The following is a 169,864-nucleotide window of genomic DNA, read 5'->3' as shown; positions in this document are numbered from 1 at the left end:
CGTTATTATTAAACACAAAATATATATCCGATTTTTTTAAATATTTATTTAGAATATTCTATATATTACCTTGGATATTTACAGCAACGATTATAGCAGTTATATGGAGATTGCTATTGAATCCAAATGGGGTAATAAATTATGTTATTTCGTATTTACACATATCAAAATCAAATATAGAATGGTTTTCTTCCTCAAAATGGGCGCTCCATGCATTAACCTTTGTAAATATTTGGGCAGGATACCCTTTTTATATGGTAAGTATTTTAGCCGGCTTGCAAAGTATTCCCAAAGACTACTATGAAGCAGCTGTTATCGATGGTGCAAATATCGTTCAGCAATTTGCCGTTATTACAATTCCGCATCTCATTCCGATAATATTGAGCATCGCTATGCTTGATTTTATTTGGACAATGCAAGTGTTTCCTCTTGTTTGGATGGCAACGGGCGGAGGTCCCATACATGCTACGGAAATGCTAAGCACTTTTACCTATAAACTCGCTTTTAGTAATTATAAGTTTTCATTGGCTGCAACAAGTGCTGTTATTATTCTTATATTGTCTCTCTTTATGGCGTTCTTTTATGTAAAGAAACAAAAAATACGAGGATAAAGATGGGTAAGTCTATAAAAAGAAATAATTCGTTAGCTTCGGTTTTAGTCTGTATCGCATTACTTGCCGGATTGGTATACGCCTCGTTTCCTGTTTTCTGGATGTTTTTTTGTTCGCTAAAATCGAATACGGAAATCTTCTCACTTCCTCCTAAATTATTGCCGAAAATGTTTACCTTAAGTGCATACAAAGCTATTTTTTCAAATTCTATCAAACTCAGATATTTTTTTAATAGTTATTTTGTTGCGCTATCGGTGACATTTTTGACATTGATTATAGGAATTCTTGCGGGATATGCTTTCAGTAGATTTTCGTTTATAGGGAAAAAGTTTTTAAATATATTTATTATAACAACACAAACAATTCCGCCTATCACATTACTCATTCCTTATTTTGGAATGCTCGTTTCTTTTCGTTTATATAATACATATTTTGCACTGATTTTTACCTATATGGTTTTTACCCTGCCCTATGCCGTTTTAATGATGACAGGATACTTCAATACATTGCCGAAAGAATTGGACGAAGCTGTTCTTGTTGACGGAGGTTCTTGTTTTCTTGCGTTATGGAAAGTTTTAGTGCCTGTTTCAATACCCGGAATTATAGCTACCGGAGTATACACTTTTTTACTTTCGTGGAATGAATTTCTATTTGCTTTGACGCTGACAAAAACCAACGAAATGAGGACGGTTCCTATCGGAATACAGCAGTTGATGGGACAACACGCATACGAATGGAACGAAATGATGGCTATGAGTTTATTGGGATGTCTGCCTGTTTTACTTATGTATTTGTTTGCTCAAAGATACTTTCTTGATGGAATGACTGCGGGTTCAGTGAAAAGTTAGAATAAGAAGAGTATGCTTATCCGGGATTCCGCATTATAAATAAAAATATGTGGGATCAAGGTGGTAAATCGTAAAAACAGCTTCATACTTACAGAAGGTAAGATTATTTCCTATTGAAGAGCACGCCGCTGCCGTTTGCAAAGCGTTCCAAGCTAAAACCGGTATCAAAACCAATTATGTGCGCATGAGCGGCGGTGAAATCTTTGCCATAATCAAGGCCGAAAACGAGAACCCTCAGGCGAACGTATGGTACGGCGGCGGTTCTCTTACCTTTATCGAAGCGGAAAACGAAGGTTTGCTCGAACACTATATCAGCCCGGAAGCGAAAGTTATCCCTGCTCAGTTCAAAAAAAAGAAAGCGTTTTAAGCGGCAAAAAATTTTCGTTGCAAGCCTATACAAGTATTTTTAGAAATGCGTACGATCTGGGCATCATCTCCAATACATTGATTTTGGGCATCGTCGTTGCGCTGCTCGGAACGGTTGTCGCGTTTATCTTTGCGTATGCGACCACGTACCTCGCCATACCGCACAAGCGGATTTTTAAAATCTTTTCGATCCTTCCGATGGTATCGCCGCCTTTCGTCATTTCTCCGGCGTTTATTCTCCTCTTCGGACGAAGCGGTCTCATTACGTATAAATTGTTAGGAATACGTCCGGACATATACGGCTTTTGGGGATTGGCCTTTACGCAGGTGCTGTCGTTTTTTCCGACCGGCTATCTGATGCTCACCGCGATGCTGCAAAACATCGATCCGTCGATCGAAGAAGCGGCATGTATCAGCGGCACCGGCATGAAAAAAGTTTTTTCACATACTTGAACATCAGTAAAACCTGTGCCGTGTGTATCCGTGCGTGTGATTCCGCGATTGCAGCTTTGCGCGAACGCACACGGCACTTTTTCATTTACCGCGCCTCTATGCGCGGCCTTTTCACGAAAGCAGGAGACGATCGTTCGCTTCTCCGCCTGCGGCATCGAAACGCTTGAGCAGATCTTCGACGCGCAGATTTTTCTTTTCGTCGCCCCGCACGTCGTAAATGATACGCCCTTCGCTCATCATGATGAGGCGGTTGCCGCAGCGTATCGCATCTTTCATATTGTGCGTCACCATAAAGGTCGTCAGTCTTTCGTCGGCGACAAAGGTTTCCGTCAAATCGAGCACTTTTTTTGCGGTTTTCGGATCGAGGGCGGCAGTGTGTTCGTCGAGCAAAAGCAGTTTCGGTTTTTGCAGCGTCGCCATGAGCAGCGTGAGCGCCTGCCGCTGGCCGCCTGAAAGAAGACCGACTTTGCTCGTCATGCGCTTTTCAAGTCCCAAGCCGAGGAGCGCCAGCTTTTCGCGATAGAGAGCGCGTTCGGCAGGCTGCACGCCCCACGAAAGCGTTCTCCGCTTGCCTCTCCTCATCGCAAGCGCGAGGTTTTCTTCGATCTGCATATTCGCCGCCGTCCCCATCATCGGATCCTGAAACACACGACCCAAGTATTTCGCGCGCGCGTATTCGGGCATACCGGTCAAATCCATGCCGTCGAGAAAAAGAGAACCCGTGTCGGTAAAGTGAATGCCCGCGATAAGGTTGAGCAGCGTCGATTTCCCCGCGCCGTTCCCGCCGATAACCGTGATAAAATCCCCGTCGTCGATTTCGAGATTGATATTTTTGAGCGCGATCTTTTCGGTGATCGTTCCGGGATTGAATGTTTTCGATACGTTGAATAATTTTAACATCGCTTATTTCCCTGCCGTGTCGGTTACGTCCGTATCGCGCGGAACTTCCGCATCCGAAGCATTCGTACCGGGAATGGCCGAACGGCGGCGGTGCGCGACGCTTCCTTTGACGACGGGAACGGAAAGGGAGGCTGCGACGATGATCGCCGTAAACAATTTCAAATCGGTCGATTTCAATCCGAGCTGCAGCACGATCGCGATGACAATTCGATAGATGACCGAACCGAAGACGACCGAAAGCAGCGTATACCAAAACGCAAAGCGCTTTCCGAATACGACTTCCCCGATGATGATCGACGCAAGACCTATAACGATAACGCCCGTTCCCATACCGACGTCCGCGTATCCCTGACTCTGCGCGACGAGCCCGCCCGACAGCGCAACGAAACCGTTTGCAAGCATGAGACCGAGCATTTTCATCGTGTCCGTGTTGACGCCGAGCGCTCTCACCATCCGCTCGTTGTTTCCCGTCGCGCGCATGGCGCTGCCGATTTCCGTTCCGAAAAACCAATACATGAGAGCGACGATACATGCGACAAAAACGGCGCCGACGGCAAGCGAAGCGTTCGCTGCGGTAAAACCGCACTTATCGGTAAAAAAAGTCAACACCGTATTGACGCCGAGCAGCGGCGTGTTCGCCTTTCCCATAATACGGATATTGACGGAATACAAAGCGATCATCGTGAGGATGCTTGCGAGCAGCACGTGTATTTTTATTTTCGTGTGCAAAAGACCGGTCACAAGACCTGCAAGCATACCCGCCGCAAAAGCCGCCAAAAGCGAAAGAAGCGGATGTACGCCGTGCGCGATGAGCACACCGGAAACCGCTCCTCCCGTCGCAAAACTTCCGTCAACGGTGAGATCGGCTATATCGAGGATTCGAAACGTAATGTATACGCCGAGCGTCATCACGCTCCATAAAATACCCACGGCGAGAGCACCGTGCACTGCAAACAACAATCCCATCTTTGCTTAAACTCCGCCGGCGGCTGCCGTGCCGATTATCGATCGTATCCGAAAAGCGAATTTTTCGAACGCTCCCGTTATTTCAAATCGTCGGGAATAGTCATGCCGATCTTCGCTGCCGTATCGCGGTTGACGGCAAGCGTACAGTGTTCGAGATATTGGATCGGCATATCGGCGGGCTTTTTCCCGTTTTTAATAATATCGACTGCCATAGAAGCCGTCTGTTTTCCGAGCGCATAATAATCGATGCCGTACGTCGCAAGCGCACCCCGCTCCACCATGCCTTCTTCCCCGACGATCGTCGGGATCCTGTTTTCGTTCGCAACCTGCGCAACCGTCACGATACTCGATGAAACCATATTGTCCGTCGGCACGTAGATCGCGTCCACTTTACCGACGAGGCTCTGCGTCACCTGCTGCACTTCGTTCGTGCTCGATACCGTCGCGTCGATGTATGCCAGCCCGAGTTTATCGCACTGCGCTTTTGCAAGACCGATTTGAAAGACGCTGTTCTGTTCGCTCGAACAATACAGCATACCGACGGTTTTCGCATTCGGCACGAGACGCTTCAATAAATCGATCTGCGCGGCGCACGGTGTCAAGTCGGACGTACCCGAAACATTCGTACCCGGCGCATCGTTCGATTTGACAAGTTTCGCGCTTTCGGGATCGGTGACGGCCGTAACGAGGATCGGAATGTCTTTCGTAAGATTCGCGACGGCCTGCGCCGCAGGCGTTGCAATCGCGAGGATCAAATCGCTTCGGTCGTTTACGAGCTTTTGTGCGATCGTAACGCAGTTCGCCTGTTCGCCCTGCGCGTTTTCGTAATCGATCGAAATATTCGTTCCGTCGACATAGCCCGCTTCGGAAAGAGCATCGACGAATCCTTTATATGCGGCGTCGAGCGCCGGATGTTCGACAAGCTGCACGATGCCGATTTTAATCGTCTTTTTCGTTTCTTTACAGCCGACCAAAACGCACAGCACTGCAAGTATACCGATCAATCGTTTCATAATCGCTCCCCGCGGAAATACGGCACAGTCCGTGCACCGCGCTCCGCTGTTTCTCTCAATTAATATTATCGTAGAAAACCGTTTCGGATTTTAGGTTATGCAAAATCGTACCCCCGCGCCGGCATTTAGTCAATACGCTTTTTTTACGTATATTTCGCTTGTCAATTCGTATTATATGCCCTATACTGAAAGTATGAGAGAGCGCATAATACAGCATTCCTCCGCTTTCCGCGTAGGTGCGGCCGCCTGTCTGCAATTCTGCAGCAGGGCACTTGACACGCCTCTGCGGCTGCGACAAAATTCTCTGCTTCTCTGCTTCTCTGCTTCTCTGCTTCTCTGCTTCTCTGCTTCTCTGCTTCTCTGCTTCTCTGCTAAGGGCTGATTCCGCTCATCCGCCGCATACCTGTCCGTACATAAGGGACATACAATATAAACTTCGCACAATACGCACGAAGGACTCACCGTCCCCGTGCGTTTTTTTTATATCCGCACGCAAATTTATAATCGGCAATGGATAATTGGTAATCACAAATCACACATTAACAATTAAAACGAGGAGGAGTGTATATGGACTCACACAACAAAAAGGGAGGAGCGGCGCTCGTTACAGCCGCACTTATTGCAACGGCAATGCTGTTTGCAGGCTGTCAGCAATCAACGGGCAGCTCCGGCGGAGGCTCGGACGGAGGAACATCCACGTTCAAAGTAACGCTTGAAAAAACCGTCGGCGGCAATGTAACGGTATCGCCTGCACTGAGCGAAGACGGCATGGTAGCCGAAAATACTGTGCTCACCTTGACGGCAGTGCCGCTTTCAGGCTACGATCTTGAAAAGTGGGAACTCGACGGTGTGGCAGTAAACGGTACTGCGCTTACCTACACGCTCAAAGTTACGGCAAACGCACAGGTTAAGGTATTCTTTAAAACAAACGGAACACCCATTACCGAGCACACGGTAACGCTCACCGCTCCGGTACACGGCACCGTAACGTCAGTTCCTGAAATCCCGTCCAATAAGAAATTGCCCGAGGGCACTGAAATTGTCTTTACAGCAACGCCTAATGACGGCTATACGGTAGATACGTGGACGGTTTCTCCGGGTTCGTTTACCGCAGGCGGCACTGCAGGAAGCGCCACGGCAACGGTAAAAGTTACTGCAGACATAACGGTCGGCGTAACATGTAAGCTTTCAAGCGGAGGCAGTTCGCCTATCGAAGGCGTATGGAAAGCGGTTTCCGCAACAACTGTTACAGGAGGCGTAACGCAAACGGACAATTTTCCCGTTCAGTGCGAGGATCCGGATAATTCCGGTAACACCGGCGCCAAACGGCAGTCTTATATGTGTTTTCAGAGTGGATGGGTGTATAACGCGGATGAGTTTAGCGGTATGTCGGTTCCCGAAAAAAACGGACTTGTCGGTGAAGAGAGCAGCCAATCCTACACCCTTTCGGGAAACACGCTTACTATGGAGGGCACGGAATTTACCGTCAGCTATCCTTCCTCCGGCCGTCTGGAGCTGAAAACGGTTGAAGCAGGCGGCGACAGCCATACTCTGCTGTTTGAAAAAACAACCGACTATACTGCAGAGCAAATATCAGCCGCCCCCGTAACGGGATGTGCCGTGCTTATCCTGAGCAGCGATAAACCCGCCATTAAAGTTCAGGCATATACCTCCGACCACAACCCCGTAACGGTAGCAGGCTGCACTCAAACCTCTCTTGCACACGGGACGGAAACGGAACTGAATGCAACAGGCACACGGGTAGTCCTAAAAGGCAAAATCACCATACTGGAGTGCCCCGACAATCGGCTTGCCGCCTGTAACGTACAAGGTCTAAGTGCTTTGACAAGTTTGAAGTGCACCGGCAATCAGCTTACCGAACTTAACATACGGAACTTAAGCGCTTTGACAGCTCTGGAGTGCGGCCGCAATCGGCTTACTTCTCTTGACGCACAGGGCTTAAGCGCTTTGTACTATCTGTCCTGCGCTGAAAATCAGCTTGACACGCTTACTATACAAGGCTGCACCGATTTGCAAACACTGCTCTGCGGCACGAATCAGCTTACTTCTCTTGATGCACAGGGCTTAACCGCTTTGAAAGAGCTGTACTGCCCCAAAAATCAGCTTGCCACGCTTAACGTACAAGGCTGCACCTCTTTGCAAACGCTGCACTGCTACACCAATCAGCTTATTTCTCTTGACGTACACAATTTGACCGCTTTGAAAGAGCTGAGCGGCGGCGGCAACCGGCTTACCTCTCTTAACGTGCAAGGCTGTACCGCTTTGCAAGAGCTGGGCTGCAGCACAAATCAGCTTACGGCGCTTAATGTACAAGGTTTAACCTTGTTGCAAAAGCTGGTGTGCTACAATAATCAGCTTACGACGCTTAGCGTACAGGGCTTAACAGCTTTGCAAACGCTGCGCTGTAACGGCAATAAGCTTGCCTCTCTTAACGTAAAAAACTTAAGTGCTTTGGAAGAGCTGTACTGCAACGATAATCAGCTTACCACGCTTACTGTACAAGGCTGCACCGCTTTGGAAGCTCTGGAGTGCAACGGCAACGGGCTTACCTCCCTTAACGTGCAAAACTGCACCGCTTTGTACCGTCTGTACTGCGACAGAAATCGGCTTGATGCCCAAACGTTTACAAAAATCTTTGGCGATTTACCGTCGGTTACAATTGGATTCTGTGTTCTTTACACCGAAAAAGCAGGCGTTACCGAAGGCAACCATACCGATTTTACCGCACCGCCGGCACTGCAGAGCGCCTTTCAAAACGCAAAAACGGTAAAGAAATGGAAGATGTATAAATACGATACGGCCGGAGAACCTGTTGAGATGTAATGTGTAATCTCAATGGTTAATGTGTAATGATTAATTGATAATTTAATTACAAATTACAAATTGAATCTACCGCTTTCAAGTTGAGGAGTTCTTCGGCTTGGGGCGGTTTTTTTGTGCGCGGACGTTTTTACAAAACTGCTGAAGCTGTGGTATAATATACGTAGAGGGTTAAAAAGTGCGTAAAAGTTTTGATGAACTGACCATTGCCGACGACTTTATGTTTTGCAAGATAATGCAAGATGAAGAAACTTGTAAAACTTTTCTCGAAATGATATTGGCCGGTCAAATCGGAAAAATCACACACCTGTCATCTCAAAATGCAATAGCCGCAGGATCGGAAGCAAAATCAATACGCTTAGACATTTTAGTCAAAGACGAAAACGGCAAAACCTACGACATCGAAATGCAGGTTGCAAACGAACACAATATCCCGAAACGAATGAGATATTATCAGGCAGCCCTCGATATTTCACTTTTGGATAAAGGCCTTCACTACAAAACATTAAACGACAGCTACATTATTTTCGTGTGTTTGTTTGACGCGATAGGAAAAGGCAAACCGCTCTACACGTTCGAAAACATCTGCCTTGAAGACAGGCAAACACTCTTACAGGATGGGGCGAAGAAGGTTATAATCAATGCACAAGCGTTTATGCAAGCCGAAGATACGGAACTGAAAGGCTTTTTGGAATACTTGAAAACAGGTAAAACAAACACGGAATACACAGGGAGGATAGAAACGATGATACAGGCAGTAAAACACAACGAACAGGCGCGGCAAGAATATCGCATAATGTCGGCACTTGAAATGGACGCTCGAGAAGAGGGCATACAGCAAGGTATCCGGCAAGGCATACAGCAAGGCTTTTCCGACGGCTCGTACCAAAAAGCTCTTGAAACGGCAAAGTTGATGAAACAGGCGAATTGTGAACTTGATTTTATTATGCAGATGACCGGCCTTACCAAAGAAGAAGTGGAATCGATCAGCTGATTTGATTGGTAATCGATAACGTGTAATTACAAATTAAAAAGATGTCATCGACCGGACATCGGATCAAATCGATTTCCGTGAACCGCCGTTTATGTGTGCGCCTCGCGCACGAATGCGGCATTTTAAGGAACGTTTAAACGAGCCGCTGAAATAGCGCGTCTCGTTTAACTTCGAGTTTGCCCTTTCGGCAAACGTCGCTCATCAACTGTGCGCAAGATGCGCACGAATTCAACAGTCTCCAAAATTGATATTTTGTTCGACTGTTGAATTTTAAGGAATGTTTTCCCGCTTGCCGAATGCCGCGCTTTTTCAGTACATTAGAAGTAATCTGCGAATTTTCCGCACCATTTTCCAATTTCTAAAAAGAGGCTTATATGGCAACGTATCAATTTCAAACCGAAGTAAATCAGCTTTTAAAACTCATCATCCATTCGATGTATTCGAATAAGGATATTTTCCTCAGGGAAATCGTTTCGAACGCATCGGACGCGCTCGACAAACTCAAATATCTCACCGTATCCGACGACGCGTTCAAAGACGTGCATTTTGCGCCGCGCATCGACATTTCGTTCGAAGGCGGGGACGAAGGCAAAGAAAGCGTGCTTATCGTGCGGGATTCCGGCATCGGCATGACCGATAAGGATTTAACCGACAATCTCGGTACAATTGCGCGCAGCGGCACGAAAGCGTTTTTTGAAAAATTGAACGAAGCGGCGTCGAAAGATTCGGCGCTCATCGGACAGTTCGGCGTCGGCTTTTATGCGGCGTTTATGGCTGCAAAAAAAATCGACGTATACACACGCAAAGCGGCCGACCCGTCCGGAAAAATTTGGCACTGGTCGAGCGACGGCACGAACTCGTACGATATCGAAGAAGTCGCATGCGACAGCGAAGAAGCGAAAAAATACGGTTTCGATAAAAGCGACGCCTGCGGTTCCGCCGTCGTCATGCATTTGAACGACGAAAGCAAAGAGTACGCGAGCCGCTGGAAGATCGAAGAGCTTATTAAAAAATACAGCGATTATATCGCGTTTCCGATCTATCTTCACTATACGCAAAACAAATACGACGACAAGGGTAACGTTACGTCGAGCGAAAATAAAGTCGATCAGGTAAACAGCGCAAGCGCCCTGTGGAAACGATCGAAGAGCGATTTGAAAGAATCGGACTACGACGAATTCTACAAAACAATGAGCCGCGACGGCGACGACCCGCTCATGTACGTCCACACGCACGCTGAAGGTACGCAGGAATATACGACGCTCTTTTACGTTCCGAAAACCGCGCCCTTCGATATGTATCAAGCCGATTACAAAAGCGGCATAAAACTCTACGTCAAGCGCGTGTTTATCACCGACGACGACCGCGAACTGCTTCCGGCATATCTGCGGTTCGTGCGCGGTATCATCGACAGCGAAGATTTGCCGCTCAACGTGAGCCGCGAAATCCTGCAGCAAAACCGCATCCTCGAAACGATTAAATCGCAGTCGGTAAAAAAGCTGCTCGGCGAATTCAAAAAACTCGGAGACGAAGCCGATAAAGCGCGGAAAAGCGAAAAGCCGACCGACGCCGAAAAAAAAGCTATCGAAAAATGGAATACGTTTATCGCGCAGTTCAACCGTCCGATGATGGAAGGCCTGTACTCGGATTTTGCAAACCGCGATGAGATCGCGGAAATCGTTCGATTTAAAACGACGTACAAGCCGGATGCAAAAGACGGCGCAAGCGATATGGATACTGCCGGAAAAGATGCGGACGCTACAAAAAAAGACGCGGGCACGGCAAACGCTTCCGCTCAAAATGCGTCGGACAAAACTGCCGGCGGCGAATGGACGAGTTTTGCGGACTACGTACAGCGCATGAAAAGCGGCCAAAAATCGATTTACTACATTACCGGCACGGACGAAAAAAATCTCCGTTCGAGCCCGCTCCTCGAAGCGTATACGAAAAAAGGATTCGAAGTTTTAATAATCGCAAGCGACATCGCGGACATCGTTATTCCCGCGCTCGGAAAATATAAAGACTTCGAATTGAAATCGGTGAACAGGGCGGGAAGCGACGACGAACTCGGCGTCGATAAAGCCGACGCCGAAAAAAAAGAAAAGGAATTCAAACCGATCGTCGAAAAGATTAAAGAAGCGCTCGGCGACAAAGTCAAAGAAGTAAAGCTCAGCAAGCGCCTTTCGGACAGTCCGTCGTGCATAGTCGTCGATGAAAACGATCCGTCCTTCCAAATGGAACGCATGATGAAAGCGATGGGTCAGACCGGCGTCGACGTAAAGCCTATCCTCGAAGTGAATGGCGATCATCCGATCGTGCAAAAGCTCAAAGACACCGACGACAAAGAACGCATCGCGGATATTTCTTTCGTACTGCTCGATCAAGCGCTGCTCGTGGGCGGCGAAGAGCTGAAAGATCCCGCCGATTTCGTAAAGCGCATAAACAATCTTTTGAGCAGATAGAACCCTCTTCGCAAAATGCGGCATTGCTGAGTACATCGGCCTTCGGCAATGCCGCGTTATTGTTGCTTCGCTACCTCATATTTTTATGTCATTTTACACTCGATATTTTTTTATGTCGATATTTTTTTATGTCAATAGTTTTTTTTATTGACAACTCGATTTTTCTCATTTATACTGAAAAGAAATCAATCTAAAAAAGCAGGCGCAGTCGCTTTATGCATCTGTTTTACGCAAACGGATGCGCGCTTGTATTTTATCTATCGTTTATACATTAGGAGGAAGATGTAGTATGATCAAAAAAAATCTATTTAAAACGGCGATACTCGGCTTAGCGGTCTTGTGTATCGCTGCATGCGGCAGCGGTAAAAAAGCCGGTTCCACTGCGGACATCGTTGCAAAAGCAAGCAAAATGCCGCTTGAAAAACTCGAAGCGGCCGCAAAGGCGGAAATGGAAGCGTCGAACGACACTTTCAAAATCGTCGGTTTGACTTCCGCACTGAAAACGGCTGCGACCAAATTCGCCGAACACTACGATTGGCTGCACTACGGTACGAAAGACGGCAAAGACAATGTTTACGTAAACAACAGCTATAAGGATTACACGTTGTTGACGGCGCTCGAAGTCGCGGATAAAACGTATTTTGCCGACTATGCGCTCGTACAGGATGTCCGCTCTCTCGCCGACTACGATGCCGCGGGTATCGTGTGCAACTTCGTTCCGTCCGATTGGAAAGAGATGGGATTATCCGAAGCGGACACGTATCCGTTAAAAGGCATTCACTTCAATAAAATATTTTATACGAATACGAACTTTGAAAAAGTTACCGGAAAAAAATTATACAATATTTGGCAGCTCGCCGGAACGTCGGCCGATCCCGATCACTTGGACAAAGTATCGTTCCAATCTCCGGTTACGGAACAAATCAATATGTCTTTTCTCTTAAGCTGCGAAGCTCCGGCAAATCAAGCGCGCATCGAAAAAGCGTACAAAGATTATTACAACAAAGATTGGAGCGCTTCGGAAACGGGCTACGCTTCAGCCGGTGAACAGTGGGTTACCGAAATGATTGCAAACATTTCACGCTGGCATGCATCCGACGGTACGGCGATGAAAGAAACCCAGCTCAAATACGATTGGGACCGCGGTTATGTGTACTACGGTGCGTTCGCAAAGATGAAAGACGCTGCGACAAAATATTACGGCGGCATCGTCGGTGCGGATCCGTCGTTCTACGAAAAAGAAGACGTCAAAGATAAAAACGGAAAAGTCATCGGCAAAGCGGGAACGATTCAAGCGAAAAAGACGGTACAGTTCGATTGGGAAATCGACGGCTTCAACGGATTTATGTATACGATGTGTTCTCAAATCGTTAATAATGCCGCACATCCGTATACCGCATGTCTGTTCGCGCGCTTTTTGCTGACGAAGGAATGCTACGAAGCGATGGTTTACAATTCCGCGACTCCGTCGGCGGACGGCAAAAAAGCGAATCAATACGGATATTATTTCCCGTGCTCGAACGACATCACCTACGCAAAAGGCGATTGGGATAAAGACACGCACATCGCAAGAGAGATCAACGAAAATTACGCATTTTTAAAAAATATCAAAGTCTCCCAAGTCAATAAACTGTTGGCGCTCGTTACGTCGAACAGCAAAGCGACGGAAGTAACAAAGCAGGAGCAGGCGGAAGACGAAGCAAAAAAATAATCCGTCGCATCGCTTAAAATCTTAATAATCGATCGGCGGCCGGTTGATCGCGCAGAAGATTAACCGGCATGTACGGCGGGCGGAAACCGATACCGCGTTTTCATCCGCCGTCGGCGCGATCGGATTATTTGGGAGAAGATACATATGACCGATAATCAAACAGTAAAAGCACAACCCGCTCCGTTTTATTTTAAAAAAATTTTAAATCACATAAAACAATTTTTTTCAAAGTCTTCCAATTGTATCATCGTTTTTTTCGGTATCGTGTTGACGATCACCGTCATCTATCCGCTTTTTTCGATGGTCAAAGATTCGTTTACGGTTCAAAGCGTTTCGGAAGCAAAAAACATCAATGAGATTTGGGATGCGGCCGTAAAGCGCGGCGATTTTACGTTTTTGCAATGGCCGTCGCTGTTGTTCAACAAATTGACGCCGCTGTATTCGAAAAACTTTTTTTGGATCCCGCTGTATCGTTCCGTGCTCATGGCGCTGATCGCCTGTACGATCGCGGTCGTATTCGGCGGCAACCTCGCATTCTTTATCACGCGGACGAACATACCGTTTAAGCGCTTTATCTCAACGGTATTCGTTTTTCCGTATATCATGCCGTCGTGGTCGATCGCGATGTTTTGGGAAAATTTCTTCAAAAACACGAACGTGAGCGGAAGTCCCGGAGAAGGACTGCTGCAGGCGTTGACAGGCATAAGCGCGCCGCAATGGCTCGTCTACGGTTTTTTCCCGACGGCAATCGTGCTCGGTCTGCACTACGCACCGTTCGCGTACATATTGATCGGCGGCATACTGCGGAACATGGATGCGAACCTTGAAGAAGCGGCGACGATTTTAAAAGCGTCGCGATTAAAAATCGTCAGAAGGATTACCTTGCCGATCGTCGCGCCCGCGATGATATCGACTGTTTTGCTGGTGTTTGCGAGTTCCATTTCAAGCTACACCGTTCCACAGTTTTTAAATAAAGACGGATCGTTCAATTCGATTTCGATCACGCTGCGCTCGGCACTGATGACGGGGAAAAAAGGCGAAGGCTACGTCATCGCAACGATACTGCTGATTTTCAGCGTGTTGATTTTGACGCTGAACAACTGGTTTACAAAAAGCCGCAGGAGCTTTACGACGGTATCCGGCAAATCGGGACAAATCACCAAAATCGATTTGAAAAAGGCGAAGTGGCCGATCGCCGTTACGACGCTCGTTATCGTAACGTTCTTTGCCGTCATTCCGCTGCTTTCGTTCGTACTCGAAAGCCTCGAAGAAACGGCCGGAGATTTTTCTTCGATTACGCTCAAATATTGGATCTCTCCGACGCCCGCAATCGACGACGCCTTTGTCGGCGCGCGCGATTATTCTCTGAACGGCATCTTTCACAACAGTACGATTTTGCATTCGTTCGGCAGAACCATCATCGTCGCCGTCATCGTTTCGTTTATCTGCGGAACCTGCGGCATTTTGATCGGATACGCCGTCAGCAAAAACAGGAGAAGCCGTCTTGCCAATTACGTTTCCAGTTTGGCGTTCTTGCCGTACTTGATTCCCGCGTTGAGTTTCAGCACGATTTTCTTTTCACTGTCGAAGACGAATGCGTTTCATTTTTTGGACGTTGCGACGACGCTCAGCGAATGGTCAGCCGTCGCGCTGTGCATCATCGTCGGAGGCATAAAGTTTTTGCCCTTTGCGTCGCGCAGCGGAACGAACGCGATGCTGCAGGTTTCGGGTGAAATCGAAGAAGCTGCAATAATCACCGGCTGCCCGTGGGGCAAGCGGATGACGAAGATTTTGTTTCCCATCCAAAAATCGAGTTTTATAAGCGGCTATCTGCTGCCGTTTATATCCTGTATGAGAGAGTATACGCTGTTTGCGTTGATTACATCGAGCGTTACGCTGTCGACAAACGTTCTCGAATACTACACGAGAAACGGCGTCGATCAGCTTGCGAACGGCATCAACCTGTTACTGGTTGTATTCGTTATTGTTATTAATTTATCGATTAATAAATTTACCGGCGCATCTATTGATAAAGGAATTGGAGGTTAATATATGCCGCGAATAGAATTACACGATGTTTCAAAACGATGGGGCGATTTTGTCGGAGTCAATCACCTCAACATGGTTATCGAAGACAGAGAATTCATCACGCTGCTCGGTCCGTCCGGCTGCGGAAAGACGACGACACTGCGCATGATCGCGGGGCTTGAAACGCCGACGGAAGGCAGGATCACCATCGGCGATACGGTCGTTTTCGATTCGGAAAAAGGCATCAACGTTTCGCCCGACAAACGCGATATCGGCTTTTTGTTTCAAAACTACGCGTTGTGGCCGCACATGACCGTGTATAAAAACATCGCCTTCGGTCTTGAAAATTTAAAGTGGCCGAAAAGCAAAATCGAAGAGCGTGTGCAGGAAGTTTTAAAGACTTTAAAAATCGAAGAATTCAAAGACCGCTATCCGGCTGAATTGTCGGGCGGACAGCAGCAGCGCGTCGCGATCGCGCGGACGCTCGCGCCCAAACCGAAAGTGCTTTTTATGGACGAGCCGCTTTCAAACCTCGACGCAAAACTGCGCAGCGAAATGCGCACGGAATTGAAGCGTCTGCATTCGGACACGAACTCGACTTTCGTCTACGTTACGCACGACCAGCTCGAAGCGATGACGCTTGCGACACGCATCTGTTTGATCGAAAAGGGCGACCTGCAGCAGTACGATCCGCCGCTCGTCGTCTACAACCGGCCGGCGAATTTGTTCGTTGCGGATTTTATCGGAAACCCGACGATGAATTTCATTCCGGCGAAAGCGAAACAGACGGCGAAAAACGAACTCGCGGTACAATTTTTCGGCATCGATGCGGTCTTCGCGTGCGAAAAAGACGTGCAGCTTGAAAGAGAAGACGTCATCATCGGCATCCGTCCGGAATTTCTTCCGATCAGGGACAGCGGCGCCATCGAGGGACTTGCGTATTCGACGCTTCCGTCGGGTATGGAAACGATCGTCAAAATCAACCTCAAAGGCGATATTTTATCTTCCGTCGTATTCGGTTCGATCGACTATGCTGTCGATAAGCCGATCCGTTTCGACATCGTGGGCAACGATATCATCGTATTCGATACCGAAACGAAAAAAAATATCTGCCTCGGCTCCGTTAAAGTTAAATAATAATTATTAATTGTTTTAATAAACGACCTCGCTGCTCTGCGGCGAGGTCGTTGTTTTTATATGAAAGTGCAACAAAAAACAACATTGAAGCATTTCAATCGATAATCCCGACGCAGAGCATCGGGGCATTAAACCATCCGCACGAATAAAATTAATAAATTTTAATTACCCTGCCCGCATCCCGCTACATCCCCAAGAGCGTCGGCAGCCACAGCGATATGGCGGGTATATACGTGATGATTAAAAGTGCGACGATGCTTGCCAAAAGAAAGGGCGTATTCGCTTTCAAAAAATCCCATATCGACACTTTGAGCAGCGACGACACGACGAAAATCATCGAACCGAAGGGCGGCGTCAATCCTCCGATCGCCATGTTCAACGTCATGACGATGCCGAAGTGAACGAGATCGATTTTGAGCGTATTCAATATCGGAACCAAAAGCGGTGCAATGATGATGATGGCGGGGCCGCCTTCGACAAACATTCCGACGATGAATAAAAAGATATTGATGAGTATCAAAAATACGTATTTGTTGGCGGAAATACTCAACACCGCCTGCGCGATCATGTGCGGAATGCGCTCATAACTTAAATACATTCCAAAGAGATTCGCACCGACGATGATAAACATTACCTGCGCGGTGGAATTGACGGTTTCCCGTAAAATCGGAATAAAGTCTTTGATGTGCAGTTCGCGATAAGCCAGCATCCCTACAAGCGTGCAGTAAAAACATGCGATGGCGCCTCCTTCCGTCGGAGTAAAAACGCCCTGTCGCAATCCCATGATGATGACTAAAGGCAAAATGAGGGCAAGAACGGCAGCTCCCGCGCCCCGCACGATTTCTTTGCCGCTCGCCATCTTTTCCCGCGTCCGTCCGTAATTGTGTTTTATCGATTCGATATGGACGGAGAGCATGAGACAGGCGGTGATAACCAAACCGGGAAGATATCCCGCCATAAAAATTTTACCCACGCTGACGCGGGCAACCATCGAATACAAAATAAGCATAATGCCCGGCGGAATAATCGTCGGTATGATGGAACTGGTCGCGGTAATCGAAGCGGAAAAGGGCATCGGAAAACCGCGCTTTTCCATTTCGGGAACCAAAATTTTGCACTGCATGGCAGCGTCGGCGTTTGCGGAGCCCGAGATTCCGCCCATCAGCGCGGACAATACGACGTTTACCTGTCCGAGTCCGCCGGGAAGATGTCCGACCAAGAGATCGGCGAAATGCATCAAGCGCTTGCTGATGCCCGAATAATTCATAATCACGCCCGCAAAGATAAAAAACGGTATGGCAAGCAGCGGAAAAGATTCGATTCCCGATATGAAATTCTGCAATACGAATTGCGGCGGCATATTGTTCGACATAAATAAAAAATAGGTCATGGATCCGCCGATGAGTGCAAAACCGATCGGTACATTGAGCATAAATAAAATAAACACGATCAACAGCGGTATTAAATTCATATTTTTTCCTGCCTATTTTTTTTTGAAAAAAACGCGTGCTTTATCCGTTTTATTTTTTCGAATAAGCGCAGCGCCGTATAAACGATCAAAAGCAAAAATCCGATAGTGATCGACGCGTTGACAAAAGTATACGACAATCCGATTATCGGAGTTATTTTACCCCATGAACTGATACAGAGTCTGATGCTGAGTATGAAAATAATAATATCGAGCGCCAATACGAAAAGGTCGATTAAAAATTCGATGACAAACTGCAATTTTGCCGGCAGCAGATTTACGATTATGTTTATGCCTACGTGATCGTGCGTTCTATATGCGGCTGCGATGCCCATATAGGTACACCACACGAACATAATCGTCGCAAGCTCTTCCATCCAATTAAAAATAAAACCCAAAATATATCGGCAAAAGACGTTGATGATAACGAAGAAAACGATGCCGAAAAGCGCAACGGCTGCGATAATATAATCCAAATTACCGAGCACGGATTTTCTGTTCATGTTCATTTCCTTATTAATACGGGTAAAAACGAAATACCGCTGAACCGATCCGCCTTGACCCGTATTATTAATTTTTACTTATTGCGAATTTTTGCCAACTCGGCTTGAATCGTATCGTATACGCCGGGCGTAAGATTTTTATTGTTTTCAAACACTTTTTTTGTCAATATACGGAACTCGTCTTTTTCGACTTCGTGGAACTTTACTCCTTCTTTTCCGAGATTTTCTCTGTCTTTGATTTCCTGCAACGCTACGCGTTCGTTGTTCCGTTTTGCACCTTCAAGGAATTCCTCTTCCATGATTTTTTGTTGTTCCGGCGTAAGACTGTCCCAAATTTTCTTCGACATGACGCAGCATGTCGTTCCGCAAAAGTGCCCGGTCAACGAAATATCTTTGATAATGGCGCCCATCTGATTGTCCGCGATATCGCTGATGGACGTTTCAAGTCCGACGACGACGCTCTGCTGTACGGCAGAATATACTTCCGACCACGCCATCGGTATGGGGTTCGCACCCATGGCGCTCAGCGTTTCGATCCACAAATTCGATTTCGGCACGCGCAGCTTCATACCGCTCAATTCTTTCGGATTGCGCACGGGTTTGTTCGCGCAGATATGGCGGAAACCGAACCCGTAATCCAATGCCAGCACTTTCATACCGTTTTCTTCGGCTTTTTTATTTAAATCGTTTGCAAAGTCGCTGTGGCACATCGCCGTATACTCTTCCATGTTGTTGTAGAGCATCGGCCCGACAAGCGCGTTGTAATCCGGTACATAGTCCGCCATATAGCTCGGATCTTCGTTGGAAATAAAATAGGCACCCGCACGCACTTGCTCGATGCCGTCTTTATACGTCGCAATTTCACCGTTCGGATAAATCTGAATTTCGATCGCACCGTTCGTTCTTTTGTTGATATTGTCGGCAACTTCGCGCAACGTAACGTTCAAAGGCTGTTCGTTCGTAAATACGTTGCTGAGCTTAAATACGTGCTTTGCCGCTCCCTGTCCGCCCGCATTTTTTTTGCTGCATCCAAACGCTAAAAACAATACTGCAATCAACGTCGAAAACCATGCCGTTCGTTTGATCCTTTGTTTCATCTTTCACTCCTCTTGCGATTGGTAATCAATCTGTCAAAAAACAAAGCCTGTTGGTTATAACGCCGTCGACTTTGCATTCCGACATATCGAAAAAGGTATCCTTGTCGTCGATAATCCACGGATATACCTTTATGCCCAAAGAATGTAAAAATTCCACACCGCTTTTATTTACGTATTCCGCAGCCGGATGATAACTGTAAATACGAAACGGAAGATTTTTCAAATAGGTTTTTAATTCCAGCAATTCGCCGTCCAATGCGAGACCGAGCTTTACGTCACGATTTTCTTTTGCGATATGTTCCAAAACAATATGATTTAATGAAGCTAAAATAAACGCATCCGTACTTCGTCTTTCAAGCACGAAACGCAGCAAATCCGTCTCCCACGGCTCTTCTTCTTTGACGTCGCGCTTTACCTCCAAATTCAGCATCAGATTTTCAGGCACGAGATGTAAAAATTCATCCAAAGTTAAAATCCTCTCTCCGAAATAGCGCTCCATGTTATTGTGAGCGGACAGCGCTTTCAGTTCTTTGAGCGTTTTGTCCCGTACTTTACCCGTACCGTCGGTCGTGCGGTCTACGGTAAAATCGTGAAAAATGACGTATTCTCCGTCTTTTGTCCGCTGTATATCGCATTCGATTTGATCCGCATCGGATTCCACTGCCAAAATAAAAGAGCTTGCCGTGTTTTCCGGGCGAATATCGGGGACACCTCTATGCGCAATCAATTCCATCTGCAGCTCCGAAAAGCTTGAAAATTTAATAAGTATAGGTAAATTATAGGGGCAGATTTTTCAGCTGTCAAGTTTTTTATTTTGCCGTTTTTACATAAAGTTATGATATAAAAACGGGTTGAAATATTTTGATATTAATAAAAAATAAAATTAACAAATTTTAACAGACTTTATTTTTTCGATTCGATACTCATTCGCCGAAAATTTCTTTTCTGTGATATTCGCCGAGCTTTTCGAGATCGCAAGCAAGAGATACGTTTTCACCGCCGTTTACCATCCCGTTGTACGCGGTTTTATCTCCTCCGCGCACGTTTTCATCTTTTCCGTCCTCCGCCCGATTTTTTTGATAGGCTTTCAAATCGATGAGAAAGCGATTCATTGAAAAATGCTGATAGACGAAAACACTATTCCACGCATCGCTTCCGGCATAGGCGGCTTTGAGTGCATCGCGGTACGGAGTAAATATGCCCCGCGCTTTCAATTCCGCGTAGCCGACAAGCCACAGCTGAGGAGGATTAAAACACTCGCCGATTTTTGTGCCGACCGTATCGAGCAGACCGCGCTCTCCATCATTTACACCGGTCGGGACGAAGCCGCCGCTTGTTCCCCGTTTTCCGCGTGCGCCGTTTTCCCAAAGCGCGCGATGCAGTTTTGCCGTGTGCCGGGCCATCCACAGCTGGCTTATCTCGATGAGCTTTGCGATCTCAGGATCGGCTTTTTGCAGGGCGCGCAGATGATGCGTTTTCGCGGTGTGTACCGGCGTTTTATTGAGGATGACGACATTTTTTCTGAAGTCGGTGTGCAGTTCGGGGTTGCGACGAAAAAAACCGTCGGCGATTTTTCCGCTCTGTCCGACGAGATAACGGTTGTTGACCGAAAGCTGTTCGTCTTTGCCCGGGTTGTCGCCGATGACGATCAATTTGATTTCATCATTTTCGGAAACGTCGTCGAGCGCACGGTTATACACAACCGCCGTTTCGACAGGATAATCCGGCGTGTCCTTTTGCGCGGCAGTTTTTTGCAGCGCTTCAAGTGCCGAAGCATAGTGCGACCACTCGGCAACGCGAGAACGGAATTCGTCGCGGAATTCGACAAAGGCTTTAAATTGCGATCGAAGCATCATCGCTCCCCGCATCTTTCGAAATATACGGGATACAGTGCAAAAATCGTCATGAGGCGAGTATAGCCGATAGCGCGCGTTTACTGAATAGCAAAATAAAGTAAGCAAACCTCAGGCGGTAAAATATTTTATACTTCCTTTTTTTCGTATATTATGCGATAATTGGTTATTGCAGAGGAAGTATCCTAATGAGCAAATCATATATAAAACATCCGGTTATGCCGTATGTCGCGTACAGCAGTAATAAATCGGCTCGCTCTTTTGCAAACAGAAGTTTACGCAGAATAAATAAATCGAAATTGCAAAAAGAACAGGAAACGTTTGAACCGTCTTTGCTAAGGGAAGTTTCCGATACTTGGGATTTTCCTTCGGACGGATTATCTGCATATATAAAAGAGAATTCTGAAAACGGTTTTTACTTGGGATTGGATAATGAAATAAAGCGCCTTCTGTCGGCAGGATTCAGCGTTCAATATGATAAACGGAGCAAATTTATTTATCGTATTCATTGTAACGATGGAACATATTGCAGCGACATCGAAGATTTGTTGGCGTATTATCATCTGCGGCCGACGGAAAAAACTGTTGCAAATTTAACAAATAAGCAAATAAAAAAATTTGCCCGTATCCTTTGGAAAAAGAACGGAGCGAAGTAAGCGTCAGCGACAACGTACACCGGCCGATTTTCTACAGGCCCTTTTCGACATTGCCATTCGACGCATCCGCGCGCTATAATGATCGTATGGCGGACACTATACGAACCGAAAAAGCACAGCGCATCCGCGACGTCATACGGTACGTCGACCGATTTAAAAACGCCGTCGTCGTCATCTATCTCGACGATATCGACTCGCCGCTTTTTTCAAGCCACATCCGCGACATCGCGCTTATTAAAAAAGCGGGACTGCACGTGCTCATCGTGCCGGGTTCGCGCACACGCATCGACGAAGTGTTGTCGGCATCGCATATTTCGTGGACGATGCAAAACGGCGTGCGCGTTACGACGCATGAAGCGATGCCTCTCATAAAAATGGCGGCGTTCGACGTTTCGAATACGGTGATGACTTCGCTCGCAGCGAACCGCATTTCCGCCGTGATCGGAAACTGGGTACGCTCGCGCGCGATCGGCGTGCTCGACGGCAAAGATTACGGGGACGCGGGTGAAATCGACAAACTCGAAACCGACGCGATCCGTACGGTGCTTGCCGACGGCTTCGTTCCGATTTTTCCGTGCATCGGCTGGAGCCGAACGGGAAAGCCGTACAATATCTCTTCTCCGGCGCTCGCAAAAGAAGTCGCCGTACAGCTGCAAGCCGATAAATTATTTTTCGTCACGAGCGGCGACGATATAAGCGCATCGCACTTTACCGTGCCGTCCGGAATCGCCGTGTCGGAAACGGGCGAAATCCCCGCGCTCAATCTCGGCGAACTCGATTCTTTTATCGAAGCGAACGCGAATTCGGAAAACGGAAAAATCGTTTCGCTCCTGCGCTTGGCAAAGAGCGCGTGCGCATCGGGCGTCGCAAGAACTCATATCGTAAACGGTGCGCACGACGGCGTGCTGCCCTGCGAAATTTTTTCAGGACTCGGAAGCGGTACGATGATCTATTCGGAAAACTACGGCGGCATACGCGCTATGCAAACCGAAGACATTCCGGCAGTTCTTTCGCTTATGCGCCCTTTCGTCGCCTCCGGAAAACTTTTGCCGAGAAGCGATGCCGAACTGCTCGAAAACGCGGACGATTATATCGTCTATGAACTCGACGGAGGCATACGCGCATGCGCCGCGCTGCATTTTTACGACGCGCATCAGGCGGAAATCGCAGCGGTTGCCGTGGACGAATCCTGCGCAAATATCGGCGTCGGACCGAAGCTCATCGAATTTTTATTAAAAAAAGCAAAGCGGGAACGCTCGGAAAGCGTATTCATCCTCACGACACAGGCGGCCGATTGGTTTGAAAATTTGGGATTCGTGCCGGACGATATCGCAACGCTGCCTGAAAAGCGTAAAGAAAAATGGACGCCCGCCCGCGGCTCGAAACTGTACCGGCTGAAACTGCAATAGAGGGCAAGTGCCGAATAACAATCGAAAAGCGTTTTGTTTTTTTACGATAAAAAAACGCCGCGAACGGGATTATATTTTGCGTATTTTGATTTTCTTTACCTCCTGAAAATCTTTTATCATAAAAATAATAATGGCTATTCCGCAAAAAACCAATGACATATGTATATTTGCTGTAATTTCTTTTTTTACTTCAGGTATACGCATGATTTTAAAAGCTATTTCGGCGGCCTTTTTAAAGGTCGAACTTTTTATCTCGGACTGCGTTATAATTTCTTTTATTACATATGCAAAATAACTTACATAAGCTCCGAAAACGGAAAACAACAAACTTACCACGGAAACAAGTGCGATACCGATTTTATTAAATTTTCCTTTTGCCTCCAAAAATCCTTCTCGTGCAAGCCCATAATATGCGGCACCGCAAATGCCTGTTATTTTCCCCAGCATACCGAAAAAAATATTACATAAAATTCCCGGTATGCAAAAAAAGAGCGCATATATGATACCTTTTATATAATTATTATTTTCCGCCTTTTCTTCTTTGTATAGGGATTCTGTCCGAGTACTCAAATTTTCGGCACAAATGCGGCAAAGCGGCAGTGGAAGGCCTCCAACATTATATATTGTAACAGCATCGGCCGAACAGTCGTCTTCGCTGCATAGAATTTTTCCTTCCGGATATTTATTAAATATATAATTTGCAATGTCGTCAATGACTTCTTTTATTTTTTTGATATTCAACGGAACAATATGCTCTATAAAACTCATCTCAACGGAAATCGCGCTATCATCCAAAAAAATAATTTCTTTTGCATAGCCTTTCCTTTTCCACGATTCGATTTTTATTTTATCGCCTTCATCAAACTGTCCCGGAAATCGAAACCAAACGTTTTTCCGATTATTTCCGTCGAATACAATGACATATGAATTTTTTACGATACCGTATATAAAAGTACCGTTATTTTTAAATCCGTATTGTTTACTTAATTTTTTTAATCCCGGGGAAATCATTTACTTCGCTCCTCTTTATAAAAGCGATAAAAAAAACGCCGCGTTTGAAAACACGGCGTTAATAATTAATAATTTCTGTTTACCTCAGTGAAGCGTAATATCGAATGCGATATACGCATTTTCGGGGATGACGCCGGGGTAACCGCGCTCGCCGTACGCCAAATCGGGCGGGATGACGATCGTTCGGCTTTCGCCTTTTTTCATATCCTGCACCATCACGTCGAAACAGGGAATCATCTGTCCCGCGGCGGTCGTAAAGGACAGCGGCGCCCTGCCTTCCGACGAATCGAATACGCGGCCGTCTATGAGATAACCTTTGTAATCGACGGAAACTTTTTTGCCCCTTCCCGTTTTTTCGCCGCTGCCGGCTTTCTTTATTTTATAATAAATGCCGTCGGCGTTTTTTTCGAAATTCGCAAAATTCTTTTCGATCGTTTTGATCTGATCGGCGAACGCGGCTTCTTTCCGAGCGGCGGCCGCTTTCAGTGCTTCGGCGGATAATTTATTAAAATCGTTTTGCGATGCGGTAAACTTTTTCGCGTCTTCGCCGTTCCGCACAATCGTAATTTTTTTGATCGCGTCGCCCTGTTTTGTCTTATTGACGACGTCCTGTCCTTCAAGCACTTTGCCGAAAATCGTGTGCTTGCCGGTGAGCCACGGCGTCGGAACGATCGTGATAAAAAATTGACTGCCGTTCGTATTTGCGCCGGAATTCGCCATGGCGAGAAGACCGCCGGAAGTAAAGGCGTATTTGTCGACGATTTCATCGGGAAAGGAATAGCCCGGGCCGCCGGTGCCGTTACCCCGCGGGTCGCCGCCTTGGATCATAAAATCCTGATCGTCTCCGTTTCCTTTGCTGATGACGCGGTGAAACGTGAGTCCGTCGTAAAAGGGTTTGCCTTTCGCCGCATCGAGCATGCCTTCGGCAAGCCCGACGAAATTCACGACGGTAAGCGGCGTATCTTTGTAATACAGCTCAAGCACGATGTTTCCGCGCGTCGTCTCCATGACGGCGAATACTCCGTCTTTCCCTTGTATCGATTTTATGCTTTTTTCCATAGGATTGCATCCTCCGTACATGATCGTAACACAGCACACTGCAAACGATAATAACAATTTCCGCATAGGCCTTTTCACCTTATCAAAAATTAATAAAATTTCAAACCGCTTCGATCGCGCCGCGCACTGCAGAATACGTCAGCGAACGCCCTTATAGAGAACGCGCACTTGCTTGTACAGACCGTCGCCTTCCGATTTCGTGTCGATATCGGGGATGTCGTTGAGCGTCGTGTGAATGAGGCGGCGTTCGAACGGATTCATCGGTTCGAGCAAAATCGAATTGTGCGTCTGATGCACTTTGTCCGCAGTCGTGTACGCAAGACGCACGAGCGATTCTTCGCGGCGGATGCGGTAATTTTCCGAATCGAGGATGATGCGCACGTCTTCGTGACCGAGCCGGCCGGCGTAGATATTTGCCAAAAGCTGGAGCGCATCGAGATTTTTCCCCTTCCGTCCGATAAGGATCGACGAATTCTGAGAATTCATCTTTATGCCGATTTTCTTCGCTTCGCGAAATACGATTTCCGTTTTTACGTCGTAGCCCATCTTTTCGATAATCGTGTCGACGAACTCAAGCAGCTTTTTTTCGAACTCATCCTGCGGCAGCGGATCGGCGACGATTCTCGCAGGCGTTTCGTACATTCTGTTGTCGTTCCCCGCGTGCGACGCATCGGGAGAATCGACCGGATTGACGCGGATCTTTACATAGCCTTTTTTGAACAGCGAATTTTTTTGCGTTTCAAGGATCTCCACGTCGAACTGATCGCGTTCGAGACCGAGTTCGCTCGCGGCTTTTTCGATCGCCTCTTTTTCGGTTTTTCCTTCATACTCGTATATCATAACGTACCTCTTACAGTTTTCAAACGGAAATCGGAAACTTCCGAAAGTACAATTTTCGAAAGCCGCCGATCAGCCGATTAATAAAATACGAATCAGCGCTTTTTACCTTTTTTAACAATTTTAAATTGTCCGGCTTGCGCGGCGATCTCCGCTTTTTTTTGCTGCATGAATTTATTGATTATCAGCTGCTGTCCCATCTGAATGATATTGCTCACCGTCCAATACAAAAGCAGTCCGGACGGCGCATTATAGAACAGGAAAAAGAAAATGAGGGGCATACCGTACATCATAAATTTCATCTGTCCTGCGCTCGAACCCGCTCCCGCCGCGGTTCCGCCGACCATCGTGATTTTGCCGTACAAAAGCTGGGATGCGAGATAGATGATCGGTAAGATGCGGAGCGAATTACCCAGGAAAGAACTTATAAGCGGTATGTCGCGCTGAAACGTATACACGCTGTCACCCGTCGAAAGATCGGGAATCCATCCGGGTATAAACGATGCGCCGCGGAATTCGAAATAATTGTTAAACAGATCGTACATCGCAAAAATTATTAAAAATTGGAAGAGCATGGGAAGACAACCGCTCATCGGATTGTAGCCGTTGTCTTTGTAAAGTTTTGCCGTTTCCGCCTGCAATTTTTGCGGATTGTCTTTGTACTTCGTCTGCAGCTCCGTTATCTTCGGCTGGAGCGCCTGCATTTTAAGCGTGCCGAGCGATTGCTGTCTTGTCAGCGGGAACATTGCAAGTTTTAATAAAATCGTCATGACGATGATCGCGACGCCCCAGTTGTGAACGACTTTATACAACCTTTCGAGAACCCATTTAAGGATTTTTTCAAGCCAGCCGAGCCAGCCGTAACCCTGCAGCGATTCGTCGAGTTTTACATTTTCAAGCTGCCAGCCGTTCGCCTGCGCCGTATTGTAGAGACGCAAATCGGTTTCGTTGCGCGGCCCGAAGTAAACGTAATACGTGTCGGCCATATCGGTGCCGGAAAAAGGCTTGCGTGTAAAAAAAGCTTGCGCGTTCGCATAGTCGCCGACTTCCGTACGCGAAGAATAATACGCTTCGCCCGCCATCGTCTCCGGTTTTTCCGGAATGAAAAGTTCTTCGAAGTATTTTCCCGCGATGCCCGCCCACACGTAATCGCGTTTGTAGGATTTAAACTGTTTTGTGCCGACCTGTACGTATTTCTTTTTGTTGCCGTCGAACGTGATAAACATGCGCGAATCGTAGCGGTTCATGCGCGGGTTGTAATGCGGTCCGACTTGCGGCGCCGTGCGGATCGTGTAGGCGGCGTTATTCGTATTGAGTGAAACCGTGCCCTCGTCGCTGTGCATCAAAACTTCAAGTTTGAACATGTATTCGCCGGGGATAAACGTATAGCGCTTGCCGAAGGTGTAGCCGTTATAGCGCTTCGTAAAAAGTACGGTATTCGCATCCGGCTGTTCCACGCTGAACAGATCGTTTATCATCGCGCCGTTCGCATCGCCGAACGAAACGGCGCACGCGCGGTTGAACGCGGAAATATTGTCCGCCATTTCAACGCCTTTGTTCGTATCGGTGTCGACGTGATTCAGCAATTCGTAGCCGATGATATCGCCACCCCTGTTCGTAAAGACCGCTTTGATTTTATCCGTTACGATCGTAAGCGTCTGCTCGGAAACGGCTTCTTCGGCATCTGAAGAAGCGATAAGCACGGGCGCCGCGCCTTGCGAATTTCCCGGAAGGGCATCTGCAGAAATTGCCGCCGGCTGTTCCGCAGCCGCAGCTCCGTTTTGACGCTGAGGCGCAAATACGGTAGCCTGCAAAACCATAAAGGTGCCGATCACGACCGTCGACAAGGCGATAGCCCAAACAGTATTTTTATCCATGGTAAATCTCCATCAGTTTTAACATTATTAATTTAAAAAGCACCCGTACATGGACGGCATTTTAAAATCAGTATATTACGCGATGCCGCATTTTAAGCATGCGCTTTATGCGCGCGATAATTTACGCGCTCCCGCGTTTTAAGGAACAGGGTCGTATCCTCCGGCATGAAACGGATGACAGCGAGCGATTCTTTTTATTGCGAAAAAAAGACCCTTGCACGGACCGTATTTTCTGATCGCTTCGATCGCATACTGCGAACACGTCGGAGTGTATCTGCAGCACGACGGAAACAACGGAGAAATACAGACTTGATAGGCGCGGATGCAAAGACAGAAAAATTTCGTAAGGAATTGTTTCATTCCGTAATCAATCCCGCTTTTTTACACAATAATCGAAATTGTGCACATCGGGCGTCGAACGAATCACACCCGGGATACAATAGAAAGAGCATATCGTATCCGATATTCAACTGTGCTTTTAATAAACGATAGACTTCACGGCTGTATCTTTTCGATATGTTTCTCTGCACCGCGTTACCGTATCCGCGTGACAAAGGAAATCCGACGCGATTTATGCGCAATCCGTTTTTTGCATAAAACAGCTTTGCGCCCGGAATACCCGTTCGCTTTCCGTTTTTAAAAAGCGCTTTAAAAGCGGCGGATTTTTTTATACGTTCTGAACGTTTAAATCCGCTCTTCTTTTTCAAAGCGGCTTCCATCGGCAGCTTCCGTCCCTAAAATCAATACTTCTTTTTTTCGTCCGCGACCGACAGCTTTTTGCGTCCCTTCGCGCGGCGGCGGGCGAGAACTTTGCGGCCGCCCTTTGTCGCCATGCGCGCTCTGAATCCGAATTTTCTGTTGCGTTTAACTTTGCTGGGCTGATATGTCCGTAACATAGAACATGCTCCTTATATAATCAACCGCGATATCGCTATCGAGGTCATAAGATATCGAAATAAGTACTCAAATATATCATTATTTTTTATACTTGGTCAAGGCGCGGAAAACGTGTAGCACGGAAATCAATTTTACCCGAGGACTGTTTAAAAAGTTGATAAAGTGCTAAAGTAAGCGCATGAGGTGGGAAACATTAGAAGATGCACTTGCAGTGCTTGAGACGGAGCGGGAATACGACGGATATTTTTGTAGCGTACAAGATGCGGTTATCATCGTGATTCTGGGAAGCCTGTGCGATTTACAAAGCGTAAAGAAAATCTACGAGTGGGCAACAACCGAACATGTCAGAACATTTTTGGCAGAAACCTTCGGAATCAAACGGATACCGTGCTATTGGTGGCTGTTAAGTCTGCTTGGAATCATACGGCCGGAATCACTGAATGAGTGTATGAAACAATGGGTTGCTTCGGTTGTACCGGCTCTTGCAGCAAAACTTGAGACGGAAGAGGAAGAACAAAGCAAGAAGAAAAAGAAGCAGCCGTTGACGATAGCCATAGACGGAAAAGCTATCCGCTCAACGGGAAAGATGAAAAAATACGACAATCCCTTGCATATCATCAGTGCACAGATAGGGGAATTGGGGCTGACACTTGCCCAAAGAACGGTCGAATCAAAGAGTAACGAGATTCCGGCTGTACCGGAATTGATAAAAGAGCTTGAAATTAAGGGCTGTATGGTAGTCGCAGACGCAATGAACTGTCAAATAGAGACTGCCGAAGCGATAATTGGGGCGGAAGCGGATTATTTGTTAAGTGCGAAGGGCAATCAGCAAGCACTTATGGACGATATCGCAGAGTATGTTCAGGATACAAAGCTGCGAGCGAAGATGGACAGCATCACGCGAACGGAAAAGGGACATGGGCGGAAGGAAAGGCGCAGTGCGTATACGAGTGATGATGTGGGCTGGCAACCGGGCGGCAGAACATGGCCGGCGCTTAAATGCATTGGAGCACTTCATACGCGATTTGAGACGAGTAAAGGTGTAACGGAAGAATGGCATTATTATATTTCAAGTAAAGCGTTACGAGCGGAAGAGCTGCTCCATCATGCAAGAGAGGAATGGTCGGTAGAAACGATGCACTGGCTGTTGGATGTACATTTTGATGAGGACAGATGCAGGGTTCAGAGTAAGAACATACAGCAGAATCTCAATATGCTGTACAAATGTGCGCTTAACATAATTCGCATACATAAGCGTGAGACACAATCGAAGCTGCCGTTGAACGGCATTATGTTCCGCGCTCTTATGAATCCTTATGCGCTGTTACCTCTTTTGGGCAAAATTTGATTTCCGTGAAACGTGTAGAATAAAACGCCGCAAGTATATCGCGTGCGGACATGCGCTCGCAATACGATACGCCTACGCCGCCGTGGAGCCGTGCCGAAGGCAGCGACCGGAGCGGAGCGAGGACGCCGCGCGTGAGCAAGCGGCGGAAGGGCGGATGGCAAAAAGGTTTCGTCCCGGTAAAAAAACCGATGAAACTGCTTCAGATATGACGCGGGATTTAAATTGTTAATTTGTAAATTGTATGCTCGTTTGAACCGATATCATCGCATTATCGATCATCAATTTATTCAAACCTTCCGCTTCATGCGCTCTTCAAGCATCGCAAGGTATGCCTTTTTTTCCGCTGCCATATACTGACAGTGCCCGTACCCTTTATGCAGTGCGATATGCACAAAAGGGTAGCGGCGCAAAATCGTCTTTGCTTGCCGTGCATCTATTTCTTTACTGCCGAATTCAAAATACATACGCTGCTGCACATCTTTCGGATACGGATAAAAATCGAAGCGGCTGCATGCCGCTATGATATTTCGCAGGCTTTTTTCACCCATGCTTTCAAACGTGCTTCCCATTACTTCGCCCGCTTCACCGAACAATGCGGTCATTTTCTTTTGAGCAAACCCCTTGCATTTTCGGGCCTTTTTCCATTTGCTTAAAAAGACGGCGGTATACACAAAGCGCAAAAAGCGGGCATTTTTGTATACCGGCGCACCGTCCAAAACAATGCATTTCCAGTGTATGTCGTCATCCTTCAACAGTTCCAGCACAATCCGCGCTCCCAGGGAAATACCGAGCGTCAATGCAATATCCGTATAGCCTTTTTCTTTCAGATAGCAAAGGATTTGCGCAGCTTCGTTTTCGGCGGAAACAAACTCACTCGAAGACGCTTGCCCGTGAGCCGACAAATCCGGCGCAATAATACAGTACCGATCGCTCAGCGGCGCAAACAGCTTTGCCGCAAAGGCACCGGTCAGCAACATCGGGTGCAAAACCAGTATTTTTTCCGCCTCGATGTTTCCGTATTCGTGTATAACCATATTGCCTGTCCTCCTGCAAATAATAATTTTTACCACGTGTTGAGCCGAGCGTCGCTTTTCAAACTTTCCACTCGATGCCTTTTTGAAAATCGTTCCACATACTTGCGTACACGCCCTTCCGTTCGAGCAGCTCGGCGACTTATTCTCGCGTAAATATTTTAAGAGCAAACAAATCGCGCATAAGTCCGAAATGTTTGTCAAACGAAAATAAAAAGAGATTATTGTTGATCGCATTTTGAGCGATTATTAAATCGGGAATACCGACTTTGTTTATACCGTGCAACAGGTTTCGGGTCTGCATATCGATAATCTCGTCCCAATCTATTTCAAGTTCTATTCGTTTAATCGCAAGCAAGAGCCGTTTCAACTCATATTCTTTTTTCAGATTAATAAAAGGAAGCAATTCGGCAAGCACGAGATTATTGATACAAAGCGTATTATTATGTATCAACTCTTTGAGCACGACAGAGCGCGCAGAGCCTCTAAAATATTCTATCCAGACGGGAGTATCGACCAATACCATTTTATGACCTTTTTCTCAGCGTTTTTAAGTCGATATTCAAATCAAGTTTTCCGTAATAGTCTTTCAGTTTTTGAACTTTTTCTTTTTGTATCAAATTTTCAAGCGCTTGTGTTATGACCTCCGTTTTTGTCGTAATTTTTGTCAATGTCATCGCTTCTTCAAGCAAGGTATCGGACAGATCCAGCGTTGTTCTCATATATCCCCCCGTATGCATATTATACCACAAAATCATATGCATAATCAATATTATTTATGCATACCGAATCCTGCAAACCGTTTCATCGCGCGTTCAGCCGCGACCGTTTAGTTTGTTTCATGACAACCGCCTTATACAGGATGATTATAACACATCGGTATAAAGCTTTCAGTCATTACCGATTCCGATTATCCTCTAATTATCCATTATAAATTATTAATTATTAAACCTTCCACTCGATGCCTTTTCGAAAGTTTTCCCACATACCGGCATAAAGACCTTTGCGTTCGAGCAGCTCGGCATGCGTTCCCGTTTCAGCAAGACTGCCCTCATTGATAACGCAGATTTTGTCGGCATTGACGACCGAAGAGAGGCGGTGGGCGATCATAATGACGGTTTTGTCTTTGAGCAGCACGTCGAATGTCTTTTTGATTTTGTATTCGTTTTCGGCGTCGGCAAAGGCGGTCGCTTCGTCAAGTACGATGACGGGAGCGTCCTGCAAAAGCGCGCGGGCAATGGCAAGCCGCTGCGCTTCTCCGCCTGAAACGTATGTGCCTTTGGTACCGTACACGGTGTCTATACCGGCAGGCAGTTTTTCGATGATATCCATGCACTCGGCTTTGCGGAGCGCGTCAAGCACTTCTTCGCGGCTTGCATCTTTTTTGCCGTAGCGGATATTTTCAAAAATGCTTTCTTTAAAGAGCTTGTTTTCTTGGAATACAAAGCCGACGGTGCGCAAAAGGTCGCTTGTTTTAATGTCGCAGATGTCGACGCCGCCGATACTGATTGAACCCGAATCGACTTCCCAAAAACGGCCGAGCAAATTGACGAGTGTCGTTTTGCCGCCGCCTGAGGAACCGACGAGCGCGGTAAGCGAATGCTCGGGGATGTGCAAGCTGATGCCGTTCACTGCGGGGCGGCCGGCGATTTGCGGCATTTTATCGCTGCCGGGGTTTGAGTTCCCCGTTTCCGCAGATCCCGCCGTTTCAGTTTTATAAGAAAACACTACGTCTTTAAATTCTATATCGTATTTTTCGGGCAGCACGGACTTTTCCGGTTCTTCGGTCAGCGGCGCCTGCAAAATATCTTCTATACGGTTGAGCGCATCGTTCGACCGCTGATGAAAGGTATTTGAGTACATGATTTTTATCAACATCCCGTAGGTAACCGGCGCAAAGGCAAGGTAAAACACAAAGCTGTAAAAAAAACGAGCATCGAGCGTTGCCGTTCCCGTTATCAAAAGCGCGGCAGGCAGCAGAAATAAAAAGCCCGCTTTAATGAGCGCGAGGAAAATCGAATACCCGTTTTCCCACGATATCGAATATTTGTGCACAAACTCCTTATAGTTCATAATCGAGGTGTAGAAGTTTTTAAAATAATACACGGACTGATTAAAGGTTTTGATAACCGAAATGCCGCGCACATATTCGGTACCGGCATTATTCATCTGTTCGAGTGCATCTTCGTACTTTTGCATAAAGCCCGAGTTTGAACTGATGCGCATTAAAAGCATTTGCAGCACGAACGCAAGCACGAGCGGCAGCAGGGACACCAGCCCCAGCCGCCAATCGAAGGCGAGCATGAGAACGAGTATCGCAAAGGGAGAAACCGTATTTTGCGCGGTATCCGGCAGGCTATGAGCGATCAGCGTTTCGAGCTGATTGACGTTTTTTTCAAACACCTTGCGCACTTTACCGCTCACATGCGTGATATGCCAGCCGATGGGAAGTTCCGCAAGCGTTTCCGTCATCCGAATCGAAAGGTTTTCCTGAATCGTAAACGCGGTCGCGTGCGAAAGCATAAGCGCCGCATAATAGAGCACAAAGCCTGTTGCAGCCGAACCGACTGCCCACAGTCCGTAGCCTACAAGGGCGGCGGCGTTTACCGCCTCGTTTGCCGCAACTGAAGAAATCACATCACGCATTACAAAGAACACCATAATGTACGGCACAAAACCGACGAGGGCGCTCAAGCCGGAAAGCACAAGAGACAGCGACAAAAGCCCTCTGCTCTTTCCCGCATAGCTTAAAAGCCGCTTGACAGTCTGCTGCTTTGCGGGATTGCGTTCATCATTTCCGAGTTCCGCCCGATTTCGCTTTGCCGTACCTTTGTTTTCATCCGGATTTTCCGTCGGTTGCTTGTTTATATCATTCATATAAAAATACCCCCCCCGATTATTAATTAATAATTTATAATTATTTTCAATACACCCAGTTTTCCGTCAAGCCCGATTTTTCAATCATATCGCGGTAGAGCGGCGATCTTTTAAGAAGTTCAGCGTGTGTACCTTCCGCGTCGATTTTGCCTTCGTTCATGACGATGATTTTGTCGGCGTTTTCGATCGACTTTAAGCGGTGCGAAATAATAATCACCGTTTTGCCTTTTATGAGCGTGTTGAGGCTTTCCTGAATTTTCATTTCGTTTTCAACGTCGAGCGAAGCGCTTATTTCGTCGAGGATGATAATCGGCGCGTTTTTTAAAAGAGCGCGCGCAATCGAAAGACGCTGACGTTCTCCGCCTGAAAGACGGCTACCGTTTTCGCCGATGACCGTATCGTAGCCGTCCGGCAAAGCTTCGATAAACTCGGTACAGTTTGCAAGACGGGCGGCTTTTTTTACGTCGTCGTCGCTTGCGTTTTTATTTCCGACGCGGATATTTTCCATAATCGACGTATTAAAAAGTCCGACATCCTGAAACACAATCGAAATTTTATCGAAGAGGCTGTCGGTGTCGATCTTTGCAATGTCTTTGCCGTCAATGAGGATCTGTCCCTTATCATAATCGTAGAGACGGGATGCAAGCCGGAGCACGGTTGTCTTTCCGCAGCCGGACGGGCCGACAAGCGCGGTTACTTGATTTTGTTCGGCAGTAAACGAAATGCCGTCGATAATTTTTTGCCCCTTGTTATACGAAAATTCGACGTTTTCAAATTGAATGCCGTAATGCTGCAACGAAGCGGGCTCTCCTTCCTGCGTTTCCGTTTCGCGCAGCTCGTTAATGCGCTTAACGCGCGAATCGATATACATCATTTCGGCAAGGTTCGCTTCGACGCCCGCAACCGCGTCGGTAACGCGCGAGGCGGCGATAATATAGCCGATAAAATACAAGAGCGGCGCAGTCCCTGCCAAATACATTTTTAATCCGAAAAACACGGTAAAGCCGATTGAAAACTTTAAAAACAGCATTGCGATGTTGAGGGGAATCGCTTGATGCGCTTCCACGACCAAATGCAGTTTTTCCGCTTCGTCGACATTGCCCTTCAGTTTTGCCGCAACCGTATCCGTGAGCCCGTAGCTTTTAATTTCCTGTTGAAGCTCTATTGTCTCCTGAAAAAATTCCGAACGCTCACGCTGCTTATGAAAGTCGCGCGTCGTTTCCCGTATTTGAATTTTTTTCGACAGGATTAACAGAATAAAACTGATGATAATCGGAACAAACACGCACAAGCCCAATCCCGGATGAGCGGCAATCATCATCGTGCCGATTATAATCAAATACAGCACAAGGCCGATTGTTTGCGGAATTGCGTGACTGAGCGCATGTTCGATTGCGGCAACGTCGGTCATCACCGTTTGCGACAAATCGGAAACATCGTGCTTCGAAAAATACGCAAGCGGCAGGGCTTTGAGCCGGTCGGCAATGTTAACGCGCAGCTCTGTGCATTCTTTGAACGTCGCCGTGTAGAGCGTGTTGTAATTGATATGCACGAGCACATACATCACCAGCGCAAGCGCGGCAATAATACCGATATAAAATCCCGCCGGCCGCAGCGTTCCGTCAAAATATCCCTGCAGGAAAAACATCGTTAAAAACATCGGTAAAATAAACGAGATATCCGCAAGCATCGACCATACCGACGCTGTAACTATTCCTTTTGCACCCGATTCGGTAACACCGAACCATTTTTGTAATTTAGTCATATAAAATTCTCCTCATTCAATGTGTAATTGGTAATGTGTAATGAGTAATTACCGTACACCGTACGTAGCTCTGTAATTATCAATTACAAATTATCCATTACCAATTAAGTTTAGACCTTCCAGTCATTTGCTTGAGAATACAGTTTTTGCAGCCGGCTGTACTTACCGCCTTTTTGCATAAGCTCGGCATCGCTGCCGCGCTCGACGATGTTTCCGTCTTCGACAACCAAAATTTCATCGACATTTTTAATCGAGCTGAGGCGGTGCGCAATCATAATAACCGTTTTGTTTTTCATCAAATTGGAAAAGGCCTGCTGAATTTCGTATTCGTTTTCGGGGTCGGCAGCGGCGGACGCTTCATCCAGAATAATGATATCCGCATTTTTCAAAATAGCGCGGGCGATCGCAACGCGCTGAATTTCTCCGCCGGATAAGTGCACGCCTTTTGAACCGATAACCGTTTTTTCACGTTCGGGGAATTTTGCTAAAATGTCTTCGCAGCGGGCAAGCCGAAGCGCATTCATCACTTCTTCATCGCTTGCATGTTTATTACCCATTTTGACGTTTTCAAAAATGCTTGTTTTAAAGAGCTTCGACGTTTGGAACACAAAGGCGATACTGTGCATGAGCGCATTCCGTGAATATGACGAAATATTTTTTCCGCCGATTAAAATTTCACCCGAATTTATTTTATAAAAACCCGAAATCAATTTTGCTATTGTACTCTTTCCGCCGCCTGAAGAGCCGACAAGCGCGTAGGTTTTATTCGGAGCCAAAGTAAAGCTGACGTCTTTTAAAATCTTTTCGTCGGTATAGCCGAACGAAACGTTTTTAAATTCGATTCCGAAGTTTTCAAACGTTTCTTCCGTGCCGTGTTCAAGGTTATCCTTTTCCATGTCTGCAAAAAGATTTTCAAGTTTATCCACAACGCTTTTTGCCTGAAAGTTGTACATTCCGACATACATAACGCGCATAAATGCCGAAAAAAGAATGCCGGCAATGCACACAAAAAAGACGATTTTTGCAATGATGAGATTTCCGTCAGCGCCCTTATTCATAAAATAAATGGCGGCAGGAATCGTAAAGACGGCAAACAGATTGAACAGCACTTGAAACATCACATACGGAGAACGGCAGCTGAGCGTGTATTTGTACGCCAAATCCGAATAACCGGTAATTGCTTCGTAAAACGCTTTAAAGGACTCGACGGTGCTTTTAAAGATTTTTACAATCTGCATACCGCGCACATATTCGACCGCTTCCGCATTCATCCGTTCCAATGCCGCTTGATACTTCTGCATAAAGTTTTTATTGCCCATCATAAACATCATCTGCGCACCGCCGATAAGTGCAACACCGAGGAGCAAAAAACCGAGCTTTACATCGACCGCAAACACGATGATAAACATAAAAATCGGCGTAAACAATGCGGAAATATTATCGGGAATTAAATGCGCAACCAGCATATGCGTTTCCTGCGCATTGTCGTCGATCAGCTTTCGGATCTTTCCCGACGGGTTCATGTCAAAAAAGGCAAACGAAGCGTTCATTAAATGTTTGATTGCGGTTTTGCGCAAATTCGATTCGAGCCGAAAGCCGAGCACGTGCGATGCCCATAACGCGCCGAAGTACACAATCGAATAGCCCGCCAACAGCGAGACAATTACCGTCGCGTACATCGAGCCGTCCGTAACGTTTTTTGTAACCAAAAGCGCGTACAAAAACTTCCATAAAAACCAAAAAGCGCCCATCTGAGAAGCGACTCCCAGCACGGCGCATAACGCCGAAATATACACGCAATGTATTTTTTCCGGCGTATATTTAAACAATCTTTTATATGTGTCCATTCAAACCTCCTATACCGTTAATTCAATGTGTAATTGTTAATTTGTAATGAGTAATTGCGCACGCTTTAATTACCAATTAAACATTACCCATTAACTCTTCACTTGCTCCATCCAATATTGTTTCCAGCCGGCACAATGGTATACGTTAAAATCGAGCACATATTCCATCGCTTCCGATTTTTTTAAATTATGATAAAAAATCTCTTTTAAATTTTCACAGTGAGACGTTACCATAACGTGAATAAAAAATCGTATGCGGCGCGACATTTTAACGCCGTCTTGTTTCAGCCATCGAAGTGTTTCACGCTCGATTAAATCGATTGCTTTATCAAAAATGCGCTCATAGGAGCTTCCCTTCGAACAGCAGACAATCAGTTTCATCGCATCCCAATTATCGTAAAAAAAATCCACCATTTTTAAGAACCGGCGTTGCGATAGTTCGATAATTGCTGAAAGCTCGCTTGTTTTCATACCGAAATTTTCAGCGTCGAATACATTGCGATGCGCTACTATGTCTAAAAATTTGTCGAACACACCGCTTACAAGAGCTTCGAATATGCCGTCCTTGTTATCAAAAAGGTTATACAACGCCCCCGTCGTAACCCCTGCCTTTTCGGCGATAGTGCGCACATTGGTATCTGCAAAGCCGTTGGCAAAAAACTCCTGTTTTGCAGCACGTAAAATCTTTGCCTGTGTGTTCAGTTCACCTTTATCGACTAATATTTTTTCCATAATAGTTATCCATATTTGTCATAACATTTCTATTAATTGATAACAATGTTACTAAAAAGAGCTGGAAATGTCAAGTATGGATAATTATCATAGTGCAAAATCCGGATATGAAAAGGAAACATCGAGCAGTGTTATTATTCCGATAACTGTTCCAAAATAAAATCTAAATATGTTTTACTCGATGCCATAATTACCGATTCCTTACGATTTTTTTATTGATGGTAATGTGTACCGCACTGAACAATATATAATTTATTATCTTCAACTTTATATACAAGTCGATTTGCCGCATCTATTCTTCTACTCCAATACCCTGATAATTCATGCTTTAATGGTTCAGGTTGTCCTTTTCCCTTATCAATACCATTTCTTTCAATATCTTTAATTAAATCATGTGTACTTTTTATCAATTTTTGCTGATGTTTATCAAAAAGGCGGCAATAATCTTTCCATGCAATATCAGACCAAACTTTTACCATCAGTCAGTTTCCTTCAGTTCATGAATTTGACATTTTCCGGTTTCAATCTGATGTATACTTTTACGCAAATATTTCATATTTTCTTCCGAATAAATATACGGATCCTCGGATGCTTTCAGTGCAAAGGGCAGGCCATTTTCCCGAATCGTGGCCTTTACAAAAGAATTTATAGCCGAAGAAATATTGATTCCCATAGAATCACAGATTCGTTCAAAACTTATTTTATCGTTCTGTGTAATTTTTGCTGATATTGTAGTCATTTCTAACACCTCTTACTACAATGTAATACAAGAGCTTCCAAAAATCAAGTATCCTGTCTGTTAAAAATTTAATTTATTCGTGCGGAGAGGTTGTTAATTGTTTTTAATATCGCTTTCAGTCTAAAACTTAATGTGGAGCAGCTCCATAGTATAAATACCGCACACTTTTTATCTTTTTTTCTTCATTTTCGGCACCGGTAATTCATCATACATTGCATTAAACAAGCCCGTTATAAATGCTTTGTCATCAACTTCGTCTACTAAAAGCATTTCTTTTGCGCCTTGATACGGCAATTCGTAGGAAGCGTTCGGCATATACGCAATTGCCGACGGAACCGCTTTTACCAGTAAGCGGTCATCGTAGATACCGCCCACAATTTTATCTCGATAGTAAATGATAAATTCTCCCATCATTGCGCGATAGCGTATGTCTTGCAATTCCGATAACTGTTCCAAAATAAAATCTAAATATGTTTTACTCGATGCCATAATTATCCATTCTATTCGCTCTAAAATTTCAATAGGCCATCTTCATCAAATTGAAAATCGGGTCCCCAAGATACTTCCCAGTAGTATCCATCTAAATCGGAAAAATATGCATGATATCCGCCCCAAAATACTTTTTGCGGCTCTTTAACAATAGTTCCTCCGGCTTTTCTTACCAACTCAATAACGCTATCTACATCTTCTTTGTTTTTCACATTGTATGTCAATGTAATTCCTGAAAAGCCGGTTCCTGTCGGCGGATTATTTTCATTAATATCTTTTGCCAATGAATCCAAAGGGAAAAGTTCAAATTTTGTTCCCGGTGTATTAAAAAAGCATACCGGTGGATTATCTTCTTTACAGTCTGTCTTATATCCCAACCCGTCTCTGTAAAATTTTAATGCCTTTTCCATATTCCGCACGCCTAAACAAATGCATGTTATTTTATTCATTTTTCACTCCATACATTTCAGATTGCTGATTTCCTTAATCTACTGTTTTTAACTATTATTTGTCTATACTGTTCATTTCGCGCTGTTTGCAAAAGCGTTTTTTTACTTGACACCACTTAATAATAACGCTATATTAAAAACCGACAATATTGTCGGTTTTTTCAAGGAGGACTTTATTTTGAAAGAAGAAAAACAAAAAGTCGGGCAGATGAGAAAAAGAGAAATTCGAGAAGCCGCAAAAAAATGCTTTTTAAATAAAGGCTTTCAGAATACAACAATGGAAGATGTCATTACAGAAATAGGTATGAGTAGAGGCGGCGTATATCATCATTATGCAAGTACAACTGAAATGCTAAAAGACTTAATGCTTGATGGAAATGAATACAGAAATAGCTTGATAACTGAATATTTAGCGCATAATCGGAGCAAAGATAAATATCAGCAAATGGGTGATATTTTAACAAGTAAGGCATTAGCGAAAACCGATTTAATGAAGCTGTACGCACTTCTTTTGCAAGCAAAAAACTATAATCAGGATTTGGAAGATTTATATCAAGAACTAAAATTGCATACAACTAAAGAGCTTGATCTCATTGCAAAGAAACTGGGAATTACGGCACATATTTTTAAGGATGGCTTTTTAGTTCATTACATTAATAGTTTAATAGTGAGTTCGGAAGTGCTTAATGCACGGAATTCTTTTGACGCTCATAAGAAGTATATAAAAGAAACAATGATACAATACATTATTGATCTTGAAAAAAATAACTAAACCAATAGGGATATTTGAAAATGAGAAATAATATTTTAAGAGGTGAGTTGCAATGAAACAAGATATGAAAACACAGCTATTAACCAAAAGTCCTAAAGAATTGTTATTCAAGTTAGCTATCCCGGGAATAATCGGAATGCTGGTTATCGGCCTGTACCCATTTATGGATGGGATATTTGCAGGGCGCCTTATTGGGGACTATGCGATGTCGGCAATTAGTGTATCCATGTCCTTGACAATTATAAATGGCGGAATATCGGCTTTGATAGGCGTAGGCAGTGCATCGATATTATCACGAGCTATCGGTAAGGGTGATAAAGAAACAATAGATAAAATATTCGGCAATTTTTGTTATTGGGTTATTTTATTTTCTGCAATTATCACAATAGTAGGTTTGATATTCGCATCTCATTTTTTAGACATGGTGGGTGCTAAAGGAAATATTAAAGAGCTTGGTGTCAGATATTTGCGGGTTGTGTTCTTTGGATCTCTATTTGTCAATTTCGCTCAAGCAGGTAATATGACAATGCGCGGCGAAGGGGCATTAAAACAATCAATGATGATTATGGGAACGGGAGCCATACTCAACATTATTTTAGACCCTATTCTTATGAAGCTCATGGGTGAATATGCTATTGAAGGAGCTGCTATCGCAACCGTATTATCTCAAATCGTACAAGCTTTATTAACATTTCACTATTTTTTAAAGAAAAGTTCATTTGTGAAAATCCATAAAATCAAAAAGTACAAGGTGATTTACCGTGAAATGTTTAGTATCGGCAGTTCGGCAATGATGATGCAAATTTTATTTGCGGTGCAGCAAACATTTTTATTTAAGCAAGCCTTTGTATATGGCGGAGATAACTGGGGAATTTTGATGTCTGCAACAATGAGATTATATATGTTTTCATTTATTCCGTTGTGGGGAATGAGTCAAGGATTGCAGCCTGTTATAGGAGCAAATTTCGGAGCAAAGCAATACGGGCGAGTAAAAGATACGATGAAGATTTTTATGTATGGAGCAACTATTCTTGCGGCTGCTTCGTGGATACCGTCAATGTTTTGTTCCGATACATTGCTGTCTTTATTCAAAGTAAGAAAAGAGATTATTGAAGCCGGTGTTAAAAACTTTAAGATGTTTTATTCCACATTTATCTTGTATGGAATTATGATTATGACACTGACTTTTTTTCAATCCATTGGAGACGATAAAAAAGCGGGGATCATTGTACTGTTGCGACAATTGGTATTATTTGTTCCGGCGATACTTCTGTTGCCGAAATTATTCGGAGTGTCGGCTGTTTGGTGGGCGGAACCTATTGTGGATTTTACAATGATTATAGCCGGATTGTTTTTAATGCTTAACGTAATGAGAAAAATGGGAAAGGATGCCCAATAACTTCATACTATTGCATTATCTTATTTTACACAATAATATATGTAGAATAAATGCAGAGGTAAAAGCTATGGCAACAAATCTTGCAATAAATGAAGAATTACTCAATACTGCGTATAAAATCGGCGGATACGGCACAAAAAAAGAAACAGTAAATACGGCGCTCGAAGAGTTTATTGAACGGCGAAAATCTGAAGAACTCATACAGCTGTTCGGAACAATTGAATATCACCCTTCTTACAATTATAAGAAGATGCGGTTACGATGAAATTTGTATTAGTTGATACTTCCGTATGGTCACTTGCGCTTAGGAAAAAGCGTCCGGATAGTAATGATAAAAAATTAATAGAGTATCTTTCATTTCTCATCCGTAACCGATATGCGGTGATGATCGGTCCGATACGACAAGAAATCTTAAGCGGTATATCAGATGAGGATAAATTTAGGGAACTAAAAAAAGCATTAAAGGCATTTCCCGATTTTGAAATCACCATCGAGGATTATGAGCAAGCGGCTGCATATTATAATATATGTAGAAGTAACGGAATCCAAGGGTCACATATCGATTATTTGATATGCAGTGTAGCTCATAATAACGATTTCTTGATATTTACATTAGATAAAGATTTTGAACAGTATCGAAAATATATCGATATTGAATTATTTACCTAATGCAAGCTCTACCATTTTCTTTCCGTTTCCCTTTCCTCTGCTTTCAGGCGAAAGTATAATAAACCCGAAGCGTACAAGTGTTTTATCGTCTTTATTTGGGTATCGGATAAACAAATGACCGAGTACGGTACATTCGTCAATGGCACAAAGAGGAATGACAGACTGAACGCCGTTCATCGAAGCATAGTATTCATTCAATTCATTGCCGTTCAATGGGAAGCGCCCTATTTTGTCGGCAGACCATTGATAAAGCTGCTTTGCATCCTTAATCCAACCGCAAATGATTTTGGAATCTTGCGCTTCATATTTTCTTAATACCATGAGTACCTCGATAATATTTGTTTATAAACGATACGATCGCTTCTTCAAGCTGACCGATGCCCGGCTGTTCAATCGGAAAGTGCCCGGCGTTTTCAAGTACGCGCAGTTCTTTTGCACCCCGTATGCGGTCGAAAAACAGGCGGCTTATCCGCTCGGGCGTCCAGCGGTCTTTTTCGGGGTGGCAAAGCAAAAGCGGAAGTCCGAACGCCTCAGGCCCTGCGGCGGGAACGCTTTCCATCATGGAACATAAAAAACCCAAGTACACGGATGAGCCCGCGCCCCTTTTGTCCCGCAACAGCAAAGACAGTATCCGCTCATCGTTGACAATTGCTTTCATATTCGTTACCGCCCTTACCGGAATCTTTAAACGCCGAATAAAGCGGGGAATAAAGGGCAAAAGCGGTAAGGCTATGCGCGCCTGCACTTTGTTTTTTGCCGAATATTCGCGTACTTCTTTGAATCGGTTGTCCAACAAGGTCGTAACGATGACACCCGACACGCCGCGTACCAAACAAGCGATGTTGTATGCGAGCATGCCGCCCGCGCTCAAACCCAGCACAAAAAGCTTTTTACAGCGCGGCAATTCCCGCTGAACGATATAAACGCCCGCATCAATCCATGTGGTGTATGTCGGCACGCCCTCGTATTCGGTATAGCCGTAGCCGGGCAAATCGGGGCATACAATCTTATAACCGAGACGCGCCAAAGGAACGGCGACAAACGACAAAAGCCGGCCGTTACCGCCGACACCGTGGAACAGCACGAGCGTAATGCCGTTGTTGTTTTGTTCGTTGTACACGTCGAGATGAATGTCCGCTGCGCCGAATGAGCTGAACGTTTCGACCGGTGCGCAGCAAGAGCCGATCCTCTTGCGTTCAGGTAAAAACGCTTGCAGTTTTTTCCATGTGTCATCATTCGCGTACACAAGGTACTCCTTTATTCAACGGCTCCACACCTCAAGCCCGCTTGTTTTCAAAAAACTCAAGCCAATGCCCGTCGAGATCTTCGAAGGTCAGCAGCTTGCCGTAAGCTTCTTCTCTGACGTCTCCGATCAAGTTGACGCCGAGAGAAACCAAATGCCGCCGCATTTTTTCAATATCATTTACCTCGAACATAATCCGTGTTTTTGCAGGCTGTACCGCACCTTTTTCCGCAGGTCGTTGCAATAGGGCGAAGGCTGTTTCTCCCAAATCAAATTCCGCCCACGCATTGTCGTCAACAAACTTGAGTTCAAAACCGATGTCTTGATAAAAGCGGATCGATTGTTTCAAATCGCTCACGTAAATCCAACAGGCATAGATTTTGTTTATTTTCCCGCTCTTTGCCATTTTACATTCCTCTTTGTCTGCATAAAACCACGGCAGCGGATTTTAATTTATTTGAACAGCATGCAGCATTTTTATCGGCACAGTTTTTTACAAACCGCCGCTTGCCGATTATCCATTATCAACTGCCATTACCCATTACCCATTATTTATGCCGACCACTGCTCGCTTTCCCGCTGCAGCCTATACATCTCCCGGTAAATGCCGTTCTTTTCCATAAGTTCTGCGTGGGTACCGGTTTCGGCAATCATACCCTTGTTGAGTACGATAATCTTGTCGGCATTTTCGACGGTGCGCAGGCGGTGAGCGATGACGATAACGGTTTTACCTTTTATAAGTGTACCGATGGCATGCTGTATGAGCGTTTCGTTTTCGGGGTCGAGAGCGGCGGTCGCCTCATCCAAAAGGATGATCGGCGCGTCTTTTAAGAGGGCACGGGCGATGGAAAGCCGCTGGCGTTCTCCGCCCGAAAGGGTATAACCGTTTTCACCGATTTCCGTGTCATAGCCTTGCGGCAGTTTTTCGATAAACGAATCGCACCGGGCGGCTTTTGCGGCGGCAAGCACTTGTTCTTTTGTCGCGTTTCGGTTGCCGATTAAAATATTGTTGTATACCGTATCGTTAAAAAGCACGACGTCCTGAAACACAATCGAAAAGGCTGCAAGCAGGGTTTCCGGATCTACGGTGGAAACATCGACGCCGCCGACGCTCACTGTACCCGATGAAGCGTCCCAAAAGCGAGCGGCCAAGCGTGCAATCGTGGATTTACCGCAGCCCGAGTGCCCGACGAGAGCGGTAATTTCGCCCTGCTTTGCGGTAAAGTCGATTCCGCTTACCGTGTTTTCTTCGGTATCGCTGTCCGCATCTTTACCGTTCGGTTCATTATATGAGAATGAAACATTATCGTAGCGGATATCGTAACCGTTCGGCTTGAAGGTTTCGCTTCCCGTCTGCTTAGGATAATTGACAATCGCCTGTTTGCGTTCGACGGCAATCATCATTAAAAAGAATTCACCGAGCATCATAAACACTGTCGTCAGCGGATCGAAGATGCGGCAGGAAACGAGCAAAAAGACGATATACGTCAACAGTTCGATTCTTCCCTGCGACAAGAGGTACGCGCCGTATGAAATCACCAGCGGAAAGCCGAAGCGGACAATTGCCGCCGAACCAAAAATAAACGCTCCGCCCACCGCTTCCGCTTTGAGCGTTACGTACGTTGACTCGGTAATATCGTCTTTGAGTTTTTGCACATACACCGCTTTTTTATCGGAAGATTTCAGCACTTTGATATTGTCGATCATCTGCTGAAGGGAATCGTAGATCAAATCTTTTTGCGCAAACGCTTGCTTTGCTTTTTTATCCAGCACTGATCGGGCGGCAACGATAATAAAAAACCCTGCAAAGGCAAAGATAAAAAGCGCAATCGTCATCCGCCAATCCAAAAACGCCAAAAGAGCCGCGGCAATCAAAATCGAAATGATGCCGCCGAACAGCTCCGGCACGGCGTGCGAAAGCGATTCTTCAATCAGAGTAACGTCGTTCAAAAGCGTCGAAGTCAAATACGACAAATCCCGCCTGCCGAAATACGACAGCGGGAGTTTCCGAAGCGATTCGGCAAGCGAAATGCGTACGTTCGCCGCTTCTTCATACGCACCGTTGTACATTCTGCCGTACTTCAGCTTTTCGAGGATGAACAGTACGGCAATCATCGCGAGAGCGGCCGCCGACACCGCCCATACATTCGGCACTTGAAAACCTTCCTGCATAATACGCGTCAAAAAATAGCGCAGCACATACAGCGAAAGCCCCAGCGGCACCATCAAAAACAAATTGATAATAGTGCCGAACGTAATCGCCGAACGCAAGTTCCGCGTCCCCGCGTCAGACAACGCAAAAAATCTTTGCAGCACAATTTCCTCCGCTAAAGTCCCTTGATGATTAGGCATAGCTAACGTAACAATGTTATGATATAAAGCAAAAAGAAATTTGTCAAGGAGGAGATCGGAGAAAAATTACGCTGAAATTCTTTAAGACGACACGAATTCAGATTTTTCGAAAAACTCAAAGAAATCATATTTTAACAATTATTAAATTACATACATCACTGCATTTTTCAGAGTTAACTTTAACAATGATAAAAAAAAGGCTGTCCTTCGTGAAGTTTTCAACAACTTCCGGGACAGCCTCATTGTGAATCAGCGAGTCTTTCGCCGCGCAGCCGAAGACCGCACGGTACTCGCGCGAAGTATGTGTTATTGAGCTCCGCCGAGCACCTGCACAACGGCAGCCGTAACTTTCGGACCGCCGGCGCGGCAGCCGTTGGAAGGCGCTTCACCCTTTGAAACCGCCGCTGCAAATCCGTCGCAGCCGGGATATCCGCAGGCTCCGCAGTTTATGCCGGGCAATACGGCACGGATCGCTGCCGCTTTTTCATCGACCGGGATATAAAATATTTTTTTAAAAATTCCGAGCAGCACGCCGATGATAAACGCGAGCACAAATGAAACGATAACGGCTGTAAGTATAGCAATCATAATGTACCCCCTGCTCAGATCAAGCCTTTAAAGCCTAAAAACGACAGCGAAAGCAAACCCGCAGTGATAAACAGGATCGGCTTCCCTTTAACAAAAAGCGGAAGAGGGGCGCTTTTGATCCGTTCACGCACGCCGGACATGATCACAAGCGCAATCAAAAAACCGATCGCCGCGCCGAGCGCATACACAAGCGATTCGATATAATTGTAGTTTTTGTTAATGCACGTAATCGTAACGGCAAGCACCGCGCAGTTCGTCGTGATGAGCGCCAGATACACGCCCATCGCGCTGTACAATCCCGGAATCGATTTTTTGAGATAGAATTCGACAAGCTGTACGAGAGCGGCGATGACGAGAATGAACATAAGCGTCTGCAGATACTGCAGTTTCAGCGGCACCATGATCCCGTAATAGAGCGGATAGGTGACGGCCGTCGCAAGCACGATAACGAAGGTCGTCGCGATCCCCATGCCGGTCGCCTTATCCGTCTCCGCAGTCATGCCGATAAACGGACAGATCGCAAGATATTGAATAAAGACGACGTTGTCGATAAGCATCGATTTAATAAAAATGCTGAGTAAATTGTTCATGCCGCACCTCCTTTTGCCTTAGCCTTCGCTTTTCTGATCTTTGCAGCGCGCTCCGCCGCAAGGGTTATCGCGGAAAGCAATCCGAATACGAAAAATCCTCCCGGCGCATCCGATAAAAATTTTACGGTATACGCTTCGGGGATGACGGCTTTGCCGAAGAGCGAACCGCTTCCCAAAAGTTCGCGCACGAGTGAAATGACGCAGAGTACCCACGTGTATCCGAAACCCATACCGAACGCATCGGTCACCGCATCAAGCGGGCTTTCTTTCGACGCGAACGATTCGACGCGCCCCATGATGATGCAGTTGACGACGATGAGCGGCAAAAATACGCCAAGCGATGCGGACAGCGACGGAATATACGCTTCAAGCAAAAGCTGTACGATCGTCGTAAAAGCCGCGATGACGATGATGAAGATCGGCAGGCGTATGTCTTCAGGAATCATATTGCGGAAGATCGATATTATCAATTCGCTCATGACGAGGACGAACATCATCGAAAAACCCATACCGATACCGTTGAACACGTTTGTCGTAACGGCAAGCGAAGAACACAAACCGATCGAAAGGACGAGCAGCGGATTTTCTTTCAAAAGCCCGTTTGTAAAAATCGATAATCTACTTTGTTTTTTCTGCATTTCGCTTTCACTCCTATTTCGCAGCAAGGCAGGCGAGCGCGCTTTGCGTTCCCTGCGTCAAAAGTTCGGCAACGCCTTTGCTTGTAATCGTCGCTCCCGACACGGCTTCAAAGGTTTGTCCGGAAACGAAACCGTCATTGGCATTTTTGCCTTCGAACTGTCCGTAAAACGTTTTGCCGCTCGAAACCGTATAGTTCGGATCGCTCGCTTTTAAACCGAATCCCGCCGTATCGCTCGATGAAAGAAACTGCATACCCGTGAGCACGCCGTCTTTTTTTATACCGAAAATGATCGTCGAGCGGTCGTAAGTCGGACCCGTCACCTGTGCAACGGCTCCTATAACGCTGCCGCCTTTTTTAGCAAGATACATTTTGTCGATGCTTATCGCCTGAACCGCGCTCGCTTTGAAATCCGTTGTCTCTTCAAACGAATCCGCATCGGCGAATACCGTTTTCATACCGGAACTCGCTTTATCCGCCTGCCGCTGCTCGATAACGGGAGCGGTGATGTGATTGACGAGCGCAAGGCAAAAGCACGAAACGGATGCGAAGAGCGCAAGCGTGATCCCGAGTTTTAAAATATGTTTCATTTTGCAGCCCCCTTCTTTGCCGCTTTGCCGTAACCGTATTTTCTTCCCGTCAATTTATTAAGGAATGTCGAAAGCGAATTCATAAACAAAATCGAAAACATAACGCCTTCGGGATAACCGCCGAATTTTCTTATTAAAAATGTAAGCAGTCCGCAGCCCACACCGAATACCGCGCGCCCGACTTTTGAAACCGGCGTCGTCGCGTAATCCGTCGCCATAAAGGTTGCGCCGAAAAGGAGACCGCCCGACGTCAGCGCCATGACTACATCTCCACCTGAAACGAAAGTCAAAAGCGCAACCGTCGCGACCATCGCAACGGGCGCACGCCAGTCGATCACCTGCGTGATTGCGAGAAATGCAAATGAAATCAAAATGAGCAATTCATTCGTTTCGCCGATACAGCCGGCCGTATTGCCCAAAAAGCTTTCGAGATACGTATCCGCGTTTGCGGCGACGGCACCCTCTTTCAGCTTTGACAGCACCGTTGCGGCGCTTACGGCGTCCGTTCCCGGAGCGAGCCACGATGCGCCGATCGCAGCGGAAAAGCTGACGAACAGAAATGCCCGCCCCGTAAGAGCCGGGTTCCACACGTTCGCCCCCAGTCCGCCGAAAAATCCCTTGGCGACAACGACGGCAAAGAGATCGCCGAGCAGCACTTGCCACAACGGGACCGTCGGCGGCAGTACGAGTGCAAGCAGGAGTCCTGTCACGACGGCCGAACAATCGCTCACGGTGATATTCTGTTTTGTTAATTTTTGAAACGCCGCTTCGAAGACGACGCTTCCCGCAACGGAAACGAGCACGACAAACAGTGCGCGGAAACCGAACAGCATAACGCCGTATATCGTTTCGGGAAGCAGCGCCGTGATCAGCATGCACATAAGAAAGCGCGTCGACACCCCTTCGACAAAATGCGGGGCGGGAGACACGTACAGTTGTTTCTTTACCGGTTCGCTCATTATTTTCCTCCAGCTGCTTTACCCGCAGCGTTTTTCTTTGCAGTGCGCGTTTTCACGACGCCTTTACCGAGTTTAAATCGGTGCACCAAGCGGACGTGCGCGGGACAAACGTATGCGCAGCTGCCGCATTCGATGCAGTCCATGAGTCCGAATTTTACTGCAGCGTCGTAGTCGTTCGCTTTCAGCGAACGCGCCATCATAACCGGCGACAACCGCATCGGGCAGGAGGGGATACATCTCCCGCAGCCGATACAGGATTCTTCTTCGCCTATATGGATCTCTTTTTTTGTTAAAAATAAAACGCCGCTCGTACCTTTTACGACGGGGAACGATGCATCCGCAGAAGCGATACCCATCATCGGGCCGCCTGAAACAATCTGCACGAGTTCGTCATCTTTTACACGTATAACATCACCGATCAAATCTTCTACAAGCGTGCCGACAGGGACTCGTATGTTTGCGGGATTTTCGCACGCCCCGCCGCTTACGGTAAACGCACGTTCGATGAGCGGTTTACCGAGCCGGAACGCATCCGAAACGGCGCAGACGGTACAGACGTTCGAAACGATGCAGCCGACATGAGCGGGAAGCCCTCCCGCAGGCACTTCGCGCTTCAAAATCGCATTGATAAGATTTTTTTCGCCTCCCTGCGGATACTTCGTTTTAACAATTTTGATTTCGATATCGTTCGTATGATTCGCTTCGGCGATCGCATCGTTGATGACGCTTATCAAATCTAGCTTATTGTTTTCGAGCGCGACAATACCGCGACAGCCGAAAATATGCATTTCGATCGCAAGTCCGTCGATCATTTTTTTACACGATTCTTTTACGGTATGATAATCTACGGTGAGGTAGGGTTCGCATTCGGATGCGTTTACAATGACGTATTCGATCTTTGTGCCGTCCGGCGGCGACAGTTTCACATAGGTCGGAAACGACGCACCTCCCATGCCGACGATGCCCGCCTCTCTGATGCGCTCGAGAACGTCTTTCGCGTCACAGGAAAAAGGATCGAGAGGCTGCATATACGCCGTCTCATCGCTTCCGTCCGCTTCGATTGTCACGCAGGGAACTTGCGCACCGTCTGCCACAATGTGCGGTGCGATTTGCGTTACCGTACCCGTGATCGACGCATGTACGGGAACGGACATATATTTATCGGACGCCGCAATAACCTGTCCTTTGACAACACGGTCGCCGACTTTTACGGTACATTCGTTCGGAGAACCGCCCATCGTGACGGGGATCGTCACTCGCTTAGAGGAAGGAAACGCATCCTCGACGGTTCCGTCGCGAGTGTGTGTCTTCCGCTCAGGCGGATAGACTCCGCCTTTAAATGTAAACATACGCATAAATGCTATTGTATGATATTCTTTCAGAATGGTCAAACTGTAATCAACAACTTAATCAACAACTGGTAATCAACAACTCCGACGCAGAGCATCGGGGTATTAAACCCTCCGCACGAATAAACCGTTCAAACGATAATAGGCAATAGGAAACATATAGTGTTCAATATTTGCGCGGCAGCTTTTTTGCGCGCTCCGCCTCGCCCGTCTTCGATCGGTACGCTCCCCTTCCTCGCGTCAGCCTTTCATCAGCGCCGCGTACTTTTCCGCTATGCGCTTCGATTTTTCCGCGGCGAGTCCGCGGTAGCGCGCGGGGTTTTCAAAAAACGTTTCCGCATCTTCGACTCCGAGCTTTTTCAGCTGTTCGGTTATTTTATTAAAAGCATCCGTGTGGCGCTTCAGCACGGCAAAAAACGGCTCTCCCGTCTTTTCGCATTCGAGCGTAATCTTTCTGACGATTTCATGACCGTCGCTCACTCCCGCTTCTCCGAGTAAAATATACGCCGGTTCCGCAAGCACTCCGCCCTTTACTCTGCCGCCTGCATTTTCAAGCGTTTTCGCCATCGCTTCGGTGTCCGCCTGCAAACCCGACACGACTTTTTTCATGCGGCTCACCGCCATCGTAAAGCCTGCGACGTAATCGGCGATAAACCGCTGGCTCGCACTGTTCGTCAAATCGCGCTGGTGTTCCGAAATCTGATCCATATAAAACGTGATGACGCGCGGACACATCGCTTTCCACAGCGACTTTACGTGCTCGCTGTTCCACGGATTGCGCTTTTGCGGCATCGTACTCGAACCGACTTGCGTCGAACTGAAATACTCGAACACTTCTCCGATCTCCGAACGCTGGAGATTGCGCAAATCGTCGGCGAGGTTTGCGATGATGCCGAAGGCGGTATTACATTCGAGCAGCAGGCGTAAAAGGTATTCCGGTTCGACGAGCTGGTTCGAATATTCGCTCGCTTCGAGACCGAGAAATGCGAGATAGCGACGCTCCAAATCTTCAGGGTCTTTGACGATCATCGAAAGCCCGTTATACGCACCGACGGGACCTGCGAGTTTTCCTTTCAGCTGCTTTGCAAGCTCTTCGATTTTAATAATCGATTTTCCGAGCCTCGAAACGAATTCTGCAATCGTCCAACCGAAGGTGATCGGAACGGCGTGCTGTCCGTGCGTGCGTCCGACTTGCGGCGTTTCGGCATCGCGCAGCGCGATATCGCAGAGCGCCCTTTCGAGCGTTTTCAGTTCCGGTAGAGTTACGTTTTGCATAACGTCTCGCATGCGAAGTGCAAGCGCAGTATCGAGTATGTCGACACTCGTCGCACCCAAGTGAATGAAGGGCGCAATGTCGCTCGGAACCGTCCGCTTCATTACATTGACGAGCGCACGGATATTATGCTGCGTCTTTTCTTCTTCGGCGTACACTTCTTCGGGATCGACGCTATTTGCCGCCGCATCGATCGCCTGCTCGATTTCAGACGTGAGCGCGCCTCTTACCGCGAAATGCGCTTTTACGAGAGCTGCTTCGGCTTTCGCGCACGAGCGCACCGCCGCCTCTTCGGAAATGCAGCGCACGAGTTTATCGTATACGTCTTTTTCGGAAATCGAATAACGGTGATCCACCGGCGAAATATTTTCAAAAACGGAACGGGTTTTCATGCGGAAAGTATGCAGGAAAAACGAAAAATTTGCAATGCGCTTCCGCGCGGACACTTCGAATTTATTTTAATAAAATTTATTAAAATGACAAAGGGGGAAGTCTCCCCCTCGCTCCCGCCCGCATCACTCCGCAAGCGAAAAACCGTCTTTTACGCCTGCTCCGTTCATGCGGTCGTCCGCTGCCCCTTCCAGCGGGGACACCCCGCAACGCCCCGTGTGCGCTTTATCAATGTGCGGAAGACGGGGAGCGCGTTATATTGATATTGCCGCTTTCGGTTTTTACTTTGAGCAATGCTTCTTCGTTTTTATATCGTGCGGAGCCGCTTCCTTTCGCATCCGTATTCGTAAATGCGTCTTTGACTTTACCGGCGACAGCTGCGTATTCGAGCAGGTAGCCGTCGTTTTCCGGCAGCGCTATGTTCACCGAACCGCTTCCGCATTCGAACGACGCTTCTTTCATCATCGTTTCAGCATTGAAATTGATCCCGCCTTTTTGCGATGCCGCATCGATATAATCGCACGAGCCGGCATAGCGTATGTGACCTTTTTCCGCCTCTATATGTGCATTGTGTGCATCGGTTTTGCCGCACACGATCATGCCCGTTTCACTTGCGAGCGAAAGCGCCGTAAACGAGCACGCATCGAACACGATTTTACCGCCCGAAGTCTTTACGTCGAATACGCCGCATGTAAAGCCGCTTACGCTGACGGCGCCGCTCGTCGTTTTGACCGAAACGAAAAAATTATTAATTTCTACCGGCATCGTACGCGGCACTTTTATATCGATTGAAGTGTTGTCGAGAGAAGAGGGGTTTTGCCTGTCTTCGGCGATGACGACGGCGTTGTCTTTGAGGAGCGCATAGGGTCTGTCGTTTTGCGTGCGGTCGGACGTAATCGCAAGTTCGATGCGCCCTTCGTCCCATTGGGAAAATTTCAAATCGCACGAAGAAACGTCCGCTTTGATTTCGGATATCCTGTCCGATTGAAAAAATACCGTTTTGGTTTTCGCTTTTTCTTTGCCGCTTTTTGCCGGTTTTTCCGTTTTGGCGCCGGACGAACGGCTGATCAGCAGTATTTCCGCGCCGACGGCGAGGACGAGCGTCGCAATTATCGCGATCGCCGTCTTTGCATTGTGATCCATACAGCTTCCTGTTTTTCTATGTCTGCATTTTCGATGCGGTTGCCCCGTGCGCTGACATTCGATATTATTGTAGTGTAAATGTATGAAAAAGACAAATGCAATGCGCATCCTTGAAAGCGCGCACATTCCGTATGAAACGGTTTCGTACGACGATGACGGAGAACACGAACTCGGTCGAGGGGCGGCGGAAACGCTCGCAAAAAAAATCGGTGTCGATCCCAAGCTCGTATTTAAAACGATCGTCATGCGTACGGAAACGAAAGAACTGTGCGTGTTTTGCGAAAGCGCGATGCGCGAAATCAATTTGAAAAAAGCGCGGGCGGCCGCAGGCGCGAAAGAAATCGAGCCGGTAAAACCAGACGAACTTTTGCAGCTGACCGGCTATGTGCGAGGCGGCTGTTCGCCGCTCGGCATGAAGCGAAAGTACCGCACATTTATAGACAGGTGCGCGCTCGATTGTGAAAAAATCTACATCAGCGCAGGAGTGCGCGGAGAGCAGATCATCATCAAACCGGAAGATTTGATAAAAGCCTGCGATGCCGTCGCATGCGATTTGGTCTTATAAAACAGGACTCGTACTCTCCCGCGCACCGCTGCGGCATTTTTTGAAGTCGATACTTTCCGCAATGCCGCTTTTTAATGACTTTGTTCGGTATCTTATCTGACGGCGATTTGCACTCCGTCTTCCGCGATTAAAGACTTCGCCTTATTTTTCTTTTTTGCCGGCGCGTATCTTTGCAAACAGTTTTCGAAGCACGCCGATTTTGCCGAAGCAAATCCAATACAGCAAAAATGCGACGCATACGATCGGTATGCCGAAAATGATTATGTACAAAACGACGAATATAAAGTTTGCAAAAAATCCGACGACGGTTTCACAGAATTCGATAAACGCAGATTTCAAATCGGGAAAGATAAATCCTCTGTCTTCCGCGTGGTTGTACGGCAGGTGCGCTTCGATATAGATTTCCGAATAATCAATCTGCTTGGACAGGCGATTGAATTGTCCCTGCATCTGCTCGATTTCAGCCGTCACGTCGTTTATCTTCGTTTCGATTTCGAGCATGTCTTTCATATTTTTCGCTTCCCGAAGATACGATTGCAAGCGATCGAGTAAAACGCGGCGCGTTGCCAAGCGCGAATCCAAATCGTAAAAGCGGTCGGTAACGTCGACGCTGTCCGCGGATTTCGAAACGATTTTGCCGATGGTACCGGACGACGACATCGCATCGTCAAAAGCGGAAGAGGGGATGTGCACCGTCATGCCGAGCGAGCGGTCGTCTTCCGAAAAATCCGAAACATAACCGCCGAAGCGCTTCGCCCACGCTTCCGCCGCCGCCTTCGTTTCAGCAAGGCTCGAAACTTCAAAACGGATATTCCCCGTACGGATGAGCTTGCGGTTTTCGGGCAAAGGCAGCGCGGCATCGGAAAGAGTGCCGGCGGATTTTTCTTCGGCCGCATAGACGCCGCCCGCTCTCATAGGTGCGCTGTCGGCTGCGTATTTCATCGCGGCAAAGTTTTTGCGCGCACCGCAGCCGGTCAAAACACCTGCCGCAGTAAAAATTATTAATAAAATTATCGATCGTATCCGTTTCATCAATACCTCCGGTATATTTTACTAACAACCGAAATGCCGATACGATACAGGCCGTACGAAATGTATCGACTTTTGCAGTACTATGCTTGCGTGAAGACCGGCGATTTGATACGATAAATCGATGAGCAGAACCGTCACCGTCAAAGCCAATATACGCGATACCGCCGCACTGCTCGGCGAATTTTTCGGTACTTTCGATTTTTATTCGGACGAAGACAAACGAAAAATCGAAGCGGCATGGGATCTCCTCTGCGAAAAATCGCGCGGCAAAATCCGATCCGACGGTTCTCCGTACTGCCTGCATCCGCTCCGCATCGCATACATCCTCGCGCAAAACAAAATGGATCCCGAATCGATATGCGCAGCTTTGCTCCACACGATATACGATTTCGGCGTCACGAAAGACGACATACGTAAAACGTTCGACGAAAGCGCTTCCCGCCTCATCGACGGCACGACGAAGATCATGCATATGCCGGTCGGACATTCGACGATACAGCAGGCGGAAGCCGTTCGCAAAATGCTTTTTGCGATGGTCGACGATGTGCGCATCATCCTTATTAAAATCGCCGACAAACTCGATCAGATACGCTGCATCGATACGCTTCCCGAAGCGACACAGCGCACACTTGCCGCAGAGATAATCGACATTTGGGCGCCGCTTGCGGACAGGCTCGGCATGCAGGAAGAAAAAAACGAATTCGAAGATTTGAGTTTAAAGTACACGAATCCCGACGTGTTTTTGCAGATCAAAGCGATCGTCGCGCAAAAAAAAGACGAGCGGAACGCCTACCTCGAAAAAGCCGTAGAGCAGATCCGTTCGGCTGCACAAAAGGCGGGCATCCGCATCCGCATCACGAGCCGCGCAAAACATTTTTATTCGATTTATCAAAAGATGCGCAAGCGCAACGTGTCGCCCGACAAGCTCTACGATCTGCTCGCGCTCCGCATCATCTGCGACGAAAACTCGGAATGCTATACGATCGTCGGCATCGTGCACAATCTTTGGAAACCGCTCGACGGGCGCTTTAAAGATTATATTGCAATGCCGAAGGCGAACGGCTACCGCTCGCTGCATACGACCGTCATGTGTGACGGGAAACCGCTTGAAATACAGATACGCACAAAAGCGATGGACGAAGCGGCCGAGCACGGTATCGCGAGCCACTGGCTGTATAAAAAAGGAAAGAGCCGCGACTTTGTCGACATCGAACATCTCGGCATATTCAACGAACTGCGCGAGCTGCGCGACGGTCACGTTTCCGATGAAAACTTTTTCAGCGCGCTGAAAAGCGATCTGCTCGGCGATGAAATATACGTGTTTACGCCGAAGGGGCAAGTCGTACAGCTCCCGGCGGGATCGAACGCGATCGACTTCGCATACCGCATCCACTCCGCTATCGGTGAAAAAATCGTCGGCGCAAAAGCGGACGGAAAAATCATCCCGCTCGTCGAGCCGCTGCAAAATACACAAATCATCGAAATCCTCACAAATCCGCAGGCGCACCCGACGGCTTCTCAGCTCGCGGCGGTAAAAACCGCAAAAGCGCGGCAAAAGATACACGCGTGGCTCACCGCAAACGATCCGACCTTTGCCGACAAAGCGAAAGCGGAAACGGCGCAGATTGCAAACGCTCAAGCTGCCCGCGAAATTCAGGAAACGAGGCGGCATAAAAAGGGAACGGGAGCACGCACCGACACGGTGCAGGGAACGGGCAAAATACGCATCGGAAGTTCGACGAATTTTTTCGTCACTTTCGCGCAGTGCTGCAAACCGAAATACCCCGATGCGATCGTAGGTTATATTTCGCGGAACAGGGGCATCACCGTGCACCGCGCCGACTGCCTCACCTACCGACGCATTCAGGACATCGAACACCGTTCCATAGAAATCGATTGGGACGTGGAAAAAAAATAATCGATATGCACGGTGCAATCGCGAGGCACCGACGACAATCGGCGGCAAGAGCGACAGAAGTGCAGTACAAGCGACGGAAGCGCAGTATACACAACGTGCTTTTTATGCTATAGCTACGGAAATGCCAATTCCAATGAGGTTCTTATGAAAAAAATACAATCCTATATCATCGCATTGCCGTTCGTACTGGTCAGTGCGCTCGCATGCGTTTCGTGCAAGTCGACCGAGCCGGCACAAAATCAATCGCAAAGAGACGTATATGCGATACAAACTTCCGGAACGCAGATACAAATTCCGAAAGCGGATTCCGATGCGGCCGGCAGTGCGGCGCAAAAGAACAAAGGAAACGCGTTTGTCAATTTTTTTACCGGCGGACAGCAGGACATCGAAATCGATATGACGCGCGTATTCCAAAAGACTGCGTTCGGCACGCTGAAAGAGGAAGACGCTCTGTGCATTTACAATATCGAAACGGGGCTTGCGGGGTTTGCCGCATGGTACCGCGGCGGCATGTATCACGTGCTGCTGGCTAAATCGGGGCGCAGCCTGTTTCGCGAAGCCGTCAATCGATATCTCGATGATTTTGAAAACAAAAGGCTCGACAGAAAAGGCACACATACGAAGGAATACGGGGAACATCCCGTTTCGCTGCAGTGGGGATCTTTTGCGACGATGATCGGAAACCGCGCCCGATCGAAAGTGCAGTTCGGCTACGAATTCAAAGACGGCTCTCCCTACTTTTTGCTTTCCGTGCCGTCTGCCGAAAACGAACAGTACAATGCCGGCCGTTCGAAGATCGCGGCGTCCGCAACGCTCAGGTTTTATTTTACGAAAGCGATGACTTCGCAGATGATGAATGCGCTCTCGGAAGCGAATATTGACGCCGCCATTGCACCGTATATGCAGCGCGTTCAAAGCACCGGTGAAAAACCGGCGCGCGACGACTATTGAGCGGGGCGAAAAAGCGGGCGCTTTTCGAGCGTTACCGGCCGTAGGGGGACGGGCGCGAGCCCGTATTCCGACGCGAAGCGGAGGAATGGAGGCGAAAGCCGGAACCCCGAAGGACGGGACGGCAGCTTGCTGCCGGAACGCCATGAAAATTAATAATTATTAATTAACAATCGCAGTCGAGGATCAATCTTTTTGCAGACTGATCTCTTTTTGGCACAGCTCGTCGCACAGTTCGTTGTATTTGATTCCCGCGTGTCCTTTTACCCACGACCATGAGATGTCGCGCGAAGCGGAAAGGGCATCGAGCTTTTCCCATAGGTCGCGGTTTAAGACGGTTTTTTTTGCCGCAGTGCGCCAGCCGTTTTTTTTCCACGAGCGGATCCACGATGTGATACCGTTTTTGACGTATTGACTGTCGCAAAAAATATGCACCGCCCGCCCGCCGTACTGAGGATTTTGCACGACGGCGGAGAGCGCTTCGATAGCCGCAGTGAGTTCCATGCGGTTGTTCGTCGTCGATTTTTCTCCGCCGCTCAGCGTTTGTTCTTTTTCCCCGTCGATGATGACGCAGCCCCAGCCGCCGGGTCCCGGATTTCCGCTGCAGCCGCCGTCCGTGTAAACGACGAGCGCTCGACTTTCAAAAAGTTCGCTCATGGCAAATCCACAGCAAATCGCTTTTTACGGCGCGCTTACACCAGTCCCTGCGCGATCATTGCACGGGCGACTTTGAGGAATCCCGCGATATTCGCACCGGTGACGTAATCGCCTTTTACGCCGAACTCTTTCGCCGTATCGTATGCGTTGTCGTGGATGTTCGTCATGATCCGCTTCAGCTTCGCATCGACTTCTTCAGCCGACCACGAAAGGTGTCCGCTGTTTTGACTCATCTCAAGACCGGAAACGGAAACGCCGCCGGCATTCGAAGCTTTGCCGGGTGCAAAGAGTATGCCTGCGTTTTGGAACTTCACCGTCGCTTCGAGCGTGCTCGGCATATTCGCACCTTCGGCAACAAGCCGGACACCGTTTTTAATAAGCATATCGGCATCTTTTCCGTTCAGCTCGTTTTGCGTCGCGCACGGAAACGCGCAATCGACTTTTACCGACCACGGCTTCGCATTCGCGGTAAATTTCGCTTCGGGGAATTTTTTTACGTATTCGGAAATACCTTTATGCGCAGCGCGGAATTTTTTTACGTAATCGAGTTTTTTTTGCGTAATGCCTTGCGCGTCGAAAATGAATCCCGTGTGATCGCTGAGCGTCACCGGTTTTGCGCCGAGCTGGATCAATTTTTCTACGGCGTACTGCGCGACGTTTCCGTCCCCGGAAACCGAACATATTTTTCCGGCAAAATCCTCGCCGACTTTTTTCAGCATGCACTCCGCAAAATAAATGAGACCGTAGCCCGTCGCTTCCGTACGTATGAGAGAACCGCCGAAGTCGAGCCCCTTACCGGTAAGCACGCCGCAGAACGTATTCGTAATACGCTTGTACTGTCCGAACATAAACGCAACTTCGCGCCCGCCCACTCCTTTGTCGCCTGCAGGCACGTCGGTGTCGGGTCCGATGTGGCGGTACAACTCCGTTACGAAAGATTGGCAAAAGCGCATCACTTCCGCGTCCGATTTTCCGTGCGGATCGAAATCGCTTCCGCCTTTTCCGCCGCCCATCGGGAGCGTCGTCAAACTGTTTTTGAGCGTCTGCTCGAAACCCAAAAATTTCAAAACCGAAAGATTCACTTCGGGGCTGAAACGCAAGCCCCCCTTATACGGACCGATCGCGCTGTTGAATTGCACGCGGTATCCGCGGTTGATATGCGGCACGCCCTTGTCGTCCGTCCACGGCACGCGGAACATGACGGTGCGTTCCGGCTCTACGAAACGCTCGAGGACAGCATTGCGCTCAAGTTCTTTTTGCATCTTTGCGACGGCAGGTTCGATCGTTGTCAAAACTTCCTGAACCGCTTGGAGGAATTCGCTCTGATCCGCATTTTTCAGCTGAACGTCTTCCCAAATCCGTTTGACGTATGCATTTTTCATTTTCTTGTACCTTCTTATCCGGCCGAGTTTATTGAAGCCGAATAAATTATAGTAGCGCAAATCGCCGTTTTTGGGTAGTATGCGGTATGACTCTTTACGTTACCCGCCACGGCGAAACCGAATGGAATGCGAAACACATCATCTCTGGCCTTGCAGAAATTCCGCTCGCGGAAAAAGGTTTAGAGCAGGCAGCCGCTCTCGCTTCCCGCCTCGCCGAACGGCAAAACGATTACCGCATCAAACACATACTCGTCTCGCCTTTGGGGCGCGCGCGCAAAACCGCATCCTACATCGAAAAAGCGCTCGGCATCGAAGCCGTCGTCGAAGAACGCCTGCACGAAATCGATTTCGGCGCATTCGAACACACGAGTACAAGGGGCGCGGAATTCCTCGCGATAAAAGCGAATCCGTATAAACGTTTTCCCGGAGGCGAATCGCTGCTCTATGCCGCACACCGCGTTTACGGAGCGATCGAAGATGCCCGCGCACGCTATGCGCCCGATAATCTGCTCTTCGTATGCCATGGCATGGTTTCGTCGCTTATCAGCACGTATTTTCAGGATTACGAAACCATCGAAGAATTCACGGATTGCCGCTTTGAAAACTGCGGCTTGCAGATATATGAGTTCAAATGATAAAGCGCATGCGAGTTGTATCGTACGGATATTGTTTCGGGCGGCTTTTTGCGCCTGCGTCGCAAAAATCGGGCTTTTCGGGTTCTTTATAATTGCACAACGACTAAATCTTCAGATTTAGGAGCTGTGCAATTCATGGGTGCGCGAGCGCATAGGTATATGAGTGAGTTTTCGAAGGAAAACTCAACATTAAACGGGACGCGCCATTTCAGCGTTCCGTTTAAATGTTCCGCCTTCGGCTCCATTCCTTCGGAACTTCCGCCCCTCCAATCCCTGCCGCACATCTCCCGTGCCGAATTAATAATTATTGAATTATACATGAGGATATACGATGAAAAAACAAACGATACTGCCGGCATCGGCGCTGTTTTGCGCCGCGTCACTCGCTTTGCTGTTTTTTGTATTCGGACGAAAAAGAAGCGCTAAAGCCGCCGGAACGGAAACGGCATTTTTGACAAAAGCTCCGGAAGCGTCTGCCGTGCGGAAAACGGCGGAAGAAGTGCGGCGGGAACAAGACGAGACCCGCGTTCGCTCCGTCATTTCGAACATGAGCGCTCGTGCGCGCGAGACGATAGTCATAAACGATTACGGAGAGTTTATTGCGGATTTAAAAGCCGTGCTCAAAGAAGACACGCAAAATCCGAAAGACGATCTTTCGCTTTTGACCCTCGTCGACAAAACGCACCCGCTTCCGGACGGCTACGCGCCCGCCCGTCTTATTCCGCTCGTCAAAAACGATGCGTTCAATGTTATCCGAAACGATCTGTCGCTGAGACCCGAAGCTTACGAAGCCCTCGTCGTTATGGGAAGTGATGCGAAAAAAGACGGCGTTACCCTCCTCGTAAGCTCTACATACCGATCCTATGAATATCAAAAAAAAGTGTTCGAGCGGTGGGTACAGATCGACGGACTTGCAGAAGCCGAACGCGAAAGTTCGCGGGCGGGTACGAGCCAGCACCAAACGGGTCTCGTCATCGACTTCGGTTCCATCGACAATACCTTTGCAAATACCCGCGCTGGCGCGTGGATGAAAGAGCACGCCGAAAGCTACGGCTGGAGTTTGAGTTTTCCCGACGGCTATGAAGACATAACCGGCTATCGCTGGGAAAGCTGGCACTTCCGCTACATCGGAAAAACCGCATGCGCGTTTCAAAAAAAATACTTCGGCGACATCCAGCAGTTTATGCTCGAATTCATCGACGCGTGGAAATCTTTATGATCGAGGCAATCACGCTCATCGTCCGAAGCGAAGACGAACACGATGAAAATGTATTAAAAAGCAAAGCGGCGGAAGCGCTTGCGAAAAAAAACATCCGTGTCCGAACCGAAGAGGTACGGCTCGCGGTCGTAAAGCGCTCGATCGACGCGCGGCACGGCCGCATACGCATCTGCCTCGTCTGCAAAGCGTATATCGGAGAAACTCCCGACGAGCGCTCTGCAAGCTCGCTCCCGGTATGGAAGTCTGCCGACGGATCGAAGCGCGTCGTCATCGTCGGCTCCGGCCCCGCAGGATTGTTCGGTGGGCTCCGCCTGCTTGAAGACGGCATCACGCCGATAATCGTCGAGCGGGGCGAAAAAACGGAGGAACGCAAAAAGACGATAGCGAAAATCAGTACGCAGGGCTCCGTCGACGGCGACAGCAATTACTGTTTCGGAGAAGGAGGCGCGGGCGCGTTCAGTGACGGAAAGCTTTACACGAGAAGTACAAAACGCGGAAACGTCGGCCGCATTCTTTCCGTGTTCAACTTTTTCGGTGCGTCCGAATCGATCCTCACCGACGCGCATCCGCACATCGGCACGGATAAGCTTCCGAAAATCGTAAACGCGGTGCGTGAAAAAATCATTTCGCTCGGCGGCGAATTTCACTGCTGCACAAAGTGCGTGGATTTTCTCACGGAAACGGAAGGCGGCAAAAAACGCATCACCGGGATTGCCGTACAAGACACGAAAACGGGAGAGCGGCGCACAATCAAAGCGGACGCGGTGCTGCTCGCATCGGGACACTCGGCGAACGACATATATGAACTCGTCGCACAATACGCTCCCGAAGCGCTCGAAGCGAAAACTTTTGCGGCGGGCGTCCGCGTCGAACATCCTCGAGAGCTCATCGATGCGATTCAATTTCACGGAAAAGATTTTCACTCGGCGGAATACCGCCTTACGACGCAAGTGTCGGGGCGCGGCGTCTATTCTTTTTGTATGTGCCCCGGCGGCTTTGTCGTGCCGTCGGCGACGGGCTGCGATGAAATCGTCGTAAACGGTATGTCGGCAAGCGCACGCAATTCGAAATGGTCGAATGCGGCGATCGTCGTCGAAACGCGGCCGGAAGACATTCCGGAAGAATTTATTAAAAAAGCGGGCACCTGTCCTGCCCTCGCGGGCTTATATTGGAGAGCGCATCTCGAACGCGAAGCGAAGCTGCACGGAGAAGGCCAAGCGGCTCCCGCTCAGCGCATGGAAGATTTTCTTTCGCACCGCAAAAGCGACACGCTCCCTCCGACGAGTTTTACGCCCGGTGTCGTCTCAAGCAGACTTGACGAATGGCTTCCTCCGCACATCGAAGCGAGGCTCGAAAAAGCGTTTGCCGATTTTAATAAAACGATGCGCGGCTTTATCTCGCCCGACGCGCTCCTGGTCGCCGTCGAAACGCGTACGTCGACACCCGTTCGCATACTGCGGGATAAGGAAACCGGCGAATGCGTTTCGATCGCGCGCCTCTACCCGGCAGGCGAGGGTTCGGGCTATTCGGGCGGCATCGTATCGTCGGCTATGGACGGAGAGCGCGCGGCGGCCATCATCGCACAACGCCTTTCCGCGCATATAGTTTAAGGCAAGACCGAACGAACGCTCGGCGGCTTTTGTCAATCGAGTGCAGGAGGATATTCGTTGCACAAGAGGCGGTACGGCGCTTCATCCTCTTCGATCTTCGGGAATCGCCCGATCGCTTCGTAAAAGCGGTTGTCGGCCGTATCGTCGTTGCACTGCGACACTTCGCCGATCAGCACGCTGCCGCTGTTCGGCACGACATGAAACGCGTGATACTGGTGCGGCCAAATCGTAATGCTTTCGCCGTTTTTGAGTTCCACTTTCGAACCCGCTTTTACATAATAGGAACGCCCGTCGGAATTCACGAGAACGTCCGTATCTGCAAGCCCTCCGTTTCCGTCGTCGTTGTACAATTCGATGAGCAAGGTACCGCCGCCTCGATTGATGATATCTTCCGATTTGTACCAGTGAAAATGCATCGGCGCTTTCATATCGTCACGAAGAAACAACAGCTTTTCCGCATAAACCTTTTTATATTTCGGATCGTGCTGATTGCCGTTGCGCAGCGTAATCAATCCGAATCCGATTTTATCGAAATTGTTAAGACCGAAATCGGTGATATCCCAGCCGAGCATATTGTCGCGGATTTCGTCGTACTCGTGCCCCTTGCTCTTCCATTCATCCGGCGTCCAATGGCAAAACGGCGGCAGATGAAATCCGTTGTCGGAAATCAATTTTTCCATCTCTTTGATCACGCTGTTGATTTTTGAACGCTTCACGGCAGACCTCCTTAAAGTCGGGGAACAAAAAATCCGATTCGCAAGCTCACAGTCAAACGTAATGCATCGCTCCGGCATCCCGTTTAAACTTTTCAATAATCTGAATTATACTTTAGAGAACCTCTGAAACCGGCAGATTTTAGAGCCCCCCCCTTAATAATTATTAATTTTACAGTTTTAACCCAGAAAGCCGCGCGCACGCTTCGTTTACGGCTTCATGATGACCGAACGAACTGAAACGCAAAAAGCCTTCGCCCGCTTCTCCGAACCCCGAACCGGGAGTCGTCACGACGCGGCATTCGTCGAGAATTTTATCGAAGATGTCCCAGCTCGTGTATTTCGGAAAATACACCCAAAGGTAGGGCGAATTTCCGGTACTGTAAACGCGCACTCCCGCTTTTGCAAAATTATCGCCGGAAAGCGCTTTCCCGATCGCACGGACATTTTCAAGATAATAATCGATCGTCTTTTTCATTTCGGCAAGGCCTTCGGGATCGAGGGCTGCAAGTCCGCCTCTCTGAGCGATATTCGACGCGCCGTTGAAAAGCGTAGTCATAACACGCGACCAATCTTTGATGACGGGAGTACCGTCGGCATATAAAAGCGTTTTCGGTACGACCGACCAGCCGAGCCGGACACCGGTAAATCCCGCGGGTTTCGAATACGAATTGATTTCGATCGCACAGGTACGAGCGCCGCTTATTTCAAAAATCGATTTCGGAAGCCCGGGCGTACGGATAAACTCCGCGTAGGCCGCATCGAATACGATGATACAGCCGTGAGCCTTTGCAAAATCAACGAGGCGGCCGAGCTCTTCTCTCGTGGACGCGTAGCCCGTCGGATTGTTCGGCGAACAAAAATAGATGATGCTGTTGTCGCGTACTTTCGTTAAATCGGGAAAAAAATTATTTTCAGGCGTACACGGAAGATAGCTTATACCTTCGTATGCGCCGTTATGTGCAGCGCCTGCCGCACCGATAAGCACCGATCCGTCGACATACACGGGATATGCGGGATCCTGCACGGCGACGCGCACTCCGCATCCGAACAAAAGCTGTATGCGCGCAATATCACATTTTGCACCGTCGGATACGAACACTTCATCGGCTTCCGCAATGCCCGAGTAAAAGGTTTCGGCGATTTTTTTACGGAGTGCGAAAAGCCCCTGCTCGTCGCCGTACCCCGAATAGCCTTCGGGAGTTGCAAGGACTCGCGCATAGTCCGACATTGCGCTTGAAATATGCGGTTCGAGCGGTTCCGTCGTATTGCCGATGCTCAAGCTGATGAGCTTCGCATCGGGGTGAGAAGCCGCGTAAGTTTTACTCCGGCGCGCAACTTCGGGAAAGAGATAACCCGCGGTGAGATTGGCAAAACATCGGTTTCTTTCTATCATAACCGCATTTTAGCGAATCGCGCAAAACAGTGCAACAAAATCGCACACAAAATACGGCATTGTCGCCCCCGTCCAAGCCGAGACAAGCTGGACGATAATCTGGACGATGCGCACGAAAGAAGTTATACTCATTGCCATGACCAAGATACCGATGAAAAACGCCGTCGCAGAACTCGACGGAGACGAAATGACGCGCGTGTTATGGCAGCTCGTCAAAGACAAACTCCTTACCCCTTACGTCGATCTCAAAACCGAATACTACGATTTAAGTTTAACAAAGCGCGACGAAACCGACGATAAAATAACCTACGATGCGGCCGAAGCGATCAAGCGGCTCGGCGTCGGCGTCAAATGCGCAACGATCACATCGAACGCGGCGCGCATGGAAGAATACAAACTCTCACACCTCACGCCGAGTCCGAACGGCATCATCCGCGCGGAACTCGACGGCACCGTGTTCCGCACACCCATCTTCGTAAACAATATCAATCCGTCCGTTTCGTGCTGGAAAAAACCGATCGCGCTCGGACGACACGCTTACGGCGACGTATACAAAAATTGTGAAATCCGCACGCCCGGCGCGGGAAAAGCCGAACTCGTGTTTACGGGGGCGGACGGCAAAGAGATCCGCAAAACGATCATGGACATGAAAAGCGCAGGCATCATCCAAGGTATCCACAACCTCGACGCGTCCATCGAAAACTTCGCCCGCTGCTGTTTTACCTATGCGCTCGACAAAAACGTACCCGTGTGGTTCGGCGCAAAAGACACGATTTCGAAAACCTACGACGGCACGTTCAAAGAAATCTTTCAGCGCATATTCGACGCCGAATACAAAACGCGCTTCGAAAAAGCCGGCATCACTTATTTTTACACCCTCATCGACGACGCCGTCGCTCGCATTATGAAAAGCGAAGGCGGCATGCTGTGGGCGTGCAAAAATTACGACGGAGACGTCATGAGCGATATGATCGCATCCGCGTGCGGCAGCCTCGCAATGATGACAAGCGTACTCGTCAGTCCCACCGGAGCATTCGAATACGAAGCTTCTCACGGCACGGTGCAAAAACATTACTACCGCTACTTAAAAGGTGAAAAGACGTCGACGAATCCCGTCGCGCTCATCTTCGCATGGACGGGCGCGCTCGCAAAACGCGGCGAACTCGACGGCACCGAAGCGCTTAGCGATTTTGCACGACGTCTCGAAAGGGCGACGCTTTCGACGATCGAAGACGGAGAGATGACCGGCGACATAGCGCGCCTCGCCTCCCCCGCACCTGAGCGCGTGCTCAACTCGTGGGAATTTATCGACGCGATCCGAAACCGGCTTTAGTACCGCTCATAATTAATTATTAATTTTTTCGGCCAATAGAAGATTGCGTAAAATTTTCCATTTCGGACTGTTTTATATTCTGCGCTTCTCTTAACTGCGCAAGCGTATTATCATAATATCCTGTTCGGCTTTCTTTCGAGTCCTTTTAACCGATGCGCAAGACATATTTTCTTCCATTTTTTTTAACAGCATTTTTCATTAATAACATCCGTCCGAGCCGTCATATCGCCGATCCGCTTGCGGCAAAATATATATGCAAATATTTCAAGCGGCCCCAAAAGCCAAAACAGATTTCTGATCAACCTCTGTTTCGACGAAGCGCGCTCTTTTGTGTGTACATCGATTATTTTCAACTTTAAAATTTTTTTCCCGATACTGCCGCCTTCGGGTAAATCCCGCAAAACCAAATACAGTATGCCGATATAACTTGAGCCTAAGACTCTCACTGTCATTTGCGTGCCTGTAAGAGATTGCCCCTGCAGCAGCGGCATCATAACCGATATGCAAAACGGTATTTCGTATATGATCGCGGTAATTATAAAATCGATGCAAAACGCGCCGATTCTTTTTGTGTTCATTTTTTTGCTCCTCGATTGTTATGTATGTAAATTACAAATTCATCCTGACATCGGTTCGAACCGCGCAGTCTCAAAAGCGTTTACCGCTCAACTCAATGCAACGTCAAGCACCATCATCAGCGCGAAACCGACGGCAAACCCGATCGTACAGACATCGGTTTTATCATCCCGCGTCGCTTCGGGGATAAGCTCTTCGATGACGACGTAAATCATGGCGCCTGCGGCGAACGAAAGAAAATATGGCAAAGCGCTTACAACTATCTCGGTTAATAAAATCGTAATCAGCGCGGCGACGGGTTCGACGGCTCCGGAGAGCATACCGTACCAAAAGGATTTCGCCTTACTGTTGCCTTCCGTTCTCAGCGGCATCGAAATGATCGCGCCTTCGGGAAAGTTTTGGATCGCGATGCCGAGCGAAAGCGCAAAGGCTGCTGCAACGGAAACGTTTGCAGAACCGCTCGTCATACCGGCGAATACGACGCCGACGGCCATGCCTTCGGGAATATTGTGCAGCGTTACCGCAAACACGAGCATGAGCGTGCGGCTCAAGCGCGATTTCGGTCCTTCGGGAGCGGATGCGTCGATGTGCAGGTGCGGTGTTATCCTATCGAGCGAAAAAAGAAAGGCAATGCCGAATAAAAAGCCGACGAGCGCCGGTATAAACGATAAGCGCTTCGCCGTATCGGCCATCTCCATGGACGGGATGAGGAGCGACCATACGGACGCCGCAACCATAACACCTGCGGCAAAGCCCATAAGCGCGCGCCGCAGGCCGTCGTGCATTTCGCGTCTCATAAAAAACACGCACGCGGCTCCGAGCGTCGTTCCGGCAAACGGGATCATCAATCCCCAAAATACGGTCGTCATACTGTTTCCTTGAGCGCTATTATTTCGCTATATTATTTCGCTGTGTTGACAAAAAATCAAGCTTCGCATACCATATTATCGATAATAAGTTAGCATAATATAACTTTTCGGTAAATCGGCCCCTGTAACGATTTTCGATTTTTACAGACTTTACTCTGTTGTATTTGTGATTACGGACAATAACTATGACGGTAAACAAAATCAATGTGCATTTCGAAAAAATCGGGCGCTTTCAAATAAAGCATCGGACGGCATTTTTAATCGCAATCGCCCTTATCACGCTTGCGGGCTTTGCCGGCTTGCCGAGGTTTAAATCGGAAGACGACGAAGATCAGTGGATTACCAATTCCAAAGAGCAAAAAGCCGCAAACGACAGATTTAAAGAACTGTTCGGAAACACCGACGTCGTCGCCGTACTCGTCGAAGCCGACGACGTATTCGACCCTGAAGTGCTCTCTGCGATCGACCGGCTCGGCAAGCGCCTCGAAGCGGAAGTGCCGTTCGCGGATGAAGTTACGTCGCTCATGCGTTTGACCGTTTCGCAAGGCACGGAAGAAGGCATCGAAGTCAGCAATCCGTTTAAAGACGGCATCCCCGGCGGCGGTAAAGCGCTTTCGCAGATGACGGAAAAAGAACGCGCGGAACTCGCCGAAAAAAAAGCGTTTATCATGAGCCGCGAATCGCTCGTCAACAATATCGTATCCGACGATGCAAAAGAAACGTGGGTGGTCCTTTCGCTGACGCCTTACGACGACGATTATGCGGATATGTACAAAGTCGGCGACGCTGCGATCCCGATCGTCGAATCGGACGAATTTAAAAGCGACGCTTACACGTTCAAAGGAAGCGGCGTCGGCTACATCGAAACGGAAGAAAGCCGCGCGGTAAAGCACGATATGAAATGGCGCATCATCACGGGCTTTATCGTCATGCTCGTCTGTTTGATTTTGTTCATCCGTTCGGTGCGGGGAGTGCTCGTTCCGATCTTTGCAACCGTCGGCGGTATCGGTACGGTATTCGGCTTTTCCGGCTGGTTCGGCATCATTGCCGGAGAAAATCTTCTGACACTGCCGATACTGCTCGGCATGGCGCTTTCCGTCGGTTATGCGATTCACTATATCAACGGATTCAATTACGAATTCCGCAGCTGCGGCAGCCGCAAAGCCGCCGCGATCGCCGCGGTGAAAACGACCGGCTGGCCGATTTTATTTACCGTCATCACGACGATGGCATCCTTTATTTCGTTTTTTACCGCCGGTATCGGCGCACTGCGTTGGCTCGGCGGTACCTGTTCCGCGCTCGTCTTTATCATCTATCTGTACGTCATCGTGCTGCTTCCGGTTTTGTACAGCTACGGAAAGGACTCCCCCGCGGCGGCAAAATCGCCTTCACAAAAAGCGTTACGGCGGGAAGCGCGCATAAAAGCGTTTCACGAAAAAGTCGATGCCGTATACGGACGCTTCGGCGAACAAGTGCTCCGACACCGCATCCCGATCCTCATCGTCGGAGGTGCGATCACAGCGGCATCCGTTTTCTATATGTTCCGCATTGAAGTGAATATGGACTACGTCGGTATGATGGGTAAAAAAGTTCCGTATGTCGAACGCATGATTTCCATTATGAATTCGAAACTAGGCAACCAATATTCGTACGAAGTGATGATCGAACTTCCCGAAGCCGATGCATTTAAAGAGCCCGAAAATATGCAGGCACTCGACGATTTGGGAGCCGCTCTCGGCAAACTCAGGCTCACGAAGATATCGGGTACGAAACCGCGCGTCACATCCGTAACCGACATCGTAAAAGAGATGAACCGCACGCTGAACGGCGACGATCCTGCGTTTTATACGATTCCGAAAGAACGGGATTTTTTAGCGCAGCTGTTATTCCTGTACGAATTATCCGGCGGCGAAAATCTTTCCGTGTGGATGAACGACGACTGTAATACCGCATACGTACACGTCGAATTGAAAGAATACGATGCGAACGCGATCGATTTGGATATCACCGATGCGCGTTCTCTCGGTTCCCGTTATTTCCCCGGCGCGAAAGTTTTCTGCATCGGCGAAATCGTCGGCTTTGCAACGATGAATCATACGCTCGTTACCGGCGAATTGAAATCGCTCGGCGGTTCGTTTATAATAATTTTACTCCTTTTGATAATCGTGTTTTCGAGCATCCATACGGGATTTATCGGCATGATCCCGAACGCCGCCCCGGTACTGCTCGTCGGCGGGCTCATGGGCTTTTTCGGATATCCGCTCGATATGCTCACGATGACGATTATGCCGATGATACTCGGCATTGCGGTCGACGATACGATCCACTTTACGAATCACGTCAAACTTGAATACGAGGCGACCGGCAATTATCACAGAGCGGTCGTCGATTCTTTTGTCAAAATCGGCCGATCGATGATTGCGACGACGGTTATCCTGTGCGCGATGTTTTCGATGTATATGTTCAGTTCGATAAATATGCTGTTCCGCATCGGATTGCTGAGCGTCGTCGGACTCGGTGCAGCTCTTATCGCCGATTATACGCTGACGCCGGTGCTGCTGTTTTCGGCAAAGTCGTTCGGAAAAGAATCGGATGCAAAAGAAAACAATGCGCCGAAACACATTAGTTAATAATCGAACGATACGATAAACGATATTGATTTTGGAGGATACTATGAAAAGGATCGAAAAATTATTAAAAAGAGCTGCCGTATTTTTTGCAGTCGGTGCCTGCGTGTTCGCGGCCGCCGCACAGGATTTGAGCGGCTACGATATTATGAAGCGCGCGAGAGACGCGGACAGCGGCAAAACGAGTACGTATACCGCAACGATGACGCTCGTCAATAAAACCGGCAATCAGCGAGTGCGCGAAATCGTGTATTATACGAAAGATTACGGCGATAATGATAAAACGGTTATCGTTTTCCGTACGCCGAAAGACGTCGCCGGTGTCGGCTATTTGATGTGGGAATACGATGAAAAAGCCGACGGTACGAAAAAAGATTCCGACAATTGGCTGTATATGCCCGCGATGAAAAAAGTGCGCCGCATATCCGGCAGCGAAAGCGGCGGCGATTTTATGGGAACGGATTTTACCTACGACGATATGGGCGACAGAGCGCTTTCGAAAGATACGTTTACCGTGCTCGCTTCCGAAACCGTCGACGGCTTCGACTGCTGGAAAATCGAATGCGCCGCAAAAGATAAAACGGAAAAAAACCCCCGCCGCATCGTATGGATCCGCAAAGATAATTTCAAATTATTAAAAAGCGAATACTACGACCGGCAAAACGCACTGCAGCGCAAACTCGAATGTACAAACATTGAAAAAATCGACGGTATATGGACGATCGGCAAGATGACGATGAAAAATGTCAGAACCGATCATTCGACCGTCATCGAAATGAAAGACGTGCACTACAACATACCGATAAACGATTCCGTCTTTACCGTTGCATCCCTTGAACGCGGAGCGATAAAATGAAATTATTAATTTTAAAAATGTTGCAGGCTGTGCGGCGGTATCGTACCGCTGTGTTCGGGGCTGTCTGCGTTCTTTCCGCCTCCTTCGCATTTTCGCAGGGCATCACATTTTCGGGAAGCGCTAAAACCGCAGTCGGCGTTTTTATACGAGGCGATAACGCGGGCGATTTTTCACCCGCAAAAGAAACGGTGAGCGGAGAGATCGACGCGCGCTTTGCGGATTGCTCGGTCTTTATCGCGGGCAACGCGTATTTCAATGCGCTCGCTGCGAATTCCGGCGGAAGTTTTTCGCTTACCGACGGACTCGGCGCGGAACTGCAGGAAGCGTATTTTTCGTGGACGTCGAACGAGTTCGGAAAGGGTTTGACGGCGGGCTTAAAAATCGGACGGCAGATAACGGCGTGGGGAAAAGCGGACGGCATACGCATCGCGGATATCCTCTGCCCGCAAAATCTCGCATCTCTGGGTACGTCGAACTACAGCGAAAGCAGGCTCGGCATCGACGCGATAAAGGGCACGCTTTCGGGAACGTATTTTTCCGCCGATGCGTATTGGATTCCGTTTTTCAGACCCTCTGCGCTTCCGTTCGAATCGTGGAATCCGCTTCGAAAAGCGCTCATTCCGAGTTCCGTTGGTGCCGTACCGGTCGTACTCGGCGATATTTCAAAGCCGGAGCTGAACATCGCAAATTCAAGCTGTGCCGCGCGCGTAAGTTTTTGGTTTCCGGCGGTCGACTTTTCGCTGTACGGATACTACGGCTTTGACGATTCGCCGAATTTTATGTATACGCCCGATGCGATGCCGCCGACTAAAATTATCGTGTCGGGAAAGTATTATCGGTACGGCATGGCGGGCTTCGACTTGGCCGTTCCCGCAGGAGCTTTTGTGATCAGAGCGGAAAGCGCGTTTTTTATAGAGCGAGCGCTTCAACTCGGACAAACTTCGCTCGGCGGCTGCAAACGAAAAAACGAACTGAGAGCCCTTACGGGATTCGACTGGAATAAAAACGGCTGGATGCTTACCGCGCAGTATTACGGGGACGTCGTATTCGATTATGTCGACTCGCTTGCGCGCAACGCGTACGAACACGGGGCTACGGCAAACCTTTCGAAAACGCTTTTTTCCGAAACGCTCACGCTTTCGTGTACCGGTCTTGTACGTTTAAACGATTTGGACGGCTTTGCCGGTCTTAAAGCAAAGTACAACCTCACCGACGAGATTTCGCTTGCGCTTGCGTTCGACGGCTATTTTCCCGGTCCGAAAAGCGACGGCACTTACGGAAAGTATAAAGATTTGAGCTGCGTGCGATTCGAGGGAACGGTCAGATTTTAATAATTTTTATTAATTTTACAGCGGGACGCCGACGGTATCTCGCATATTCAGAAGCCGATGTCTGATCCGAACGGGATTCGATCATCGGCTTCTGTTTTTTTTATTCGTACGGGCATCAGTTTGCAGCTTGGGCGACAACTTCCACTTCGACGAGCACGTTTTTCGGAAGCTGCACGACCGCTATGCACGAGCGCGCGGGCTTACCGGTAAAATATTTTGCATACACTTCGTTGAACGCCGCAAAGTCGTCCATCGTTTTGAGAAAGCACAGCGTTTTGACCGCTTTCGTAAAATCGCTTCCCGCCGCTTCGAGCACCGCTTTGAGATTTTTCATAACCTGTTCCGCCTGTTCGGTTATCGTTTTGCCTGTAACGGAGCCCGTCTCGGGATCGATCGGGATTTGACCGGACGTGTACACGAAGCCGTTTGCAACGATCGCCTGTGAATAGGGGCCTATCGCCGCCGGCGCATTTTTCGTATCGATTACTTTCATAGGATTGCCTCACTGCGTATAAAATTTTATGGTTTCAGTATAGTGCTGAAAAATATTCGGGTCAAGGAAAGTGAATTGTAGTTCTTACTGCTCGGGCACTTATAAAATGTGAGATAAGCCTCTGCATGAATAAAATATTTGTACAAAAAAAATAACGAATTCGATTTTATTAATTTTTTTCCGGATTTAAGCGCGCTTTTTCAATGCGTTCTTTTTTATTTTGATGTTTACCATAAATAAAAACACTCACCAGTGTTGCGGCTGTACCGATGAGAAGCCGATATCCTTGTATATCTTTACCCTGTGAAATAAGATAAAGACCTCCGATAATAGTTATCAAGCCTAATATAAACGCAAGAATCTGTCCGCGTAAAGTTTGTTTAGAACCGGTAAAAACGGTATTTTTCTCAAGGGCAAAGCGATGTTCCTGCTGTTTCTCAAAAGAAGAAAGCAATCTATCGGTAATACCCGGCAATATCTCTTCATATTCTTTTAATTCTTTTGGCGGCGGCAAAAAAGAAGACCGTGCCATAAAAACGACTTCTTGTCTTGCTATTTGAGAATCGGCTTCGTCTAAAAATCTTGTTACGGTCTGTTTATCTTTCTTTGACATTCTTGATTTACAATTTTTACGGCAAGCTTCATATCATTTTGTAGTGCCTGCATATCGGCAGTAAATGCACGTCTATCCGCTTCTTCTTCGGAAGCGGAATTATTATACATAGGATATACACCAAATAAATCAATAACACTTGCGATACCGTCTATTGTTTTTGGCATTGCAAATAAAAAATCACTCATAGTGCACCCCTGCATACCAATGATACTTCCTGATACATAAAAAGTCAACGTCGCGCAAATAAAACAGTCGCCTTAATACGACGTGACGGACACATATTCGAGTATTACAAACAGCACTTCAATCACGTCCTACCACGCGACGGAAAACGAAACGGGTTTCGTACTCGTAAGCAGTTCCGTAAGCGGGAGCTCGACCGTTTTGGACGCTTTTTTCTCGTCGTTCGGTGCAAAGAGCGAAATCTTTATTTTCGAGCGCTTGAGTTCGTCGGCGAGCGCTTGACCGTAGACGGAAGCGATCAAATCGACATATTCGTTTTGCGACATAGGTTCGCCGAGAAAAAGAGGTGCCATGCATAAATCGATATAGGATTGCATCGTGTCGGGCAGAAGTTTGTATAATTTTGCACAGGATTCGGGAGAGAACGCGAGAGACAAAGTATTGCCCGATCTCGAAAGACAGGTCGACTGCGACACGGGATCGTCCCCTCCCTTCGGCAAACGGAGCCTTATACCGAGCGACGTGTCCGCAGGAGAAGCGATGCGTACATCGTTGACGCCGGCCGCCAGAAACTGCGCCGTCATCTCATCCGCATCGAAAAGACGCGAATTCCCGCCGCCCGAAAGCGCTTGCATCATTTCGACAAATGCCGAACCGAATGCCGCATCGTATGTTATGTCGACGCTGCCGTCGCCGTTTGCGCGCAGTTCGACGGAAGACGTACAGGACACAAACAAAAGCGGCAAAAAAAGAAGCGCCGCAAACATCGATTTGAAAAGCAAAGAATACGCCGCGTCCGTTTCGAAGTACGGCTCTTTCACGGACAGATTTTTTTTCATCGCATAATCCCTCGTGTAGAAAACAAACCGGGCGGGGTAAAGGTTATACTGAAAAAATGTTAAAAACGCCCACGCAAAAAAACGATTGCTTTTTCACGCAGGCGTATGCGTATGGTACAAACGCGGAAGCGTTAGCGCGCGTCATGCACTGAAAGCGCTTGCTGCTCTTTCGCGGCAAACGCGATTATAAACCGGTGTTCGCATATCCGCCTTTTTAGAAGGCAGCACAGCGAACATATTCTCTATATGCTATTGTTCGGTAAGCGTAGACCAGTCGATCGTAAATTCACCCTTATATTTTGTGGGCTTATCAGGTTGGTTATAAGTGAACGAACCGCTTCCGTCGCAAAACTGTACACCCATCATATCTGAATTCAAGTAAAACCATAAATAGTATACGTTTTTATGTTCGCTTACAGGGAAGGTCATCGATGTGACGTAGCGGACACCGGCAGCGTGATCAGGATCTGTGGGAGGAGGAGTTGCGGTATCGCCTTCAGGGCTTATGGTATAGGCAATTACATCCTTTTTGACTCCGCCTGCATCATAATAACCCGGTTTTGAATTGCGCGGATCGATAAACGTTTTTGCTGCTCCGCTCATCGCTTCTGCCTTTCCGAACTTCGCCGTCATCGTTGCATTGCCGGAACTGTCAATAGTAACGGAAGCGTCTTTCAACAGTCCTGTTCCGAAATCGACACCACCCGGCACCATTGCATTGACAACACAGCTCAGTCTAGCGCCGACTTTGTATGTTTTTGCGGCAGGTTTAATACCCCCCCCCCCGTTGTTGTCCGACGAGCCGTTGCTGCATGCGGTAAATCCGATTCCGACAGCTGTTAAAGCCGCCAAAACAAACAATATCTTTTTCATAAAAACCTCCTATAAAAACTTTTGCAGAAAGTTGCAACTTTCGAAAAAGTTTTTAGCCGTGCGCGTGTGCGCACATATTCAATAGTCGAGTTTGCAAAATAAAGCGTATCGTATTCATGCGATTTTTATCGAAACGCCACGTATACACGTCTTCTGCAAACATCCGAGCAAACTCGAGATAAGAACGCTGCGATTTCGAGCAATGCACAGAAATCGCGAGTGTCTCCGATAAAAGAAAAACGCTTCAGCGTTTTTTGGCTCTAGACTCCAGCGACGGCGATATTTCAGACGCGCTTTTTATCGTACCTCCTTCAGCTTCTTTCGAAGCAGTATATTTTTCCAAACGGAAACTCCGTTTAATTGCCTGTAAATATCTCAATAATCGGAAACGGCATCCTGCCCGGCTTAAATTCGACGCGCAGCGTCAATTTGCCGCCTTCAAGTTTTCCGCAAACCGTCAGATCGTTTAATGTTTTAGATACACCACCTATATTTGCAGGAACACCGGCCGGATCGCGCTTCAGATAATATACACCGTCTTTTTCAGACACGCGTACGCCGGGAATATCATAAGCTTCGATCGTCATACCTGACCCATTGATAAAGCGGTGCATACCGAGCTTTACCGTGTGAGTTCCGTCCGACGTAAGAGTAATTTTCGGTTCGATTCCGGCGCCGCAGCTTCCGTGTCCTCTCGCTGTGCTTCCTCCCGGTCCGACCAAATAGTCGAATGTTCCCGTATATGAAGCAGACCCTCCCCAATCGGCCGCAGCAGCATCGCTCGGAATTTCAATCGTTACGTCCTGAATGCTCGGATCGAATGCAATATCGGGTACTCTTTCCGCACGGCCGAGCATCACCTGACGTGACATGGGAACGCGCGTATTCGACATCGCGCCTATGCCTGTAAGCCCGTCGCCCGTAAGCAAAATGGTGATCCCGTCCGTACTGTTTATGCCGATTTGAACCGTCATCGCGGCTTTTGAAGCGTCCTTCGCCATTGCCGCAACGGAATCCGCGCCGCCAAACCAATACAGCGTATAATTGTTTTTGGAATTTTTTACCGAATAATAATAGAATTGATTGTTGGTCATGCCGTTGACGCTCATATTCCAATCGAGCCGATCGCTGTTATAAATCGTGAGCGCAGGCTTGAGCGTGGTACCGCCCGAAGGCGTAATGCTTCCGTAATACGTGTAACCGTAGAGTTCGGAAATATCGACAGGTTCAAGCGTTTCATCTTTAAAAGCGTCCGCAATCGCGTCACAGGAAACGCAGAGCAAAGAAGAAGCGAGCGCCGCCGCGGCAAAAAATCCGTATAGTCGTTTTTTCATAACATACCTATAAACCAATTTAATTGAATTTATATCTCCCGCCGACACGCAGTCCGATCCCTTCGGCGAGTCCGTAATAATACTCCTGCGTTTCGTTATTGCTTCCTTTTATAAAGTGGACGTTGTTCAGCATATTATCCAAACCCGCGTACACTTCAAGTTTTTCATCCAAAAACTTTTTCGAAACGTCGAAGCCGACCATAAAGTAATCGGGCGTATAGTAGCCGCTTTTTGCGGTCAAAAGCTGCGGCGAATTCCACTGCAGGTTCAAAGCGGCCGTCGTTTCTATGACGGGGATACGGTATGCGACGTACGCGGTCACTCTATGCGCGACGCGGAGCGCGAGGTCTTCCCAGCCGCTGCTTTCTTTGTCGAAAAATTTCGCTCCGGTGTATGCGTAGCCGGTTTTTACGGTAAACCTGTCCATTTCGGAACTTACGGAAATATCGCCGCCGTAGGTTACTGCCGTATCCACGTTTCGGTATTCGCGTATTTGCGGGGAAGAAACGCCGTCTATAACGACGCTGTCTATGAGGTTCTGTATATAGTTGAAATAGCCGCCTGCGGAAACTTTAAAAAGATTTTTTACGTTTTGCTCGACTCCGATATTGAAGCTGTGCGACGTTTCAGGCAGAAGATTCCGATTTCCGTAGAGGATAAAGTTTCCGGCTCCTGGCGCATAGCTGTGTTTGAAAATCCAATATTTTTCTTTCAGCGTAGGGATTTTATAGCCCATGCCGTAACTGAAGCGGAGCGCCGTTTTTTCACTCGGATTGTATTTTATGCCGAACTTCGGCGTCGCCATAAAGAGGGCGCCGCTCCCCTGAACGCTCGGCGAAACATCGAAGCGGACGCCGGGCACGAGCGTGAGTTTTTTATCGAAAAGCGCAATGCTGTCCTGCGCAAAGAGCGCAGTTTCCAAGGCGTATTTGCGATTGTCGAGCAAGGTACCCGACATGGATTCCAAGTCGATATTTGCGCCCAGCGTGATATCGTTGATCGTATTCGGTTTCCAGTGAAGGCGCACATCGTGTTCGGCATCAAAAGAATTCGAATGCGTTCCGGTTGAAGAAGAGTGGATGCCGGCCTTTACGTTGTAAACGGTATCCATAAAATACAGTTTCCCCGTAAGGAAGCCGTCGGCATACAGTTTGTCGTTCCAAATATATTTTCCCGTAAAACCGAATTCGCCGCGGTGCGCGGTGTAAATCATATCTGTGCCTTTGTCGAATCCCGTCTTCGTATAATTGCTTATCTGGTGCGAACCGCTGTACACTCCGTATGCTCCGATTGAACCCCACACATCGTTCCATGTAAGCGTATCCCGCACAAAGCCGAGTATTTTCCGCGTACCTTTATAATAGCTGATTTTTCCGGCAAGAGCGTCTTCCGTCTTTTTTTCTCTACCGGGATTATAATCAAAACTGCCGATCAACGTATTCGAAATATGCTTTCCCGAAACGGAAAAATTTCCGGCGATATAATTTTTCCAGCCGAGTACGAGCGGCATAAAGCCGATTTCATGGGTAACGCTGCCCGACATTTTCAGATCGTTTTTTTTCGAACTGTCCGCCGTCTCTTTTTCATCCGCCGTCTGCTCGCGTTTAGTTATGATATTGATGACGCCGCCCATCGCATCGCTTCCGTACAAAACGGAATCCGCACCCTTGATGACTTCGATGCGTTCGATGTTTTCGACGGGGATCTGAAATATCGGCGTAGATCCGGATATGTCCGTCGAAACGCTCACGCCGTCTATCATGATTTTGACGTAGCCGTTGCCGAGTCCCTGCATAGTGACGGATTCGTTCGCATTGCCCGCCGTCGCCGCGCTCACCGTAACATCGGGCAGCGTTTTCAAAGCGTCGCCGACGGTTTTCGATCCGGACTTCCGTATATCATCGGTTGTGATCACTTTTTTTTGTTCGACGGCATCGTCCATAGTCTGTTCGATCTTTTCCGCATCGACGACGATGACATCGTCTTCCGCTTCCTGCGAACATAAAAGCGATGCCGAAAAAATCGCAATCGCAATATGGAAAAAAATATATCGCTTCAAAGGTTTACCCCGATTTTAGTTAGTTTATGCTAACTTACTATGTAAAGGATTTTTACGTTTCATGCAATACAATTCCGCTTTATTGAGAAAAAATATCAACAAAACCGAAACGCGACCGATTGAAACCGCCGCCGACACAACCACGCTTTCGGCGAAAACGTCGTTCGCCGACTCGCGCCGTTCGCCGACTCGCGCCGTTCGCTGCGCTCAGTGCAGCGAAAAATCCATGACAAACGAAAGCGTCATTGCGCTTGCTCCGCTCGTCATTTTTCTGAACGGGGCGGATTTGTTTATCGCGGCGAGACACGCGTTGTTCAAAACGTCGTATTCCGACGGTTCGAGGATGACAGCTTCGGCAAGCGTTCCGTCGGGATTGATGACGATCCGTGCGCGCACTTTCCCCTCCAAGCCGCTTGAACGGGCGGCGTAGGGGTATGTTTTTTTCGATGCGATACGCCCGAGCACATAGGATTTATACGTTGCTGCCGCTTTCGCTCCCTGCGTATGAGAAAACGAATCGACTGTGCCGCCCGTATCCGCCGCATCGCTTGCCGTAGTTTCGTTCGCATCCGCCGACGAGCTTTCATCGGTCGCTTCGGTCGCTTCCGCAGCGGGCTCTTCGGTTTGCTCGAGTTCTTCGGCAGGTGTTTCTATCTTCGAAGAAGGGATCGTTTCGACCGGCGTTGCCGGAACTGCGGGAACGCTTTTATTGTGCACGGCTGCCGGCGCTTTTTTTGCCGCACGCTGCACGATACGCACGTTCGACACCGTCGTATCCGACACGATCGACGCTTGAGACGACGAAGCGCTCCGTATACCCCAAAAGGGCAGGCAAAACAGCACTGCAACGATTGCGAGCGTACACAGAGCGGAGCTAATCCAGCGGCTCATGCACGATACCTATGCGGCTGATCCCCGCGGCCTGCACCTTTGTCAATATCTGCACGATCCGTTCGAACTCGACCGTCCGTTCGCATTCGAGCGAAAGCGCAAGCTCCGGTTCCCGCGCATACAGAGATGAAAGCGTATCCTCGAGCGCTTCAAGCGTTATACTGTCGCCGTCCAATTCCATTCTGTCGGCGGTAACGGCGAGCACCTTCGTCGTATTGCGCTCCTGCGTCGCGTCTTCGCTTCTCGGCAAGTCGAGCGGCAAAGAGCTCCTTTTGAATTGGGTCGACACCATAAAAAAAATGAGCAAAATAAAGATGACGTCGATGAGCGACGTTATGTTTACGACAAGCTCTTCGTCATAGCGGGAAAAAGCATCGGGGCCGAACATTATTTGCCTCCCGATGCTTTCCGCTCGGTTTCTTCGCCGTACAGCTGCATAAACATCATGCGTTTTTCGATGATACGCTTGAACGTGCGGTAGCACAGGAGCGCCGGTATTGAAATGATCATGCCGAACGCCGTCGTGAGCATCGCTTCCCAAATGCCGCCGGACAAATCCTGAATATTCACCGCTGCGCCCACTTCCGCCATCTTGGAAAACGAGCCGATAAGACCGGTAACCGTGCCGAGCAGCCCTATCGAAGGCGAGACCGCGCTGATAAAATTGAGCAGCCACAGCCCGCGGTTCATTTCGTAATACAAAAGCGTACTTTCTTTGACAAGTTCCGTACGGCGCTGCCCCTCCGGCAATGCGGCAACGGCGGACGTCTTTTCCTGCAGGCGCTTCACTACGTCGTTTTTCGAACCTTTGCGCGTTTGGAAAAAATATATGCCGCGTTCGAGACATTGGCAAAAACAAAAACACAAAATTACGGCAAGCACCCAGTTGATAGGCCCGCCCAAATTAATAAATTCGATCAATCTCATAACGACACCCGATTTTCCTTATCGTTGCATGTATTCACATTCACTTAAGAAGACTCTACGTCGGAAACGAAGCAGCCGGAGCGTTTCGGTTCGGCACGATTTTAATATAGTGACGCCCGATATAGCCGAGTTCCTGAAGCAAACGAATGAGCCGATATACGGTTGCCCGCCCGATCGAACTGTCTTTTTTCTGTGCGATGTAAAAAATTTCTTTCGGTGATAAATCGGGATTCTGCAATATAATCGAAACGAGCCGTTTGCGCTGACTTGTAACACGCATTCCGTGTTCTCTGAAAGATGCAAGTATTTCTTTAAATAGATATTTCATAGCAGTTTCAAAAACATATCGAGAATCTCCAAAAAATCGTGTAGATTTTCAGGAGTTGTCTATAACTAACTATTGTTATCCTATGCTATTATTTAAATCGGGATATGTCAAGAGATTGATTGACGCGGAAAAGTTTATCCGCTAGTATCGTTAGCAATGGGTAACTCCACCGAAACAAAAACGGCGCACGAAAAGAAAATCATCGGAGAAATGATACGGCTGTATTGCAGGAAAAAGCACGGCAGAAAGAATACCCTGTGTTCCGAGTGCGGCGCGCTGTATGAGTACGCGGTCGGAAAGATCGACAAGTGTCCGTTTATGAGGGAAAAGACATTTTGCTCCGCATGCAAAGCGCACTGTTATTCGCAGGAAAAGAGAAATAAAATCAAAACGGTTATGCGGTTTTCGGGACCGCGGATATTTTTATATCACCCGATCCTTGTCATAAAGCACATAATCGTCGGCATGCAAACAGGAAAAACGCATGATTAAAATTCGATTGATACGATTGCTGTCGCACGCAAAAAAATTCGTTTTTTTGCAAGTGCTCTGCCAATGGATTTCGCTGCTCTGCCAAATAGCAATCGTCTTTTTTATAAGCGATATCGTGCAGAAACTATTCGTTCATGAGCCGATCGCCCCTCTCGCCCCGCTGTACGCAGGGGCAGCGCTGTGCTACTTTGCCGTCCGATTCGTATCCGACCGCTTCTACGTCGCCGCATCTTACAAAGCGAGCGCCGACGTTAAAATAACGCTTCGAAAGCATATGTACGAAAAACTTTTGCGCTTGGGTGCCTCATATCGGAGTTCCGCGCCGACTGCGGAAATCGTACAGCTCGCTTCCGACGGCGTCGAACAGCTTGAAATCTATTTCGGAAAATACCTTTCGCAGTTCGGCTACAGTTTGCTTGCGCCCTTAACGCTCTTTGCGGTTTTATCTTTTGTCAGCGTAAAGGCAAGCGCCGTCCTGCTTTTGTGCGTACCGCTCATTCCGCTTTCGATCGTACTCATTATGAAGATCGCAAAATTCCTTTTGCGAAAATACTGGGCGCTCTATGCAAAGCTCGGCGACGGCTTTTTGGAAAATTTGCAGGGACTGACCACTTTAAAAATCTACCGCGCCGATGAACAAAAAGCGGCCGAAATGGACAGGGAAGCCGAAAACTTCAGACGGATTACGATGAAAGTGCTTTCCATGCAGTTGAACAGTACGAGCGTTATGGACATTATGGCGTACGGCGGAGCGGCAATCGGCATGATCATTGCGCTCGCCGAATTCGCACGCGGAGAAGTTACGCTCGGCGGCTGCCTCATGATCGTACTGCTCGCCGCGGAATTTTTTATTCCGCTCCGCCTCCTCGGTTCTTTTTTTCACGTCGCGATGAACGGCATGGCAGCCTCGGACAAAATTTTTACCCTGCTCGATCTGCCGGAAGAAGACGAACGTGCCGCAGTCCTTTCCGGTTCTTCCGTCGCCGTAGAATTTTCCGGCGTTTCGTTTTCGTATTCGCCCGAGCGGACTGTATTGAAAAACATGTCGCTCTCGTGCAAACCGAAGTCGCTCACGGCAATCGTCGGAAAATCGGGCTCGGGAAAAAGTACGATAGCATCTCTTATCATGACGCGCAACAAAGGTTATTCGGGCAGCATCCGTTTTAATAAAACCGAACTCTCTTCGATACGCGAAGATGCCGTCATGAGCGCGGCGACGCTCGTCACGCACGAAAGCTATATTTTCAAAGGAACGGTCGAATACAATCTGCGCATGGGAAATGCAAGTGCATCGGAAAAAGATATGCAGCGCGCTCTGCAAAAAGTCAATTTGTGGGATTTTTTGCAAACGCAAAACGGGCTTAAAACGGAACTTTCGGAAAAGGGCGGCAATCTGTCGGGTGGTCAGCGGCAACGTCTCGCACTCGCCCGCGCATTGCTCCACGACAGTGCCGTCTATATATTCGACGAAGCGACATCGAACGTCGATGCCGAAAGCGAAGCGATGATCATGGACGTCGTCAACGCTTTGGCAAAAAAGAAAACCGTCATCGTGATTTCGCACAAGCTGTCGAACGTTTCCGACGCCGCGCGCATATACATGCTCGACGGCGGACATGTTATTGAATCGGGTACGCATGACGAATTGATAAAACTGAAAGGGAACTATGCGGCAATGTACAACGCACAGCATAAACTCGAAACCTATGCGGCGGAGGCAAAACGATGAAGTGCAACACAGCGCAGCGAAAAGCCGAAAGAAAAAACGTATTTTCGATTATGGCACGCCTCATCATCCTCGTACGGACGCTCATCCCCGTCATGCTGCTCGCGATTTTTTTCGGCAGCATCGGACACTTGTGCGCAATCGCCGTAACGGTATCGGCGGCTTCGGGAATCGCAGGCATCGCAGCTCAAAGCGCACCCTTGCTGCCGCTTCGGATCTTGCCGTACTTTTTGATCGCGTTCGCCGTGTGCCGCGGCGTCTTCCATTACGCGGAACAGTACTGCAATCACTTTATCGCTTTTAAACTGCTCGCGCTCATTAGACACCGTATCTTTGCAAAGCTCCGCGAACTCTGCCCTGCAAAGCTCGAAGGCAGAGACAAAGGCAATCTCATTTCGATAATAACATCGGACATCGAACTGCTCGAAGTCTTTTACGCGCACACGATTTCTCCGGTCGCGATCGCGCTCATCGTGTCGGCGTGCATGACCGTCTTTATATGGCACGGAAGCGCCGCGGCCGGTATCATCGCTTTATGTGCGTATATAACGGTCGGCGCCGTCATCCCGCTCGCAAACGCAAAGCTCGGAGGTGCGGAGGGTCTCAAGTTTCGAAACGCGTTCGGAAATTTGAGCGCCTTCGTGCTCGATTCGCTTCGCGGCCTCGACGAAACGATACAATACGGCTGCGGCAAAAAGCGCCTGTCGGAATTGGAAAAGCGCTCGCAGGAATTGACGCATATGCAAAAAAAACTTTCGACGCTCGAATCGTATCAGCGCGCCCTTACCAATATCGTCATCCTCGCATTTGACGCCGCGGTTTTTTGTCTCGTACTCCGCTCTTTTTTTGCCGGCAGCGTTTCACTCGGAAATGCCGTCGTAACGACCGTCGCCGTAATGAGTTCGTTCGGGCCGGTCGTCGCGCTGTCGAATCTCTCGAACAATTTGATGCAGACGCTTGCAAGCGGAGAAAGAGTCCTCTCTCTGCTCGATGAAAAGCCGATCGTCGAAGAAGTAACAAGCGAAACTGCCGATGCCGACGCAGCCGCAAAAACGTTTTCTGCAAAGGGTATCTCCGTTTCAAACGCCGAAAAAGCTTTTGCCGTAAACGGCATCGATATTGCAAACGCCGATTTTTCCTACGGCGCGGAAAACATCCTGACGAATTTTTCGCTCGCGATTCCCGGCCGGAAGATTTTCGGCATCCATGGGCCGTCCGGCTGCGGCAAATCGACGCTTTTAAAATTGCTCATGCGCTTTTGGGACGTGCAGTCGGGAAGCATTTCGCTTTCGAAAAAAGACATACGAACGATCGATACGGCATCCCTCCGAGCTGCGGAATCCTACGTGACGCAGGAAACGTCCCTCTTTCGCGACACGATTGCGAACAATATCGCGATCGGCAAAATCGACGCGACACGCGAAGAAATAATCGATGCGGCAAAAAAAGCGTCGCTCGACGAATTCGTCTCTTCGCTCCCCGACGGATACGATACGGAAGTCGGCGAACTGGGCAGCACGCTGTCCGGAGGAGAGCGGCAGCGCATAGGACTTGCCCGCGCCTTTTTGCACGATGCGCCGATCGTACTTTTGGACGAACCGACGAGCAATCTCGATTCGCTGAACGAAGGCATCATTTTGAAATCGCTCAACGAAAAATCAAAACGAAAAACCGTCGTCATCGTATCGCATCGAATGTCGACGCTGAATATCGCACATACCGTTTTTGAAATGGAAAAGGAATCAAAATGAAAAATCCGATTCGCATCTTGTGGATAATACTCGGTTTTATCTCGCTGGGATTAGGTACCGTCGGCATCATACTGCCCCTGCTTCCGACCGTGCCGTTTTATTTGGCAACCGTGTTCTGTTTCGCCAAGAGTTCGAAAAAGCTGCACGATTGGTTTACCGGTACGACGCTGTACAAAGAAAATCTGGAAAGTTTTGTCGAACGAAAAGCGATGACGATAAAAACGAAGATCTCGATTCTTGCGACGTCGAGCGCGGTGATGCTTGCAGGCTTTATCATGATGAAGCGGGTGCCCGTCGGCAGAATTTGTCTCGCCGTCGTGTGGATATGCCACATCGTCTACTTTTTGTTCGGCGTAAAAACGCTGCATAACGAAGAGCCGCATCAATGCCGCGACATCGATACGGCACAAGATTCGGAAAGCGGTAAAGCCGTTTAAACATAAACGAAACGCAGCGAACAAAGACCGACAGCGTTTTTGAAACATTCGGCGGAAAGCAAAAGCGCCTTCGCTCCCCGTGCGTGAGGGATTGGAGGGGCGAAAGTTCCGGAGCGAGCGATGAGCGAGCGGAGGAATGGAGCGCGCGAGCGCGGAACCCCGCAAAGCCCGACCCGAGCGGAGTGAGGGGCACGCCCTAAAAATTAATAAACACCCGAACAGACGATACGGAAAATGCGGGCGGCAAAATACATTAATAATTTATCAATCGATATTATTAAATTTTAATAATCGGGAAATGCGAATCGAAAACTTGCAGTATTCGATTTTTTCAGATATGATGTGCGTATGGCAAAGACGGTTGACAATAAAAAAATCATCTACACGATGGACGATGTGAGCCGCGCGTACGGCACAAAAGTCGTTTTGAAAAATATCGGCGAATTCGGTCGGTTTTAATATGAAATTTTATGAGAAGAAAGAAGATTTAACAACACAATGCGCTATATCGGTATTATTGATATATGGGTAAATCCGGTCCAAAATACGGTTCCCGATTTTGTATTTCAAGCAATTTTTTTATTGACTTATTCGAATATTTACTGATTCGTGTTCTGTACTCTTCTCGGATTTTTACATCTTCAATTTCTTCTCTTCTATTTTTTGAAATTTCCAGAAAATCTTTCTCTCTATCTATACCAAGAAACCGACGATTTAATAAACTCGCTGCAATCCCTGTTGTACTTGAACCGGTAAACGGATCGAGAATCCATGCCCACTCTTTCGTCGAAGAGAGAATTATTCGTGCAAGCAGCGGAAGCGATTTTTGCGTCGGGTGCTTACCGCAAGATTTTTCCCATTTTGCAATTGCAGGTAAAATCCATAAATCCCTCATCTGTGTCCCGCCGTTGATCTCCTTCATAAGTTCATAATTATAATAATGAGTGATTTTTTTATTTTTTCGCGCCCATAAAATAAATTCCGTAGAATGCGTGAAAAACTTACAGGAAAGATTCGGCGGAGGATTCGTTTTTGCCCACGTTATACAATTTAATATCCGGAAACCCAATTCGGTAAGCATTTGTGCAACGGAAAAAATATTATGATAAGTACCCGAAACCCAAATCGTACCGTCCTCTTTTAATTTATCGCGGCACAGCGAAATCCAATCAAAATTAAACTTATTATCTTTCACAAAGCCTTGCGATTTATCCCAATCACCTTTGTTTACACTGACTTGTTTTCCACTCTGTACGGAAATACCACCGTTCGATAAAAAATAAGGAGGATCGGCAAAAATCATATCAAATTGAAAATCGAATTGCGTTAATAATTCAATGCAATCACCTTGCAAGAGGGTAAAATCGCGGTTTCGGGATCTATAATACGATTGCACCATATCACTAATCGGTTATTAATTCCGGCGGAACTGGTAATCCGATTTTTGTCAAAGGAATGTATTCGAAGTAATATTGACAGCCGACGCTAATTATATAATCCAAAACGTCTTTATATTTGGGAGCCCTAAACCAATTATCGAGCAAGTACATATATTCCACTTCAATATTTGCCGGCGCCATAAGTCGTTGATATTGTTTTTTCTTAAAATCACATGTCTGTAATTTTTCATCTACCGATCCGGCAACTTGTTGATGTTTGCACTCGATGATGAAAAGAGTATTATTTATAATTACATAGATACTGTCATCGGGTAATAATTTTTTTGAAATTATCGCTTTCCAGTCAATTCCGATTTCGTTTAAGAATTCATAAAACGTATGTTTTTTAAAAATACGCGCTACTTTTTCACCTCTGTAAAAAACATTACCATTGTTGATTTTATATCCCGGCTGCTTTGAAAGAAACGTTGAAAGATCGACCTTTCCTTCAAAAACCAAACCTGTCCTCGTGTTTCCTCCGCCTTTTCCGCCCTTTATCATATTACTCCTGTAAAAATTTTTAAAAATTACAAATTAATAATTCATTTATCGAATCGCGAGCCGACGCTTTGCTGTTTATCATACGATTTGCCTCAATGCGGACGATATTGTATTTTTTATACAAGTCATCAAAAAAATTATCGTTCTTATTCGTATTCTTCGGATCGGAATTGCTTAAAACTATCTTAGCGCCTTTTTTTGTAATTTCATCAACAAAGGTACCGAGTTTTATCTGCTCCCGATCGGTAAAAACAAATTCCGAATATGCCGTAAACGAAGACGTGGGGGAAATTGGGCGGTAAGGAGGATCCAAATAGACGAAAGTTTTCGAATCGATAAAATCTACCGTTGAGGAAAAATCACCGCAAATAATTTTTACTTTTTTCAATAATTTTTCACAACGACGAAGATTTTCTACATCGCAGATCGGAGGGCGTTTATATGCTCCCATCGGAACGTTAAATAAACCTTTCGAATTTACGCGGTATAAGCCGTTAAAACAGGTTTTATTGAGAAAAATAAATAAAGCCGCTTTTTCCGAATTTCCGCCGTTCGATTTTAAATCGTTAAATTTTTTCCTTTTATTTAAATATATTTTTTTTCTTTCATCGTTTCCATTGTTCCAATAATCTTTTTGCAATTCTAGGAGATTTTTTATTAAATCATCGCAATTCGTTTTAATTTGTTTATAAACATTTATAAGTTCTTTGTTTATATCGTTTACAAGAACTTCATCGGGATGAAAATTTGCGAGAATATCAAACAAAACCGCACCACCGCCGAGAAACGGCTCACAATATTTTTCAATCTTTGCCGGATATTTTGTTCGAATTTCAGTTAATAACTGGCTTTTCCCTCCCGCCCATTTTATGAACGGTTTTACAGTCATATAATCCATACGTTTATTGTACCATAAAATATTTTACGTTTCCATACAGCGCGTCTTCCGTTAAGCCGGAATTTTTAAGCGTTGCATATTCGTCGGATTTTTTTTCCCGCACAGCCGCATACGAACAATACAAACAGCGCAAGGAAAAGCGTCGATTTTTTCATACTGCACCTCAAAGCCGCATACCGCGCGGAAACGCATGCATCACGCGCTCTTCCACACGGCACTTTGCAGCCCGCCTATATATCGTGTGCAAATGCATTTTTTACGCGGATTTAAAAGCGTTTTTTTATAGAAACATAGAGCGTAAGAGAGGGGCGCGTGAGGGATTGGAGGGGCGAAAGTTCCGGAGCGAGCGATGAGCGAGCGGAGGAATGAAGCGCGCGAGCGCGGAACCCCGCAAAGCCCGACCCGAGCGGAGTGAGGGGCACGCCCTAAAAATTAATAAACACCCGAACAGACGATACGGAAAATGCGGGCGGCAAAATATATTAATAATTTACCAATCGATATTATTAAATTTTAATAACCGGGAAATCCAAATCGAAAACTTGCAGTATTCGATTTTTTCAGATATGATGTGCGTATGGCAAAGACGGTTGACAATAAAAAAATCATCTACACGATGGACGATGTGAGCCGCGCGTACGGCACAAAAGTCGTTTTGAAAAATATCGGCATTTCGTATTATTACGGTGCAAAGATCGGCGTCATCGGGCCGAACGGATCGGGCAAATCGAGCCTGTTTAAAATACTTGCGGGACGCGATACGGAGTTTACGGGCGAAACGCATCTCGCGCCGGGCTATTCGATCGGCTATCTCGAACAGGAGCCGGAACTCGAATCGGGGAAAACGGTCAAAGAGATCGTCGGCGAAGGTGTCAAAGAGATTACCGACCTCCTTGCGGAATTCGATAAAGTAAACGAAGCGTTCGGAGATCCCGACGCGGATTTCGACAAACTCGGCGCGCGGCAGGCGGAGCTGCAGGAAAAACTCGACGCGCTCGACGCGTGGAATCTCGATGCGAATTTGGAGCTCGCGATGGAAGCGCTGCGTTGTCCGCCGGGAGATCAAATCGTCGATGTGCTTTCCGGCGGTGAGCGCAGGCGCGTTGCGCTGTGCCGGCTGCTTTTGCAAAAGCCCGATATCCTTTTGCTCGACGAACCGACGAACCACTTGGACGCGGAAACGGTCGCGTGGCTTGAAAAGCATTTGAACGATTACGAGGGTACGGTTATCGCGATCACGCACGACCGTTATTTTCTCGACGATGTGGCCGGTTGGATTTTGGAACTCGACCGCGGCGAAGGTTATCCGTTTAAAGGCAATTATTCGAGCTGGCTTGAACAAAAAGAAGCGCGCCTTGCGCTGGAAGAAAAGGGCGAAAGCGAACGGCGAAAAGCGATGCAGCGCGAACTCGAGTGGATCCACATGGGTGCGAAAGGCAGGCAGGCGAAACACAAAGAACACATTACGCGCTACAACGAACTGCTTTCGCAAAGCGGCAAAACCGCGCTCAAAGACACGCAGATTTCGATTCCCGCAGGTCCCAGGCTCGGAGGGGCGGTCATCGATGCGGAAAATTTAACAAAATCGTACGGCGACAAACTCCTGTTCGAAAATCTTTCGTTTCATATTCCGGCGGGCGCGATCGTGGGCATCGTAGGACCGAACGGCGCGGGAAAGACGACGCTGTTCAAATTGATCGCCGATGCGGCCGGTCAAACTGCCGAACGGCTCGACGGCAAAGAGGGCGGAGAAAAACCGGATTCCGGTGAAATCAAAATCGGCTCGACGGTAAAATTGGTTTACGTCGATCAGCTCCGCTCGAAGCTCGATCCCGACAAAACGGTGTACGAACTGCTTTCCGGCGGACAGGATATCATCAAGCTCGGCGCGGTCGATGAAAAAGGCAGAGCGCTTGAAGGCGGAGTGCGCGAAGTGAACGCGCATGCCTATTGTTCGTGGTTCAATTTTTCCGGCGCGGAACAGAATAAAAAGATCGGCGTACTTTCCGGCGGCGAAAAAAATCGGCTGAATCTCGGCATGATGCTCAAAGAAGCGGGTAACGTTTTAATGCTCGACGAACCGACGAACGACTTGGATGTGCAGACGGTGCGCGCGCTCGAAGAAGCCCTCGAAGACTTTGCCGGATGTGCGCTCGTCGTCAGCCACGACCGCTGGTTTTTGGACAGAATCTGCACACACATACTCGCCTTTGAAAACAACAGCCAAGTACGCTTTTTCGAAGGCAACTGGTCGGAGTACGCGGCATGGCGGAAAGCCCAGTTCGGAGACGACGTCGAAGTGCCGCGCAGGGTTGTGTACAGAAAGCTCACGCGATAGCGCGGGTTGTTGTGCGGAAGCTGCGGAAGAAACGAGCAGTGCACAATCCGCAGAAAGTACGCCGTCGGCAAAGCGGACGGTTTCCGCGGCGGCTGCAGTGCTCGGTCGGAGCAAGCGATGGCGGCAAACGGTACGCGCGAAAGCTGCCCGACAACGAAAGGCGGCTCGCAGTCCGCGTCTACCAGCGGGTTGCCGCGCGCTGCAAGCGGTAGATACTGTGATTTCCGTTGCAGTAAAACGCTACGGCGCACACGAGCGCGAAGAGCGGCATATATTGAAAACCGAAAACCGCGCCCGTGATCGCGATCGGCGCAAGGAGCGTATTCGTCGCACTGCCGAACACCGCGCCGTGGCCGAGCGCCGCACCCAAAAGCGGGGGCAAGCCGAAAAGAGGGGCAGCGATATAGCCGAAAGCCGAACCGATGATAAAAAGCGGCGTAAGCTCTCCGCCTTGAAAACCGGCAGAAAGGCAGACAACGGTAAACAGCAATTTTAAAATCCAGTCGTACGCAAACACGTTTCCGCCTGCAAAAATCGCATCGGTTATTGAAAAACTCAAACCCGCGTATCTTCCGCGATGGGCGACAAAAAGCAGCAAGCTCAAAACCGCGCCGACGATAAAAACCCGCTTGTATTTATTCGGCAGCCAAGATTGAAAATGACTGTGGCAATATTTTAAAAGATGCGCAAAAAGCTGCCCCGCGGCGCAAAAGAGCAGGGCGAGCGCCGTGAGCTTTGCGATAAAGGGCAGCGTAAACGCCGCTGCGCCGCCCATATCGGGAAGCGGTGAATATTCGTGCGTAACGCCGAAGAGCCCCGAAACGGACGACGCACTCCCCGCAGCGATAATCGTCGGCACGAGCGCATAATAAAAGAGACGCCCCGTGATCATCACTTCGAGCGCAAAGCACACCGCAGCGAAGGGCGTACGGAACAAACCCGCAAAACCGCCGGCCATCCCCGCAATGATAAAAGTCTGCGCGAGGCGTTTGTTTTTTACGAGCTTTCCGACGGTATATCCGATCACTGCTCCGATTTGGCAGGCGACCCCTTCGCGCCCTACACTCGCCCCTCCGACGTGTCCGAGCCACGTTGCACCGACGGCAAGCGGCACCATGCGGAACGGAATCGTCCGTCCGTCGTCGAACTCAGCGGCGAACACGAGGTTCATACCCTCTTCAGCGCCGCCGCCCCACTTGTCGTATACGAACACGATACAAAGCCCGAGCAGCGGCAAAAGCGGAATTAAAAATATTTGATGTGCGTCGCGAAAATTATTAATTAATAATAAGCCTCGTCCGAATACCGCGCACACGGCACCGGAACACACGCCGACTGCGCAGGACAGCGCGCCTATTTTGAGCGCGGATAAAATTCGATACCACCATATAGAAAACGTGCGCATAACATACGATTATAATTATTTCACAATTCCGCGTCTATCGGTTTGAAAAAATTTGAAAAATTATTTTGAAAACGTGTCATGTACCGCGCTTGCCGCCGAAAGCGCGCATCGGAAGGCTCACACGTATGCCCGTCACAAGTGCAAAGCCCGTGCAAAACGCATCGCCAAAGGAAGGCATTGAGCCGTCGCGTTTTTTAAAAACGGTATACGAGATATCTTGTGTAAAACGAATCGATACGCTGCCCGCATCGAGCGGCGGCGTACAAAAAGATATACCGAAAACGCCGGGAAAAGAAGATACGCTCATGCGTTCGCCTGAAAACGTCGGAGCACCGAGTGCGACGGCAGGACCCGCATATATACGGACAGAATCGACCGGCGACAGCACGAGCATAAGCGGAACGAAAACCGCACCTCCTTCGTACCCCCGAATCATCGTTCCGACTCCCGGACAAAGCGGCCATTTCGGGATCGTTACGTCCGCTTCGGTACAAGCGCCGCGGAAATTCGCGTCAAAAGCATTATCCTTAAAAAACGACCAATCGATTGCCGCCGAAAAACTGCAGTAAAAATTATCGATAAATGCACCGGAATCGCCGCCGTTCTTTTTTTTCGCAGTATCGATTTTTGACGTACCTTTATGCGAAGGCTTTGACGGCGTACCCTTATCGGTTCCGTTTTTATCGGATGGCGCAGTGCCCTTTGCTTTGTTATCGCGATCTTTACCGGAAGAAGGCGCATCGGATTTTTGTTTATCGGAGTTGTCCGAAGCCGCGCCGGCCGCTCCTTTTGCCGAAGAAATAAAACGCCCCGCGCCGACGTAATGCGTCTTCCAATATCGCTCGTTCCACGACGAAACGATAACGCCCGTTTTCGGACCGTCGCTCGCCGCGTGGATCATTTTATCACCGCCGATGTACAGACCGACATGCGTTATGCGCCCCGACGAAGATGCCGAAAAAAACAGCAAATCGCCCGCTTCGATTTCATCGTCCGAAATATGCTCGACAAATCGATATATGGCATGGGAACTCCGCGGAAGCTGCACCTTTGCCGATTTTCGCGCGATAAAATAGATAAAGCCGGAACAATCGAACGATTCCGGACCGGTCGCGCCGTTAACATACGGAGAGCCGATATATTTTTTTGCTTCCGCGATAAGAGCTTCGCGTTTCGCCTGAGCCGTTTCCGTTTTCGATGCGGCGTATGCCGCCGAGCAGAGCACAAGCAAAACCATGCCGACGTACAGACTCCTTCGTAAAATTCCCATACTTCTATTATAGGCGAAAAGCGGGGATTTTTTCAGCGGTTTGAGAAAAGATTCGATAAAAAATATTTGACAAAGTGTAAAAACGGGGTGATAATAAATTAATGCAAACGTTCCCGAAAAAAAAATCAGGTACGACGATTATAGATATCGGCGAAAAACTGCATCTCTCAAAATCAACCGTATCACGAGCTCTTACCGACAGCGAGGGGGTAAGCACAAAAACAAAAATGCTTGTCAGGCGTACGGCAAAAGAGATGCATTATACCATCAATCGTATTGCAAAAAATCTCGTTTCCGATACAACGAAAACCATCGGTTTTATGATTCCCGATATATCGGACGGATTTTTTCCGAAAATGGCCATCGCTGCGGAAAAACGTCTTGAACAGTCCGGTTATTCGATAATTTATATCAACGTGCAGCGCGATATGGAGCGAATCTTCAACTTCTTACGGCATGCAGAAGAATATCGTTACGAGGGTATTTTTATTACACCCGATGATTGGAATAAAGAATTCTGCGAAAAGCTGCGCTCAATGACGATACCGATTATATCACTCAGGCGGAAAACACCGAAATCGCTTGCCGGTATCATACCCTATGTCGATTCGGATCATTTTGAAGGCATCGAGCAGGGGATAAACTATCTTATTTCGCTCGGACACACAAAAATCGGTTATATCGGATTTGAAACGCTTGTCGGACTTGAGCGCACCGCAGCATACGAAAAAAGTATAAAAAAACATAATCTGGAAAAGATCATTGTATCGAATGATTCGTATCAAGATCCGATGGTTCGTATTCAAGTAGGTTATGCGTCATCAAAAAAACTGCTTGATATAAATCCTTCCGTTACTGCATTCTTTGCCGGCGATGATCAGCTTGCAATAGGCGCAATGCAGTATCTTAGAGAAAACGGTATCCGCGTTCCTGAAGATATTTCTATTATGGGTTATGACGACAGAGACACAAGTCAATTATTTTGTATTCAATTGACGACGGTGCACCAACAGATTGAAGAAATCGGTGACAGAGCAGGCAACCTTATGCTCGAAATGATTGAGGGGAAAAATAAAAAACCGAAAAGCATTTGTGTACCGACAAGGTTGTATATACGAAAGACAACCGCTGCCCGAAAAATAATTTTTGCATAAAAATCGGGAACGTTCCCGAAAATAGTTTATCTATGTCAGGAGGAAAACAATGAAAAAACTAAGGATCGTATTTGCCGTAGCCGTATGCCTTGTAAGTACGGTGGCCGCCGAAGGTTTATCGGACAAAAACGGAAAGTCGAATTCGTTCAGCGCATATATGGCGTATCAAGAAGACGAAGTAAAATTTTTATTTGACGAATTTACAAAAGATACGGGCATTCAAGTACACTTTGTTCGCTTAAGTGCTGGCGAAGTATTTACGCGTATGCAAGCGGAAAAAGAGAATCCTCGAGTCAATCTGGTACAAATGTCGATCGATACTATTGCAGCGGCAGCAAAAGAAGGACTTATAGAATCGTTTACGCCGTCAAATATCCAAGAGCTCCCGAAAGAACTGCAGGATCCGAACGGCTCTTGGATTGCACACTCTATTTCAGTCCTCTGTTTCGCAAGCAATGAAAAATGGGTAAAGGAAAATAATATCGTTCTTCCGAAAAGCTGGGACGATTTGCTTAAACCTGAATTCAAAGGAAATGTCAGCGTTGCACATCCCGGTACATCGGGCGTAGCCTATGCATGGCTGAGCGGTCTTGTTTCGCTCATGGGTGAAAATCAAGCGCTTGCATATATGAAAAAGCTCGACAAAAGCATCGTACAGTATACAAAGGGCGGTGCCGCACCGGCACGAATGGCGGGACTCGGCGAAGCCGGTGTAGGTCTATGCTGGTCGAGCGATGCGATTAACACAATCAACAGCGGTTATTCTTTGTTGATAACATATCCAAAAGAAGGCTCGCCCTATGAAATTACCGGTCTCGGTCTTATCAAGAACGGCCCCAGTGCCGATGCCGAAAATGCAAAACGTTTTATCGAATGGGCAATCGGTAAAAAAGGGCAAGAGCTTTTCGGCAATACATTCAACCGTTTGCCGGTAAATAAAAACGCCGCACTTACAAATGGCGCCACACCGTTTGCAGAATTAAATACCATTAAAGTCGATCGAAAATTCGCAAGTGAAAACAGAAGCAGACTTATTCAACGATTTGTCAACGAAGTTCGTTCTTCCGACAACGTGTTGAAATAACAATTTTTACGGGCTATCCGAAATCGAATAGCCCGCCTTTTCTTTTAGGATTTTATAATGACACAAATAGGCGATATATCCGAGCTTACGGCAAAAGAAAAGAAAAATGAACGTCGTGCACTTCTGCGTCAACCCATGCTTATCGTTATTGTAATTACGGTTGCCGTTTTTCTATTCCTCTTTTCAGTTTATCCGCTGCTCAAAATTTTTGAAAAAATTATATGGGATAGAAATTCTTTTGATCTGTCGATTTTAATAAAGATATTTACAAATAACGATTTTTGGCGTGCATTTCGAAACAGCATTTTTCTCGGCATTCTTTCTGCGACGATTTCAACCGTTGTCGGATTTATATTTGCATTCGGTATCGTGCGGACAAATATGCCGTGTAAAAGATTTTTCAACGTAATGGCAATTTTGCCGATTATTGCACCGCCGTTCGTTATGTCGCTTGCAATGATTCTATTGTTCGGCAAAATCGGCATTATAACGAGAGATTTATTGCACATAAAAAATGCCAATGTGTACGGATTGCAAGGACTCGTCGTCGTACAAAGTCTCGCTTTTTTTCCGCTTGCATATCTCAATATAAAAGGTGTATTGGAATCGATAAACCGTTCCGTAGAAGATGCGGGTGAAAGTCTCGGCGCGTCCAAATGGCGCGTATTTTCTACCGTAACGTTTCCGTTGTGCATTCCTGCCATATTCAGTTCCTTTTTACTCGTCTTTATCAAGTCGATAAGCGATTTCGGAAATCCGCAATTGCTCGGCGGCGATTATGCAACACTTTCCTCTGAAGCATATCTTCAAATAAACGGCTTATACGATACGCGCACCGGTTCTCTTATCGCCATATCCATTTTATTGCCGAGTGTCATTGCGTTTATTATCGAACGGTATTGGATAAACAAAAAATCGTTTATTACCGTTTCCGGTAAGCCGCAAAATTCGACCGACCGTCCGCGTGTAGTCGGACTCGATATCGTTTTTTTTATATTTTGTATGCTTTTAACGTTTATCGTATTGTTGTTTTACAGCACCGTCGTAAGGATTTCTCTCGTAAAAACATGGGGAGTCGATAACACGATAAGTCTCAACAATTACCGATTTGTGTTTTCACGAGGTAAAAATTATATACAGGATTCATTTATCCTTGCATTGATCGCAACTCCGCTCACGGCCTTTACCGGTATGATAATTTCATATCTTGTCATACGAAAGAATTTTATCGGTAAGCGGTTCATCGAATTTGCGTCGATGCTTACATTTGCAGTTCCGGGAATCGTACTCGGTATAGGCTATATCATAGCTTTTAACAAACCGCCGCTTTTATTAACGGGAACGGCAACCATATTGATTCTTGCACTTATGTTCAGAAATATGTCGATCGGTATAGAAGCCGGGACGAACGGATTGCGACAAATCGATCCGTCCATCGAAGAAGCAAGCACGGTACAAGGAGCAAGTACGACATATACATTTTGGCACATTACATTGCCGCTTATTAAATCGGCAATATACACGACAATGGTAAATGCATTTGTGCGTTCAATGACGAGTATCAGTGCCGTCATATTTCTCGTTTCCGTATATTGGAATTTGCTTACCGTTATGATTATGTCGGAAGTGGAAAACAGCCGCTTAGGCGCTGCCGCGGCATATTGTGTCGTCTTGATGGGTATTGTGCTTGTTGCTTTTGCGGGAATGCAATATACGGTAAATCATATCGGTAAAAGGAAAGGTGAAAAATAATGAATAAAACAACTATTGTGCCGATCGGCGTAAAAATAGAAAATTTATCAAAAGTATTTTTGGAAGCTGATAAAAAAACGAGTACGCTTGCCGTCAATCATATCTCGCTTGAGATACATCCCGGAGAGCTCGTAACGCTGCTCGGTCCGTCGGGCTGCGGTAAAACGACGATTCTCCGCATGTTGTCGGGATTTTCATTTCCGACGGAAGGTTCGATCACATTCGGTGACACCGACGTAACAGCGCTGCCGCCCAACAAGCGCAATGTCGGCATGATGTTTCAAAGCTATGCTCTCTTTCCGCATCTGAGCGTATACGAAAATATTGCATACGGGCTCCGTATAAAAAAATTACCTGCAGCTGTCATACGAGAAAAAGTAACTGCGGTTCTTGATATGATGCGCATTACCGAATATCAAAAACGTATTCCCGAACAACTTTCGGGCGGACAGCAGCAGCGTGTAGCACTTGCGCGGGCGGTCGTCACAGAACCGAAAATCCTCTTATTTGACGAACCGCTTTCAAATCTCGATGCTAAAATGCGAGAATATATGCGCGAAGAACTTCGGAAAATTCAGCGGAGTTTAAATATTACCAGTGTTTACGTTACACATGATCAGGCTGAAGCGATGGCAATTTCTGATCGCGTAGTTATTATGAACAAAGGGCAAATCGAACAGATCGGTACGCCTGAAGAAATCTACGTTCGGCCGTCAAATACATTCGTTGCGAATTTTATGGGTAAAGCAAATTTTACAAACGGTATTGTCAGAAAAATTGAAAATAATTGTCTCATCGTCGAAACGATGGGAGTTGCCGTAAAAATTGCGAAAAATTCCGATAGTGGAGAAAAAGTCGGAGATGCGGTTATTGTCATGATACGTCCGGAATTTATGCATATCGATAAATCCGGAACATTTAAAGGTTTCGTTGAACGTGCAACTTTTTTCGGTGAAAAAATGGAATACGAAATCACTATCGGTAAAAACACACTTACGATGAATGACCCCGCTTTTTTGCAAAACGGAATATATCACGTCGGTGATGAAATACCCGTATATATTTATGAAAAAGGTTTGCGTGTATTACCGGACGACAAGGAATAAATCGAATTGCAAATCACATAAATTTATCCCCCGATTTCACAATTATGTGATAAAATAGTACATTATGACAAACACAAACAATCTTCCCTGGTCGTTTTTCGACTCATACCGCGGCAAAGTGTTCAACGGCGAATGGCCGACTTTTCCGCAAGTGTTTCGGATTTCCGCAGAGCGGTTTCCCGACAGTCCGTGCTTTACCGATTTCGACGGCCCGAACGCTTCAAAACGGTCTTTCAGTTACGCGCAAGCGCTGAAAAATATAGAATCGCTTGCGGCGTGGCTCACGGCGAACGGAGTTAAAAAAGGAGATCGGATTGCCGTAACCGGAAAGAATTCGCCCGAATGGGCGATCGCGTATTTGGCGATTCTCTTTGCCGGCGGTATCGTCGTCCCGATCGATTACGCGCTGCGCGACAACGAAGTCGACAATCTTTTGCGCGTATCGGATCCGAAAATCATCTTCGTCGATGAAGAAAAATACGAATCGCTCGCACGCAATGCCGCCTCTTTGAAAGTCATGTCCCTAAGTCCGAAATATCCGGAAACCTATGTTTGCAATTTAAAAGCCGACGGTAAAATCGAAGCGAACCGGGAAGCCGAAAGCGGCGACGTCGCGGCGATTTTATTTACGTCGGGAACGACGGGCACGCCCAAAGGCGTCATGCTCACGCACGAAAATTTAATAAGCGACTGCTATATCGCGCAGCTGAATTTCAGGCACTATAACGGAGACGTATTTTACGCGCTCCTTCCGATTCATCACGCGTACACGATGCAGGCGGCGTTTATCAACCCGCTGTCGACGGGAGCCGAAATCGTATTCGGAAAAAACATGGCCGTCTCCCGCCTCATGCGAGAACTGCGCGAAGGCAAGATCACCGTTATGCTCGGTGTGCCGCTTTTGTACAACAAACTGCTCGCCGGCATAAAAAAAGGCATCCGTGAAAAAGGCGTACTCGTCGCAGGCATCATGCGCTTTCTCATGGGATTTTCCTACCTCGTCAAAAAACTCACCGGAAAAAATCCCGGCAAAGTGCTGTTCAAAGCGGTACTCCAACAGGCTAACATCTACACGCTGCGCGTCGCAATCTGCGGAGGCGGTCCGCTTTCTTCGAGCGTGTTCAAAGCGTACAACGCTGCGGGTATCAATTTTATTCAAGGGTACGGCTTGACCGAAACGAGCCCCATCATCGCGCTGAATCCGGTCGAACGTTTTAAAATCGAAAGCGTCGGAAAAGATTTTTATCCGTACGAAGAAGTTAAAATTATCAATCCCGATAAAGACGGCATCGGAGAAATCGCCGTCAAAGGCCCGATGGTGATGAAAGGCTATTACAATATGCCGGAAGAAACTGCGAAAATGTTTACCGACGACGGCTTTTTCAAAACGGGCGATGTCGGCAAAATCGACGACGAACGTTATATTTCGCTGTGCGGACGGGCAAAGAACATCATCGTCACGTCGGGCGGAAAAAACGTGTATCCCGAAGAGATCGAAGACGCGTTCCAGCTTTACGACAATATTCAGCAGATCACGGCGCAAGGTTATGTCGAAGACGACGAATCGAAATCGGAAAGCATCGAAGCGCTGATCTATCCGAGCGACGAAGCGTTCAAAAAAATCGGCATAGAACGAGGCGATTCTTTTTCGAACGATGACATACGTCATTTGATCCAAGCCGACGTCGATGCGGTAAATCACACGCTGCAGCCTTATGCGCGGATTACGAAGATAACGATTCTCGATAAACCGCTGGAAATGACGACGACGCTCAAAGTAAAACGAAATTACAAAAAATAATAACGCACAAAAACAATAAACGATGCCGGCCGATTTGCGAAAACAAGCCACTGCCTTACCGTTTGCTCATAGCGGCGGATTTTTCGCAGGCGGCTTTTACGGCATCGAATACCGCCGATCGGAAGCCGCCTTTTTCCAAAGCGGCGACCCCTTCGATCGTCGTACCGCCGGGAGAGCATACGGCATCTTTCAGAGCAGCGGGATTTTTTCCGCCGGCAAGAACCGCAGCGGCAGCGCCCTTTACCGTCTGCGCCGCATAGACGTAGGCCGCATCTCTCGGCATACCCGAGCGTACGGCGGCATCGGCAAGCGCTTCGATAAACACGAACGCGTATGCCGGCCCCGAACCGCTCACCGCCGTTACGCAGTCCATAAGTTTTTCATCGACGCGCTCGACTTTCCCCGAAGCTTCAAGGAGGGCGCATATAGCCGCAACGCGCTCTTCGCTTACATCGTTTGAAGCCGCAAGGGCTGTCATCCCTTCTCCTACGGAAACGGGCATATTCGGCATAATGCGCACAACGGGTTTTCCCGAAGCTTTAGAGAGCGAATCAAGCGGAATGCCTGCGGCCATGGAAACGACCGTCGCATCACCTTTGAGAGAGTCCGAAATCTCTTCAAGCACGGAGAGAACGTAAGCGGGCTTTACCGCGATAAAAACGTAATCGCTTTTTCGGGCGACTTCCGAATTCGTCGGAACCGCGACGCACTTCGTTTCCGCCGCGATCGCTTCGGCGTGTTCAAAATGTTTTGCGCTCACTTTCACCGACTGCGGATCGATTTTTTTACACAGTGCGCGGATAACCGCTCCTCCCATCGCCCCGCAGCCGATAACGCTTACCGTGATTTTTTTCATATCGAAAGCATCCGCCATATCCGCCTCGCTTTAAAAATTAATAATCAACAACAGAACGTAAGCACCGCCGTTTTGCAAACGTATTCAATGCCGGTTCCCACGAATGCACATACGCTGTCGGTTTTCGCATAATTTCTGCAATCGCATATTCGATGCGGTTTCAGAATCATTAGCTCGCGTTTCAAGACCGCCTGATATCCTGCAGCAGTTTTTCTTCATCGGCAAAAAAGAGTGTACCGCATTCCTTTCCCGCCGCGAGATTTTCAAGCGCACTGTCCGTACCCTTTGCGAGAAGGAGCGGTATCCCGTACGACGTCGAAAGTTCGGCCGCTTCGAGTTTCGTTTCGATGCCGCCGGTACCGAACGAATTCGTCGCACCGATCGTAATCGATTTTCGAAGAGACGCGATATCGGTTACCGTTGCAACGAGTTTTGCGTCTTTGTTCGTCTTGGGATTATCGGTGTAAACACCGTCGATGTCGCTGAATAAAATCAAAAGATCCGCGCTCCACAAAACCGCCGTCAGCGCGCTCAGATTGTCGTTGTCGCCGATTCTGATTTCATCGAAAGACACCGAATCGTTTTCGTTGATGATCGGAACGACGCCTTCGTCGACGAGCGTAAAAAGTGTATTCCGTATATTGAGCGTGCGATGGTCGTTCGTAAAATCGTCCTTCGTCAAAAGCAACTGACCGATATGCAAGCCGTATTTATTGAACGCGCTCCGCCATCTGTCCATGAGTTCGACCTGCCCGATCGCGCACAGCGCCTGCCGATAGTGAACGTCGCGCTTTCTGGCCCACTCTTTGATCGTCGCAAGCCCGCTGATCTGCGCGCCGGACGACACGACGACAAGCTGTTTGCCGCCGTCGATGAGTGCTTTCGCTTGACGTGCGAAGTTTTCCATAAAGCCGTCGTTCGGCAAACCCGTCGCATCCGCAAGCGTGTTGCTGCCGATTTTGATAACGATTTTCCGCGACCGATTAATAATTTCCGCGATCGCTTTTCCGTTTACCGCTTCCGTTTCACTCATCGAATTTGTCCTTCGCCGTCGATGACGTATTTCGTCGTCGTCAGCGCTTTGATGCCCATAGGCCCGCGCGCATGGAGTTTTTGCGTACTTATGCCGAGCTCCGCTCCGAAGCCGAACTCTCCGCCGTCGGTAAAGCGCGTCGATGCATTGACATAGACACAGGCGGCATCGACTTGCGCTTGAAATTTGCGGGCATGAGAGAGGTTGTTCGTCACGATGCATTCGGAATGTTTCGTGTTGTGTGTGTTTATGAATTCGATCGCTTCATCGACCGAGTCGACGGCACGGACGGCGCATACGTAATCGAGAAACTCAAATCCGAAGTCTTCGTCCTTCGCGTGCACAACGCAGTCCGCCCCGTAGAGCCCGCCTTTTGCAACTTCGTCTTTTTCGGATGCGGCTTTCAAAATCGGATAGCACACATCGTCCGCGCGGAGCTGCGCACGACCGGCCAATTTTTTTTCAAGCAGCGGCAAAAAATCATCCGCGATTTTTTTATTGACCAAAATACATTCGATCGCATTGCACGCCCCGGGACGCTGAAGCTTTGCGTTTTCGGCAATCGCCACCGCCGTCTCCGCATCCGCCGTTTCATCGACATAGAGGTGACACACGCCGCTTCCCGTTTCGATGACCGGCACGCGCGCATTTTGCACGACGTTTTGTATGAGCGCTTTGCCGCCGCGCGGAATCACGACATCGATTTTTCCGACGGCGTGCAAAATCTCCGTAACGTCTTCGCGGCTTTCACTTTCCGAAAGTTCGACCGCTTCGGGAACGCCCGCTTTTTGCAATCCGTCTTTGATCGCGCAAACGAGCGCTTTATTCGATTCGAGCGCGGAAGACGATCCGCGCAGCAAAATCGCATTGCCGCTTTTGTATGCGAGGCAAAAGGCATCCACGGTAACGTTCGGCCGCGATTCGTAGATGATCGCCGCGACGCCGAGCGGAACGCGCACTTGCCGTATCCGCATACCGTTCGGTGTCGTCCAGCCGGCGACGACTTCGCCCACGGGATCTTCCTGCGCGATGACGATGCGCATACCCGCAATGATATCGTCGATTTTTTTATCGTCGAGCGAAAGCCGTTCAACGAGCGCGCGCGGCATACCCACCTTTTCGGCACGGCTCACGTCGAGCGAGTTCGCCGCAAGGAGTGCGGAACGATCGGAATCGATATGGGCGGCAACGGCAAAAAGCGCGCAGTTTTTTTGCGCCGCGCTTTGCAGGGCAAGTTTTTCGGCTCCTCGCCGGAGGGAAGCGCATACGTTATTTAAATCCATCGTCAGCCTCAAAAACAAAAAGCCGGGAACACGCTGAACCCGGCCGCATTTACAAACGAAGTTCTCGCCGAAAGCACAGTGTTACTTAGAAATACTTTCGAAACTCGCCTTTCGTCCTAATAGTTTGCCAGGAAGTACATTCCGAGTAAAATCGCATCGCGGCACTTCGTTTCGGGCCAATCGGCATTGCGCGGCAAACTGCCTACATACCACCAGTACGTGCCGAATTCGGGATCGATGCGCAGCGCGTATTCATTGAAATCGTCCGTGTGCACCTGCTCTCCGAACATGAGATACACCGCGTTATAGAGAATATCGAGAAACAGCGCATAAGACGCTTTCCACGTCTGCGCGGAATCGGAGCGGAACTGTTCAAGCTGGTAGAGAATGCGTTCTTTCAATTCGATATCCGTTTTTTCAACCCACGTTTTTTGAATCAACAATGCAAGATTATTTTTAAAACTCACCGTCAGTTTGGCGTCATCGACCGCACTTCTTTGCGAAAACGATTGGTTGCCGAAGCCGAACGCTTGTACGATGATATCCGTTGCACCGGAAAAATCTTTTTCGTCATTCGATTTTATAAATACGGAAAGGGCATCGACGGTTTTTTTATCTACAAACTCTTCTATCGTCCAGACCATATAATAATCATATACTATTGCCGTCCTTTATTCAATAAGCGCTTTTTAATGTGCTTTTTAATGTGTAATGTGTAATGTGTAATGGGTAATTTCGAATTACACATTACCAATTACACATTATCAATTACCCATTATTTAAGAGGCGATAAGGCTCCCGCGTATCGCTTCTACGGCTTCGACGACTTTCGGATCGAACTGTTTGCCCGACAGCCCTTTTATCGTGTCAACGGTTTCATCGACGGAAAGCGCTTCTTTGTACGGACGTTTGCTCAGCAGGGCATCGAGCACATCGGCCGCCGCCATAATGCGCGCTGCAAGCGGAATATCCGTTCCCGAAACGTGCCGGGGATAGCCCTCGCCGTTCCACCATTCGTGATGTCCGAGCGTCATCGACCGGGCGGTTTCCGTATATTCGTCGGTTTCTATGCCGGAAAGATATTTTTCGATGAGGCTCGCACCGTACAGCGGATGCCGTCTTATCATTTCGAATTCCTGTTTCGTCAGCGGTCCCGGCTTTGAAAGGACGTCTTCGGGAATGCTTATCTTTCCCAAATCGTGAAGCGGCGCCGCCTTCGTCATCGTATCGATAACGTCGTCGGTCAACTCATCGGTATAATGACCGAGTTCACGCAGCTTTAAGCTGATACGCCGTACGTATTCGCTCGTACGCTTAACGTGCTCACCCGTCGTGTGGTCCTTCGACTCGACGAGGTTTGCAAACCCCTCGATGAGCTTTGTCTGCATGGCGCGGATACGGATATCCTGTTCATATTGTTTTTGCAGACTGTCGTGCGCCGACGATACGACATTATACGAAAGGATAACGCAGAATATATATTCGAGCGTTGAACCGCTGCCGTATGTTATAAACCAGCGTATACCGTAAAGCGCTCCTGCAGGATAGGGCTGCACCGCTCGACTCCTGATATACAGCGACGCGATCATCATGATATAACAGGCGATGATCACCCGATAGGTAAAGTGCTTTTTATAATACATGCAGCTCAATACCGGTACGAGCACATACAAAATAAAAACCGATATACCCGGCATAATCGAAAGGAAAATAACGAGCAGCTCAAGCGCGCCGAGCGTAATGTATTTCGTATAATGCGCGTACGGAACGCGCCGTATAAACCAAAATAAAAAAATGCTTGAAACTGTGAAAAAAAGCGTATAAGCAAATAAAAGCGTATAATTCGCTTTCGGAAAGATATTGAAATACCGCGCGGCGAGCATGACCGGCCCCGCAAATGTGAATAAACTGTATAATTTTACGACAACTTGATTTACCCGACGTTCGTTTTCGTCGAAGAAATCAACGCTTGAGTTCGGCTGCATTGTAATTCTCTCACTTTATAACTTTTTAAAATGAAATTAAATCTATTATAGCACATTTTTTAAAAATGTAAATAGTATAATAAATTAATTCTATATTAACTTTCTTTTTCTTTACAAAATCGCAGCGATCGGATATACTAGTTTTTCAGTAGGAAAACATGAAAATATCAACGCGCGGCAGATATGCGCTCCGCTTTATGATCGACTTGGCTCAGCACAAGCAGGACGAATTTATCCCTCTGAAAGATATTTCGGAACGGCAAGGCATTTCCATAAAATACCTCGAACAGATCACTTCTCTTTTGAGCAAATACGGGCTTTTGCAAAGCGTACGCGGACCGCAGGGCGGATACAAACTCGCAAGGCCGAAAAATCAATATACCGTCGGCGAAATACTGCGCATCACCGAAGGCGATTTGGCACCGGTGAGCTGCCTCGAAGCCAATGCGACGGGATGCAGCCGCCAATCGATCTGCGCGACCATAAAACTGTGGGAAGGACTCGGAAAAGTGATCAATGCGTACCTCGACGGCATAACGCTTGACCAACTCACCGTGCTTCCCGAAACGCTCGACTACAGCATTTAAAATATACGGAGGCAACTGTCGTGACTGAAAAAATTCCGACAAAAATAACCGACTGCATCGGACACACACCGCTCATCGAAATCAAAAATACGGAAAAGCGCCTTGCACTGCATGCACGCATACTCGCAAAGCTCGAATGCTTCAATCCCGCCGGAAGCGTAAAAGACCGCATCGCAAAAGCGATGATAAACGACGGAATCAAAACGGGCAAAATCAAAAAAAATTCCGTCATCATCGAACCGACGAGCGGCAATACGGGAATCGGACTTGCATCGGTATGTGCGAGCTGCGGACTGCGCGTCGTTTTAACCATGCCCGAAACGATGTCCGTCGAGCGGCGCAATTTACTAAAGGCGTACGGCGCGGAAATCGTACTGACGGACGGCTCGCAGGGAATGAAAGGTGCCGTCGAAAAAGCGAATGAAATCGCAAAGAATACGCCGCACAGCTTTATCCCGAGCCAGTTTACGAATCCCGTAAACTCGGAAACGCATTTCAAAACGACCGGTCCCGAAATCTGGGAAGCCTGCAGCGGACACGTCGACGCTTTCGTTGCAGGCGTCGGAACGGGAGGTACGCTTTCCGGCATCGGAAAATTTTTGCGTACAAAAAATAAAAACGTAAAAATCTTTGCGGTCGAGCCCGCTTCGTCTCCGCTTCTTTCGGAAGGCTATGCCGGCCCGCACAAAATCCAAGGTATCGGCGCAAACTTTATTCCCGCTACGCTCGACAAAAAAATCTATAACGAAGTCATCGCCGTGAAAAGCGAAGATGCGTTTTCGGCGGCAAAAGATTTCGCAAAAACGGAAGGCATACTCGCAGGTATTTCGTCCGGAGCCGCACTGTGGGCGGCATACGAAGTCGCAAAGCGCGCGGAATTTAAAGATAAAACAATCGTCGTGCTGCTCCCCGATTCCGCCGACCGCTATCTGTCGACACCGCTGTTTACGGACTGAAAAATACGCAGCGCCGGTCGGCTTTTACGCGATATACGTGATGCAATGCGTTCCCTTGCGTCCTGCCCGCGTTTCGGTTACACTCGTTTTATGACGAAAACGGCGCTTCAAAAAAAATTATTTTCGATGCAGGATACGGTTTATCGGCGGTTTCAGCAAAAGCTTTTGCCGACGCTTCCGGGCGAAACGATCATCGGCATACGGACTCCCGCTCTCCGCTCTTTTGCAAAAGAATTCGCAAAAACCCCCGATGCAAAAAAATTTATTAAAAATCTTCCGCACGTTTATTATGAAGAAAACAACGTACACGCATTCATCATCGAAACGATTGCCGATTTCGACGACACCGTCGCAGCGCTCGACGAGTTTTTGCCCTACGTCGACAACTGGGCGACCTGCGATTCGATGAGTCCGAAAGCGCTCGAAAAAAATATTCCCGCGCTGTACAAAAAAGTGCAGGAATGGATCGCGTCGGGGAAAACTTATACGGTGAGATTCGGCATCGGCATACTCATGCGCTTTTTTCTCGACGAACGTTTTACGCTTTCGTCCGCAGCCCTCGTTTCAAAGATACGTTCGGACGAATACTATATCAATATGATGATCGCGTGGTATTTTGCGACGGCGCTCGCAAAACAATACGATGCCGCTCTTCCGTTTATCGAAAAGAAAAAACTCGACGTATGGACGCACAACAAAACGATTCAAAAAGCGATCGAAAGTTACCGCGTTCCCGACGACCGCAAAAAATATTTGCGCAGTCTGAAGCGGAAACCTTAAACGTCTTTCGATAATCCACCGGCTACGGTTCGCTCTTACGCACATCGTGATTGCACTCTTTTTTTCGGTGCACTATAGTAGTATCTATGGCATACAGAGTTTTTATCGACGGACAGGAAGGCACGACGGGTTTAAAGATATACGAACGCTTTGCAAAGCGCAGCGACATCGAAATGCTGCGCATAGACGACGACAAAAGAAAAGACGCGGACGAACGAAAAAAATTAATTAATAATTCCGACTTTACGTTTTTATGTCTCCCCGACGCCGCTGCCGTCGAAACCGCAGAACTGTGCACGAATCCCGCAGTGCGCATCATCGACGCTTCCACCGCGCACCGTACGGCCCCCGGCTGGGATTACGGCTTTCCCGAACTTTCAAGCGATTTCAGGCGCCGCATCGAAAGATCGAAACGGGTCGCGGTTCCGGGTTGCTACGCGAGCGGCTTTAACGCGATCTGCTTTCCGCTCATCTCTTCGCACATCATGGGGCGCGATTATCCCGTCGTATGCCACGCGGTTTCAGGCTACAGCGGCGCGGGCAAAAAAGCGATCGCCGAATACGAAGTGAAAAACCGTCCCGAAGAGCTCGCCTCCCCTCGCCTCTACGCGCTCACGCAGCACCACAAGCATTTGCCGGAAATGCAAAAGATAAGCGGTTTGGATTTTCCGCCCGCCTTTACTCCGTATATATGCGATTATTTTTCGGGTATGATGGTTACCGTGCCTCTGCACGTGCGGCTGCTTACAAAAAAAGTTTCCGCCCTTAACGTGCGGGAAATGTTTGCGTCGTGCTATGCGGGTTCAAAATTTATTAAGGTTATGGAACTGCAGGATACGATCGAAAACGGATTCATCGCGGCAAATACGCTTTCGGGAACGAACAATATGCAGATATTCGTGTACGGAAACGACGAGCGCATCGTAATCTCCGCACGCTTCGACAATCTCGGCAAGGGAGCGTCGGGAGCTGCAGTGCAGTGTATGAATATCATGATGGGAATCGACGAGGGGACGGGACTGTAACGATGGCCGGCAATATCCCATCCGACGAACAAAACGACGCTTTTAACAATCTGTGTGCCGGCGACTGCGGTTATTTTGAAGGCCGCACGTCGCACGAAACGATTTATCGCATTCCGTCACTGAAAGAAGCGTCCGATATGCTGACGCACGGTGAAGAGCCTGTGCGCACCGAAAACAATCCCGCACTCTGTCAGCAAATTTTGTTCGACATCATCCTCGACGAAGGCTTCCGCCGGGCGGGAAACTACGTATACCGCGCCGACTGTCCCGATTGCAAAGCGTGTATTCCGATCAGAATTTTTCCGGACGCGTTCGAGCCGTCGAAGTCGCAGCGGCGCGTACTTGAAAAGAACCGCGATCTTGCCGTAACGCTCACGACGAAAGCGGATGAATTCGTGACCGACGAAAAAGTTACGCTTTTCCGCACCTATGACAAGCGGCACAATCCCGCCTCTGAAAAAAGTTTTGACGAAGCGAAAAAAACGCTCATCGATATGAACGGCATCTGCCGCACGGCGGAAGACGGCAAGTACGAATCGTTTTATTCCGGCACGATAAATATGGATTACAGGTACAGCGGAAAACTCGTCGGCGTCGGCATCATCGACACGGGAAAAGCGAGCCTGTCGTCGAATTATTTTTACTATGACACGTCGGATGAAACGAAAAAGAGAAGCATCGGTACCTACAGCATATTGCGGGAAATCGAATTGTGCCGAACATTTCATTTACAACGGTACTATCTCGGCTATTGGCTTAAAGACTGCAAGTCGATGGTGTATAAATCGAATTTCAAGCCGCACGAATTGCTGATCGACGGCAAGTGGAAACTTATTACATAATCGAAATACGGAAAAGGCGGAAATATATCGATGAAAACGGGAATCGTAATCGAAGGCGGAGGTCACCGCGGCATCTATGCGGCGGGCATACTCGACGTGTTGTGCGAAAACGGCATCGAAGTCGACGGAGTGCTCGGCGTGTCGGCGGGAGCCGTTCACGGAGCAAGTTATGCGTCGCACCAAATCGGACGATCCGTCCGCTATACGATGAAATACTGCGGCGACAAACGCTATATGAGTTTCCGCTCATGGCTTAGAACGGGCGATTTATTCAACGCGGATTTTTGCTGGCGCGAACTGCCGGAAAAACTCGATCCTTACGACAACGACGCGCTCGAATCTTCTCCGGTTGCGTTTTACGTAACGTGTACCGACGTCGAAACGGGTGAGCCCGTTTACCATCGGTGCAAAACGCTCCGCGGCGATGAAATGAAATGGCTGCAGGCGTCGGCGTCCATGCCGCTCGCTTCGAACATCGTATGCGCGAACGGCCGTAAAATGCTCGACGGAGGTATCGCCGATTCGATCCCGCTCCGCGCTTTCGAGCGGCTCGGCTATACGCGAAACATCGTCATTTTGACGCAGCCTGAAGGATACCGAAAAGGGAAAAATCCGCTGCTCCCCGCGCTGCGCATTGCAATGCGGAAATATCCCGCGCTCATCCGTGCGATGAAAATGCGCCATATCGTATACAACGAGGAAGTCGCAGATATCGAACGAAGGGCGGAAGCGGGCTCGGTTTTGCTCATCCGTCCGAAGCACACCGCGGGTGTCGGGCGTACGGAAAAAGACGGTACAAAAATCAAAGCGCTGTACGACATCGGACGAAAAGACGCGATCGATCGGCTCGATGAAATCCGGGAATTTTTCGGAAAGCGGTAACGTGTGCCGAGCGCACAATGCCGCTGTCGTTTACAAAAAGCGGAAAAAACCGCCGGCATATCAAAACGAGCACCTGCTCCAACTCGCAATATCGCCCGCTTTTACGAAAGACTTACGCCCGCGTGGAGCACCGCGCAGCGTCCGCGCCGGGGCGCGGATGAGGGTTACCGAAGTGCGGAAGGCGGGATCTTCCGATCCGCTTCGTCCTGATAATTATTAATTATTAACAATTTCCATTGCCGGCGCTTTCGGCGTGCAAAATCGCAAAATACGACAATTGCACAAAATCCGTAAAAATGTTATTTTTAAAGCCGTATGAATACCCTCGTTGCGCTCTGCGCCGTCGGCGCGGATAAAATACTCGGCAATGAAATCAAACACCTCGGCTACAAGCTCGCGGGAAACGCGCCCGGACGAGTTTTTTTTACCGGCGACGACGATGCGCTTTTTCGCGCGAACCTCTGCCTCCGCACGGCCGATCGCGTATATCTGCAGGCGGCTTCTTTTCAGGCGGCCGATTTCGATTCGCTTTTTGCCGGCACTTATGCGGCCGATTGGCAGGATTTATTAAAAAAGGACGTGCGCGTCGTCGTGGACAAAGTGCGCTCTCATCACTCGAAATTGAATTCGGAACCGACGATTCAAAGCATGGTGCAAAAAGCGATCTACAAAAAACTCGGCGACAAGTGGCGCATGACGACACTCCCCGAATCGGGAGAGACTGCTGATGTGCGCGTATATATCGACAACGATAAGGTAAACGTCCTGCTCGATCTTTCGGGAGAGCCGCTGTACAAACGCGGCTACCGCACGGGAGGAGGGACGGCGCCGCTTCGCGAAACGGTTGCCGCCGTACTGCTGCAGGAAATGCTGTGGCGCAGAAGAACGCCGCTGCACGACCCCTTTTGCGGTTCGGGAACGATCGCGATCGAAGCGATGCTTTTTGCGCACAATATCGCACCGGGGGCAGGCAGGAGCTTTGCGCTCGAACACCTTGCCGTTTTTAATAAAAAACGCGCGGACGAGATCCGTGCGCAGGAAGCGGAACGGATCAGAACGGATGTCGAAGTGCGCGTTACCGGAAGCGATATCGACATAGAGGCGGTAAACCGTGCCAAAGCGAACGCCGAACACGCATGCGTTGCAGCCGGACGCGCTTTGCAGTCCATCGGAAAAGACAACCGTATTCCTCGCCCCGATTTCATACAGTCTGATTTTATCGATTTGGCGGCTCCGTACGATGAAGGGCTTTTGCTGTGCAATCCTCCGTACGGCGAGCGGCTCGGAGACGAGGCGGAAGCGGAAGCCCTCTACAAAAAGATGGGCGCACTGTGGACGAATTTTCCGAATTGGCAAATCGGCGTCATCACCGCAAGCAAACAGTTTCAAAAATGCTCGGGGCATTATGCGGACAAATTGAAAAGTTTTAAAGCCGGAAATCTCGATACGCATTTTTATATGTACTCGATATCTTCCGGCAAAAAAGAAAAAGCGTAGGCGGAGGGCTTTCATGGCGATCATCGTCGAACACGAAAAACGTAAACGAAAGATACTCGAAAAAGCGCTCGACGTTTTCGTTGAAGAAGGCTACGAAGACGTCACCTTTCAAAAGATCGCCGACCGATGCGGTATTACGCGGACGACGCTGTACATTTATTTTAAAAACAAGCGCGAGATTTTTTTATGGAGCATCAAGCAGCTCGTATCGGGAATCGAAACGACGATCATGCAGATCGTCAACAATACATCGCTCAACACGGAAAAATGTTTCCGAAAAATGCTGATGAGTATCGTCGATGCGATCGGAGAAAATAAAAAGCTGTTCAGTGTTCTGCTCCTGTATTTGATACAGCTGCAAAAATCGGGCGTCGATCCGCGGGAGCGTGTCATGCGGCGCGTCATCAAACTGCGGCATATCATGACGACGCTGCTCATCCGCGGCGCAAAATCGGGCGAATTCAAAAAGATAAACGTCAAAGTCGTAAACGATATGTTTTACGGATTGATCGAATCCGCAATCTTCCGCCTCGCCGTCCTTGCGCAGGAAAACATCGACGACATACGCGACATACTCAACTTCGCCGTCGACGGCATCATCGCAAAGCGGAGCCGCGCTTGAGGGCACGGCGCACGGGATGCGCGGATTTGCCGTTGCATCGGGGCACAGTCCCAATATGGCTCGCCGAGCGTATGAAAAAACTGGGCACGCTGATTGTCGAATCGATCATTCAAAATTACGGTAAGCGCGAAGTACTCGTGCGCTTGAGCGATCCGATGTGGTTTCAGTCCTTCGGTGCGGTACTCGGCATGGACTGGCATTCGTCGGGCATAACGACGAGCGTCATGTATGCACTCAAGCGCGGACTGAACGAACGCGGACGGGAACTCGGCATCTGTGTGTGCGGCGGACGCGGAAAATATTCGCGCAATACACCGAACGAATTATTATTTTTATCGGACGCTGCGGGACTCGACGGAACTTCCCTCGTGCGCGCAAGCAAACTTTGCGCAAAGGTCGATAACAACGCCGTCCAAGACGGCTTTCAGCTGTATCAGCATAATTTTATTGTAACCGACGAAGGCGATTGGGCGGTCGTGCAGCAGGGCATGAATGCCGCGTCGCGCACGGCGAGGCGATATCACTGGTGTTCGCCGAAACTGCGCTCTTTTGTCGAAGAGCCGCATACGGGCGTCGTCGGAGAAACGCAAGGCGAAATCTTAAACCTCACCGATCCGGCAGCGGAGCCTACACGTTCTGCGATCGTCGAAATCGCGAACGAAAATCCCGAGCGCATTCTGCACGAACTTTCGCATATCACATCGCCTTCTGCGGCAATGGTCGTGCCGAGAGAGCCTGAACTTTTTCCCGACCTCACCGAAAGCGCAGTCAAAGCTGCGGAAACCGTTTGCCCCTCGCCCGCCCCGCACTCGAACGACGTCGCAAAAACGGCTCGCATTTTGCACTCATCGCGCTCCATAACGATGAGCGCACGTCACGACGTACGCGCCGAAGACATCGATTTGAAACGGCTCGGCGCCGTACTTGCTGCAGCATACGAAAGCCCTCCGGAAAATTTCGAATCGCTTTTACTTACACCGGGACTCGGACCGCGCACACTGCAGTCGCTTGCGCTCGTAAGCGAAATCGTATACGGAACGCCGTCGCGTTTTACCGATCCCGCACGGTTTTCGTTTGCACACGGAGGAAAAGACGGGCATCCCTTTCCCGTGCCGTGCAGGATTTACGACGAAACGATCCGCGTACTCGGCGACGGCATCGAAAAATCGAAACTCGGCGACACCGATAAAACCGAATGCCTGCGACGGCTGTATGCGACACAGCTGCAGATCGAACGATTTTGTTCGCCTGAAGCCGACTTCGACAAAGCAGTCGCGTATGAAAAAGCGCATTCGAAATCGTGGGACGGTCGACAAGTGTAATAATCGGAGGATTGAGATTATGGAAGCGGCATTATACCTTATTCCGACGACGCTCGGCGACACGGAAATCGAACGCGTCATCCCGGAATACAATCGGCACATTATTTCCGCGATAAAATATTTTATCGTTGAAAACGTGCGGAGCGCACGGCGTTTTCTCAAAAAGATCGACCGCGCAATAGACATAGACACGCTGACCTTTTTCGTGCTCGACGAACACACCGATGTGACGAAAATCGAGCCGTTCCTCGCGCCGCTTAAAGCGGGCTTTGCAATAGGCGTCATTTCGGAAGCAGGCTGCCCCGCAGTCGCGGATCCCGGTGCGGCTGTCGTCGCGCTCGCGCACAAAAAAAGCTTCCGCGTTGCCCCTCTTGCAGGACCCTCTTCGATCATCATGGCGCTTATGGCCAGCGGTTTTAACGGACAGAACTTCGCATTCAACGGCTATCTCCCTGCAAAGCCCGATGCGCGCGTACAACGAATCAAGCAGCTTGAAAGCCGCGTTTACAAAGAAAAGCAGACGCAGCTTTTTATCGAAGCGCCGTACCGCAATATGCAGCTTTTGTCGTCGCTTTTATCATCGCTCAAGGGTGAAACGAAACTGTGCATAGCTGCGGGCATCACGTGCGGCGAAGAATTTATCCGCACGAAGTCCGTTTCCGAATGGAAAAAGTCCCCGATTCCCGAAATTAATAAAATACCCGCGATCTTTTTGCTGTATGCATAAACAATACCGCACGAGGCTATATGATTAATAATTATTAATTCTATTTACAAAAATACACTGCGACAAAGTTATTGGTTGTGTGGGTATTTTATAAAACAGTGTGCATATCATACGGTATTTTTAATAATTATTATTAATTTTATTTTTAAAAGTAATTAAGTTTGCGCTTTCAGAAAAACGGTACCAGTATTTTTCCGCTCCTGTTTTCGCTCTGCATTATACTCCTGTTGTCGGGGGCAGCAGAATGAGCGCGGCTTTTATTTTTATAAAGCATATCGTCCGCTTTTTTTATAAGTTCAACGATCGATATACTCTGTCCGTCTGTTTTTGCATAGCCGATGCTCAACGTAACGGCATACGGAAGTCTTCGTGCCGCGACCTCCGCCTCAAGCGCTTTATTAAAATGATTTATCAATTCATCGGGGCTCGACACGTACAAGGATTCTCCGATTAACAAAAATTCATCGCCGCCGAACCTCGCGGCAAAAGTGCTGTACTTTTGGCTTGTCATCCTCAGCGCCTGCGCGACGATACGCAACACTTTGTCCCCTTCGATATGGCCGTATGTATCGTTTATCTCTTTGAACGAATTGATATCGAGCATAAATAAATACAGCGGCCATTCGGTAAGAGGGCTGTTGAATTTCGTTTCGAGATATTGATTCGCACGCCGCCGGTTATTTAAATCGGTAAGCGCATCGCTGAAAATCTGCGCCTGCTGAAAATTAACAAACATGATCAAAAATCCGGAAAATATGGCGATCACGATAAGAGGAGTGCCGGGAATAAACATCTGAAGCGAACCGATCGCAAAACAAACGGCAATCGCAAGGGCGAAGCCGAACGTTGCGCGCCGTCGCATCGGCATAGTTTCTTTCGCTCCGCAGCACAGAGCCCGAAGCAGCGCAATGACAAAATAAAAAAACACGATCGCCATCTGCCAGCAATAGTAGGGACCGCGCCGGTATTCATTGTCGGGTGTTATGTAATAGATCCATCCCGTATAATACGACGATGCGCACATAAACAGCGAAAACGCAAGCGGCACCGACGCGATAATCCACAGTTCGGGCTTTTTCATAAACGCGGTTTTCAATCGGATTTCCGTATAGATAAACATAAAAAAAGAAAGAACGCTTATCAGGAAAATGGAAAAGAAACAAACGATACCGTTTACGATACGTATATAGAACCGCATATAGCCGTATTCACCCACGATCCATATTGCATCGACCAACGAATATAGGATAAATACCTGCAGCATGATCTTCAACATACGTATTTCGAGTTCGCTGCCTATATCCGTTGTTAATTTTTTTATGATAAATACGGAAAATGCGATACAAAGAAAATCCACCACGAGATAGGTGAGAATGCTATTGATTACAGGCGTCATACAATGCTTCGGTTCCTTAATTTTTAATAGAATTCGGATAAAACTTTTATAGGAATGTGAAGCGCATTATTTTTAAAGTAAACTCAGGTTTCCGAAAAAGTTTTACGAAATGCATGGATCCCGTTCGAGGCCCGTACATTTCATATCAACCGTCGTAGAATATAACAAATTTTCAAAAGATTTGCTACAGGAAAAATGAAAATTTTATCATTTTTATTTGTGCGGGAATTTCAATACCTTTTGTTACGGCGCTCTGCGGCAAGGTTATTCATTTGACAAGCGGTATCCGAAATTCTATGATAATTAAAAATTTTCATGGGAGAAATTATGATTATCGATACGATTGAAAACATCGAAAAATACGCGGCTTCTTTTCCGCAGCTTCGAGCGGTTGCCGCAGTGCTCCGCTCCGGAAAAGCGGAAACGGCGGTGACAGGTTCGTATGCGACGGACGACGCATCGGTGCGCTATTCCGTGAGCGAATATCAAACGCGCGCAAAAGGCACGAAAGGCTACGAAACGCACCGGCACGCGGCGGATGTGCAGTTCATCATGTCGGGCGAAGAGATCATCGATGTATGCGAAAATGCCGGCATGAAAGCGCGGAACGAATACGATGCCGAAAGCGATATTCAATTTTTTGACGGCGAATTGGCGGCGTCCTATATCGCAAAACCCGGAAAATTCATCGTTTTGTTTCCCGGAGAAGGTCACGAACCCTGCATTTCGCTCAAAAATCCGGAAACCGTACGGAAAATCGTGTTTAAGCTCGCAATGTAAGCACGCAGCCGGAATCCCGCTTCGGCATACTGTTATTTGTGATCAAAATTCACCATCCCGTCATGCGATTGATGCGCGAAACGATTGAAAAAATCGGTTTTTTATAAAAAAAATTTGACAGCTCCGGAAACTCGTGCTACCATGTTACCTATCAACCTGTTTGACAGGTAACATCTTATACGAGGAGTCTCTATGAAAAAACTGATTTGTGCAGCGGCGACGGTTTTGCTGATCTGCGGAATTGCAGCGGCTTCGGGCGGCAGCGACGGCAGCAATGCTGCGACCGGTCAAAAAGTAACGATAAAGTGGGCATCGGTACATCCGCCTGCACATCCGGCGTCTCAGACGATGATGCGCGTAGCGGAAGAAGTGTCGAAACAGACGAACGGCCGCGTCGAAATCAAAGGCTTTCCCGGCGGAGCGCTCGGCGGCAGCATGGACCTGATCCAAGGCACGCAGACCGGCATCGTCGATATGGTCAGCGAAGGAGCGGCGAACTTCGGACAGTACGTACCGTCGGTGACGATCGCCGAAGCGCCGTATATTTGGCGCAATGTCGAGCATCTTGAAAAAGCGATCGACGGTGCATTCGGTCAAAAGATCAACGAAGAGCTGATCAAGGGCAGCGGCATGCGTTTGCTCGGTGCGATGTACTACGGAACGCGCCACCTTTCGACGTCGAAAAAAGAAGTGCGCAAAGTTTCGGACTGCGCGGGTATGAAAATCCGCGTTCCGGAAAACGATGTCTTCGTCGCAATGGCGCGCTCATGGGGATCGAATCCCACCCCTATCACGTTCAACGAACTGTATCTCGCGCTTCAGCAAAATATCGTCGACGGTCAGGAAAACCCGCTGCCGACTTTTTCATCCGCGAAATTCCAGGAAGTGCAAAAATATATCATCCTCACCGGACACATTATGACGCCGATGCTCATCGTCATCAACGAAAAGGTATGGCAGAAAATCGCTCCGGCCGATCAGGAAATCGTCAAAGCGTCGATCGCAAAAAACATCAAATGGCAGAACGGCGAAATCATCAAGCAGGAAAAAGATTTGATTGCAAAACTCCAATCGCAGGGCGTCACGGTCATCACGCCCGATGTCGAAAGCTTCCGGCAGGCAACATTGAAAGTCGTACCGCCTATGTTCGAAGCGAAATGGGGCAAGGGTACGTGGGACAGCATCCAAAATATTAAATAACGAAGCTGTCGTCGATCAACAAAACGTCGGAGTTGTTCGGAAATCGGGCGGCTCCGACATTCGTCCGCTGTTTTTAAAATGCGGCAGTTCCGCACATTCGATTATAAAGATGCGTCCGCCGCGCACTGCCGAAAACCCTTTGACCGGCTCGAGCGTTTCGCAAAAGTTTTCATACGGGTTTTCATGGGAGAAAACAATGAATCGCGTAGAGGAAAAAGTAACGGCTGCCGTCAACAAATGTATCGACCGGCTTTCCGTCGTTCTCTTCTTAGTCATATTTATTTTAGCGCTGTGTCAAATATGCATGCGCTATGTTTTGAACAAACCGCTCGTGTGGTCTGAAGAATTAATACGATATGCATTTGTGTGGATCTGTTATCTCGGCTGGGTCCTCGGCACAAGAAACAGAAGCCACATACAGATTACGATTATCGTCAACCTGCTTCCGAAAACACTGCACAAGATGATCGATACGCTCAACAGCCTTATCCTTATCGTGTTTTCGGCATACATGATCGTATACGGCATCGGAATGACGAAAGCGAGCACGATGCTTCCGGCGATCACCATTCCGATTACGATAAGCTTTGTGTACGCGGTCGTGCCGTTTGCCAATACGCTCATCATCGTATACGAACTGCTGCATCTCAAAAACAGCGTATGGAAACGCGATGCGGACAAGGGGACTGCCGTATGAACATGGGTATCATCTTTATTCTGTTTATCGTCCTGCTCATCGTCGGAACGAATATTTACGCCAACCTCGGCATCTGTTCCCTGCTCTACTGCCTGACGAACGGATTTACACCTCTTACCGTCATACAGCGCATAACGATGGCTGCGAATTCGTTTCCGCTGCTGGCCGCGCCGTTTTTTATCATCATGGGCAATATCATGAATACGTCGGGCGTGACGAAACGCATGTTCAACTTCGCAAACGTGCTTGTCGGACACATGCCCGGAGGTCTCGGCCACGCGAATATCGTCGCATCGGTTTTGTTTGCAGGCATGAGCGGCACTGCGGTTGCGGACGCGGCAGGCTTGGGTACAATCGAAATCAAAGCGATGCGCGACGCCGGATTTGACGATGACTTTTCGTGCGCAGTCACCGGTGCTTCTTCGACGATAGGGCCTATCATTCCGCCGAGCTTGCCGATGGTACTGTACGCGGTTCTCGCCGAAGCGTCCGTCGGACGGCTCTTTATGGGCGGGCTTTTGCCGGGCGTTCTTATGGCGGGTACGCTTATGATTATGGTCTTTTGCTACGCAAAGCGCAGAGCTTATCCGCGTGCGCCTCGCCCGACAAAAAAAATTTTGTGGCAGGCATTTAAAGATGCATTTTGGGCGCTCATGGCTCCGGTACTGCTGTTCGGCGGTATCGTGTCGGGCGTATTTACGCCGACGGAAGCGGCCGTGTTTGCGGCGTTCTATTCGCTCATCCTCGGTCTCTTCGTCTACAAAGAATTCAGCATTAAAGATTTGCCGCGTATCATCCTTGCGACGGTGGAAACGAACGGCGTCGTTCTCGCGCTCGTCATGACGGCGGTTATGTTCGGCTGGTCGCTTTCGGTCGCAAACGTGCCGCAGATACTCGCATCGGGTATCATGTCCGTTTCCAATCACCCCGTCGTCATTTTGCTGCTCATCAACGCCTTCCTGCTCTTCGTCGGTATGTTCATGGAAGCGAATGCCGCCATCATGATCCTCACGCCGATATTTATCCCGCTCATGCACGCGCTCGGCGTCAGCCCGACACAGTTCGGCATCATGATGATCTTAAACCTGATGATCGGACTGTTGACGCCGCCGGTCGGAATCGTTTTGTATGTCGTTTCAAACGTCGCAAAGGTTTCGTTCGAACGCGTCACAAAAGCGACCGCACCGTTTCTCATACCGCTTATTACGGTTTTGCTTTTGATTACGCTGATCCCGGGAATCACGACGTGGATCCCGAATCTGTTGTTCGGACCGGAATTGTAAACTGAGGAAACAAGCCGGCAGCGTATGCCGTCGGTAATAAAAATAAAAGACGTCCTGAAGCTGTAAAAGAGATACGCTTCCCGACGCCTTTCCAGGAGGTTAGTATGAAAAAAATACTCGCTATGATGCTTGGGGCAGCGATGCTGCTCCCTGCGGTTTTTGCCAACGGACAGGCGGATGCGAACAAGCCTATCGAACTGACGTATACGATGACTGCCGTCCCGACGGACGCGCATACGAAAGCGATGATGGTTTTCAAAGAAACGGTTGAAAAGCTTTCCGGCGGAACGATCAAAGTGCTCACCTACGATTCCGCTTCTCTGTTCAAACAGGAACAGGAACTCACTGCCGTAAAAACGGGACAAGCCGATATGACCGCAACCGCAGCCGCATGGCTTACCGACGGCTCTCCGTGGGTATCCATGTTTACCGCCGGTTATATCTTCAAAAGCTATGAGCACATGACAAAGGTCATGAACGGCCCGGTCGGCAAAGAAGTATTCGAGCGCATCGCAAAAGAGCAGGGCATCCGTCCGCTCGGCGCGGAGTACCTCGGCACGCGCCAGATGAATATGGTGGAAGACAGACCGATCAAAACGCCCGCAGATCTCAAAGGAGTAAAACTCCGCATGCCGAATTCCGATTCGTGGATATTCCTCGGCAAAGCGCTCGGCGCAAACCCGACGCCGGTTTCCTTTTCGGAACTGTACATGGCGCTGCAGACGAAAACCGTCGACGGTCAGGAAAACCCGCTGCCGACCGACAAAAACGCGAAATTCTACGAAGTGACGAAATCGATTACGATCACGAACCACGTCGTAGACAGCGTATGGCCCGCAATCAACGAAAAGAAATGGCAGTCGCTTACCAAAGAACAGCAGGGCTGGATCATGGAAGGCGTAAAAGCCGGCATCGAATTCTGCGATAAAACGAACCGCGCGGCGGAAGCCGAACTCATCGGCTTCTTCAAATCGCAGGGACTCAAAGTATACAACGCCGACCTCAACGCGTTCAGCAAAGAAGTCCTCGGCAAATACCTTGCAAGCGATTATGCAAAATCGTGGGATAAAGCCCTGTTCGATAAAGTGCAGGCCGCAGGCAACTGACGCGTACGGGGGAGCATCCGCGCTCCTCCGTACAGCGCGGCGCTTTCCAACGCAACGGAGATATCATGAAAAAAATTTTATTATTTTTGCGGAATTGTATGGAAGTGTATATTCCGATTATTTCGTTTTCGGTACTGTTTATCGCGTTTATTCTGCAAGTCGTTTCACGCTACGTTTTCAACCGCCCCATCATCATGACAAACGATCTCATCGTACTCGGTTTTTGTTGGACGGTTATACTCGGCGCATGCTATACGATGCGAAAGCACGGGCATGTGCAGTTTACGATGCTGTACGATATGTACAGCCCGAAAATTGCCGCCGCGATGCGCCTGGCCGGCAATATCATTATTATTTTAACTTTCGCCGCCCTGTTTATCCCTTCCATAAGCTTTTCCCTCTTTCAAGGATTCCAGCGTACGGCGGTGCTTCGCGTGAGTTTGACATGGGTGTTTTTGCCCTTCGCATATTTTTTGCTTTCCGTCATCGGGTACAGCATCAAACCGTGCATCGAAGACATCAAAGTCATCTGCGGCAAACTCGACGACTCCGAAGATCATAAAGCGGATAAAGAAAACGCGGCGGTAATCGGAAAAGCCGCAGACGGAGGCAGCGTATGAGTCTCGGACTTACGGTTTCGCTTATCGTATTCATTTTAATTTTTATCCTGCGTATGCCGATCGCGCTCGGTATGCTCAGCTCCGCCGTCTGCTATCTTTTGATAACCGGTCGAGATCTGAGCCTTGTCGTCAATCAAGTGATGAACACGTTCTACACGAATTACGTTATCATCGCTGTTCCGCTTTTTATCTTTACCGCAAACGTAATGAATTCGGGAAAAGTCACCGACATGGTATTTAAATTCGCAGGCGGTTTGTGCGGACGCATGAGAGGCGCGCTCGGTCACGTAAATGTCATCGCTTCTCTTATTTTTTCCGGCATGACCGGTTCGGCAATAGCCGATGCGGCCGGCTTGGGCAAAATCGAAATCCAGGCGATGCGGCAAAAAGGCTTTGACGACGAATTCAGCTGTGCGATCACTGCAGCGTCCGCAACGATCGGCCCGATATTTCCGCCGTCGATTCCGCTCGTCATCTATGCGATGCTCAGCAGCACGTCGGTCGGTGCGCTGTTTATGGGCGGCATGATTCCGGCAATCCTGCTCACGATATTCCTCATGGTATACGTCGCCGTCGTCGCAAAAAAGCGCGACTACCCGCGCGGCGATAAAATCGTACTGCGCGAATTCCTCGCTTTTACGCTGAAAGCGCTTCCGTCATTGCTTACGCCCGTCATCCTCCTCGTAGGTATCTATACGGGCGTTATGACGCCGACCGAAGCGGGTGCCGTGGCGGGATTGTACGCGCTGCTCATCTCCGTCATCGCGTACCGCGCAATGGGCTGGAAAGACTTATTCGAAGTCATCAAAACGACGGTAAAAGACGTCGGCGCAACCTCGCTTATGATAGGAGCTGCAACGATCATCAGCTATATCGTCGCGCGCGAACAGCTTGCGGTACACATCGGAAACTGGATCCTTTCGATCACGTCGAGCAAATATCAGTTTTTGCTCCTGGTGAATATCGTCATCCTCTTTCTCGGCATGTTTATCGACACATCGACGATCCAGCTCGTCTTCGTTCCGATCATGATCCCCGTTGCGCAAAAACTCGGAATCGACATGATACACTTCGGATTGGTCGTAACGTTCAACATGATGGTCGGACTTTCCACACCTCCGTTCGGTATGCTGCTGTTTATCACGAGCGGCATATCGGGTACACCGCTTAAAGGTATTATGAAAGAGATCGTGTGGCCGCTCATAGCGATGCTGCTCGTCCTCGTCATCATAACGTATTTTCCGCAAACGGTGCTGTTCCTGCCGAAGCTTGCAGGGCTGTTGTAATTTAATTATGAATTAAGGAGATTGTATGAAAGAATATCACGGCTGCTGGCCTACGATGATCACGCCGTTTACGGAAAACAATACGGTCGATTTCGATGCGATTAAAAAACTCGTCGAATGGTATATCGCTCACGGCGCCGACGGAATTTTCGCCGTCTGCCAATCGAGCGAAATGTTTTTTCTTTCAAAGCAGGAAAAGCTCGATATAGCGAAAGCCGTCGTCGACGCCAACGCCGGCAGGATCAAAGTGATCGCATCGGGGCATACGTCGGACGATCATGCGGAGCAGATAGACGAATTGGGAGCTATGGCGAAGACGGGCGTCGATGCGGTCGTTCTCGTCGCAAACCGTATGGCAAAACAAAACGAAGGAGAAGCCGTCTTCAACAAAAATGCAGAAGATATTTTCCGCCAGCTTTCGGGCGTTACGCTCGGTCTCTACGAGTGTCCGTATCCGTACTTGCGCCTGCTCACCGACGACTTCCTCGCCGACTGCGCGCGTACAGGCAAACTCGTCTTTTTAAAAGACGTAAGCTGTTCGAACGAAATAGAAGCGCGCCGCGTCAAACTCACCGCCGGCACAAAGCTTTCGCTGTTCAACGCAAATACGTCGACACTGCTCGATTCGCTCATCGCGGGTTACGACGGCTACAACGGCGTCATGGCGAATTTCCACATCGACATCTACAAATGGATGTACGATCACTTTAAAACCGAGCCGGAAAAAGCGCGCAAAATCAGCGACTTTTTAACGGTCGCGGCGGTATCGGAAGCGCGCGCGTATCCGGTAAACGCGAAGTTCCACTACAGTCTTACCGGCCTTCCCATGTCGCTTGTGACGAGGAGCAAAGACGTTTCCGTATTGAACGAAAATGCGCGGCACGAAATCGAAAGCCTTATCCGCATGGAAAAAGACATCCGCGCGGAACTCGGTCTTGCAGGATAATGCCGTATGACCGACAATAGTTTCACCTTGGTAAGAGACAACTTAAGCGTACAGATTGCCGATCGCTTGGAAGACACTATTGTTAATTCGGATGCGTTTCCCGTAAACGAAAAACTTCCGTCGGAACAGCAGCTCGCCGAGCAGTACCGCGTGTCCCGTCCCGTAGTCCGTGAAGCGCTGAAAGTTCTGCAGGAGCGCGGACTCGTCGCATTGAAAAACGGGCTCGGCGCTTTTGTCACAAAGCCGAAAAATTCAACGGTGTTTTCCGCGGTAAGCAGAATCATGCAGATGAACAACATCTCCGACGACGATCTGACGCAGATGCGCGCCATGCTCGAAGTAAACGCCGCGCGCCTTGCAGCCGCGAATATCACCGACGATATACTGGAAGCGCTGCGGAGCAACATCGAAGAGTTTTCGGACAAAGCGCTTTCGCCGAAAGAGCGCGTCGCATTGGATTGCCGCTTTCACAATCTCATAGCGAAAGCGTCCGGCAACGCCTTGCTCGAAATATTCAACGACGTGCTCATCTCTCTGCTCACCGACTACATGGGAAAAGGCGTCCTCGTCGCAGGCGGCATAGACGATGCAATCATACGGCACAAAAAAATATTGCACGCTCTCGAAGCGCACAATACGACCGACGCCGTCGTCGCGATGAACGAACACATCGCCGCATCGAAACGCAACGTGGAAATATTTGCGGCGAACAAAACAGAGGTTACAATTAATATATGATCAGGAGGATTATGCAATGGCAAAATCAAGGTTAATCGGCGAGTATCCGATCATCGGTATCCGCCCCATCATCGACGCGAGAGAAGGCATGCTTAACGTCCGCGCTTCGCTGGAAGAACTGACGATGCGCATGGCGCATCAGGCAAAAGAGCTGCTCGAACGAAACGTGTTCTACACAAACGGAGAGCCGGTAAAAGTGCTCATCGCGGACGGCACGATCGGGCGCGTTGCCGAATCGGCCGCATGTGCGGAAAAATTCAAAAAAGCCGGTGTCGATATCACGCTGTCGGTTTCGCCGTGCTGGTGCTACGGTTCCGAAACGATGGATAACGATCCCATGACGATAAAAGGCGTGTGGGGTTTAAACGCGACGGAACGCCCGGGCGCCGTATACCTTGCAAGCGTGCTCGCCGGCTACGCGCGCAAAGGTCTCCCCGCGTTCGGCATCTACGGCAGCACCGTACAGAAATTCGACGACAAAACGATCCCCGACGACGTAAAAGAAAAATTGATACGTTTCGGAAAAGCATCCGTAGCCGCAGCGACCATGCGCGGCAAATCCTATCTGCAGATCGGAGCGACGTGCATGGGGATATCCGGTTCGCAAATCGATCCCGACTTTTTTGAAGAGTACCTCGGCATGCGCGTAGAATCCGTCGATGAAATCGAAGTGTACCGCCGCATCGAAAAAGAGATCTACGACAAAGACGAATACAAACGCGCGCTCGAATGGACGCGTAAAAATTGTCCGACGGGATTCGATAAAAATCCGAAAGAAGCGCAAAAAACTCCCGCGCAGATCGACGCGGATTGGGAGTTTACCGTCAAGTGCGCGCTTATCATTAAAGATTTGATGAACGGCAATCCGAAACTCAGAGAAATCGGCTGGGGCGAAGAAGCGCTCGGACACAACGCGATCGCGGCGGGCTTTCAAGGACAGCGCCAATGGACGGATATATTCCCCGACACCGATTTCCCCGAAGCGATTTTGAACACGCCCTTCGATTGGAACGGCGCGCGCGAACCCTACGTCTTCGCAACGGAAAACGATACGCTGAACGGAGCGACGATGCTGCTTTTAAAACTGCTCACGAACCGCTCTCAAATGTTTGCGGACGTGCGCACGTGCTGGACAGGCGAAAGCGTCAAAAACGAAACGGGCTATGCGCTCGAAGGAAAGGCAAAAGATGCCGGCGGTTTTATCCACTTGATAAACAGCGGCGCGTGTACGATCGATGCGTGCGGCGAAGTCAAAGATAAAAACGGAAACGCGGTTATGAAGCCGTTTTGGGAAATGACCGAAGCGGACATCGACGCATGTCTCAAAGCGACCGAATGGTGTACGTCGGATCAGGGGTATTTCCGCGGCGGCGGATTTTCCTCCCGCTTTATCACAAAAGCCGAAATGCCCATGACGATGGCTCGGATCAATATCGTCAAAGGGATCGGCCCCGTGCTGCAGCTCGTCGAAGGCTGGTCGGTAAAACTGCCGGACGACGTCGCCGATGCGATTTGGAAACGCACCGACTACACGTGGCCGTGCACGTGGTTCGCTCCGCGTCCGACGGGCAGCGCTCCGTTTACAAACGCATACGACGTTATGAACAACTGGGGCGCAAACCACGGTGCGATTTCGTACGGACACATCGGCGCGGATATAATCACGCTCTGCTCCATACTGCGCATCCCCGTATGCATGCACAACGTCGACGAAAGCAAAATCTTCCGTCCGGCGTGCTGGAATGCGTACGGCATGGACAAAGAAGGACAGGATTACCGCGCGTGCAAAGCGTACGGCCCGATGTATAAATAACGGTTCAGCCGAAGCGGCCGGCTGAGCGCAGCGGAACAAGATCCGAAGCCGGGACTGTCTGAAAACCGCCTGTTTTTCGACTGTCCCGCCCGCCGCTTTTTATAAAACGCAGCCGTCGCTGTACCTACCCTGTCAGGCTATATAACAGCATATCACCGAAACAATCATCCGCACATCGTAAAAAAATCACAAAAAAAATTTGACAAAAAAAATTTGACAGTTTCAAAAACTCATGCTACTATACTGATGAAAAAAATTATATACAAAACAATATTTCAAATTGGGGAAACGACATGAAAAAAGTAGTCTCTACGGTAGTATCGGTTTTACTGATCTGCGGACTGGCGGCGGCAAGGGTAAACAAAAGTAAACAAGGACAGACAAGAGCAAGCACAAACGGTAAACCCGTAACCATACGGTGGGCGTCGGTTCATCCGGTCGATCACCCTGCTTCGCAAATGATGGTTCGCGTCGCAAACGAAGTATCGCAGCAGACGAAAGGTCGCATAGAAATCAAAGGATTTCCCGCCGCTCAGCTTGGTGCGAGTATGGATTTGATTCGCGGTACGCAGACCGGCAGCATCGATATGGTAAGCGAAGGTGCCGCAAACTTCGGACTCTACGCTCCGTCGGTGACGATAGCCGAAGCGCCGTATATTTGGCGCAATATCGAGCATCTCGAAAAAGCGCTCAACGGTCCGTTCGGACAAAAAATAAGCGAAGAACTCGCGGGCAGCGGTATGCGTCTGCTCGGTGCGATGTATTACGGAACGCGCCACCTTTCGACATCGACAAAAGAGGTGCATTCGGTCGCCGACTGCGCCGGCATGAAAATCCGTGTCCCGGAAAACGATATCTTCGTCGCGATGGCGCACTCATGGGGTTCGAATTCACGGCCGATCACGTTCAGCGAACTCTATATCGCGCTGCAGTACAATATCGTCGATGCACAGGAAAACCCGCTGCCGACGTTTGCATCCGCAAAATTCCAAGAAGTGCAAAAATACGTCATCCTTACAGGGCATATCATGACACCGTTGCTCGTCGTCATCAACGAAAACACGTGGCAAAAGCTCGATCCGGCCGACAGGGAAATCGTCCAAGCGTCGCTCGTAAAAAACATCGAATGGCAAAACGACGAAATCGTCAGACAGGAAAACGAATTGATCGCGACGCTGAAATCGCAAGGCATTACGATCATCACGCCCGACGTCGAAAGCTTTAGAGTGGCGACGCTCAAAACGCTGCCCCCGATGTTCGAAGCGAAATGGGGCAAGGGCACGTGGGAAAGCATCCAAAGCATTCAATAGCTTACCTCTAAAACCTGTAAGGCCGGCACATCCGTCTGTGGCGCATACAATGCATTGCAAGCGGTTCGCCCTACTCCGGCATGAGCTGCGGGATAAAACGCTTTATTCGAGCGTGAGCTGCGTTTCTTTTTCTTTTTGATTTTTCAAATAGCAGTCTCGGCAAAGGCACGTGTATTCACTGTCGCCGACGACGATATCGCTTGTCTTTGCGCCCTGCATATAATACGAATAGTTGCCGACTTGGCTCGCGCACTGCGTGCACACGCCGTTCAATTTGATGATCGAATCGCAATACGGCAGGAGCCGGGCAGCTTCGGCAAAAAGCGTACATTCCGATGTTGCAAGCAGACCCGCAAAATAGACGTCCTGATCTTTTCGGCACTCGATCGCAAGCGCGGCGCAGTTTTTTATCATAAAATATTCGTCAACGAACACGGCGTCGTATTCATCGAAACGCTTTCCCCCGTCAAACGAGGAAAGCGAAACCGTGTCGATCTCTTTCGATTCTGCGAGCCGGCGCAGAGCGTTTTCGAGCGGCGAATGCGAAAAAAAACTCCGCGTATCGCGGTCGGGACGGACAAGGATGATTTTTTTATGCGCGTATACGTAGCGCTCCATTTTTTGAAACAATAGCGTCGACTTTCCCGAAAACATCGGCCCCGTAATCAGCTCAACCATAACACCCCGCTTGCACGCTACTGTACCGCAAAAACGGAAGCGTGGCAATGAGAAAATACAGCGAAGTTCCGCTTGTGCGTTACCCTTTTAAGAAATAAAACTTTATCGAAAAAACAAACAGTATCGATATCATAAAATTTTCGGGACTAAACTCCCTATAAATCATCGCTTTTTTCATATAAAATACAATTATGATTCCGAATATAATTCTTTGCGATGACCACACTCTGTTGAGAAGCGGAATAAAAAGCTGGATAGAAACTCATTCAAAATACAAGGTTACGCATGAAGCGGGAACTTGGACGGAATGCGAAAAAATTCTCGAAGCGTTTCGCGCGTCCTGCTCTCCGAACAACTATATCGCCGTCGTGGACATTTCTTTCAAAGCCGAATATTCGGCAGCCCACGAAGAAAATTGCGGTTTTGAAATAATCCGCCGTTTTACCGAACTCGGCGTTCCGTGCATCGCGTATTCAAGTCATGATTCGGGGGGATTCGTAGAACACGCCGTAAGTTCTGCCGTCGGAGCAAAAGGTTTTGTTTCAAAAAATGCGGATGAAGAAATCCTGCTTGCAGCGATTCGCGCCGTGTCTGACGGAAAAACATACATTCAGGCGGAGCTTGTAACAGGCCTTTTGGAAGTGAACCACATAAATCAGACTTTTACCAAAAAAGAAAAACTCCTTTCGGATGCGCTGACAATCCATAACACAAACGCCGAAGTTGCCGCCGCTCTCGGCATCACCGAAAAAACCGTTGTAAATTATCTTACGATTTTGTATGACAAAGCAGGGGTAAAAAGCAAACTTGAATTCTTGGAAAAGATGGGGAGATTAAATTGAAAGCATTTTATAAAACGGCACTTCTTTGCGCGGCGGCGCTTGCTTTGAATATTGTAACTTTCTTACTCGTCATTTATTTGCGGCTTCCCGTTTTTATGGACACGATTTTTACGGTCGCTCTCGTTTTTTATGCAGGGCTTGTGCCGGCTCTGATCGTCGCAGCTCTCTATAATCCGATTATGACGATTTTACTGTGTGTGATCTATGGAACGGAAATTTTTTACTTTGATTTTTTGTATGCGATCTGCGGAATTCTGATAGTCATTTCGACTTGGATTTTCAGCCGCAACAAAAAGGAATTCTTTTTCAGTCATACCGTTACGGTTTTATACCTTTTGATTATCGCATTCGTTTCCGCTTTTTTAACCTGTTTTTCCGCAAGCGCGCTGAACACGTTTATTCGTCCGCTTTTCGGAAACTTATCGCGATTTTCCGCAATCGACGATTTTTACATCGCATTCCAAAATTTAAAATTCGGAATATTCCTTTCATATCTTTTGCCGCGTATTCCGATCATCGTGCTGGACAGGCTGATTTCCACTTTTTTAGGCTACGGAATATATAGAGTAATTAAACTATGAACGAACAGCAATTACAGGATTTACTTTTTGCCTTAAACCTCTACACGTCGTTTTTTCTCTTTTTGATCGTGCTCTGTTTTACCTCTTTTGTCGCAGTTCTTTTTATTTTGATCCGCAATATAAAGAACCGCAAAAAATTACAAAAAAACCGGGAGTTTATTTCGGAAATAATCCAGACGCAGGAAGCGGAGCGAAACCGTATAAGTCGGGAACTTCACGATACGGTAAGCCAAAACATAAAAACGCTTCTTCTGAAAGAAAAAGAACTTTCGGCGATTTTGAGCGATTATAATTTTAAAAGCGATGAAATACAATTCAAAATCGAAAAAATCATCAGTCTCGAAAAACAAAATCAAAAGCAGCTCAGAACGATCATTCGAAATTTTGCAGTTCCGGCTGTCGGCAACATTCCTTTTAAAACCGTCATAAACGATTTGTGCGAACAGTTCAAAGAGCAAAGCGGCATAGACTGCTCGTTTTTCGTTTCTCCCGATGTTATGCTTGACGATTTTTCAAAAGAGCAAAAACATCACATTTTACGGATAATTCAGGAAGCCTTGAACAATGCAAAAACGCACGCAAAAGCAAGCGAGACAAGCATTGTCATAAGAAAAGTAAGGTGCAACGGAAACGACCGCCGTTCCGAGCCGGTTCCGGAGCAAAACTTGCAGACCGGAGAAGATTTTATTTGCATAATGATTTTTGACGACGGACAGGGCTTTGCCGAAGCAGCACAAACGGAACGTGAACGATATTCGCAAAACCACTTCGGCATGAGCGGAATGGAAATGCGTGCAAAACTTTTGGGCGGCTCTCTTTTTGTGCAAAGCAATGCGGAAGCCGGAACGGAAGTGCGGCTAGAAATTCCGGCTCATAAATGCGACCCGATTCGGTCATAATCCCGAAGTTTTGACTTTTCCGTTTGTCCCGACTTTTTCGGGAGTAAACCCCCTATTACATAAGCAAAAACAGGTGTAAAATCAATGTAAACAATAAAATTGTCGCAGATTTTTTTGTTTGAAAATCGTTTTTTAATAACAGGTTATACCGGAGAATTTTAGGCCGGTGTCTTTAGAAGGAATACATATGCATGAAGCAATTATTAACGGTATTTTTGCACTTCTCGGATCGCTTTTAACCTTTTTGGGAACATATCTTGTGAATTTGAATATAAAGAGGGATGAACGCAACCGTAAACGGATAAAAAATTATCTTGAAGAAATCAAAAGTTTTTACAATTTGGAACAGCTGTATATGGATGCTGTATCTGAATTAAGGCAAAAATTACCGGAAGTTGAAGGCAGCAAAGCAAGACAGGGTATCCAAAAGGAATTTCGAAACCGAAATGAAGAAAACGGAAATATCGGTCTCAGTATGACGGCGAAACAAGTAAACAAATTACTTGCAAACATGGAGTAGCATAGCAAAATCAAAACAAAGTCCGGTTATTTTTTTAATAACCGGCAATAAAAATTACCGGCGGGTATAAACGCAATTTTGCAAAAGCGATAAAAAACTAAGTCAAATAAACTTACCTAGGAGGAACTATGAGAACCTGTTTAAAAAAAATCGGAATACTTGCGGCGGCGATTTTGCTTGCCGCATTATGTACGATCGGATGTAAAACGGAAGTAAGCGATGAAACTTTCACCGTAGAGGTGACGGCAGGAGAACACGGAACAGTGAGTGCAATGCCTGCAATTCCCGCAAACGGCAAAGTTACACAAGGCACAGTGATTACGTTTACCGCATTGCCTGAAACCGATTATAAAGTTGACACGTGGACAATTACCGGCGGAACATTTGAAGAAGGCGGCACCGCCGGAAGTCCGACTGCAGATGTAACGATAAGTGCCGACACAAAAGTGAACGTAAGTTTTACACCGGCAACGTATGCTGAAGTCCCATTCGGAGCAAACGGTGCAAATTTGGACAACCATCTTAAAACTGCCGCACCGGATATAAACGGAATCTATTACATCAAAGTAACAGGGCTTACGGCGGCGGACTTAAAGGGAGACGGCGGCTATCCTGAAAAACCGAGCGCACTCGGAAAAATACTAAACGATAACCCGACTAAAAAAGTTGCTCTTAAGTTTGCAGAAATATCCGGTCTTACCGATATGAGCTGGTGCTTTTACGGCTGCGAAAGCCTTACTCAAGCGCCCGTGATCCCAAGCAGCGTTACCGATATGCGCTCCTGCTTTTACGGCTGCACAAGCCTTACTCAAGCCCCCGTGATCCCAAGCAGCGTTACCGATATGCGCTCCTGCTTTTCCGGCTGCAAAAGCCTTACTCAAGCGCCCGTGATCCCAAGCAGCGTTACCGATATGAGCGGCTGCTTTTACGGCTGCACAAGCCTTACTCAAGCGCCCGTGATCCCAAGCAGCGTTACCGATATGAGCTCCTGCTTTCGCGACTGCGAAAGCCTTACTCAAGCGCCCGTGATCCCAAGCAGCGTTACCGATATGAGGGAATGCTTTTACGGCTGCGAAAGCCTTACTCAAGCGCCCGTGATCCCTGCCGGCGTTACCGCTATGAGCGACTGCTTTTCCAACTGCGAAAGCCTTACTCAAGCGCCCGTGATCCCAAGCGGCGTTACCGATATGAGCTACTGCTTTTCCAGCTGTTTCAGCCTTACTCAAGCCCCCGTGATCCCAAGCAGCGTTACCGATATGCGCTCCTGCTTTTCCGCCTGCATAAGCCTTACTCAAGCGCCCGTGATCCCAAGCGGCGTTACCGATATGCGCTGGTGCTTTTCCAGCTGTTTCAGCCTTACTCAAGCGCCCGTGATCCCAAGCAGCGTTACCGATATGAGGGAATGCTTTTCCAGCTGCAAAAAGATTACGGCTGTTACGCTAAAGTGCAATTATAATGCAGGTAAATTTGACAAGGCTTTTTCCGGCTGCAAAAAACTGACGGCACGCAGCATAAAAGTGCCGTCAAGTGAGCTGGAAAGGTATAAAAGGAATGCCCCGATAATGCGCGCGCAAAAAGGCTGGTTTATTGCGGAGTAAACTTTGTCAGACAGACATAATTTAGCCTGTCCGGCGCGGTTTTGCATTCAGCAAAACCGTATAGAATAATGCGGTACGGCCGCCGGTCGGTAAAAATACCGAGCGGCGGCAAAATGTATCGTATAGTGCAGTATATTTTTCAAAATATACTGCATCGTTATAAAGGGAGATTTTATATGAACGATAATTTTTGGGAGTGTATGGGATTGCTTCCGGACCCATCCATAAACTGTAAAGCACAAAGAGAAGAGGCATATAAACGTGCACACGAAATACGACAATTTGAAATAGAGCTGTTTTGGAAGAGGGGAACATATTATTGGGCGTTTATTCTTGCCGCTTTTACTGCGCATTTTGCCTTATTCAATTTCCTGTTTACCGAGAAGTATCGTCCGCTTTCCTTGAGCGCTGTGTATAATCTGCCGAGGCTTTCTCTTTTAGCATTGATAATAACTTCTTTATTCTGCTATTTTTTTTCACTCTGCTGGGTATTAATGAATAAAGGCTCACTGTTTTGGCAAAAAACGTGGGAAGAAAAGATTTACGAGTTGGAATATAAATTTTCAGGAAACTTATATCGGACAATGCTTAATACGGAAAATAGCGATTTTGACTACTGTCCCTTGAGCTTAAAAGCATATAATTATTCCGTTACAAAAATCACGTTGCTCACTTCGATTGTGTTGACGATTGTTTCAGGCCTTATGAGTCTTTTTTATGCGGTGATATTTGCTTTACGTCTTTGCAAAATAAGTAGCGTAGATTGTTTTATGAACTTCTCCATTGTATATTGGATTTGTTTAGCCGGTGCGATTAGTGTGTACTTTTTAATTGCCGGAGTGGTATCCTGTCTCACAGAAGGAAACAAAACCAAACAGCAACAAGTAAACAAATGGCGGAGTGTATAAAGAAAGCAAGTGGGAAATCTTAAAAGAAGGCTTTCCGAGTTTTCTGATGATTTTATGTCGGAAGGAAGAAATCAACCGGCAATACACTAAGGCAAACCCCAACTCGCCGAAAAATTTTGCCCCGACCCGCCTGAGGCGGGGAACCCCCTGAAAAAAACGAAACGTACGATGTAATTAATACTTGGCATTGACGTACGCTATAATGTACCTTATCTTAAAAATAGTAAACATTAAGTTATATGAAATTATGTGTTGGTTTTAATGATTGAGAGATGATTTTTTTATAAAATATTGTATACTATGAGAAATAGATGGAAGGTGTGATAAACAGTTCGGCAGAAATTCAGCCTCACTGTTTATCTGCCGAGTTTGCCTTTCGGCAAACGTCGTATTATGAGAGGTACCTATGTCGGAATTAGCTTTTAAGCAACTTTCAGCACAAGTTGATATGCTTTCTTATACTGAGAAAATTAAATTACTTGATAAGATAGTACGGACTTTACACAGACCCGTAAAAACTCATAAAAGAGAATTCTCAGACTTTAATGCGGTTTTCGGTTTGTGGAAAGACAGGCATCTTTCTGTTGAGGAAATAAGAAGCAAGTCTTGGGGTCGTTCTTAATGATTTATCTTTTATACTACGAGGTGCGAATATGCCGCAATTATCATTGTATGTTACGCAAGAGCAGCTTCTCAAAATTGAAAACGAAGCGCATGCGAAAAAAATGTCGCTTTCAAAATGGGCCGTAAGCAAAATTATGGAAAGAATAGAACCGCATTATCCTGAAGGTTGGGCCGATTTGTTCGGTTCCGTTTCAGATTCGTCATTTACCGGACCCGATCAGCCGAAGCTTGAAATGCGAGAGGCTTTTTAATGTATTTTATAGACACAAACACTTGTATCTATTTTCTGAACGGAAAGTTTCCGTCCGTTCGAAAAAGATTTCTGTCGGTTTCACCGAAAGAGATAAAAATTTCTTCAGTAGTAAAAGGAGAACTTTTGCTGGGCGCATTTAAAAGCCGTACAAGGGAAAAGACTACGGAAAAAGTGGAACAATTTTTAAAGCCGTTTGAAATTGTAGATTTCACGGACGAAATGTCTTACGAGTATGCAAAAATACGAAAAGATTTGGAGCTTGCAGGTACACCGATAGGTGCAAACGATTTGCTTATTGCCGCCGCCGCAGTGCATGAAAAAGCGACTCTTATTACTCACAATACGGATGAATTTTCGAGAATAACCGATTTGAAAATTGAAGATTGGGTAGCAGAGTGAAAACTTAACACTATAATTATAAAATTAATATAAATTGACAAACAGTCTATTTAAATATACACTATTAATACGAATGTATGAATAGTGTATACTTAAAAGGAGGTACGATAAAAAGCGCCGTCTGAAATATCGTCGTCGCTTTTTATCTCGAGTTTGCTCGGATGTTTGTAGAAGGTGTGTTTACGTACCGTTTTGATAAAAATCGTATGCGTATGATACACTGTATTTTGCAAACTCGATTATTGAACGTGTGCGCTCCCGCGCACGGCTAAAAACTTTTTCGGAAATTGCTATTTCCTGCAAAAGTTTTTATGGGAGGCTATAATGATCAATACGGCACTTGTTCAAGTCAGAGTTGATGAAGCTCTAAAAGATGAAGTTACTGATATCTATAATCATTACGGACTGGATTTACCGACAGCTATTAGGATTTTTTTCAAGAAAAGTGTTGCTGTGGGAGGATTACCGTTTGATTTACGAGAAGAAAATACCAGATGGAAAATCTATGATCAAGTTCGAAAAAGTATTCAAGACAATAATGTTTCGGAAATGTCGCTTGAAGAAATAAATGCGGAAATTGCTGAAACCAGAAAACAGGCATTTCACAAATGAAAAAATATGTTGTTATTGATACAAATGTTTTGGTTTCTGCATTGATAACACGGAATGAAAATGCTCCGACTGTAAAAATATTGAAATATCTTTCTCAAAATAAAATAGTACCGGTATATTCTTCGAATATAGTAAAAGAATACTATGAAGTTTTAAGAAGAGAAAAATTTAAATTATCTGATGAAATTGTATCGGCTTTATTAATAAAAGATATTGTTACTAATGGATTAGAAGTAAGAAATGTTGTTGAAGTCAATGAAGAAATGCCGGATTCGCAAGATATAGTCTTTTATGCAGTTACACTGACAACAAGAGATAAAGATACATTTCTGGTTACAGGGAATGGAAAACATTTTCCTGCAAAATCTTTTATAATAACACCGGCTGAATTAGTGGATATACTTGAGAAAAATTAAATTAATACCTCTGTTTATGGTAAACTTGAAGAAGCAAAGCAAGACATGAAAAACGGCAGATATTCTTCTGTCGAGGATGCAGTTTCCCGTATAAGGGAAAATGGGACAATTTGTAAAGCGGTACATAAAAACGGGGCTGCCCGAAAAGCAAAAGTTTAAAAGCGCCGCTGAAATGGCACGGCGCTTTTAACTTCGAGTTTTCTTTCGAAAACTCGCGTATTAACGGGGGCGCCGCTCGAAACTTCGCGCTTACGCGCTCGTTGCGAGGCTCGCGTACTAATTGCACAGCTTCTAAATCTGAAAATTTACTCGCTGTGCAATTCTTAAAGAACGCTTTTTGCAGCAGCCCGTTTCATATCCGATATACAGGCTGACTATTTATTCAGCCGTTTTTCCAAGTCATCGAGACACTCGCTGAGTTCTTTCGGCAAATGCTTTCCGAACTTGGGATAGTGGTTTTCACGGATGTCTTTGATTTCTTTTTTCCAGCCGTCTACATCGACCGACGTAAGCGCGGACATGTTTTTCTTATACTCGTCGCTCAATCCCGTCGTATCGATCGCGCCTTCTTTCGGCATATAGCCGATCGCGGTGTCGATGTAGTTGTCTTTGCCGTCACAGCGGTCGAATACCCATGCGAGGACGCGGCTGTTTTCACCGTAGCCCGGCCACATAAAGTTGCCGTCGGCGTCTTTGCGGAACCAGTTTACGTAGAAAATCTTCGGCAGTTTATCTTCGGTCGATTTGTGACCGATGTCGATCCAATGTCCGAAATAATCGCCCATATTATATCCGCAGAAAGGAAGCATCGCAAAGGGGTCGCGGCGAACTTGTCCGACCTGATCGGAGATGACGGCGGCAGTCACTTCCGAGCCGACGATCGAACCGAGGAAAACGCCGTGGTTCCAGTTTCTCGCCTGGTGTACGAGAGGGATCGTTGAAGGTCTGCGTCCGCCGAACAGGAATGCACTGATGGGCACGCCGTTCGGATCTTCCCAATTCGACGCGATACACGGGCACTGGTGTGCGGGCGCGGTAAAGCGTGCGTTCGGGTGCGCGATGCACTGCTCTTTGTCTTTCGGTGTTTTGTCGTTTTCCGGGCACGGGCGTTTGTTGCCGTGCCAGTCGACGATCTCTTTGCCTTCCGGTTTGTAACCGATGCCTTCCCACCAAACGTCTCCGTCTTCGGTCAGACCGCAGTTCGTAAAGATCGTATTCTTTTCCGCAGCACGCATCGCATTGTAGTTCGATTCGTCCGATGTTCCCGGTGCGACGCCGAAGAATCCGTTTTCGGGATTGATCGCGTACAAGCGGCCGTCTTTGCCGAATTTCATCCACGCGATATCGTCTCCGACCGTTTCGACTTTCCAGCCGGGCAGTGTCGGGCGCAGCATCGCGAGATTCGTTTTGCCGCAAGCGGACGGGAACGCGCCGGTTATGTATTTTACTTCGCCTTTCGGGTTCGTCAATTTCAAGATGAGCATGTGCTCTGCAAGCCAGCCTTCATCGCGCGCAAGTACCGTCGCGATGCGAAGCGCAAAACATTTTTTGCCGAGCAAAGCGTTTCCGCCGTAACCCGAACCGTAAGACCAAATCGTGCGTTCTTCGGGGAACTGCGAAATGTATTTGTGCTCCATGTCGGCGCAGGGCCAAATGCCGTTGTCCTTTTCGCCGTTGTTGAGCGGCTTTCCGACCGAATGCAGACACGGGATCCATTCTCCGTCCGTGCCGATATTGTCGAGCACTTTCGTTCCGACTCTCGTCATAATGTCCATATTGCACACGACGTATGCGCTGTCGGTAATTTCGATGCCGTTTTTACCGATCGCCGAACCGACCGGTCCCATGCTGAACGGAATGACGTACATCGTGCGGCCGTGCATACAGCCCTTGTACAGCGCTTTCATCGTCTTTTTGAGTTCTTCGGGATCTATCCAGTGATTCGTCGGGCCTGCATCTTCTTCTTTTTTCGATGCGATAAAGGTACGTGCTTCGACGCGCGCAACGTCCGAGGGAAGCGAGCGAAAAAGATAGCTGTGCGGTTTTTTCTTAAGCTCGGTCGCGAGTCCCGCTTCGACGAGCTCTTTCATAAGCCTGTCGTATTCTTCTTTCGAACCGTCGCAGATATAGACGCTGTCCGGTTCGCACCATTTTACCCATTCTTCAACCCACGCTTTGATTTTAGCGTTTTTCAAGTCTTTTATTTCCATAAGAACTCCTTGCATTACGGCTGCGGTGATTCCATAGCGGTTTTGTAAACAATATAGCGCATTTGCCGGTTTTTGACAATGCACCGTGATTCAGTGTAAAGAACACGTGATATTTTCGTGATCAGTGCTTTAAAAAATTCAATGTCTTAGCGCGTCTCGTGCCGATGCGCAATCCGCGTCTGTCCGCATCGCGTAACGGGGATTTTACCGTTCATTCACGCAAATCGATTTTGCACTATTCGCTCAGCACCGCTTTTGCCAGCTGATCGGCACAGCTCGTCTTTTTAAATCCGCACGTGTTGCCTGCAAGCTTTGCCGCAATCTCTTCGGCTGTCATGCCGTCGCAGAGTTTTGCAACGGCTTTTAAATTGCCGCTGCAGCCGCCGGTAAATACGATATCAGTAATGCGTCCGTCGTCCCCTTTTGTAAAGCGTATCGTACGAGCGCATGTTCCATGCGTTTTAAACGTTATTTCTTTCATAGGATTATATTTTCACCTTAAAAGAGATGCCGCCCTTTGTCGGCGTCACCGTTTCACCGTTCGGCACATCGACAAAAAAATCGAATGCTACCGAGCGGCGTTTTTAATTTGTTCCCGAGCCGCGCTCACGTCTTCGGCGTCGAGGCGGATCGCATACTTGTCGATAAAGCCGCCGTACAGAGACTCGCCGCATATGAGCGAAATGACCGCGTGCTCTTTGCGTATGGCGGCCGCTCTGCCGCGGGGATTTGCCGCAATGAGCGAACGGTACGAATCGTACACGTCGATCACGGAAAGCTCTATGTCGCGCCGATCGATCGCTCTGTCAGGCTTCGACGGCACGACCAGTTCGCGCGCCGCCCCCGGATTGTCGGGATCGGGATAACGCAACATATTCGCGCTGAAAATATACGGCCACAGGTTTCGCTCCCCGTACTCCGCCTGCGCAAGGGCGGCGTAGAGATTATCGTCGGCCGCAACCCGCAACGATACTGTCCGTATTTCCGGCGCGGCTTCCGTGACAACGGTTTTCGGTTCTGGGGCGACGGTTTTCGGCATCTCACGCACGGGTTTTCCCGACGCTTTCGGAGTACGATGCGTAAGCACGTATGCGAGAGCGGCGATCATCAAAGCGGTAAGAACTACCGCAATGCCGGCAAAAAACCAACATCGGCTGATATAGCGCTGACCCTCTGAGTAATCGTCGCCGTCGTAATCGGGATCGTATATATCATCTTCGGTTTCCGGCAATTCATCGGCATGCCGATTTTGAATCACGTGTTGTTGGACGATCTGCTGTTCGATAATTTGCTGCTGTATGACCGCATGGCGCACCGTCTGATTTTCGACCGCCGCTTTGCCGTCGATTTCCCCGCTCCGCTTCCGCTGCGTTTCCGCATCGTAAACAGGCGAAACGGAACAGTACGACATATCCGCCGTTTGCGCATAGGGGTCGGGTGCCGCGTGATGCGTAAACTGCGGCGCATAGCAGGTGCTTCCCGAAGCGGCGGAATGCGGCAGCGCGGCCGTTCCGCTCCGAAACGATTCCTGCGATACGGCTGTATGAGGTCTGTCTTTTCGGAATTCTTGCTGCGGCGCGGAAGGCGGCGCTTCGGATGAAAAATCGAAACGGGGCTCATCCGTCTGCCCCTGATCGATATCGAAATCGTCGATTTCGTCAAATGCATCGCGCAGTGCTTCGGCCGCGGGATCGATCGGCGTTTCATCCGGCTCAGACTTCGCCTCTTCGACGGGCGCTTCTTCGATCACTTCGGGCTGCAGGTGTTCGTACGGCTTATTGACGCGCTTGGCAAGTGCCGACACCGGAACGAATTTGATTTTATAGTACCCGGGTGTAAAAATCGTTTCGCCGGTAACCCTATCCGTGCGCTCCTTTTCGTCGACGAGCATCCGATCGAAAGTACCGAAGCCGAGCAGCTTAAACGAGCCGTTGTCGAGGATATCGCGTCGCACCGTATCGAAAAAGGAGTTTATCACTTGCTTGATTTTATTGTCGTCGAGCGATTTATCCGCAAGCCGCCGACTGACACGTTCGGCAAGCACGGAAAGCGTTACCGATTCCGCTGCGTTCGCTTTCGTCGTTTTTCCGCGAGGCGTATTTTTATTCGGCATTGAGCGTATCCTTTAAAATCTTTGCAGGCTTAAAACGTACGGTACGCTTTTCCGGATAGCGCATCTTTTGTTTCGTAAACGGGTTACGCGCGATTTTTCCTTTATTGACGTGAGTGTCGAAAACGCCGAATCCCGGCTGCGTATACTTGCCGCCGTTTTCCAAAACCGTGTATATCTCTTCGAGCATCGCCGAAACGACTTCGCCGCATGTTCTCTTATCGAGTTCGACCGCCGCGCTGATCGATTTTATCAAATCCGAACGTATCATAATAATTATTATAGCATAAAACGAGAAAAAAGCCAGAGCAATATCGCGGTACGCGCGGCGCATAGACCGCGCGGCGCAGTCATTATTCGGCGAGCGGTTTCATGGACGTCATGTAAGCGCGGAGGCGGCTTCCGACTTTTTCGATCGGGTGATTTCGGATCTCCGCGTTGACGGCGACGAGTTCCGTATTGCTTACAGAATTGTCGGCGGCATTCATCCCCTTGCCGATCACGTCGATGCCGACGGAAGGCATGAATTCCTTTTCGAGGAAGGGAACGGCGGCGTTTGCAAAGAGCGCGCAGCCGTATTCTGCGGTGTCGGAGATGACGCGGTTCATTTCGTAGAGCTTTTTTCGGTCGATGAGGTTTGCGATGAGCGGCACTTCGTGCAGCGATTCGTAATACGCGCTTTCCGGCATGATGCCCGCTTCGACCATCGTTTCGAATGCAAGTTCGCAGCCGCACTTTACCATGGCGACGAGCAAAACGCCCTTATCGAAATACTCCTGTTCGGAAATCACATCGTTCGATTCTTCGGTCGTCTCAAACGCCAAGCGTCCTGTCGCCTCTCTCCACGCAAGCAAATCGCGGTCGCCGTTGTCCCAATCTTTCATCATCGCCGAGCTGTACGCGCCGCTTATGATATCGTCCATGTGTTTGCGATAGAGCGGCGTCAGCAATGTTTTCAAACGCTTTGAAAGTTCGTTCGCTTTGATCTTTGCAGGGTTCGACAGGCGATCCATCATATTCGTAATGCCGCCCCACTTGAGCGCTTCCGAAATATAATTCCATCCGTGCTGCAGAAATTTTACCGCATAGCCGGGCGCGATGCCGTTCGCCGTCATCTTATTATAACACACGATAGTGCCCGCCTGCAGCATGCCGCACAAAATCGTCTGCTCGCCCATCAAATCGGATTTCACTTCGGCGACGAAAGACGATTCGAGAACGCCGGCTTTGCTGCCGCCCATAGCGACAGCGAGCGCTTTCGCTTCCGCCCAACCGCGTCCGTCCGGATCGTTTTCGGGGTGAACGGCGATAAGATCGGGTACGCCGAAACCGCGCTGGAATTCGTGCCACACTTCCGTGCCCGGCCCCTTCGGCGCGCACATGATAACGGTATCTTCTTTCGGGATCTGCATACCCTCTTCGACGATATTGAATCCGTGCGAATACCAAATCGTAACGCCTTTACGTGCATATTTTAAAACTTCGGTGATAACCGGCGTGTGCTGTTTGTCGGGCGTCAGGTTTCCGATCACGTCGGCGGAAGGAATCATCTCGGCATAGGTTCCGACTTTGAATCCGTTTTCGGTCGCATTTTTCCAGCTCTGCCGTTTTCCGCACACGGCGCTTTCACGGAGCGCATACGCGACATCCAGACCGCTCGCTCGCAAGCACAAACCCTGATTCAAACCCTGTGCGCCGCAGCCGACGATGACGATCTTTTTGCCTTTGAGCGCTTTTACTCCGTCATCGAATTCGTCTTTCGCCATCGAGCGGCAATGACCGAGCTGCAAGCGCGCTTCACGCCACGGAATCGAATTAAAATAGTTTTTTCGTTCACCCATACAATCACCTCTGCGATACATCGCTGTTACATACTTTTCAAGGAGCGTCTTTTGCCGCCCGCTCAAACGGATACAGTATAGACGAATAGGCGGTGTGCGTAAAGATAAAAAAACTATTGACGGGTAAAAAAAACTGCCCGAAACCGAAGTGTTCGGACAGTCTCATCGTTATGCCGCGTCTTTTTCTTTCGGCGTCTGCTTTATTTTTTCGATCAAGGCGGCGTCGCGCTTTTCGCAGATTTTACACATCGTCTCCCGTCCCGCATCGATCGCTTCCTGAACGGTTCCCGCGGTAAGCTCTTCCGTTCTGCTCAACGCCGAGCAGTCTTCGTGCGTATGAAAGCGCTTGCCGTGCGCCGTCCAATACACTTGCTGAGTGCCCGCCGCCTGCGCGTAGGATTCCGCCGACACCGGATCGAAGTCGTAGCTTGCAAGTCCTCCGATGATGAGCAGGATCGCCGCCGCTGCAACGCCGACCGCTTTCGTGCGCTTGTCGGTATCTTTATTCAAAAGCAAAAGGACGATAAACGGAACGAAAGCCGCCGCACACGCGATGACGCCCATATTGTTCCACAGCCAAAACTTCAGCGCATTCGCTTCCGACGCAGGTGCGATCCGATTCGCCTTTTTCCAAAGCTGCGCGCCCGTGACGACGAAAATAAAATCGATGACGAGCAAAACGATTCCCGCAACAAGCGGAGAAAACTTTGCAAAAAACGGGATCGCGATCTTTTCCGTCATTACACACAACGCAAGCACTTCAAATGCGATCGCAAAAATCCACAGTACGACTGCGGCGAGGCGAAGCGGCAACGCGCTTCCCGATTGTCCGCCTGCATTCGGCGCCGTTCTCACCGTTTTTCCGGTCGATGCCGAAACGATCCTATGTTTTACCGCCATATATACTCCCGTAAATTATTTATTTTAATAATCCCTTGAGCAAATTGCCTGCGAGCTTCGCAGTATCGGACGCTCCGGATTTTTTTGCCGTTCCTTGCGTTTTCGCACCCGATGCGCCTAAAAGACTTCCGAGTACGTCGCCGACGTTTACGTTTTTCATAACACCGCCGATCAGCGCCGAAAGTGCGGCGCTCGACGTATCGGTTCCGGCGCTTTTTCCGAGCAAGCTCATCAAAAGAGGAGCTGCCGCCGCAAGGATGGTCGATACGGTAGAAGCATCGGTGCCTGCCGTTTTTGCGATAGACTTCGTCGTGGAAGCTGCGCTCGAGCCGAGCAAGTGCTTGATGATCTTTGCGCCGTCATCCAAATCGACGTTTTTCATAAAGGTGCCGAGGTTCGCCGTACTTACGCCCGCATGCTCGGCAAGCGCGGATGCAAAGCCTTTCGCCGATTCCTTGTCGGCAGCCTGTTTACCGGCTCCTTTTAAGAGTGCGGGAACGGCTTCGGCGAGAACCGCGCGTACCGTACCGGTGTCGGTATCGCACGCTTTGCCGATATTCGAAACGCTCGATGAGCCCAGCAATGTCGTCAGTATCGATGATGCGTCCATATTTTCCTCCGTAAAGATAATTCGTTTTCGCCCATACACTGCGATGCGAGTAAACACGGCGCCGTTTCAGGCAATGCCCGACTGCACCTTTTCACGCAAGCGCGTATCGGCGAAAATTATACCGAGCCGATTATCCGCCGTCAATGAACGTACACATGACCGGTCGCCGCAGTCTCGAATGCGCAAAAGATTTAATTGATAATTATCCATTACCCATTATCCATTATCCATTGGAAAAAGCGCCTACGCCCGACCGGAGTAACGCGAAGCGGACGCGCAAGCGGCGCGGCCGGAGCGAAAGCGGAGTTACGGAGGGCGGGTTCTTCCGATACGTGCCGTCCGAAAAAGTATAGAACAAAAAATTATTAATTTTTATTTGTGTGGAGAGATATAGGCAGGACGTTTCGGATTGCTCCGCCGACTGACACATTTTTGTACGGATCGTATTGCACATGCGTTGTAAATGTGCAATGACAAAACTCGCCGTTCAAGCTATAATAATGCTATGCGATTTACGAGTACACGAAACAAAGCCCTGTCGGTCGGCTTTGCGGAAGCCGTCCTGCACTGTATGCCGAAAGACGGCGGACTCTATGTGCCTTCGGACACGGAAGACTTGCGCCGCTGGATCCTCTATACCGATAAAACGACGTCGTTCGCGTCGGTTGCAGGAGCGCTCACGTCCGCTTTTATTAAAGATGAATTCAGCCCGATCATCTGCGAAACGATCGCGACAAAAGCTTTTCCGTTCGAACCTGCCGTTCGTCGCCTCGACGATGCGCTTTTTATGCTCGAACTCTTTCACGGACCTTCCGGCTGTCACCGCGATTTCGGTATCGCATACCTTACGGCCTGTCTCGAAACGATTTTGCAGATGAGGGACAGCAGCGCGACGATTTTGGCGGTGACGCGGCGTGAAACCGGTGCCGTCCTCGCACACGAGCTGCGCGGGAAAAAACGCATAAAAGCCGTCGTCGTCTGTCCGAAAGGGAGCGTATACGGTATGCAGGAAAGCGATTATTGTTGGAACGGAGGCAATATCTATCCCGTAGAGATCGAAGGAACGGAAGACGATTGTCGAAACCTCGTGCGCGCGATCTTCGCGGACAGGGATTTTTCCGAAGCGAAGCGGCTGACCGTCGCAAATACCGCAAATATCGGGCGGCTTTTGCCTCAGGCGTTTTTTTATCCGTTCGCGTTTTCCCGTTTGAAAGACGAAGTGCCCGGCGATATGTACTACGCGCTCGCACCGGGCAACTACAGCAATATCGTCGCGGGTTTGTACAGCTGGCGTTTTGCGCTGCCTTTGAACGGGTTTTTTATTCCCGCAGCCGATGCGCTCACCGTCGATGCGGCAGGCGACTGCATCGTCCTCGATTCGGTCGTTCCGTATGCCGACCGAAGACCTGCCGATCCGACCGATCCGTCGAACATCGAGCGGCTCGAAGAAGTGTTTTCCGCAAATAAACTGATGATGCGCAATTTCGTGTATCCGGTAAAGCTTACCGATGCCGTGACCGACGATGCGGTAAAAGAGCTTTTTGTAAAATACGGCATACTTGCCGACCGCCACACGGGGCGCGCCTACGCTGCGGCAAAACTCAAAGCGGATATATCGGCGGAAGACGGGGGAGCCGTCGTCATCGTCGCACGCGATCATCCGTGTCTGTCAGCGGATTATATCCGCCAAACGACCGGCGAAGCGCCTAAGATGCCCGAGCGCATCGCATCGGTGCTGAAAATTTCCCGCATTGCGAGGGCGGCGATTTCGTCGGAAGCGGAACTGCGCGCGATAATCTCCGAAGTCGCAGGATAATCGTTCTTCCGCCGTCGTCGCGTACTTTATAAAATATTCGGGGAAGCGTTTAGACGCATAAATCCGCGCCGCTATCGGAATAAGCATGGTATCGGCTGTGCCGTTAAATTCGTTTATAGGTTTTTTATTCGTGCGGAGGGTTTAATATTCCTGTACTCTGTGTCGGGTTTGTTAAACTTTAGAACCCGCAACAAATCAAAAAGGAAAAAAAGATAAAGTGAAAATATACGAAAATATGTACTTTAAGTATGTTTTCATATTTGACCTTTATCTACTGCTTCCATTAGAAAATCATTTACTTTTGTCTGCCACCCCTTACCCATTGCCTTGAAGTGATCAACGAGATATTTGCTTAATCTAATTGAAACTTGTTCTCTTTTAGGTTTAAAATATTGCGGATATCTGGGTTGAAAGCCGGTAAAATCCGTAATTTCGGGAATATCTGAAAAATCAATTCCCCTTGCTCTGATTTCTGCAACTCTTTCAGCTGTCAAAGTTTTTTTGTTGTTCATAATAAAAAGCCTCCTCTTTTTTTGTTGCAAGACGTGAAGAGATAATTCTTATTCGATCCCGCTCTATGAAAATTGTTGCAACGATTACTAATCCGTTTATACTGCCAAATCCAATAAATCTTTCTTCTTCGATAGTTGAATGCTCTAAATCCGCTCTTTCGATAAAATGAGGATCATCGAACACGCTAAGAATTTCTTCAAAAGAGAATCCGTGCTTTTTAATGTTTATTTCATTCTTTTCGCTATCCCATTCAAAACGCCCTTGAACGACTGTCATTAAAAACACCTCTTTTGTATATCTAAATTGTATTTCTTTTATGTATGCTTGTCAATCTTTTTTATAATGCTATAGCTCGTATAGTTTCCAAAATATCGGTATTTTTTATTCGTGCGGAGGGTTTAATATTCCTGTACTCTGCGTCGGGGTTGTTAAACTTTAAAAACCGGTAACAAATCAAAAAGGAAAAAAAAGATAAAGTAAAAATATACGAAAATATGTACTTTAATCGAAATGCCTGTAACCGTGAAAACGATTGTAAAAATTCTTTGTTTCATTGAACTTTCTTTCATTAAAATATCAGCCCTAAAAACTTTGCTTTTTCAATCAAATCGTGCCTGTCTCGGATAAACATTTTTCCGTAAACCGCAGTCCGCTGATTCAAAATTGTTTTTTTTGATTTTCCGAGCCGCGCCGCAATTTCAACGATATCAAGACCTTGGGCGAGATGAATGAAAACTTCCTGTTCTTTTTTTGAAAGACTTTTGTAATTGTCAAAGAGATAACTTTTTTCGTCACGAACGATATGCTTGCCCTTGTTCTGCGGTAAAAGAGCGTACAAAACTTTGCTTGCCGCTCTATTGTAATACGTGTTCCCGGAACCTACTGCAAGAATCGCTTTTTCAACTTCGTCGACTGAGGCTTCTTTTGTGATAAAGCCTTGGACACCGAGCAACAGCGCATTTTCTGCGTGAATATCATCATTGTACATAGTGTAAATCAAAATCAAAATATCGGGATTCGCTTTTTTTATTTTTGAAACCGATTCAAGTGAATTTTCGCCGTCGAGATTCAAATCCAAAATCACAATTTTGATATCTTTATCTTTATTAAGTTTTTTGACCGCTTCAGGGATTGTCCCCGCACCTGTTATGGAAAGCGACGGATTTTTGTTTTGGAGCATAAAAATCATTCCGTCCCGCAAACCTGTGTGGTCGTCAACGAACAGAATCTTTAACGGTGACTGCAATTGTAAATCCTCCTTCGTTTATAAAATCGGCATCGCCGCCGATAAGCCGGGCACGTTTTTTGATATTGGTAAGTCCGTACTGTTTTGCCCCATCTTTTTGATTTTTACTTTCAACTTCGGTTTTTTCAAAACCTTTTCCGTTATCGCAGATTATAAAACGGAAGTCATCGATCCCGTCTACGATTTTTATTTCGACTTGTGTCGCATCGGAATGCCGGAAGATATTGCTCAACGCTTCCTGCAAAATCCGAATAAGATGCGTTTTTTGCGTTTTTTTAAGTGCCGCTGTTTTTTGACTTGCAACGTAAAGATTCGTTTTTATTCCGAAATTCGCTTCAAACGCAATGCAAATTTCACGCACGATTTTTTCAAAATCTTCCGTAAACTCAATACTTCCGGAACCGATCATATAGCGGATTTCGTTCAGCGCCTGATTTGCATAGAACTTCGATTTTGAAAAGTCTTCTTTTTCAAGATAGATTTTCAGTGCGGCAAGATTTTGTGCAACTCCGTCGTGAAGGTCGCGGCTGAAATTATTTTGCTCTGCCTGTATTGTTTTAAGCCGTTCGAGCTGCATTGCATTTTTAAAGAAGTTGAAGTATAATCATAATAAAATTCGGAAGCTTTGTATTAAAGGGTGTTGGAGGAAATATATGAAAATACATAATTCAAAGGCATTTGCCTTTTTGGGAGCGGCTTTTGTGCTCCTCATCACAATGGTATTTACCGGCTGTTCGAATGCTGCAAGCGAAGAAGGTACGGAAGGCACACCGCAAGCGCCTCTTGTTAAGGGCGGAGCCTCGCTCGTTTTTAAAGCCGGCACCGTCACGGTTTCGGTGATAACGGCGGACGGTACTGCCGTTACGGTAGAAGGCGGTACCGTACCAAGCCTTGCAAGCGGCTCTACGACCACACTGAACGCATCCGGTATCGCCGTCATCCTGAAGGGAAACATCAGCCAGTTGTACTGCCGCGTCTACGGCAATAATGATAGTACCGCGCTCAATGTACAAGGCTTAAGCGCTTTGGAAATACTGGACTGCAGCAACAATCAGCTTAGTTCCCTTAACGTACAAGGGTGTACCGCTTTGAAAGAGCTGTACTGCTGGAACAATCGGCTTAGTTCCCTTACCGTACAAGGGTGTACGGCTTTGAAAGGGCTGTACTGCAACAACAATCAGCTTACCTCCCTTAACGTACAAGGGTGTACGGCTTTGGAATCGCTGAACTGCAGCAACAATCAGCTTACCTCCCTTACCGTACAAGGGTGTACGGCTTTGGAACGGCTGTACTGCTTGAACAATCAGCTTACCTCCCTTAACGTACAAGGGTGTACGGCTTTGAAAGGGCTGGACTGCAGAAACAATCGGCTTACCTCCCTTAACGTACAAGGGTGTATAGCTTTGGAATCGCTGAACTGCTGCTACAATCAGCTTACCTCCCTTACCGTACAAGGGTGTACGGCTTTGAAAGAGCTGTACTGCTGGGACAATCGGCTTACCTCCCTTAACGTACAAGGGTGTACGGCTTTGAAATGGCTGGACTGCTGGAACAATCGGCTTACCTCCCTTACCGTACAAGGGTGTACGGCTTTGAAAGGGCTGGACTGCTTGAACAATCAGCTTACCTCCCTTACCGTACAAGGGTGTATAGCTTTGGAACGGCTGGAGTGCTACAACAATCAGCTTAGTTCCCTTAACGTACAAGGGTGTACCGATTTGAAAGAGCTGGACTGCGACAACAATCGGCTTACCGCACAAGCGTTTACACAAGTTTTGGCCGATTTGCCGACACGCGCGACGGGCGATAATGCAAGCTGCGTTCTGTACACTGAAATCCTCGGCGAAGGTAACTGTACCGATTTTACCACTCCTTCGGAACTGGCCGGCGCCTTTAACGACGCAAAAAACAACAAACACTGGAGGCTGTATAAAAAGAATTTCCGTTTTGGTTTTAGTAACTCACCGCTTTAACGGGTGCTGTTGCATCGTTTTGTATCGTGCTGCCGGTAAAACGCCGGCTGTCTTACTTTCTGCAAAAGTTTTTATGGGAGTTTTTAAACTATGGACTTATTCGATTCAGTGAGAAACAAAAACATCTTAATTCAAGATGTCGGAGATGTGTCGGAATTGCAGCGGTTTATCGGGCATAATGTCTACCGCCGACCGGAGCCGCCGCCGGATACGGTTGACCATATTGATTTTTTTGCGCCGTATTTTACCTTACAGGCGCAAGAAAGAGTGGGAATAAACGGTATTTACTGTTATTCGCCCGTTTTGTTTATGCTGCAAAACCGTACCCGCGCCGATGTGGGGCAGGCCTTTGCCGCAAAGCGTGAAACGCTGCAAAAGGTATTCGGTACTTTGCTGGTTTTTAAATGGGAAACAGGGCTGAATGTGATCGATGATAATTACCATGGTGTTGCTACGTTCTATTTTTTAGGCGAACCGATCGCCTTGAACAATTCTATCGTAAAGAATACGCCGCCGGCGGCTCCGCTAAACTTAAATAGAGTCCTTGCGCCGAATCTGATAAAGCCCATGCAGAAATTTTTTGAAGCAGCTCAACAAGCGCAATAAAAATATTCCGGCTGTTTTACAAGTCAAATTAAAAGCAGCCGGAGTGTTAAACGGCAGGGGCTCGAAAAGGCGCATCGTCCGGTTTTAACCGTGTCAAATGCGGCGGCAGTTGGTATAATTCTGCAGTCTTCGTCCTTCGTGCGGTCTGCACGGCGCTCAACACAGAGCGGCGCCGTCTCACAACAGCGTCAGTATCGTATTTTTACTATACAAGTTAAAGTAGGGTTTAAGTTTTCCGTTTCCTTGTTTTTCATATTAAACGCCAAAATAATTTTTATACAACGGCAGCAAAAAAGTTTTCTATTCGCTTACTCTTTTACCGAGTCTGAGGTCTTTTTTCGCCGATTATGCTTTGTACAAATTGTACCGCATCGTCCGCGGCTTTCCGCATCGCGTTTCCGTAAAAGACGTGACCTGCCCCGTCGAGCTTTATGAGCTTCGCATCGGGGAAGGTTTTGACCGCCTGTTCCGAATACGACAGCGGTACAAGCGAATCGTCGCTTCCGTGAATGATGAGCGTTTTGCCTGAATACCGGGGCATCAATGTATAAATATCAAAGGACAGTACATCCTTATTATAAATCCGCCCGACGGTTTTTCCGAGCAGCTTCATTGTGTCGGGAATTCGTTCCGGATCGGGTGTGCGCCGCCGAACGTAATCATGCAACACAAAAGCGGGGTATAATAAAACCAAGCCCGCGACATCGGAGGGACGCATCGCGGCAACATACGTCGAAACAAATCCTCCTTGACTTTCTCCGAATAAAAAGATTTGCTCCGCCTTAAAACGCGCGTCGGCTTTTAAGTTATCGAGAATGACAATCAAATCTTCGGCTTCGGTAAGCACCGACATTTCCGTCATTTTTCCGTCGCTTTTGATATGCTCGCCGCCGCCGATAAACTCGAAAATGTATGCGGCAATACCCCGTTCCGCAAAAGATTCGGCATAGCCTTTAACGCCTCCGCGGTTTCCGCCGAATCCGTGCGAAAGGATGACCAAGGGCACGGGCGATGCTCGGTCGGGTATAAAAAGCTCTCCGGATATTTTCATGCCGTTTCTTTGAAAGTTTTGTTCTTCGACTTTAAAGGCGGGCGATGCCGCGTTTGTCTGCGCCGCGGCGAAGGCTCCGCTGCATAAAACAAACACAGCTGCCGCTAACGCCATGCGGCTCCAAACGGCAATAGCGGCCGTCATTTTTGAAAATCTATTCATCGATATTTCTCCGAAGTTTCGAATCGTACCCGTTCAAGCATCAGCGCTTATCATCTTATCGATTTAATAACGGCCGGACAATTGTCGTCTTTACACTTGTCAAATTTAAATTGTCCGAATTTCGACTTTGCCGAAACTCGAAATTTTCCAATCATTTCACGCATCACTGAATGACGGAAATAAAAAAAACCGGCTTTCGCCGGCTTTACATGAGCGGACGTAGCGTCGTCGAAAGCACGGCTTTATCAGCTGCTGCTTTTAAAACTCGACGCTCGACCCTTGTAATTTATTTGTCTTCGATAACCGCGATGATATCGCTCATTTTGAGGATGAGGTGGTCTTCGTTGTTGATCTTTATCTGCGTGCCGGCATATTTGTCGTACATGATGCGTTCGCCGACTTTGACGGTGATTTTGTCTTCTTCGGTACCCGGTCCGACTGCGACGACTTTTGCCGTCTGCGTTTTTTCCTGCGCCGCTTCGGGTATGATGATGCCCGATGCCGTTTTCGATTCCGCTTTTTCGTTTTTGACGAGAACCCTGTCCGCTAAAGGTTTGATTTTCATGCTATGCTCCTATGATAAAAGCTGCCGTCAGCTGCGCGCCGAAAAGCGCAAACCGCAGTTTCCGCAACGCAAAAACCGCAGTCGATAAAAAGCATCCGCTTTTTAGACGGCTTTCGTTTGTGTAAGAGTATATAAAGCTTTCAATCTTTATATATTTATAATATACTTATTTTGTGTCCGCATCGTCAACAGGGAGCGGGTGCTTAATTGTGAAAAGAGGCTTTTCCGGCGGATTTGTCGCAGCAACTTTTCGTAAACCGTGTTATAATCATATAAAAACGGAGGTGTATATGCTTGCTACGGCTAAAGGATATTATAACGGCACTCAAATAGTGCTGGATTCGTCCGTACAATTTCGACAAGGACAAGAGGTTGTCGTTACATATACCGTTTTCCCGAAAGCTTTGAAAAAAGAGTCCGCCTCATCCGTAATAGATTCCCTCGTCGGGGCGATTCCCGATACGGGAAAAGCACTTTCGGAATACCGTAAGGAGAGACTTAAAAAATATGCGGATATTGATTGATACGAATATAGTCCTTGATATTTTGCTGAACAGACCCCCGTTTGTACAAGATGCGGTTGATCTTCTTAAACTTTGCGGAGAGCATGTACAGGAATATATTTCAGCTTCTGCAATTACGGATATTTATTATATTTCCTATAAAACGCTTCGAGATAAACAGAAAGTTAAAGATATTATAAAACGATTGCTGTCGGTTATTCATATTGCCGATGTTTCCGAGGAGACCATTTTTGCTGCGCTTGATTCCGATTGGAATGATTTCGAAGATGCTGTACAAAATGCAGTCGCTGCATCGCATAACTTTGACGCAATTATCACACGTGATCCGCGTGATTTTAAAAATTCGGCTTTAAGAATTATCTCTCCAAAAGATTTTTTAAGACAAACTAAAAATTATCAAAGCTTATGATAAAATTTTTAAAAAAATTAATAAGTAAGAACTCGTTGAAGAAAACGGAGTAAAAACAATTCGCGTTTCCGAATGATCGGTAACGAAGACTTGCGGCGAGCTATGAGATTTTCTGACGAAACGGAACTTATGGAAAAAAAGCGTCTCGCTCGGCAGGCGATGCGGAAGGCGATTTTTGAATTTACCGCGGAAAAAAATCGCGCGGATGCGGCATCGAAAAAGATCGAGCGCCTCCTGCTCGGCTCCGAACTCTATGCGGCCTCAGATGCCGTTTTTATATTCGTATCCGATTCGAGCGAAGTCGAAACGAGGGGCATCATCGCATCCGCTTTGAAAAACAAAAAGCGAGTCGCGCTCCCGCGCTGCATCGATGCTTACGGTACGATGGAATTCTATTATCTCGATGCGGCTCTTCCGTTTGAAGTGCAGACGGAAATCGGCGCTTACGGTATTACGGAGCCGAAAACCGATCTCGAAAAAGTCGATACGAAGAGCTTTCCGCACGGCGCACTTTTTCTCGTACCCGCTCTCGCTTTTTCTCGCGACGGCAGGCGGCTCGGAAAGGGAAAGGGCTTTTACGATCGATATATCGCGCGGATTTCCTATGCATTTCCGGTTTTGGCAGGTCTCTGTTTTTCGTGCCAGATCATAAACGATGTCCCCTCCGGCGTCCGCGACGCGGGTGTTTCGCATATCGTGTGCGAGGACGGCATCTTTCCGTGCGTGCCGCCGCATGACGCGGATTGACATCGTGCCGATTGCGCTTTGCAGACCGGTGCAAATATTGATAAAAAAAACGATATATGCTACTTTCCGAAGAGATGCGTAAACATATTCTTTTAATCGTTTTATTCGCTTTTTTTCTGGGCGCGTGTAAATCGGTTCCCGCAAAATTGCAGGATAGTACGACTGCGCCGTCCGTATCGTACGAGGCAGGGGGATTTGTATCCGCACAAAGCGATAAAAACGCCGGTCTCTATCCCGATGCCGTTTTAACGGGACGAGAGGGACGTGTGGATATCTCATACGAAATCCTTGCAGAAGGAAGTTACGGTGCGGAATTCGGCACTGCGGTAATCGAAAACCAAAAAGACTTGGACAGGCTGTATGCACTTTTGCACGGGCAATCGGATAGATCGGCGCCCAAAATCGATTTTAAACGAAAAAAGGTAATCGCCGTATGCGCAGGCCGTTTTAATACCGGCGGCTACGGCATACGACTGCATTCCGCGGTATACACGAAAGACGGTTTGGAAACGGTATTTTTAATAACCGCCCCCGCGCCGACTCAAATAGTAACGCAAGCTTTTACAACTCCCTACCTTGTAATCAGTATAGATGTTCCCTCTTCAAAGCCCGTTTTCGTGAAGCTGCAAAGGTATAAACCGGAGTTTGATTTATAGGAGGTTATGGTGAAAACGCTATGGAAAACTGCGTGCACGGCGGTATGTTTGTGTGCATTGATTATTTCGATGACGGGTTGCGCGCAATCCTCCGACAGCGGCGACGAACCTTTTTTCCCTGATGAAACGCCTGCGGAATTTTCTACTATACGGATTCAGGTGACCGATTCTATCGGCGGCACTGTTGTAAGTGGCACGACGCTTAATGTGTATAAAAGCGGAACAACCGAACAAATCGGAAGCGGTTACACGGTAACGGACGGTAAGGTTATGCTTTACGATATTGCGACGGATCAGCGGTACGATTTCGAACTTATCGGCGAAAAAGAAAAATGGGCCGGCTCCAGACTTGAAAACTGGAAGCCGCTTTCGATAGCAAAACAAAACCTGTCTTTAATTCAGCCTGTACACGGAACGATAACCCGCGGCATTACACCTCCTAAAATAACGTCGGCACAGTCCGGAAAGGGAACTTTTACCGATATAGACGAAAATACCGTTATTTCAGCTTCCGATAAAGTGCACATTGTATTTAAATCCGATGTCGGCGCTGTAGAAGAAACGGATTTCGGAGCTTTCGGTGTAAAACTCGGCATAGGCAAAGCGCCGAATCAAATGAGCGGAATAAGCGGTTCGTGTGCGGTAAGCAAAAGCGGTAGCGAATTTACATCGACGTATACGTTCGATCTCGAAGAAGTGCCGGACGGCAAAGACACGTTGATTGTCGTAGGCTACGATATTGCGAACAATCGTATCGAAAAACATATACCGGTTACTTTCAGCGCTTCTGCAGCATCCGCTTCCGATTTATCGACTTGCGAATTCGAAAATCTTGTCGTGATCGCCGAGCGGCTGCCGTATTCGGAAAATCTATACTCCCTCAAGCCTGTCGGCGGGCGGCGTTCGTCTTACAGGATGCTGGTAAGGTTCAAATTTTTAAGAGAGTCTTCCAGAGAAGGAATCTTAGGCTTTGACCTGTATCGTCGGGAAAAAGGAAGGCCGCAGGATTTTCTCTTCGTGAGCCGAACTTTATACGATGATTTAAAGACAGAAACTTACAGCGGACAGGGCTTTCATGTCGGTATCGACGGTGATTCGCTTTTGGAAGAAAACAAAGAATACGAATATAAAATCAGAGCCTTTAACGCGAAAAGCGAAAAGTATTCTCCCGTTATAACGACAAAGCTTTTGGAATCGTTTACGTATGAATTGACTTCTCCTGCGAATAATGTCCTCGTTACATCTGCAAATGCGGCAAACTTCACATATAAGTGCAAAATAAGCAATACGAATATGTTCGGCTCGGCACAAAGCGATTATATGCGTTTGGGTTTGTTGATCAACGATTTCCGAGGTATTCCCTATTTCGGCGCCAAATTGCTTTATGTTTTCGACTACGGAGGCCGTCCGGAAATTTTTATCGAAGTATGCGATCCGACGACCGGCAAACTGCAGACTGAGCCCGTAAGAGTTTCCTTGTTGATTACTGCCGGTATATTGAGACGATACGGTGTACGTTCACTTGACGACCTTGTTAGAGTGAATAAAAGGACGGGGGTTATTGAGTTTACCGAAAAATTCGTTCAGGTTCCGTTTTTCAATGTTGTTTCGTTTGACGGAACAAACGGCTTGAATTCGCCCATGAGCTACGAAAAAGGAACGAGCTACCAATGGGATATACAGGATTGGGGAAACAATTTTGCTTTGCTTAACGATGATACCGCTTTGTGTTTTGTAAAAGAATATGCATATACGGATGAAAACGGTAATACGCAGTTTTGTCCTGCCGTATCGTACGGAAACAACGGAGCGAACGGTGCAAATGCGGTAAACGGACGCTTTACGTTTACGATTGCAGATTAAAGGAGGTATGATAAAAAGCGCCGTCTGAAATATCGCCGTCGCCTTTTATCTCGAGTTTGCGCGGATGTTTGCGGAAGATATGTATACGTATCGTTTTAATAAAATCGAATGAATACGATACACTTTATTTCGCAAACTCGATTATTAAACATGTGCGCTTGCGCGCACGGCTAAAAACTTTTTCGAAAGTTGCAGCTTTCTGCAAAAGTTTTTATGGGAGTAAGATGAAAAAGATACTGGCAATTTTAGCTGCGGCATTCGGCGTTCTGTTTTTTGCCTGCGCTCCCGTTGTAAACGGTTCGGCTGGTTTTACGGCCGGCACGATGCCGTATAAACCGAACAAAAACGATATTGTCGAAGGTTTTGTCATCGCAAAAACCGCCGACGGTTTTGATAAAGAGCTTTTTACGGATAAGGGTATCGACGTATGCGGCGAGCTTTCTCTAACCGGTACGGGCTTTACCTATTGGTATTTGCATAAAAATACCGGCAATGAGGCATTGCTGAAATCCGTCTTTTCGATAAAAGGCGTGCTCAGCGCGGACAACGACTATAAAGTTGCGTCTCCCAAAATTGTCGAATCCAAAGACATTGCTTTATCTCCGTTTTCAACCGAACCCGTTGCGAGTACGCAAGGGCTCGGTGACGGCAATGTTTTGCAGGATCCGGTTTCGGATGCGGAAAGCTATGCCTTGGACATAACAAAGGCACTGCAAGCATACAAAACAGTAGGCTACGGCGACAAAGATGTCGTTGCAGGCATTATCGATACAGGCATAAATATGCAGCACGAAGATTTTAATGCGCTCTCCGAATCGGTAGTGTTGTATGCAAAATCGGCAAAAAACGGAAATCCTTTTACCGAAGTGCCGCTCGGCTCGAATTGGGATACAAGCGGGCACGGTACTCACTGTTCGGGCATTATATGTGCACTCGGCGACAACGGCAAAGGTATTGCAGGCGTCGCGTGGAAAAAAACAAAACTTATTTCGTATCAGTCATTAGGTTTTAACGGCGGAGGGACGGCGTGGGCACTGTACGGTGCTTTGGCGGATTTGACGAACACCGTCGAAATTTTGCGTAAAGATCCGACAACAAGAACGGCAGAGGAAAAAGCAAAACTCCCTTCATATATGGATTCGAATTTTCAAATTACGCAAAAAACGGTTCCGGTAAATATGTCGTTCGGAAGCTCGATCGGTTCGGAATACGCTTTCAGTATTTTAACGAACGCGCTTATGCACAACGTGTTGCCCGTAATCGCTATGGGAAACGAAGGGCGCTATACGGCAGCTTATCCTGCGGCATTCCCCGGCGTACTCGCAGTCGGTGCGACAAACGGTAAAGACAAAAAAGCCCGCTTCAGCAACAACGGCGCGTGGATAAGCGTCGTCGCTCCCGGAGAAAGCATTATTTCATGCGGCAATTCGACTGCATCGTCTTATGTTTCGATGAGCGGTACTTCCATGGCGGCTCCCTTTGTAACCGGTCTTATAAGCTATTTGCTTTCTTTTGACAACGCGCACTCTTTAACGCCGTATCAGTTAAAAGCGCTGATTGAAAATACTGCCGATAAAATAGACGGCGTGGCTTCTTTTGACGAAAGGTTCGGACACGGACGGGTAAACGTTTTGGCGGCTGCCGATTCGGTTCAAAAAAATACCGTTCCTGCCGAAAACGATGTGTACGGTGAAGGTACGGTAAAGCTCGAAGTTACCGGGCTCGGTTCTCCGGTAAACGAAAGCGTGTGTATCATCGATAAGGCTGCACATACGCCGCTTGTATATGTGCCGCTGAATAATTCGGGTAAAATCGATTTTAAAGGTTTTGTAAAGGGAAGAGCGTATACGCTGTTTGTTTCCGACGGAACAAAAGTAGAACAACAGGATTTTACCGGCGGAACTTCGGATCAAACTATTACGATAGCTTGGTGACGGTTTATAACGGATACCGCGTGAGGAATACTATGAAACGAAAATTACGGATAGCGCTTGTAGCGCATGACAACCGCAAAGCCGACATCGTCGACTGGGCGCTGTACAATGCCGAAATGCTTTCACAGCACAGGCTTTTTTGTACGGGAACGACGGGCACGCTCGTGAGGGAATCCTTTATGGGGCACGGCATTTCGAGCGATATTACGTGCATGCATTCGGGGCCGATGGGAGGGGATGCGGAAATCGCGGCGCTCGTCGTCCGAAAGGAAATCGATTTTGCGGTTTTTTTTATAGACGATTTGAATCCGCAGCCGCACGAAGCCGACATTCAAATGCTTTTGCGCCAATGCAGGATCCACAATATACCGATCGCGTGCAACCGCTACAGCGCCGATTTGATGATCACGAGTTCACTGTGGGACGATACCGACTATGTGCCGAAGGATCCTATTTACGCGCCCTTTGACAGAAAGGCGTTCGAAGAAAGCCTCAAAGAAAAGAAGTGACGCACAGGTCGGGGCTGCCTTAAAAAGACGGTTGCTTTTTTCGACAGTCCCGTCCCGTTATTGTTTTACTCCGGCAAACGAAGCACGCCGTCAACGGTTCACTCTGCCCGACGCATCTCCGCCCATAAGTTTTTCCGCTTCTTCCGCCGAAATGTGATTGAAGTCGCCTTCGATCGTCTGTTTTAAGCAGCTCGCGGCGACCGCGAAATCGACCGTCTTTTGCGGATCCGATCCCATCAAATTACCGTAGATGAGTCCCGCGCAGAAACTGTCGCCGCCGCCGATTCTGTCTACGATGCGGATGAGGTATTCTTTGCTGTAGTAATACCGCTCGCCGTCGTACAGGAGGGCTGCCCATTTATTGTCCGATGCGCCGAGCGACGTGCGGAGCGTGATCGCAACTTGGCGTAAACGGAAGCGGTCTGCCAGCCGTTTTGCGACGTCTTCATAGCCTTTTTTATCGAGCTTGCCGCCTGTTACATCCGTGTTTTTCGCGGCGATGCCGAATACCTTTTCCGCGTCTTCTTCGTTTGCAATGCACACGTCGATGTATTCCATGAGTTCCGCCATGACCTTTCCCGCTTTTTCGGAACTCCACAATTTTTTGCGAAAATTCAAATCGCAGCTCACCGTGACGTTTTTCTCTTTCGCTTTTTTGCACGCTTCGAGGCAGATTGCCGCGACATTGTCTCCGAGCGCGGGCGTTATGCCCGTAAAGTGAAACCACGTCGCGCCGTCGAATATTGAATCCCAATCGAAGTCCGTCGGAGATGCCGTTTGAAACGAAGAGCCGACCCTGTCGTAGATGACGAGGGAGCCGCGCTGGCTTGCACCCTTTTCCGCGTAATAAATGCCGAGCCGCTTTCCGCCTCGCGCGACCGATTTCGTATCGACGCCGAATTTGCGCAGTTCGTTGAGCGCTGCGTCTCCCATCTCGTGCACGGGAAGCTTTGTGACGAACGAAACCGGTATGCCGAAATTTGCCAAAGAAACTGCAACGTTCGCTTCCGCCCCTCCGTACACGACGTCGAATTTATCCGCCTGTACGAAGCGCTTGTAGCCTTCCGGCGCGAGGCGCAGCATGATTTCTCCGAACGTGATTACCTTAGCCATGACAGTCTCCGGATTGCGGGAGTATTTTACTCAGTATAGACAAGCACATCGTTTTTTGCAACGCGTGTTTTGCATAATCGCCGAGTATCTATGCGAAACCCTCGATAATATGCTATACTGGCGCAATTCGAATTGAGAACCTCTAAAAATTTCATTTTTTAGAGGTAACTTTAAAAATTACGTATATTTCATAATGTTGTCGAGGTGTATCATGTATAAAACGCGGAAAAGGCTGGTCTTTCTTGCCGTCAACGCTGCAATCCTAATTCTGTTTATCGTCGTGTCATCGATGCTCATGCCGCAAGATATGGAAGGGCATTCGTTTGCCCTGCTCATATCGATCCCCGCAACCGTTTTCGTTCTCTTGCTGCTCGGCGGCGATGTCGTGCGCGATATGATCGGCAGTCGAATGCATCAGCAGACTTTCGAAAAAAGCGAAACGCGCTATTTGACGCGTTTTACCAACCGCCTGCGTTTTTGCTATTCGCTCGATGACCTGTATAAGGCATTTGCGGACATCCTCGAGAACGAAGCGGGTTGTTCGGTTCTCTTTATCGATCGGGAAAAAAATTACGTTTTGTACAACAGCCCCGATCGATTTGCATCTTCGTCTGAGGTGCGCGATGCGCTTGAACGCAACTTCCCTCTTTCGTGGCCGGAAGGAACCTACCTGCTCGACGATTCTCTCGGTATCGTTTCATCGACAAAAGACGCGCGCGGCTTTTTTTTCGTGTGCGGTACGCAGCAACTGTTTATCTTTTGCCGCTATACGAAACTCTTTGATGCCGATGCGTACCTGCAGCTTTATGAAGAATTTTTGCGTTTTCAATCGCGTTCCCGCACGATTTCAAACCTTACCGAAATTTCCGATCTTACGAAAGAATGGCAGCTGCTTGCTGACACTCAGCGCTCCTTTCTTCCTCAGCAGATGCCCGTCATTCCGAAGCTCCAGCTCGCCGCGTATTATAAACCGCTCATCAACGTTTCGGGAGACTATTATTCCGTTTTACAAATCGATAAAAATAAAACGCTGCTCCTGCTCGGCGACGTTTCAGGAAAGGGACTTGCGGCGGCGCTCATCATGGGTCTGGTCGTAAACACCTTGAAGATCATCGACGATAAAGAGAACATCGAAAATATTATCCGAGAGATCGACCGTGCCATAAAAAATATGAAACTGCAGGATAAATACACCGTATTGTTTCTCGGTCTAGTCGATACCGATGCGATGACGCTGCGCTATGTCAACGCGTCCATGTCCGATCCCCTCGTTCTCTCGCGCGTACCTAGCGGCTATAAAATAAAGCCTCTCGCATCGAATGCGAGTCTTGTCGGCATCATCGATTTGGGAGACATCACGGTCGAGGAGCGAAAACTTTTCCGCGGTGATATGATCCTCATCGCGTCCGACGGTTTGTCTGAGATCATGAACAGCGACGGCATCCAGTTCGGTAACAGCGACGTCTTTAAAGAAATGCTGTGCTCAAGCGCCGACAAAACGCCGCAAGAATGTATCGACGATATCGTGCGTTTGATCCCCGAATACAACGGCGGCGCGAGATTGCACGACGATATCACGATGATGGTTGCAAAGGTGGGTTGATATGGCATTTGTAATACTCAATTTTGCGCTTTCCGTTTTTTTTATCTGGTTGTCATTTTACATAAGCTATGTACATCGTACGAAAGGCATGTACAGCGACCGCATTGTCGCCGATATTATTTTAGCGACGATCCTTTCCGTATTGCTTACTGCCGCAATCAATTTGCCGTTCGGTGAAGGCGTCTTCCTGCTGGTCGCCAAGCTGCTCTTTTTTATAGAAGCCGTCTTTTTAACAAATATTTCATTTTACTTTATTTTACGAAGGGCAAAACGAGGTATTCCGCTCATCATCACTATGATGGTAATTTTATTTGCGTTTGCCCTGTATATCGTATTTATGAAATTCCAGTTGATCGTAATTTCTGCCGACGGCGGCATAAAGATCGTTTCGCAATATATCTTCAGCGGAGAACTGGCGAATATTTTTACGTGGACATGGCTCACCGTTTATATCGTTTTGTATCGTTTTGCACTGCCCGCCGTTTGCGTTCTTGTCATGTTGCTGCTCAATGAATACCGTTCTACGCGGCTCGAAAGGTATCTCGGTTACCTTGAATTGTTTTCCGTACTTTTTATGTGGGGCATGCTTCTGTTCATCAGATTTTTGTCACGGGACATACCGGGTTTTTATCTGTTCTATCCGCTCGCATACGAATTTCTTTTGTTGATGCTGCTGCGTTCGGAATCGGTTCGCGCCATGCCGTCTGCGAACGACGCGCTTGTGTATATTCTCAGGCTTTTGTTTGCATACATTATTCCGAGCGTTTTTCTCGTTGCCGTTTTTATATTGCTGTTCCCGCTTACCGGCGGTCGTTCCTTGCCGTTTTATACGCTCTTGGTTATCGGTACTGGGCTGTCGCTTTTGTTTATCTGGGGTATGTCAAAATACCTTACAACGACGCGCCGCCTTCGGCCGACCGACTATGAAGCTTCGTTAGAAGCCGACCTCGCATCGATCGACTACAGCGGCGAAATGGACGAAATCATCATGAGCGTATACAATATGTTTACGCGAAACGTCCAGTGTTCGTCCATGTCCGTATTTGTCAACAACGGAGAGGAGTACCTCGAAAATGCCTTTTCATCTGTCATCCGCGATACTCCCGTTCGAGCCGACAGCCCCGCGTTCGATGCGCTGTTGAACGCAGGCCGCAACGTCATCGCTCTGTCGGAAATCGATGCGCGCAGCGATATTGGCGAAGCGCGGGAAGCGCTCGCCGCCCTCTTTGCAGATACGCATTCGGATGCGCTCATCCTGTTGAGCGAAGGACGAAACCTCCTCGGCTGCATCACGCTCGGTTTAAAGACGAGCGGTGAACATTATACCGCTTACGATATTTCCATCCTTACGCGCCTGTATTCGTACTTTTTCGTATTCGGCTACTATATGCGCAATATTTCAAACAGAGAGATCATCGGTACGGTCAACCGTGAAATCCGTATGTCGTCTCAAATCATCGCGTCCATTCAGGAAGATGTCGATGCCGTTAAAAATCCGAAAGCCGATGTCGGCTATATCATGAAATCGGCGCACAATATCGGCGGCGAATTTATCGATTTGATCAGGATCAACGATCACACGCATCTGTTCGTTATCGGAAGTTTGAGCGGTCAGGGAATCGCCGCAAGTATGAACATGGTCATTTTAAAATCGATCATCAGGACATTCCTTGCGGAAACGCACGATTTTAAAATGCTTATCCAACGGGTCAATGTATTTATCCGCGAAAACCTTCCGAAGGGCAGCATTTTCAACGGGACTTTCGCGCTTGTCGATTTTTCCGCCGACGTGATGTATTACATCAACTGCGGTATTCCCGCGATTTTCGTGTATACGCAGTCGTACAATAATATTATAGAAATCCAGGGACGCGGTCATGTACTCGGCTTTGTACGCGATATTGCGCCCTATATTTCGGTACGGCAGATAAAACTCACCAAAGGCGATATCGTGCTTTCGTGTACGAACGGGGTTCTCACATCGCGTTCGCTGCGCGGAGATGTTTTCGGCAAAGAGCGCGTCCAGCAGGTTATGCTTTCGAACTTGACGTTTCCGGCTTCCCGCATAGCACAGTTCGTCTACGACAATCTTGTTAAATTTATGTCGAAAGAAATCGAAGCGGACGTAAGCGCTCTCGTTGTAAAATACGGCGCAACTTAAATCTAAGGCAAGACTCGAGAAACTCAAGTTTTCCGAGTCTTCCTGTAATATTCGGAGCCATTATGGATCGATTGACGATTACGGAAAAAAGCGGTGCGAATTACGTATTGTATGAACTCTCAGGTGCGATCAACGCGTATACCCTTGCCGAGCTTGAGCAAAAGCTGTACGACGCGATCGGACGCGATAACGTCGTACTCGATTTATCGAAGGTCTCGGAGATCGATTATTCGGGTATGGGTACGATTATGGCCGCGTTCAATGACGGAGAAGAAAAGGGGCATGCGCTCTATCTGCTGTCGCCTTCGGCAGAGAGTCGCGAAGCCGTCGAAGCGACGGGCTTTTCCCAAGTGCTCCGTATCATCAATTCTGTGACCGAAGTGCTGTAGCGCTCGTATCGCCGGGCGAAGCGGGTGCACCGGTTTTACGATGCACCGAACAAACGCGCATTGCTCGGCCTACTCTTTCCAGACGAGACGGAAGCCCATAGAAGGGTCGGCTGCAGCAAGGTCTCGTTTGCCTGCCATATATTAAAAAGCAAGTCCCAATGAGAGTGCATAATATCATTTTTTTTGCTATACTGACTTCGCCATGATAAGGATTCAATACGCATCGGAAGTTGAAAAAGAATTTTTTGCGCCGCGCAATTTTACCGGTTCGGCGGAAACGGTGAGGGCGGTTATCGAGGACGTAAAAAAACGGGGAGACGATGCGCTCCGCGATTACGCGAAAAAATTCGACGCGGCTTCTCCCGCATCTTTTTTATTGCCGGAAGACGAATTGCGCTCGGCTGCGGAAAAGCTCAAACACGAACGAGTTGCAGTCTACGATGCGCTTTCGTATTCGTATGATTTGGCGTTGCGTTTTGCGAAAAAACAAAAGGAGTCGTTTTCGGATTTCGAAACCGAACTTGAGCCGGGTCTGTTTACGGGTCAAAAGACGATTCCCGTAGAAAGCGCGGGTGCGTATATTCCCGCCGGAAGGTTTCCGCTCGTTTCGACGGTCGTTATGACGTCTGCCCCTGCGGTTGCCGCGGGTGTAAAAAAACTTGTGATTTGCACACCGCCTCGCGTCCATCCGAACGACAGGGGCGAAGCCGAACGGTCGGGTACGGGAAAAGCCGGCAAACCTTTTGTCGGAGGAGCGCCTTATGCGGACGAGGGCATTATGGCGGCGGCTTTTATCTGCGGCGTAAAAACGGTGTTCGCATGCGGCGGCGCTCAAGCGGTCGCCGCGATGGCTTTCGGTACGGAATCGATTCCGGCAGTCGATGTCATCGTCGGCCCGGGCAATACATTCGTCGCTGCCGCAAAAAAAGAAGTCTACGGTACGGTCGGTATCGATATGCTTGCAGGTCCTACGGAAGTGTTTATCATCGCCGACGGCTCGGCGGATCCCGCGTGGCTTGCGGCGGATTTGCTTGCGCAGGCGGAACACGATCCCGTTGCGCAGCCCGTCCTCGCCACTCCCGACGAAAAGCTCGCCGAACGTGTCGCATCGGAAATCGAAGTGCAGCTTGCATCTCTTCCGACAAGGGCGACGGCCGAAGAAAGCATCTCCTCGTGCGGGAGGATCATCATTACCGGCTCGCTCGAAGAAGCGGCGGAACTTGCAAACCGGAAAGCGCCCGAACATTTGGAGCTTGCCGTTTCCGAAGGGAGCGAATGCGATAAGCTCGTCTCCCTCGTTCACAATTACGGCTCGCTTTTTATCGGTCACTATGCGGCCGAAGTGTTCGGCGATTATGCTGCGGGGCTGAATCACACGCTGCCGACGTCGGGCTCTGCGCGTTTTACCGGCGGCTTGAGCGTGCGCACTTTTTTAAAGACGGTGACGACATTGAGATGTGAAAAAGGAAAGGCGGGTGTAAAAAGGAGCGCCGAAGCTGCCGCCTGTTTGGGAGACGCCGAAGGGCTTGCCGCTCACGCGAGAGCCGCTCGTCTGCGTTTGAAAAATTAATAATTTGTCGAATGGTGAGCAAAGCGGATGGAAAATTTCGAGTTTTTAAAAACTCGAAATTAAGTTTAATTGATCGAATGGTGAGTTCGGAAAGCGGCAGTGAATGATGCTGTGCTTACGGCGAGCTCGAAGATAAATCGATTTCCGGAGTGCGATGTGATACGGATTTATAAGCTCGGAGAAGAAGTGCTGCGTGAAAAAGCGCTGCCGATCGAAAAAGTGACGGATGAGATAAGAACGCTTATCGGCGATATGTTTGAAACGATGGTCGATGCGAACGGCGTCGGGCTTGCGGCTCCTCAAGTCGGAAAAAAACTGCGCCTTTTTGTCGCCGTTGCGGATGACGATGTAAAGCGCGTTTTTATCAATCCTCAGATCGTTTCGACATCGGAAGAAGTCGGCGATTACGAAGAGGGCTGTCTTTCGATTCCCGGCGTATATGAAACGATTCGCCGTCCCGTGCGCGTTACAGTGCAGGCGCTCGACGAAAACGGAAAACCGTTTACGCTTGAAGCTGAGGGTCTGCTCGCGCGGATCATTCAGCACGAAACGGATCACTTGGACGGCATTTTGTTTATCGACAGAGGTGATCCCGAATTTGCCGAAAAGACAAAAGAGCAGTTTAAGCAGCGCGAAGAAAAGGCAGCAAAGCGCCGTGCGGACAAAGAAGCGAAAAAGAAGCGCATCGCGGCAAAGATCGCCGCAAAAGAAGCGAAAAAATCCGTACTTCATTGACGGTCGGCGGCTGTAAAACTCGCGGATATACGTGTGCGCTCGCTTGAAACGTCGGAGCGAAGTTCCTCGTCGTGAAAAACGCGCACGGCTGCGGCATTTTCGAAAATTGACACTTTTTGCAATGCCGCATTTTAAAGAAGTTTTGTCGATTAATAATTTTTAAAAGGAACGAGCGATGATTCGAGTGCTGTATGCGGGAAGTCCCGAAGCGTCCGCAAAAACGCTTTCGCTGCTTTTTGACGGTGCGGACGGTTATGAAATTGCAGGCGTTTTGTCAAATCCGCCGAGCGCGCAGGGAAGACATAAAACGCCCGCGGCAACTGCGGTTGCGCGTTTTGCCGAAGAGCGCGGCATTCCGCTTTTTACACCCGAACGTTTGAATGCCGCTTCGCGCGAAGAAATCGCAAGTATCCGGCCCGACATCCTCGTGTGCTTTGCTTACGGTCACATATTCGGTCCGAAATTTCTTTCGCTCTTTCCGCTCGGCGCCGTCAACCTGCATCCATCTCTGCTTCCGAAATACCGGGGGCCTGCTCCCGTAAACGCAGCCATCCTGAACCGCGATACTGAAACGGCCGTCACCGTACAGACGATTTCGCTTGCAATGGACGAAGGCGATATCCTTGCGCAGGAGATCGTAGCACTTGACGGCAGCGAAACGGCGGGTTCATTGCTCGATCACTGTGCGGGGCGCGGCGCTGAAATTATTAAAAAACTGCTCGGCGAATGCGCTTCGAACGGCAAGCTTCCCGAAGGAAAAAAGCAGGCGGGGGAAGCGTCGTATACGAAAATCATCACAAAGGACGACTGCCGCATCGACTGGATGAAAACTGCGGCGGAAATCGACGCGAAGATCCGTGCGTATTTTCCTGAGCCCGGAGCGTGGACGGAAGAAAACGGCTCTCCGCTGAGAATTCTTTCCGCCCGCGTTGTCGAAGACGAAAAGCCGCCTATGACGAAAACTGCCGCTTCACCCGAAATTCCGGGCACCGTGTTTTCCTTCGACAAAAAACGGGGGATCCTCGTTCAAACGGGAAGCGGCATCCTCGCCGTAACGGAACTGCAGCGGCAGGGAAAAAAAGCGCTCGGCGCTCAGTCCTTTATAAACGGCGCGCGGAATTTTGTCGGTACCGTACTGCACTGATTTTTTGCAGGGCGGTTCATGCGCGCCGGGTATCGGGCGTACGGTGTGCTCACGTGGGGCTGCAAAGATGCGGCGTCGGCACTTTTGCAGCAAATAGACGAAATTTTGTATTTCATTCATAATGTAACGAATCGCCGCCGGCCGGTTCCGGGAGAAATTATGCGTAAATCGATTATCGCGCTTGCAGTGTTTTGCTCGGTGTTTTCCGTATTCGCTCAAAAAACGTTTACGGTTTCCGAATTTAAATCCTATGTCGAAAATTATAAAATCGCATCCGGTGCCGAGAGCGAAACCGTTCCAATAAAAATAAAAGACGTGCTCTCTTCCGAAACACAAAACAGCTTGGTGACGCTGACGTGGAAAACAAAAAATTCCAAAAACCTGTATTTCGATTTGGATCTGTCGGAATGCACTTACGCAGACGACGATTGCATACTCGAGCTTTTTCACATCAAAAATGTGCGCAGATGCGTGCTGCCGATGAGCACGAAATTTCTCCGTTATTTTGACTGTATGCAGCTCGAAGAGATAACGCTTCCCGACGGGCTTGAAGAAATTAACTATAACGCATTTTTTGACGTGCCTTCGTTAAAACGCATCGAAATTCCTGCGAGCGTGCGTTATGTCGGAGCTTGTGCTTTCGGCGATTGCCTTTCGCTCGAATACATACTGATCGATAAAAATGCGAATACCGAAAAGTGGTCGCTTGCATGGAACGCGTGGAACGACGCAAAAATCGTTTATTCGGACGAAAAAGATTTTTCCGATAAAAAGACCGATACGGAAAACGATGAGCCGCCTGCAGGGGAAAGAAGTACCGTCGCTTTTGACCATGCCAATTATCACATGTGGGACGATATCGCATATACGATAACGCTTGCCGAAAAGCCCGCGAAAACGCAAAAGGCGAACATATTCGTATACGATGCGCATAACGGAGGCGAGCTCATGGGTACGCTTCCTGTCAAAATCAAAAAAAATAAAACGGTCTATACTTTTACGGGTGTTCCGACACAACACTTCGAACTTCCGGATACCGATTTGATTTATACGATATTGAAAGAATGTCATGAATATTGGGCAAAAATGAAATTCATCCTCGTATTAAAAAACGGCGACAGAATCGATTTGGCGGGTTCGGCAAGGTGTTATGTAACTCTGCCGTAAATATAAGTTGCCGCAGATTTTTTTAGCGATATTCTTTCCGGCGTTTCGGAAAGTTCCGCTCTGCGTCGAGTTTGTTTATTTGTCAAGTTAAAACAATTTTTTAATAAGCAGAATGATATTTTACCTTGCAAAATTTCATATCAAGATATATGATACTTTATGCGTTACGCTGAGAACGTAATTTTCAGTGTAACTTCTATTTAAGACTATCTAAAAAAAGGAGCGATCGGTATGTCGGAAAAC

The 169,864-nt window shown here is 48.1% G+C and carries 167 protein-coding genes and 1 pseudogene; 86 read left to right on the top strand and 82 right to left on the bottom strand.

Translation table 11 applies throughout. The annotated features are described in order from the left end of the window. From H9I36_RS09960 to H9I36_RS09945, 4 genes are all read left to right on the top strand, one after another. Positions 1-611, top strand: a 611-nt coding sequence (locus H9I36_RS09960; protein ID WP_187385203.1) for a carbohydrate ABC transporter permease, incomplete at its 5' end; no start/stop codon positions are given. Positions 612-613: 2 nt separating this feature from the next. After that, the gene (locus H9I36_RS09955) at positions 614-1,459 is read left to right on the top strand and encodes a carbohydrate ABC transporter permease (RefSeq protein WP_187385202.1); all 846 of its coding nucleotides are present in this window, start codon (positions 614-616) and stop codon (positions 1,457-1,459) included. A gap of 184 nt (positions 1,460-1,643) precedes the next feature. Continuing rightward, positions 1,644-1,826: a hypothetical protein gene (locus tag H9I36_RS09950; protein ID WP_187385201.1), complete on the top strand. Its 183-nt coding sequence runs from the start codon at positions 1,644-1,646 to the stop codon at positions 1,824-1,826. Positions 1,827-1,843: 17 nt separating this feature from the next. Further along, the gene (locus H9I36_RS09945) at positions 1,844-2,278 is read left to right on the top strand and encodes an ABC transporter permease (RefSeq protein ID WP_187385200.1); all 435 of its coding nucleotides are present in this window, start codon (positions 1,844-1,846) and stop codon (positions 2,276-2,278) included. Between the two features lie 111 nt (positions 2,279-2,389). Here H9I36_RS09945 and H9I36_RS09940 read toward each other — a convergent pair whose 3' ends face one another. The 3 genes from H9I36_RS09940 to H9I36_RS09930 form a co-directional block, all read right to left on the bottom strand. Next, positions 2,390-3,178, bottom strand: coding sequence for an ABC transporter ATP-binding protein (locus tag H9I36_RS09940; RefSeq protein ID WP_187385199.1), 789 nt, complete (start codon positions 3,176-3,178; stop codon positions 2,390-2,392). A gap of 3 nt (positions 3,179-3,181) precedes the next feature. Next, positions 3,182-4,144, bottom strand: coding sequence for an ABC transporter permease (locus tag H9I36_RS09935; RefSeq protein ID WP_187385198.1), 963 nt, complete (start codon positions 4,142-4,144; stop codon positions 3,182-3,184). Positions 4,145-4,221: 77 nt separating this feature from the next. Next, on the bottom strand, positions 4,222-5,157 hold the full coding sequence (locus H9I36_RS09930; RefSeq protein WP_187385197.1) for an ABC transporter substrate-binding protein: 936 nt from the start codon (positions 5,155-5,157) through the stop codon (positions 4,222-4,224). A 567-nt stretch (positions 5,158-5,724) separates the two neighbouring features. Here H9I36_RS09930 and H9I36_RS12945 point away from each other — a divergent pair. The 6 genes from H9I36_RS12945 (at position 5,725) to H9I36_RS09900 (ending at position 16,330) form a co-directional block, all read left to right on the top strand. Continuing rightward, on the top strand, positions 5,725-8,001 hold the full coding sequence (locus H9I36_RS12945) for an InlB B-repeat-containing protein (protein ID WP_187385196.1): 2,277 nt from the start codon (positions 5,725-5,727) through the stop codon (positions 7,999-8,001). A 175-nt stretch (positions 8,002-8,176) separates the two neighbouring features. Then, positions 8,177-8,992, top strand: coding sequence for an Rpn family recombination-promoting nuclease/putative transposase (locus H9I36_RS09920; protein ID WP_187385195.1), 816 nt, complete (start codon positions 8,177-8,179; stop codon positions 8,990-8,992). 374 nt (positions 8,993-9,366) lie between these two features. Continuing rightward, positions 9,367-11,454: a molecular chaperone HtpG gene (gene htpG / locus H9I36_RS09915; RefSeq protein ID WP_187385194.1), complete on the top strand. Its 2,088-nt coding sequence runs from the start codon at positions 9,367-9,369 to the stop codon at positions 11,452-11,454. Positions 11,455-11,743: 289 nt separating this feature from the next. Further along, positions 11,744-13,165: a hypothetical protein gene (locus H9I36_RS09910; protein WP_187385193.1), complete on the top strand. Its 1,422-nt coding sequence runs from the start codon at positions 11,744-11,746 to the stop codon at positions 13,163-13,165. Positions 13,166-13,309: 144 nt separating this feature from the next. Further along, positions 13,310-15,214: an ABC transporter permease gene (locus tag H9I36_RS09905; protein WP_187385192.1), complete on the top strand. Its 1,905-nt coding sequence runs from the start codon at positions 13,310-13,312 to the stop codon at positions 15,212-15,214. A 3-nt stretch (positions 15,215-15,217) separates the two neighbouring features. Next, the gene (locus H9I36_RS09900) at positions 15,218-16,330 is read left to right on the top strand and encodes an ABC transporter ATP-binding protein (protein ID WP_187385191.1); all 1,113 of its coding nucleotides are present in this window, start codon (positions 15,218-15,220) and stop codon (positions 16,328-16,330) included. A gap of 184 nt (positions 16,331-16,514) precedes the next feature. Here the strand turns inward: H9I36_RS09900 and H9I36_RS09895 are convergent, their stop codons facing one another. The 5 genes from H9I36_RS09895 to H9I36_RS09875 form a co-directional block, all read right to left on the bottom strand. Continuing rightward, positions 16,515-17,801: a TRAP transporter large permease gene (locus tag H9I36_RS09895; RefSeq protein WP_187385190.1), complete on the bottom strand. Its 1,287-nt coding sequence runs from the start codon at positions 17,799-17,801 to the stop codon at positions 16,515-16,517. Beyond that, the gene (locus H9I36_RS09890; protein ID WP_187385189.1) at positions 17,798-18,301 is read right to left on the bottom strand and encodes a TRAP transporter small permease; all 504 of its coding nucleotides are present in this window, start codon (positions 18,299-18,301) and stop codon (positions 17,798-17,800) included. The genes H9I36_RS09895 and H9I36_RS09890 overlap by 4 nt, the downstream gene beginning before the upstream one ends. A gap of 74 nt (positions 18,302-18,375) precedes the next feature. After that, on the bottom strand, positions 18,376-19,398 hold the full coding sequence (locus H9I36_RS09885; protein WP_187385188.1) for a C4-dicarboxylate TRAP transporter substrate-binding protein: 1,023 nt from the start codon (positions 19,396-19,398) through the stop codon (positions 18,376-18,378). A gap of 25 nt (positions 19,399-19,423) precedes the next feature. After that, a complete protein-coding gene (locus H9I36_RS09880) occupies positions 19,424-20,131 on the bottom strand; it encodes a glycerophosphodiester phosphodiesterase (protein ID WP_187385187.1) in 708 nt (235 codons plus the stop codon). 190 nt (positions 20,132-20,321) lie between these two features. Continuing rightward, positions 20,322-21,251, bottom strand: a complete 930-nt coding sequence (locus tag H9I36_RS09875) for a hypothetical protein (RefSeq protein WP_187385208.1) — start codon at positions 21,249-21,251, stop codon at positions 20,322-20,324. Positions 21,252-21,469: 218 nt separating this feature from the next. Between H9I36_RS09875 and H9I36_RS09870 the strand changes: the two genes are divergently transcribed. Both H9I36_RS09870 and argA read left to right on the top strand, forming a co-directional pair. Then, a complete protein-coding gene (locus tag H9I36_RS09870; protein WP_187385186.1) occupies positions 21,470-21,907 on the top strand; it encodes a hypothetical protein in 438 nt (145 codons plus the stop codon). Between the two features lie 86 nt (positions 21,908-21,993). Further along, on the top strand, positions 21,994-23,316 hold the full coding sequence (gene argA, locus H9I36_RS09865) for an amino-acid N-acetyltransferase (protein ID WP_187385185.1): 1,323 nt from the start codon (positions 21,994-21,996) through the stop codon (positions 23,314-23,316). A 69-nt stretch (positions 23,317-23,385) separates the two neighbouring features. Here argA and H9I36_RS09860 read toward each other — a convergent pair whose 3' ends face one another. From H9I36_RS09860 to rpmH, 7 genes are all read right to left on the bottom strand, one after another. Beyond that, positions 23,386-24,327 (bottom strand): hypothetical protein, encoded by a 942-nt coding sequence (locus H9I36_RS09860; RefSeq protein ID WP_187385184.1) that lies wholly within the window; start codon positions 24,325-24,327, stop codon positions 23,386-23,388. 84 nt (positions 24,328-24,411) lie between these two features. Beyond that, positions 24,412-25,386: a peptidylprolyl isomerase gene (locus H9I36_RS09855; RefSeq protein WP_187385183.1), complete on the bottom strand. Its 975-nt coding sequence runs from the start codon at positions 25,384-25,386 to the stop codon at positions 24,412-24,414. Positions 25,387-25,524: 138 nt separating this feature from the next. Then, a complete protein-coding gene (jag, locus tag H9I36_RS09850) occupies positions 25,525-26,226 on the bottom strand; it encodes an RNA-binding cell elongation regulator Jag/EloR (protein WP_021495493.1) in 702 nt (233 codons plus the stop codon). 92 nt (positions 26,227-26,318) lie between these two features. Further along, positions 26,319-28,100: a membrane protein insertase YidC gene (yidC, locus tag H9I36_RS09845; protein WP_187385182.1), complete on the bottom strand. Its 1,782-nt coding sequence runs from the start codon at positions 28,098-28,100 to the stop codon at positions 26,319-26,321. 138 nt (positions 28,101-28,238) lie between these two features. Continuing rightward, a complete protein-coding gene (yidD, locus tag H9I36_RS09840) occupies positions 28,239-28,460 on the bottom strand; it encodes a membrane protein insertion efficiency factor YidD (protein WP_187385181.1) in 222 nt (73 codons plus the stop codon). Next, positions 28,457-28,819 carry a ribonuclease P protein component gene (rnpA, locus tag H9I36_RS09835; RefSeq protein WP_187385180.1) on the bottom strand — a complete coding sequence of 121 codons (363 nt, stop codon included), beginning with the start codon at positions 28,817-28,819 and terminating at the stop codon, positions 28,457-28,459. Before rnpA ends, yidD begins: the two co-directional genes overlap by 4 nt. Positions 28,820-28,840: 21 nt before the next feature. Further along, a complete protein-coding gene (gene rpmH, locus H9I36_RS09830; protein ID WP_016521223.1) occupies positions 28,841-28,996 on the bottom strand; it encodes a 50S ribosomal protein L34 in 156 nt (51 codons plus the stop codon). A 179-nt stretch (positions 28,997-29,175) separates the two neighbouring features. Here rpmH and H9I36_RS09825 point away from each other — a divergent pair, with 179 nt between their 5' ends. Continuing rightward, positions 29,176-30,345, top strand: coding sequence for an ISAs1 family transposase (locus H9I36_RS09825; RefSeq protein ID WP_187385179.1), 1,170 nt, complete (start codon positions 29,176-29,178; stop codon positions 30,343-30,345). Between the two features lie 287 nt (positions 30,346-30,632). Here H9I36_RS09825 and H9I36_RS09820 read toward each other — a convergent pair whose 3' ends face one another. The 11 genes and pseudogenes from H9I36_RS09820 to H9I36_RS09770 form a co-directional block, all read right to left on the bottom strand. Continuing rightward, positions 30,633-31,379: an alpha/beta fold hydrolase gene (locus H9I36_RS09820; protein ID WP_187385178.1), complete on the bottom strand. Its 747-nt coding sequence runs from the start codon at positions 31,377-31,379 to the stop codon at positions 30,633-30,635. 139 nt (positions 31,380-31,518) lie between these two features. Further along, complete coding sequence (locus H9I36_RS09815) at positions 31,519-31,902, bottom strand: PIN domain-containing protein (protein WP_187385177.1); 384 nt, start codon at positions 31,900-31,902, stop codon at positions 31,519-31,521. A 1-nt stretch (position 31,903) separates the two neighbouring features. Beyond that, entirely contained in the window at positions 31,904-32,098 is a 195-nt protein-coding gene (locus tag H9I36_RS09810; RefSeq protein ID WP_187385176.1) for a type II toxin-antitoxin system VapB family antitoxin, read from the bottom strand. A 223-nt stretch (positions 32,099-32,321) separates the two neighbouring features. After that, a complete protein-coding gene (locus H9I36_RS09805; RefSeq protein WP_187385175.1) occupies positions 32,322-34,253 on the bottom strand; it encodes an ABC transporter ATP-binding protein in 1,932 nt (643 codons plus the stop codon). A 46-nt stretch (positions 34,254-34,299) separates the two neighbouring features. Next, entirely contained in the window at positions 34,300-36,018 is a 1,719-nt protein-coding gene (locus tag H9I36_RS09800) for an ABC transporter ATP-binding protein (protein ID WP_187385174.1), read from the bottom strand. Between the two features lie 110 nt (positions 36,019-36,128). After that, positions 36,129-37,865, bottom strand: a complete 1,737-nt coding sequence (locus H9I36_RS09795; RefSeq protein WP_187385173.1) for an ABC transporter ATP-binding protein — start codon at positions 37,863-37,865, stop codon at positions 36,129-36,131. Between the two features lie 90 nt (positions 37,866-37,955). Continuing rightward, positions 37,956-38,619, bottom strand: a pseudogene (locus H9I36_RS09790) (TetR/AcrR family transcriptional regulator). Between the two features lie 190 nt (positions 38,620-38,809). Continuing rightward, entirely contained in the window at positions 38,810-39,076 is a 267-nt protein-coding gene (locus H9I36_RS09785; protein ID WP_002681991.1) for a Txe/YoeB family addiction module toxin, read from the bottom strand. Continuing rightward, entirely contained in the window at positions 39,076-39,336 is a 261-nt protein-coding gene (locus H9I36_RS09780) for a type II toxin-antitoxin system RelB/DinJ family antitoxin (protein WP_002681992.1), read from the bottom strand. Before H9I36_RS09780 ends, H9I36_RS09785 begins: the two co-directional genes overlap by 1 nt. Positions 39,337-39,504: 168 nt before the next feature. Then, positions 39,505-39,825 (bottom strand): TfoX/Sxy family protein, encoded by a 321-nt coding sequence (locus tag H9I36_RS09775; RefSeq protein ID WP_016518379.1) that lies wholly within the window; start codon positions 39,823-39,825, stop codon positions 39,505-39,507. A gap of 20 nt (positions 39,826-39,845) precedes the next feature. Next, positions 39,846-40,274, bottom strand: a complete 429-nt coding sequence (locus tag H9I36_RS09770; protein WP_187385171.1) for a VOC family protein — start codon at positions 40,272-40,274, stop codon at positions 39,846-39,848. A gap of 178 nt (positions 40,275-40,452) precedes the next feature. Here H9I36_RS09770 and H9I36_RS09765 point away from each other — a divergent pair, with 178 nt between their 5' ends. The 4 genes from H9I36_RS09765 to vapC (H9I36_RS09750) all read left to right on the top strand — a co-directional run bounded on the left by H9I36_RS09765 (position 40,453) and on the right by vapC (H9I36_RS09750) (position 43,114). Then, positions 40,453-41,046 (top strand): TetR/AcrR family transcriptional regulator, encoded by a 594-nt coding sequence (locus tag H9I36_RS09765; protein WP_187385170.1) that lies wholly within the window; start codon positions 40,453-40,455, stop codon positions 41,044-41,046. A 52-nt stretch (positions 41,047-41,098) separates the two neighbouring features. Then, positions 41,099-42,445: an MATE family efflux transporter gene (locus tag H9I36_RS09760; protein ID WP_187385169.1), complete on the top strand. Its 1,347-nt coding sequence runs from the start codon at positions 41,099-41,101 to the stop codon at positions 42,443-42,445. 67 nt (positions 42,446-42,512) lie between these two features. Continuing rightward, the gene (locus H9I36_RS09755; protein ID WP_187385168.1) at positions 42,513-42,710 is read left to right on the top strand and encodes a type II toxin-antitoxin system VapB family antitoxin; all 198 of its coding nucleotides are present in this window, start codon (positions 42,513-42,515) and stop codon (positions 42,708-42,710) included. Beyond that, the gene (vapC, locus tag H9I36_RS09750) at positions 42,707-43,114 is read left to right on the top strand and encodes a type II toxin-antitoxin system VapC family toxin (protein ID WP_187385167.1); all 408 of its coding nucleotides are present in this window, start codon (positions 42,707-42,709) and stop codon (positions 43,112-43,114) included. The genes H9I36_RS09755 and vapC (H9I36_RS09750) overlap by 4 nt, the downstream gene beginning before the upstream one ends. Here the strand turns inward: vapC (H9I36_RS09750) and H9I36_RS09745 are convergent. From H9I36_RS09745 to H9I36_RS09690, 12 genes are all read right to left on the bottom strand, one after another. Then, on the bottom strand, positions 43,103-43,435 hold the full coding sequence (locus H9I36_RS09745; protein ID WP_255422724.1) for a hypothetical protein: 333 nt from the start codon (positions 43,433-43,435) through the stop codon (positions 43,103-43,105). The genes vapC (H9I36_RS09750) and H9I36_RS09745 overlap by 12 nt on opposite strands. Next, positions 43,416-44,360, bottom strand: a complete 945-nt coding sequence (locus H9I36_RS09740) for an alpha/beta hydrolase (RefSeq protein WP_187385166.1) — start codon at positions 44,358-44,360, stop codon at positions 43,416-43,418. Before H9I36_RS09740 ends, H9I36_RS09745 begins: the two co-directional genes overlap by 20 nt. A gap of 31 nt (positions 44,361-44,391) precedes the next feature. Continuing rightward, positions 44,392-44,763, bottom strand: a complete 372-nt coding sequence (locus tag H9I36_RS09735) for a VOC family protein (RefSeq protein WP_187385165.1) — start codon at positions 44,761-44,763, stop codon at positions 44,392-44,394. Positions 44,764-44,909: 146 nt separating this feature from the next. Continuing rightward, on the bottom strand, positions 44,910-46,673 hold the full coding sequence (locus tag H9I36_RS09730; protein ID WP_187385164.1) for an ABC transporter ATP-binding protein: 1,764 nt from the start codon (positions 46,671-46,673) through the stop codon (positions 44,910-44,912). Positions 46,674-47,015: 342 nt separating this feature from the next. After that, on the bottom strand, positions 47,016-47,297 hold the full coding sequence (locus H9I36_RS09725) for a (Fe-S)-binding protein (RefSeq protein ID WP_187385163.1): 282 nt from the start codon (positions 47,295-47,297) through the stop codon (positions 47,016-47,018). A 14-nt stretch (positions 47,298-47,311) separates the two neighbouring features. Further along, positions 47,312-47,887, bottom strand: coding sequence for an electron transport complex protein RnfA (locus H9I36_RS09720; protein ID WP_187385162.1), 576 nt, complete (start codon positions 47,885-47,887; stop codon positions 47,312-47,314). Continuing rightward, positions 47,884-48,525 (bottom strand): electron transport complex subunit RsxE, encoded by a 642-nt coding sequence (rsxE, locus tag H9I36_RS09715; protein ID WP_187385161.1) that lies wholly within the window; start codon positions 48,523-48,525, stop codon positions 47,884-47,886. The genes H9I36_RS09720 and rsxE overlap by 4 nt, the downstream gene beginning before the upstream one ends. A gap of 13 nt (positions 48,526-48,538) precedes the next feature. Next, on the bottom strand, positions 48,539-49,114 hold the full coding sequence (locus tag H9I36_RS09710) for an RnfABCDGE type electron transport complex subunit G (protein ID WP_187385160.1): 576 nt from the start codon (positions 49,112-49,114) through the stop codon (positions 48,539-48,541). Next, positions 49,111-50,073 (bottom strand): RnfABCDGE type electron transport complex subunit D, encoded by a 963-nt coding sequence (locus tag H9I36_RS09705; RefSeq protein ID WP_187385159.1) that lies wholly within the window; start codon positions 50,071-50,073, stop codon positions 49,111-49,113. The genes H9I36_RS09710 and H9I36_RS09705 overlap by 4 nt, the downstream gene beginning before the upstream one ends. Beyond that, positions 50,073-51,422 carry an electron transport complex subunit RsxC gene (gene rsxC, locus H9I36_RS09700; protein ID WP_255422723.1) on the bottom strand — a complete coding sequence of 450 codons (1,350 nt, stop codon included), beginning with the start codon at positions 51,420-51,422 and terminating at the stop codon, positions 50,073-50,075. The genes H9I36_RS09705 and rsxC overlap by 1 nt, the downstream gene beginning before the upstream one ends. Before the next feature lie 240 nt (positions 51,423-51,662). Continuing rightward, on the bottom strand, positions 51,663-53,087 hold the full coding sequence (locus H9I36_RS09695) for a lyase family protein (RefSeq protein ID WP_187385157.1): 1,425 nt from the start codon (positions 53,085-53,087) through the stop codon (positions 51,663-51,665). Positions 53,088-53,313: 226 nt separating this feature from the next. Continuing rightward, positions 53,314-54,228, bottom strand: coding sequence for a DUF4097 family beta strand repeat-containing protein (locus tag H9I36_RS09690; RefSeq protein ID WP_187385156.1), 915 nt, complete (start codon positions 54,226-54,228; stop codon positions 53,314-53,316). Positions 54,229-54,310: 82 nt separating this feature from the next. Between H9I36_RS09690 and ybaK the strand changes: the two genes are divergently transcribed. Further along, entirely contained in the window at positions 54,311-54,793 is a 483-nt protein-coding gene (gene ybaK / locus H9I36_RS09685) for a Cys-tRNA(Pro) deacylase (protein ID WP_187385155.1), read from the top strand. Positions 54,794-54,934: 141 nt separating this feature from the next. Here ybaK and H9I36_RS09680 read toward each other — a convergent pair whose 3' ends face one another. Next, the gene (locus H9I36_RS09680; RefSeq protein ID WP_187385154.1) at positions 54,935-55,825 is read right to left on the bottom strand and encodes a DUF4349 domain-containing protein; all 891 of its coding nucleotides are present in this window, start codon (positions 55,823-55,825) and stop codon (positions 54,935-54,937) included. 121 nt (positions 55,826-55,946) lie between these two features. Here H9I36_RS09680 and H9I36_RS09675 point away from each other — a divergent pair, with 121 nt between their 5' ends. Then, a complete protein-coding gene (locus H9I36_RS09675) occupies positions 55,947-57,743 on the top strand; it encodes a RelA/SpoT family protein (protein ID WP_187385153.1) in 1,797 nt (598 codons plus the stop codon). Between the two features lie 144 nt (positions 57,744-57,887). Then, the gene (locus H9I36_RS09670; protein WP_187385152.1) at positions 57,888-58,694 is read left to right on the top strand and encodes a hypothetical protein; all 807 of its coding nucleotides are present in this window, start codon (positions 57,888-57,890) and stop codon (positions 58,692-58,694) included. A gap of 183 nt (positions 58,695-58,877) precedes the next feature. On the opposite strand, the gene rnhA is transcribed toward H9I36_RS09670, so the two are convergent. Together rnhA and gdhA are read right to left on the bottom strand one after the other, a co-directional pair. Then, on the bottom strand, positions 58,878-59,348 hold the full coding sequence (gene rnhA / locus H9I36_RS09665; protein ID WP_187385151.1) for a ribonuclease HI: 471 nt from the start codon (positions 59,346-59,348) through the stop codon (positions 58,878-58,880). Positions 59,349-59,383: 35 nt separating this feature from the next. Beyond that, a complete protein-coding gene (gdhA, locus tag H9I36_RS09660; protein ID WP_187385150.1) occupies positions 59,384-60,730 on the bottom strand; it encodes an NADP-specific glutamate dehydrogenase in 1,347 nt (448 codons plus the stop codon). Positions 60,731-60,816: 86 nt separating this feature from the next. Between gdhA and H9I36_RS09655 the strand changes: the two genes are divergently transcribed. The 3 genes from H9I36_RS09655 to H9I36_RS09645 all read left to right on the top strand — a co-directional run bounded on the left by H9I36_RS09655 (position 60,817) and on the right by H9I36_RS09645 (position 64,194). Next, positions 60,817-61,365, top strand: a complete 549-nt coding sequence (locus H9I36_RS09655) for a histidine phosphatase family protein (RefSeq protein WP_187385149.1) — start codon at positions 60,817-60,819, stop codon at positions 61,363-61,365. A 331-nt stretch (positions 61,366-61,696) separates the two neighbouring features. After that, the gene (locus H9I36_RS09650; protein WP_187385148.1) at positions 61,697-62,584 is read left to right on the top strand and encodes a M15 family metallopeptidase; all 888 of its coding nucleotides are present in this window, start codon (positions 61,697-61,699) and stop codon (positions 62,582-62,584) included. Beyond that, entirely contained in the window at positions 62,581-64,194 is a 1,614-nt protein-coding gene (locus H9I36_RS09645; protein ID WP_187385147.1) for an NAD(P)/FAD-dependent oxidoreductase, read from the top strand. Before H9I36_RS09650 ends, H9I36_RS09645 begins: the two co-directional genes overlap by 4 nt. Positions 64,195-64,226: 32 nt before the next feature. On the opposite strand, the gene H9I36_RS09640 is transcribed toward H9I36_RS09645, so the two are convergent. Together H9I36_RS09640 and H9I36_RS09635 are read right to left on the bottom strand one after the other, a co-directional pair. Further along, complete coding sequence (locus H9I36_RS09640) at positions 64,227-64,910, bottom strand: D-lyxose/D-mannose family sugar isomerase (protein ID WP_187385146.1); 684 nt, start codon at positions 64,908-64,910, stop codon at positions 64,227-64,229. Between the two features lie 169 nt (positions 64,911-65,079). Continuing rightward, positions 65,080-66,303, bottom strand: a complete 1,224-nt coding sequence (locus H9I36_RS09635) for an LL-diaminopimelate aminotransferase (protein WP_187385145.1) — start codon at positions 66,301-66,303, stop codon at positions 65,080-65,082. 136 nt (positions 66,304-66,439) lie between these two features. Here H9I36_RS09635 and H9I36_RS09630 point away from each other — a divergent pair, with 136 nt between their 5' ends. Beyond that, positions 66,440-67,636 (top strand): NADP-dependent isocitrate dehydrogenase, encoded by a 1,197-nt coding sequence (locus H9I36_RS09630; protein ID WP_187385144.1) that lies wholly within the window; start codon positions 66,440-66,442, stop codon positions 67,634-67,636. 182 nt (positions 67,637-67,818) lie between these two features. Here H9I36_RS09630 and H9I36_RS09625 read toward each other — a convergent pair whose 3' ends face one another. Then, positions 67,819-68,214: an RDD family protein gene (locus H9I36_RS09625; protein WP_187385143.1), complete on the bottom strand. Its 396-nt coding sequence runs from the start codon at positions 68,212-68,214 to the stop codon at positions 67,819-67,821. An 87-nt stretch (positions 68,215-68,301) separates the two neighbouring features. Then, on the bottom strand, positions 68,302-69,081 hold the full coding sequence (locus tag H9I36_RS09620; RefSeq protein WP_187385142.1) for a ZIP family metal transporter: 780 nt from the start codon (positions 69,079-69,081) through the stop codon (positions 68,302-68,304). Positions 69,082-69,266: 185 nt separating this feature from the next. Here H9I36_RS09620 and H9I36_RS09615 point away from each other — a divergent pair, with 185 nt between their 5' ends. The 3 genes from H9I36_RS09615 to H9I36_RS09605 are packed head-to-tail and all read left to right on the top strand — an operon-like array spanning position 69,267 to position 73,895. Further along, on the top strand, positions 69,267-71,711 hold the full coding sequence (locus tag H9I36_RS09615; RefSeq protein WP_187385141.1) for an efflux RND transporter permease subunit: 2,445 nt from the start codon (positions 69,267-69,269) through the stop codon (positions 71,709-71,711). A 43-nt stretch (positions 71,712-71,754) separates the two neighbouring features. Beyond that, positions 71,755-72,564, top strand: a complete 810-nt coding sequence (locus tag H9I36_RS09610) for an outer membrane lipoprotein-sorting protein (protein WP_187385140.1) — start codon at positions 71,755-71,757, stop codon at positions 72,562-72,564. After that, the gene (locus H9I36_RS09605; RefSeq protein ID WP_187385139.1) at positions 72,561-73,895 is read left to right on the top strand and encodes a DUF1302 family protein; all 1,335 of its coding nucleotides are present in this window, start codon (positions 72,561-72,563) and stop codon (positions 73,893-73,895) included. Before H9I36_RS09610 ends, H9I36_RS09605 begins: the two co-directional genes overlap by 4 nt. Positions 73,896-74,010: 115 nt before the next feature. On the opposite strand, the gene H9I36_RS09600 is transcribed toward H9I36_RS09605, so the two are convergent. The 11 genes from H9I36_RS09600 to H9I36_RS09550 form a co-directional block, all read right to left on the bottom strand. Then, entirely contained in the window at positions 74,011-74,388 is a 378-nt protein-coding gene (locus H9I36_RS09600) for a RidA family protein (RefSeq protein WP_187385138.1), read from the bottom strand. Positions 74,389-74,557: 169 nt separating this feature from the next. Continuing rightward, a complete protein-coding gene (locus H9I36_RS09595) occupies positions 74,558-75,001 on the bottom strand; it encodes a DUF2335 domain-containing protein (RefSeq protein ID WP_187385137.1) in 444 nt (147 codons plus the stop codon). Beyond that, positions 74,974-75,189 (bottom strand): hypothetical protein, encoded by a 216-nt coding sequence (locus H9I36_RS09590; protein WP_187385136.1) that lies wholly within the window; start codon positions 75,187-75,189, stop codon positions 74,974-74,976. Before H9I36_RS09590 ends, H9I36_RS09595 begins: the two co-directional genes overlap by 28 nt. 129 nt (positions 75,190-75,318) lie before the next feature. Then, positions 75,319-76,026 (bottom strand): hypothetical protein, encoded by a 708-nt coding sequence (locus H9I36_RS09585; RefSeq protein WP_187385135.1) that lies wholly within the window; start codon positions 76,024-76,026, stop codon positions 75,319-75,321. Between the two features lie 249 nt (positions 76,027-76,275). Further along, complete coding sequence (locus H9I36_RS09580) at positions 76,276-76,899, bottom strand: hypothetical protein (protein ID WP_187385134.1); 624 nt, start codon at positions 76,897-76,899, stop codon at positions 76,276-76,278. 356 nt (positions 76,900-77,255) lie between these two features. After that, positions 77,256-78,233 (bottom strand): calycin-like domain-containing protein, encoded by a 978-nt coding sequence (locus H9I36_RS09575; protein ID WP_187385133.1) that lies wholly within the window; start codon positions 78,231-78,233, stop codon positions 77,256-77,258. A gap of 19 nt (positions 78,234-78,252) precedes the next feature. After that, positions 78,253-80,292, bottom strand: a complete 2,040-nt coding sequence (locus tag H9I36_RS09570) for a TonB-dependent receptor plug domain-containing protein (protein WP_222864685.1) — start codon at positions 80,290-80,292, stop codon at positions 78,253-78,255. A 207-nt stretch (positions 80,293-80,499) separates the two neighbouring features. After that, a complete protein-coding gene (locus tag H9I36_RS09565; RefSeq protein WP_187385132.1) occupies positions 80,500-81,183 on the bottom strand; it encodes an energy transducer TonB in 684 nt (227 codons plus the stop codon). Beyond that, entirely contained in the window at positions 81,167-81,571 is a 405-nt protein-coding gene (locus H9I36_RS09560) for an ExbD/TolR family protein (protein WP_187385131.1), read from the bottom strand. Before H9I36_RS09560 ends, H9I36_RS09565 begins: the two co-directional genes overlap by 17 nt. After that, positions 81,571-82,110: a MotA/TolQ/ExbB proton channel family protein gene (locus H9I36_RS09555; protein WP_187385130.1), complete on the bottom strand. Its 540-nt coding sequence runs from the start codon at positions 82,108-82,110 to the stop codon at positions 81,571-81,573. Before H9I36_RS09555 ends, H9I36_RS09560 begins: the two co-directional genes overlap by 1 nt. A gap of 55 nt (positions 82,111-82,165) precedes the next feature. Continuing rightward, a complete protein-coding gene (locus tag H9I36_RS09550) occupies positions 82,166-82,438 on the bottom strand; it encodes a transcriptional repressor (RefSeq protein ID WP_187385129.1) in 273 nt (90 codons plus the stop codon). Positions 82,439-82,594: 156 nt separating this feature from the next. Here H9I36_RS09550 and H9I36_RS09545 point away from each other — a divergent pair, with 156 nt between their 5' ends. From H9I36_RS09545 to H9I36_RS09530, 4 genes are read left to right on the top strand one after another with little or no spacing between them, the layout of a single operon-like run. Next, positions 82,595-82,930: a nitrous oxide-stimulated promoter family protein gene (locus tag H9I36_RS09545; protein ID WP_187385128.1), complete on the top strand. Its 336-nt coding sequence runs from the start codon at positions 82,595-82,597 to the stop codon at positions 82,928-82,930. Next, positions 82,923-84,659: an ABC transporter ATP-binding protein/permease gene (locus H9I36_RS09540; RefSeq protein WP_187385127.1), complete on the top strand. Its 1,737-nt coding sequence runs from the start codon at positions 82,923-82,925 to the stop codon at positions 84,657-84,659. Before H9I36_RS09545 ends, H9I36_RS09540 begins: the two co-directional genes overlap by 8 nt. After that, positions 84,656-86,407 carry an amino acid ABC transporter ATP-binding/permease protein gene (locus tag H9I36_RS09535; RefSeq protein WP_187385126.1) on the top strand — a complete coding sequence of 584 codons (1,752 nt, stop codon included), beginning with the start codon at positions 84,656-84,658 and terminating at the stop codon, positions 86,405-86,407. Before H9I36_RS09540 ends, H9I36_RS09535 begins: the two co-directional genes overlap by 4 nt. After that, the gene (locus H9I36_RS09530) at positions 86,404-86,844 is read left to right on the top strand and encodes a YbaN family protein (protein ID WP_187385125.1); all 441 of its coding nucleotides are present in this window, start codon (positions 86,404-86,406) and stop codon (positions 86,842-86,844) included. Before H9I36_RS09535 ends, H9I36_RS09530 begins: the two co-directional genes overlap by 4 nt. Positions 86,845-87,358: 514 nt before the next feature. On the opposite strand, the gene H9I36_RS09525 is transcribed toward H9I36_RS09530, so the two are convergent. From H9I36_RS09525 to H9I36_RS09515, 3 genes are read right to left on the bottom strand one after another with little or no spacing between them, the layout of a single operon-like run. Then, positions 87,359-88,243 carry a DNA-methyltransferase gene (locus tag H9I36_RS09525; RefSeq protein ID WP_187385124.1) on the bottom strand — a complete coding sequence of 295 codons (885 nt, stop codon included), beginning with the start codon at positions 88,241-88,243 and terminating at the stop codon, positions 87,359-87,361. 4 nt (positions 88,244-88,247) lie between these two features. Then, positions 88,248-88,784, bottom strand: a complete 537-nt coding sequence (locus tag H9I36_RS09520; protein ID WP_187385123.1) for a PD-(D/E)XK nuclease superfamily protein — start codon at positions 88,782-88,784, stop codon at positions 88,248-88,250. 19 nt (positions 88,785-88,803) lie between these two features. After that, on the bottom strand, positions 88,804-89,682 hold the full coding sequence (locus tag H9I36_RS09515) for a DNA adenine methylase (RefSeq protein WP_187385122.1): 879 nt from the start codon (positions 89,680-89,682) through the stop codon (positions 88,804-88,806). Positions 89,683-90,259: 577 nt separating this feature from the next. On the opposite strand from H9I36_RS09515, the gene ettA reads away from it, so the two are divergent. Continuing rightward, positions 90,260-92,020, top strand: a complete 1,761-nt coding sequence (gene ettA / locus H9I36_RS09510; RefSeq protein ID WP_187385121.1) for an energy-dependent translational throttle protein EttA — start codon at positions 90,260-90,262, stop codon at positions 92,018-92,020. A 178-nt stretch (positions 92,021-92,198) separates the two neighbouring features. On the opposite strand, the gene H9I36_RS09505 is transcribed toward ettA, so the two are convergent. Both H9I36_RS09505 and H9I36_RS09500 read right to left on the bottom strand, forming a co-directional pair. Beyond that, positions 92,199-93,425 (bottom strand): chloride channel protein, encoded by a 1,227-nt coding sequence (locus H9I36_RS09505; protein WP_187385120.1) that lies wholly within the window; start codon positions 93,423-93,425, stop codon positions 92,199-92,201. A gap of 76 nt (positions 93,426-93,501) precedes the next feature. Then, positions 93,502-94,695, bottom strand: coding sequence for a C40 family peptidase (locus tag H9I36_RS09500; protein ID WP_187385119.1), 1,194 nt, complete (start codon positions 94,693-94,695; stop codon positions 93,502-93,504). Positions 94,696-94,796: 101 nt separating this feature from the next. On the opposite strand from H9I36_RS09500, the gene H9I36_RS09495 reads away from it, so the two are divergent. The 5 genes from H9I36_RS09495 (at position 94,797) to H9I36_RS09475 (ending at position 101,592) form a co-directional block, all read left to right on the top strand. Beyond that, positions 94,797-95,849: a LacI family DNA-binding transcriptional regulator gene (locus H9I36_RS09495; RefSeq protein WP_187385118.1), complete on the top strand. Its 1,053-nt coding sequence runs from the start codon at positions 94,797-94,799 to the stop codon at positions 95,847-95,849. Between the two features lie 49 nt (positions 95,850-95,898). After that, a complete protein-coding gene (locus H9I36_RS09490; protein ID WP_187385117.1) occupies positions 95,899-96,933 on the top strand; it encodes an ABC transporter substrate-binding protein in 1,035 nt (344 codons plus the stop codon). A 57-nt stretch (positions 96,934-96,990) separates the two neighbouring features. Continuing rightward, on the top strand, positions 96,991-98,685 hold the full coding sequence (locus H9I36_RS09485; protein WP_370586966.1) for an ABC transporter permease: 1,695 nt from the start codon (positions 96,991-96,993) through the stop codon (positions 98,683-98,685). Then, positions 98,685-99,791, top strand: a complete 1,107-nt coding sequence (locus tag H9I36_RS09480; RefSeq protein WP_187385115.1) for an ABC transporter ATP-binding protein — start codon at positions 98,685-98,687, stop codon at positions 99,789-99,791. Before H9I36_RS09485 ends, H9I36_RS09480 begins: the two co-directional genes overlap by 1 nt. A 64-nt stretch (positions 99,792-99,855) precedes the next feature. After that, a complete protein-coding gene (locus tag H9I36_RS09475; protein ID WP_187385114.1) occupies positions 99,856-101,592 on the top strand; it encodes an AMP-dependent synthetase/ligase in 1,737 nt (578 codons plus the stop codon). A 55-nt stretch (positions 101,593-101,647) separates the two neighbouring features. On the opposite strand, the gene proC is transcribed toward H9I36_RS09475, so the two are convergent. The 5 genes from proC to H9I36_RS09450 all read right to left on the bottom strand — a co-directional run bounded on the left by proC (position 101,648) and on the right by H9I36_RS09450 (position 106,749). After that, positions 101,648-102,466, bottom strand: coding sequence for a pyrroline-5-carboxylate reductase (gene proC / locus H9I36_RS09470; RefSeq protein WP_187385113.1), 819 nt, complete (start codon positions 102,464-102,466; stop codon positions 101,648-101,650). A 163-nt stretch (positions 102,467-102,629) separates the two neighbouring features. Next, entirely contained in the window at positions 102,630-103,481 is an 852-nt protein-coding gene (gene proB / locus H9I36_RS09465; RefSeq protein ID WP_187385112.1) for a glutamate 5-kinase, read from the bottom strand. Continuing rightward, positions 103,478-104,764, bottom strand: coding sequence for a glutamate-5-semialdehyde dehydrogenase (locus tag H9I36_RS09460; RefSeq protein WP_187385111.1), 1,287 nt, complete (start codon positions 104,762-104,764; stop codon positions 103,478-103,480). The genes proB and H9I36_RS09460 overlap by 4 nt, the downstream gene beginning before the upstream one ends. Before the next feature lie 116 nt (positions 104,765-104,880). Continuing rightward, positions 104,881-105,408 (bottom strand): hypothetical protein, encoded by a 528-nt coding sequence (locus tag H9I36_RS09455; protein ID WP_187385110.1) that lies wholly within the window; start codon positions 105,406-105,408, stop codon positions 104,881-104,883. A 135-nt stretch (positions 105,409-105,543) separates the two neighbouring features. After that, entirely contained in the window at positions 105,544-106,749 is a 1,206-nt protein-coding gene (locus H9I36_RS09450; RefSeq protein ID WP_187385109.1) for an HD-GYP domain-containing protein, read from the bottom strand. Between the two features lie 158 nt (positions 106,750-106,907). Between H9I36_RS09450 and H9I36_RS09445 the strand changes: the two genes are divergently transcribed. From H9I36_RS09445 to H9I36_RS09400, 10 genes are all read left to right on the top strand, one after another. Then, positions 106,908-107,336: an RrF2 family transcriptional regulator gene (locus H9I36_RS09445; protein ID WP_187385108.1), complete on the top strand. Its 429-nt coding sequence runs from the start codon at positions 106,908-106,910 to the stop codon at positions 107,334-107,336. A 20-nt stretch (positions 107,337-107,356) separates the two neighbouring features. Then, the gene (cysK, locus tag H9I36_RS09440) at positions 107,357-108,292 is read left to right on the top strand and encodes a cysteine synthase A (RefSeq protein WP_187385107.1); all 936 of its coding nucleotides are present in this window, start codon (positions 107,357-107,359) and stop codon (positions 108,290-108,292) included. Positions 108,293-108,382: 90 nt separating this feature from the next. Then, positions 108,383-109,072 carry a DNA alkylation repair protein gene (locus H9I36_RS09435; RefSeq protein WP_187385106.1) on the top strand — a complete coding sequence of 230 codons (690 nt, stop codon included), beginning with the start codon at positions 108,383-108,385 and terminating at the stop codon, positions 109,070-109,072. Positions 109,073-109,158: 86 nt separating this feature from the next. Further along, positions 109,159-110,097, top strand: a complete 939-nt coding sequence (gene argC / locus H9I36_RS09430) for an N-acetyl-gamma-glutamyl-phosphate reductase (protein ID WP_187385105.1) — start codon at positions 109,159-109,161, stop codon at positions 110,095-110,097. A gap of 2 nt (positions 110,098-110,099) precedes the next feature. Next, on the top strand, positions 110,100-110,939 hold the full coding sequence (locus H9I36_RS09425) for an arginyltransferase (RefSeq protein WP_187385104.1): 840 nt from the start codon (positions 110,100-110,102) through the stop codon (positions 110,937-110,939). A gap of 30 nt (positions 110,940-110,969) precedes the next feature. After that, on the top strand, positions 110,970-111,821 hold the full coding sequence (locus H9I36_RS09420) for a patatin-like phospholipase family protein (protein ID WP_187385103.1): 852 nt from the start codon (positions 110,970-110,972) through the stop codon (positions 111,819-111,821). Positions 111,822-112,136: 315 nt separating this feature from the next. Next, positions 112,137-113,318, top strand: a complete 1,182-nt coding sequence (locus tag H9I36_RS09415; protein WP_187385102.1) for a THUMP domain-containing class I SAM-dependent RNA methyltransferase — start codon at positions 112,137-112,139, stop codon at positions 113,316-113,318. A gap of 13 nt (positions 113,319-113,331) precedes the next feature. Next, on the top strand, positions 113,332-113,940 hold the full coding sequence (locus H9I36_RS09410; protein ID WP_187385101.1) for a TetR/AcrR family transcriptional regulator: 609 nt from the start codon (positions 113,332-113,334) through the stop codon (positions 113,938-113,940). After that, positions 113,937-115,262, top strand: coding sequence for a DUF763 domain-containing protein (locus tag H9I36_RS09405; protein WP_187385100.1), 1,326 nt, complete (start codon positions 113,937-113,939; stop codon positions 115,260-115,262). The genes H9I36_RS09410 and H9I36_RS09405 overlap by 4 nt, the downstream gene beginning before the upstream one ends. Before the next feature lie 19 nt (positions 115,263-115,281). Then, complete coding sequence (locus H9I36_RS09400) at positions 115,282-115,989, top strand: SAM-dependent methyltransferase (RefSeq protein ID WP_187385099.1); 708 nt, start codon at positions 115,282-115,284, stop codon at positions 115,987-115,989. 169 nt (positions 115,990-116,158) lie between these two features. On the opposite strand, the gene H9I36_RS09395 is transcribed toward H9I36_RS09400, so the two are convergent. After that, entirely contained in the window at positions 116,159-117,385 is a 1,227-nt protein-coding gene (locus H9I36_RS09395; RefSeq protein ID WP_187385098.1) for a GGDEF domain-containing protein, read from the bottom strand. Positions 117,386-117,712: 327 nt separating this feature from the next. Here H9I36_RS09395 and H9I36_RS09390 point away from each other — a divergent pair, with 327 nt between their 5' ends. The 11 genes from H9I36_RS09390 to H9I36_RS09340 all read left to right on the top strand — a co-directional run bounded on the left by H9I36_RS09390 (position 117,713) and on the right by H9I36_RS09340 (position 129,164). Then, complete coding sequence (locus H9I36_RS09390) at positions 117,713-118,165, top strand: NanQ anomerase/TabA/YiaL family protein (protein WP_187385097.1); 453 nt, start codon at positions 117,713-117,715, stop codon at positions 118,163-118,165. A gap of 192 nt (positions 118,166-118,357) precedes the next feature. Further along, a complete protein-coding gene (locus H9I36_RS09385) occupies positions 118,358-119,365 on the top strand; it encodes a sialic acid TRAP transporter substrate-binding protein SiaP (protein WP_187385096.1) in 1,008 nt (335 codons plus the stop codon). A gap of 196 nt (positions 119,366-119,561) precedes the next feature. Continuing rightward, a complete protein-coding gene (locus H9I36_RS09380) occupies positions 119,562-120,062 on the top strand; it encodes a TRAP transporter small permease (RefSeq protein WP_187385095.1) in 501 nt (166 codons plus the stop codon). Further along, positions 120,059-121,345: a TRAP transporter large permease gene (locus tag H9I36_RS09375; RefSeq protein ID WP_187385094.1), complete on the top strand. Its 1,287-nt coding sequence runs from the start codon at positions 120,059-120,061 to the stop codon at positions 121,343-121,345. Before H9I36_RS09380 ends, H9I36_RS09375 begins: the two co-directional genes overlap by 4 nt. A 104-nt stretch (positions 121,346-121,449) precedes the next feature. After that, a complete protein-coding gene (locus H9I36_RS09370; protein ID WP_187385093.1) occupies positions 121,450-122,451 on the top strand; it encodes a sialic acid TRAP transporter substrate-binding protein SiaP in 1,002 nt (333 codons plus the stop codon). 65 nt (positions 122,452-122,516) lie between these two features. After that, the gene (locus H9I36_RS09365; protein ID WP_255422722.1) at positions 122,517-123,071 is read left to right on the top strand and encodes a TRAP transporter small permease; all 555 of its coding nucleotides are present in this window, start codon (positions 122,517-122,519) and stop codon (positions 123,069-123,071) included. Further along, positions 123,068-124,357, top strand: coding sequence for a TRAP transporter large permease (locus tag H9I36_RS09360; RefSeq protein ID WP_187385092.1), 1,290 nt, complete (start codon positions 123,068-123,070; stop codon positions 124,355-124,357). The genes H9I36_RS09365 and H9I36_RS09360 overlap by 4 nt, the downstream gene beginning before the upstream one ends. A gap of 25 nt (positions 124,358-124,382) precedes the next feature. Then, the gene (locus tag H9I36_RS09355; protein WP_187385091.1) at positions 124,383-125,303 is read left to right on the top strand and encodes a dihydrodipicolinate synthase family protein; all 921 of its coding nucleotides are present in this window, start codon (positions 124,383-124,385) and stop codon (positions 125,301-125,303) included. A 6-nt stretch (positions 125,304-125,309) separates the two neighbouring features. After that, a complete protein-coding gene (locus H9I36_RS09350; protein WP_187385090.1) occupies positions 125,310-126,041 on the top strand; it encodes a FadR/GntR family transcriptional regulator in 732 nt (243 codons plus the stop codon). Between the two features lie 16 nt (positions 126,042-126,057). After that, complete coding sequence (locus H9I36_RS09345; RefSeq protein WP_187385089.1) at positions 126,058-127,854, top strand: L-fucose isomerase; 1,797 nt, start codon at positions 126,058-126,060, stop codon at positions 127,852-127,854. Positions 127,855-128,147: 293 nt separating this feature from the next. Next, positions 128,148-129,164 (top strand): DctP family TRAP transporter solute-binding subunit, encoded by a 1,017-nt coding sequence (locus tag H9I36_RS09340; protein WP_187385088.1) that lies wholly within the window; start codon positions 128,148-128,150, stop codon positions 129,162-129,164. Positions 129,165-129,266: 102 nt separating this feature from the next. Here the strand turns inward: H9I36_RS09340 and H9I36_RS09335 are convergent, their stop codons facing one another. Continuing rightward, complete coding sequence (locus tag H9I36_RS09335) at positions 129,267-129,842, bottom strand: thymidine kinase (RefSeq protein ID WP_187385087.1); 576 nt, start codon at positions 129,840-129,842, stop codon at positions 129,267-129,269. Positions 129,843-130,033: 191 nt separating this feature from the next. On the opposite strand from H9I36_RS09335, the gene H9I36_RS09330 reads away from it, so the two are divergent. From H9I36_RS09330 to H9I36_RS09280, 11 genes are all read left to right on the top strand, one after another. Next, entirely contained in the window at positions 130,034-130,684 is a 651-nt protein-coding gene (locus H9I36_RS09330; protein ID WP_187385086.1) for a response regulator transcription factor, read from the top strand. Continuing rightward, complete coding sequence (locus H9I36_RS09325) at positions 130,681-131,265, top strand: hypothetical protein (protein ID WP_222864684.1); 585 nt, start codon at positions 130,681-130,683, stop codon at positions 131,263-131,265. Before H9I36_RS09330 ends, H9I36_RS09325 begins: the two co-directional genes overlap by 4 nt. Next, complete coding sequence (locus tag H9I36_RS09320; protein ID WP_187385085.1) at positions 131,262-132,164, top strand: sensor histidine kinase; 903 nt, start codon at positions 131,262-131,264, stop codon at positions 132,162-132,164. The genes H9I36_RS09325 and H9I36_RS09320 overlap by 4 nt, the downstream gene beginning before the upstream one ends. Positions 132,165-132,351: 187 nt before the next feature. Next, on the top strand, positions 132,352-132,684 hold the full coding sequence (locus H9I36_RS09315; protein WP_187385084.1) for a hypothetical protein: 333 nt from the start codon (positions 132,352-132,354) through the stop codon (positions 132,682-132,684). A 128-nt stretch (positions 132,685-132,812) separates the two neighbouring features. Next, positions 132,813-134,282 carry a leucine-rich repeat protein gene (locus H9I36_RS09310; RefSeq protein WP_187385083.1) on the top strand — a complete coding sequence of 490 codons (1,470 nt, stop codon included), beginning with the start codon at positions 132,813-132,815 and terminating at the stop codon, positions 134,280-134,282. 176 nt (positions 134,283-134,458) lie between these two features. Beyond that, positions 134,459-135,190, top strand: a complete 732-nt coding sequence (locus tag H9I36_RS09305) for a RipA family octameric membrane protein (protein ID WP_187385082.1) — start codon at positions 134,459-134,461, stop codon at positions 135,188-135,190. A gap of 406 nt (positions 135,191-135,596) precedes the next feature. Next, positions 135,597-135,812 carry a hypothetical protein gene (locus tag H9I36_RS09300; RefSeq protein WP_016521345.1) on the top strand — a complete coding sequence of 72 codons (216 nt, stop codon included), beginning with the start codon at positions 135,597-135,599 and terminating at the stop codon, positions 135,810-135,812. A gap of 31 nt (positions 135,813-135,843) precedes the next feature. Beyond that, entirely contained in the window at positions 135,844-136,065 is a 222-nt protein-coding gene (locus H9I36_RS09295) for a hypothetical protein (protein WP_187385081.1), read from the top strand. Beyond that, entirely contained in the window at positions 136,065-136,466 is a 402-nt protein-coding gene (vapC, locus tag H9I36_RS09290) for a type II toxin-antitoxin system tRNA(fMet)-specific endonuclease VapC (RefSeq protein WP_187385080.1), read from the top strand. The genes H9I36_RS09295 and vapC (H9I36_RS09290) overlap by 1 nt, the downstream gene beginning before the upstream one ends. 324 nt (positions 136,467-136,790) lie before the next feature. Continuing rightward, the gene (locus H9I36_RS09285) at positions 136,791-137,078 is read left to right on the top strand and encodes a type II toxin-antitoxin system RelB/DinJ family antitoxin (RefSeq protein ID WP_187385079.1); all 288 of its coding nucleotides are present in this window, start codon (positions 136,791-136,793) and stop codon (positions 137,076-137,078) included. Next, positions 137,075-137,494, top strand: coding sequence for a putative toxin-antitoxin system toxin component, PIN family (locus H9I36_RS09280; protein ID WP_187385078.1), 420 nt, complete (start codon positions 137,075-137,077; stop codon positions 137,492-137,494). The genes H9I36_RS09285 and H9I36_RS09280 overlap by 4 nt, the downstream gene beginning before the upstream one ends. A gap of 374 nt (positions 137,495-137,868) precedes the next feature. Here H9I36_RS09280 and H9I36_RS09275 read toward each other — a convergent pair whose 3' ends face one another. From H9I36_RS09275 to H9I36_RS09245, 7 genes are all read right to left on the bottom strand, one after another. Beyond that, complete coding sequence (locus H9I36_RS09275; RefSeq protein WP_187385077.1) at positions 137,869-139,704, bottom strand: phosphoenolpyruvate carboxykinase (GTP); 1,836 nt, start codon at positions 139,702-139,704, stop codon at positions 137,869-137,871. A 235-nt stretch (positions 139,705-139,939) separates the two neighbouring features. Beyond that, the gene (locus tag H9I36_RS09270) at positions 139,940-140,185 is read right to left on the bottom strand and encodes a TIGR03905 family TSCPD domain-containing protein (protein ID WP_187385076.1); all 246 of its coding nucleotides are present in this window, start codon (positions 140,183-140,185) and stop codon (positions 139,940-139,942) included. Between the two features lie 87 nt (positions 140,186-140,272). Beyond that, positions 140,273-141,817, bottom strand: a complete 1,545-nt coding sequence (locus tag H9I36_RS09265; RefSeq protein ID WP_187385075.1) for an HU family DNA-binding protein — start codon at positions 141,815-141,817, stop codon at positions 140,273-140,275. Further along, on the bottom strand, positions 141,807-142,085 hold the full coding sequence (locus H9I36_RS09260) for an HU family DNA-binding protein (RefSeq protein WP_187385074.1): 279 nt from the start codon (positions 142,083-142,085) through the stop codon (positions 141,807-141,809). Before H9I36_RS09260 ends, H9I36_RS09265 begins: the two co-directional genes overlap by 11 nt. A gap of 82 nt (positions 142,086-142,167) precedes the next feature. After that, on the bottom strand, positions 142,168-143,655 hold the full coding sequence (gene ilvC / locus H9I36_RS09255; RefSeq protein WP_187385073.1) for a ketol-acid reductoisomerase: 1,488 nt from the start codon (positions 143,653-143,655) through the stop codon (positions 142,168-142,170). A gap of 168 nt (positions 143,656-143,823) precedes the next feature. Then, the gene (locus H9I36_RS09250) at positions 143,824-144,555 is read right to left on the bottom strand and encodes a hypothetical protein (protein WP_187385072.1); all 732 of its coding nucleotides are present in this window, start codon (positions 144,553-144,555) and stop codon (positions 143,824-143,826) included. 19 nt (positions 144,556-144,574) lie between these two features. Then, on the bottom strand, positions 144,575-145,165 hold the full coding sequence (locus tag H9I36_RS09245; protein ID WP_187385071.1) for a DUF937 domain-containing protein: 591 nt from the start codon (positions 145,163-145,165) through the stop codon (positions 144,575-144,577). A gap of 505 nt (positions 145,166-145,670) precedes the next feature. On the opposite strand from H9I36_RS09245, the gene H9I36_RS09240 reads away from it, so the two are divergent. Further along, entirely contained in the window at positions 145,671-146,981 is a 1,311-nt protein-coding gene (locus H9I36_RS09240; protein ID WP_187385070.1) for a PALP domain-containing protein, read from the top strand. Positions 146,982-147,235: 254 nt separating this feature from the next. Here the strand turns inward: H9I36_RS09240 and H9I36_RS09235 are convergent, their stop codons facing one another. The 4 genes from H9I36_RS09235 to H9I36_RS09220 form a co-directional block, all read right to left on the bottom strand. Continuing rightward, positions 147,236-147,493: a BrnA antitoxin family protein gene (locus H9I36_RS09235; protein WP_187385069.1), complete on the bottom strand. Its 258-nt coding sequence runs from the start codon at positions 147,491-147,493 to the stop codon at positions 147,236-147,238. Then, positions 147,465-147,770: a BrnT family toxin gene (locus tag H9I36_RS09230; protein ID WP_187385068.1), complete on the bottom strand. Its 306-nt coding sequence runs from the start codon at positions 147,768-147,770 to the stop codon at positions 147,465-147,467. The genes H9I36_RS09235 and H9I36_RS09230 overlap by 29 nt, the downstream gene beginning before the upstream one ends. A 292-nt stretch (positions 147,771-148,062) precedes the next feature. After that, positions 148,063-148,674, bottom strand: a complete 612-nt coding sequence (locus H9I36_RS09225; protein ID WP_255422721.1) for a response regulator transcription factor — start codon at positions 148,672-148,674, stop codon at positions 148,063-148,065. Between the two features lie 34 nt (positions 148,675-148,708). After that, positions 148,709-149,317, bottom strand: coding sequence for a sensor histidine kinase (locus H9I36_RS09220; protein ID WP_187385066.1), 609 nt, complete (start codon positions 149,315-149,317; stop codon positions 148,709-148,711). 76 nt (positions 149,318-149,393) lie between these two features. Here H9I36_RS09220 and H9I36_RS09215 point away from each other — a divergent pair, with 76 nt between their 5' ends. Together H9I36_RS09215 and H9I36_RS09210 are read left to right on the top strand one after the other, a co-directional pair. Then, the gene (locus tag H9I36_RS09215; RefSeq protein ID WP_187385065.1) at positions 149,394-150,713 is read left to right on the top strand and encodes a leucine-rich repeat domain-containing protein; all 1,320 of its coding nucleotides are present in this window, start codon (positions 149,394-149,396) and stop codon (positions 150,711-150,713) included. Between the two features lie 90 nt (positions 150,714-150,803). Further along, entirely contained in the window at positions 150,804-151,319 is a 516-nt protein-coding gene (locus tag H9I36_RS09210) for a hypothetical protein (RefSeq protein WP_187385064.1), read from the top strand. Positions 151,320-151,635: 316 nt separating this feature from the next. Here the strand turns inward: H9I36_RS09210 and H9I36_RS09205 are convergent, their stop codons facing one another. Both H9I36_RS09205 and H9I36_RS09200 read right to left on the bottom strand, forming a co-directional pair. Continuing rightward, entirely contained in the window at positions 151,636-152,484 is an 849-nt protein-coding gene (locus tag H9I36_RS09205; protein ID WP_370586967.1) for an alpha/beta hydrolase, read from the bottom strand. Between the two features lie 334 nt (positions 152,485-152,818). Further along, positions 152,819-153,097: a co-chaperone GroES gene (locus tag H9I36_RS09200; RefSeq protein WP_021329442.1), complete on the bottom strand. Its 279-nt coding sequence runs from the start codon at positions 153,095-153,097 to the stop codon at positions 152,819-152,821. 290 nt (positions 153,098-153,387) lie between these two features. Here H9I36_RS09200 and H9I36_RS09195 point away from each other — a divergent pair, with 290 nt between their 5' ends. From H9I36_RS09195 to H9I36_RS09165, 7 genes are all read left to right on the top strand, one after another. Beyond that, positions 153,388-153,621, top strand: coding sequence for a hypothetical protein (locus tag H9I36_RS09195; RefSeq protein WP_187385062.1), 234 nt, complete (start codon positions 153,388-153,390; stop codon positions 153,619-153,621). Beyond that, positions 153,605-154,030: a PIN domain-containing protein gene (locus tag H9I36_RS09190; RefSeq protein ID WP_187385061.1), complete on the top strand. Its 426-nt coding sequence runs from the start codon at positions 153,605-153,607 to the stop codon at positions 154,028-154,030. The genes H9I36_RS09195 and H9I36_RS09190 overlap by 17 nt, the downstream gene beginning before the upstream one ends. Before the next feature lie 102 nt (positions 154,031-154,132). Then, the gene (locus H9I36_RS09185) at positions 154,133-154,777 is read left to right on the top strand and encodes a 5-formyltetrahydrofolate cyclo-ligase (RefSeq protein WP_187385060.1); all 645 of its coding nucleotides are present in this window, start codon (positions 154,133-154,135) and stop codon (positions 154,775-154,777) included. 74 nt (positions 154,778-154,851) lie between these two features. Further along, positions 154,852-155,433 carry a dentilisin complex subunit PrcB gene (prcB, locus tag H9I36_RS09180; protein ID WP_187385059.1) on the top strand — a complete coding sequence of 194 codons (582 nt, stop codon included), beginning with the start codon at positions 154,852-154,854 and terminating at the stop codon, positions 155,431-155,433. A gap of 6 nt (positions 155,434-155,439) precedes the next feature. After that, the gene (gene prcA, locus H9I36_RS09175; protein ID WP_187385058.1) at positions 155,440-157,296 is read left to right on the top strand and encodes a dentilisin complex subunit PrcA; all 1,857 of its coding nucleotides are present in this window, start codon (positions 155,440-155,442) and stop codon (positions 157,294-157,296) included. A gap of 224 nt (positions 157,297-157,520) precedes the next feature. Further along, on the top strand, positions 157,521-159,230 hold the full coding sequence (gene prtP, locus H9I36_RS09170; RefSeq protein WP_255422720.1) for a dentilisin complex serine proteinase subunit PrtP: 1,710 nt from the start codon (positions 157,521-157,523) through the stop codon (positions 159,228-159,230). Between the two features lie 32 nt (positions 159,231-159,262). Beyond that, the gene (locus H9I36_RS09165) at positions 159,263-159,739 is read left to right on the top strand and encodes a methylglyoxal synthase (RefSeq protein ID WP_187385057.1); all 477 of its coding nucleotides are present in this window, start codon (positions 159,263-159,265) and stop codon (positions 159,737-159,739) included. 90 nt (positions 159,740-159,829) lie between these two features. Here H9I36_RS09165 and H9I36_RS09160 read toward each other — a convergent pair whose 3' ends face one another. Further along, entirely contained in the window at positions 159,830-160,852 is a 1,023-nt protein-coding gene (locus tag H9I36_RS09160; RefSeq protein WP_187385056.1) for a sugar kinase, read from the bottom strand. Positions 160,853-161,063: 211 nt separating this feature from the next. Between H9I36_RS09160 and H9I36_RS09155 the strand changes: the two genes are divergently transcribed. The 7 genes from H9I36_RS09155 to H9I36_RS09125 all read left to right on the top strand — a co-directional run bounded on the left by H9I36_RS09155 (position 161,064) and on the right by H9I36_RS09125 (position 169,621). Beyond that, positions 161,064-162,455 carry a PP2C family protein-serine/threonine phosphatase gene (locus tag H9I36_RS09155; protein WP_187385055.1) on the top strand — a complete coding sequence of 464 codons (1,392 nt, stop codon included), beginning with the start codon at positions 161,064-161,066 and terminating at the stop codon, positions 162,453-162,455. A gap of 1 nt (position 162,456) precedes the next feature. After that, entirely contained in the window at positions 162,457-164,616 is a 2,160-nt protein-coding gene (locus H9I36_RS09150) for a PP2C family protein-serine/threonine phosphatase (protein WP_187385054.1), read from the top strand. A 62-nt stretch (positions 164,617-164,678) separates the two neighbouring features. Then, on the top strand, positions 164,679-165,005 hold the full coding sequence (locus H9I36_RS09145; protein ID WP_187385053.1) for an STAS domain-containing protein: 327 nt from the start codon (positions 164,679-164,681) through the stop codon (positions 165,003-165,005). 202 nt (positions 165,006-165,207) lie between these two features. Continuing rightward, a complete protein-coding gene (gene hisD / locus H9I36_RS09140) occupies positions 165,208-166,575 on the top strand; it encodes a histidinol dehydrogenase (RefSeq protein ID WP_187385052.1) in 1,368 nt (455 codons plus the stop codon). 159 nt (positions 166,576-166,734) lie between these two features. Beyond that, positions 166,735-167,310 carry a peptide deformylase gene (def, locus tag H9I36_RS09135; protein ID WP_187385204.1) on the top strand — a complete coding sequence of 192 codons (576 nt, stop codon included), beginning with the start codon at positions 166,735-166,737 and terminating at the stop codon, positions 167,308-167,310. Between the two features lie 175 nt (positions 167,311-167,485). After that, complete coding sequence (gene fmt, locus H9I36_RS09130; RefSeq protein WP_187385051.1) at positions 167,486-168,454, top strand: methionyl-tRNA formyltransferase; 969 nt, start codon at positions 167,486-167,488, stop codon at positions 168,452-168,454. A gap of 159 nt (positions 168,455-168,613) precedes the next feature. Beyond that, positions 168,614-169,621 carry a leucine-rich repeat protein gene (locus H9I36_RS09125; RefSeq protein WP_222864683.1) on the top strand — a complete coding sequence of 336 codons (1,008 nt, stop codon included), beginning with the start codon at positions 168,614-168,616 and terminating at the stop codon, positions 169,619-169,621. Positions 169,622-169,864: the final 243 nt, after the last annotated feature.

Source organism: Treponema sp. Marseille-Q4130 (assembly GCF_014334325.1).
Classification (GTDB): domain Bacteria; phylum Spirochaetota; class Spirochaetia; order Treponematales; family Treponemataceae; genus Treponema_D.
This window is presented reverse-complemented; position numbering and strand designations above follow the sequence as displayed.

Bases quoted from the DNA above. Each gene is read 5' to 3' on its own strand.
- H9I36_RS09955 (WP_187385202.1), top strand. From the start codon at position 614: ATGGGTAAGTCTATAAAAAGAAATAATTCGTTAGCTTCGGTTTTAGTC.
- H9I36_RS09950 (WP_187385201.1), top strand. From the start codon at position 1,644: ATGAGCGGCGGTGAAATCTTTGCCATAATCAAGGCCGAAAACGAGAAC.
- H9I36_RS09940 (WP_187385199.1), bottom strand. From the start codon at position 3,178: ATGTTAAAATTATTCAACGTATCGAAAACATTCAATCCCGGAACGATC.
- H9I36_RS09935 (WP_187385198.1), bottom strand. From the start codon at position 4,144: ATGGGATTGTTGTTTGCAGTGCACGGTGCTCTCGCCGTGGGTATTTTA.
- H9I36_RS09930 (WP_187385197.1), bottom strand. From the start codon at position 5,157: ATGAAACGATTGATCGGTATACTTGCAGTGCTGTGCGTTTTGGTCGGC.
- H9I36_RS12945 (WP_187385196.1), top strand. From the start codon at position 5,725: ATGGACTCACACAACAAAAAGGGAGGAGCGGCGCTCGTTACAGCCGCA.
- htpG (WP_187385194.1), top strand. From the start codon at position 9,367: ATGGCAACGTATCAATTTCAAACCGAAGTAAATCAGCTTTTAAAACTC.
- H9I36_RS09910 (WP_187385193.1), top strand. From the start codon at position 11,744: ATGATCAAAAAAAATCTATTTAAAACGGCGATACTCGGCTTAGCGGTC.
- H9I36_RS09905 (WP_187385192.1), top strand. From the start codon at position 13,310: ATGACCGATAATCAAACAGTAAAAGCACAACCCGCTCCGTTTTATTTT.
- H9I36_RS09900 (WP_187385191.1), top strand. From the start codon at position 15,218: ATGCCGCGAATAGAATTACACGATGTTTCAAAACGATGGGGCGATTTT.
- H9I36_RS09895 (WP_187385190.1), bottom strand. From the start codon at position 17,801: ATGAATTTAATACCGCTGTTGATCGTGTTTATTTTATTTATGCTCAAT.
- H9I36_RS09890 (WP_187385189.1), bottom strand. From the start codon at position 18,301: ATGAACAGAAAATCCGTGCTCGGTAATTTGGATTATATTATCGCAGCC.
- H9I36_RS09885 (WP_187385188.1), bottom strand. From the start codon at position 19,398: ATGAAACAAAGGATCAAACGAACGGCATGGTTTTCGACGTTGATTGCA.
- H9I36_RS09880 (WP_187385187.1), bottom strand. From the start codon at position 20,131: ATGGAATTGATTGCGCATAGAGGTGTCCCCGATATTCGCCCGGAAAAC.
- H9I36_RS09875 (WP_187385208.1), bottom strand. From the start codon at position 21,251: ATGCTTCGATCGCAATTTAAAGCCTTTGTCGAATTCCGCGACGAATTC.
- H9I36_RS09870 (WP_187385186.1), top strand. From the start codon at position 21,470: ATGCCGTATGTCGCGTACAGCAGTAATAAATCGGCTCGCTCTTTTGCA.
- argA (WP_187385185.1), top strand. From the start codon at position 21,994: ATGGCGGACACTATACGAACCGAAAAAGCACAGCGCATCCGCGACGTC.
- H9I36_RS09860 (WP_187385184.1), bottom strand. From the start codon at position 24,327: ATGATTTCCCCGGGATTAAAAAAATTAAGTAAACAATACGGATTTAAA.
- H9I36_RS09855 (WP_187385183.1), bottom strand. From the start codon at position 25,386: ATGGAAAAAAGCATAAAATCGATACAAGGGAAAGACGGAGTATTCGCC.
- jag (WP_021495493.1), bottom strand. From the start codon at position 26,226: ATGATATACGAGTATGAAGGAAAAACCGAAAAAGAGGCGATCGAAAAA.
- yidC (WP_187385182.1), bottom strand. From the start codon at position 28,100: ATGGATAAAAATACTGTTTGGGCTATCGCCTTGTCGACGGTCGTGATC.
- yidD (WP_187385181.1), bottom strand. From the start codon at position 28,460: ATGAAACAATTCCTTACGAAATTTTTCTGTCTTTGCATCCGCGCCTAT.
- rnpA (WP_187385180.1), bottom strand. From the start codon at position 28,819: ATGGAAGCCGCTTTGAAAAAGAAGAGCGGATTTAAACGTTCAGAACGT.
- rpmH (WP_016521223.1), bottom strand. From the start codon at position 28,996: ATGTTACGGACATATCAGCCCAGCAAAGTTAAACGCAACAGAAAATTC.
- H9I36_RS09825 (WP_187385179.1), top strand. From the start codon at position 29,176: ATGAGGTGGGAAACATTAGAAGATGCACTTGCAGTGCTTGAGACGGAG.
- H9I36_RS09820 (WP_187385178.1), bottom strand. From the start codon at position 31,379: ATGGTTATACACGAATACGGAAACATCGAGGCGGAAAAAATACTGGTT.
- H9I36_RS09815 (WP_187385177.1), bottom strand. From the start codon at position 31,902: ATGGTATTGGTCGATACTCCCGTCTGGATAGAATATTTTAGAGGCTCT.
- H9I36_RS09810 (WP_187385176.1), bottom strand. From the start codon at position 32,098: ATGAGAACAACGCTGGATCTGTCCGATACCTTGCTTGAAGAAGCGATG.
- H9I36_RS09805 (WP_187385175.1), bottom strand. From the start codon at position 34,253: ATGAATGATATAAACAAGCAACCGACGGAAAATCCGGATGAAAACAAA.
- H9I36_RS09800 (WP_187385174.1), bottom strand. From the start codon at position 36,018: ATGACTAAATTACAAAAATGGTTCGGTGTTACCGAATCGGGTGCAAAA.
- H9I36_RS09795 (WP_187385173.1), bottom strand. From the start codon at position 37,865: ATGGACACATATAAAAGATTGTTTAAATATACGCCGGAAAAAATACAT.
- H9I36_RS09785 (WP_002681991.1), bottom strand. From the start codon at position 39,076: ATGGTAAAAGTTTGGTCTGATATTGCATGGAAAGATTATTGCCGCCTT.
- H9I36_RS09780 (WP_002681992.1), bottom strand. From the start codon at position 39,336: ATGACTACAATATCAGCAAAAATTACACAGAACGATAAAATAAGTTTT.
- H9I36_RS09775 (WP_016518379.1), bottom strand. From the start codon at position 39,825: ATGGCATCGAGTAAAACATATTTAGATTTTATTTTGGAACAGTTATCG.
- H9I36_RS09770 (WP_187385171.1), bottom strand. From the start codon at position 40,274: ATGAATAAAATAACATGCATTTGTTTAGGCGTGCGGAATATGGAAAAG.
- H9I36_RS09760 (WP_187385169.1), top strand. From the start codon at position 41,099: ATGAAACAAGATATGAAAACACAGCTATTAACCAAAAGTCCTAAAGAA.
- H9I36_RS09755 (WP_187385168.1), top strand. From the start codon at position 42,513: ATGGCAACAAATCTTGCAATAAATGAAGAATTACTCAATACTGCGTAT.
- vapC (WP_187385167.1), top strand. From the start codon at position 42,707: ATGAAATTTGTATTAGTTGATACTTCCGTATGGTCACTTGCGCTTAGG.
- H9I36_RS09745 (WP_255422724.1), bottom strand. From the start codon at position 43,435: ATGGTATTAAGAAAATATGAAGCGCAAGATTCCAAAATCATTTGCGGT.
- H9I36_RS09735 (WP_187385165.1), bottom strand. From the start codon at position 44,763: ATGGCAAAGAGCGGGAAAATAAACAAAATCTATGCCTGTTGGATTTAC.
- H9I36_RS09725 (WP_187385163.1), bottom strand. From the start codon at position 47,297: ATGATTGCTATACTTACAGCCGTTATCGTTTCATTTGTGCTCGCGTTT.
- H9I36_RS09720 (WP_187385162.1), bottom strand. From the start codon at position 47,887: ATGAACAATTTACTCAGCATTTTTATTAAATCGATGCTTATCGACAAC.
- rsxE (WP_187385161.1), bottom strand. From the start codon at position 48,525: ATGCAGAAAAAACAAAGTAGATTATCGATTTTTACAAACGGGCTTTTG.
- H9I36_RS09710 (WP_187385160.1), bottom strand. From the start codon at position 49,114: ATGAAACATATTTTAAAACTCGGGATCACGCTTGCGCTCTTCGCATCC.
- H9I36_RS09705 (WP_187385159.1), bottom strand. From the start codon at position 50,073: ATGAGCGAACCGGTAAAGAAACAACTGTACGTGTCTCCCGCCCCGCAT.
- rsxC (WP_255422723.1), bottom strand. From the start codon at position 51,422: ATGTTTACATTTAAAGGCGGAGTCTATCCGCCTGAGCGGAAGACACAC.
- H9I36_RS09695 (WP_187385157.1), bottom strand. From the start codon at position 53,087: ATGAAAACCCGTTCCGTTTTTGAAAATATTTCGCCGGTGGATCACCGT.
- H9I36_RS09690 (WP_187385156.1), bottom strand. From the start codon at position 54,228: ATGGATCACAATGCAAAGACGGCGATCGCGATAATTGCGACGCTCGTC.
- ybaK (WP_187385155.1), top strand. From the start codon at position 54,311: ATGAAAAAGACAAATGCAATGCGCATCCTTGAAAGCGCGCACATTCCG.
- H9I36_RS09680 (WP_187385154.1), bottom strand. From the start codon at position 55,825: ATGAAACGGATACGATCGATAATTTTATTAATAATTTTTACTGCGGCA.
- H9I36_RS09675 (WP_187385153.1), top strand. From the start codon at position 55,947: ATGAGCAGAACCGTCACCGTCAAAGCCAATATACGCGATACCGCCGCA.
- H9I36_RS09670 (WP_187385152.1), top strand. From the start codon at position 57,888: ATGAAAAAAATACAATCCTATATCATCGCATTGCCGTTCGTACTGGTC.
- rnhA (WP_187385151.1), bottom strand. From the start codon at position 59,348: ATGAGCGAACTTTTTGAAAGTCGAGCGCTCGTCGTTTACACGGACGGC.
- gdhA (WP_187385150.1), bottom strand. From the start codon at position 60,730: ATGAAAAATGCATACGTCAAACGGATTTGGGAAGACGTTCAGCTGAAA.
- H9I36_RS09655 (WP_187385149.1), top strand. From the start codon at position 60,817: ATGACTCTTTACGTTACCCGCCACGGCGAAACCGAATGGAATGCGAAA.
- H9I36_RS09650 (WP_187385148.1), top strand. From the start codon at position 61,697: ATGAAAAAACAAACGATACTGCCGGCATCGGCGCTGTTTTGCGCCGCG.
- H9I36_RS09645 (WP_187385147.1), top strand. From the start codon at position 62,581: ATGATCGAGGCAATCACGCTCATCGTCCGAAGCGAAGACGAACACGAT.
- H9I36_RS09635 (WP_187385145.1), bottom strand. From the start codon at position 66,303: ATGATAGAAAGAAACCGATGTTTTGCCAATCTCACCGCGGGTTATCTC.
- H9I36_RS09630 (WP_187385144.1), top strand. From the start codon at position 66,440: ATGACCAAGATACCGATGAAAAACGCCGTCGCAGAACTCGACGGAGAC.
- H9I36_RS09625 (WP_187385143.1), bottom strand. From the start codon at position 68,214: ATGAACACAAAAAGAATCGGCGCGTTTTGCATCGATTTTATAATTACC.
- H9I36_RS09620 (WP_187385142.1), bottom strand. From the start codon at position 69,081: ATGACGACCGTATTTTGGGGATTGATGATCCCGTTTGCCGGAACGACG.
- H9I36_RS09615 (WP_187385141.1), top strand. From the start codon at position 69,267: ATGACGGTAAACAAAATCAATGTGCATTTCGAAAAAATCGGGCGCTTT.
- H9I36_RS09610 (WP_187385140.1), top strand. From the start codon at position 71,755: ATGAAAAGGATCGAAAAATTATTAAAAAGAGCTGCCGTATTTTTTGCA.
- H9I36_RS09605 (WP_187385139.1), top strand. From the start codon at position 72,561: ATGAAATTATTAATTTTAAAAATGTTGCAGGCTGTGCGGCGGTATCGT.
- H9I36_RS09600 (WP_187385138.1), bottom strand. From the start codon at position 74,388: ATGAAAGTAATCGATACGAAAAATGCGCCGGCGGCGATAGGCCCCTAT.
- H9I36_RS09595 (WP_187385137.1), bottom strand. From the start codon at position 75,001: ATGTCAAAGAAAGATAAACAGACCGTAACAAGATTTTTAGACGAAGCC.
- H9I36_RS09590 (WP_187385136.1), bottom strand. From the start codon at position 75,189: ATGAGTGATTTTTTATTTGCAATGCCAAAAACAATAGACGGTATCGCA.
- H9I36_RS09585 (WP_187385135.1), bottom strand. From the start codon at position 76,026: ATGAAAAAAAATCTGTCCGTGAAAGAGCCGTACTTCGAAACGGACGCG.
- H9I36_RS09580 (WP_187385134.1), bottom strand. From the start codon at position 76,899: ATGAAAAAGATATTGTTTGTTTTGGCGGCTTTAACAGCTGTCGGAATC.
- H9I36_RS09575 (WP_187385133.1), bottom strand. From the start codon at position 78,233: ATGAAAAAACGACTATACGGATTTTTTGCCGCGGCGGCGCTCGCTTCT.
- H9I36_RS09565 (WP_187385132.1), bottom strand. From the start codon at position 81,183: ATGAGCCGCTGGATTAGCTCCGCTCTGTGTACGCTCGCAATCGTTGCA.
- H9I36_RS09560 (WP_187385131.1), bottom strand. From the start codon at position 81,571: ATGTTCGGCCCCGATGCTTTTTCCCGCTATGACGAAGAGCTTGTCGTA.
- H9I36_RS09555 (WP_187385130.1), bottom strand. From the start codon at position 82,110: ATGAGATTGATCGAATTTATTAATTTGGGCGGGCCTATCAACTGGGTG.
- H9I36_RS09550 (WP_187385129.1), bottom strand. From the start codon at position 82,438: ATGAAATATCTATTTAAAGAAATACTTGCATCTTTCAGAGAACACGGA.
- H9I36_RS09545 (WP_187385128.1), top strand. From the start codon at position 82,595: ATGGGTAACTCCACCGAAACAAAAACGGCGCACGAAAAGAAAATCATC.
- H9I36_RS09540 (WP_187385127.1), top strand. From the start codon at position 82,923: ATGATTAAAATTCGATTGATACGATTGCTGTCGCACGCAAAAAAATTC.
- H9I36_RS09535 (WP_187385126.1), top strand. From the start codon at position 84,656: ATGAAGTGCAACACAGCGCAGCGAAAAGCCGAAAGAAAAAACGTATTT.
- H9I36_RS09530 (WP_187385125.1), top strand. From the start codon at position 86,404: ATGAAAAATCCGATTCGCATCTTGTGGATAATACTCGGTTTTATCTCG.
- H9I36_RS09525 (WP_187385124.1), bottom strand. From the start codon at position 88,243: ATGGTGCAATCGTATTATAGATCCCGAAACCGCGATTTTACCCTCTTG.
- H9I36_RS09520 (WP_187385123.1), bottom strand. From the start codon at position 88,784: ATGATAAAGGGCGGAAAAGGCGGAGGAAACACGAGGACAGGTTTGGTT.
- H9I36_RS09515 (WP_187385122.1), bottom strand. From the start codon at position 89,682: ATGGATTATATGACTGTAAAACCGTTCATAAAATGGGCGGGAGGGAAA.
- ettA (WP_187385121.1), top strand. From the start codon at position 90,260: ATGGCAAAGACGGTTGACAATAAAAAAATCATCTACACGATGGACGAT.
- H9I36_RS09505 (WP_187385120.1), bottom strand. From the start codon at position 93,425: ATGCGCACGTTTTCTATATGGTGGTATCGAATTTTATCCGCGCTCAAA.
- H9I36_RS09500 (WP_187385119.1), bottom strand. From the start codon at position 94,695: ATGGGAATTTTACGAAGGAGTCTGTACGTCGGCATGGTTTTGCTTGTG.
- H9I36_RS09495 (WP_187385118.1), top strand. From the start codon at position 94,797: ATGCAAACGTTCCCGAAAAAAAAATCAGGTACGACGATTATAGATATC.
- H9I36_RS09490 (WP_187385117.1), top strand. From the start codon at position 95,899: ATGAAAAAACTAAGGATCGTATTTGCCGTAGCCGTATGCCTTGTAAGT.
- H9I36_RS09485 (WP_370586966.1), top strand. From the start codon at position 96,991: ATGACACAAATAGGCGATATATCCGAGCTTACGGCAAAAGAAAAGAAA.
- H9I36_RS09480 (WP_187385115.1), top strand. From the start codon at position 98,685: ATGAATAAAACAACTATTGTGCCGATCGGCGTAAAAATAGAAAATTTA.
- H9I36_RS09475 (WP_187385114.1), top strand. From the start codon at position 99,856: ATGACAAACACAAACAATCTTCCCTGGTCGTTTTTCGACTCATACCGC.
- proC (WP_187385113.1), bottom strand. From the start codon at position 102,466: ATGGCGGATGCTTTCGATATGAAAAAAATCACGGTAAGCGTTATCGGC.
- proB (WP_187385112.1), bottom strand. From the start codon at position 103,481: ATGAGTGAAACGGAAGCGGTAAACGGAAAAGCGATCGCGGAAATTATT.
- H9I36_RS09460 (WP_187385111.1), bottom strand. From the start codon at position 104,764: ATGGATTTAAATAACGTATGCGCTTCCCTCCGGCGAGGAGCCGAAAAA.
- H9I36_RS09455 (WP_187385110.1), bottom strand. From the start codon at position 105,408: ATGGTCTGGACGATAGAAGAGTTTGTAGATAAAAAAACCGTCGATGCC.
- H9I36_RS09450 (WP_187385109.1), bottom strand. From the start codon at position 106,749: ATGCAGCCGAACTCAAGCGTTGATTTCTTCGACGAAAACGAACGTCGG.
- H9I36_RS09445 (WP_187385108.1), top strand. From the start codon at position 106,908: ATGAAAATATCAACGCGCGGCAGATATGCGCTCCGCTTTATGATCGAC.
- H9I36_RS09435 (WP_187385106.1), top strand. From the start codon at position 108,383: ATGACGAAAACGGCGCTTCAAAAAAAATTATTTTCGATGCAGGATACG.
- argC (WP_187385105.1), top strand. From the start codon at position 109,159: ATGGCATACAGAGTTTTTATCGACGGACAGGAAGGCACGACGGGTTTA.
- H9I36_RS09425 (WP_187385104.1), top strand. From the start codon at position 110,100: ATGGCCGGCAATATCCCATCCGACGAACAAAACGACGCTTTTAACAAT.
- H9I36_RS09420 (WP_187385103.1), top strand. From the start codon at position 110,970: ATGAAAACGGGAATCGTAATCGAAGGCGGAGGTCACCGCGGCATCTAT.
- H9I36_RS09415 (WP_187385102.1), top strand. From the start codon at position 112,137: ATGAATACCCTCGTTGCGCTCTGCGCCGTCGGCGCGGATAAAATACTC.
- H9I36_RS09410 (WP_187385101.1), top strand. From the start codon at position 113,332: ATGGCGATCATCGTCGAACACGAAAAACGTAAACGAAAGATACTCGAA.
- H9I36_RS09400 (WP_187385099.1), top strand. From the start codon at position 115,282: ATGGAAGCGGCATTATACCTTATTCCGACGACGCTCGGCGACACGGAA.
- H9I36_RS09395 (WP_187385098.1), bottom strand. From the start codon at position 117,385: ATGACGCCTGTAATCAATAGCATTCTCACCTATCTCGTGGTGGATTTT.
- H9I36_RS09390 (WP_187385097.1), top strand. From the start codon at position 117,713: ATGATTATCGATACGATTGAAAACATCGAAAAATACGCGGCTTCTTTT.
- H9I36_RS09385 (WP_187385096.1), top strand. From the start codon at position 118,358: ATGAAAAAACTGATTTGTGCAGCGGCGACGGTTTTGCTGATCTGCGGA.
- H9I36_RS09380 (WP_187385095.1), top strand. From the start codon at position 119,562: ATGAATCGCGTAGAGGAAAAAGTAACGGCTGCCGTCAACAAATGTATC.
- H9I36_RS09375 (WP_187385094.1), top strand. From the start codon at position 120,059: ATGAACATGGGTATCATCTTTATTCTGTTTATCGTCCTGCTCATCGTC.
- H9I36_RS09370 (WP_187385093.1), top strand. From the start codon at position 121,450: ATGAAAAAAATACTCGCTATGATGCTTGGGGCAGCGATGCTGCTCCCT.
- H9I36_RS09365 (WP_255422722.1), top strand. From the start codon at position 122,517: ATGAAAAAAATTTTATTATTTTTGCGGAATTGTATGGAAGTGTATATT.
- H9I36_RS09360 (WP_187385092.1), top strand. From the start codon at position 123,068: ATGAGTCTCGGACTTACGGTTTCGCTTATCGTATTCATTTTAATTTTT.
- H9I36_RS09355 (WP_187385091.1), top strand. From the start codon at position 124,383: ATGAAAGAATATCACGGCTGCTGGCCTACGATGATCACGCCGTTTACG.
- H9I36_RS09350 (WP_187385090.1), top strand. From the start codon at position 125,310: ATGACCGACAATAGTTTCACCTTGGTAAGAGACAACTTAAGCGTACAG.
- H9I36_RS09345 (WP_187385089.1), top strand. From the start codon at position 126,058: ATGGCAAAATCAAGGTTAATCGGCGAGTATCCGATCATCGGTATCCGC.
- H9I36_RS09340 (WP_187385088.1), top strand. From the start codon at position 128,148: ATGAAAAAAGTAGTCTCTACGGTAGTATCGGTTTTACTGATCTGCGGA.
- H9I36_RS09335 (WP_187385087.1), bottom strand. From the start codon at position 129,842: ATGGTTGAGCTGATTACGGGGCCGATGTTTTCGGGAAAGTCGACGCTA.
- H9I36_RS09330 (WP_187385086.1), top strand. From the start codon at position 130,034: ATGATTCCGAATATAATTCTTTGCGATGACCACACTCTGTTGAGAAGC.
- H9I36_RS09320 (WP_187385085.1), top strand. From the start codon at position 131,262: ATGAACGAACAGCAATTACAGGATTTACTTTTTGCCTTAAACCTCTAC.
- H9I36_RS09315 (WP_187385084.1), top strand. From the start codon at position 132,352: ATGCATGAAGCAATTATTAACGGTATTTTTGCACTTCTCGGATCGCTT.
- H9I36_RS09310 (WP_187385083.1), top strand. From the start codon at position 132,813: ATGAGAACCTGTTTAAAAAAAATCGGAATACTTGCGGCGGCGATTTTG.
- H9I36_RS09305 (WP_187385082.1), top strand. From the start codon at position 134,459: ATGAACGATAATTTTTGGGAGTGTATGGGATTGCTTCCGGACCCATCC.
- H9I36_RS09300 (WP_016521345.1), top strand. From the start codon at position 135,597: ATGTCGGAATTAGCTTTTAAGCAACTTTCAGCACAAGTTGATATGCTT.
- H9I36_RS09295 (WP_187385081.1), top strand. From the start codon at position 135,844: ATGCCGCAATTATCATTGTATGTTACGCAAGAGCAGCTTCTCAAAATT.
- vapC (WP_187385080.1), top strand. From the start codon at position 136,065: ATGTATTTTATAGACACAAACACTTGTATCTATTTTCTGAACGGAAAG.
- H9I36_RS09285 (WP_187385079.1), top strand. From the start codon at position 136,791: ATGATCAATACGGCACTTGTTCAAGTCAGAGTTGATGAAGCTCTAAAA.
- H9I36_RS09280 (WP_187385078.1), top strand. From the start codon at position 137,075: ATGAAAAAATATGTTGTTATTGATACAAATGTTTTGGTTTCTGCATTG.
- H9I36_RS09275 (WP_187385077.1), bottom strand. From the start codon at position 139,704: ATGGAAATAAAAGACTTGAAAAACGCTAAAATCAAAGCGTGGGTTGAA.
- H9I36_RS09270 (WP_187385076.1), bottom strand. From the start codon at position 140,185: ATGAAAGAAATAACGTTTAAAACGCATGGAACATGCGCTCGTACGATA.
- H9I36_RS09265 (WP_187385075.1), bottom strand. From the start codon at position 141,817: ATGCCGAATAAAAATACGCCTCGCGGAAAAACGACGAAAGCGAACGCA.
- H9I36_RS09260 (WP_187385074.1), bottom strand. From the start codon at position 142,085: ATGATACGTTCGGATTTGATAAAATCGATCAGCGCGGCGGTCGAACTC.
- ilvC (WP_187385073.1), bottom strand. From the start codon at position 143,655: ATGGGTGAACGAAAAAACTATTTTAATTCGATTCCGTGGCGTGAAGCG.
- H9I36_RS09250 (WP_187385072.1), bottom strand. From the start codon at position 144,555: ATGGCGGTAAAACATAGGATCGTTTCGGCATCGACCGGAAAAACGGTG.
- H9I36_RS09245 (WP_187385071.1), bottom strand. From the start codon at position 145,165: ATGGACGCATCATCGATACTGACGACATTGCTGGGCTCATCGAGCGTT.
- H9I36_RS09240 (WP_187385070.1), top strand. From the start codon at position 145,671: ATGCGATTTACGAGTACACGAAACAAAGCCCTGTCGGTCGGCTTTGCG.
- H9I36_RS09235 (WP_187385069.1), bottom strand. From the start codon at position 147,493: ATGAACAACAAAAAAACTTTGACAGCTGAAAGAGTTGCAGAAATCAGA.
- H9I36_RS09230 (WP_187385068.1), bottom strand. From the start codon at position 147,770: ATGACAGTCGTTCAAGGGCGTTTTGAATGGGATAGCGAAAAGAATGAA.
- H9I36_RS09225 (WP_255422721.1), bottom strand. From the start codon at position 148,674: ATGCTCCAAAACAAAAATCCGTCGCTTTCCATAACAGGTGCGGGGACA.
- H9I36_RS09220 (WP_187385066.1), bottom strand. From the start codon at position 149,317: ATGCAGCTCGAACGGCTTAAAACAATACAGGCAGAGCAAAATAATTTC.
- H9I36_RS09215 (WP_187385065.1), top strand. From the start codon at position 149,394: ATGAAAATACATAATTCAAAGGCATTTGCCTTTTTGGGAGCGGCTTTT.
- H9I36_RS09210 (WP_187385064.1), top strand. From the start codon at position 150,804: ATGGACTTATTCGATTCAGTGAGAAACAAAAACATCTTAATTCAAGAT.
- H9I36_RS09205 (WP_370586967.1), bottom strand. From the start codon at position 152,484: ATGGCGTTAGCGGCAGCTGTGTTTGTTTTATGCAGCGGAGCCTTCGCC.
- H9I36_RS09200 (WP_021329442.1), bottom strand. From the start codon at position 153,097: ATGAAAATCAAACCTTTAGCGGACAGGGTTCTCGTCAAAAACGAAAAA.
- H9I36_RS09195 (WP_187385062.1), top strand. From the start codon at position 153,388: ATGCTTGCTACGGCTAAAGGATATTATAACGGCACTCAAATAGTGCTG.
- H9I36_RS09190 (WP_187385061.1), top strand. From the start codon at position 153,605: ATGCGGATATTGATTGATACGAATATAGTCCTTGATATTTTGCTGAAC.
- H9I36_RS09185 (WP_187385060.1), top strand. From the start codon at position 154,133: ATGAGATTTTCTGACGAAACGGAACTTATGGAAAAAAAGCGTCTCGCT.
- prcB (WP_187385059.1), top strand. From the start codon at position 154,852: ATGCGTAAACATATTCTTTTAATCGTTTTATTCGCTTTTTTTCTGGGC.
- prcA (WP_187385058.1), top strand. From the start codon at position 155,440: ATGGTGAAAACGCTATGGAAAACTGCGTGCACGGCGGTATGTTTGTGT.
- prtP (WP_255422720.1), top strand. From the start codon at position 157,521: ATGAAAAAGATACTGGCAATTTTAGCTGCGGCATTCGGCGTTCTGTTT.
- H9I36_RS09165 (WP_187385057.1), top strand. From the start codon at position 159,263: ATGAAACGAAAATTACGGATAGCGCTTGTAGCGCATGACAACCGCAAA.
- H9I36_RS09160 (WP_187385056.1), bottom strand. From the start codon at position 160,852: ATGGCTAAGGTAATCACGTTCGGAGAAATCATGCTGCGCCTCGCGCCG.
- H9I36_RS09155 (WP_187385055.1), top strand. From the start codon at position 161,064: ATGTATAAAACGCGGAAAAGGCTGGTCTTTCTTGCCGTCAACGCTGCA.
- H9I36_RS09150 (WP_187385054.1), top strand. From the start codon at position 162,457: ATGGCATTTGTAATACTCAATTTTGCGCTTTCCGTTTTTTTTATCTGG.
- H9I36_RS09145 (WP_187385053.1), top strand. From the start codon at position 164,679: ATGGATCGATTGACGATTACGGAAAAAAGCGGTGCGAATTACGTATTG.
- hisD (WP_187385052.1), top strand. From the start codon at position 165,208: ATGATAAGGATTCAATACGCATCGGAAGTTGAAAAAGAATTTTTTGCG.
- fmt (WP_187385051.1), top strand. From the start codon at position 167,486: ATGATTCGAGTGCTGTATGCGGGAAGTCCCGAAGCGTCCGCAAAAACG.
- H9I36_RS09125 (WP_222864683.1), top strand. From the start codon at position 168,614: ATGCGTAAATCGATTATCGCGCTTGCAGTGTTTTGCTCGGTGTTTTCC.